This window comes from Serratia sp. C2(1) (assembly GCF_036352655.1).
Lineage (GTDB): Bacteria > Pseudomonadota > Gammaproteobacteria > Enterobacterales > Enterobacteriaceae > Serratia > Serratia inhibens.
Window position 1 is genome coordinate 2,065,539 of sequence record NZ_JAZFBA010000001.1, and the last position, 230,686, is coordinate 2,296,224.

General features: G+C 54.3%; 222 protein-coding genes, 9 tRNA genes, 1 other RNA gene and 4 pseudogenes (1 of these 236 running past the window's edge). 86 read left to right on the forward strand and 150 right to left on the reverse strand.

Features of this window, described 5'->3' with window-relative positions:
- Positions 1-215: 215 nt before the first annotated feature.
- The 3 genes from phoP (at position 216) to V2S86_RS09645 (ending at position 3,556) form a co-directional block, all read left to right on the forward strand.
- Positions 216-887, forward strand: coding sequence for a two-component system response regulator PhoP (gene phoP, locus V2S86_RS09635; protein ID WP_004943295.1), 672 nt, complete (start codon positions 216-218; stop codon positions 885-887).
- A gap of 5 nt (positions 888-892) precedes the next feature.
- The gene (gene phoQ, locus V2S86_RS09640) at positions 893-2,350 is read left to right on the forward strand and encodes a two-component system sensor histidine kinase PhoQ (protein WP_330762228.1); all 1,458 of its coding nucleotides are present in this window, start codon (positions 893-895) and stop codon (positions 2,348-2,350) included.
- Between the two features lie 84 nt (positions 2,351-2,434).
- A complete protein-coding gene (locus V2S86_RS09645) occupies positions 2,435-3,556 on the forward strand; it encodes a ribosomal protein uL16 3-hydroxylase (protein WP_330762229.1) in 1,122 nt (373 codons plus the stop codon).
- A gap of 47 nt (positions 3,557-3,603) precedes the next feature.
- Here the strand turns inward: V2S86_RS09645 and V2S86_RS09650 are convergent, their stop codons facing one another.
- The gene (locus V2S86_RS09650) at positions 3,604-4,692 is read right to left on the reverse strand and encodes a malate/lactate/ureidoglycolate dehydrogenase (protein WP_330762230.1); all 1,089 of its coding nucleotides are present in this window, start codon (positions 4,690-4,692) and stop codon (positions 3,604-3,606) included.
- Between the two features lie 82 nt (positions 4,693-4,774).
- The gene (gene pepT, locus V2S86_RS09655) at positions 4,775-6,010 is read right to left on the reverse strand and encodes a peptidase T (RefSeq protein ID WP_330762231.1); all 1,236 of its coding nucleotides are present in this window, start codon (positions 6,008-6,010) and stop codon (positions 4,775-4,777) included.
- 360 nt (positions 6,011-6,370) lie between these two features.
- Here pepT and V2S86_RS09660 point away from each other — a divergent pair, with 360 nt between their 5' ends.
- Together V2S86_RS09660 and V2S86_RS09665 are read left to right on the forward strand one after the other, a co-directional pair.
- The gene (locus V2S86_RS09660; protein WP_330762232.1) at positions 6,371-7,930 is read left to right on the forward strand and encodes a PTS transporter subunit EIIC; all 1,560 of its coding nucleotides are present in this window, start codon (positions 6,371-6,373) and stop codon (positions 7,928-7,930) included.
- A gap of 24 nt (positions 7,931-7,954) precedes the next feature.
- Positions 7,955-9,340, forward strand: a complete 1,386-nt coding sequence (locus V2S86_RS09665) for a family 4 glycosyl hydrolase (protein ID WP_330762233.1) — start codon at positions 7,955-7,957, stop codon at positions 9,338-9,340.
- Positions 9,341-9,358: 18 nt separating this feature from the next.
- Here the strand turns inward: V2S86_RS09665 and V2S86_RS09670 are convergent, their stop codons facing one another.
- The 7 genes from V2S86_RS09670 to V2S86_RS09700 form a co-directional block, all read right to left on the reverse strand.
- The gene (locus V2S86_RS09670; protein WP_330762234.1) at positions 9,359-10,072 is read right to left on the reverse strand and encodes a MurR/RpiR family transcriptional regulator; all 714 of its coding nucleotides are present in this window, start codon (positions 10,070-10,072) and stop codon (positions 9,359-9,361) included.
- An 84-nt stretch (positions 10,073-10,156) separates the two neighbouring features.
- Positions 10,157-10,993: a Sir2 family NAD+-dependent deacetylase gene (gene cobB / locus V2S86_RS09675; protein ID WP_119803248.1), complete on the reverse strand. Its 837-nt coding sequence runs from the start codon at positions 10,991-10,993 to the stop codon at positions 10,157-10,159.
- 34 nt (positions 10,994-11,027) lie between these two features.
- Positions 11,028-11,942 (reverse strand): N-acetylglucosamine kinase, encoded by a 915-nt coding sequence (nagK, locus tag V2S86_RS09680; RefSeq protein WP_330762235.1) that lies wholly within the window; start codon positions 11,940-11,942, stop codon positions 11,028-11,030.
- Positions 11,943-11,997: 55 nt separating this feature from the next.
- Positions 11,998-13,245, reverse strand: a complete 1,248-nt coding sequence (lolE, locus tag V2S86_RS09685; protein WP_330762236.1) for a lipoprotein-releasing ABC transporter permease subunit LolE — start codon at positions 13,243-13,245, stop codon at positions 11,998-12,000.
- On the reverse strand, positions 13,245-13,949 hold the full coding sequence (gene lolD, locus V2S86_RS09690) for a lipoprotein-releasing ABC transporter ATP-binding protein LolD (protein WP_330762237.1): 705 nt from the start codon (positions 13,947-13,949) through the stop codon (positions 13,245-13,247). Before lolD ends, lolE begins: the two co-directional genes overlap by 1 nt.
- Positions 13,942-15,144: a lipoprotein-releasing ABC transporter permease subunit LolC gene (gene lolC, locus V2S86_RS09695; protein WP_330762238.1), complete on the reverse strand. Its 1,203-nt coding sequence runs from the start codon at positions 15,142-15,144 to the stop codon at positions 13,942-13,944. Before lolC ends, lolD begins: the two co-directional genes overlap by 8 nt.
- A gap of 238 nt (positions 15,145-15,382) precedes the next feature.
- Positions 15,383-16,024, reverse strand: coding sequence for a helix-turn-helix transcriptional regulator (locus V2S86_RS09700; RefSeq protein ID WP_330762239.1), 642 nt, complete (start codon positions 16,022-16,024; stop codon positions 15,383-15,385).
- Between the two features lie 86 nt (positions 16,025-16,110).
- Here V2S86_RS09700 and V2S86_RS09705 point away from each other — a divergent pair, with 86 nt between their 5' ends.
- The 4 genes from V2S86_RS09705 to dauA all read left to right on the forward strand — a co-directional run bounded on the left by V2S86_RS09705 (position 16,111) and on the right by dauA (position 23,326).
- Positions 16,111-17,094 carry a threo-3-hydroxy-L-aspartate ammonia-lyase gene (locus V2S86_RS09705; RefSeq protein ID WP_330762240.1) on the forward strand — a complete coding sequence of 328 codons (984 nt, stop codon included), beginning with the start codon at positions 16,111-16,113 and terminating at the stop codon, positions 17,092-17,094.
- 227 nt (positions 17,095-17,321) lie between these two features.
- Complete coding sequence (mfd, locus tag V2S86_RS09710) at positions 17,322-20,801, forward strand: transcription-repair coupling factor (RefSeq protein ID WP_330762241.1); 3,480 nt, start codon at positions 17,322-17,324, stop codon at positions 20,799-20,801.
- Between the two features lie 119 nt (positions 20,802-20,920).
- Positions 20,921-21,406, forward strand: a complete 486-nt coding sequence (locus tag V2S86_RS09715; protein ID WP_330762242.1) for a heme-degrading domain-containing protein — start codon at positions 20,921-20,923, stop codon at positions 21,404-21,406.
- Between the two features lie 231 nt (positions 21,407-21,637).
- Entirely contained in the window at positions 21,638-23,326 is a 1,689-nt protein-coding gene (dauA, locus tag V2S86_RS09720) for a C4-dicarboxylic acid transporter DauA (RefSeq protein ID WP_330762243.1), read from the forward strand.
- Between the two features lie 48 nt (positions 23,327-23,374).
- Here the strand turns inward: dauA and kdsA are convergent, their stop codons facing one another.
- From kdsA to V2S86_RS09755, 7 genes are all read right to left on the reverse strand, one after another.
- The gene (gene kdsA / locus V2S86_RS09725; RefSeq protein ID WP_004943235.1) at positions 23,375-24,229 is read right to left on the reverse strand and encodes a 3-deoxy-8-phosphooctulonate synthase; all 855 of its coding nucleotides are present in this window, start codon (positions 24,227-24,229) and stop codon (positions 23,375-23,377) included.
- Between the two features lie 75 nt (positions 24,230-24,304).
- Positions 24,305-25,114: an invasion regulator SirB1 gene (sirB1, locus tag V2S86_RS09730; RefSeq protein ID WP_006316754.1), complete on the reverse strand. Its 810-nt coding sequence runs from the start codon at positions 25,112-25,114 to the stop codon at positions 24,305-24,307.
- Positions 25,111-25,509, reverse strand: a complete 399-nt coding sequence (locus V2S86_RS09735) for a SirB2 family protein (protein ID WP_330762244.1) — start codon at positions 25,507-25,509, stop codon at positions 25,111-25,113. Before V2S86_RS09735 ends, sirB1 begins: the two co-directional genes overlap by 4 nt.
- A 48-nt stretch (positions 25,510-25,557) precedes the next feature.
- Entirely contained in the window at positions 25,558-26,391 is an 834-nt protein-coding gene (prmC, locus tag V2S86_RS09740) for a peptide chain release factor N(5)-glutamine methyltransferase (protein WP_330762245.1), read from the reverse strand.
- Complete coding sequence (gene prfA, locus V2S86_RS09745; RefSeq protein WP_330762246.1) at positions 26,391-27,476, reverse strand: peptide chain release factor 1; 1,086 nt, start codon at positions 27,474-27,476, stop codon at positions 26,391-26,393. Before prfA ends, prmC begins: the two co-directional genes overlap by 1 nt.
- 31 nt (positions 27,477-27,507) lie before the next feature.
- Positions 27,508-28,770: a glutamyl-tRNA reductase gene (hemA, locus tag V2S86_RS09750; protein WP_330762248.1), complete on the reverse strand. Its 1,263-nt coding sequence runs from the start codon at positions 28,768-28,770 to the stop codon at positions 27,508-27,510.
- 329 nt (positions 28,771-29,099) lie between these two features.
- Positions 29,100-29,852 carry a lytic polysaccharide monooxygenase gene (locus tag V2S86_RS09755; RefSeq protein ID WP_330762249.1) on the reverse strand — a complete coding sequence of 251 codons (753 nt, stop codon included), beginning with the start codon at positions 29,850-29,852 and terminating at the stop codon, positions 29,100-29,102.
- A gap of 487 nt (positions 29,853-30,339) precedes the next feature.
- Here V2S86_RS09755 and lolB point away from each other — a divergent pair, with 487 nt between their 5' ends.
- From lolB to prs, 3 genes are all read left to right on the forward strand, one after another.
- Positions 30,340-30,963 (forward strand): lipoprotein insertase outer membrane protein LolB, encoded by a 624-nt coding sequence (gene lolB / locus V2S86_RS09760; RefSeq protein WP_330762250.1) that lies wholly within the window; start codon positions 30,340-30,342, stop codon positions 30,961-30,963.
- Positions 30,960-31,826, forward strand: a complete 867-nt coding sequence (gene ispE, locus V2S86_RS09765) for a 4-(cytidine 5'-diphospho)-2-C-methyl-D-erythritol kinase (RefSeq protein ID WP_330762251.1) — start codon at positions 30,960-30,962, stop codon at positions 31,824-31,826. Before lolB ends, ispE begins: the two co-directional genes overlap by 4 nt.
- A gap of 296 nt (positions 31,827-32,122) precedes the next feature.
- Positions 32,123-33,070 (forward strand): ribose-phosphate diphosphokinase, encoded by a 948-nt coding sequence (gene prs / locus V2S86_RS09770; RefSeq protein ID WP_004943207.1) that lies wholly within the window; start codon positions 32,123-32,125, stop codon positions 33,068-33,070.
- 182 nt (positions 33,071-33,252) lie between these two features.
- On the opposite strand, the gene ychH is transcribed toward prs, so the two are convergent.
- The gene (gene ychH, locus V2S86_RS09775; RefSeq protein WP_330762252.1) at positions 33,253-33,531 is read right to left on the reverse strand and encodes a stress-induced protein YchH; all 279 of its coding nucleotides are present in this window, start codon (positions 33,529-33,531) and stop codon (positions 33,253-33,255) included.
- A 313-nt stretch (positions 33,532-33,844) separates the two neighbouring features.
- Here ychH and pth point away from each other — a divergent pair, with 313 nt between their 5' ends.
- Positions 33,845-34,435: an aminoacyl-tRNA hydrolase gene (gene pth / locus V2S86_RS09780; RefSeq protein ID WP_330762253.1), complete on the forward strand. Its 591-nt coding sequence runs from the start codon at positions 33,845-33,847 to the stop codon at positions 34,433-34,435.
- Between the two features lie 43 nt (positions 34,436-34,478).
- Here pth and V2S86_RS09785 read toward each other — a convergent pair whose 3' ends face one another.
- The gene (locus tag V2S86_RS09785; RefSeq protein WP_330762254.1) at positions 34,479-36,008 is read right to left on the reverse strand and encodes a SulP family inorganic anion transporter; all 1,530 of its coding nucleotides are present in this window, start codon (positions 36,006-36,008) and stop codon (positions 34,479-34,481) included.
- A 333-nt stretch (positions 36,009-36,341) separates the two neighbouring features.
- Here V2S86_RS09785 and ychF point away from each other — a divergent pair, with 333 nt between their 5' ends.
- Complete coding sequence (gene ychF / locus V2S86_RS09790; protein ID WP_122289854.1) at positions 36,342-37,433, forward strand: redox-regulated ATPase YchF; 1,092 nt, start codon at positions 36,342-36,344, stop codon at positions 37,431-37,433.
- An 87-nt stretch (positions 37,434-37,520) separates the two neighbouring features.
- Here ychF and V2S86_RS09795 read toward each other — a convergent pair whose 3' ends face one another.
- The 5 genes from V2S86_RS09795 to V2S86_RS09815 form a co-directional block, all read right to left on the reverse strand.
- On the reverse strand, positions 37,521-38,114 hold the full coding sequence (locus V2S86_RS09795; protein WP_330762255.1) for an ATP-dependent Clp protease proteolytic subunit: 594 nt from the start codon (positions 38,112-38,114) through the stop codon (positions 37,521-37,523).
- Positions 38,115-38,158: 44 nt separating this feature from the next.
- On the reverse strand, positions 38,159-38,503 hold the full coding sequence (locus V2S86_RS09800; protein ID WP_330762256.1) for an SRPBCC family protein: 345 nt from the start codon (positions 38,501-38,503) through the stop codon (positions 38,159-38,161).
- On the reverse strand, positions 38,500-38,814 hold the full coding sequence (locus V2S86_RS09805; protein ID WP_330762257.1) for an ArsR/SmtB family transcription factor: 315 nt from the start codon (positions 38,812-38,814) through the stop codon (positions 38,500-38,502). The genes V2S86_RS09800 and V2S86_RS09805 overlap by 4 nt, the downstream gene beginning before the upstream one ends.
- 134 nt (positions 38,815-38,948) lie before the next feature.
- A complete protein-coding gene (locus tag V2S86_RS09810; RefSeq protein WP_006316732.1) occupies positions 38,949-39,374 on the reverse strand; it encodes a universal stress protein in 426 nt (141 codons plus the stop codon).
- Between the two features lie 147 nt (positions 39,375-39,521).
- Positions 39,522-40,052, reverse strand: a complete 531-nt coding sequence (locus V2S86_RS09815; RefSeq protein WP_330762258.1) for a hypothetical protein — start codon at positions 40,050-40,052, stop codon at positions 39,522-39,524.
- Between the two features lie 275 nt (positions 40,053-40,327).
- Here V2S86_RS09815 and V2S86_RS09820 point away from each other — a divergent pair, with 275 nt between their 5' ends.
- Positions 40,328-41,143, forward strand: coding sequence for a MetQ/NlpA family lipoprotein (locus V2S86_RS09820; protein ID WP_330762259.1), 816 nt, complete (start codon positions 40,328-40,330; stop codon positions 41,141-41,143).
- Between the two features lie 55 nt (positions 41,144-41,198).
- Here V2S86_RS09820 and V2S86_RS09825 read toward each other — a convergent pair whose 3' ends face one another.
- The 5 genes from V2S86_RS09825 to V2S86_RS09845 all read right to left on the reverse strand — a co-directional run bounded on the left by V2S86_RS09825 (position 41,199) and on the right by V2S86_RS09845 (position 48,037).
- On the reverse strand, positions 41,199-43,301 hold the full coding sequence (locus V2S86_RS09825) for a right-handed parallel beta-helix repeat-containing protein (protein ID WP_330762260.1): 2,103 nt from the start codon (positions 43,299-43,301) through the stop codon (positions 41,199-41,201).
- Between the two features lie 194 nt (positions 43,302-43,495).
- A complete protein-coding gene (locus tag V2S86_RS09830; RefSeq protein ID WP_330762261.1) occupies positions 43,496-44,416 on the reverse strand; it encodes a sugar ABC transporter substrate-binding protein in 921 nt (306 codons plus the stop codon).
- A gap of 63 nt (positions 44,417-44,479) precedes the next feature.
- Positions 44,480-45,508: an ABC transporter permease gene (locus tag V2S86_RS09835; protein ID WP_330762262.1), complete on the reverse strand. Its 1,029-nt coding sequence runs from the start codon at positions 45,506-45,508 to the stop codon at positions 44,480-44,482.
- A gap of 17 nt (positions 45,509-45,525) precedes the next feature.
- Positions 45,526-47,010: a sugar ABC transporter ATP-binding protein gene (locus V2S86_RS09840; RefSeq protein WP_006316728.1), complete on the reverse strand. Its 1,485-nt coding sequence runs from the start codon at positions 47,008-47,010 to the stop codon at positions 45,526-45,528.
- A 97-nt stretch (positions 47,011-47,107) separates the two neighbouring features.
- Positions 47,108-48,037 (reverse strand): sugar ABC transporter substrate-binding protein, encoded by a 930-nt coding sequence (locus V2S86_RS09845; RefSeq protein ID WP_004943157.1) that lies wholly within the window; start codon positions 48,035-48,037, stop codon positions 47,108-47,110.
- Positions 48,038-48,571: 534 nt separating this feature from the next.
- On the opposite strand from V2S86_RS09845, the gene V2S86_RS09850 reads away from it, so the two are divergent.
- The 3 genes from V2S86_RS09850 (at position 48,572) to dcuR (ending at position 51,863) form a co-directional block, all read left to right on the forward strand.
- Positions 48,572-49,414 (forward strand): class I fructose-bisphosphate aldolase, encoded by an 843-nt coding sequence (locus V2S86_RS09850; protein ID WP_330762263.1) that lies wholly within the window; start codon positions 48,572-48,574, stop codon positions 49,412-49,414.
- A 123-nt stretch (positions 49,415-49,537) separates the two neighbouring features.
- Positions 49,538-51,139 (forward strand): sensor histidine kinase, encoded by a 1,602-nt coding sequence (locus V2S86_RS09855; protein WP_330762264.1) that lies wholly within the window; start codon positions 49,538-49,540, stop codon positions 51,137-51,139.
- A gap of 4 nt (positions 51,140-51,143) precedes the next feature.
- The gene (gene dcuR, locus V2S86_RS09860; protein WP_006316724.1) at positions 51,144-51,863 is read left to right on the forward strand and encodes a two-component system response regulator DcuR; all 720 of its coding nucleotides are present in this window, start codon (positions 51,144-51,146) and stop codon (positions 51,861-51,863) included.
- Here the strand turns inward: dcuR and pcaD are convergent.
- The gene (pcaD, locus tag V2S86_RS09865; protein ID WP_330762265.1) at positions 51,860-52,651 is read right to left on the reverse strand and encodes a 3-oxoadipate enol-lactonase; all 792 of its coding nucleotides are present in this window, start codon (positions 52,649-52,651) and stop codon (positions 51,860-51,862) included. The genes dcuR and pcaD overlap by 4 nt on opposite strands.
- Positions 52,652-52,779: 128 nt before the next feature.
- Here pcaD and V2S86_RS09870 point away from each other — a divergent pair, with 128 nt between their 5' ends.
- Positions 52,780-53,700, forward strand: a complete 921-nt coding sequence (locus V2S86_RS09870) for a LysR family transcriptional regulator (protein WP_330762266.1) — start codon at positions 52,780-52,782, stop codon at positions 53,698-53,700.
- Here the strand turns inward: V2S86_RS09870 and V2S86_RS09875 are convergent.
- The 9 genes from V2S86_RS09875 to V2S86_RS09915 form a co-directional block, all read right to left on the reverse strand.
- Positions 53,684-54,034, reverse strand: coding sequence for a hypothetical protein (locus V2S86_RS09875; protein ID WP_330762267.1), 351 nt, complete (start codon positions 54,032-54,034; stop codon positions 53,684-53,686). The two genes, V2S86_RS09870 and V2S86_RS09875, sit on opposite strands and share 17 nt — an antisense overlap.
- Positions 54,035-54,077: 43 nt before the next feature.
- Positions 54,078-54,521, reverse strand: a complete 444-nt coding sequence (locus V2S86_RS09880) for a hypothetical protein (protein WP_330762268.1) — start codon at positions 54,519-54,521, stop codon at positions 54,078-54,080.
- A 24-nt stretch (positions 54,522-54,545) separates the two neighbouring features.
- A complete protein-coding gene (locus V2S86_RS09885) occupies positions 54,546-54,866 on the reverse strand; it encodes a hypothetical protein (RefSeq protein ID WP_330762269.1) in 321 nt (106 codons plus the stop codon).
- Positions 54,867-55,485: 619 nt separating this feature from the next.
- Complete coding sequence (locus tag V2S86_RS09890) at positions 55,486-55,701, reverse strand: helix-turn-helix domain-containing protein (RefSeq protein WP_006316720.1); 216 nt, start codon at positions 55,699-55,701, stop codon at positions 55,486-55,488.
- 7 nt (positions 55,702-55,708) lie between these two features.
- Complete coding sequence (locus tag V2S86_RS09895; protein WP_330762270.1) at positions 55,709-56,272, reverse strand: DUF2975 domain-containing protein; 564 nt, start codon at positions 56,270-56,272, stop codon at positions 55,709-55,711.
- A gap of 155 nt (positions 56,273-56,427) precedes the next feature.
- Positions 56,428-57,627, reverse strand: coding sequence for an enoyl-ACP reductase FabV (gene fabV, locus V2S86_RS09900; protein WP_330762271.1), 1,200 nt, complete (start codon positions 57,625-57,627; stop codon positions 56,428-56,430).
- A gap of 272 nt (positions 57,628-57,899) precedes the next feature.
- On the reverse strand, positions 57,900-58,250 hold the full coding sequence (locus V2S86_RS09905) for a DUF4377 domain-containing protein (RefSeq protein ID WP_330762272.1): 351 nt from the start codon (positions 58,248-58,250) through the stop codon (positions 57,900-57,902).
- Positions 58,251-58,365: 115 nt separating this feature from the next.
- Complete coding sequence (locus tag V2S86_RS09910; RefSeq protein WP_330762273.1) at positions 58,366-58,902, reverse strand: cysteine hydrolase family protein; 537 nt, start codon at positions 58,900-58,902, stop codon at positions 58,366-58,368.
- 273 nt (positions 58,903-59,175) lie between these two features.
- Positions 59,176-59,529, reverse strand: coding sequence for a hypothetical protein (locus V2S86_RS09915; RefSeq protein WP_330762274.1), 354 nt, complete (start codon positions 59,527-59,529; stop codon positions 59,176-59,178).
- A 1,368-nt stretch (positions 59,530-60,897) separates the two neighbouring features.
- Between V2S86_RS09915 and V2S86_RS09920 the strand changes: the two genes are divergently transcribed.
- A complete protein-coding gene (locus tag V2S86_RS09920) occupies positions 60,898-61,959 on the forward strand; it encodes an acyltransferase family protein (RefSeq protein ID WP_330762275.1) in 1,062 nt (353 codons plus the stop codon).
- Between the two features lie 665 nt (positions 61,960-62,624).
- Here the strand turns inward: V2S86_RS09920 and V2S86_RS09925 are convergent.
- A complete protein-coding gene (locus V2S86_RS09925; RefSeq protein ID WP_330762276.1) occupies positions 62,625-63,329 on the reverse strand; it encodes a hypothetical protein in 705 nt (234 codons plus the stop codon).
- Positions 63,330-64,445: 1,116 nt separating this feature from the next.
- On the opposite strand from V2S86_RS09925, the gene V2S86_RS09930 reads away from it, so the two are divergent.
- Entirely contained in the window at positions 64,446-64,904 is a 459-nt protein-coding gene (locus V2S86_RS09930; RefSeq protein WP_330762277.1) for an STM2901 family protein, read from the forward strand.
- Entirely contained in the window at positions 64,898-65,188 is a 291-nt protein-coding gene (locus V2S86_RS09935; RefSeq protein WP_330762278.1) for a DUF1493 family protein, read from the forward strand. The genes V2S86_RS09930 and V2S86_RS09935 overlap by 7 nt, the downstream gene beginning before the upstream one ends.
- Positions 65,189-65,212: 24 nt before the next feature.
- On the opposite strand, the gene V2S86_RS09940 is transcribed toward V2S86_RS09935, so the two are convergent.
- From V2S86_RS09940 to V2S86_RS09965, 6 genes are all read right to left on the reverse strand, one after another.
- Positions 65,213-65,440 carry a pyocin knob domain-containing protein gene (locus tag V2S86_RS09940; RefSeq protein WP_330762279.1) on the reverse strand — a complete coding sequence of 76 codons (228 nt, stop codon included), beginning with the start codon at positions 65,438-65,440 and terminating at the stop codon, positions 65,213-65,215.
- A complete protein-coding gene (locus V2S86_RS09945) occupies positions 65,430-65,564 on the reverse strand; it encodes a hypothetical protein (RefSeq protein ID WP_330762280.1) in 135 nt (44 codons plus the stop codon). The genes V2S86_RS09940 and V2S86_RS09945 overlap by 11 nt, the downstream gene beginning before the upstream one ends.
- Before the next feature lie 1,015 nt (positions 65,565-66,579).
- Positions 66,580-66,654: transfer RNA gene (locus V2S86_RS09950), tRNA-Gly, on the reverse strand.
- Between the two features lie 2 nt (positions 66,655-66,656).
- Positions 66,657-66,731 (reverse strand) — tRNA-OTHER (locus tag V2S86_RS09955).
- A gap of 2 nt (positions 66,732-66,733) precedes the next feature.
- Positions 66,734-66,810 (reverse strand) — tRNA-Ile (locus V2S86_RS09960).
- 62 nt (positions 66,811-66,872) lie between these two features.
- The gene (locus V2S86_RS09965; RefSeq protein ID WP_330762281.1) at positions 66,873-67,148 is read right to left on the reverse strand and encodes a hypothetical protein; all 276 of its coding nucleotides are present in this window, start codon (positions 67,146-67,148) and stop codon (positions 66,873-66,875) included.
- Positions 67,149-67,196: 48 nt separating this feature from the next.
- Here V2S86_RS09965 and V2S86_RS09970 point away from each other — a divergent pair.
- Positions 67,197-67,487 (forward strand): annotated as a pseudogene (locus tag V2S86_RS09970) (tyrosine-type recombinase/integrase); the annotation flags it as partial.
- A gap of 305 nt (positions 67,488-67,792) precedes the next feature.
- Here the strand turns inward: V2S86_RS09970 and V2S86_RS09975 are convergent.
- The 4 genes from V2S86_RS09975 to ftnA form a co-directional block, all read right to left on the reverse strand.
- A complete protein-coding gene (locus tag V2S86_RS09975) occupies positions 67,793-68,134 on the reverse strand; it encodes a YebY family protein (protein ID WP_330762282.1) in 342 nt (113 codons plus the stop codon).
- Between the two features lie 69 nt (positions 68,135-68,203).
- Positions 68,204-69,085, reverse strand: a complete 882-nt coding sequence (gene copD, locus V2S86_RS09980; RefSeq protein ID WP_330762283.1) for a copper homeostasis membrane protein CopD — start codon at positions 69,083-69,085, stop codon at positions 68,204-68,206.
- 2 nt (positions 69,086-69,087) lie between these two features.
- Complete coding sequence (gene yobA / locus V2S86_RS09985; protein WP_330762284.1) at positions 69,088-69,471, reverse strand: CopC domain-containing protein YobA; 384 nt, start codon at positions 69,469-69,471, stop codon at positions 69,088-69,090.
- Between the two features lie 324 nt (positions 69,472-69,795).
- Positions 69,796-70,314 carry a non-heme ferritin gene (gene ftnA / locus V2S86_RS09990; protein WP_013815088.1) on the reverse strand — a complete coding sequence of 173 codons (519 nt, stop codon included), beginning with the start codon at positions 70,312-70,314 and terminating at the stop codon, positions 69,796-69,798.
- 374 nt (positions 70,315-70,688) lie between these two features.
- Between ftnA and V2S86_RS09995 the strand changes: the two genes are divergently transcribed.
- Complete coding sequence (locus V2S86_RS09995) at positions 70,689-70,919, forward strand: DNA polymerase III subunit theta (protein WP_004943118.1); 231 nt, start codon at positions 70,689-70,691, stop codon at positions 70,917-70,919.
- Positions 70,920-70,948: 29 nt separating this feature from the next.
- Here the strand turns inward: V2S86_RS09995 and pip are convergent, their stop codons facing one another.
- Together pip and dksA are read right to left on the reverse strand one after the other, a co-directional pair.
- On the reverse strand, positions 70,949-71,902 hold the full coding sequence (gene pip, locus V2S86_RS10000; protein ID WP_330762285.1) for a prolyl aminopeptidase: 954 nt from the start codon (positions 71,900-71,902) through the stop codon (positions 70,949-70,951).
- Positions 71,903-72,061: 159 nt separating this feature from the next.
- Complete coding sequence (gene dksA / locus V2S86_RS10005) at positions 72,062-72,487, reverse strand: RNA polymerase-binding protein DksA (protein WP_330762286.1); 426 nt, start codon at positions 72,485-72,487, stop codon at positions 72,062-72,064.
- A gap of 374 nt (positions 72,488-72,861) precedes the next feature.
- Between dksA and V2S86_RS10010 the strand changes: the two genes are divergently transcribed.
- Together V2S86_RS10010 and exoX are read left to right on the forward strand one after the other, a co-directional pair.
- Positions 72,862-73,608 (forward strand): carbon-nitrogen hydrolase family protein, encoded by a 747-nt coding sequence (locus tag V2S86_RS10010; protein WP_330762287.1) that lies wholly within the window; start codon positions 72,862-72,864, stop codon positions 73,606-73,608.
- A gap of 27 nt (positions 73,609-73,635) precedes the next feature.
- A complete protein-coding gene (gene exoX, locus V2S86_RS10015; protein WP_330762288.1) occupies positions 73,636-74,304 on the forward strand; it encodes an exodeoxyribonuclease X in 669 nt (222 codons plus the stop codon).
- A gap of 33 nt (positions 74,305-74,337) precedes the next feature.
- Here the strand turns inward: exoX and V2S86_RS10020 are convergent, their stop codons facing one another.
- The 6 genes from V2S86_RS10020 to V2S86_RS10045 form a co-directional block, all read right to left on the reverse strand.
- The gene (locus V2S86_RS10020; RefSeq protein WP_330762289.1) at positions 74,338-76,371 is read right to left on the reverse strand and encodes a S9 family peptidase; all 2,034 of its coding nucleotides are present in this window, start codon (positions 76,369-76,371) and stop codon (positions 74,338-74,340) included.
- A 68-nt stretch (positions 76,372-76,439) separates the two neighbouring features.
- On the reverse strand, positions 76,440-77,093 hold the full coding sequence (locus tag V2S86_RS10025) for a tellurite resistance TerB family protein (protein ID WP_330762290.1): 654 nt from the start codon (positions 77,091-77,093) through the stop codon (positions 76,440-76,442).
- A gap of 168 nt (positions 77,094-77,261) precedes the next feature.
- Positions 77,262-77,840, reverse strand: coding sequence for a TorD/DmsD family molecular chaperone (locus tag V2S86_RS10030; protein WP_330762291.1), 579 nt, complete (start codon positions 77,838-77,840; stop codon positions 77,262-77,264).
- A gap of 41 nt (positions 77,841-77,881) precedes the next feature.
- Complete coding sequence (locus tag V2S86_RS10035) at positions 77,882-78,619, reverse strand: phosphatase (RefSeq protein WP_004943097.1); 738 nt, start codon at positions 78,617-78,619, stop codon at positions 77,882-77,884.
- Positions 78,620-78,700: 81 nt separating this feature from the next.
- Positions 78,701-79,642, reverse strand: a complete 942-nt coding sequence (ghrA, locus tag V2S86_RS10040; protein ID WP_330762292.1) for a glyoxylate/hydroxypyruvate reductase GhrA — start codon at positions 79,640-79,642, stop codon at positions 78,701-78,703.
- A 128-nt stretch (positions 79,643-79,770) separates the two neighbouring features.
- A complete protein-coding gene (locus V2S86_RS10045; protein ID WP_330763184.1) occupies positions 79,771-81,237 on the reverse strand; it encodes a peptide MFS transporter in 1,467 nt (488 codons plus the stop codon).
- A 509-nt stretch (positions 81,238-81,746) separates the two neighbouring features.
- Here V2S86_RS10045 and V2S86_RS10050 point away from each other — a divergent pair.
- The 3 genes from V2S86_RS10050 (at position 81,747) to V2S86_RS10060 (ending at position 82,317) form a co-directional block, all read left to right on the forward strand.
- Positions 81,747-81,836, forward strand: a tRNA-Ser gene (locus V2S86_RS10050).
- Between the two features lie 46 nt (positions 81,837-81,882).
- Positions 81,883-82,003, forward strand: a non-coding RNA gene (locus tag V2S86_RS10055) — RtT sRNA.
- Between the two features lie 224 nt (positions 82,004-82,227).
- Positions 82,228-82,317 (forward strand) — tRNA-Ser (locus V2S86_RS10060).
- Positions 82,318-82,543: 226 nt separating this feature from the next.
- Here the strand turns inward: V2S86_RS10060 and V2S86_RS10065 are convergent.
- The gene (locus V2S86_RS10065; RefSeq protein ID WP_330762293.1) at positions 82,544-82,900 is read right to left on the reverse strand and encodes a helix-turn-helix domain-containing protein; all 357 of its coding nucleotides are present in this window, start codon (positions 82,898-82,900) and stop codon (positions 82,544-82,546) included.
- A gap of 294 nt (positions 82,901-83,194) precedes the next feature.
- Here V2S86_RS10065 and V2S86_RS10070 point away from each other — a divergent pair, with 294 nt between their 5' ends.
- Both V2S86_RS10070 and sdeB read left to right on the forward strand, forming a co-directional pair.
- Complete coding sequence (locus V2S86_RS10070) at positions 83,195-84,397, forward strand: efflux RND transporter periplasmic adaptor subunit (protein ID WP_330762294.1); 1,203 nt, start codon at positions 83,195-83,197, stop codon at positions 84,395-84,397.
- 24 nt (positions 84,398-84,421) lie between these two features.
- Positions 84,422-87,565 carry a multidrug efflux RND transporter permease subunit SdeB gene (gene sdeB, locus V2S86_RS10075; RefSeq protein ID WP_330762295.1) on the forward strand — a complete coding sequence of 1,048 codons (3,144 nt, stop codon included), beginning with the start codon at positions 84,422-84,424 and terminating at the stop codon, positions 87,563-87,565.
- An 82-nt stretch (positions 87,566-87,647) separates the two neighbouring features.
- Here the strand turns inward: sdeB and V2S86_RS10080 are convergent, their stop codons facing one another.
- From V2S86_RS10080 to hinT, 9 genes are all read right to left on the reverse strand, one after another.
- On the reverse strand, positions 87,648-88,133 hold the full coding sequence (locus V2S86_RS10080; RefSeq protein ID WP_330762296.1) for an RrF2 family transcriptional regulator: 486 nt from the start codon (positions 88,131-88,133) through the stop codon (positions 87,648-87,650).
- Positions 88,134-88,422: 289 nt separating this feature from the next.
- Positions 88,423-88,959 carry a glycine zipper 2TM domain-containing protein gene (locus tag V2S86_RS10085; RefSeq protein ID WP_330762297.1) on the reverse strand — a complete coding sequence of 179 codons (537 nt, stop codon included), beginning with the start codon at positions 88,957-88,959 and terminating at the stop codon, positions 88,423-88,425.
- A 360-nt stretch (positions 88,960-89,319) separates the two neighbouring features.
- Positions 89,320-90,624, reverse strand: coding sequence for an NAD(P)/FAD-dependent oxidoreductase (locus tag V2S86_RS10090; RefSeq protein ID WP_330762298.1), 1,305 nt, complete (start codon positions 90,622-90,624; stop codon positions 89,320-89,322).
- Positions 90,625-90,956: 332 nt separating this feature from the next.
- On the reverse strand, positions 90,957-91,499 hold the full coding sequence (ycfP, locus tag V2S86_RS10095) for an alpha/beta hydrolase YcfP (RefSeq protein WP_330762299.1): 543 nt from the start codon (positions 91,497-91,499) through the stop codon (positions 90,957-90,959).
- An 81-nt stretch (positions 91,500-91,580) separates the two neighbouring features.
- The gene (nagZ, locus tag V2S86_RS10100; RefSeq protein ID WP_119803330.1) at positions 91,581-92,600 is read right to left on the reverse strand and encodes a beta-N-acetylhexosaminidase; all 1,020 of its coding nucleotides are present in this window, start codon (positions 92,598-92,600) and stop codon (positions 91,581-91,583) included.
- 31 nt (positions 92,601-92,631) lie between these two features.
- Positions 92,632-93,504 (reverse strand): thiamine kinase, encoded by an 873-nt coding sequence (gene thiK, locus V2S86_RS10105; RefSeq protein WP_330763185.1) that lies wholly within the window; start codon positions 93,502-93,504, stop codon positions 92,632-92,634.
- The gene (gene lpoB, locus V2S86_RS10110; RefSeq protein ID WP_330762300.1) at positions 93,485-94,078 is read right to left on the reverse strand and encodes a penicillin-binding protein activator LpoB; all 594 of its coding nucleotides are present in this window, start codon (positions 94,076-94,078) and stop codon (positions 93,485-93,487) included. The genes thiK and lpoB overlap by 20 nt, the downstream gene beginning before the upstream one ends.
- 26 nt (positions 94,079-94,104) lie before the next feature.
- Complete coding sequence (locus tag V2S86_RS10115; protein WP_330762301.1) at positions 94,105-94,494, reverse strand: YcfL family protein; 390 nt, start codon at positions 94,492-94,494, stop codon at positions 94,105-94,107.
- 12 nt (positions 94,495-94,506) lie between these two features.
- Positions 94,507-94,857 carry a purine nucleoside phosphoramidase gene (hinT, locus tag V2S86_RS10120; protein WP_330762302.1) on the reverse strand — a complete coding sequence of 117 codons (351 nt, stop codon included), beginning with the start codon at positions 94,855-94,857 and terminating at the stop codon, positions 94,507-94,509.
- 243 nt (positions 94,858-95,100) lie between these two features.
- On the opposite strand from hinT, the gene V2S86_RS10125 reads away from it, so the two are divergent.
- The gene (locus V2S86_RS10125; protein WP_330762303.1) at positions 95,101-96,006 is read left to right on the forward strand and encodes a transporter substrate-binding domain-containing protein; all 906 of its coding nucleotides are present in this window, start codon (positions 95,101-95,103) and stop codon (positions 96,004-96,006) included.
- Here V2S86_RS10125 and V2S86_RS10130 read toward each other — a convergent pair.
- A complete protein-coding gene (locus tag V2S86_RS10130; protein ID WP_330762304.1) occupies positions 96,003-96,380 on the reverse strand; it encodes a winged helix-turn-helix transcriptional regulator in 378 nt (125 codons plus the stop codon). The two genes, V2S86_RS10125 and V2S86_RS10130, sit on opposite strands and share 4 nt — an antisense overlap.
- Positions 96,381-96,480: 100 nt before the next feature.
- Between V2S86_RS10130 and V2S86_RS10135 the strand changes: the two genes are divergently transcribed.
- Complete coding sequence (locus V2S86_RS10135) at positions 96,481-97,227, forward strand: SDR family oxidoreductase (RefSeq protein ID WP_330762305.1); 747 nt, start codon at positions 96,481-96,483, stop codon at positions 97,225-97,227.
- Between the two features lie 38 nt (positions 97,228-97,265).
- On the opposite strand, the gene V2S86_RS10140 is transcribed toward V2S86_RS10135, so the two are convergent.
- Entirely contained in the window at positions 97,266-98,570 is a 1,305-nt protein-coding gene (locus V2S86_RS10140) for an Nramp family divalent metal transporter (protein WP_330762306.1), read from the reverse strand.
- Positions 98,571-98,799: 229 nt separating this feature from the next.
- On the opposite strand from V2S86_RS10140, the gene mntR reads away from it, so the two are divergent.
- The gene (gene mntR, locus V2S86_RS10145) at positions 98,800-99,270 is read left to right on the forward strand and encodes a manganese-binding transcriptional regulator MntR (RefSeq protein ID WP_330762307.1); all 471 of its coding nucleotides are present in this window, start codon (positions 98,800-98,802) and stop codon (positions 99,268-99,270) included.
- Between the two features lie 56 nt (positions 99,271-99,326).
- Here the strand turns inward: mntR and ptsG are convergent, their stop codons facing one another.
- From ptsG to yceD, 15 genes are all read right to left on the reverse strand, one after another.
- Entirely contained in the window at positions 99,327-100,760 is a 1,434-nt protein-coding gene (gene ptsG, locus V2S86_RS10150; RefSeq protein ID WP_330762308.1) for a PTS glucose transporter subunit IIBC, read from the reverse strand.
- Between the two features lie 336 nt (positions 100,761-101,096).
- Positions 101,097-101,873, reverse strand: a complete 777-nt coding sequence (locus V2S86_RS10155) for a metal-dependent hydrolase (protein ID WP_013812441.1) — start codon at positions 101,871-101,873, stop codon at positions 101,097-101,099.
- 14 nt (positions 101,874-101,887) lie between these two features.
- Positions 101,888-102,895 carry a DNA polymerase III subunit delta' gene (gene holB / locus V2S86_RS10160; RefSeq protein WP_330762309.1) on the reverse strand — a complete coding sequence of 336 codons (1,008 nt, stop codon included), beginning with the start codon at positions 102,893-102,895 and terminating at the stop codon, positions 101,888-101,890.
- Positions 102,895-103,530, reverse strand: coding sequence for a dTMP kinase (gene tmk / locus V2S86_RS10165; protein ID WP_330762310.1), 636 nt, complete (start codon positions 103,528-103,530; stop codon positions 102,895-102,897). Before tmk ends, holB begins: the two co-directional genes overlap by 1 nt.
- Positions 103,520-104,545 carry an endolytic transglycosylase MltG gene (mltG, locus tag V2S86_RS10170; protein WP_330762311.1) on the reverse strand — a complete coding sequence of 342 codons (1,026 nt, stop codon included), beginning with the start codon at positions 104,543-104,545 and terminating at the stop codon, positions 103,520-103,522. The genes tmk and mltG overlap by 11 nt, the downstream gene beginning before the upstream one ends.
- Before the next feature lie 13 nt (positions 104,546-104,558).
- Positions 104,559-105,356 (reverse strand): aminodeoxychorismate lyase, encoded by a 798-nt coding sequence (pabC, locus tag V2S86_RS10175; protein ID WP_330762312.1) that lies wholly within the window; start codon positions 105,354-105,356, stop codon positions 104,559-104,561.
- Positions 105,357-105,388: 32 nt separating this feature from the next.
- Complete coding sequence (locus tag V2S86_RS10180) at positions 105,389-106,105, reverse strand: SDR family oxidoreductase (RefSeq protein ID WP_330762313.1); 717 nt, start codon at positions 106,103-106,105, stop codon at positions 105,389-105,391.
- A gap of 181 nt (positions 106,106-106,286) precedes the next feature.
- A complete protein-coding gene (gene fabF / locus V2S86_RS10185) occupies positions 106,287-107,528 on the reverse strand; it encodes a beta-ketoacyl-ACP synthase II (protein WP_330762314.1) in 1,242 nt (413 codons plus the stop codon).
- An 82-nt stretch (positions 107,529-107,610) separates the two neighbouring features.
- Positions 107,611-107,847, reverse strand: a complete 237-nt coding sequence (gene acpP, locus V2S86_RS10190; protein ID WP_004719003.1) for an acyl carrier protein — start codon at positions 107,845-107,847, stop codon at positions 107,611-107,613.
- 154 nt (positions 107,848-108,001) lie between these two features.
- On the reverse strand, positions 108,002-108,736 hold the full coding sequence (gene fabG, locus V2S86_RS10195; RefSeq protein WP_006322510.1) for a 3-oxoacyl-ACP reductase FabG: 735 nt from the start codon (positions 108,734-108,736) through the stop codon (positions 108,002-108,004).
- Between the two features lie 11 nt (positions 108,737-108,747).
- Positions 108,748-109,677 (reverse strand): ACP S-malonyltransferase, encoded by a 930-nt coding sequence (gene fabD, locus V2S86_RS10200; protein ID WP_330762315.1) that lies wholly within the window; start codon positions 109,675-109,677, stop codon positions 108,748-108,750.
- 16 nt (positions 109,678-109,693) lie between these two features.
- A complete protein-coding gene (locus V2S86_RS10205) occupies positions 109,694-110,647 on the reverse strand; it encodes a beta-ketoacyl-ACP synthase III (protein WP_330762316.1) in 954 nt (317 codons plus the stop codon).
- 6 nt (positions 110,648-110,653) lie between these two features.
- Positions 110,654-111,688 carry a phosphate acyltransferase PlsX gene (gene plsX, locus V2S86_RS10210; protein ID WP_330762317.1) on the reverse strand — a complete coding sequence of 345 codons (1,035 nt, stop codon included), beginning with the start codon at positions 111,686-111,688 and terminating at the stop codon, positions 110,654-110,656.
- An 11-nt stretch (positions 111,689-111,699) separates the two neighbouring features.
- The gene (gene rpmF / locus V2S86_RS10215; protein WP_004943042.1) at positions 111,700-111,867 is read right to left on the reverse strand and encodes a 50S ribosomal protein L32; all 168 of its coding nucleotides are present in this window, start codon (positions 111,865-111,867) and stop codon (positions 111,700-111,702) included.
- A 16-nt stretch (positions 111,868-111,883) separates the two neighbouring features.
- The gene (gene yceD / locus V2S86_RS10220) at positions 111,884-112,405 is read right to left on the reverse strand and encodes a 23S rRNA accumulation protein YceD (RefSeq protein WP_006322514.1); all 522 of its coding nucleotides are present in this window, start codon (positions 112,403-112,405) and stop codon (positions 111,884-111,886) included.
- 142 nt (positions 112,406-112,547) lie between these two features.
- Here yceD and V2S86_RS10225 point away from each other — a divergent pair, with 142 nt between their 5' ends.
- Positions 112,548-113,129 carry a Maf family protein gene (locus V2S86_RS10225; protein WP_330762318.1) on the forward strand — a complete coding sequence of 194 codons (582 nt, stop codon included), beginning with the start codon at positions 112,548-112,550 and terminating at the stop codon, positions 113,127-113,129.
- 15 nt (positions 113,130-113,144) lie between these two features.
- Here the strand turns inward: V2S86_RS10225 and rluC are convergent, their stop codons facing one another.
- Entirely contained in the window at positions 113,145-114,107 is a 963-nt protein-coding gene (gene rluC / locus V2S86_RS10230) for a 23S rRNA pseudouridine(955/2504/2580) synthase RluC (RefSeq protein WP_330762319.1), read from the reverse strand.
- A gap of 552 nt (positions 114,108-114,659) precedes the next feature.
- Here rluC and rne point away from each other — a divergent pair.
- Complete coding sequence (rne, locus tag V2S86_RS10235; protein ID WP_330762320.1) at positions 114,660-118,070, forward strand: ribonuclease E; 3,411 nt, start codon at positions 114,660-114,662, stop codon at positions 118,068-118,070.
- A gap of 61 nt (positions 118,071-118,131) precedes the next feature.
- Here the strand turns inward: rne and V2S86_RS10240 are convergent, their stop codons facing one another.
- The gene (locus V2S86_RS10240; protein WP_330762321.1) at positions 118,132-118,419 is read right to left on the reverse strand and encodes a putative quinol monooxygenase; all 288 of its coding nucleotides are present in this window, start codon (positions 118,417-118,419) and stop codon (positions 118,132-118,134) included.
- Positions 118,420-118,643: 224 nt separating this feature from the next.
- On the opposite strand from V2S86_RS10240, the gene pyrC reads away from it, so the two are divergent.
- From pyrC to V2S86_RS10285, 9 genes are all read left to right on the forward strand, one after another.
- On the forward strand, positions 118,644-119,690 hold the full coding sequence (gene pyrC / locus V2S86_RS10245) for a dihydroorotase (protein ID WP_330762322.1): 1,047 nt from the start codon (positions 118,644-118,646) through the stop codon (positions 119,688-119,690).
- A gap of 79 nt (positions 119,691-119,769) precedes the next feature.
- Positions 119,770-120,009, forward strand: a complete 240-nt coding sequence (dinI, locus tag V2S86_RS10250) for a DNA damage-inducible protein I (protein ID WP_006322525.1) — start codon at positions 119,770-119,772, stop codon at positions 120,007-120,009.
- A gap of 137 nt (positions 120,010-120,146) precedes the next feature.
- Positions 120,147-120,425 (forward strand): hypothetical protein, encoded by a 279-nt coding sequence (locus V2S86_RS10255; RefSeq protein ID WP_330762323.1) that lies wholly within the window; start codon positions 120,147-120,149, stop codon positions 120,423-120,425.
- A gap of 199 nt (positions 120,426-120,624) precedes the next feature.
- On the forward strand, positions 120,625-120,879 hold the full coding sequence (bssS, locus tag V2S86_RS10260) for a biofilm formation regulator BssS (RefSeq protein WP_006322532.1): 255 nt from the start codon (positions 120,625-120,627) through the stop codon (positions 120,877-120,879).
- A 143-nt stretch (positions 120,880-121,022) separates the two neighbouring features.
- A complete protein-coding gene (solA, locus tag V2S86_RS10265) occupies positions 121,023-122,138 on the forward strand; it encodes an N-methyl-L-tryptophan oxidase (protein WP_330762324.1) in 1,116 nt (371 codons plus the stop codon).
- A gap of 223 nt (positions 122,139-122,361) precedes the next feature.
- On the forward strand, positions 122,362-122,991 hold the full coding sequence (locus V2S86_RS10270) for a LuxR C-terminal-related transcriptional regulator (RefSeq protein WP_330762325.1): 630 nt from the start codon (positions 122,362-122,364) through the stop codon (positions 122,989-122,991).
- 111 nt (positions 122,992-123,102) lie between these two features.
- The gene (locus tag V2S86_RS10275) at positions 123,103-123,219 is read left to right on the forward strand and encodes a DUF2770 family protein (protein ID WP_330762326.1); all 117 of its coding nucleotides are present in this window, start codon (positions 123,103-123,105) and stop codon (positions 123,217-123,219) included.
- Positions 123,220-123,721: 502 nt separating this feature from the next.
- A complete protein-coding gene (locus V2S86_RS10280; RefSeq protein ID WP_330762327.1) occupies positions 123,722-124,276 on the forward strand; it encodes a cytochrome b in 555 nt (184 codons plus the stop codon).
- A 23-nt stretch (positions 124,277-124,299) separates the two neighbouring features.
- Positions 124,300-124,878 carry a YceI family protein gene (locus V2S86_RS10285; protein WP_043913327.1) on the forward strand — a complete coding sequence of 193 codons (579 nt, stop codon included), beginning with the start codon at positions 124,300-124,302 and terminating at the stop codon, positions 124,876-124,878.
- A 38-nt stretch (positions 124,879-124,916) separates the two neighbouring features.
- Here the strand turns inward: V2S86_RS10285 and trhO are convergent, their stop codons facing one another.
- Positions 124,917-125,984, reverse strand: coding sequence for an oxygen-dependent tRNA uridine(34) hydroxylase TrhO (gene trhO, locus V2S86_RS10290; RefSeq protein ID WP_330762328.1), 1,068 nt, complete (start codon positions 125,982-125,984; stop codon positions 124,917-124,919).
- A 207-nt stretch (positions 125,985-126,191) separates the two neighbouring features.
- Here trhO and V2S86_RS10295 point away from each other — a divergent pair, with 207 nt between their 5' ends.
- Positions 126,192-127,289 carry an NADH:flavin oxidoreductase/NADH oxidase gene (locus V2S86_RS10295; protein WP_330762329.1) on the forward strand — a complete coding sequence of 366 codons (1,098 nt, stop codon included), beginning with the start codon at positions 126,192-126,194 and terminating at the stop codon, positions 127,287-127,289.
- 18 nt (positions 127,290-127,307) lie between these two features.
- On the opposite strand, the gene V2S86_RS10300 is transcribed toward V2S86_RS10295, so the two are convergent.
- Positions 127,308-127,469, reverse strand: coding sequence for a histidine kinase (locus V2S86_RS10300; RefSeq protein WP_330762330.1), 162 nt, complete (start codon positions 127,467-127,469; stop codon positions 127,308-127,310).
- Between the two features lie 278 nt (positions 127,470-127,747).
- Between V2S86_RS10300 and V2S86_RS10305 the strand changes: the two genes are divergently transcribed.
- The 4 genes from V2S86_RS10305 to V2S86_RS10320 all read left to right on the forward strand — a co-directional run bounded on the left by V2S86_RS10305 (position 127,748) and on the right by V2S86_RS10320 (position 132,576).
- Complete coding sequence (locus V2S86_RS10305) at positions 127,748-128,668, forward strand: Kdo(2)-lipid IV(A) acyltransferase (protein WP_330762331.1); 921 nt, start codon at positions 127,748-127,750, stop codon at positions 128,666-128,668.
- 112 nt (positions 128,669-128,780) lie between these two features.
- Positions 128,781-129,065, forward strand: a complete 285-nt coding sequence (locus tag V2S86_RS10310) for a YciI family protein (RefSeq protein ID WP_330762332.1) — start codon at positions 128,781-128,783, stop codon at positions 129,063-129,065.
- Between the two features lie 245 nt (positions 129,066-129,310).
- Positions 129,311-130,549 carry a multidrug efflux MFS transporter MdtG gene (gene mdtG / locus V2S86_RS10315; RefSeq protein ID WP_330762333.1) on the forward strand — a complete coding sequence of 413 codons (1,239 nt, stop codon included), beginning with the start codon at positions 129,311-129,313 and terminating at the stop codon, positions 130,547-130,549.
- 473 nt (positions 130,550-131,022) lie between these two features.
- Complete coding sequence (locus V2S86_RS10320; RefSeq protein ID WP_330762334.1) at positions 131,023-132,576, forward strand: peptide MFS transporter; 1,554 nt, start codon at positions 131,023-131,025, stop codon at positions 132,574-132,576.
- A 49-nt stretch (positions 132,577-132,625) separates the two neighbouring features.
- On the opposite strand, the gene V2S86_RS10325 is transcribed toward V2S86_RS10320, so the two are convergent.
- Genes V2S86_RS10325 through V2S86_RS10340 form a run of 4 tightly spaced genes read right to left on the reverse strand, consistent with a single transcriptional unit; the run spans position 132,626 to position 134,190 of the window.
- Entirely contained in the window at positions 132,626-133,024 is a 399-nt protein-coding gene (locus V2S86_RS10325; RefSeq protein WP_330762335.1) for a VOC family protein, read from the reverse strand.
- Positions 133,024-133,443 carry a YeeE/YedE family protein gene (locus V2S86_RS10330; protein ID WP_330762336.1) on the reverse strand — a complete coding sequence of 140 codons (420 nt, stop codon included), beginning with the start codon at positions 133,441-133,443 and terminating at the stop codon, positions 133,024-133,026. The genes V2S86_RS10325 and V2S86_RS10330 overlap by 1 nt, the downstream gene beginning before the upstream one ends.
- Before the next feature lie 4 nt (positions 133,444-133,447).
- Positions 133,448-133,882 (reverse strand): YeeE/YedE family protein, encoded by a 435-nt coding sequence (locus V2S86_RS10335; RefSeq protein WP_330762337.1) that lies wholly within the window; start codon positions 133,880-133,882, stop codon positions 133,448-133,450.
- On the reverse strand, positions 133,879-134,190 hold the full coding sequence (locus tag V2S86_RS10340) for an ArsR/SmtB family transcription factor (protein WP_330762338.1): 312 nt from the start codon (positions 134,188-134,190) through the stop codon (positions 133,879-133,881). The genes V2S86_RS10335 and V2S86_RS10340 overlap by 4 nt, the downstream gene beginning before the upstream one ends.
- A 141-nt stretch (positions 134,191-134,331) precedes the next feature.
- Between V2S86_RS10340 and V2S86_RS10345 the strand changes: the two genes are divergently transcribed.
- Entirely contained in the window at positions 134,332-135,093 is a 762-nt protein-coding gene (locus V2S86_RS10345) for an AraC family transcriptional regulator (protein WP_330763186.1), read from the forward strand.
- On the opposite strand, the gene leuA is transcribed toward V2S86_RS10345, so the two are convergent.
- Positions 135,078-136,748 (reverse strand): 2-isopropylmalate synthase, encoded by a 1,671-nt coding sequence (gene leuA, locus V2S86_RS10350; protein ID WP_330762339.1) that lies wholly within the window; start codon positions 136,746-136,748, stop codon positions 135,078-135,080. The two genes, V2S86_RS10345 and leuA, sit on opposite strands and share 16 nt — an antisense overlap.
- Positions 136,749-136,959: 211 nt before the next feature.
- Here leuA and V2S86_RS10355 point away from each other — a divergent pair, with 211 nt between their 5' ends.
- Positions 136,960-137,337 (forward strand): MysB family protein, encoded by a 378-nt coding sequence (locus V2S86_RS10355; RefSeq protein ID WP_330762340.1) that lies wholly within the window; start codon positions 136,960-136,962, stop codon positions 137,335-137,337.
- 69 nt (positions 137,338-137,406) lie between these two features.
- Positions 137,407-137,961 (forward strand): GNAT family N-acetyltransferase, encoded by a 555-nt coding sequence (locus V2S86_RS10360; protein ID WP_330762341.1) that lies wholly within the window; start codon positions 137,407-137,409, stop codon positions 137,959-137,961.
- Here the strand turns inward: V2S86_RS10360 and V2S86_RS10365 are convergent.
- The 3 genes from V2S86_RS10365 to mdoG form a co-directional block, all read right to left on the reverse strand.
- Positions 137,958-138,203, reverse strand: a complete 246-nt coding sequence (locus V2S86_RS10365) for a YceK/YidQ family lipoprotein (RefSeq protein ID WP_330762342.1) — start codon at positions 138,201-138,203, stop codon at positions 137,958-137,960. The two genes, V2S86_RS10360 and V2S86_RS10365, sit on opposite strands and share 4 nt — an antisense overlap.
- A gap of 162 nt (positions 138,204-138,365) precedes the next feature.
- The gene (gene mdoH / locus V2S86_RS10370; protein WP_330762343.1) at positions 138,366-140,927 is read right to left on the reverse strand and encodes a glucans biosynthesis glucosyltransferase MdoH; all 2,562 of its coding nucleotides are present in this window, start codon (positions 140,925-140,927) and stop codon (positions 138,366-138,368) included.
- On the reverse strand, positions 140,920-142,488 hold the full coding sequence (mdoG, locus tag V2S86_RS10375) for a glucans biosynthesis protein MdoG (RefSeq protein WP_193378402.1): 1,569 nt from the start codon (positions 142,486-142,488) through the stop codon (positions 140,920-140,922). The genes mdoH and mdoG overlap by 8 nt, the downstream gene beginning before the upstream one ends.
- 259 nt (positions 142,489-142,747) lie before the next feature.
- On the opposite strand from mdoG, the gene mdoC reads away from it, so the two are divergent.
- The 5 genes from mdoC to V2S86_RS10400 all read left to right on the forward strand — a co-directional run bounded on the left by mdoC (position 142,748) and on the right by V2S86_RS10400 (position 147,952).
- Complete coding sequence (mdoC, locus tag V2S86_RS10380; RefSeq protein ID WP_330762344.1) at positions 142,748-143,878, forward strand: glucans biosynthesis protein MdoC; 1,131 nt, start codon at positions 142,748-142,750, stop codon at positions 143,876-143,878.
- A gap of 218 nt (positions 143,879-144,096) precedes the next feature.
- Positions 144,097-145,113 (forward strand): acyltransferase, encoded by a 1,017-nt coding sequence (locus V2S86_RS10385; protein ID WP_330762345.1) that lies wholly within the window; start codon positions 144,097-144,099, stop codon positions 145,111-145,113.
- Between the two features lie 314 nt (positions 145,114-145,427).
- Positions 145,428-145,652, forward strand: coding sequence for a hypothetical protein (locus tag V2S86_RS10390; RefSeq protein WP_006322571.1), 225 nt, complete (start codon positions 145,428-145,430; stop codon positions 145,650-145,652).
- A 293-nt stretch (positions 145,653-145,945) separates the two neighbouring features.
- Entirely contained in the window at positions 145,946-147,667 is a 1,722-nt protein-coding gene (locus V2S86_RS10395) for a potassium/proton antiporter (RefSeq protein ID WP_330762346.1), read from the forward strand.
- Between the two features lie 162 nt (positions 147,668-147,829).
- Positions 147,830-147,952: a hypothetical protein gene (locus V2S86_RS10400; protein ID WP_330763213.1), complete on the forward strand. Its 123-nt coding sequence runs from the start codon at positions 147,830-147,832 to the stop codon at positions 147,950-147,952.
- 350 nt (positions 147,953-148,302) lie between these two features.
- Here the strand turns inward: V2S86_RS10400 and V2S86_RS10405 are convergent, their stop codons facing one another.
- The 5 genes from V2S86_RS10405 to cho all read right to left on the reverse strand — a co-directional run bounded on the left by V2S86_RS10405 (position 148,303) and on the right by cho (position 150,640).
- On the reverse strand, positions 148,303-148,434 hold the full coding sequence (locus V2S86_RS10405) for a hypothetical protein (protein WP_004942970.1): 132 nt from the start codon (positions 148,432-148,434) through the stop codon (positions 148,303-148,305).
- Positions 148,435-148,503: 69 nt separating this feature from the next.
- Positions 148,504-149,007 (reverse strand): YlaC family protein, encoded by a 504-nt coding sequence (locus V2S86_RS10410; protein ID WP_330762347.1) that lies wholly within the window; start codon positions 149,005-149,007, stop codon positions 148,504-148,506.
- 125 nt (positions 149,008-149,132) lie between these two features.
- On the reverse strand, positions 149,133-149,432 hold the full coding sequence (locus V2S86_RS10415) for a hypothetical protein (RefSeq protein ID WP_212559335.1): 300 nt from the start codon (positions 149,430-149,432) through the stop codon (positions 149,133-149,135).
- A gap of 175 nt (positions 149,433-149,607) precedes the next feature.
- Positions 149,608-149,704, reverse strand: a tRNA-OTHER gene (locus V2S86_RS10420).
- A gap of 84 nt (positions 149,705-149,788) precedes the next feature.
- Positions 149,789-150,640, reverse strand: coding sequence for an excinuclease Cho (gene cho / locus V2S86_RS10425; protein WP_330762348.1), 852 nt, complete (start codon positions 150,638-150,640; stop codon positions 149,789-149,791).
- A 242-nt stretch (positions 150,641-150,882) separates the two neighbouring features.
- Between cho and V2S86_RS10430 the strand changes: the two genes are divergently transcribed.
- The 4 genes from V2S86_RS10430 (at position 150,883) to proP (ending at position 157,291) form a co-directional block, all read left to right on the forward strand.
- The gene (locus V2S86_RS10430) at positions 150,883-152,061 is read left to right on the forward strand and encodes an efflux RND transporter periplasmic adaptor subunit (protein WP_330762349.1); all 1,179 of its coding nucleotides are present in this window, start codon (positions 150,883-150,885) and stop codon (positions 152,059-152,061) included.
- Positions 152,062-152,063: 2 nt separating this feature from the next.
- Complete coding sequence (locus tag V2S86_RS10435; protein ID WP_330762350.1) at positions 152,064-154,004, forward strand: MacB family efflux pump subunit; 1,941 nt, start codon at positions 152,064-152,066, stop codon at positions 154,002-154,004.
- 3 nt (positions 154,005-154,007) lie between these two features.
- Entirely contained in the window at positions 154,008-155,372 is a 1,365-nt protein-coding gene (locus tag V2S86_RS10440) for an efflux transporter outer membrane subunit (protein WP_330762351.1), read from the forward strand.
- 416 nt (positions 155,373-155,788) lie between these two features.
- Positions 155,789-157,291 carry a glycine betaine/L-proline transporter ProP gene (gene proP, locus V2S86_RS10445; protein WP_006322580.1) on the forward strand — a complete coding sequence of 501 codons (1,503 nt, stop codon included), beginning with the start codon at positions 155,789-155,791 and terminating at the stop codon, positions 157,289-157,291.
- 304 nt (positions 157,292-157,595) lie between these two features.
- Here the strand turns inward: proP and eptB are convergent, their stop codons facing one another.
- Complete coding sequence (gene eptB, locus V2S86_RS10450; RefSeq protein WP_330762352.1) at positions 157,596-159,248, reverse strand: kdo(2)-lipid A phosphoethanolamine 7''-transferase; 1,653 nt, start codon at positions 159,246-159,248, stop codon at positions 157,596-157,598.
- A 449-nt stretch (positions 159,249-159,697) separates the two neighbouring features.
- Between eptB and V2S86_RS10455 the strand changes: the two genes are divergently transcribed.
- Entirely contained in the window at positions 159,698-160,012 is a 315-nt protein-coding gene (locus V2S86_RS10455; RefSeq protein WP_330762353.1) for a hypothetical protein, read from the forward strand.
- 1,226 nt (positions 160,013-161,238) lie between these two features.
- Here the strand turns inward: V2S86_RS10455 and V2S86_RS10460 are convergent.
- The 3 genes and pseudogenes from V2S86_RS10460 to V2S86_RS10470 form a co-directional block, all read right to left on the reverse strand.
- On the reverse strand, positions 161,239-161,865 hold the full coding sequence (locus tag V2S86_RS10460) for a hypothetical protein (RefSeq protein ID WP_442996143.1): 627 nt from the start codon (positions 161,863-161,865) through the stop codon (positions 161,239-161,241).
- 580 nt (positions 161,866-162,445) lie between these two features.
- Positions 162,446-163,540, reverse strand: a complete 1,095-nt coding sequence (locus V2S86_RS10465; RefSeq protein ID WP_330762354.1) for an acyltransferase family protein — start codon at positions 163,538-163,540, stop codon at positions 162,446-162,448.
- Between the two features lie 79 nt (positions 163,541-163,619).
- Positions 163,620-164,520, reverse strand: a pseudogene (locus V2S86_RS10470) (hypothetical protein); the annotation flags it as partial.
- Between the two features lie 7 nt (positions 164,521-164,527).
- On the opposite strand from V2S86_RS10470, the pseudogene V2S86_RS10475 reads away from it, so the two are divergent.
- Positions 164,528-164,608 (forward strand): annotated as a pseudogene (locus V2S86_RS10475) (integrase); the annotation flags it as partial.
- Positions 164,609-164,738: 130 nt separating this feature from the next.
- Here the strand turns inward: V2S86_RS10475 and V2S86_RS10480 are convergent.
- The 6 genes from V2S86_RS10480 to uvrY form a co-directional block, all read right to left on the reverse strand.
- A tRNA-Leu gene (locus V2S86_RS10480) sits at positions 164,739-164,824 on the reverse strand.
- A 10-nt stretch (positions 164,825-164,834) separates the two neighbouring features.
- Positions 164,835-164,908 (reverse strand) — tRNA-Cys (locus tag V2S86_RS10485).
- 56 nt (positions 164,909-164,964) lie between these two features.
- Positions 164,965-165,040 (reverse strand) — tRNA-Gly (locus tag V2S86_RS10490).
- A 145-nt stretch (positions 165,041-165,185) separates the two neighbouring features.
- Entirely contained in the window at positions 165,186-165,734 is a 549-nt protein-coding gene (pgsA, locus tag V2S86_RS10495) for a CDP-diacylglycerol--glycerol-3-phosphate 3-phosphatidyltransferase (RefSeq protein WP_330762355.1), read from the reverse strand.
- Between the two features lie 57 nt (positions 165,735-165,791).
- A complete protein-coding gene (uvrC, locus tag V2S86_RS10500) occupies positions 165,792-167,624 on the reverse strand; it encodes an excinuclease ABC subunit UvrC (RefSeq protein WP_330762356.1) in 1,833 nt (610 codons plus the stop codon).
- A complete protein-coding gene (gene uvrY, locus V2S86_RS10505; RefSeq protein ID WP_004942941.1) occupies positions 167,617-168,273 on the reverse strand; it encodes a UvrY/SirA/GacA family response regulator transcription factor in 657 nt (218 codons plus the stop codon). Before uvrY ends, uvrC begins: the two co-directional genes overlap by 8 nt.
- A 781-nt stretch (positions 168,274-169,054) precedes the next feature.
- Here uvrY and V2S86_RS10510 point away from each other — a divergent pair.
- A complete protein-coding gene (locus V2S86_RS10510) occupies positions 169,055-169,279 on the forward strand; it encodes a DUF2594 family protein (RefSeq protein WP_006321715.1) in 225 nt (74 codons plus the stop codon).
- 106 nt (positions 169,280-169,385) lie between these two features.
- Positions 169,386-169,727, forward strand: a complete 342-nt coding sequence (locus V2S86_RS10515; RefSeq protein ID WP_330762357.1) for a GlpM family protein — start codon at positions 169,386-169,388, stop codon at positions 169,725-169,727.
- A gap of 15 nt (positions 169,728-169,742) precedes the next feature.
- On the opposite strand, the gene V2S86_RS10520 is transcribed toward V2S86_RS10515, so the two are convergent.
- The 3 genes from V2S86_RS10520 to V2S86_RS10530 form a co-directional block, all read right to left on the reverse strand.
- Entirely contained in the window at positions 169,743-170,174 is a 432-nt protein-coding gene (locus V2S86_RS10520) for a hypothetical protein (protein WP_330762358.1), read from the reverse strand.
- Between the two features lie 229 nt (positions 170,175-170,403).
- Positions 170,404-170,715, reverse strand: coding sequence for a hypothetical protein (locus V2S86_RS10525; protein ID WP_330762359.1), 312 nt, complete (start codon positions 170,713-170,715; stop codon positions 170,404-170,406).
- A gap of 296 nt (positions 170,716-171,011) precedes the next feature.
- Positions 171,012-171,710, reverse strand: coding sequence for an extensin-like domain-containing protein (locus tag V2S86_RS10530; RefSeq protein WP_330762360.1), 699 nt, complete (start codon positions 171,708-171,710; stop codon positions 171,012-171,014).
- Between the two features lie 239 nt (positions 171,711-171,949).
- Here V2S86_RS10530 and V2S86_RS10535 point away from each other — a divergent pair, with 239 nt between their 5' ends.
- Complete coding sequence (locus V2S86_RS10535; RefSeq protein ID WP_330762361.1) at positions 171,950-172,309, forward strand: hypothetical protein; 360 nt, start codon at positions 171,950-171,952, stop codon at positions 172,307-172,309.
- Between the two features lie 55 nt (positions 172,310-172,364).
- Here the strand turns inward: V2S86_RS10535 and V2S86_RS10540 are convergent, their stop codons facing one another.
- Positions 172,365-172,520, reverse strand: coding sequence for a hypothetical protein (locus tag V2S86_RS10540; protein ID WP_167669654.1), 156 nt, complete (start codon positions 172,518-172,520; stop codon positions 172,365-172,367).
- A 128-nt stretch (positions 172,521-172,648) separates the two neighbouring features.
- Here V2S86_RS10540 and V2S86_RS10545 point away from each other — a divergent pair.
- Positions 172,649-173,331: pseudogene (locus tag V2S86_RS10545) on the forward strand (Ldh family oxidoreductase); the annotation flags it as partial.
- Here the strand turns inward: V2S86_RS10545 and V2S86_RS10550 are convergent.
- Positions 173,262-173,690: a universal stress protein gene (locus V2S86_RS10550; RefSeq protein WP_004942906.1), complete on the reverse strand. Its 429-nt coding sequence runs from the start codon at positions 173,688-173,690 to the stop codon at positions 173,262-173,264. The pseudogene V2S86_RS10545 and the gene V2S86_RS10550 sit on opposite strands and share 70 nt — an antisense overlap.
- A gap of 178 nt (positions 173,691-173,868) precedes the next feature.
- The gene (locus V2S86_RS10555; protein ID WP_330762362.1) at positions 173,869-174,585 is read right to left on the reverse strand and encodes an autoinducer binding domain-containing protein; all 717 of its coding nucleotides are present in this window, start codon (positions 174,583-174,585) and stop codon (positions 173,869-173,871) included.
- 347 nt (positions 174,586-174,932) lie between these two features.
- Here V2S86_RS10555 and V2S86_RS10560 point away from each other — a divergent pair, with 347 nt between their 5' ends.
- From V2S86_RS10560 to V2S86_RS10580, 5 genes are read left to right on the forward strand one after another with little or no spacing between them, the layout of a single operon-like run.
- On the forward strand, positions 174,933-176,462 hold the full coding sequence (locus V2S86_RS10560; protein ID WP_330762363.1) for a 3-hydroxyacyl-CoA dehydrogenase NAD-binding domain-containing protein: 1,530 nt from the start codon (positions 174,933-174,935) through the stop codon (positions 176,460-176,462).
- 9 nt (positions 176,463-176,471) lie between these two features.
- Positions 176,472-177,683: an acetyl-CoA C-acyltransferase gene (locus V2S86_RS10565; protein WP_330763187.1), complete on the forward strand. Its 1,212-nt coding sequence runs from the start codon at positions 176,472-176,474 to the stop codon at positions 177,681-177,683.
- A 15-nt stretch (positions 177,684-177,698) separates the two neighbouring features.
- A complete protein-coding gene (gene hemA / locus V2S86_RS10570; RefSeq protein WP_330762364.1) occupies positions 177,699-178,910 on the forward strand; it encodes a 5-aminolevulinate synthase in 1,212 nt (403 codons plus the stop codon).
- On the forward strand, positions 178,907-180,079 hold the full coding sequence (locus V2S86_RS10575; protein WP_330762365.1) for an MFS transporter: 1,173 nt from the start codon (positions 178,907-178,909) through the stop codon (positions 180,077-180,079). The genes hemA (V2S86_RS10570) and V2S86_RS10575 overlap by 4 nt, the downstream gene beginning before the upstream one ends.
- A complete protein-coding gene (locus V2S86_RS10580; protein ID WP_330762366.1) occupies positions 180,072-180,797 on the forward strand; it encodes an enoyl-CoA hydratase-related protein in 726 nt (241 codons plus the stop codon). The genes V2S86_RS10575 and V2S86_RS10580 overlap by 8 nt, the downstream gene beginning before the upstream one ends.
- A gap of 104 nt (positions 180,798-180,901) precedes the next feature.
- Here V2S86_RS10580 and V2S86_RS10585 read toward each other — a convergent pair whose 3' ends face one another.
- A complete protein-coding gene (locus V2S86_RS10585; RefSeq protein WP_330762367.1) occupies positions 180,902-181,201 on the reverse strand; it encodes a putative quinol monooxygenase in 300 nt (99 codons plus the stop codon).
- Positions 181,202-181,410: 209 nt separating this feature from the next.
- On the opposite strand from V2S86_RS10585, the gene V2S86_RS10590 reads away from it, so the two are divergent.
- Together V2S86_RS10590 and cycA are read left to right on the forward strand one after the other, a co-directional pair.
- Positions 181,411-181,914, forward strand: a complete 504-nt coding sequence (locus tag V2S86_RS10590) for a DedA family protein (protein ID WP_330762368.1) — start codon at positions 181,411-181,413, stop codon at positions 181,912-181,914.
- A 650-nt stretch (positions 181,915-182,564) separates the two neighbouring features.
- Entirely contained in the window at positions 182,565-183,965 is a 1,401-nt protein-coding gene (gene cycA, locus V2S86_RS10595) for a D-serine/D-alanine/glycine transporter (RefSeq protein ID WP_330762369.1), read from the forward strand.
- Between the two features lie 52 nt (positions 183,966-184,017).
- On the opposite strand, the gene rutR is transcribed toward cycA, so the two are convergent.
- Positions 184,018-184,656: an HTH-type transcriptional regulator RutR gene (gene rutR, locus V2S86_RS10600; protein WP_013812371.1), complete on the reverse strand. Its 639-nt coding sequence runs from the start codon at positions 184,654-184,656 to the stop codon at positions 184,018-184,020.
- Positions 184,657-184,990: 334 nt separating this feature from the next.
- On the opposite strand from rutR, the gene rutA reads away from it, so the two are divergent.
- The 6 genes from rutA to rutG all read left to right on the forward strand — a co-directional run bounded on the left by rutA (position 184,991) and on the right by rutG (position 190,089).
- Positions 184,991-186,091 carry a pyrimidine utilization protein A gene (gene rutA / locus V2S86_RS10605; protein WP_330762370.1) on the forward strand — a complete coding sequence of 367 codons (1,101 nt, stop codon included), beginning with the start codon at positions 184,991-184,993 and terminating at the stop codon, positions 186,089-186,091.
- On the forward strand, positions 186,091-186,837 hold the full coding sequence (gene rutB, locus V2S86_RS10610) for a pyrimidine utilization protein B (RefSeq protein WP_004942869.1): 747 nt from the start codon (positions 186,091-186,093) through the stop codon (positions 186,835-186,837). Before rutA ends, rutB begins: the two co-directional genes overlap by 1 nt.
- Positions 186,838-186,881: 44 nt before the next feature.
- Positions 186,882-187,268: a pyrimidine utilization protein C gene (gene rutC, locus V2S86_RS10615; RefSeq protein ID WP_330762371.1), complete on the forward strand. Its 387-nt coding sequence runs from the start codon at positions 186,882-186,884 to the stop codon at positions 187,266-187,268.
- Positions 187,269-187,292: 24 nt separating this feature from the next.
- Positions 187,293-188,132: a pyrimidine utilization protein D gene (rutD, locus tag V2S86_RS10620; protein WP_330762372.1), complete on the forward strand. Its 840-nt coding sequence runs from the start codon at positions 187,293-187,295 to the stop codon at positions 188,130-188,132.
- 48 nt (positions 188,133-188,180) lie between these two features.
- The gene (rutF, locus tag V2S86_RS10625; RefSeq protein WP_330762373.1) at positions 188,181-188,702 is read left to right on the forward strand and encodes an NADH-dependent FMN reductase RutF; all 522 of its coding nucleotides are present in this window, start codon (positions 188,181-188,183) and stop codon (positions 188,700-188,702) included.
- Between the two features lie 67 nt (positions 188,703-188,769).
- Complete coding sequence (gene rutG, locus V2S86_RS10630; protein ID WP_330762374.1) at positions 188,770-190,089, forward strand: pyrimidine utilization transport protein G; 1,320 nt, start codon at positions 188,770-188,772, stop codon at positions 190,087-190,089.
- Positions 190,090-190,114: 25 nt separating this feature from the next.
- On the opposite strand, the gene V2S86_RS10635 is transcribed toward rutG, so the two are convergent.
- The gene (locus tag V2S86_RS10635; RefSeq protein WP_330762375.1) at positions 190,115-191,032 is read right to left on the reverse strand and encodes a DMT family transporter; all 918 of its coding nucleotides are present in this window, start codon (positions 191,030-191,032) and stop codon (positions 190,115-190,117) included.
- Positions 191,033-191,099: 67 nt separating this feature from the next.
- Here V2S86_RS10635 and V2S86_RS10640 point away from each other — a divergent pair, with 67 nt between their 5' ends.
- Entirely contained in the window at positions 191,100-191,675 is a 576-nt protein-coding gene (locus V2S86_RS10640) for a helix-turn-helix domain-containing protein (protein WP_330762376.1), read from the forward strand.
- Here V2S86_RS10640 and V2S86_RS10645 read toward each other — a convergent pair.
- On the reverse strand, positions 191,672-191,845 hold the full coding sequence (locus V2S86_RS10645) for a hypothetical protein (RefSeq protein ID WP_006321685.1): 174 nt from the start codon (positions 191,843-191,845) through the stop codon (positions 191,672-191,674). The genes V2S86_RS10640 and V2S86_RS10645 overlap by 4 nt on opposite strands.
- 139 nt (positions 191,846-191,984) lie before the next feature.
- Complete coding sequence (locus V2S86_RS10650; protein WP_330762377.1) at positions 191,985-192,908, reverse strand: LysR family transcriptional regulator; 924 nt, start codon at positions 192,906-192,908, stop codon at positions 191,985-191,987.
- Positions 192,909-192,976: 68 nt separating this feature from the next.
- Between V2S86_RS10650 and V2S86_RS10655 the strand changes: the two genes are divergently transcribed.
- From V2S86_RS10655 to V2S86_RS10670, 4 genes are all read left to right on the forward strand, one after another.
- Positions 192,977-193,594, forward strand: coding sequence for a LysE family transporter (locus tag V2S86_RS10655; protein WP_330762378.1), 618 nt, complete (start codon positions 192,977-192,979; stop codon positions 193,592-193,594).
- 76 nt (positions 193,595-193,670) lie between these two features.
- Positions 193,671-194,270: an NAD(P)H:quinone oxidoreductase gene (gene wrbA / locus V2S86_RS10660; protein WP_330762379.1), complete on the forward strand. Its 600-nt coding sequence runs from the start codon at positions 193,671-193,673 to the stop codon at positions 194,268-194,270.
- 238 nt (positions 194,271-194,508) lie between these two features.
- A complete protein-coding gene (locus tag V2S86_RS10665; protein WP_212559292.1) occupies positions 194,509-194,820 on the forward strand; it encodes a hypothetical protein in 312 nt (103 codons plus the stop codon).
- A 211-nt stretch (positions 194,821-195,031) separates the two neighbouring features.
- Positions 195,032-195,829, forward strand: a complete 798-nt coding sequence (locus tag V2S86_RS10670; RefSeq protein ID WP_330762380.1) for a DNA/RNA non-specific endonuclease — start codon at positions 195,032-195,034, stop codon at positions 195,827-195,829.
- 76 nt (positions 195,830-195,905) lie between these two features.
- On the opposite strand, the gene V2S86_RS10675 is transcribed toward V2S86_RS10670, so the two are convergent.
- The 28 genes from V2S86_RS10675 to V2S86_RS10810 all read right to left on the reverse strand — a co-directional run.
- The gene (locus V2S86_RS10675; protein WP_004942827.1) at positions 195,906-196,121 is read right to left on the reverse strand and encodes a hypothetical protein; all 216 of its coding nucleotides are present in this window, start codon (positions 196,119-196,121) and stop codon (positions 195,906-195,908) included.
- Between the two features lie 321 nt (positions 196,122-196,442).
- Positions 196,443-196,661: a hypothetical protein gene (locus V2S86_RS10680; protein ID WP_330762381.1), complete on the reverse strand. Its 219-nt coding sequence runs from the start codon at positions 196,659-196,661 to the stop codon at positions 196,443-196,445.
- 228 nt (positions 196,662-196,889) lie between these two features.
- Positions 196,890-198,281 carry a VasL domain-containing protein gene (locus V2S86_RS10685; protein ID WP_330762382.1) on the reverse strand — a complete coding sequence of 464 codons (1,392 nt, stop codon included), beginning with the start codon at positions 198,279-198,281 and terminating at the stop codon, positions 196,890-196,892.
- A 46-nt stretch (positions 198,282-198,327) separates the two neighbouring features.
- Complete coding sequence (locus V2S86_RS10690; RefSeq protein WP_330762383.1) at positions 198,328-199,572, reverse strand: GIY-YIG nuclease family protein; 1,245 nt, start codon at positions 199,570-199,572, stop codon at positions 198,328-198,330.
- A gap of 105 nt (positions 199,573-199,677) precedes the next feature.
- Positions 199,678-200,115 (reverse strand): DUF1283 domain-containing protein, encoded by a 438-nt coding sequence (locus V2S86_RS10695; protein WP_330762384.1) that lies wholly within the window; start codon positions 200,113-200,115, stop codon positions 199,678-199,680.
- A gap of 52 nt (positions 200,116-200,167) precedes the next feature.
- A complete protein-coding gene (tssE, locus tag V2S86_RS10700; RefSeq protein ID WP_330762385.1) occupies positions 200,168-200,617 on the reverse strand; it encodes a type VI secretion system baseplate subunit TssE in 450 nt (149 codons plus the stop codon).
- On the reverse strand, positions 200,617-201,162 hold the full coding sequence (gene tssJ, locus V2S86_RS10705; RefSeq protein ID WP_330762386.1) for a type VI secretion system lipoprotein TssJ: 546 nt from the start codon (positions 201,160-201,162) through the stop codon (positions 200,617-200,619). Before tssJ ends, tssE begins: the two co-directional genes overlap by 1 nt.
- Positions 201,140-202,225 carry a type VI secretion system baseplate subunit TssG gene (gene tssG / locus V2S86_RS10710; protein WP_330762387.1) on the reverse strand — a complete coding sequence of 362 codons (1,086 nt, stop codon included), beginning with the start codon at positions 202,223-202,225 and terminating at the stop codon, positions 201,140-201,142. The genes tssJ and tssG overlap by 23 nt, the downstream gene beginning before the upstream one ends.
- A complete protein-coding gene (gene tssF / locus V2S86_RS10715; RefSeq protein WP_330762388.1) occupies positions 202,189-203,943 on the reverse strand; it encodes a type VI secretion system baseplate subunit TssF in 1,755 nt (584 codons plus the stop codon). Before tssF ends, tssG begins: the two co-directional genes overlap by 37 nt.
- A gap of 89 nt (positions 203,944-204,032) precedes the next feature.
- Entirely contained in the window at positions 204,033-204,461 is a 429-nt protein-coding gene (locus V2S86_RS10720; RefSeq protein ID WP_330762389.1) for a hypothetical protein, read from the reverse strand.
- 2 nt (positions 204,462-204,463) lie between these two features.
- The gene (locus tag V2S86_RS10725) at positions 204,464-205,732 is read right to left on the reverse strand and encodes a PAAR domain-containing protein (protein WP_330762390.1); all 1,269 of its coding nucleotides are present in this window, start codon (positions 205,730-205,732) and stop codon (positions 204,464-204,466) included.
- Positions 205,733-205,762: 30 nt separating this feature from the next.
- Positions 205,763-207,364, reverse strand: a complete 1,602-nt coding sequence (gene tssA, locus V2S86_RS10730; RefSeq protein ID WP_330762391.1) for a type VI secretion system protein TssA — start codon at positions 207,362-207,364, stop codon at positions 205,763-205,765.
- Positions 207,361-210,846, reverse strand: a complete 3,486-nt coding sequence (locus V2S86_RS10735; protein WP_330762392.1) for an ImcF-related family protein — start codon at positions 210,844-210,846, stop codon at positions 207,361-207,363. Before V2S86_RS10735 ends, tssA begins: the two co-directional genes overlap by 4 nt.
- Complete coding sequence (locus V2S86_RS10740; RefSeq protein WP_330762393.1) at positions 210,843-212,051, reverse strand: hypothetical protein; 1,209 nt, start codon at positions 212,049-212,051, stop codon at positions 210,843-210,845. The genes V2S86_RS10735 and V2S86_RS10740 overlap by 4 nt, the downstream gene beginning before the upstream one ends.
- 31 nt (positions 212,052-212,082) lie before the next feature.
- Entirely contained in the window at positions 212,083-212,829 is a 747-nt protein-coding gene (locus tag V2S86_RS10745) for a hypothetical protein (RefSeq protein WP_330762394.1), read from the reverse strand.
- A gap of 141 nt (positions 212,830-212,970) precedes the next feature.
- Complete coding sequence (locus tag V2S86_RS10750; protein WP_330763188.1) at positions 212,971-213,738, reverse strand: hypothetical protein; 768 nt, start codon at positions 213,736-213,738, stop codon at positions 212,971-212,973.
- Positions 213,728-215,917 (reverse strand): M23 family metallopeptidase, encoded by a 2,190-nt coding sequence (locus V2S86_RS10755; RefSeq protein WP_330762395.1) that lies wholly within the window; start codon positions 215,915-215,917, stop codon positions 213,728-213,730. The genes V2S86_RS10750 and V2S86_RS10755 overlap by 11 nt, the downstream gene beginning before the upstream one ends.
- 14 nt (positions 215,918-215,931) lie before the next feature.
- Complete coding sequence (locus V2S86_RS10760) at positions 215,932-218,283, reverse strand: type VI secretion system Vgr family protein (RefSeq protein ID WP_330762396.1); 2,352 nt, start codon at positions 218,281-218,283, stop codon at positions 215,932-215,934.
- A 64-nt stretch (positions 218,284-218,347) separates the two neighbouring features.
- Positions 218,348-218,737, reverse strand: a complete 390-nt coding sequence (locus V2S86_RS10765) for a hypothetical protein (RefSeq protein WP_330762397.1) — start codon at positions 218,735-218,737, stop codon at positions 218,348-218,350.
- Between the two features lie 776 nt (positions 218,738-219,513).
- On the reverse strand, positions 219,514-219,918 hold the full coding sequence (locus tag V2S86_RS10770) for a hypothetical protein (protein ID WP_330762398.1): 405 nt from the start codon (positions 219,916-219,918) through the stop codon (positions 219,514-219,516).
- Positions 219,919-219,922: 4 nt separating this feature from the next.
- The gene (locus V2S86_RS10775; protein ID WP_330762399.1) at positions 219,923-221,134 is read right to left on the reverse strand and encodes a hypothetical protein; all 1,212 of its coding nucleotides are present in this window, start codon (positions 221,132-221,134) and stop codon (positions 219,923-219,925) included.
- Positions 221,127-223,646: a type VI secretion system Vgr family protein gene (locus V2S86_RS10780; protein WP_330762400.1), complete on the reverse strand. Its 2,520-nt coding sequence runs from the start codon at positions 223,644-223,646 to the stop codon at positions 221,127-221,129. The genes V2S86_RS10775 and V2S86_RS10780 overlap by 8 nt, the downstream gene beginning before the upstream one ends.
- Positions 223,647-224,297: 651 nt before the next feature.
- Entirely contained in the window at positions 224,298-224,693 is a 396-nt protein-coding gene (locus tag V2S86_RS10785; protein ID WP_330762401.1) for a hypothetical protein, read from the reverse strand.
- Between the two features lie 3 nt (positions 224,694-224,696).
- Positions 224,697-225,911 carry a hypothetical protein gene (locus V2S86_RS10790; RefSeq protein ID WP_330762402.1) on the reverse strand — a complete coding sequence of 405 codons (1,215 nt, stop codon included), beginning with the start codon at positions 225,909-225,911 and terminating at the stop codon, positions 224,697-224,699.
- Positions 225,904-226,461 carry a DUF2345 domain-containing protein gene (locus V2S86_RS10795; protein ID WP_330762403.1) on the reverse strand — a complete coding sequence of 186 codons (558 nt, stop codon included), beginning with the start codon at positions 226,459-226,461 and terminating at the stop codon, positions 225,904-225,906. The genes V2S86_RS10790 and V2S86_RS10795 overlap by 8 nt, the downstream gene beginning before the upstream one ends.
- Positions 226,458-229,127, reverse strand: a complete 2,670-nt coding sequence (tssH, locus tag V2S86_RS10800) for a type VI secretion system ATPase TssH (protein ID WP_330762404.1) — start codon at positions 229,125-229,127, stop codon at positions 226,458-226,460. Before tssH ends, V2S86_RS10795 begins: the two co-directional genes overlap by 4 nt.
- A 298-nt stretch (positions 229,128-229,425) precedes the next feature.
- Positions 229,426-229,917 (reverse strand): type VI secretion system effector Hcp, encoded by a 492-nt coding sequence (gene hcp, locus V2S86_RS10805; RefSeq protein ID WP_012006213.1) that lies wholly within the window; start codon positions 229,915-229,917, stop codon positions 229,426-229,428.
- 3 nt (positions 229,918-229,920) lie between these two features.
- A protein-coding gene (locus tag V2S86_RS10810) for an OmpA family protein (protein ID WP_330762405.1) crosses the window boundary here: on the reverse strand, positions 229,921-230,686 show its end. Its footprint extends 950 nt past the window's final position; 766 of the gene's 1,716 nt are visible here — the last part of the coding sequence; its start codon lies beyond the right edge, outside the window — the gene reads right to left on this strand; its stop codon occupies positions 229,921-229,923.

A 230,686-nucleotide genomic window follows, 5' to 3' on the forward strand; every position in this document is an offset into this window, starting at 1 on the left:
TTGCCGATAATGACGGCGTACATAAAATCGATAGCGCTTATTTCCCGCCAACGCTCTGCGTCTCTTGCGGTAACAGCGGGTTCTACCTACCATAACGTCAACATTCACGATCAATGGGTAAGGTAGCCGCACGCTATCCCTCACACGCTGAAGAGCGTGTTACCTTTTATAGCGGGGTGACAGGATGTTCACCCGCATAGCCACAGGAGTCCGCCATGCGAGTATTGGTTGTTGAAGATAACGGTTTGCTGCGCCACCACCTTTCCGTACAGATGCGCGAGATGGGCCATCAAGTCGATGCTGCGGAAGATGCCAAGGAAGCCGACTATTTCCTGCAGGAACATGCGCCAGACATCGCGATTGTCGATCTCGGCCTGCCGGGCGAAGATGGCCTGAGCCTGATCCGCCGCTGGCGCGCTCACCAGATGAAGCTGCCCATTTTGGTGCTGACCGCACGCGAAAGCTGGCAGGACAAAGTGGCGGTGCTGGAAGCCGGCGCCGACGACTACGTCACCAAACCCTTCCACCTGGAAGAAGTGATCGCCCGCATGCAGGCGTTGATGCGCCGCAACAGCGGCCTGGCTTCCCAGGTGATCGTCTTGCCGCCGTTCCAGATCGATCTGTCGCGCCGCGAGCTGAGCGTCGGGGAACAGCAAATCAAATTGACGGCGTTCGAATACACCATTATCGAAACCTTGATCCGTAATGCCGGCAAAGTCGTCAGCAAAGACTCGCTGATGCTGCAGCTGTATCCGGATGCGGAACTGCGCGAGAGCCACACCATCGACGTGCTGATGGGCCGCCTGCGCAAAAAGTTGCAGGCTGAATATCCGCAGGAAGTGATCACCACGGTTCGTGGCCAGGGCTATCGTTTTGATGCGAAGTGAACATCATGTTCAACAAGGATAAAAAACCTTTTTCGCTGCGCGCGCGCTTTTTGATGGCGACCGCCGGGGTGATCCTGGCGCTGTCGCTCTCTTACGGCCTGGTGGCGGTGGTCGGCTATATCGTCAGCTTCGACAAGACCGCCTTCCGCTTGCTGCGCGGTGAAAGCAACCTGTTCTTCAGCCTGGCGCAATGGAAAGACAACAAGCTCACTATCGCCATTCCGCCCGACCTCGATCTCAACTTCCCTACCCTGGTGTTTATTTACGACGACAAGGGCAATCTGTTGTGGAGCCAGCGCCAGTTGCCGGAGCTGGAAAAGCGCATCAACAAAGAGTGGCTGGAGAAATCCGACTTCTACGAAATCGATACCGATACCCGCATCAGTAGCGAAGTGCTGGGCAACAACCCCAAAGCGCAGGATCAGCTGAAAAACTATGACGACAACGACCAAAATGCGCTGACGCACTCCGTGGCGGTCAACACCTACGCGGCAACCTCGCGGCTGCCTGCGCTGACCATTGTGGTGGTCGATACCATTCCGCAGGAGCTGCAACGTTCGGACGTGGTCTGGGAATGGTTCAGTTATGTGCTGCTGGCCAACCTGCTGTTGGTAGTGCCGTTGTTGTGGCTGGCGGCTTACTGGAGCCTGCGCCCGATCAAGGCGCTGGTGAATCAGGTCGGCGAGCTGGAGAACGGTGAACGCGAGCAGCTCGACGAAAATCCCCCCAGCGAGCTACGCGGGTTGGTGCGCAATCTGAACATTTTGCTGCGCAATGAGCGCCAGCGTTACACCAAATACCGCACTACGCTGTCCGATCTGACCCACAGCCTGAAAACGCCGCTGGCGGTGCTGCAAACCACGTTGCGCTCGCTACGCACCGGCAAACAGACCACCATCGAAGAGGTCGAACCGATCATGCTGGACCAAATCAGCCGCATCTCGCAGCAGATTGGCTATTACCTGCATCGCGCCAGCATCAGTTCGGGGCAAACGGTACTGACCCGTGAGATCCACTCCGTACCCGCGCTGCTGGACAGCCTGACCGTGGCGCTCAACAAGGTGTATCAGCGTAAAGGCGTGGTGATCACGCTGGATATTTCGCCGGAAGTGACCTTTATGGGGGAAAAGAACGACTTTATGGAGGTGATGGGCAACATATTGGAAAACGCCTGCAAATACTGCCTGGAGTTCGTTGAGATCACCTCACTTCACTCCGATAAAAACCTCACCATCGTGATCGACGACGACGGACCGGGCATTCCGGAAAGCAAACGCGAATTGATCTTCCAGCGTGGTCAGCGCGTAGACACCCTGCGCCCCGGCCAGGGGTTGGGATTGTCCGTTGCGGCAGAGATCATCGAGCAGTATGACGGCACCATCAGCATCAGCGACAGCCCGCTTGGCGGTGCGCGCATGCAGGTCACCTTCGCCCGCCAGCACGATTCCCATCATCACGAATAAATTCTGTCGTTCCGGCCCCGATCCACGGGGCCAAACTTCCGTTATAATCGCACTCAGGCTCACTTCTTTCTGCTGGAATAGAACATGGATTATCAATTAGATCTGGACTGGAACGACTTTTTGCAACGTTACTGGCAAAAGCGCCCGGTGATTCTGAAGCGCGGCTTCAAAAACTTTATCGATCCAATCTCCCCGGATGAGCTGGCCGGGCTGGCGATGGAAAACGAAGTGGACAGCCGCCTGGTCAGCCACCAGGACGGCCGCTGGCAGGTTGCGCACGGTCCCTTCGAGAGCTTTGACCACCTGAGCGAGAATAATTGGTCGCTGTTGGTACAGGCGGTGGACCATTGGCATGAGCCTTCCAGCGCGCTGATGCGCCCGTTCCGCCAACTGCCGGACTGGCGGATGGACGACCTGATGATTTCATTCTCGGTCCCTGGCGGCGGCGTTGGCCCGCACCTCGATCAGTACGACGTCTTTATCATTCAGGGCACCGGCCGTCGCCGCTGGCGCGTAGGCGAGAAGGTGCCGATGAAGCAACACTGCCCGCACCCTGATCTGCTGCAGGTTGAACCTTTCGACGCCATTATCGACGAAGAAATGGAGCCGGGCGACATTCTGTATATCCCGCCGGGCTTCCCGCATGAAGGTTACGCGCTGGAAAATGCGCTGAATTACTCGGTGGGCTTCCGCGCACCGAGCGGCCGCGAGTTGATCAGCGGCTTTGCCGATTACGTACTGGCACGCGAACTGGGCAGCCAGCGTTACAGCGATCCGGACATTCAGTTGCGCGACCAACCGGCGCAGATCTTGCCGCAGGAAGTCGACGCCCTGCGCCAGATGATGTTGGATCTGGTTCAGCAACCGGAACATTTCCAGCACTGGTTCGGTGAGTTTATTTCTCAGACTCGCCACGAGTTGGACGCAGCGCCGCCGGAACCGCCGTATCAGGCCGGAGAAATCTACGAGCTGCTGCAACAGGGGGAGCCTTTGCAACGTCTGGGCGGCCTGCGCGTACTGCGCGTTGGCGACCGCTGCTTTGTGAATGGCGAGCTGATTGATACCGAACATCTGCAAGCCGCCGACGCGCTGTGCCAGCATTTCAGCGTTAACGCCGCCATGCTGGGCGACGCCATCGACGATCCGTCGTTCCTGGCCACACTCACCGCGCTGATCAACAGCGGTTACTGGTACTTCAACGACTAAACCCGATAACTATCGGATAGAGCCACCCGCTTCGGCAGGTGGCTTTTTTATACCTGCAACGCCCGCGCCCGGTAGCCGTCCAGCTCGTTTTCCGGCATGCCGACCTGTCTCGCCGCCGCGCAAATCTGCCGCCAGGTATTGGCGTCTATCGGGATCCCCCGCTGCAACCGCGCTTCACGGTTCGCTTCTTCCCATTCGCCCGGTACCTCAATCGGTTTGCCGTCGTTGGGCGGCGAAGCCTTGACCCAGTCGATAAAGGCCTCGGCCTCGGTCTGCATCTCGGGCGCGTCAAAGGCTTCCGGGTTGAGGATGATGGTGGTCATGCAGTTGAAAATGGCGCTGCTGTCGGTCTTCAGCGTGGCGTTATGGGTAGTGCGACCGCCGGAGAGCGCGCCACCGAGAATCTCGCACAGGGTAGCCAACGCATAGCCCTTGTGGGCGCCGAAGGGCAACAACGAACCAAACGGCTGTTCGTGCATCACACTGGGTTCGGTGGTCGGTTGGCCTTGTTGATCAATCAGGTAGCCCGGCGCCACGCTCAGGCCTTTGTTGTAGGCCACCCGCGTTTTGCCGTAGGCAATGCCACTGGTGGCGAAGTCCAGCAACAGCGGCTTTTTACCCTCACGCGGGAAAATCACGCAAAACGGGTTGGTGCCAAAGCGGCGATCGCTGCCGCCGAACGGCGCCACCATAGGGTCACCCACCACGTTGACGAAATGAATGGAGATAAAACCGGCGCTCGCGCACTGCTCGGCCCAGTGGCCGATGCGGCCGATATGGTGGGCGTTATGCAAAGCCACCGCCGCCAGCCCCAACTGCCGGGCACGTTCGATCCCCAGGTCCATCGCTTCACTGGCCACCACCTGGCCAAACCCCTGGCCGCCGTCAATCGTCAGCACCGCGCCCGCGTCACGCACCACCCGGGCATGAACGTTAAGCTGCAACTGCCCTTCCGCCAGCGACGCCATATAGCTTGGGATCATGCCGACGCCATGCGAATCATGCCCGGCCAGATTGGCCTGCACCAGATGTTCGGCCACCAGCGCGGCCTCCCGATCCGTGCTGCCTGCGCGGCGCCAAATGGCCTGTACGAATTGCTCAAGGCTTTGGCTGTCGATACGGTGTTCGGTGCTCATAAGGCGGGTCCTTGCGCTGAAAAGAGGTTCACAAACACTAGGAGCAAAGCGTGATTGCGGCAAGCGATTATGACAACGGCAATCAACGCTCTCTGGCGCGCTCGGCCGTCAATGCCGCGATACGCATGATGACGGCCACCGCCTGCTCCATGCCCTCGAGCGAGACGAACTCGTGCTTGCCGTGAAAATTGTAGCCGCCGGTAAACAGGTTCGGGCACGGCAGGCCGCGAAACGACAGCTGCGCCCCGTCGGTGCCGCCGCGAATCGGCTTCATTACCGGTTCGATATCGCAATCACGCATCGCCTGCTGTGCCAACGCGATCACATGCGGGTGCTCGGCCACATGCTCGCGCATGTTGTAATAACTGTCTTCGATCGCCACTTCGATATAGCAATCGCGCGGCAGGCCTTTGCCCACCTGGCGCGCCACTTCAATCATCCGGCGTTTGCGCGCTTCAAAGCCTTCATGCTCGAAATCACGCAGGATGTAGTGCATTTCGGCACGTTCAACGCTCCCCTTGAGGCTGCTGAGGTGATAGAACCCCTGGTAGCCTGCGGTGGTTTCCGGGGTTTCATCCGCCGGTAACGCCTGCTGGATACGGGTCGCCAGCGACAACGCGTTAACCATCACCCCTTTGGCGCTGCCGGGATGAACGTTGTTGCCGACAATTTTGATCGTCACCGACGCCGCATTGAAGTTTTCGCACTCCAGCTCGCCGACACCGCCACCGTCCACGGTATAGGCCCACTCGGCGTTGAATTCTTCTACGTCAAACAGCTGCGCGCCTTTGCCCACTTCTTCGTCCGGGGTAAAGGCCACGCGAATATCGCCGTGCGGGACGTTGCGCTGATGCAAGCGCACCATGGCGGTGAGGATTTCGGCAATGCCCGCTTTGTCATCGGCGCCGAGCAGCGTTTTGCCATCCGCGGTGATCAGCGTCTGCCCCAGCATTTGGTGCAGGATCGGGAACATCACCGGCGACAGCACTTCATCGCCAATGCCCAATGCAATATCGCCGCCGCGGTAATTTTCGACAATCTGCGGGTTAACGTGCTTACTGGTAAATTCCGGTGAAGTATCCAGATGGGAAATAAAACCAATGGCCGGCACCGGCCAGGCAACGTTGCCCGGCAACGTCCCCATCACACAGCCATGCTCGCTGAGCGACACCCGTTCAAACCCCAGTTCAATCATTTCCTGTTGCAACGCACGCGCCAGCTTCAGTTGCCCGTCGGTACTCGGCACATGTTTGACGTTCGCTTTAGATTGCGTGTCGAAAGAGACGTAGTTAAAAAAGCGATCAAGTAGTTTATTCATGGTATCCGCCCTCAGAATATCGCGTTTCATTATGCGGAACCGATCCGGATCAAATATTGAGACAGGTCATTTTTAACCAGAATTAACGGAAATCATTAATTCCCTCGATGTTTGCAATCTCGTCTGCCGAATCCAGCCTGACAACCTTTCACTCCCTGATGTGATCCACTTCACGCCTGGTATCTGTTGTCAGCCGCTGACCACAGGTGCCTTTTTCTGGCAACCGATTGCAACGCCTAATCATTCCACCTATAACTAATTCAAGGCAGAGGTTGCCGCATTCTTATCCTTTTATTTTCGCCACACCAGGGAATTTTATCAGCAACGTCGTTATCCACTAAAATATAAAAAGGAACTGCCATGAAAGGTATTATTGATAATATCTTAAGCAAGCTGCAGACTTTCTCGAAAGCCATGATGGGGCCGATATTTTTTCTGCCGGTGATTGGCTTGATTCTGGCATTAAGTTCTATTCTTACCAACGCCACGCTGGTGAATGAAAACTCCGGCGTATTTCATATTGGCAAAATGATCGGGGATACCTTTTGGCCGTTGTTCGGCAACCTCGGGCTTATTTTTTGTATTGGCATCACCTACGGCCTGGCAAAGGATAAAAAAAGCGAAGCGGCGCTGGTCGCCGTGATGTGCTTTATTATGTTCCTCGGTGCCAATTCCTCTTATTTGCAGTTGAGCGGCCACGTCGCGCAGAAAATTAACGGGCAATATTACGGTACCGGGCAAACCGAGCTGCTGGGCTTTACCGTGGTGGATATGGGCATTTTCCTCGGCCTGATCCTCGGCATCACCATCGCCTGGGTGCACAACAAACTCTGCAACCTGGAGCTGAACGGCGTGTTCTCGGTCTACGGCGGTTCCAAACTGGTGCTGATCGCCATGACGCCGGTGATTATGCTCTACGCCGTCGGCTTCAGCTACCTGTGGCCGGCCATTTCTCACGGCCTGATCGCCCTGACCGGCTTTATGAAAAGCTCCGGTTCGCTCGGCGTCTTTGTCTACGGTTTCTTCGAAAAATTCCTGATCCCCACCGGGCTGCATCACTTTATCTGGTCGCCGTTTCAGCTCACCAGCATCGGCGGTTCGATAGTTCAGGACGGCCATACGGTGTCCGGCTCACAGGCGATTTTCCTCGCCTATATGCGCGACCCCGGCATCTCTCCGCTGATGAACGAAGCGTTGCGCTTTTCGCAACAAGGCATGGTGACCATCTTCGGCCTGTCCGGCGCAGCGCTGGCTTTCTACCGCACCGCTCGGCCCGAGAAGAAAATGCTGGCCAAGGCCATCCTGATCCCGGCCATCACCACCTCTATTCTGGTGGGCATTACCGAACCGATAGAGTTCACCTTCCTGTTTATTTCACCGCTGCTGTGGGTGATCCACGCGGTGCTGACCGCGCTGTCGCAGGTGGCGTGCAATCTGTTCGAGGTTCGCCCCTGGGGCGCCAGCGGCCTGATCGAGTTCCTGGTGTATAACCTGCCGCTGCCGGTCGCCCTCACGCGTTGGCCACTGTATGTGGTGATTGGTCTGGTGCAGTTCGCCGTGTATTACCTGGTGTTCAAAACCCTGGTGCTGAAACTCAACTTAAAAACCCCGGGGCGTGAGGATGACGATGAGGTCAAGCTTTATTCCAAACAGGACTACCAAAATAGCAAAAACCTGCCGAACGAATTAAGCGGCATTATTATTCGCGCCCTCGGCGGCAAGAGCAATATTGTTTCCGTGGATAACTGCTTCACCCGGTTGCGGGTGGAATTAAAAGATATGCAGCTTATTGACGAGCCCGCATTAAAAAGCACCGGTGCCAAAGGCGTGGTGAAAAACCGAAATGAGGTCCAGGTGATCTATGGCGTCACCGTCGGCAAGGTAAAGAATCAGGTCGAAAAATATTTAGCGGCATTATAACGTTTATTCCTAGGGAGACTTGTCATGAAATTAACCGTTCTGGGCGGCGGCGGCGTACGTTCGCCGTTCCTGGCCAAATCCATTGCCTATAACGCACACCGCATCGGCGTGACCGAAGTGGTGTTTATGGATACCGACCGGCAAAAACTCGCCGTCTACGGCGCTATCGCACAGGGGGTGTTCGAACGCATCCGCAGCGACATCGCCTTCAGCCTGAGCAGCGATGCCCACCAGGCGCTGAGCGGCGCCGATTACATCATCACCACCCTGCGCATCGGCGGCGAGGAAGGCCGTATTCATGACGAACGCATCGCGCTCAACCATCAGGTGTTGGGGCAGGAAACCACCGGCGCCGGCGGTTTCGCCATGGCAATGCGTTCCATTCCGGCCATCATCGATTACTGCCGCCTGATCGAACAGGTGGCATCGCCGGACGCGGTGCTGTTCAACTTCACCAACCCGTCCGGCATGGTGACCGAGGCAATCATCAAATCCGGCTTCAAACGCAAGGTGTACGGCATTTGCGACGCACCCAGCGAGTTTATCCGTGAACTGGCGGAGCTGTTGGGTTGCCGCGAGGCCGAGTTGAGCGTCGACTGTTTCGGGCTGAACCACCTGTCGTGGTTTCGCAACGTGCGGGTCAACGGCCAGGAGGTGACGGAGCAGTTGCTGGCCGACCCGCGCCTGTACCGCGATACCTGCATGAAATACTTCTCGCCGGAGCTGGTGGCGCTGTCCGACAACCTGATGCTCAACGAGTATCTGTATTATTACTACTACCGCGAACAGGCGATCGCCGCCATCGTCGGTGCCGGGGAAACCCGGGGCGAACAGATTGCGCAGATTAACCGGCAAATGCTGGCGGACCTTGCCGAACTGGACATCCCCCACCAATTGGAGCTGGCCTTCAGCCTGTATTTCAGCCACTATCTGACGCGTGAAAACTCTTATATGCAGCGCGAATCGAACCAGGGCAAGGTGAAGGAACGTGAGATGCTGACACTGCAGCAATTTATCGAACAGCCAGACAGCGGCGGTTACGCCGGGGTGGCGATAGACATTCTGGAAGCGGTGAATAATGGCCAGCAAAAACGCGTGGTGGTGTCGATGCAAAACAATGACACGCTCGATTTCCTGCACCCGGAGGACGTGATCGAAATCAGCTGCGAGTTGAGCAACGCGGGCATTCATCCGGTGAAAATGCGCGATATCCCCGATACCCAGAAGAACCTGATCGCGCAGGTCAAAGAGTACGAGCGCCTGGCGGTCGCGGCCATCCTGGAGGGCAACCGCCAGAAGGCCATCAAGGCGCTGATGGTGCACCCGCTGGTGAACTCCTATTCGCTGGCGAAAACCCTGGTCGAGGAATATCTGCAGGCCCATCACCACTATGCCGAGCACTGGCGTTAAGCGACGCGGCGCATGCCCTCAGGGGATGCGCCGTTCAAACCAGGCCTTGACCAGATTCTCAAACCCCAACAGGCAATGGCCGAAAAACGGATTGGGGTAGTAAATATCGTGGTCGTACTTCTGCCGATCCTCATAAAGAAAGGTCATGTCCGCCTGCCGCGCCAGCGGGCTGTCGCCGTCGCCGCAAAACGCCGCCAGCCGGATATTGTTGCGCTTCACCGCCTCACTCCAGCTCAGCGCCGAATTGCTGTTGCCCGACTTTGAAATCACAATCACCATGTCAAAACGGAAACGCATCTTCTGATCGAGGATCTCGAAATCCGGCCACAGCGACAGATAACTGTCGATCCCCAGCGTCATGAATTTGTTGTACATATACTGGGCCACCAGCTGCGAAAAACCGCTGCCGTGGATCAGGATCTTGCCGCTGTCGAGCATATCGAGAAACTGCGCCTGCTGCTTTTCATCGGACGGGGCGGCCTGTTGCGGTTCCCCCTGCAACGCCGGCGCCATCACCAGGTTGAACTTGATGAAATACACCAGTTCCAGATAACCGCGAAAGCCCAGCTTCTTTGCCAGCCGCACCAGCGTCGAGGGCGAGCTGTGGCAGCGAACGGAAACCGCCCGGATGCCGTCGTCGATGCAAGCGTCCGGGTTGTCGAAAATAGCGTTGAGGATGGTGAGATCCGTTTTGCTCAGATCCGCCTGGCTGAAAACCTGTTTGAAATTCACCGCGCCCCCCTGCCCATTGAGTAAAAATAACGACCGGTCGGCAGGCTCGACCAGAGCGCAGCCTGCTGCGCCCTGAACCGCAGGTTAAGGCCGATCGGCCCGTTCGACTTTCCCGACCAGGAATTTGTGCACAAAGCGCGGCACCACTTCACTGGCCTGGCCATAGTGTTTCTCGTCGAACTGACTTTCCACCTGGCTGGGTTCCAGATTCAGTTCCATGGTATGCGCCCCGCCCAACCGGGCCTCGTGCACAAAACCGGCCGCCGGGTAAACATGGCCCGAGGTGCCGATGGCGACAAAGAAGTCCGCCTTGGCCAGCGCCTGATAGATTTCGTCCATGCCCAGCGGCATTTCGCCGAACCACACCACATGCGGGCGCAGCGGTGCCGGGAACTGGCAGCAATGGCAGCGATCGTCCACGCTGAGATCTCCCGGCCAGTCAAACACCTGCCCGGAGCTGGTGCAGCGCGCTTTCAGCAATTCGCCGTGCATATGCAGCACCCGCTTGCTGCCGGCGCGCTCATGCAGGTTGTCGATATTTTGCGTCACCAGCAGGAAGTTATCCCCCAGCCAGGCTTCCAAATCCGCCAGCGCGCGGTGCGCGGCATTAGGCGCGATTTCCGGCGTTTGCAGTTGTTGGCGGCGCGCATTGTAGAACGCCTGCACCAGTTGCGGATCGCGCTGGTAGCCTTCCGGCGTAGCGACATCCTCCACCTGGTGTTCTTCCCACAGCCCGTCCGCAGCGCGGAAGGTGCGGATGCCCGATTCCGCTGAAATCCCGGCCCCGGTCAACACCACCACAAACGGCTTTTTCAGCTCGGCCGCCGCCATGGTGTCGCGATGGAAAATACGTGAACGAAAGCGCTGATGCAGCACATGCTTGCTCTTACGAAACTGACACAACCGATGGCGAGTGTGCATTAACTCTCTCCTTACCTTTCCCTGTTTGCCCTTCTTACTTTGGGCGTACCAAATTGAGGAACGCCGCCCCGCGCACGCCGCCGGCATCGCCATAGCGCGCTTTCTCGATCCGCGGCAGCTTGGCCACGCGCAACAAGTGCGCCGGCAATCGCTGTGGCAACGCCTGGTAGATCGCGTCAAAATTCGACAACCCGCCCCCGATCACCACCAGGTGCGGATCGATGATGGTCAGCAGATTCCCCAGACATATTGCCAGGACGTCCATAAAACGCTCAACGTGAGCCACCGCCTGCGGCTCGCCTGCCTGATAATGCGCAATGATCTGCTGCGCAGGCAAGCGCTGCTGATAAAAGTGAGCGTACATCCACTCAAAACCGCGGCCCGATATGTAATTTTCGATGCAACCCTGATGACCACAACCGCAGGCAACGCGAGGTATATCACGCCCCAGCACCTCGAGCGCATCCACCGGCAGCCGGAAGTGGCCAAATTCGCCGGCGATGTAATTGCGACCGGACACCACTTTGCCTTCCACGATCAGCCCGCCGCCCACGCCGGTGCCCAGAATAATGCCCAGCACGGTCGGATAACGGCGGAACTCTTCGTCCCAGGCTTCCGACAGCGCAAAACAGTTGGCGTCATTGTCGACGCGCACGTCGCGGCCAATCAGTTCCGCCAAATCGCGCGGCAACGGCTGCCCCATCGCCGCCGGGACGTTGGAGGTGAACAATGTACCGTCATCATTGGGCAACCCCGGAATGCCGATACCTACGTTGCCCCGCCGGCCACAGAACTCATCCGCCTCAAGGGTCAGGTCACGCAGCGTGGTCAGCAATTGCCGGTAGTCGTCGCGCGGCGTCGGCACCCGTTTCTGCCAAATGCGATTCAGATCCTCATCAAATACGCCCAGCTCAATCTTGGTGCCGCCCATATCGAAACCGTAGTACATAACCCACCCTCAGGCTAAAAAAAGGGGGCGGCGTTTCCGCCACCCCTGATTTTCATTATTGTCCGCTCAACACGCGCGCCGGATCGATACGGCTGGCACGCCTGGCCGGATACCAGCTGGCCACCAGGCTGAGCACCAATGCGGTCGCCAATACAATCACCACGTCCAGCCAGTGCAGCTCGGAAGGCAGGAAGTCGATGAAGTAGATATCTCCCGACAGGAACGAGTGCCCCATCAGTTTTTCCAATCCTTTGATGATGTTGGTCAGTTGCAGCGAGGCGATCACCCCGACCACCACGCCGCTGAGGCTGCCCACCAGCCCGGCCAGCAGGCCGTACCAGATGAATATGGCGCGGATAAAACCGTCTTTGGCGCCCAGAGTACGCAGCACGGCGATATCGCCGCTCTTGTCCTTCACCGCCATCACCAGCGTGGAGACAATGTTGAAACAGGCAACGCCAATCACCAGCACCATCGCCAGATACATGATGGCGCGGATCATCTGGATATCGCGGTACATGTAGCCGTAGGTGCCGATCCAGCTCTTGATGTAGACGTAGGAATTAGTGACTTCGCCCGCGTCGCGCACCAGTTTGTTGGCGGCAAACACGTCATTGACCTTAATCGCGATACCGGTCACGCTGTCGCCCATATCCAGATACTGCTGGGCATCGGCCAGCGGCACCATCGCCAGGCTGTGGTCCAACTGGCCGCTCAGTTGCAGAATGCCGGTCACATGCAGACGGATGCGTTTCGGTTGCAACAGCTTCATTTGCGGATCGCTGTTGGGGATCATTACCGTGACGTAAGCGCCCTGCTTCACGCCCAGCGCATCGGCTACGCCCTTGCCGAGGATCACCTGCTGTTCACCGCTTTTGAAATTGGCCCAGGCATCGCCCTGCACGTATTTCGGCAGCGCGCTGAGCTGGCTTTCCTGCTGTGGGTTGACCCCTTTGACGCCAACCGCCCGCAGCTGCGCGCCGTTTTCCATCAGGCCGGTAAAATTGATATAGGGAGCGGCGGCCAGAATGCCCGGCACCTTTTCCACCCGCTGCAAGATTGACGACCAGTCTTTGAACGGCTGTTTCACCGGCTCAATCTCACCGTGCGGCACCACCGCCAAAATACGGTTTTTCAGCTCGCGCTCAAAGCCGTTCATCGCGCTCAGCCCGACGATCAGCACCGCCACGCCCAGCGCAATGCCAATGGTGGAGATCACCGAAATCAGCGACACCATGCCGCCGCGCTTGCGGCCCCGGCTAAAGCGCAGCGCCGTCAAAAAGGAAAGTGACGCACCCGCCATTACTCGGCTCCCATCAGGGTCAGTTGCGCCTGCAGGTGACCGTCGGCCATCTCCAGCTGGCGGCTGAGACGCTTGGCCAGTTGCAGATCATGGGTCACCACCAGGAAGGCGGTGCCCTGACGCACGTTCAGTTCACCGAGCAGATCGAAGATGCTGTCGGCCGTGCGCTTGTCGAGGTTACCGGTCGGTTCGTCCGCCAGCACCAGCGAGGGATTGTTCACCAACGCACGCGCGATCGCCACGCGTTGACGCTCGCCGCCGGACAGCTCCGAAGGCCGGTGTTTGCTGCGTTTTTCCAGCCCGACCGCCGTCAGCATTTCCAGCGCCTTTTCCTGCGCCTGGGCCGGTTTCATGCCACCGATCAACAGCGGCATGGCGGCGTTTTCCAACGCGGTGAAGTCCGGTAACAGGTGGTGGAACTGATAAATAAAGCCCAACTGGCGGTTGCGCAGTTCAGCCTTGGCCGCCGACGACAGGCTATTCAGCGACTGGCCTTTGTAGATCACTTCGCCGGAGGTCGGCGAATCCAACCCGCCCAGCAGATGCAACAGGGTGCTTTTACCGGAACCCGAGCTGCCGACAATCGCCATCATCTCGCCCGGCTGCATGGCAAAGCTGACATTACGCAGTACGTCGGTATGCAGGTTGCCTTCCTGATAGGTCTTGCACAGGTTTTCGCACTGCAGCAAAAGATGGTTACTCATAACGTAAAGCCTCAGCGGGTTGTACGGCGGCAGCGCGCCATGAAGGGTAAAGCGTGGACAACAGGGACACCGCCATCGCCGCCACGGCGATAATCGTCACCTGCAGCGGATCGACTGCCACCGGCAGCGATGCGCCGTCAATCAATGCACCGAGGATCGGCATCAGGTTATTCAGGTTGGTGGCCAGCAGCACGCCCAGCAGCGTGCCGAGCAGCGAACCGATAATACCGGCGCTGGCGCCCTGCACCATAAACACCGACATGATCTGCCGGCGTGTCAGGCCCTGGGTTTGCAGAATGGCGACTTCGCCCTGCTTCTCCATCACCAGCAGGCCGAGCGAAGTAATGATGTTAAACGCCGCCACCGCCACGATCAGGCTGAGCAACAGCCCCATCATGTTTTTCTCCATGCGTACCGCCTGGAACAGCTCGCCCTTGCGTTCACGCCAGTCTTTCCATTGCGCCCCTTGCGGCAGTTTCTGCTGGCTGAGGGTATCGACCGTCAGCGGTTGTTGCAGGAACAGACGCCAGCCGGTGATATTGCCGGCCGGGTAGCGCATCAGGCGCGACGCGTCTTGCTGATTGACCAGCATCTGGGTGCCGTCCACCTCACTGTTAGCGTGGAAGGTGCCGATAATCGTAAACAGGCGCTGGCTGGGAATGCGGCCCATCGGCGTGAACTGGCTGGCGCTTGGCACCATCACCCGCAACGAGTCGCCGCGTTTGACGCCCAGTTGCCCGGCAAGCTGCTCGCCGATGATGATATTGTACTGGCCCGGCTGCAGCTGTTGCTGTTTGACGTTCACCAGATACTGCGTCAGCGGATCGGCTTCGTCCGGGTTCACCCCGAGCATCACGCCGACCGCCACGCTGCGGGCGCTTTGCAGCACCACGTCGCCGGTGGTCAGCGGCGCAACGCGGCTGACGCCCTGCAACCTCTGCGCCATCGAAGCCGGGATCTGCTGGGGATTGATCGACCCCTGCGGGCTGGTGATCAACGCCTGCGGCATCAGGCCGAGGATGTTGTTTTCCAGATCTTTTTCAAAACCGTTCATCACCGACAAAACGGTGACCAACGCCATGACCCCCAGCGTAATGCCGATGGTGGACAGCCAGGAGACAAACCGCCCAAAGCGGTCTGAGGCTCGCCCGCGCATGTAGCGCAGGCCGATGAATAACGCGACAGGTTGATACATGAAATCCGTTTTGTTGCCGTAGCTTAAGCAAAGTGATCAAGGATAATAAAGGCTATACCTCGTTTAGGGAACCACCCAGACGCCTTTTATTCCGCCTATTGCGCATTGCGCCGCAGCATCTGCCCCAGAGCTTTGCGTAAGTGTTGTACCCGTTTCAATCGGGGCGCGTGTATTCGCTCCTCCCACGGGTTCTGTCAGGAACAGAGTCGAACGCTGCGGCGTGAAAGACGGCAGCTAGTTAACCGGCATCCCGCTTTAACAGGTTATAAACCGACACCCGTGAAATGCCCAACGCCTCCGCCGCCATGGTGGCGGCCCCGCGCAGTTGCAGATAGCCCTGCTGCTTCAATAACTGGATCACTTGAAAACGCTGCTCGGAAGAGAGCGCACGCGGCTGAGTCGCGTGCGACGCCGCAAAGTTGTTGATCACGGCGGCGATATCCGACAGCGAACGGGCCCCCTCCGCCGCCGGCTGCGGCGCACTCTGCACTACCGCGGTCAGTTGTTGCAGGATGGCGTTGACACTGTTGAAAATCGAGACGTCCAGATTGAGGCAGATGGCCGCCACATAGACGCCTTCGCTGTTGCGCAGACCGATCGAGGTGCTCTTGGCCGGGCGCCCGTCCGGGAAGGCATTGGCGTAATTTTGTACCACGTCCGGAAAGTCCGGCGAGGCAATGCGCTCCAGCCCCATTTCACTGGCGGCGTCGCCAATGCTGCGGTTCGACAGATTATTGGCGATGGCGACGATAGCATGGTCCGGCTGTGTCAGATCGTGCAATACCACTTCGCAACTGGGGGCAAACATCATGCCCAGCGCCTGGACAATTTTTTCCGCTTCGCGCAGCAATAGCGCATTTTCCTGCCTGAGATCGCTCATTGACTTAACCATTTGACAAAAACTTTACAGATAGTAAATTAAAAATTCCGAACAATCAATCTCCCCTTCATCCACGCGAGGTCGCCATGAGTTCAACGCCCCACTGTATCACCGCCGCCGATATCTCTGCCGCCGCAGAAATTCTGGCCGGACATGCCCTCCACACGCCGGTCATGACTTCGCATCAGGCCGACAACCTCACCGGCGCAAAACTGTTCTTCAAATGCGAGAACTTCCAGCGCGTCGGGGCCTTTAAGTTCCGCGGGGCGTACAACGCGATCGCGCAACTGAGCGAGGCGCAGCGCAAGGCCGGAGTGATTGCCTTTTCCTCCGGTAACCACGCGCAGGCAATGGCGCTGGCGGCGCGGGAACTGGGCGTCAACGTCACCATAGTCATGCCGAACGACGCGCCGGAAACCAAGTTGGCGGCGACACGCGGCTACGGTGCCAACGTGGTGATTTACCAACGCCACAGCGAGAACCGCGAAGAGATAACCCAGCGGTTGGCCGCAGAGCATGGTCTGTCGATAGTCCCCCCCTATGATTACCCGCAGGTGATTGCCGGCCAGGGCACCGCCACCAAAGAGCTGATAGAAGAAGTCGGCCCGCTGGACGTGTTATTGGTGTCCACCGGCGGCGGCGGCCTGCTTTCCGGCAGCGCGATAGCGGCCCACCACTGGTCGCCGGGCTGCCGGGTGTTCGGCGTGGAGCCGCAGGCGGGCAACGACGTGCAGCAAGCTTTTCGCAGCGGGCAGCCGGTGCGCATCCCGGTGCCGAAAACCATCGCCGATGGCGCACAAACCCAACAGGTGGGCACACTCACCTTCCCGATCATTCAGCAGTACGTAGAGGATATTTTGACGGTCACAGACGCGCAGCTGTGCCGGCAAATGCGCTTCTTTATGGAGCGGATGAAAATGGTGGTCGAACCCACCGGGTGCCTGGCCGCCGCCGCGGCGATGAATTCGCAGCTGGATTTGCGCGGTAAAAAAGTCGGGGTGATTGTCAGCGGTGGCAACGTCGATATGGATAACATCGCGCAATACCTCGCTATGGGCGCGCAAGAATAATCCCTTCAGTGGGTTAACTGTCCGCGAGGCGAGCAGTTAACCCAAGCCTGGCAGGGCGCTGCCTGCTGCGCACGCATGAGTCATAAACGGCGCAGCAGCTTGAAAGACGACGGATATGGCGCTTTTACCTATGTCAGTTTGCTGGCCAGTGGGCTAGTATTACCGGGTAAAGGCGCTTTGTTATTTGTGCCAGGGCGAAATTTAACACATTGATTAAAGATACCTTAATGAGCACCTCCGATAACCGTAACCGTTCTGCATCGTCATCCTCCCGTTATTCTCTGCCCGAACGCGCGGGCGACTTGCGCCAGTTGGGGCAGCTAACCGGCGCGGCCTGCGCCGTGGAGTGCGCCGAGATTGTCGAGCGTCATAACGGGCCGGTGATGCTGATCGCCCCGGACATGCAGAACGCCCTGCGGCTGCGCGACGAAATCCAGCAGTTTACCGATCAAATGGTAACCACGCTGTCCGACTGGGAAACCCTGCCCTACGACAGCTTCTCGCCGCACCAGGAGATTATCTCCGCCCGCCTGTCGAGCCTGTACCATCTGCCGACCATGGTGCGCGGCGTCATCATTCTGCCGGTCAATACCCTGATGCAGCGCGTCTGCCCGCACGAGTTCCTGCACGGCCACGCGCTGGTGATGAAAAAAGGCCAGCGTCTGTCGCGCGAAAAACTGCGCGCCCAATTGGAACAAGCCGGCTACCGCAGCGTCGATCAGGTGATGGAGCACGGCGAGTTCGCCACCCGCGGTGCGCTGCTCGATTTATACCCGATGGGCAGCGAGGAACCTTACCGCATCGATTTCTTCGACGACGAAATCGACAGCCTGCGCATTTTCGACGTCGACACCCAGCGCACGCTGAGCGAAGTCGAGGCCATCAACCTGCTGCCGGCCCATGAATTCCCGACCGACAAAACCGCCATTGAGCTGTTCCGCAGCCAGTGGCGCGAGCAGTTTGAAGTGCGCCGCGACGCCGAACATATCTACCAGCAGGTGAGCAAAGGCACCTGGCCGGCCGGTATCGAATACTGGCAACCTCTATTCTTCAGCCAGCCGCTGCCGTCGCTGTTCAGCTACCTGCCGGCCAACACGCTGATCGTCAACACCGGCAACCTTGAGAGCGCCGCCGAGCGCTTCTGGCTGGACGTCAACCAGCGCTACGAAAGCCGCCGCGTCGATCCGATGCGCCCGCTGCTGGCGCCGGACAGCCTGTGGTTGCGGGTTGACGCGCTGTTTGGCGAATTGAAAGCCTGGCCGCGCATGGCACTCAAATCCGAAGCGCTGCCAGCCAAAGCCGGCAACACCAATCTGGACTATCGCGCGCTGCCGGATCTGGCGGTGCAAGCCCAAAATAAAGCGCCGCTGGACCCGCTGCGCCGCTTTACAGAAAGCTTTGACGGCAGCGTGATTTTCTCGGTCGAGAGCGAGGGCCGCCGCGAAACGCTGCAAGACCTGCTCGGCCGCATCAAACTCGGCACGTCATTGATTCAACATCTCGATCAGGCGGAACCGGCCGGCCGCTACATGATGGTCGGCGCCTCCGAGCGCGGTTTCCTCGACGGCATGCGCAACCGGGCGCTGATCTGCGAAAGCGATCTGCTCGGCGAACGCGTCAGCCGCCGCCGACAGGACAATCGCCGCACCATCAATACCGATACGCTGATCCGCAACCTGGCGGAGCTGCATCCCGGCCAGCCGGTGGTGCATCTTGAGCACGGCGTCGGGCGTTACGTTGGCCTGACGACGCTGGAAGCCGGTGGCATCAAGGCCGAATACCTGATCCTGTCCTACTCCGGTGAAGACAAACTCTATGTGCCGGTCTCTTCGCTGCACCTGATCAGCCGCTATGCCGGCGGCGCAGATGAAAACGCGCCGCTGCACAAGCTGGGCGGTGACGCCTGGACACGCGCACGGCAGAAAGCCGCGGAACGGGTGCGGGACGTGGCGGCCGAGCTGTTGGATATTTACGCCCAGCGCGCCGCCAAATCCGGTTTCGCCTTCAAACACAACCGCGAACAGTATCAGCTGTTCTGCCAAAGCTTCCCGTTCGAAACCACCCCGGACCAGGAACAGGCAATCAACGCCGTGCTGAGCGACATGTGCCAGCCACTGGCGATGGACAGGCTGGTGTGCGGCGACGTCGGCTTCGGCAAAACCGAAGTGGCGATGCGTGCGGCCTTCCTGGCGGTGGAAAACGGCAAGCAGGTGGCGGTGCTGGTGCCCACTACGTTGCTGGCGCAACAGCACTTCGACAACTTCCGCGATCGCTTCGCTACCTGGCCGATTCGCATCGAGATGATGTCGCGTTTCCGCAGCGCCAAAGAGCAGCAACAGATCATGGACGACGCCGTCGACGGCAAAGTGGACATTATTATCGGCACCCACAAACTGTTGCAGAGCGATCTGCGCTGGAAAGATCTGGGGCTACTGATCGTCGACGAAGAACACCGCTTTGGCGTGCGCCACAAAGAACGCATCAAGGCGATGCGCGCCGACGTGGATATCCTGACGCTAACCGCCACGCCGATCCCGCGTACGCTGAATATGGCGATGAGCGGCATGCGCGACCTGTCGATTATCGCGACCCCGCCGGCCCGTCGTCTGGCGGTGAAAACTTTCGTACGCGAGTACGACAGCCTGGTCGTTCGCGAGGCGATCCTGCGTGAAGTGCTGCGCGGCGGCCAGGTTTACTATCTGTACAACGACGTGGAAAACATCGAGAAGGCCGCGGAGAAACTGGCTGAGCTGGTGCCGGAAGCGCGTATCGCCATCGGCCATGGCCAGATGCGCGAGCGCGATCTGGAGCGGGTGATGAACGATTTCCACCACCAGCGTTTTAACGTGCTGGTCTGTACCACCATTATCGAAACCGGTATTGATATTCCCAGCGCCAATACCATTATCATCGAACGCGCCGATCGCTTCGGGCTGGCGCAGCTGCATCAGTTGCGCGGCCGCGTAGGCCGGTCGCACCATCAGGCCTACGCCTATCTGCTGACGCCGAATCCGAAGGCCATGAGCACCGACGCGCACAAACGGCTGGAAGCCATCGCTTCGCTTGAAGATCTCGGCGCAGGCTTTGCGCTGGCCACCCATGATCTGGAAATCCGCGGTGCGGGCGAGCTGCTGGGTGAAGATCAAAGCGGCCAGATGACCACCGTCGGCTTTTCGCTGTACATGGAACTGCTGGAGAGCGCGGTCGACGCGCTGAAAAACGGGCGCGAGCCGTCGCTGGAAGATCTCACCAGCAACCAAACCGAAGTGGAGCTGCGCATGCCGGCCCTGCTGCCGGACGATTTTATCCCGGACGTGAACACCCGCCTGTCATTCTATAAACGCATCGCCAGCGCGAAAAACGACGGTGAACTGGAAGAGCTGAAGGTGGAACTGATTGACCGCTTCGGTCTGTTGCCGGATCCGGCGCGCAACCTGTTGCAAAGCGCGGCGTTGCGCCAACATGCGCAGAAGCTGGGGATTAAGCGCATTGAGGGGAACGAGCGCGGTGGGTTTATCGAGTTTGGCGAGAAAAATCGGGTCGATCCGGGTTACCTGATCGGTTTGCTGCAAAGCAATCCGCAAATTTATCGCCTGGATGGGCCGACCAAGCTGAAGTTCATGCTGGACCTGACCGATCGCCAGAAGCGCCTGAAGTTCACCGAGGAGCTATTGACCGCATTCCGCGAGCATACCTTGGCGGCCTGACTTGCGGCCCCGGCGGTCACTATATTACCCGGCTGCGGTTCTAAGTTATCGCCAAGCCGTCTATCCCGTTTTTTCGGTTCGGGATACTCTGTCCTCAGCCAAGCTTAATGGGGGTAGCCATGAATATCGATGATGAGTTGCGTGCGCTCAGCGAACAGGAAGCCACGCTGACCTTTAGCCATTTTGACCCGACAACCGCCTGGGAGTTGGGTACGGCGCTGAAGACCGCCGCAGAGCAACGGCGTCTGAGTATCGCCATCGAAATCCAACTGGCCGGGCAAACGCTGTTCTATTACGCCATGCCCGGCACCACGCCGGACATCGCCGACTGGGTGCGGCGCAAACGCAACGTGGTGAATCACTTTCACAAAAGCTCTTACGCTATCGGCCTGCGCTTGCAACAGCGGCAGGCGACGCTGGAGGAGCGCTATGGCCTGAGCGTGCGCGATTATTCGGTGCACGGCGGCGCTTTTCCCATCAATCTGGTGGGCATAGGCTGCATCGGCACCCTGAGCATCTCCGGTTCGCCGCAGTTGGAGGACCATAATCTGCTGGTCGGCACGCTGGCGCATTTTCTCGGTTTATCCCTGCCTTCGGTGCATTAAGCGCTAAAAGTCTCTTTATATTTTCCCTGCCGGTCGCCTTATCCGCGGCCGGCACGCCTTTCCCGCGTCTCCCTTCCAATCAAAATAGCGCAACTCCGATTTTCTGCGTCCGTTTGATGTACATCTAGGAATCGCCGCCGCAACTGGCGTAGTCTGTCTATCAGCTATTCGAGACGGACCTTATCTGGCCCGCCATTCCGTTCTCTTTTATAGACTTGGTCCGCACCTTAGATGAAAACGCATGAAATCACCGGCATCCGGCCGTTCAGCGCGCTGATTGACGCCTGCTGGCGAGAACCCTATTCCCTGCAACGCCTGCTTAAAGACGCCGTCGCCGGCATCACCGTCGGCATTATCGCCATCCCGCTGGCGATGGCGCTGGCGATCGCCAGCGGCGTCCCCCCTCAGTACGGGCTCTACACCTCGGCGGTCGCCGGGATCGTCATCGCCATCGCCGGCGGTTCGCGCTACAGCGTCTCCGGCCCCACCGCCGCCTTTGTGGTGATCCTCTACCCGGTATCGCAGCAGTTCGGCCTCTCCGGCCTGCTGATCGCTACCCTGCTTTCCGGCGTATTTCTGGTGATGATGGGGCTGGCCCGTTTCGGCCGGCTGATTGAATACATTCCTCTGTCGGTCACGCTGGGCTTTACCTCCGGGATCGCCATCACCATCGCCACCCTGCAAGTGAAGGATTTCTTCGGTCTGCAACTGGCGGCGATGCCGGAAAATTATGTCGGCAAGGTTTACGCCCTGTTGCAGGCCCTGCCGACGCTGGATATCGGCGATACGCTGATCGGCGCGGTCACGCTGCTGATACTGGTGTTCTGGCCGAAGCTCGGCCTGCGGGTGCCCGGCCATCTGCCTGCGCTGCTGGCGGGGATGGCGGTCATGGGCATTCTGGCGCTGTTTGATCATCAGGTGGCGACTATCGGCTCCCGCTTCACTTACTTGCTGGCCGATGGCAGCCGTGGACACGGCATCCCGCCAATCTTGCCGCAGCTGATGCTGCCGTGGGATTTGCCGGCCGCCGGCGGCACACCGATGCCGTTGAGCTGGCAGACCCTCTCCGCCCTGCTGCCTGCGGCGTTTTCCATGGCGATGCTGGGCGCTATTGAATCGCTGCTGTGCGCGGTGGTGCTGGACGGCATGACCGGTAAAAAACACAACTCCAACACCGAACTTATCGGCCAGGGTGCGGGTAACCTCATTGCGCCGTTTTTTGGCGGTATTACCGCCACCGCCGCCATCGCGCGTTCGGCGGCCAACGTGCGCGCCGGTGCTACCTCGCCGGTGGCGGCGATTATCCATGCGTTGCTGGTGCTGCTGGCGTTGCTGGTACTGGCACCCTGGCTGTCCTGGCTACCGCTGTCGGCGATGGCGGCGCTGTTGCTGATGGTCGCCTGGAACATGAGCGAAGCGCACAAGGTCATTTATCTGCTGCGCAGGGCACCAAAGGACGACATCCTGGTGATGCTGCTGTGCCTGTCGTTGACGGTGCTGTTCGATATGGTGATCGCCATTACCGTGGGCATAGTGCTGGCCTCGCTGCTGTTTATGCGGCGCATTGCGCACATGACCCGGCTGAGCGAACTGAGCGCCGGAAACGGCCGCCTGGTGCTGAGAGTGAATGGCCCGCTGTTCTTCGCCGCCGCCGAACGTATCTTTAATGAACTGCTGGCACGCAGCGAAAGTTATGACGTGATTGTGCTGCAATGGGACGCGGTACCGGTGCTGGACGCAGGGGGTTTAACCGCCCTGCAGCGTTTTATTGAGGCCCTGCCCGCAGGCAAGCAGTTGGCGATCACCGATATTCCGTTCCAGCCGTTGAAAACGCTGGCGCGGGCGCGGGTACAACCGATCGAGGGAAAACTGCATTTCTACTCGACGTTGCCGGAAGCGCTGGCGGCACTGGGCGATTAAAAAAGCAAAAGCCCGACGAATCGGGCTTTTCTGGACGCGGAAACCGGCTTAGTTGCTGGTGTCCAGCTCTGGGAAGCTCTTCACCAGATCGTCGATGGCTTTCATCTGCACCAGGAACGGTTCCAGTTTGTCCAGCGGCAGCGCGGATGGGCCATCGCACTTGGCACTGTTCGGCTCCGGGTGCGCTTCGATGAACAGACCGGCCAGACCCACCGCCATACCTGCGCGCGCCAGCTCGGCAACCTGCGCGCGACGACCGCCGGAAGCGGCGCCGAACGGGTCACGGGTCTGCAGGGCGTGAGTGACGTCGAAGATCACCGGGTGGCCGCCGGTCACGTTCTTCATCACGTTGATGCCGAGCATGTCGACCACCAGGTTATCGTAGCCAAAGTTGCTGCCGCGATCGCACAGGATAACCTGATCGTTGCCGCCTTCCTTGAACTTGTCGACGATGTTGCCCATTTGGCCCGGGCTGACGAACTGGGGCTTCTTGACGTTGATTACCGCGCCGGTTTTCGCCATCGCTTCAACCAGATCGGTCTGGCGCGCCAGGAAGGCCGGCAGTTGGATCACATCAACCACTTCGGACACCGGCTGCGCCTGCGACGCTTCATGCACGTCGGTGATGATTTTCACGCCGAAGGTTTTTTTGATTTCTTCGAAGATTCTCATCCCCTCTTCCAGACCCGGACCACGGTACGAGTGAATGGAAGAACGGTTGGCTTTATCAAAAGAGGCTTTGAAAACGTAAGGAATGCCCAGTTTTTGCGTCACGGTGACGTAGTGCTCGCAGATGCTCATCGCCAGATCGCGCGATTCCAGTACGTTCATACCGCCAAACAGCACAAACGGCAGATCGTTCGCTACGTTGATGTCGCCAATGCTAACTACTTTCTGTTTCATGCTTTCGCCTTTGTTGATGTTATCCCCGTCGCTTTCCAGGCCGCAGCTTGAAATGCACCGGGTATTTTAAATGAATTAATGCAGCGTAACCTGTTTAGGTTCAATCGAGTGGATCTGTACTTTGATCACTTCGCTGATGGGATCTTCAGGACACTGCTCGACAAAATAGTTGAGATCGGAAATAGCGATATGGTTGCATTCCAGTTGGGCGTAAATCAGCCCGCGGTCGCGGATCTCGTAAGGATCTTCCGGATCGAAGCACAGCACCGTTTCACTGGCACGCAGGGCCATCTCCATCTGTTTTTCTTCCATCAGGGCGGCTTTCAGCGTATCCAGCATTTTTCGCACCACCATGATGTTTTCCGATTCATCGAGATCGTCGTCTTCCAGCTCGGCGCCCAAGCCCAGGTTACCCTTGATCCACACTTCCAACTGATGTTCGTTCAGCGTTTCGCCGTTCAGCGGGTTGATCAGCCACAATTCTTCATCCAGCCAATCTGCGCGCAGGATCAGTTGAGTGGGGAAAATCACCGGCAACAGCGGTAAATCAAGATGATGGGCGATATGCAGGAAAATGGTGCCGAGTGAGACTGGCGTACCCTGGCGCCCTTCCAGCACCTTGTCGAGCCAGATAGCGTCGGACAGCCGATACACGCCACCGGCGCCGCCAAAACCCCAGGTTTTGAAGAACAGTTCAATGAGTGCGTCCAGTTGCTGTTCCTGGTTGAGATCCTGCGGCATGGCCGCACGCGCATCGTCGACCAGCTGTTGCAGCTTGCGTTCGACTTCGGCGACGGGGAAATCACGCCGTACCGACTGCGATACCAGGATTACGCCCTCGCTCAGCAGCGAGGTGTTAAATTCAAAATCAGCAATGCTACTCATAAGTATCCCATCAGAAAGGGTAATTTCGTCGTGGCAAGTTTAATTATCAGGTACAGACAGCCCAGCGCCAGCACAAACGCCAAGGTGCGCAGGTTCTGGCTTTTGGTCTTCTTGCCCAATGCGACGTAACCAAGCAGGATATAGATAATAACGCCAAACAGCTTCTCGGTCAGCCACGAGTCCATGCCCAGCAGCGGATAAAGCTTGAACATCACCACCAGTGCAATGCCGCTGGCGAACAACACCGTATCATTAACGTGCGGCGTTATCTTCACCCAGCGCTTGTTCAACATGGCCGAATTGCGCCACTTCCAGAAGAAACGCAATACAAACAAGGCAATACTGATGGCGACCGTCAACAAATGCAGATTTTTTAACGCCGTGTAGACTGCCATATCGCTTCCTTTTTATTCGCCGTGTGCTTAGTTATTGTTGGGTTTCAGTTACTGCGGCCATTGGCCAAACGTCACGCGATCGTTATCGCCGTAATCACGGCGGGTAGCGACCGAAATAAAACCGGCGGCCTGCAGCAGCGCGCGTACGTTTTCTCCCTGCAGCCAGCCATGTTCAAGCAACAGCCAACCCTGAGGCTGCAGATAATGCGGTGCCTGCTGCACGATGGCGGCCAAATCCGCCAGCCCGTGCCCTTGCGCCACCAGCGCGCTGCTCGGCTCGAAACGCACGTCACCCTGCGCCAGATGCGGATCAGCGGCGTCGATATAGGGTGGGTTACTGGCGATCAGGGCGAAAGTTTGGCCGACCAGCGGTTCGAACCAACTGCCCTGCAAGAACTGTGCATTACCGATCGCCAGCTTTTGCGCGTTATGCTGGGCCAGCGCCACCGCCTCCGGCTGCAAATCGACGCCGGTCACGGCGCAATCCGGGCGTTCGCTGGCCAGCGCCAACGCAATGGCACCGGTGCCGGTGCCCAGATCGAGGATGGTGCAGGGGGAAGGCGGCAAGCGTTCCAGCGCCAGTTCCACCAGGCATTCGGTGTCCGGGCGCGGGATCAGGGTGGCGGGGGATACCGACAACGGCAGCGACCAAAACTCGCGCTCGCCGATCAAATAAGCCACAGGTTCGCCACGTTCGCGACGCGCCAGCAGCCTTTCCAACTGTTCTTGTTCCTGCGGCGTCAACAGGGTTTCGCCAAACGCCATCAGGAAGGTCCTGGCCCTGCCGGTCACGAAGCCCAGCAGGATCTCGGCATCACGTCGGGCGCTTTCGCTCTGCGTCAGCCGCGCACTTGCCGCCTTCAGCCAGGATTGATAATCCATTATTCAAGCTCTGCGGACAGCGCGGCGAGCTGATCGGCCTGGTATTCCTGCACTATCGGCTGAATCAGCATATCCAGCTTGCCTTCCATCACCTCGTCCAGACGGTAAATCGTCAGGTTGATGCGGTGATCGGTCACCCTTCCCTGCGGGAAGTTGTAGGTGCGGTTGCGATCGGAACGATCGCCGCTGCCCAACAGGTTGCGGCGGGTTGACGCTTCTTCCAGCTGGCGTTTGGCCATTTCGGCGGCGCGGATGCGCGCCCCCAGCACCGACATCGCCTTGGCTTTGTTCTTGTGCTGCGAACGCTCGTCCTGGCACTCCACCACGATGCCGGTCGGCAAGTGGGTGATACGGATCGCCGAATCGGTGGTGTTGACGTGCTGACCGCCGGCACCGGAGGAGCGGAAGGTGTCGATTTTCAAATCGCCGGCATTGATCTCCGGCAATTCGGCTTCCGGCACTTCCGGCATCACCGCCACGGTGCAAGCAGAGGTATGAATGCGCCCCTGCGACTCGGTTTCGGGTACGCGCTGCACGCGGTGGCCGCCGGATTCAAATTTCAGTTGGCCGTAGACGCCGTCGCCGGAGACTTTGGCAATCACTTCTTTATAACCGCCGTGTTCGCCTTCGTTGGCACTCATGATCTCGACGCGCCAGCGGCGCGTTTCGGCATAGCGGCTGTACATGCGGAACAGATCGCCGGCGAAGATCGCCGCTTCGTCACCGCCGGTACCGGCGCGCACTTCCAGGAAGATACCGCGTTCGTCATCCGGATCTTTCGGCAGCAGCAACAATTGCAACTGCTGTTCAAGTTCTTCCGTCGCCGCCTTGGCCTGCTTCATCTCTTCCTGCGCCATCTCGCGCATTTCCGGATCGTCCAGCATCATTTCTGCAGTGGCCAGATCGTCCTGCACTTGGCGCCATTCCAGGAAACAACGGCTGACATCGGTCAGTTGCGCATATTCGCGCGACAGGGCGCGGAACCGATCCTGCTCGGCAATAACGCCGGCATCGCCGAGCAGCGCCTGCACTTCTTCATGGCGCTCTTGTAACGCTTCCAGTTTGGCAACAATAGAAGGCTTCATGCGTGGTATTAAACCCTGTTAAAAGAGAAAACTAATGCTGATCCAGCCCGAGGCTGTCGCGTAATAACTGCAACCGCTCCACGTCGCCGTCGCCGGCGGCCTGCTGGAGGGATTTGGTAGGGGCATGAATAAGGCGGTTGGTCAGCCGGTGGGCCAGGTCGTGAATAACCTGCTCCACGTCAGCGCCTTGCGCGATGGCGGCCAGCGCTTTGGCTTCCATTTCGGCACGGATCTGGTCGGCCTGCGAACGGTAGTCGCGGATGGTTTCCACTGCGCCCTGCGAGCGCAGCCAGGCCATAAAGTTGGTGCTTTCCTGCTGAACGATCGATTCCGCCTGCACCGCCGCGGCTTTACGCTGCGCCAGATTGTTTTGAATGATGGCGTGCAGATCGTCCACGCTGTACAAATAGGCATTCGCCAGCTTGCCCACTTCCGGCTCGATATCGCGCGGTACGGCGATATCCACCAGCAGCATCGGCTGGTTGCGACGCGCTTTCAGCGCACGCTCCACCATCCCTTTACCGATGATCGGCAGCGGGCTGGCGGTAGAACTGATAATGATGTCGGCATCTGCCAGACGTTCGTCGATTTCCGGCAACGTGATCACTTCCGCGCCGACTTCGTCTGCCAGCAACTGGGCGCGTTCGCGGGTTCGGTTGGCGATAATCATATGCCGCACTTTGTGCTCGCGCAGGTGACGCGCCACCAGTTCAATGGTTTCACCGGCGCCGACCAGCAGCACGTTCAGATCGGCCAGCGACTCGAAGATTTGGCGCGCCAGCGTACAGGCGGCAAAGGCCACGGAGACTGCGCTGGCGCCGATTTCCGTTTCGGTGCGCACGCGTTTGGCGACGGAGAAGGATTTTTGAAACAGGCGTTCAAGTTCACCGGAGAGCGACTGGCCGCGTTGCGACTCGGCGAAGGCTTTTTTCACCTGCCCGAGGATTTGCGGTTCGCCCAGCACCAAGGAGTCCAACCCGCTGGCCACGCGCATCAGGTGGCTGACGGCGTCGTTGCCGTGGTGCCAGTACAGGCTTTTGCTCACTTCTTCCGGGCGCAGGTGATGGTATTCACACAGCCAGGCGACCAGCTGTTCGTGAAGATGTTCCTGTTGCTCCACGCTGAGATAAAGCTCGGTGCGGTTACAAGTAGACAACACCACACCGCCCTGCACCAACGGTTGTTGGAGCAAGCTGGTCAGCGCCTGATCGATAGACTCTGGGGAGAAGGTCACCCTTTCACGCAGAGAAACCGGAGCGGTTTTGTGATTTATACCTAACGCCAGCAGGGTCATTGCTTCGAGTAATACTTCTGTTGGTACGGGTTCTCGTTGAACGGCATTCTACTTGATGCGCGAGATCAATAAAAGTAACAACCGCATCTTCCGTTCAATCACTGATATAGCCGAAACCAATCAATGAATGATAATAAATTCAAAAAGTTAAATTATATCCAGATCAATAAGCACACTAAATTTTAGTTTGAAACGCGACGATCCGCACAGTATTCATCAATAAGTTATCCTGATTGAACGCTTATGGTCGTCCAAATAGTAACCAGAGCGCTCTTCATCGCCGGTTGCGGTGCCGGCATGCTACGCCGGCACCTTTAGGCTGCCGCAGTTTAGTTAGCTGCGGATACCCCGTCGAATCTTACATCGCTACAGCTGAAAAAGGTTTCTCTCGCTGGGTCCTGCCGTTCCCACTGCACATACAACAGCGTTTGCTTCCCGTCGGCGCGATCGGCCGGGATCTTGACGTCAATCTGGTAGACGCCGGCATATTTGACATGGTTGCCTTTGGCCGGCGGCGGAACTATCACTTTAGTCACCTCAAGCTGCGTCAGATCGCTCCATTTCAACTTATCCGTGGCGGCATTGAAGCTCGGCTTGGCAAGCGACACCGTCCACTTGCTCGGCTCATGCACCTGGGTGGCGTCGAAGTAAAGCGTAGCCTGGCCGTCTTTTACCGAGACGCTGCTCACCTGCCAGTCGGCATGCGGCTGGTCGATGCCTTCAAACTTGGCGATGCCCGCCGAGCAGAGCTGGCCGTCAGGGACCTTGTCTGACGGATGCTGAGTGCCTTCCAGGTTTTGCGAGTAAGCGGGCCATTCGGTAAACATCTGGCGGCGTTCCCAAATAGGGATGGTTTCCGCTTTGTACAAAAAGGCATTTCTGCAGGCCGCATTAGGCATGTTCGAGCCATCATCCGGGTAGTTGTACCCGCCGTCCTGTTCACAAATCACCTGGCGCGCCTTGGGGATCAAGGTAGCGCCGTGCTTTGGCCCGATCGCTTTCGGTTCGGTATTCTCGGCGGCATGCGCCGGCATCGTTAATGCAAACAGCATTCCTGCCAACAGAGAAAAACGCTTTTTCATACGAAATACCTTATTTTCATTATGTGTAGGGGGTGAAATGCCCGCATCGCCTGCGTGACACGCAGATGATGCGCAGCAGGCCAGCCTGCTATCTATCTGGCTTTACCAGCATAGACATCTTTTTCGTAATTCACATAAATAAAATTAATCAATTATTGCTAAAAACGAATGAAAAACGCATAAAAAGGCGTAGATAATTCAATAAACATTAATTTATTTGCTAATATATGCGATTTTGGCGCAACGCTGGCGTGGGCTAAAACCGAAGATATTCTCGCGACCGACGCGGCACCCCCGGGCGATTGTGTTAATCTTATGGCAACCCAAAGCTCAGCCGCCGAGTCGCCAAAGCGCCTGTTATCACCGCAAAAAGACGGGGATATTCAGAACGGGGCGTGTTGACGCTATCGCGTTCCCCCGCTAGCGTGAACGCTGAAAAAAGATTTCGCTGTGCATGCCCGCAAGGACAAAAGGACAAGAGAAAGTTATGCCAATCCGCAAAGTTAGTTTGCTACGTCTGATCCCGCTGGCCAGCCTGGTGCTGGCCGCCTGTACCACCACCAAGCCAAGCGGCCCGGCGACCAGCCCAACCTCACCGCAGTGGCGCGCTCACGAGCAAGCGGTGCAACAGCTCGGGCAATATCAAACCCGTGGCTCTTTCGCCTATCTGTCGGATCAGAAAAAAGTTTACGCGCGCTTCTTCTGGCAGCAATTTTCGCCGGAACGCTACCGCCTGCTGCTGACCAACCCGCTTGGCAGCACCGAACTTGACCTGAACGTGCAACAGAACGTGGTGCAATTGACGGACAACCAGGGCAAACGCTATGTCAGCGACAACGCCGAAGAAATGATCCGCAAACTGACCGGCATGGCAATCCCGCTGGATAACCTGCGCCAGTGGATGCTGGGCCTGCCGGGCGAGGCCAATGATTTCACGCTGGATGACCAGTACCGCCTGAACAAGCTGACTTATCGGCAAGGCGGCCAGACCTGGACCGTGGATTACCAGGACTACAACAGCGATCTCAAGCCGCAGCTGCCAAGCCGCCTGGAACTGAAACAGGGCGATCAACGCATCAAACTGAAAATGGATAACTGGACCCTCAAATGATCCGCCAGTGGCCATCTCCCGCTAAACTAAATTTGTTTTTGTACATTACCGGCCGCCGCGAGGACGGTTACCACCAGCTGCAGACGCTGTTCCAGTTTCTGGATTACGGCGATACGCTGACCATCGACGCGCGGCAGGATGACGCCATCCGCCTGCTGACGCCGGTCGATGGCGTGCCGGACGAGCAAAACCTGATCGTCCGCGCCGCACGCCTGCTGCAACAGCATTGCGACAACCACGGGGTGAACACGGTTCCGCGTGGCGCCGACATCAGTATCGACAAGCGTCTGCCGATGGGCGGCGGGCTGGGCGGAGGCTCTTCCAACGCCGCCACGGTGCTGGTGGCGCTGAATGAACTGTGGCGCTGCGGGCTGAGCGACGACCAGTTGGCGGAGTTGGGGTTGACCCTGGGTGCCGACGTGCCGGTTTTTGTGCGCGGTCATGCGGCGTTTGCCGAAGGCATCGGCGAACGGTTGCAGCCGGCCAATCCGGCGGAAAAGTGGTATCTGGTGGCGCATCCGGGCGTCAGCATCCCTACCCCGGTTATTTTTGGCGACGCGGAATTAAAAAGAGACACCCCGGTTCGCCCGTTAAATGTGCTGTTGCAGGCAACTTACGCAAATGATTGCGAACCAATCGCAAGAAAACGTTTTCGCGAGGTTGAACAGCTTCTTTCTTGGCTGTTAGAATACGCGCCGTCACGCCTGACTGGCACAGGTGCATGTGTGTTTGCTGAATTCGACACAGAAATCGCCGCCCGTCAGGTGTTAAATCAAGCTCCGGAGTGGTTGTGTGGTTTTGTAGCGCGTGGCGTTAACGTCTCTCCACTACATCGCATCCGTTCCGGGCAGATTGAACCGTAGTTCTCGTTTCGCTGCGCAGAGCCATGCACACCTGGCCCTGTAATCCCTGCGCCGCTGCGGTTTCAAGTTAGTTTTTATACCCTAAATAATTGAAGTTGCATCAAGGCGGCAAACGAGTGACTCCCGCTGAGCTTACTCCGGTAAGTGATGCGGGTGAGTGAGTCTAGCCAACACAGAGGCAACTTCAAGTATGACGGGTAACACACCCGTATGATATTGCGCCGGCATCGTTAACTGCCCCTTAGCGAAGGCCGTACGACAATATCTTCTCTGGACGCATGCCTGAGGTTCTTCTCGTGCCTGATATGAAGCTTTTTGCTGGTAACGCCACCCCGGAACTAGCACAACGTATTGCCAACCGTTTGTACACCAGCCTTGGTGACGCCGCTGTAGGTCGTTTTAGCGACGGCGAAGTGAGCGTGCAAATCAACGAAAATGTACGCGGCGGTGATATTTTCATCATCCAGTCCACCTGTGCCCCTACCAACGACAACCTGATGGAACTGGTTGTAATGGTAGATGCCCTGCGTCGCGCCTCCGCAGGCCGTATTACTGCTGTTATCCCTTACTTCGGTTATGCCCGCCAGGATCGCCGCGTGCGTTCTGCCCGTGTGCCCATCACGGCCAAGGTTGTCGCCGATTTCCTCTCCAGCGTAGGGGTTGACCGCGTATTGACGGTGGATCTGCATGCTGAACAGATTCAAGGCTTCTTCGATGTTCCGGTAGATAACGTGTTCGGTAGCCCGATCCTGCTGGAAGACATGCTGCAACAGAATCTGGTGAACCCAATCGTGGTTTCCCCGGATATCGGTGGCGTAGTGCGCGCCCGCGCTATTGCCAAACTGCTGAACGATACCGATATGGCTATCATCGACAAACGCCGCCCGCGCGCGAACGTTTCTCAGGTGATGCACATCATTGGTGACGTGGCAGGCCGTGACTGCGTGCTGGTTGACGACATGATCGACACCGGCGGTACCTTATGTAAAGCGGCTGAAGCGTTGAAAGAACGCGGTGCCAAGCGCGTATTTGCCTACGCGACGCACCCGATCTTCTCCGGCAATGCCGTGGAAAACATCAGGAACTCGGTGATTGATGAAGTGATCGTTTGCGACACCATTCCGTTGTCTGCTGAAATCAAAGCACTGAAAAACGTACGTACTCTGACGCTGTCCGGCATGCTGGCTGAAGCCATCCGCCGTATCAGCAATGAAGAGTCAATCTCTGCGATGTTCGAGCATTAATTCATTTTCTTCTGGTGCGGCGCCCTGCCGTACCGGAAGAACTATTGCCCGGCAGCAGAAAAGAAAAACCCGTTGGTGCGCAAGCAGCAACGGGTTTTCTACTCGTAGTCAAACATGACCTTAGACCTGAGTGCGCGGCAGTTCTCCTTTGCCGTAATGCCGCTTCCCTTCCGTTTTTTTAATCAATGCGACGAACGATGCTGATCGTTGCGGCAGCGTTTATCGAAGTGTTTTACCCACCAGTAACGATCCGCAACCTGCTCGCGGCCGCCGATACGTGCACCGACCAGCCACAGCAACGCACCGACGAAAATACTCATGACGGCGCCATGGGCGAAAAGTTGCGGTAAATCGAGCTGTGTTACTTCAGCGAGAATGTTGTATCCGACGCCGCCGATCATCACGACCAGCCCCAGCCCCATAAAAAAGTTGCCCATTCTGCACGCGTTTCTACGTTTCATATGTCACCTCCATAGCGTTATATGCCAACCGGGATAACTCAGCAAAGGGTTAACCCACTTTGATAAATTAAGTATAGTCCCTGGTCCGACAAGGGGTTTGCGGAGACGATCACAAATGGTAAAGAAAACGTGACAAATCTTTACCTTATCCGGTTTATTAGCCAACAAATTGAATTGTTCTTCTAATGAATTATTCAACTTTCGGCCTATGGCAGAATCAATACGCGGGAGTGGGCATCAGGATTTTGTCATTCGCGGCGGCGGCAGGTAGACTAATGCCCTTTCCATTATCTCGATCATAGCGAATTTCCCAGTGAGCAGTATTAAATTGATAGTCGGCCTGGCGAATCCGGGCGCTGAATATGCCCAGACGCGGCACAACGCCGGCGCCTGGTACGTAGATTTGCTGGCTCAACGCCATAACCAGCAGTTGAAGGAAGAGAGCAAATTCTTCGGTTACACCGCGCGGCTCAGTCTGGCGGGCAACGACGTGCGGCTGCTGGTGCCGACCACCTTTATGAACCTGAGCGGCAAAGCGGTGCTGGCGATGGCCAATTTCTACCGCATTGAGCCGGACGAAATCCTGGTGGCGCATGACGAGCTGGATATCCCGCCGGGCGTCGCCAAAATCAAACTTGGCGGCGGTAACGGCGGCCACAACGGGCTGAAAGATATTCAGAACAAGTTCGGCAATAACCCGAACTTCTACCGTTTGCGCATCGGCATTGGCCATCCGGGCGATAAAAACAAGGTCGTAGGATTTGTGCTCGGCAAGCCACCGGCCAGCGAGCAAAAAATGATTGATGAAGCGATAGATGAAGCCGCCCGCTGTACCGAAGTGCTGCTGACCGACGGGCTGGAAAAAACCGTTCGCCGCCTGCACAGCTTCAAGGCGCAGGCCTGAGGGTTACCGCAGCGGGCATGCCGCCCGCTGCTGCGTGTTGCTATTACGTCCGCACCTTAAAGGTTTCCTCGCCGACGTGGCTGTCATCGGTCTGATACCCTTCTTCAGCCACATAATACTGCGGGTCGTCCAGCTCATGGCTGCAAAACGGACCGGCCCGCTTCAGCAAACGCACGCAATCACCGCTCAGGTGGCGCAGGCGGATGGTTTTACCCGCCGCCAGATAGCGCGCCGTCAGCTTATCGATCGCCTCTACCCCGCTGGAATCCATCACCCGGGTGCCGGCAAAATCCAGCACCACGTTCTGCGGATCGTTTTTCGGTTCAAACAGATCGGCAAATGCCGCCGTGGAGCCAAAGAACAGCGGGCCGTCGAGTTGATACACCGCCACATCGCCCTCAACCTGGCGCTGACGAACGCGGATGCGTGCTTGCTGCCAGGCAAACACCAGCGCCGAGATAATCACCCCGCTGATTACCGCCACCGCCAGATCGGTAAAGATGGTAATCAGCGTCACCAACAGCATCACCAACGCATCCATCTTCGGCATGCGGCGCAGCCGACGCAGCGAACTCCATTCAAAGGTGTTGTAACACACCACCAGCATGACCCCGGCCAGTGCCGCCACCGGCAACAGACCGATATAACCCGACAGGCTGACCACAAACAAAATCAATAACAACGCCCCCACCACGCCGGAGATACGCCCGCGGCCGCCTGAGGTGAAGTTGATGATCGATTGCCCAATCATCGCGCAGCCGGCAAAGCAGCCAAACAGGCCGCAAATCGTGTTGCCTGCGCCCTGAGCGATGCTCTCGCGGTTGCCGTTGCCCTTCTTGCCGCCCATTTCGTCGAGCACCGTCATGGTCAACAGCGATTCAATCAGGCCGACCAGGGCGATCACCAACGCGTACGGCAGCACCACTTTCAGCATTTCCAGGTTGAACGGCGCTATCGGCAGGCTGAAATGCGGCAAGGTGCCAGAGATATCCGCCAGGTCGCCGACCCGCAGCGTATGCAGATTGAACCCGATCGCCAATGCGGAAACCAGGATCAGGGCCGCCAGCGAAGCGGGGATCACGCGCGTCAGCCGGGGGAAGAACACCACCACCAGGATTGCCAGCGCCACCAACCCGTACATCAGCGGCCCCTGCCCGGCAATCATATGCAGTTGCGCCAGCATGATGACAATCGCCAGGCCGTTAACAAAGCCGTGAATGGCGGGCAGCGGCACCAGCCGAATAAATTTGCCCAGCCGGAACACGCCGATCAGGATTTGGATAGCGCCGGCGAAAATCGTCGCCCACAGTACGTATCCCATGCCGTGCTGTGCAGCGAGGCTCATCAGCACCACCACAATAGAACCGGCAGCGCCCGACACCATGCCCGGCTTGCCGCCGAACAGCGCCGTCACCAGGCCGATAATAAAGGCGGTGTGCAGCCCGACGATCGGGGAAAGCCCGGCGACCAGCGAAAAGCCGACCGCTTCCGGGATCATCGATACCGCCACCACAAAGCCCGCCAGGACCTCGTTCTTGACGTCCGACAGCCTGATATTGCTCAGGTTAAACATGAGTTTTTCACTTCTGACAAATAAAAAATACATCCCCGCAGAACGGGAACCAAGGCCGCATGGCGCGGCAAACCGCAGCAGAGAGAGGCAACTCAGGGTGGACTGGGCAAGAAGGACATCCGGCGCGTTTCCTGTAGGTTAATCAGAAGCGCAGTATGTGTAAATGTGATCAAAATCTCAATGCAAAGCGGCCCCGCCGTCGCATTTTCCCGCCGTATACAGCCAGATCGAGAAAAACGCCCATTACGTGTATAATGGCGGCATTATTTTGCCATTTATGCAGCGGGTTAACCCTAACTCGCTGATAGTTAAGATATTTAAGGTGATAACAACATGGGATTCAAATGCGGTATCGTCGGCCTGCCTAACGTAGGCAAATCCACCCTGTTCAACGCGTTGACCAAAGCGGGTATCGAAGCAGCCAACTTCCCGTTCTGCACCATTGAACCTAATACCGGTGTGGTGCCGATGCCCGATCCGCGTCTGGACAAGCTGGCCGAGATCGTCAAACCTCAGCGCATCCTGCCAACCACCATGGAATTCGTCGACATCGCCGGCCTGGTGAAGGGCGCATCCAAAGGCGAAGGCCTGGGCAACCAGTTCCTGACCAACATCCGTGAAACCGAAGCTATCGGCCACGTAGTGCGCTGCTTCGAAAACGACAACATCATCCATGTGAACAACAAGGTTGATCCGGCTGACGATATCGAAGTCATCAACACCGAGCTGGCGCTGTCGGATCTCGACACCTGCGAACGCGCCATCCACCGCGTGCAGAAGAAAGCCAAAGGCGGCGACAAAGACGCGAAAGCCGAACTGGCGGCGCTGGAAAAATGCCTGCCGCAGCTGGAAAACGCCGGTATGCTGCGCGCGTTGGACCTGACCGAAGAAGACAAAGCGGCCATCCGCTACCTGAGCTTCCTGACGCTGAAACCGACCATGTACATCGCCAATGTCAACGAAGACGGTTACGAGAACAACCCATACCTGGACAAAGTGCGTGAAATCGCCGCCGCCGAAGGCTCCGTAGTGGTTGCCGTGTGTGCCGCCGTGGAATCCGACATCGCCGAGCTGGAAGACGAAGACCGCGCCGAGTTCATGGCCGAGCTGGGCCTGGAAGAGCCGGGCCTGAACCGCGTGATCCGCGCCGGTTACGAGTTGCTGAACCTGCAAACCTACTTCACCGCCGGCGTAAAAGAAGTGCGCGCCTGGACCATCCCGGTGGGCGCTACCGCCCCGCAAGCGGCCGGCAAGATCCACACCGACTTCGAGAAAGGCTTTATCCGCGCGCAAACCATCGCGTACGAAGACTTCATCACCTACAAGGGTGAGCAAGGTGCCAAAGAAGCCGGCAAGATGCGTTCGGAAGGCAAAGACTACATCGTTAAAGATGGCGACGTGATGAACTTCTTGTTTAACGTCTAAGCTTCAGCTTCGCTTCTAACTCAAAAATCCACGCAATTGCGTGGATTTTTGTTGTTGGCACAGGTGAAGTCTTTTCCCTTTCCCCGGCTACCGCCGCACCAGCACCCGATCCACCAGCCCCCACTCCACCGCCTCGTCGGCCGTCATAAAGCGGTCGCGATCCAGCACCTGTTCAACCTCTTCTTCGCTGTGGCCGCAATGTTCGGCATACAGCCGGATCACCCGCTTTTTGGTGCGTCGCATTTCTTCGGCATGAATAAAAATATCCGATGCCTGGCCCTGAAAGCCGCCCAACGGCTGATGAACATGCAGGCTGGCATTGGGTAATGCCGCACGGTGGCCCGGCTCCCCCGCCATCAGCAGAAACGACCCCATAGAGCGGGCGGTTCCCATGCACAGCGTATGCACCTGCGCGTTGATGAATAGCATGGTGTCATAAATGGCGAAGCCGCTGGTAATGGCACCGCCGGGTGAGTTGATGTAGAGGTGAATGGGTTTTTCCGGGTTCTCCGCCTCAAGAAACAGCAACTGAGCACAGACCAGTTCGGCGATGGCGTCGTTGACTTCGCCATTCAGAAAGATGATACGATCACGCAACAACCGCGAGTAAATATCAAAGGATCTTTCCCCCTGGCTGGATTGTTCTACCACCATAGGGACGAGCAGCATCGCTTCGCGCATAGGTGAACTCCGTTTTGCAGATACAAGCTGATGAATGAAAGGTGTCAGGCGGCGCGCATAAGGGGTTGCCCGCTGTCGTTGGCCGCCGTCAGGCGTGCGTCGTCCAGTACATGGATAATGCGCAACAGGCTGCCGCCATCGGCGTCAGGCCGGATTTGCAGCGTTACCGTGCTTTCGAGGAATGGCGGTTCGTCATCGCGCATCCGGTAGCGGATTTCCTCACCCGCCATCGAAACCACCGGCTCGGCATCGGCCAATATGTGTTGTGGCAACCATTGCTCGCGCAACTCAGGGATGCCAATCGCCCGCCAGACTTTCTCCGGCGGCGCGTCGAGCCGGTATTCGAGGAGCAAAGGCTCGCCCCGTTTTTCGCAGCCGGTGTCGTTCATTGGTCCATGTCCTTGAGCAAAATGTTCAATTTGTCGATCTGGGCCGGCCAGAAGGCACGGTACTTATCCAGCCAGCGGGCGAGCAGCGCCAGGCCCTGGGGATCGACTTCGTAATTGACGAAGCGGCCCTGCCGCTCCTCGCACACCAGCCCGGCGTGGCGCAACACCGCCAGATGCTGGGACATGGCCGATTGGCTGATTTGCATGCCTTCGCGCAGCGCACTGGCATTCATGCTGCCAATCGCCAGCTTTTCGAAGATGGCGCGACGGGTGGGATCCGCCAGCGCTTTGAAGATGTCATTTTCATTCATAACTACACATTAGTATCCACTTATCTGATACGCAAGTTTTCAGCATGAGATATTCATTTGGCTATCAAGGAACGAGGCAAAGGGTAGGCAATCGGGAGGCGACAAACCGCGCAGCCGCGCGGTTTGTTCATGCATCAAGATTTAATCGGGATCACCAGCACGTCGACGTTCAGCTGATTGATGGCATGGCGGGTCGATGAAAACAGGTTGTTCCACAGGTCGTGATGATGGCCGAAGATCGCCAGATCTATCCCTTTATCCACCACCGCGTTCTTCAATTGTTCAATAAAATCACCGCGCCCAATAATCACCTCGTTGATCGGGTAATTCACATTTTGGGTCATCGGTTCCATCTCTTTTTTGATCTTGTCGTCGAAGGATACGCCGTCGTAGCTTCTCTCCGAAAAGCCAATCGCCGCGTGATAGGTATCGTAATGAACGTCCACGTAGATCAGGGAGAGTTTGGCCTTCAAGGCGGCAGCCAGCAACGCGCCTTTTTCAACCAGCCGTTTGCCGTCATCGCTCAGATCTGTGGTAATTAAAATATGTTGATAACACATAGCGCCTCCTGTCATTGACTCGGTAGAGAGCCGAGGCTCCGATAGCCCATCGGGCCATATCGTTATGGTTAATTTTAGTTCAGAAACGCGGCAATCGGACGGGGATATTACGCAGAGAATGGCCCCGCTGCCGGGGCCAGAGAGGGATTAACGCACGCGCTGCACTTCAAACCAGACATTGCAAACCGACAGAATCAGCGTGTTGGCGTCTTTCACCAGCACGTTGTCGCCGGGCACGCCTTCGGTGCCTTGATCGGTGATGCCTTTAATCTCGGTGTCGGCATGCTGGATCGCCACCCGCTCAACCGATGGCGTACTGATGCCCAGCATCGGGAAGTCAATGTAGGAGCTGCTGCCGGAGTTGTCCTCGACAAACTCCTGCGCCTCGACCGTGCTGAGGGTAGCGCCTTCATTCTTCAGCGCGGTGCCGTTCCAACTGAAGCCGTCGGCCTTATAGCTGATTTTGCCGCCGACCAGGCTTTTTGCCTGCTGTTCGTCCCAGCAACCCACGGTTTGCGTCGGCAAAATCTTGCTGACATGCCAGTTGCCCAACAGCGTTTTGGGGATGGGTTCAACCGTCGCCTGCTGGCCCTGCTCCGCCGCCTGTACCTGCGTCGCCGATACGCAAGCCAACACCACCAGCGGCAGCAGCGCCTTGCTCCAGATGTTAAATCGCATTGTATTTTCCTTTCGTGAATTCTGCCCCTGCCGGGCCTGCGAACATCATAATAACCCGGTAGATCCGCAGTCAAAACAAACCGGAGAGCAAGGGCACAAACAGAGCAATCCTATAACCGTTATTTCACCCCCGGCAACGCCTGACGTTGCTCATAGCAAATCGCTATTAATCATAGTGAATCAGTCTTTTGTTTTATCCAGACGTTTACTTAGAGTCATAGCCACTGTTAAGCCTGCAATAACCAGCAGGCTATTTTGAAAAGGACTCTGGGAAAATGACATTTAGGCTAAAAAAGCTCGCCGCAACCTTGGCGGTAGCCGGTACCCTGCTGCTCACCGCCTGCGGGCCGGCGGATCAAGACAGCCACCATATTAAGGTTGGCATCAGCTCCGGTATCGATCAATCGATGTGGGCAGTGGTGCAGAAGGTCGCCAAACAGAAGTACAACCTGGATGTGGAAGTGGTGACGTTCAATGATTACGTACTGCCCAACGAGGCATTGAACAACGGCGATCTGGATATTAATGCCTTCCAGCACCGGCCATACCTGGAAAAACAAATTCAGGAACGCGGCTACAAGCTGGTCGCGGTGGGCAACACCTTCGTTTACCCGATAGCCGGTTATTCGAAAAAAATCACCTCTCTCAGCCAACTGCCGGACGGTGCACAGATCGCCGTGCCGAACGATCCCACCAATCTCGGCCGCTCACTGCTGCTGTTGCAAAAACAGGGGCTGATCGTTCTGAAAGACGGCGTCGGCTTGCTGCCTACCGCGCTGGATATCGTCGGCAATCCGAAGAAACTGAAAATCGTCGAGATCGAAGCGCCGCAGTTGCCGCGCGCACTGGACGATAAACAGGTAGCGCTGGCGATTATCAATACCAACTACGCCAGCCAGATCGGCCTGTCACCGGCCAGGAACGGTTTGTTTGTCGAAGACAAAAACTCGCCTTACGTCAATATCTTCGCTACCCGTATCGATAACAAAGACAGCGAAAACGTGAAGGATTTGGTCAAGGCCTACCAGACCGATGAAGTGGCCGCCAGCGCAGCCGACATCTACAAGGGTGACGCGGTGAAGGGCTGGTAACGCCCTTTATAACGCCAGCTCCAACCAGGGCGCTGCATCAGCAGCGCCCTTAATGTCAGTTACCGTTATTACACCGCGTAGTTAGCTTCAGCTCCGGCAGCGTTACCGCACTGGACGTCGGGTTGGTCAACGTGAAGGTCACCGTGCCCGCCTCACTGACGCACACCGTACTTTTCACTTTTTTCGGGCTCTGGTTAAACTTCACTCCGTTAGCGACAAAAGTGGGCTGAACCGCCGCCAGCTGCGCATCGATATCCAGGCTTGCTCCCGGTGCCAGCGTCACATCCTGAGGCAAGGACGAGACGAGCAGATCGACAAAATCGCCGCCGACCCACACCGGATCTTCCCCCACAGAGACACAACTGAACTTGCGCGGCTGCCCTGGCACCGCATTGAAGTTATAAACCTCATCGCCCACCCGCACATCAATACCCGTTGGCGGTTGGCTGTCGTAACGAAACGCCCTGCGGCCGTAAGCGGACGCGTCCATCTGTATCCGGCGGATACTGGTGATGCCAATCTGGAACCGGGTTACTGCCGTAAAAGCGGTATCAAATACGTTTTTGCCAATGACGGTGTTAGGGCCGTAGTCACTGCCGATCAGATACAACCCGGCAAAGGAAGAACTGAGCTGCACAATATTATCGGCGAACACAAAGCTGCCGGGATCGGACAGGCGGATGTGCCCCTGATTGCTGTCCGTTACCCGATTGCCGACAAAGCTGCCACCCGCGGCCAGCTTGATATAATTGCTGCCGGAACCGGCGCTGGTGAAGGTAGAGCCTTCAAAGAAATTGCCGCTGGTGACGCAGCCGCTGGTGGAAAGGCCAATCTTGCAGTTCAGTACACGGTTGCCGGTAATGGTGGCACCCGTGGCGGAGATGCCGGGGTATTCCGCCGTCGGGCTGGTACCGCAGGTATCCACCTGATTATCGGCGATCAGCGCGTATTGCACGAGAATCTCATTCAGCGTGGTGAAGCTGATACCGTTCTGTACCGTATTGCGCACGGTATTACCCACGCACTTGCTGCGTTTAATCGGGTTTTTCTGTGGGTTATTGCTCAATTCGCTGTCCACAATGATACCGAAGCGATCGATGTTATCGACAAAGTTATCCGCCACCTCCCAGTCTTCAATATTGGTGAAGGCGATACCGTAGGAAAGGTTGGTCAACGAGTTTCCCTGCACCAGCAAATTGCGGAAGAAAGTGGTAGAACCGCCATTTTCGTCATTGAGAGTAATGCCGCCACCGCGATGCCCCTGCGCAGTATCGGGTGCGCCAATCGCATCGTACAGACGGTTATTGAGGATCTTGCCGTCAAAACTGCTGGTCGAAGAGGTCTTCAGCAAAATACCGTCACCGTTATGGTGGTAGATTTCATTGTCGCGCAGCACCCACCGGCGGCTACCGCGCACCGCAATGCCCTCTTCACCCAACTCATGGCATTTATTGCTGACCACCTCGAAACTTTCCGACTGTCTGATGCTGATCGCATCGGTATGCATAAACAGATCAAGGTCGTGCAAACGGAAGCGTTGGCCACCGTCAACAAACAACGCGGTGGCCTGTTTCGACCACAAACGAGTCGGATCGCTGCCATTGCGGGTCAGCGTCAGATCGCCAAACGTAAAGTCGGTTTTATTGACAAACTGCACCATGGTCAACGTAGTTTTATTGTTGTCCAGATAGAGTTTTCCGCCGCCGCCAATCGTGGTGAAACCCGGCGCGTCCAAGGGTTCAAACGGCGTTGTCTGATTCGATTCAACCACATCCGCCAGACGGTAATGTCCTCCCAGCACCATCTTCTGCGGCGATTGTGCAGAAGCGACGCTGTTGGCATAACTGAACAGTTGCTTCAATGCGGGATAATCATTGTTGAGGCCATCACCCACAGCACCGAACATTTCCGGATTCAACACCGAGTCGGCGTCCAGCACCCGCATCCAGCAGTAGGGTGAGCTGGCCGGTTGCGCCACATAAATGCAACCGTCAGGCGTAATGCCGGCGGCAGGAACAGCGACAAAGGTACCGCCACCCAAAGTGCCACGGATTTGTTTGCCTAGCAGGCCCGCTTTGAAAGCAGCAACTTTCATCAGCGATCCGGTGGGGGCCGTTTGTTGGCCCAACGCAATAATATCGATACAAGTGTCGGTCATGATGTGTCTCCTCGCGGTGGCACTATTGCCACCCAATGACTGTATATAAATACAGTTATCAGCGAAATCTACCCGCCGATGACACAACAAAAAAGAGCTGCAAGCAGCTCCCGAGGTTGAGGATAAAATCACGACAGGCACAATATGCAGCGCCCCGCCAAGGAAACAGAAACAGGCTTTGAATGGCTACGCCGTCACTGCTTCGCCACGAATTTTTGCATAGTGGCCGGCGTTACCAGCTCAAACGGGATCCAGTAATACGGCTCCAGTTTTTCGCCTTTGATCATCCGCTGCGCTACGTCGACCGAAGCTTTGCCCTGGCCAACGGCGTCCTGGAATACCGTCACCTGCATCTTGCCGGAAGACAGCGCCTTCAGGCCGTCCGGCGTGGCGTCGATGCCGCCGATCAGCACCTTGCTGTCACGCTTGCCGGCCTGCTGCAATGCCATGATCGCGCCAATCGCCATCTCGTCGTTGTTGGCGGCGACAATATCGATAGGTTCGCCGTTAGTGACCCAGTTCATCATCAAATCCATGCCTTCGCTGCGCGAGTAGTTGGCGCTTTGCTTTTGCACGACCTTCATGTTCGGGTACTTCGCTACCACCTGCTCCACGTCTTTGGTGCGTTGCAGCGCACCGGCATCTGTCAGGTTACCGATCATGATCGCGACATTGCCCTTGTAGTTCGCCAGACGCGCCAACTCTTCCATTTGCAGGGTGCCGGACTCTTTCTCGTCGGAACCGACAAACACCACGCCGGCAGGCAACTTGCTGTCGCCCGGCGTGCGGTTCACGTACACCAACGGAATGCCCGCCTTCGTCACCAGTTTGGTGATGGCCGGCGTACCCGCCGAATTGACCGGATCGACAATAATCGCGTCCACGCCGGCGCTGATAAAGCTCTGCACCTGATCGGTCTGGCGGCCAACGTCGCCGCGTGCGTCTTCGAACTGCACGGTGATGCCGCGCGCCTTGGCCTCTTTGTCTATCGAGTGGCGGATAATGGTCAGGAAGTTCTGGTCAAAATAGGCCATCGATACGCCGATGGTTTCCGCCAGCGCCGAGGTGGAACAGCTGAGCGCCGCCACCAGCACGATTTTTTTTAAGTATTTCATGGTGATTCCCCAGAGGTAAAAAAATACCGCCGGCCAGGCTGCTCCGGCGGAAATTCACGGCAATCAGTGTTTTTTGCGGTTACGGTGCATGTCGATCGACACGGCGGCGACGATAATCACGCCTTTGATAATGTCCTGAATGTAGGAGTCCACGCCGATAAAGGTGAAGCCGCTTTTAATCAGCCCGAGGATCACCGCGCCGATCAGCGTGCCGGTAATGCGCCCGACGCCGCCCATCAGGCTGCTGCCGCCGATCACCGCCGCGGCGATGGCATCCAGTTCGTAAGACATCCCCATGCTCGACTGCCCGCTGCTGACGCGCGCCGCCAGCACCACACCCGCCAACCCCGCCAGACCGCCGGCGATGGTATACACCGTCACCAGGTATTTATTGACGTTGATGCCGGATACCCGGGCCGAGGTCATGTTGCCGCCGATAGCGTAGATATATTTGCCGTAGCGGGTATGTTTCAGCGCGATATGGAAAATCACCGCAATCACCAGGAAGATGATCACCGGCATCGCGCCCTGGCCGATCGAGGTAAAGCCGTCGGACAGGAAGCTGACCGGGTTACCCTGGGTGTAATACTGCGCCAGGCCGCGCGCCGACACCATCATGCCCAGAGTGGCGATAAAAGGCGGAATACCGGTGCGGGTAATCAGGAAACCGTTGATGAAGCCGCAAACGATGCCCACCCCTATCCCCGCGCCGATCGGGATCGCCGCAGGCAAATCGAGCAGTGCCGGGTACATCGGTGAAATGCTGTCGGAGGTTTGCGCCAAACTGGCCGCCACCACCGCCGTCAGCGCAATCAGCGAGCCGGATGAAAGATCGATGCCGGTGGTGATAATGACCTGGGTAACGCCGACGGCGATGATGCCGATAATCGCCACCTGCAGTACGATCAGCAACAGCCGGTTGGGGTTCATCAGGAATGACCGATCGCGGATATACCAGCCGAGAATTTCGAATATCAGCGCGATGCCGATCATTACGATGAAGATGCCGGTGTCTTTCGGCATTTTACCGCTCAGGCCAGAGAACAGTGGCGCTTTACCCGCAAGCGGCTTCTCGATTTTTACATTACTCATGGTGGTTCACCTTTGCGTTATTCAGAGGCCAGCGCCAGGATTTTTTCCTGATCCGCTTCTTCTTTATCCAAAATGCCGGTAATACGGCCGCCGTGCATGACCATCACCCGGTCGCTCATGCCAAGGATCTCCGGCAATTCCGAGGACACCAAAATAATGGCGACGCCACGGTTGGCCAGCTCGCTGATCAGGCGATAAATTTCCGCTTTCGCCCCTACGTCGATACCGCGCGTGGGCTCGTCGAGAATCAATATTTTCGGCTGTGCCAGCAGCCAGCGAGCGATAAGCACCTTCTGCTGATTGCCGCCGCTCAGGTTATTGATGATTTGATCCATGGTCGGGGTTTTGATGTTGAGCTTTTTAATCTGCTCCATGCAGTCTTTGGCCATTTGCACATGGCTGACAAACCCGTTCTTGCCGATGTACTCCGACAGGTTGACGATACTCATGTTCTCGACCACCGACAGCACCAGAAACAACCCGGACTTTTTGCGATCTTCGGTAAGAAAAGCCAGCCCGAGTTCGATGGCCTTCGATGGGGAATCGACCTTCGCCGCCTTACCCTCGATAAAGATGCTGCCACCGTCCGCCGGGTGCATGCCGAACAAACTTTCCATCACCTCGCTGCGGCCTGCGCCCACCAGCCCGGCGACGCCGAGGATTTCGCCGCGTTTAACGCTGAACGAAACATCGTGGAACCAGTCCGAACGCCGCAGCCCTTCGACCCGCAGCACTTCCTCGCCGATATTGTTGTTGAACTTGGGGAACATTTGGGTCAGTTCGCGCCCCACCATCATGGTGATCAGCGATTGCTTGGTCAGGTTTTCGGTTTTATCGCAGGCGATAAAGGTGCCGTCGCGGAAAATACTCACCTCATCGGTGATGGCAAAAATCTCGTCCATCTTGTGGCTGATGTAGATAATGCCTTTGCCCTGTTCACGCAGCTCGCGAATGATGGCGAACAGGTGCCCGACCTCGCTTTCGGTCAGCGCCGAGGTCGGTTCGTCCATAATCAGGACGTCTGCGTTATAGGAAACCGCCTTGGCGATCTCCACCATTTGCTGGCTGGCGATGCTAAGTTCGCCGACCAGAGTCTCCGGTTTTAACTTGATGTTCAGCCGCGCCAGCAGATCGCGGGTTTTTCTGTTCAGCTCGTCATGATTGACGAAGCCGAGCCGCACCGGTTCGCGCCCCAGCCAGATGTTTTCCGCCACCGTCATGTAAGGCACCAGGTTAAGCTCCTGGTGAATCATGGAAATGCCCGAATGCAGCGCCTGCAGCGTGTCGCTGAAGATCACCGGTTCGCCTTTTATTTTAATGGTGCCTTCGTCGGGGTGATAAATGCCGATTAAACATTTCATCAGCGTGGATTTTCCCGCGCCGTTCTCCCCCATTAACGCGTGTACGCTGCCTGGTTTGATTTTAATTGAGACCTTGTCCAGCGCCTTCACGCCGGGAAACTGCTTACTGATGCCTTCAGCCTCAAGAACATAAGGATACATGCTGATAACCTCCGCCGTTCGTCAATGCATCCCTGCCGTATTTACCCCCGTGAACCGGGTAAATACGGCCAAGGATATAACCGCGCTGCTTTAACGCTTATTTTCTGTTCTTGTCGGCAAATTCCTGATAATTGGCCTTGGTGATCAACTGATACGGGATCAGGACATTGCTCTCCACCTTCTCGCCCTTAACCAGTTGAATGGCGGTTTGCACTGCGCCCTCACCCTGCCCTTTGGCGTCCTGGAATACGCTCAGCGCCAGATCGCCCTTCTTGATGAACTCCAACGCGTCCGGAGTACCGTCGACGCCGGCCACCAGCACGCCACTTTTCTTCGCCTGCTTCAGCGCCAGGATCGCGCCGATGGCCATTTCGTCGTTGTTGGAGGCGATAGCATCAATCTGCTGACCGGTCAGCACCCAGTCGGTGGTAATGTCGACGGCTTCTTTACGGCCCCACTTGGCGGTTTGTTTGTCGAGGATTTTGATACCGGGGTACTTGGCCGCCACCTCTTCCACGCCGCGGGTACGGTCGCGGGTCGCTTCATTGGACAGCTCGCCCATCAGGATCATCACGTTGCCCTTGCCGTTCATCTGCTTGGCCAGCTCTTCCATTTGCAGCTTACCGGCCAGTTTGGAGTCTGAGCCCACGTAAGCCATGCCCGCCGGCAGCGTGACTTCCGGACGACGGTTAACGAACACCAGCGGGATCTTGGCGTTTTCCGCCAGTTTGATCATCGGCTTCACGCCCTGAGTATCGACCGGGTTGAGGATGATGGCGTCGACGCCCTGACTGACAAAGTTTTCGACCTGTTGAATTTGCTGGGCAATATCCCCTTTGGCATCTTCAAACTGACCGCTGACGTTGCCGTCCGCCTTCATTTTGTTCTGCATTGACTGGCGCAGGATGGTGAGGAAGTTGTCATCGAAATAAGCCATTGAAACGCCGATCTTGATGTCTTTTGCCAACACGCTGGCCGGCAACATGCACATCAGTACCGAGGTGACGATCAGTTTCTTCAGCTTCATGTTCTGTACCCTTTAATCGTTAGAATGAAGAGGCCTGTTGATTTGACAGCTAATGAAAAATATTTTTTACATTCAAACAACAATCCGGTCGGTGTTATCCCCTTGATACGGCAGATTTACCGCTTTTCCTGCGTATTCGGGTGGTGTGTAAAATTTTGATCGATATCTCAAAATAGAATAAAAACAACATATTGAAATAAACCCTTTGGCGATGAAGTCATGTCACCACGTCATTATTAAATGTTTATTTCATAATTGAGATTATTGAAACTTTTTAACTCAAACAAGCGAAACATGCGTTTTGGAATGACCAAGTAACAAAAACATGACACGGATCTAACAAATGACGCAAAAGCCATCAGCCGGCCGCATCCTTTACTGCGCTCAGCCGCAGTTAATGCCCGCAGCAATGAAAAATGGCGCGACGGTTTCTCAGTAAATGTGCGAGCGGGCACGCAGTTTGCGGTTTCCCCATTTCATGCTCATGCTTACTCAGCGATACTGGGTATATCCCTATTTTCAGGAGGATCTGACATGCAGCTCAGCAGTAAGGTACGGATGAACCGGCTGTTTAATAACGGCAAATGCCTCGATGTGGCGATCGACCACGGCATCGCCAATGAACCGGATTTTTTGATCGGCCTGGAGGATATCGAACGGGTCATGGGCAACCTGATCGCCGCCCGGCCGGATGCCATTCAGGTTAACTACGGCCAGGCGGATTTGCTGCAACGCTCGCCGCTGCGCGACAAACCGGCGCTGGTGATGCGTACCGACGTCGGCAATGCCTATAACGCCGCCCGCCACCGCGAAATGTGGGCGGTGCTGCATAACCCGGACGCCCCGATCCTCGCTGCGCTGCAAATGGATGCCGCTGCGGTGGTGGTTAACCTGTATCTGATCCCCGATGAACCGGGTATTTTCCGCCAGTGTGTGGAAAACATCGGCCGGCTGCGCCATGCCTGCGATCGCTACGCCATGCCGCTGATGATCGAACCGCTGGTGATGGCCCCGCCCGGCCAGGGTGCCGCTTACGGCTCGCTGGGCGATGTGGAAAAAATGGTGCCGCTGGTGCGGCTGGCGCGTGAACTGGGCGCCGACATCATCAAGGCCGATCCGACCGATCGGGTGGAGGATTTTCACCGCATCGTGGAAGCGGCACGCTGCCCAACGCTGGTGCGCGGCGGCGGCAAAGGCGAGCTGGGCGCGGTGCTGGAGAAGTCCGCCGCACTGATGGCGCAGGGCGCATCCGGCATGGTATATGGCCGCAACGTTTATCAGCACAGCAACCCGTCAAAAGTGGTCAATGCGCTAATGGCGATCATCCATCAGGGTGCCAGCGGCCAACAGGCGCTGGAAATCTACCATCAGCCCTGAATACGGCTTTTGTAACTAAAATAATCCCTCGCCCGGCGGCAGCATGTTATAACCTGCTGCCGGTCACTACCCTGCAACCTATTCCCCGCAAGAATCGTTGATATCGCCATTCGGAGAACCGCCATGCCAAAACAACGGATCCCGCTGAAGCTCAGCACCACACTCACGCTGATGGTGTCCGCCATTATTGCTTCGGTGCTGCTGGTGGTGTTCGCGCTGTTTTTTGTGCAGATGAACCAGGAGGGACAGGCTCAGTTGCAGCAAAAAGCGATGGCGATTGCCAATACGCTGGCGCTCTCTTCCACGGTGATCGGCGGCCTTGAACGTCAGGATCGCAGCGGCGAAATCCAGCGCTTTGCCGAGCAGGTCCGTAAACAGAACGAGCTGCTGTTCGTGGTGGTGGTCGATATGAAAGGCATTCGCTACTCGCACCCCAAACCCTGGCGCATCGGCCAGCATTTTATCGGCGAGGATCTGGAACCTGCGCTGCACGGTAAAACCAACAGCGCCATCACTCGCGGCTCGCTGGGGCCGTCACTGCGGGTTTTTGTCCCGGTTTATGACGCGCAACGCCAGCAGATCGGCGTGGTGTCGCTCGGCATCGCATTGGATACCGTCCGCCGGGTGCTGGGCGAAAGCCGCTGGATTATTTACTGGACCATAGCTTTCGCCGCGCTGGTCGGCACGCTGGGGACTTTCTTCCTGGTGAAGGCGTTGAAGCGCATCATGCTCGGCTTTGAACCCTACGAAATTTCCAACCTGTTTGAACAACGCAACGCCATGCTGCAGTCAATTAAAGAAGGCGTGATCGCGGTCGATAACCAGTCGCGCATTACCATTGTCAACGACGAAGCCAAACGGCTGTTGCGTCAATGCGGGCCGCTTGAGAATTTGCTGCTGGAATCCGCCAGCAAGCATTGGCCGGCCCAACTGCATCTGGCGGAGGTGTTGGCCAGCGGTAAACCGCTGCGCGACCGGCAGATCAGTTTTAACGGCAGCGAGCTGCTAACCAATACCGTGCCGGTGATCGTCAAAGGCCAGGTTATCGGCGCCATCGCCACCTTCCGCGATAAAACCGAGGTCAGCCAACTGGTACAGCGCCTGAGCGGCATGGCGCACTACGCCGATGCGCTGCGCGTGCAGTCGCATGAGTTTATGAACAAGCTGCACGTGATCCTCGGCATGTTGCATATGAAGGCTTATCAGCAGTTGGAAAACTACATCATCAATACTGCCAGCAACTACCAGGAAGAAATCGGCGCGCTGCTGCGCAAGATCCAGTCGCCGGAAGTCGCGGGTTTCTTTATCGGCAAGATCAGCCGCGCGCATGAGGCCGGCATTGAGTTGACCATCGATGAGGCCAGCTTGTTGCCGGAAAGCGACGATGCGGAGACTACCCATGTGCTGATCAGCGTGCTGGGCAATCTGATTGAAAATGCCATCGACGCCATCGACGGCGTTGAAGGGCATGAGATCAACCTGAGCTTCCATCACAATGACAATCATTTACACTGTATTGTCAGCGATGATGGCCCCGGTATAGATCCGGCTATCGGCGCACGCATTTTTGAACAAGGTTTTTCCACCAAAGGACCGGGGCGCGGTATCGGGCTGGCGCTGATCCGCAGCAGCCTGGAGAAGCTGGGCGGCAGCATTGATTTCGACTCTGAACCGGGTGAGCTCACCCAATTTTTTGTGCATATTCCCTATCGGGCCAAGGGCTGAACCCATGATTAACGTATTGATTATCGACGACGACCCTATGGTTGCGGAACTCAATAAATACTATCTGAGCCAGGTCAGCGGTTTTCACTGCCAGGCGACGGTCGCCACGCTGGCGCAGGCACGCGCGGTGCTGGCCGACGCCAACGTCACTGTCGACCTGGTGCTGCTGGACATCTATATGCAGCAGGAAAACGGGCTGGATCTGCTGCCCGGCCTGCGCGAGCTGGGCGAAAAAACCGACGTCATCATTATTTCTTCCGCCAGCGACGTGGACACGGTGCAGCGCGCACTGCACTACGGCGTGGTGGATTATCTGATCAAGCCTTTCCAGTTCACCCGATTCAAAGAGGCGTTGAACAACTACCAACAGCAGTCGCAGATCCTGGCGCAACGCGAGTTCTCGCAGAGCGACGTCGACAGCCTGCTGCGCCGCCAGCCCAGCAGCAGCGAAGGCAAGAAACTGCCGAAGGGGCTGACCGCTATTACGCTGAGCACGGTGTGCGAATGGATTGAACAGCAACATGACGGCGAGTTCTCCACCGACAATCTGGCCAACGCCATCGGCATCTCGCGCGTTTCTTGCCGCAAATATCTGATCTACCTTGCAGAAAGCGGCATCCTTGGCACCCGTATTCTGTACGGTACTACCGGCAGGCCGGTCTATCTTTACCAACTTAAGCCGGACGCCATCGCCATGCTGAAAGAGTATTGCCGACCGGCCTAGCCGCTCAGAAAATCCAACAGCGCCGCCAAAAAATCATCAGGCCGCTCAACGTTGGACAGATGTACCACCGGCAATATCAGCAACTCTGCGCCCGGCACCGTACGGGCCAGCAATTCCCCCTGCGATAACGAGGTGACGGTGTCGTCCCTGCCGGCGATCACCAGCGTCGGTGCCAGGATCAATGCCGCCGTACGGCGCATATCCAGCTCGCGAACGGCGGCAAAACACCCGGCCAATCCCTGCGCGGAGGTGGCCAACAGCATGGCGCGAAATCGGGCTACCGTCGCCGCATGTCGCTGCCGGTATGCTGTCGAAAACCAGTTGGCCAGAAACCCTTCCGCAACGTCGTGCATGTCAGCCTGCCCCAATTCGGCAATCCGTGCGTCCCATTGCCCTGCCGGCCCCAAATAAGACGAGGTGTTGGCCAGAACCAGCTTTTCGATCCTCTCCGGCGCATGTACGCCGAGCCACTGCCCCACCATGCCCCCCAGCGACAGGCCGCAGAAGTACACCCTGTCGAGCCGCAATGCATCCAGCAGTTCAATCACGTCGCACCCCAGCCTGGCGACCGAATAGGCTCCCGCCGGGGCGTCTGATGCGCCATGCCCTCTGCCGTCGTAACGCAGCAGGTTAAAATGCGCGGATAATGCCGTGATTTGATCGTCCCACATCGCCATTGTGGTGCCAATCGAGTTGGATAACACCAGAACCGGTTTATCGGCCACGCCGTCGAACCTGTAGGCAATCTTGCAACCGTCACCGGCAGTAATAAAAGACAAGCTGTTCATGATCGCTCCTATAGCCCTGAGCGCGGAAGGATCCCGGCGCCCGATATCCACTATGCTATAGAATTAAATAAGGCTGACGAGCGCCTTAAATGACCGGCTGTGTAGCCTGACAGGAACCCATTTTGACCATGAACGATCGCCTCACCGGCATTACGACCTTCGTGCGGGTGGTCGAGGCCGGCAATTTTGCCCTGGCCGCCGAACGCCTGCACCTGACCCGCTCTGCGGTGGGTAAAACCATCGCCCGGCTTGAGCGGCGCCTGGGGGTTTTGCTGTTCCATCGCAACGCCCGCGGCCTGAGCCTGACCCAAGAGGGCCAGGCCTATTACGACCGCTGCCTGCGCGCGTTAAGCGAACTGGATGCCGCCGACGCCGAACTGGACAACGGGCGACGAGAGCCGCAAGGCACTTTGCGGGTCAGCGCGCCAAAACTGCTGGGCCGCCACTGCATCACCCCGGTGCTGATGGCGTTGGTCGGCCGCTACCCTAATCTGCAGATCGATATCGCCTTCAATGATCGGGTGGCGGATTTGGCTGAGGAAGGTTTTGATCTGGCAATACGCATCGGCCCGCTGGATGACAGCGCAAACATCATCGCCCGTCGGTTGGGCAGCCAACATCTTGCACTGTGTGCGGCACCGATTTATCTGGCCGCGCGCGGCACCCCGCAAACCCTTGCCGCGCTGGATGGCCACAGCGGCATCGCCTACCATCGCTTTGGCGAGGACGTCGGGTGGCGCCAACTGCAGGCCGATACCGCTACCTGTAAGCTGAACATCGATATCCGCCTGCGGCTCGACGATCTGCACTCGCTGGCCGATGCCGCCGTGGCCGGCGCCGGGCTGGTATGGTTGCCCAACTGGCTGCTGGCACGCTACCTGCGCAGCGGTGAGTTGGTCGCGGTGCTTGACGACATTCGGCTGTTACCCAGCGATATCCATGCCGTGTGGCCACAGACCCGCTATCTGCCGGCCAAAACCAGGGCCGCGATCGACGCGCTGTTGGAACAGATGCCGACGAGACTGCAGGGGATCAGCGACGGCGCTTGAGATTTGGGAGAGCCATATCGCGGCCGGGTAACCGGCACGTTTCGCCCTGCTGAGGTTTATTGCCGCAACGACGCTCGCCGAACATCGCGCTGTTGCGCCGCCGGTTCGCCTGCTCGCTAACCCCCTGTTGCCGTTCCCGCTCAAGCGCCTTTTCATTGGCCAGCGCCACGCCTTCGGCGCTCCATATTTTATGCTGTAGCCCGCTGCGTTTTTGCTGGTAATCCTCAGGGACTTTGTTATCCAGCGGCAGCGGAGCGTGGTATTGCAAATCAACCAACGCTTGCGAAGAGAAAGAACAACACTGCGCCACACAGGCCAGAAAAATCCGTTTCATTGATACACTCCCAACATGACATTTACCTTACTCCACCCAAGACTCAGCACCCCACCTGCCGCCAGTTGATCCACACGCGACAAAAAGTACCGACATACAGCCGATGCGCGCCCATCACCGGGATCGGCAGCCGCCTCACGACCAGGCAGCGGTTAACCGCCGATGCCAAGCCGCACTGTAATTCTTTGTGCCGATGGGAATACGCAACGGGCGATACTGGGGATAACTCTGATTCCCGTTGAAGAATAGCGGCCTCCAGCGCTTTTCGCTGTGCGCGCAAATCGGCAAGCCGCGCCTGTTCCGAGCGGATTTGCTCTGCGTACCAGAGATGTTGCAACAGGCCATTAAACCGCTGCCGATAGTCAACGAAACCGTCATTCGCGCCGGAGGTTGCAGGCTGAGCATGTCGGTCGACGAATGAATGGCAAACGCCAGATGCCAGTAAGGCGAACGCCGCCGCAACCACAGAGGTCAATTTCAAAAGCATAAACTCCATTAATGCCGTAAGGGGCTAACAATCGTCGATAAGCAAGGGGTGTTCTTCACGCGGCAAGGCCGACGGATGGGGTTCCCCCGTGGCAGAGGCAGCTTTTCCCTGGGTCTGGCAACCCTTACGCAGGGCCAGCGTAGTGTTTTCGCTTTGCGTCGATACCGGAGGCCGCGGTTTTTCATGGTCCATTTCGTCCCACAGGCCGTGGGCCATTTCTTTCAGCTTCTTGCTAAACAGCACGGGCGAGACCTCTTCCTGCTCCCGATCATAACGGGCGGCAACGGCCGGATGGCTCCAGGGCAATAATAAGAATAGGAAAATAACAAGGATGCCTTTTTCCACAATAAACTCCTGTAATAAGGCCCATGCAGGCGCTCATTCCATTAAATCAAGAGCGGCAGTATTTGCCGTTAAAATAAACGTCATCGGAGAAAAAACACATTAACCGAAAAACAATAAACCTTAATTAAATAGGTGACATTGAGGCTTATCATTCGCAGGCATAATATTTTCTTGCGAGTTAACGATCCCATAACCGGGACCAGTCCAGGGTTCCGCCGATACTGGGCGAGCCTTCGTGCAATACGGAATAGGCTGACTCTCCACTACTGATGCGCTGCTTCTGCTCCCGCGTTGCCCGCGCCGGCGGATCCCAGGATGAATGAGATAAATCTGCCTGAATAGTACTGCAGCCACTCAGAAATATTATCAGCGCGGGGATACCATGACGCAATGTCATATATTCTCCTTAAAATAGACTTAACCGTCGGTCGCGGTAAATAAAAAAGACACTTTTTTTAGTTTATTAATCAGAATGCCCCTTAGGCAACGCCGAAGCAAAACGCATCACCGTTAAATGATGTGCCGAATGATTTAACTTAAAATAAACACACAACCTGTTTCACCGCGGCGGCAATCGAATGGTTCAAATAGCGTGCGGCGCGCAAAATGCGCTGCCGCGTCAGCCTTCGCTATCAGGTTCCCAGGCCAGCAGATCGCCCGGTTGGCAATCGAGAATGCGGCAGATTTTGTCCAACGTTTCCAACCTGACGCCTTTGACCTTACCGTTCTTCAGCAACGATAAATTTTGCTCAGTGATCCCCACCTGTTCCGCAAGCTCCTTCGATCGCATCTTCCTTTTGGCTAACATGACATCAAGACTTACTATTATCGCCACTCTATTCTCACACGAAAGAAAGCTGTTCTTCATTCAGCCGCAGCGCTTCCAGGAATACCCGACTAAACACCAGAATTGCGCAGCCTACGATCAACGAACGTACCGACTCGCTGTTGACGCCATAATAAATTATTAACAGCATTTTTTCACTGGCGGTCAGTATCATCACCTGCAACATACCGGCCAATGAAGGGAACAGTACATCGACAATCAATAAAATGCCGATGATCTGCAGCAACAGCATATTGTTGCGATGCCAGACATTGCCGCGATAAAACTGATAAAACAGCCCGGCACCGCACAACAGCGCGCTGTAATAAGGCACGTAGGCGAACATATCCAGCAACAGGGTGGCAAAAATCGCCCAGCGCTGTTGCGGGATGGCGTAGGCATTCAGCTCCGGGTAGTAGTCGCGATAGGCGGCCACGATGCTGTTGAACGCCTCGCCCTGCACCCAGCCCTGAACAATCATGAACATCTCCACGCCGGTGCTGATAATCAGCATCGCCATGATCAACAAACACAAGCAACGTACGTAAAGCGGAAGGTGGATCCGTGGCGCAGAAACCATAGCGAGTCATCCTTGAAAAACAGCAATAAGTTATCGTAAAACGATAATTTATTGCTGTCAATGATCAGGTGGACTGATGAGTAACTACTGGAACAGGCAGATATGGGCGTAAAAAAACCGGGATAACCCGGCTTTTTTACGAATGCTCGATGGGTTTAGACCAGTTCGACCACGTCGAACTTAACTTCACCGCTGAGATCCGCTTCGTAATCAACACCCTGCAGACCAAAGCCGAACAGACGCAGGAACTCGGCCTTATAGCCCTGATAATCGGTCAGCTCATTGATATTGCTGTCGTTGAGTTGAGCCCAAATTTCACGACAGGTGTTCTGCACGTCATCACGCAGTTCCCAGTCGTCCAGGCGCAGACGATGCTTCTCGTCGGTGTCCGGTGCCGTGCCGCTGTACAGCTTGGTGGCGAACAGGCGCTGGATTTGCTCGATGCAACCTTCGTGGATCCCTTGAGCCTTCATGATTTTGAAGACGATGGAGATATACAACGGCATCACTGGAATGGCAGAAGAAGCCTGAGTCACTACCGACTTCAGCACCGCAACGTAAGCTGCGCCGCCTTTGGCCTTCAGCTTCTGATCGATAGCCTGAGCCGCGCGATCCAGATCTTCTTTTGCTTTGCCCAGCGTACCGTGCCAGTAGATTGGCCAGGTCAGATCGGTACCGATGTAGGAGTAAGCGACAGCCTGCACGTTATCCGCCAGCACGCCGGCTTCTTCCAGTGCGTCCATCCACAGTTGCCAGTCCTGACCGCCCATCACTTTGACGGTATCGGCAATTTCTTGCTCGTTGGCAGGTTCAACCACGGCTTCTACCAGCACGTCTTTGTTGGTGTCGAGCGCCACGGATTTGTACGGTTCGCCGATAGGTTTCAGCGCCGAGCGCACCACTTCACCGGTTTCCGGCATTTTACGCACCGGGGAAGCCAGCGAGTAAACCACCATGTCGATCTGACCCAGGTCCTGTTTGATCAGGTCGATAACGGTTTGACGGCATTCGTTGGAGAATGCGTCGCCGTTAATGCTTTTCGCGTACAGGCCTTCTTCTTTAGCTGCCTTATCAAAACCGGCAGAGTTGTACCAGCCGGCAGAACCGGTTTTGCCTTCGCTGCCAGGCTTTTCAAAAAATACGCCGATGGTGGCCGCACCGCTGCCGAACGCAGCATTGATACGTGACGCCAGACCGTAGCCGGTAGAGGCACCAATCACCAGCACCTTTTTAGGCCCGTTTTTCAGTTCGCCACGGGATTTAACGTAAGCAATTTGCTCGCGGACGTTGGCTTCACAGCCTGCCGGGTGAGCGGTGGTACAGATAAAACCACGAATTTTAGGTTTGATAATCATAGTAATTTTGTCTTGGTAGCTAAAAACCGAAGGACAATATACCTGATTTTCACAATATACTTAAGACAGGCGCATTGCAGATTCGCAACAAGCCCAGTGAGCAGACCAGTCTCGCCCGGTCAACTCAGGCCGCAGAGAGTGCGCATAAAGCGTGGTTGTCTGGGGGTTTACGTCAAAAAAACTTGCCGGCAGGCTGGGCCAGCCACGGTGGACACCGGTTGGCTACGCGGCCATCAGGTCAGGATTTTCGGCCCTGACCTGCCGGGGTGTTATCAGACCTTTTTCTTTTCCAGCTGTTCAACCAGCGTATACCGCAATGAGGACGCATCGGCCGGCACGTTTTCCGCCTGGGTCACCTTAACCTTCAGACGATAGCGGTAGCCCGGTTCAAAGTTGAAGCCGTCAATCCGGCTATAAAACATTTCCCACTGGCCTTGCACCGAATGACGCACCTGCATGCATTTCATTGGGGAGACGCCCATGCAATCCACCAGCGCACTGTTAACCAGCAACACTTCCGTATGGTCACCCTGGTTTTTCTTGGATTGGTTCACTGAGGTTCCCTCTTGGCTGCAGCCAGCCAGACCGGCCAATGCAACAAATAATAACGCTTGGATTTTCAATGTAATGCACCATTGACTGTTTGGGTGGGAGGGATAGTAACAAAGCCTTTGGCGCTGAGGCCAGCAGCATGCTCCGAATTTATCGGCGAGGCGGGATAAGCGGGCCGCCGTTTTTTCAGAACTGCACGTCCGCAGTTTGTATCAACTGGGCAAAAGGACCTGACAAAGTCAGATTATGATGCCTGATTATCGCCTCGGCGTTCAGCGCCGGCGTATCGCTGCAGGTGTGCGCATCGGCAACCAGTAGCACCTGAAACCCTTGCTCGCCCGCCTGCCGACAGGCGGTATCCACGCAATATTGCGTCTTCATGCCTGTTACCGCCAACCGGGTGATGCCATCTTCTTGTAGTTGCCCGGTCAGCCCCGTTTGATAGAAACAGCTGGGCCGGTTTTTATCTATAACCCTGTCCACTGCCGTATCTATTGCCAGGCGCGGATGCAATTGCCAAAAATGGCTGCCTGCTGCGATCGGTGATCCTTCTGGCCCGGCATGGCGCACAAAGAATATGGGGCTGCCCGCATCGCGCGCCCTTCCAATCAGCGCGTTGATATTGGCCAGAACGCGTTCACCTTCATAAGGCGGTTCCGGGCCATCGTACATGCCTAACTGCATATCAATAATCAAAAGTGCGGTACGGTAATGTTGTTGCATGTGGATCTCCATCTTTACCAGCCAGGACGGAGCATAAAGACACCCCGGCCATGGCTGGCGGGGCTTTGGGGAACTGCGTTTTTAACTCACGCACACCCTTACAGCCCGCCAGAAAAAGGCGGTTGTCGTGGTTGTGGTGGAAGTGAACAGGGTAAATTTCATCACTCGATAATGCTTAAGGTCGGCAGATGAGTCAATGAAGTTTATAGAGAAAAGATATTGCCTATTGCAACGAGAAAGCCCTGGCAAATTTGCCAGAGCTTTTTTGAGAACTTAGCTTGGAGAGGCTACCGTAATGTTTTGGGTCGTTATTTGTTCACAATAACTTTCCTGCATATCAAACGAGTATTTGAATGCCCAACTGACGCCATCTTCAGCGACAACCGGCACACCCACGCCAGAGAAGCAACGCCCTTCCAACGAGATCGCCAGGTAGTAGGCTGCAGCTGAATGCAGCACTTCGTCGTATGCAATTACCGGCTTAATTGGCAGCGGCAAACGGCCGAGATACTTGTTTAAAAGGACGGCACCCTGGAACTCCCCTCCTACCACTACCTGGGTTAAGGCTTTTGCCTGCTCCGGAGTTAGCGTCACACAGTTATTATTATCAATAATCAGCTTTGTCATTTTAGTCTCTTTGTCCATAGTTACTGTATCCATATACAGAAAATGAACTCTATCAACTTATTGACGGGATATCGCATGACTGGCGGCGTGCTATTAATGGCAGGGCTTAATCCAAAAGATCATAAATATTGATAACTTCACAAGACCTCAATAATAAACACACCAGGCTATTAATTACAAGCAGAAAAAATCCGCATAAAATATTAAATGAAAATATAGTTATCACTTTAATCATATACATGGTGCGGTAATTAATAGCAATGTGTCATCAAAACAGATCAATGAATGACAGAGCAAATCAAGATCAACATAATTATTACCTTTATTAAACGGTGATTGGCATTTTCACGGCCGGGAAAAAACCTTAAAATATAGCGAAAATGAAATAATTATCATGTTATACACCAAGACTGGCGCTGGTCATCCAAAAGGCGAAAGAGTCTCTGGTTCAGGTGATAATTTTCTGTAATGTGACACCTTATGTAGCTGGGTGCGTTAATTGCTTTACACTTTGCCTTCCTGATGCCCTCACCGGACAAAAGCCTTTTTATGAACGCAGCGCCAGGTCAGTTTGAAGCGGATGCCGGCGTATCATTAAGTGAGTTGGGTACGGGAGATACCCAATACGCTCGTTCTTTGATGAGGTAATGTTTATTTTGATAAAAGCAAAGGACACCTCCTCAAACTCGCACGACCCGCCCACATATTCTAAAACACGGTACGGATATCGCCGAATCCGACGCAAACATGCTCGCCGGAAACATCCGCAATGATAATATTTCCATTCACTGGCGTTACAGATGCGTCGATAACGAGCAAAGTCTTACCGTGGATCCCCACGGCCAGTGCCTGACCCGCTGCGCACATGAAACAAGCCGCTTGTGCCCGTATTATGCAGATCTCGCCAAGGCTAAGGCGCTTCTCGACCTAGTCTACGGTCGGGCTGGCAAATTTTGATACTCTAGTGCCTGACCTCACAACAAAAATTGTACACATATACAGCGTTAGCGTAAGAAACAACCGACGTGAAAACCGCTTTATCTCGAAAAAGATAGGGCGCGGATCGATAACGAAAGCTGGTTTTGGAGAATAGCCGGGATCCCTCCCGGCATTATCTTGCACCACATTCCTGGTCGTGATGCCAAAATCGCATCTTATTTATCAGTAGCATGCAGATAAGCTGCTTGTTGCGTGCTACGGTTGTTCAGCACAATGTCTGTGCCGACGACGTTATCAACTGATAGCCCTTCAGAGGAGATAGGTGATTCTTTGGGGGGGGGTTAATAGAATTCATTATTTCTTATTGTGTTATGTTAGAATCTTGAGCGTTGATGCGAATGTATAGAATGAGTATGAGATTACGAAATTATGGAAAAGAAGTTAAACCCATGGCTTGATTTATGCAGGTCTCTCGCAATTATCATGGTGTTATTATCTCATGGCAGAGTATTTTTGCTGCCGGCATTCCCTTCAGCTCAGCACTTGAAATTTGGTGGATTCCTGGGCGTGGAGTTATTTTTCGTTTTATCTGGGTTTCTCATCGGAAGAATAATATTCGATAAGATTGAAAAATCTGACACTGCGTTTGGCTGGATTCCTTCGTTTTGGTTCCGCCGTTGGATGAGAACGTACCCAAGTTACCTCCTATTTCTAATAGTGAATATACTTCTCATTGACAATATCAGACCAGAGACACAACCGAGTTTGCTTGCTTTCTCAACATTCACCCAGAGTTTAACGACGCCTCACCCCGCATTTTTTGGCGAAGCATGGAGCCTCGCAGTAGAAGAGGTATTTTATTTTTTATTCCCTATTGTGATATCTGTTTTTTTATTCGCAAAAATAAACAAAGGAAACAGTCTAATATTAGCGATTGCCGCCATGATCGCGATGTCGTTTGCATTTAGAATCAACGCGGTGATTAACACATCAATGACATTTAACGAAATACGCTCAACGTCTTTATACAGACTAGACTCTTTAATGATTGGTGTTATTTTTTCATGGTTATTTTTATCAAAAAAAATAAACATAATTTCTAAGCTGGGTGTTTTACTGGTTCCAGTAGCAATATACATAGCCGCAAAACCCGATGCATTCATGGATGACAGCACATTCCTAAAGATATTTTTATTTGATATCGCAAACCTTGGATTTGCTTGCTTAATAACCGTCTTCTATCACGTTGATGTCACGTCCATTGTAAGGGGTGTTACATCAAGAATAGCCAGGTGGTCTTATGCTGCATACCTTATAAACCTCCCTGTTCTTTACTGTATCAATTATTACATACCTAAGCCAACATCCTTAATCGGATGCATATCCGTTTGGGTATTGTTCTTGGTCATGACAATTCTCAGTTCTAAACTTGTTTATGACCTATTTGAAGTTAAAGTTCTTCAATTAAGGGACCGGATGAAAAGCGCATGATCTTCATGCGCCCACCAGGTTAAACGCCGACAGAAAGCCACATGATTAGCAATATCAAGCAGATTGTTCAGTACTGACCTGATGTCCCCATTGTGGAATCAAAGCGTTCACCGATATCAACAATCGAATTTATGCCTGCATATCTCACGCTCGCCGCGCACTCACCACGATCGGGATTCGGATGAGTCCCGAAAGAAATGAACTCCACATGAGTCATGATTGGATAACGGACACTGTGAGCCATACCACACGAGCCGACCATGAGAAAAAAGGCAACTATACGCTGCATCATCAGAACCCTATAGTTAATGCGGCAACTCTTCTCTTTGTGGCGCAGTAACTCAACCGCCTTCAAATAATGGTTTGCCCTGTTTATTCATCAGGCCTCATAGGCTCGCACCCTGCGTTCGACCTCCGTCTTCGACAGTTTCCGACTTAGGGCTTGCTCATAAAGCCGCACGCAATATTCCCGGTGGTGCTTTGGCAGTCACGCGACCGTGAATCCATACTCAACCCTCTCCCATATTTAAACCAGCCAACATCGGCATCGCTGAGGGTTATCGTGCATGACGCAACAGCCTCAGAAAGCTGCTCTGTCGTGCATAAAAAAAGGTCGCGGTGGCGACCTGAAACGAAAACTATTTCTAGTATTAATAAAAATATAATTATTGAGCGTTAAGAATATTTTTTTGAGCAACCATCATCAATCTATTTGCCATGTCGTTTAAAACATATAAATCTCTACGGCGAGTCCAGGCTTGTGCAGATTGGTTATCATACCATACCGGCAGAGTCACCTCCCTCAGTGCATATCCTTTAACATTACGCATTTGACATGTCATCACGCAACGCTTCACATGATCGCCATGCCCGATAACAGCTGCAGTCCCGACAGAAGCGGAATCACCCTCGAAATATTTATTGATGATAGCTTGCAGCACACCATCAGTACTAAGGTAAGTGAGATTTCCTTGGTCATCCCATTCTGGCTCAATCGAAACGATATCTTCGGCTGGGATGTCAGGATACATTTCCTTCGAAGCCAAATACCGTGCAATTTCCCACTGAACATACATTCGCATTGGCTTGATACGGTATGCCTTGGTACAGCAATCAGCAAGATCCTTGTTCATTGGCCCTGGTTGTGCCAGCTCATTTTTTGATCCGGAAACATTTGCACGGTTCCCAAATGCAAAAGCGATGAGGAGACCCGTATCGCCTATAGAGATATAGGGCGGATGATTATCAAAAACGGTAGTATCTAAATCCTCCGCCAATACAGCGGAAACACACTTATCACCTAACTCCATCGTTAATTTATTGCGCAAAGTACTATAAAAAATCTCATCTTTGTTTTTTTCAGACAACATATAGACTCCTTGGTAATGTTATTATTTTCTCACTCGAGTATTTAATAGCGATAAATTCTCTAGCAGACCTCGTAAATTCGAGAGTTAAACATTACCGGTTATCAATACTGACTTTCACCCTTTCATAGTTGTGCCAGCGCTAACAAAAAAATCGCTTTGGACTCACTGTCACAGACCGCATTGAAAGTAATTATAAAGCCATCAATCCAATTGCAGTACACAGTGATCTTCCGATTCGGAGTAAGCACTCAGGCCATTGTACTCTTGCACCTGCGTACCATCGTCCACTTCGAACTCCGGGATACTTACAGTCGCCCTCGCCTCACAGCCATGCCGCGTAAATCGGTGCGTCGGTCAGTCGGAAAAAGGGGACAAGTTGTGGGGGTTAGATGAAAGCAAGGCACTGTCGGTGTTTGAATGGTGCGATTCGAAATGGAATTCAATACGCCTTCCACGCAGAGAACACCAGTGGATCACCGAATGCATAGCGCCGGTGTTCTGCCGTCGAGTTGTAAGCCATATACACCTGACGACAGACCCCCTCATCTACCCCGATGCGGTATACCTTCTGCGCCGGCGTCGCATTGCTGGTCACGTTCTGGAAATAGGAAATATGGAGGTGACTGAAAAGTACTTGGATGCGCGTGAAAAAGTATTTTACCTTGCTGTAATAACGGAAAAGACCGGATATGGAAATCCGGAGAGTTTCGGAAGAGACGAGATAACCAACTGAATTCTATAACATAAAAAAGACCGAATACGATTCCTGTTCTCGCATCATACTAATTAATTTATTAAATATCATACATTTAAAACAAAAAACGATTAAAGCACACCCAAGAAAGCATGTGAAAACACGTCAAAATAATCAAACACATATCATTTTTTTCGGGGATGCTCGGAAAAAACTCGAAAGGATTTTCGATCAAAATCCCCTCTGAAGCCAACCTTACACCCCGTCTGGCATAACTATTTTTTCTCTCGAACCAAAGCAGCAGCATCCCGCAACGCACCCCAGAACAAAAACCGGGCAATTTTCCCAAATCAGCATCCAGCATAGAAATGTTTCGCTTCAGTTGGTATGTTAGGCAACAACTAAAATGACAAGGAAAAGTTATGGATACGGTTGAGGAATTAGGCGGGACGTATTTCTATGCTGGAAGGTATAACCTGAGTGCCAGTGAGCTATTTTTCATGATCTTCTGCGAAGAAACGGCCACTCAGTTAGGTATTGAGGATATAGCCGCCGTAGCGTTTATCCATGCGGGAAGAAATATTTCACCAACACGAGGGAAATTTAGAACGGCGATACCTGATACCTCCTTGGCTTCCCGACAAGCTAGAAAGGTGTTTGGAAATAGAATGTTTCCACTCGGGTTGAAAATGCCGTCGGTAATCGGAGGCTATCCTCCCTCAACCCTAAGACTGCGCATGGTAAGGAAGATGGGTACATTTGTAGGCCGTGCGGTCCCTGTTCTTGGGTGGGTCATCCTTGCAAAAGACATAACAGAGATTTCATTCAGATCTACGGTTAAGTACAACAGAATAGCGCGAGGTGCCGACAAGTTATGGTAGATAAAATTGAAGCGCGCATTTTTGAACTGGTGGAACCTTATAACGGACGCTCCTGGCTAACGTTTAAGAAGCAGATTCTTACTGGTGATAGTTCGTTGAATCACACCATGGGAATGGATGAGCAGGAAGCCATGGATCTTTTGGATGAAATTTTCACAGAATTTCACCTTGAGCATGATGCCTTGGACTTCACTACCTACTTTCCCGGCAGTAAGACACAATCAAAACCTCTCACTATCAATATGCTGATTGCATCCGCCAAGGCTGGCTGCTGGCTGTATTAGGCCGGCACTCGCCGGCCATCTTCATCAATATGCCTTCCACGCAGAGAACACCAGTGGATCACCGAAAGCATAACGCCGGTGTTCTGCCGTCGAGTTGTAAGGCATATACACCTGATGACAGGCACCCTCATCTACCCCGGTGCGGTATACCTTCAACGAGCCAGCCACGGCCTCAGGATAATTCAGCGCCAACGTGGCATTGCTGGTCACGTTCTGGAAGTACTCTCCCGACTCAGTGACATTATTTGCCATCACGTAAGGTCAGTAAAGTAGCCATACCGAACGCAGCAAATGAGCCGTACAGAACTGGCGCATTGGTTTTCACCCACAGCAAAGTTGCCTCCAGGAATCCCGGTGGCAGATGTTGATTATTCATTTGCCCGACTCCGGGTGTCAGAAAAGAAAAAAGGCCGTACCAAATGCAGCCCAATAAAAATAGAAACAAACATAATGATAGACAGCGGAAATTTAACTATTAATTATTTCACACTTAAAATTTTGAAATTTTCAAACCACCTATAAAAAGCAAGGATACAATTAGCAAGTTAATATTTCGCATGTAGGGGTACTAAACACTCCAACTTCAATTAATAAATAATTAAATATTTTTGTATAAAAATGAAAACATATCAATAGATATTAAAATAACCTAATAATAACTCACCCTACAACAAAAATTCACCTACAATATAAAAACACAAGTACAAAACCAAAGGAGGCCAATCGAAAGTTATAGAGATTAATATATTTATCATTCATGAGGCAGTATGCCAATCTAATCTAGTGCATTTCAATAAATATGGAGATTTCAATATGAAAAGCACAGCTATTTTATTTGCGTCTTGTATTGCTTTACTCATCCCTTTATCATCTTTTGCCGCCGAAACATCCCCTCAAGGCAATCTCATTGGGAAAAGTGCAGTATCAACCAATAAGCCCTGCACTTCCAACATTTCTCTCGTAAAAGACGGGAATGAATCACGAAAACCCGGAAAATGCTATTCAGCACGAAATTGCACCGGCAGAGTAATCGGGAATCATCAGCATGCTCATAATTGTAAAAATGTAGGAGGAAAATCATGGAGAAGTGGTGTTACGGGTAAATGTTCTAACCTGTAACTAGAGTTACAAGGCATACTCGATTTTACCTTTAGGGTATGCCTTACTACCAAAACCACGATAAGCAAACCAATTCTCTTTCAGTTATGCGCAACAATCAAATACCGTGACAGTGAAAATATAATCTTTCCACTGTTGCTTCATATCAGAGGGGCGTACTCAGAAAACCCAGGGTAGTGATCGATAGTGCGTATCAAAACTAAGTGCGCCTTTCTGATGCGCTTTCCAGCCACTCCGGGCAATCCCATCTTCGCAGGCTGAAAAGCTTTTTCTGGAGCGGGCAGTGGGAATCGAACCCACATCATCAGCTTGGAAGGCTGAGGTAATAGCCATTATACGATGCCCGCATTGGTCCGCCATCGAGGCCTCGCCCCCCGTACCTACAACTTAATGGTCGTTGCTCTTCCTGCTGAGCTAATGGCGGTTTGGTGGCCCTTGCTGGACTTGAACCAGCGACCGAGCGATTATGAGTCGCGCGCTCTAACCAACTGAGCTAAAGGGCCGAGGCGCGAATACTAATGCAGCCAGCATAACCACACAATACCCATTGATATTTCTTTACATATCAACGGGGCTTTTCTGACTCGAACTTCTCGTTCAACGCAATGCTGTCCGGCAGCAGCGCCCATGCGACGTAGAAATCGTGAGGTGTCATTTCATCCATCGACCAGGTGTGAATACCAATGTGGTAAACCTCGCCCTCCTCTTCGAATGCCCGGATGTGTCCTTTGTGCCATCCATCGCAGGGATTGAGCACCAGCACACTCTTACCGTCGAGATCGGCGGTCGGTAATTCACTCGCGGGTCGGAAAACGAGACTTTCAATAATGTGTATAGACATCTCTGGGCTCCAAATACGCAGAAACCCGCACATAGACGGGTTAATATAAGGCTGGTCAGCACGACAGATTTTCTGCTCAGCGCCAGCGTCAGGAAAAATAGCCCGGACGGATCCCTGCACCCAGATGGATTAACGAAAAAATTTGTAGCAGCGCGAAAAGCTTCAGGGTTGGATTTCGAGGAAAGCCCCCCGACATTTCACGAGATCCGTAGTCTGTCTGGACGATTATATGAGAAGGAAAGAGGAAGGGATTTTGCGCAGAAATTACTGGGGCATACTTCAGAGATGATGACACTGAAATATCTCAATACGAGGGGAAAAGAATACGTGATGCTATAAAAGACCGAGTATAGAAATTCGGACATTTTCGGACGAGAAAAAACAAACCCTTTAAAATCAACAACATAAAAAAAGACCGAATACGATTCCTATATTCGGTCTAGGGAAATGGCTCTTGGGAGAGAGCCGTGCGCTAAAAGTTGGCATTTTGTGCAGGACTTGTTCAGCCATGCACTTTAAGAGTAGCTTACCGCGCTAGTTTTGCCAGCCTCGCACACGGGCGGTGACAGTTGCGTTGTGGAATTAACCCCGCGCAATTTTTCAGCACCGGTTAACCTCTGGCTAAGCCTTTGTGGAGCAAGCCATTAGTTCGCGCACAGCTTCTCGGCACGTTTCAGGTATGGCTCAGTACTCATTTTTTTGCCGGGATTGGCAGCGTCATCCAACAGGATCACATCCAGCGGCTGGGCGCGCTGCTGCCCCGCTTTCACCTGCGCTTCTGCGGCGGCGTTGAGCGGGTATTGCATCAGCGTGCTGTTGTTAAGCACAAACAGCGCACCGCCACTGCGGCATTGCAGCGTCACTTCTTCTTTGGTGAACGCCCATTGCTTACCGTATTCCAACTTGGTGATGTTAACCAGTTGGTCTGCCGCCAGCGCGCCGGTCGTGGTCGCCAGCAGCGTAATGCCAAGTAATACCGATTTCATGTTATGGCCTTAAGGTTGCTATTTGAGTCAATTTTCCCGCAGTTTAGGGGCATCCGGCAAGCCGCAATGTTACACCGGCGCATAGGTTGCAAATAAACTGACCAGCAGCAGTACGCATGCGCCCAGTACAACCTCAATCCAGCAGGCCAGCACCAGCCCGCGCTGTGCCAGCCTGGGTACGCTGCTCATCGCCGGCACGATGGCATAACGGTTGGCCAGCGCTACCATGACCATCAGCGCCACCAGCGCGGTTTTGAACAACAACAGGCGCTGGTATGGCGAAGCCACGTCCAGCGGCCAGTTGCCGAGAATAATCAAACTGTTAATTACGCCGGTCAATATCACCAACGCCACCGCCAGGTGCCCCCAGCGCGAGAAACGAATCAAAGTGCTCACCGCGTCGCTGCGCCACTGCGGTTGAGCGAGGTAGCGCAGGCAAATCAACAGCGGTAACAGGCTGCCAAACCAATAACCGGCGGCCAACAGGTGCAGCGCATGGTTAAAACGGTGCAGCGCGCCGAGTGTTCCCTCATGCATCGCCGCATGGCCGATAAACGCCATACTGACCAGCAGCAACGTGGAAAGCAGCGCCAAAAGCTGCACGCGGCGTTGATCCGGCAACCACAGGCTCAATACTGCCAGCAGCGACATCCCCAAATGCCAGCGCCAGACCTCGCCGAAGGTGGTACCCAGCACCGCCCACCAAATCTCGGGTTGCCAGGTGTCGGCCCAGCCATCCCCCATCTGCCCGGCCTGAATAGCCAGCAGCGCCACGGCAGAAAACCCGGCAAGCCAGGTACTGGAGATCAACAAAGGACGCACGTCACGAGAGAGATACGGGGAAAGGCGCTGCGGCGACAATAAGGCGGTGAACAGGCTGGTGCCAAACATCAGCATCACCGCCGCAAAGTGCACAAAGCGACACAGAACAAACAGGGTCGCCAGACTCATGCTTAGTTAACGGTGAAGCTGTACTGGCCTTTGGTTTTATGACCGTCGACCGAAACCACGTGCCAACTGACGTTATATTTGCCGGCAGCCAGATCATCTTCGATAGGCAAAATGATCTGGGTGTTGTTGCCCGCCTCAATCTGCAATTTACCGGTTTTCACTTTGGCATCGTTCGGGCCGGTAATTTTCACGCCGCTGAAGTTAGGCTCAATGCCTTCGGAAAAATTGAGCGTCAGCACCTTCGGTGCCGGGCTGACGATGGCATCTTCCGCCGGCGTCTGCACTTTCAAATGGGCATGCGCCAGTGCCTGCTGCGAGGACAACCCGACAAACAGCACGAAAATGGTAGAAAACAGGCGATACGAAGAACGAATTTTACCGATCACAGTGATATCCCTTAAAGCAATAATCGAGGGTGATAAGGGTTAAGGCCGGCAGCCGGAACCCACCGCAGATGATTGCGCCACGGGTAAACAGAAGAACAGGAATAACGGCTAACTCGCTGTTTTTAACTCTCTACCTTCCTTTTAACTCTCTACCTTCCCTGTAGCGTATCGAATTAAATGATAACGAGACTCGATCCGTAAGTCGAGCAGAACGCTGGCATTCTGCGATCTGGCAGCACGTATCGCTGCTAAACCATGCTAAAAGCAGGGCATAAAAAAACCGCGCACCAGGCAAAGCCCGACGCGCGGTTCTTCAGCGCAGATTTAACCCTGGCCGTTGCCGTTTTCACCGGCTGCACCCATTTTCTTCAGATCTTTATCGATGAAGAACAGCGCCTTGCCGCTATTGCCCACCAGCGCCAGTTTATCCAGCACGGATTTGAACAGTTTCTCTTCTTCATGCTGCTCAGCAACATACCACTGCAGGAAGTTGAAGGTAGAGTAGTCATGAGCGATCATTGCCGCGTGCGCCAGTTCGTTGATCTGGCGAGTAATCAGTTGCTCATGTTCGTAAGTCTGTTGGAACACGTCCGCCAGGGATTCGAACTCAACCGGCGGCGCGGCGATGGTGCCCAGCAGCGGCAGGGAGCCGGTATCGCTCAGATAATCGAACAGACGTTGCATGTGCTGCATCTCTTCCTGAGAATGCTCTTTAAGAAATGCGGCCGCGCCTTCAAAGCCTTTATCGCTGCACCATGCGCTCATTTGCAGGTACATGTTGGCGGAATAAAATTCCAGATTCAGTTGCTCATTCAGCTTTTTGGTCATTTCTTGCGTCAGCATAATTATCCCTTTTATTTTGCAGGTATCGATTTAATTTTCCCGCATTATGCCTTGGCAAGAACAAAATAAAAACACCTGATTTACATTAGACTTCATTTTATTTTTAAATGATTAAAAATCAATGATATATATTAAAACCAAATTACTCACCTAAATTATTATGATAATTATTTTCATCCGTATATTTAACCAGAAAGCGAATCATTCTTATTTGATAAAATAAATGGATTGCATTGCCTTCGCCATAATAAATAATCGCTGATGACCAACGTTATTCCCACCGCCCTGCTCTCCTTGCGCTTCAGGCTTGCCAAGCGCCGCCGGGTGCATTACCTTCTGCGCTGATCCAATGCGGCGACAGTAAGGAGAATACGGTGGGTTACAATCTGGCAGAGCTTTCCAAAGAAGAGATGGACAAGGTGAACGTTGATCTCGCGGCTTCCGGCGTGGCGTTTAAAGAACGCTATAACATGCCGGTGATCCCGGAAATGGTTGAGCGCGAACAGCCGGCGCACCTGCGCGACTATTTCCGCGAACGCGTGGCGTTCTATCGCGTCGAATCACACAAGTATTCGCGCCTGCCGTACGAGCCGAAATCCAGATAAAAAAACCCGCCGTTATGGCGGGTTTTGCGTCATTTTGTCGCAAACCTGTCGGTGGCCAGCATCAACTGATGCAGGATACCCGGTTCATCGAAGGAGTGCCCGGCCCCCTCGACGATATGCAGCTCCGCCTCCGGCCAAACCTTCGCCAAATCCCAGGCATTTTGCACCTGGCAAGCCATGTCGTAACGGCCATGAATAATCACCGCCGGGATATGGCGAATCAACGGAACGTTGCGCAGCAACTGGTCGTCGCTGTCCAGGAAGCCCAGATGGGTAAAGTAGTGGTTTTCGATGCGGGCGAACGCCAGCGCAAAGTCATCCTCACCAAAGGAGGCGGACTCGGTGCTTGGCAACAGGGTTACCGTCTCCCCTTCCCACACGCTCCACAGCTTCGCCGCTTCAAGCTGCACTTGCAGATCCTTTGAGGTCAAACGCCGGCGGTAGGCCGCGATCACGTCCTTGCGCTCTTCTTCGGAAAGAATCGACAGCACGCGCTCCCATTTTTCAGGGAAGAACCGCGAAGCGCCGTCCTGGTAATACCAGCTCAGTTCCTGCTTACGCAGCGTGAAAATGCCGCGCAACACCATTTCGCTAACGCGCTGCGGATGGGTTTGCGCATAGGCCAGCGCCAGCGTCGAGCCCCATGAGCCGCCGAACACCAGCCATTGATCCACGCCGGCCATTTCGCGCAGGCGTTCAATGTCCTGCACCAGATGCCAGGTGGTGTTGTTGTCCAGGCTGGCGTGCGGTTTGGAGCGGCCGCAGCCGCGCTGATCGAACAGCAGCACCTTATAGCGCTGCGGATCGAACAGTTGGCGGTGATAGGAGGAAATGCCGCCGCCCGGTCCGCCATGAATAAAGACTGCCGGCTTCCCCTTCGGGTTGCCGCTCAGTTCCCAGTAGATCCGGTGGCCATCCCCTGTGTCCAGCCAACCGCTGTCATACGCTGCTAACGGCGGGTACAAACCTCGTAATTGTTCCATGGCGCTTCCGTCTCTCTGTGGTCGTACCCTCATAAAAGCCGAAGCGGCCCATCAGGTCAACGGTAAAACCCGAAAACTCGTACACTCTCCAACAAGTTAACGTGCGTTTGCTTAAAATGGCTGCAAAAGACCCGTTGCCCCATGCAGCCAATCCGCGGATCAGCCTCTTTTGCGCAAGTGCGGCTCGCGCATTTCCTGAGCGGTTTTCGCTTCAATACTCAGTTCCGCCGTTGGCCGCAATAGCAGACGAGCCAGGCCAATAGGCTCTCCGGTTTCCAGGCAGTAGCCATATTCGCCGTTGTAAAGCCGGGCCAGCGCCGCGGCGATCTTCGGCAGCAAGCGGCTTTCACGGTCCAACTGGCGGAACAATAATCGCAGGTCTTCTTCACGCGCGGCTTTATCCGCTTCGTCACCGGTCACCTCACCGCCGTCGATGTCACGTTTCAACGCATCGATGTGCTGCAGCAATTTTTGCTGCTCCTCCAGCAGACGTTGGCGAAAAAACGCCTGCTGTGCCGGGTTCATATAATCAGACTCCGGCATGGCCAGGAGCTGCTGTGGGTTTAACAAGGAAATAACGGTCATTGCGCTCTCCGGTGATGATTAATTTGTTATATTATAACATATCAATCCAATTAAGCAGCCGTTCATAAAAAACAAAATACTCACGTTTAACAAACGATTGACTAAAACATACGTTTTCATGCTTGCAACCAAGCGGTGTAAGGTGGTTAATGGCTTAGCAAACCACCCACCCATAGGTAACTGAGAGGCCATCATGAGTAAGGGAATGGATAGCAAGAAAAATGCGAAGAAGAAGCCGTTGAAAACCCCTGCAGAGAAACGTGCAGGCAAACGCGCCAAAAAAGGGCAAACGTCCGGCGAGTAAGCGAACTTCTAACCGTAATTAAACCCGCCGAGGCGGGTTTTTTGTTGCCTAAAACCGGAGTGAATAACCGATGCCCCGCTTGACTATCGCCGCCGCTCAGTACAGCGCCGTGGCGGCTGATATTGACCGCAATTTGGACCACCATTTGACATTTATCCGCCAGGCCGCTGCACAACATGTGCAGTTGCTGATTTTTCCTGAACTTTCGCTGACCGGTTACGAGCTCAATGCTGCCCGTCGTTTAGCCCTTACGCTTGACGATCCGCGTTTGCAGCCGCTAGCCGATGCGGCTAAACAACAACAGATGACGCTTGTTGTCGGCGCTCCGCTCAATGATGGCACTGAGTTGTTTATAGGCGCACTCACGTTCAGCCCCGACGGCAACAGAAATGCCTACACCAAACAACATCTGCACGGTGCGGAAAAAGAGATATTTTATCCCGGCAATGGCGGCCCACTGTTGACGGTAAGCCAACGGCGGATCGCCCTGGCGATTTGCGCTGACACCGCACACCCAGAGCATGCCGCCGATGCCGCAATAGCCGGTGCTGAGATCTACGCCGCCGGCGTGTTGGTTTCTCAAGCCGGTTACCCCATCGACAGCTCTAACTTGGCGAGTTATGCGCAACAACATGGCATTGTCACCTTGATGGCTAACCATGCCGGCCCTACCGGTGGCTGGATCCCTGCCGGGAGAAGCGCAATATGGGATGAAACGGGTCAACAGGTGGCCAGCGTACCAGATAGCACCCAGGGGTTGCTGATTGCAGAAAACCGCCCCAACGGTTGGCACGGGCGTTACTGCCGGTTAAGCTAACGCTGAGCTGTTGCCCCAGAGGAAACCATGATTTTACGCGTAATCGACACTGAAACCTGCGGGCTGGACGGCGGCGTGGTGGAAGTCGCCTCCGTCGACCTGATCGACGGTCAAATCGCCAACCCGATGAGCGATTTAGTCAGCCCCGATCGGCCCATTGGCATTGAAGCGATGGCTATCCACCATATCACCGAGCAGATGGTCGAGGGTAAGCCACGCATCGCGGTGGCGATCGGCCGCTATCTTGGCAGCCCCTACTATGTGGCGCACAATGCGGCTTTCGATCGCGGCGTGCTGCCGGAAATGCGCGGAGCCTGGATATGCACCATGAAGCTGGCGCGCACCCTGTACCCGGACATCAAATACGGTAACCAGTATCTGCGCTATGCGCTGAATCTTGAGGTGCAATTGCCGCAAGACACCACGCTGTACCCGCACCGGGCGCTGTACGATTGCTATGTCACCGCCGCACTGCTGCAACGCATCATCCAGGATTCAGGGTGGACGCCGGAACAAATGGCGCAAATCACCGAACAGCCGGTGCTGCTGAAGAAGTTCAAATTCGGCAAGTATCGCGGGCAGGAAATTGATCGCATTGCGCAGGAAGATCCCGGCTATCTGCGCTGGATGTTGAAATCCATTGAAGATCTCAGCCCTGACATGAAGCATACGCTGAAATACTATCTGATTGGATGAAAAAGCGGGCAGCAACCGCCGCCCGCCTGCAGGTTACTTCGCCAGCGCCAAAATAAAGGCGTATTCCAGCGCAATGTCCTCATAGGCTTTGAAACGCCCGGACTTGCCGCCGTGGCCGGAATCCATATCGGTATACAACAGCAGCTGACGATCGTCGGTTTTCAGCTCGCGCAGCTTCGCTACCCACTTGGCCGGTTCCCAGTACTGTACCTGCGAATCGTGCAAGCCGGTTGTCACCAGCATGTGCGGGTAATCTTGCGCTTTCACCTGATCGTACGGGCTGTATTGTTTGATGTAATCGTAATACGCCGGCTCGTTCGGGTTGCCCCATTCGTCGTATTCGCCGGTGGTCAGCGGGATAGACTCATCCAGCATGGTGGTCACCACATCGACAAAAGGCACCTGCGCCACGATGCCGTTAAACAGCTGCGGCGCCTGGTTGATCACCGCCCCCATCAGCAGGCCACCGGCGCTGCCGCCCATGGCGAAGACCCGTTTGGCGTCGCCATAACCCTGCGCGATCAGCGTTTCGGTCACGTCGATAAAATCGTTGAAGGTATTTTGCTTCTTGAACAGCTTGCCGTCCTCATACCACAGCTGCCCCAGCTCGCCGCCACCGCGAATATGCGCCAGGACGAAGACAAAACCGCGATCCAGCAGGCTCAAGCGGCTGGCGCTGAAGGCCGGATCCATGCTGCTGCCGTAAGAGCCGTACCCGTAAACCATCAGCGGGTTGCTGCCCCGAATAAAACGATCCTGGCGATAAACCAGCGAGACCGGCACCTCGACGCCATCACGCGCCTTCACCCACACCCGCTCGCTGCGGTAATTTTCCGGTGTGAAGTTTTTCACTTCCTGCTGCTTGAGCATCACGCGCTCGCCGCTGTCGAGATTAAGCTCATACAGCGTGGTCGGCGTGGTCATCGAAGAGTAACCGTAGCGCAGCAGTTCGGTTTCCGGCTCCGGATTGTAGGCCAGCCAGGTGGTATAGGTCGGATCGTCGAAAGCGATGCGTTTCACTTCACCGCTCTGCCAGTGGATCTGGCGCAACTGGGTCAGGCCTTCACTGCGCTCTTCCACCACCAGCCAATCACGGAACAGGCTGAAGCCCTCCAGCATCACCTCGACACGCGGGGCGATAAGCTCCTGCCACTGCGCCTCATCCGCCTGCTCGCTCTGATACAGGCCAAAGTTCTTGCCGTCCTTGTTGGAGCGGATATAGAAATGCTGATGGTAGTGATCGATACCGTATTCATGATCCTTGCGGCGCGGCACAAACATCTGCGGCGTGCTGTCGGCGCGGTCGGCATCCAGCAGCAAAATCTCCGAGGTGGTGGTACTGCTCAGGTGGATCAGAATAAAACGTTCGGAGGTGGTTTTTTCCAGCCCTACGTAGAAGGTGTCGTCCAGCTCTTCGTAGATCAGTTGGTCGTGCTGCGGATCTGTGCCCACCACGTGGCGATACACCTGATAGGGCAGCAGCGTCTTGGCATGTTTGCGCACGTAATAAACGGTGGCAGAGTCGTTAGCCCATTCGAAGCTGCCGGAGGTGTTTTCCAGCACTTCGTCGGCCCAACTGTCGTCGCTCAGATTTTTAAAGCGAATGTCATACTGGCGGCGTGACAGAAAATCCTCCGCTACCGCCAGTTTCTGGTTGTCCGGGCTGACTTCCAGCCCGCCGAGGGTGTAAAACTCGCGTTTTTCAGCGCGCTGATTGCCGTCGATCAGCGTATCCCAGCGTTCACTTTCCGCCTGCGGCTGACGAACATAAATCGCGTATTCGTTGCCCGGCTCAAAACGGGTCTGATAACGGTAACCCTGCCTGACATAAGGCACCGAGTGCTCCTGCTGGGGAATACGCGCCACCATCTCTTCATACAGCGTTTCACGCAGCGCCTGCTGCGGTTTCAGCATCGCGTCGGTAAAGGCGTTTTCCGCTTGCAGATAGTCCAGCACCTGGGGATCTGCGCGCTCGTCGTCGCGCAGCCAATAGTAGTCATCTACGCGCGTGTCGCCGTGGGTAGTGATAGGATAAGGCCGTTTTTCTGCCTTAGGGGGTGTCATCATTGCTAAATCATCCGCTTACCTTGATTAAGGCAAGAGTGACACGATTCCCCCTGGCTTGCCAAGCGGCGCTACGCCAGCTCGCCTTTTTTCTCGTTGACGTCGTTCTCAATGCCCTGCTTGACGTCCGCAGGGATCTTCAATGACTGCGCCAACGCATCGAGATAGCCGCGCTCCATAAAGTGATCGACGTCGATCACCATGCAACTGAGGTAGTACACCTCAAGCGCTTCATCTTCGTTTTTCACGCTCTGGGCGATCAGATCCGGGTTTAACGGTTGGTCGATCGCCTCCTGCACCCATTTTTGCGCTTCCTCGCCCACCTGCAGTTGTTCCAGGCTGTGGTCAATGGCGCGTTTTTCTTCCGCATCGATATGGCCGTCGCTCTTGGCGGCAAACACCAGCGCCTGCACCAACCGTTTGGCGCGCAGATCCACCGGCGTGACCTGCAGACCGTACTGCGGTTCGTCCTGATGAGTTTCCTTCACCCGCTGCTTGTATTTATTCCACAACACCGCGCCAACGGCCGCGCTGCCGCCGATAATCAAGGCGTTTTTGCCGAACTTGCCCACCAGCTTGCGCGAAGACTTGTTTGCCAGCAAAACGCCCACCAGCCCCCCCAACGCGGTCGGGGCCAGCAGTTTGCCTATGCCTTCCGCCCCACCGATGGAACCGGCCTTTTGCCCAATCATCGATTGAATCTGCTGCATCCAGTTATTTTTCATGCTCTACCCTTTGCGTGAGAAAACGAGGCGCGCAGGCACGGAAAAGCCAACCGCCGATGAACTGTCAGAGTAGGGGATTTTTTGTCAACTTACGTATGGGGGATGAAAACCTGTGTTTAACGCGGAGAAAACGATGACGGGCCACGCAGGCCCGCCATTTTCAGTGCTTCAGCCCTCTTCGCCCGGCTGTTCTTCGTCCTGCTCATACTCTGCCAGTTCGTCACGCATCGCCTGAATCGACTCACGGGCCAGCAGCGCCAACGTACGGTAAAAACCGGTGGTGGCGTGCGCTTCCACTTTACCGAGGAAACGGCCGCACCAAGGCAGCAGGTATTCGTCAAACAGGGTGATTTGCGCCTGCACTTCGTCTTCCTGCGATTGATCTTCCAGCCAGGAGGCAGCCAGCAACAGAGAGCCGAAGTGATCGGCCGGCGCTTCGCCAAGCGGCATGCCGCGTTGCTGCAGGAAAGTGCGGACGTCCGCCTCCGTTGCCCCTTCCACATAAGCGGAACGGAACGGCGACACGCTGCATTCGCTGCCGACAAACATCGCGTTGAAATCGGCGGAAAGCAGGTTCACATCGCACCCCTGCTGCAAGCGCGCCAGCAGTTCGTCCTGCTCCAGCGGCCAGTGTTGCTGCAGCTTACCCTCTTTAATCAGCGTAAACAGCGGCACCAACAGCGGATCTTGCGGCTGACGGTAAAACAGCGTACCCAGCACGCGGCAAACAACGGAAAACTCATTCATGATAATGCCTTATACAATACGGAAAATTTGCCGGGACGATGTCACAAATCGGCCAATTCCGCAATCGCCGGCTTGCCGCGCCGCTCGAGAAAGTCCAGCAAGCGCCGTGGGCTGACGTTGAGGATCCGTTCCTGCGGGAATTCCACTTCAGCGATAATGCGCTCACAATGCTCGAAGCCGCCGAGTGAGAAAGCGATATGCGAATCCGAACCCAGCGCCAACCAACCGCCTGCATCACGTACCGCGGCGGCAATCGCCCGGCAATTGTCCTCGCTGCCCTTGCGCGAATGGGTGAATGACGAGTTATTCAGCTCCAGTGCCACTTCATACTTCGCAGCCGCTGCAGCGACCGCCGCGATGTCGATCGGGTACCTCGGGTTGCCGGGGTGGCTGATAATGTGCACATCCCCTTGCGCCATCGCGGCAATCATCGCTTCGGTATTGGCCGCCTTGTCCTGCGGCGCAAACACCGGCTCGTGGAAACCGGCGATAATCACGTCGACTTCGTTCAGCATCGGTCCGGTGCAGTCGATATCGCCCTGCAGGTTTTTGATGTTGGCCTCGATACCGCGCAGGATCCCTACGCCATCCACCAGGCGCGGCCAGACGCGCATATTCATAAAATGCCAGTAATGCGGCGCATCGGCCATATCCGGGCCGTGATCGGTGATGGCGAACAGTTTGATGCCCTTTTGGTGGGCTTCGACGATGTAATCATGCAGCGTGCTGTAGGCGTGGGTGCTGGCAACGGTGTGCATATGCAAATCGACAGGGTACATTATTTCTCCTTCTGGCGGCCTGCCAAAGGGACGGCGGCAGGCCGGGTTACTTGTTAGCTTAGCAGGTGAGTCACCGAAAGGTCAGTAGCCAAGTTGCACATCCACCACCCCTGCCGGCGTTTGCCCGGCCTCTAGAGTGCGGATGTTGGCCGCTATCTGGTCCATCGCCTGTTCCGGCAAGGTGATGGCAGCAATATGCGGGGTAATGGTGACACGCGGATGACGCCAGAACGGATGCGCCTGCGGCAACGGCTCATTGACGAACACATCCAGGGTGGCGGCGGCAATCTGCCCCTGATCCAGCGCCTGCAAGAGATCGTCCTCAACCAGATGCGCACCGCGGGCGATGTTGATCAGATAGGCTCCCGGCACCAGGTGCACGAACAGGTGGCGATTGAGGATACCGGCGGTTTCCGGCGTGTTGGGCAGCAAGTTGATCAGCAACCGGGTTCCCTCGAGAAACGCAGTGCGCTGCTCCGCGCCGGCAAAACTCTCGACGCCATCGATCTGCTTGGGGCTGCGGCTCCAGCAGCGTACGTTAAAACCGAACTCCACCAGCTTTTGCGCCACGCTTTTCCCCAGCACGCCTGCACCGAGGATACCAATGGTGAAATTATCCTGCTGATGGGGATCGAGCGGCTGCCATTTTTGCTGCTGTTGCAGCAATTGGTACTCGTCGAAACGACGGAAATAACGCAACACGTAGCTCAACGCATATTCCTGCATCTGCTGCGCCATGCCGGTATCTTCCAGCCGCAGCAGCGGGACGCCAGCCGGTAACGTGCCGGGATGCAGGCGCTCTTGCTCGAGAATGGCATCTACGCCGGCCCCCAGGGCAAACACCCCTTTCAGTTGCCGGCGGTTAGCCAGCATCTCCTGCGGCGGACGCCACGCCAGCGCATAATCCGCCGGGCGATCGTCACCGGGTTGCCATTCGCGAACCTTGGCCTGCGGCAGACGCTGTTTGATGCCTGTCAGCCAATCCTGGGCGTTAAATAAGGGGTGGTAATAAATGATGTTCATCGGTCAGGCTCCGTCTGTTTTTTATGCATTTCCATCCAGACTTCCGCGATTCGCCGACAGATGCAAGCGCTAAAGCCAAAAACGCAAACAGCCCCGACCAGTGGGGCTGTTTTTTGTCCTGCGGGATCTCAGGCAACGACGGGGGCGTCGTGCCTTATCAACCGACGCAGCAGCGGGATCAGGATCAACATCACCACGCCAACGCCCGCCGCACCCCAGCCCAGCGCACTGAATATTTCGCTGTAGCCGGGGTTGGTCAGCGCCGGAGTGCTGCCGCTGTTTTCCGGCATCAGGCCGGAGACATAGCCCGCCAACACCGAAGCGACGCCGGTGACCATCATCCAGCAGCCCATCATGACGCCCTGATAACGCGGGGGCGCCAACTTGCCGATCATCGCGTAGCCGATCGGGGAAATCATCAGTTCGCCAATGCTCTGCAGTATGTAGCTGATGGCGATCCATTTAAACGCCACCAGCCCGTCGCCGCCGGCCAGGCTGATGCCCAACGGCAATACCAGCATGCCCAATCCGATGCAAAACAGCGAGCCGGAGAATTGCAACGGGATATCGATATTGCAGCCGCGAGCTCGCAAGCGATTAAACCACCAGGCCATCAGCGGCCCGCCCACCACAATCACCAGCGTATTGATATTCTGGATCCACTGCGGAGCGACCTGAATACCGTAGACGTTCAGGTTGATATTATGCTCGGAGAATAGCATCAGCCCCATAGGCGCCAACTGGTACAGCGCCCAGAATACCAATGAGCCCAGCGCCAGAATCAGATAGGCCACCATGCGACGGCGCTCTGTGCGCGGCTGGTGGCGCAGTGTGACTACGCACAGCATCAGGAAAATCAGTACGCCGAGACCAATCACGAAGTGGCCGCTGAATTCCGCATGGGTCAGCATCACCCGGATAACGGGCACCAGCGCCACCAATACCCCCAACCCGACCAGCATACGCCAGCGGTATTGCGCGCGGCTGGCGTCATGCAGCGGTGTGTTGAGATCGGCCAGAATGCGCCAGCGGCTGACGGCGACGATAATCGCCGCTGCATTGCCTAACGTGGCAAACAGGAACAGCGCGCGGTAGTTTTCGCTCAACTGGAAATAGCCGGCCACGGTAAAACCGACGAAGAAGCCAAGGTTCATCCCGGCGTAGTTCCACAAAAACGCCGATTCGCGCCGATCGTCATCCGGTTTGAAGCGCTGGGTGAGCATCATATTGATGCAGGTGACGTTCAGCCCGCTACCGGTCAGGAACATCGCCAACCCCCAGTACAGACCCCAAACGCCCGCCACGGCAATCAGCGCGCAGCCGATCACCTGCAACACCATACCCAGTACGAACAGGTTCCGGTTACTCAGAAAACGCCCGCCCAGGTAACCGCCGAACATATGCAGCCCATAGTTGAAGGCGCCGAACACGCCCATCATGGCGTTGGCGCTGCCCTCGCTGAAGCCCAGGCGTTTGGTGGCGTAGAGCACCAGCGTGGAGTACAGCACGGCAAAACCCAGCGTGGCGAAGATTTGGATAAAAAACAGTGCCCCGGCGCCCGGGGGAATGGCGTGGCGCTGATGCGCCGCCGGCATGGAGTCCGATGGAGTCAAAGTGAACCTCTGCTGCATGATGCACGTCGTATTTCAAGCCACAGCACCGCCGGCTGGCCGTTGAAATTCGTCGAGTCTGTTATTTTAAGTGATCAGTCCCTGTCTGCGTTATCGCCTGCGTACGGCCCGGCAACCTGCGCGGCGGTGTGATATTCCTTGCCAAATCCTCCGCGTCAGCAGCGATCTATTTAGCGATACATATGACTAATAATCCAGTATTAATGCATATAACAGCACAGTATAAGACTTGGCTGCTGGTATATTGAGCTAATGTATACCAAGGCGTTCAAACATTATCCTGCAAGATAATTTAGTACCGTTATTATCCCTCCGGTACGCGTTGACCAGCGGTTTATCGCTCGGGAAATCAGCAAATTGCTGCAACTTTGGCTAAACAGTCATTGTTATGTCACAAGAGGGTTGACGCTGAGATCAGATTCTCCTACATTAGCGCCCGTCGACAGCGCAATGCGTTAGCGATGCTACAAAACGGTGAGGTGTCTGAGTGGCTGAAGGAGCACGCCTGGAAAGTGTGTATACGCGTAAGTGTATCGAGGGTTCGAACCCCTCTCTCACCGCCAAATTCTGAAGAGAAAGCCTGGATTCGCGTCCAGGCTTTTTTGCTTTTATAAATCCCCGCAGAGAGGGGTGAGAAGCCTCGACAGGGTTTGACAAAACGCATGCGTTTTGGACCGCCAAAGGCGGCCCGTAGGGTGAGCGCAGCGAATCAACCCCTCTCTCACCGCCATATTCTGAAGAGAAAGCCTGGATTCGCGTCCAGGCTTTTTTGTTGCCCGCAATACAGGGAAAATGCCCGCAGACCTAACCGTCCACAGAGTTTGCCGCCATTTTCAACAAACTGAGCAGCGCGTGAGCGGACGCGCCGAAACGCAGAAATTCTGCTTGACCGGTTCGCCCCCACTCCCTATAGTAGCGCCCCGTTGCACCAGAGAGTACGCAACGAAAAAATACGGTGAGGTGTCTGAGTGGCTGAAGGAGCACGCCTGGAAAGTGTGTATACGCGTAAGTGTATCGAGGGTTCGAACCCCTCCCTCACCGCCATATTCTGAAGAGAAAGCCTGGATTCGCGTCCAGGCTTTTTTGCTATATAAATTCCTCCATCAGGAGGGGTGAGAAGCCTCGACAGGGTTTGACAAAACGCATCGCGTTTTGGACCGCCGAAGGCGGCCCGTAGGGTGAGCGCAGCGAATCAAGCCCTCCCTCACCGCCATATTTTATGAAAAAGCCTGAACGCAAGTTCAGGCTTTTTTGTTGTCTGCAATCCGCCTCAGTGTGCGCGGCTAGCGGCGATCTGCGGCTGCATCACGGCGCGGCGCCAGTCGCCCGGGGTCTGGCCGAATTGGCGTTTAAAACTGCGATTGAAGGATTGCTGCGAGTCAAAGCCGAGGGATATCGCCACGCTGACAATAGGCTCGCCGCTGTTGGCCAGGCGCTCTGCGGAAACCTTCAGCTTCTGCATGCGGATATACTCCCCCAACGCATAGCCGGTCTGGCGCTTGAACATGCGCTGCAGGTGCCATTTGGAATATCCCGCGCGGTCCGCCACGGTATTGATATCCAGCCTCTCTTCCAGATTGTTGTCAATCCATTCAATCAAATCAGTAATAAAACCCGTGCTGTTCATGCTGACGCTCCCATGACATTGGCAGGTAAGTCCGCTGCCCGATATCACTACGTTGCAGCAGTTTCGCATTAAATGCAATTTTTATTATTGCATTTATCGGATGGGCGCTTCTATAATCCACTCAGTTAATGTAACCGATATTAATACATTAATGTGACAACAATGTGTTTCAAAACCTAACGTTGTGCCGATGAACGACACAACCGCTCTGCCGCCGGTCACAGGCCAGGGACGTTACCCGGATAACAGGGCCGGGTGTATGGCCTGACCGCGCTCACCCATGGAATAAAAATAATGCCAAGCCAGCCAAACTCATTGTTTAACGCTCACAGCATCGGTTTCAGCACGCGCCTTTCAGCGGTAGCGCTGCTGGTCGCCCTGCTGGCAGGGTGCGACAACAGCGTCGCTCAAAATGCGGCTCCCCCGCCACCGGCCGTCAGCGCCGCTAACGTGGTGATAAAACCGATCAGCCAATGGGATGCCTTTAACGGCCGGATCGAAGCGGTGCAAAGCGTTCAACTGCGCCCGCGGGTTTCCGGCTATATCGATAAGGTGAATTACACCGAAGGCGATGAGGTTAAAAAAGGCCAGGTACTGTTCACCATCGACGATCGCACCTACCGCGCCGCCCGTGAGCAGGCTCAGGCCGAACTGGTACGAGCGCGTAATCAGGCGGCGTTGGCCCGCAGTGAATCCAGCCGTACCGAGAAACTGATCGGCACCCAGGCGATCTCGACCGAGGTATGGGAACAGCGCCGGTCCTCCGCCGCACAGGCGCAAAGCAACGTGCTGGCGGCCCAGGCTCAGCTCGATATCGCGCAGCTTAACCTCGATTTTACCCGGGTGACCGCCCCGATCGACGGGCGCGCCAGCCGAGCCATGATCACCGCCGGTAACCTGGTCACCACCGGTGATGGCGCCAGCGTGCTCACTACGCTGGTGTCGCTCGATAAGGTCTATGTCTATTTCGACGTTGATGAAGCCACCTTCCTGCGTTACCAGAATATGGCGCGCGACGGCCAACGTAGCCAGGATCCGCAGGCGAAATTGCCGGTCAAGGTCGGCCTGGTGGGTGAAGACGGCTACCCGCATCAGGGCGTTGTCGATTTTACCGATAACCAGCTGAATGCCGGCACCGGCACCATTCGCATGCGCGCGCAGCTCGAAAACCACGAGCGCCGCTTCACCCCAGGGCTGTTTGCACGGGTGCAGATGCCCGGCAGCGCCGAGTTCAACGCCATGCTGATCGACGATAAATCGGTGATGACCGATCAGGACCGCAAATTCGTTTATGTCGTCGATAAGGACGGCAAGGCGCAGCGGCGCGATATCGAAGTGGGCCGGGTGGCGGATGGATTGCGCATCGTGCAAAAAGGCCTGGCGGCGGGCGATCGAGTGATCGTCGACGGCATGCAGAAAGTGTTTATGTCAGGGATGCCGGTCAATGCGAAAACCGTCGTGATGGCAGCCAACACGCCCGCTTCCGCAGTCAACTAAGCCACCAGCAGAGAACCCTGACCCATGGACTTTTCCCGTTTTTTCATCGACCGGCCGATCTTTGCCGCGGTGCTGTCGATCCTGATTTTCGTCGGTGGCGTTATTGCGATCCCGCTGTTGCCGATCAGCGAATACCCGGACGTAGTGCCTCCGAGCGTGCAAGTGCGCGCCCAATACCCGGGCGCCAACCCGAAAGAGATTGCCGAAACGGTGGCTACGCCGCTGGAAGAGGCCATCAACGGCGTCGAACACATGATGTATATGAAATCGGTGGCCGGTTCTGACGGCGTGCTGGTGACCACCGTCACCTTCCGCCCGGGAACCGATCCCGATCAGGCGCAGGTACAGGTGCAAAACCGCGTGGCGCAGGCCGAGGCGCGCCTGCCCGAAGACGTGCGTCGCCAAGGGGTCACCACCCAGAAGCAATCCCCGGCCCTGACGCTGGTGGTGCATCTGGTTTCCCCTTCCGGTAAATACGATTCACTGTATCTGCGTAACTACGCCACCCTGAAGGTCAAAGATGAGTTGGCCCGCCTGCCGGGCGTCGGCCAGGTGCAGATTTTCGGCGCCGGTGAATACGCCATGCGCGTCTGGCTGGATCCCAATAAGGTCGCCTCTCGCGGGCTGACCGCCTCTGACGTGGTCACCGCCATGCAGGAGCAGAACGTGCAGGTTTCCGCCGGCCAACTGGGCGCGGAGCCGATGCCAACGCGCAGCGATTATCTGCTCTCCATTAATGCCCAGGGCCGCCTGCAAAACGAGGAAGAGTTCGGCAATATTATCCTCAAGAGCGGCGACAACGGCGAGATAGTGCGTCTGCGCGACGTGGCGCGCATTGAAATGGGGTCCGGCAGTTATGCGCTGCGCGCCCAACTCAATAATAAGGACGCCGTCGGGATCGGTATCTTCCAGGCACCGGGCGCTAATGCCATCGAGCTGTCCGACGCGGTGCGGGCCAAAATGGCCGAGCTGTCGACCCGCTTCCCGGATGGCATGAGCTGGAAATCGCCGTACGACCCGACGGTGTTCGTCCGCGATTCGATCCGCGCGGTGGTAGATACCCTGCTCGAAGCGGTGCTGCTGGTGGTGCTGGTGGTGATCCTGTTCCTGCAAACCTGGCGCGCCTCGATCATTCCGCTGCTGGCGGTGCCTATTTCCATCGTCGGTACCTTCGCCGCGCTGTACCTGCTGGGCTTCTCGCTCAATACGCTTAGCCTGTTCGGGCTGGTGCTGGCGATCGGTATCGTGGTCGATGACGCCATCGTGGTGGTGGAAAACGTCGAACGTAATATCGAGGAAGGTTTATCGCCGCTGGCGGCGGCGCACCAGGCGATGCGCGAAGTGTCCGGGCCGATCATCGCCATCGCGGTGGTGCTGTGCGCGGTATTCGTGCCGATGGCATTTTTGTCCGGCGTCACCGGCCAGTTTTACAAGCAGTTCGCCGTCACCATCGCCATTTCGACCGTAATTTCGGCCATCAACTCGCTGACCCTGTCGCCGGCGCTGGCGGCATTGCTGCTGAAACCGCACGGCGCGCCGAAGGACATGCCATCGCGCCTGATTGACCGGCTGTTCGGTTGGCTGTTCCGCCCGTTCAACCGCTTCTTTGCCAGCAGCTCGCAGCGCTATCAGCGCGGGGTTTCCCGTGCGCTCGGTAAGCGCGGCGCGGTGTTCGTGGTGTACGTGCTGTTGCTGTGCGCCGCGGGCGTGATGTTTAAAACCGTGCCCGGCGGATTTATCCCGACGCAGGATAAACTTTACCTGATTGGCGGGGTGAAAATGCCGGAGGGCGCGTCGCTGGAGCGTACCGATGCGGTGATCCGCAAAATGAGCGCCATCGGCCTGAGCGTCGACGGGGTGACGGACGCGGTAGCCTTCCCCGGGCTGAATGCATTGCAGTTTACCAATACGCCCAATACCGGCACCGTGTTCTTCGCGCTTGAATCTTTAAGCACCCGCACCCGCAGCGCGGCGCAGATCAACGCCGAGATCAATGCGCGCATCTCGCAGATTCAGGAAGGGTTCGCCTTCTCGATCATGCCGCCGCCTATTCTCGGTATCGGGCAGGGTTCGGGTTATTCGCTGTATGTTCAGGATCGCGCCGGTCTCGGATATGGCGCGCTGCAGACCGCGATCAACACCCTGTCGGGCAGCATCATGCAAACGCCGGGCATGAGTTTCCCGATCTCGTCTTATCAGGCCAACGTGCCGCAGCTGGAGGCGAAAATCGATCGTGACAAAGCCAAGGCGCAGGGTGTGCCGCTCAACGCGCTGTTCAGCACGCTACAGACTTATCTGGGGTCGTCTTACATCAATGACTTCAACCGTTATGGCCGCACCTGGCAAGTCATCGCACAGGCCGACGGCCAATTCCGCGATAGCGTGGAGGACATCGCCAACCTGCGCACCCGTAACGACAAGGGCGAAATGGTGCCGATTGGCAGTATGGTCAACATCAGCACCACCTACGGGCCGGACCCGGTGATCCGTTATAACGGTTTCCCGGCGGCGGACCTGATTGGCGATGCCGATCCGCGCATCCTGTCGTCTACGCAGGCAATGAGCGAGCTGACGACGATGGCCGCCAAACTGTTGCCGAACGGCATGAACATCCAGTGGACCGATCTGAGCTACCAGCAATCGACCCAGGGCAATGCGGCGATTATCGTGTTCCCGGTGGCGGTGCTGCTGGCGTTCCTGGCGTTGGCCGCGCTGTACGAAAGCTGGACGCTGCCGCTGGCGGTGATCCTTATTGTGCCGATGACCATGCTATCGGCGCTGTTCGGCGTCTGGTTGACCGGCGGCGACAACAATGTGTTCGTGCAGGTGGGGCTGGTGGTGTTGATGGGGCTGGCCTGCAAGAACGCCATTTTGATCGTCGAGTTCGCCCGCGAGCTTGAGTTGCAGGGCAAAGGCATTATGGAAGCGGCGCTGGAAGCCTGTCGCCTGCGGTTACGGCCGATCGTAATGACCTCCATCGCCTTTATTGCCGGTACCATCCCGTTGATTCTGGGCCACGGCGCCGGTGCCGAAGTGCGCGGAGTGACTGGTATCACGGTGTTTGCCGGCATGCTGGGCGTGACGCTGTTCGGGCTATTCCTGACGCCGGTGTTCTACGTGACCCTGCGCCGCATGGTGACGCGTAAAACACAGCAACAAACGGCATAAAAGTTCGCCTGCCTGCCGGCCGTGGCAGGCATAAAAAAGGTCGGGCTAAGCCCGACCTTTTTCTTTGCATCAACACCGCAGATTATTTATCCGCAGCCTCCGCAAGTTTTGCCGTTTCCGCCACATATTCCGCGCAGCTACGCTTATCGCCACGCGCCAACTCGGCCAACGCATCCGCAACCGTATGGCGCTCCAGCACCGCCAGCGATGCCTCTTCAGCCTCATTGACCACCGACTTGAAATACCAGCAGGCATTGGCGCTGACCAGGCAGCGGGCAGGCCCTTCCGGCCGAGCAGCCCAAATGCGTTTATCGTCAATGACGGACAAATAGATATCCCGCAGGGTGATCTCTTCCACAGGGCGGCCAAGGTGAATCGACCCGTTGCGGCCCAGCGTGGAAACGATGATGCCGTTTTTGGTCAAGGGCACCATCAACTTGCGGATGAAACTGGGGTTGGCTTCCAGACCGGCGGCAAGGATCGCGCTGGTCGAACGCAGGCCCTGCTTTTCAGCCAAGGCTACGCTAAGTACCATTTGCAATGCTGTCGGAAAGCGGAAATCTAGCATGTCTTTATCTCTGTCTCCGGGAGACCAAAATCTCAGGCTTGGCCGGTGCGGCATACCGCCATAACACCCGCTCAATTGCACAATAATATAACAAATATTGCCGCATTATTGAAGTTATGCCCTGGGAAATCGCACGGATACATTAGCGTAAAAGATGCCGTTGGTACCGGTTCGAGGCAAAGCGGTGGCGTAATAAAGCAGAAACCCGCGTCAATATTAATGCCGCTCGCTTAACTGCGTTAAACGATCAGAACTAACACTGTCCGCGGGTTTAATTCTTAAACTGTGATCAGGCTTTGTTCAGCACCAGTTGGCCGCTTTTATCCAGCGGGATCTGGGTGCCGGGATCGTGATCCATACGGATCTTGCCCTGCTGATTGCCAATCTTGTAGGTCACATCGTAACCCAGCATTTTCTGTGATTTGTCGTAGACCGTTTTGCAACGCTGTTGCGTGCTGGTGGTTGTGTCGTTATTTTGCATCGCCCCCTGCACCTGATTACCGGCATAACCGCCACCCAGCGCACCAACGACTGTCGCAACGTCACGACCACGACCGCCGCCAAACTGATGACCAATCACGCCACCGGCTACCGCACCCAACACGGAACCGGCAATGCGGTTTTCATCCTGCACGGGCGCACGGTGTGTGACGGTCACATTGCGACATTCCTGACGCGGGGTTTTGATGGTTTCTTTAATCGGCGTTGCGGCGAGCACCTGCGCAAATTGCGGACCGGAAGAAAACACGTCCATGCTTGCCACCGCGGCAATACCCAGAGCGGCTGCAATACCAATCCCAACACCGGCTAACATTGACTTGTTCACAGGAAATCCTCCTGAAAGTGTTACCACGCATTTGTACCGGGAACGCTACCTACATTGCGCCGCGCTTATTATTTTGCGCATGGGCGGCACGTGGTATCCCGGTTTACGGCGTGCGCGACGCGCCGTCTGTAAACGAGATAAAGTCTGCACAATGTTCCAAATCCCCGCAATAAGACAATGTGACCAAAGATGCTGGAAATCACGGTTCTCCCCGCTGTTTAGGAGGAATCTTAAGAATTTTACCCATGCCGACGAAATTTTGTGCTGGCCACGGATCCCGTAACGGCCGATACCGCCTGGCGCTGGCATAAAAAAACCCACGCGGGCGAACCGGCGTGGGTGAGTCGTTGACTGCGGCTTTTAGTGCATTTTCAGACGCGGGCGGATTACCCGGTTGATACCGCCAACCAGCATCATCAGACCGGTTTTGATGTAGCCATGCAGGGCGACCTGATGCATGCGGTACAGCGAGATATAGACGAAGCGCGCGATGCGCCCTTCTACCATCATCGAACCGCGCATCAGGTTGCCCATCAGGCTGCCGACGGTGCTGAAGCGGGACAGCGAGACCAGAGAACCGTGGTCTTTATACACGTAGGGTTTCAGCGTCTGGCCATTCATCAGCGCCAGAATATTGGTGAAACAGCGTGACGCCATCTGGTGCGCCGATTGGGCGCGAGGCGGCACAAAACCGCCGCCTTCTTTCGGGCAGGAAGCGCAGTCACCGATAGCGAAAATGTTCGGATCGCGCGTGGTCTGCAGCGTCGGCTCCACCACCAGCTGGTTAATCCGGTTGGTTTCCAGCCCGGCGATGTCCTTCATAAAGTCCGGCGCCTTGATGCCGGCCGCCCATACCATCAGATCGGCATCGATAAATTCGCCGCCCTTGGTATTCAGGCCGTTGGCGTCCGCGCTGGTGACCATGGTGTTGGTCAGTACGCGCACGCCCAGTTTGTTCAGTTCCTGGTGCGCAGCGGCGGAAATGCGCGGCGGCAACGCCGGCAGAATGCGCTCGCCCGCCTCAACCAAAGTCACGTTCAACGCGCTGTTGTCCAGGCCTTCGAAACCATAGCTGTGCAGCTGTTTCACCGCATTGTGCAGCTCGGCGGAGAGTTCCACGCCGGTGGCGCCGCCGCCGACGATGGCAATGTTCACCCGCCCTTTCTGCCCCGGCTGCGCCGAGAATTTCAGGAACAGGTTCAACATTTCATTGTGGAAACGGCGTGCCTGATGCGGGTTATCCAGGAAGATACAGTGATCTTTTACGCCTGGGGTGCCGAAATCGTTCGAGGTGCTGCCCAGCGCCATAACCAGAATGTCGTAAGGCAACTCGCGCTCAGGCACCAGTTCTTCACCCTGCTCGTCGCAGATTTGCGCCAACTGCAGCGTTTGGGTTTCACGGTTAATGTTGGTCAGCGATCCCAGCTGGAAGCTGAAATTGTGGTTACGCGCGTGCGCCAGGTAGCTCAGCGCGTCCACGCCGTCATCGAGGGAACCGGTTGCTACTTCATGCAGCAAAGGTTTCCACAAATGGCTGTGGTTACGGTCCACCAGCGTGATCTCGGCTTTGTGCTTGCGGCCGAGCTTATGGCCCAGGCTGGTCGCCAGTTCCAGACCACCGGCGCCACCGCCGACAATAACGATTTTTTTCTTTGGCGTTGTCAAAATAACCCCCTAAATGTGAACCAATTGTTATCCAAGGGTAAATAAATAATATCCTTAGAATACATATGGTTCGCTTAAAATAAACCTGCTATCTAAAGCCAGAATAGCATGTGAGGTTATTTGGTCATACCAAAATTGACGTACATCAAACTTTTTTGGTTAAAGGCTGGACGAGGGGGATTTTTGAGGATTGCGATTCAAATAGTTAGCGCTGCGTCACAGTTTTAAATTTTGCCGCCGGCCAGGAAAAACAGGGCATTTTTGATAAAAAATGCCGCAATTCTTGCCGGTAAAAAGCAATCGCTGCGGCGGCGCCAGGCGTTATGAAACTGTTAAAGCAGGCTCTTGAATGCCTTGATGCGTTGTAGATGCGGGGAGATATTTTTGAATTTGTGGGTCTGTTGTTCATCCCAGACGATTTCGTAGTAGTTGTGCAGCAGTTCCGCACTGCGCTGGCTGTCCAACACCTCATCCTGCCGGGAAAGCACCACCAGGCAGCGATCGCGGTTTTTTTCGCGGAAATCCTCGACACACTTGGTGGCGATATCGCGGTACTCTTCCGGCCGGTCGATTTTGCCCTGCATATGTTCTTCAGGATACAGATTAGGGTTGAAGATCGCCTGCCGGATACCGCACAGGAAACCGATGCGTTCGGCCCAGAAACCGCCCAGCCCCACCCCGCAGATCAGCGGATGCTTATCCCCCTCCTGCTGAACCGCCTTGTCCACCTCTTTCAACAGATGTTGCATATCATGGCGTGGGTGCAAGGTGCTGTAGCTGATAAAACGCACGTCCGGGTCAATGAACTGCAGTTGTAAAACCTTTTCATGATTGCCGGGACTGGTGGAATCGAAGCCATGCAAATAGATAATCATATGGATCCTCGCAACAAGCTGAGGGCCGCGCCGCAGCCCTCATCATTTACTACTACTACGCCGCATTACGACGCCCTGGGTTCACCCGGCGCTACGCTGTTTATGCTCTTCCCAGCGTTCGCTGAGCGCGCTCAGCTCTTTATGCGCCTGCTGCCAGCGCGCGGAATCACGCAATTCCTGACGGGTGAACTGACCGCGATGATATAACTGCTTCACCCGCTCTGCTTTGACCGGGGACAGGTTATCCAGCACGCTGACCGCACCCTGGCGGTTATTGCACACCAGGATCATGTCACAGCCGGCATCCAGCGACGCCTGGCCGCGCTCAGCGTAACTGCCCATGATGGCGGCCCCTTCCATCGACAGATCGTCGGAGAAGATAACGCCGTCAAAACCCAGCTCCTGGCGCAGGATTTGTTGCAGCCAGTATGGCGAACCGCTGGCCGGGCGCGGGTCTGCTTCAGTATAGATGACGTGCGCCGGCATCACGGCGTCCAGCAACTGGCGGTTAATCAATTCGCGGAATATCGCCATGTCATGCTCGCGGATCTGCGCCAGCGGACGTGGATCGCGCGGGGTTTCTTTATGTGAATCCGCACTGACGGCACCATGGCCGGGGAAATGCTTGCCGGTGGTTTTCATCCCGGCGCTGTGCATGCCCAGGATAAAACGCTCGGCCATCGCCAGCGCCTGTTGCGGGTCGCTGTGGAATGAACGTTCGCCAATCGCCGCGCTGACGTGGCCGATATCCAGCACCGGCGCGAAGCTGATATCGATATCCTGTGCGATCATTTCCGCCGCCATCAGCCAGCCGGCCTCCTGCGCCAGACGCCCGGCCTCATGCGCTTCGTTCAATGCGGCGAACGACTGCGCCGCCGGCAGGCGAGTGAACCCTTCGCGGAAACGCTGAACCCGCCCGCCTTCCTGATCCACCGCCACCACCAGCCGATCGTGGGAAGCCTCGCGGATTTGGCGCACCAATTCACGCAACTGCTGCGCATCGTGGAAGTTGCGGGTGAACAGGATAAGTCCGCCGACCAGCGGGTGTTTTAAAATCTCGCGTTCTTCGGCATCCAGCTCATAGCTGGCGACATCTAACATTACTGGGCCCACGGCCACCTCACTTCATTATTCATTCAGAACATGGGGATGATGATAAACAAAAACGCCGGCGCTGCACTGCGCCCCAGCGTAAAAATTCGCTATCGCCGGTCTGTTGCCAGCGCACTTCAAACCATAACAACATCAGGTAATCCACCCACGGCAACCAGCATCGCACCTGCGCGCTCAACCGCGGCAAATCGTGGTAGCCCTCGTGGACATAATGCTGCAAAAAACGCTGCTGATTGGCAGTGGACCACGCGTTACCGCGAAACAGCGCGGCAATTTCCAGCGCGATGTCACCGTCGGCGGCGTACTCCCAGTCAATCAGCCGCACTCCTTCGCCCTGTACAATCACATTGCCCGGATGAATATCCATATGCAGCGGGGCTATTTTCAGCGGAGAGGGCTGGCTGGCATGCAAGAAACGCTGATGCAACCGCAACCAGGCAGGCGTCAGACGCCGGCGATCCAACTGCTGCCAGTAGCGGGCAAACTGCCGATGCAGGTTCAACGGGTAACCGCTGAGCGGCCGCTGGTGCAAACGGGCAACCAGTCGCGCCAGATCGCCATGCTGATTCAGGCGTATAAAATGCGTCTCGGTGACAACGTCACCAGACAACCATTCCAGGATAATCCACTGATTATTCTGCATTAAAACCTGCGGACCCAAGCCCTCGCCGGCGCTGCGCAGCACGCGAGCCTCTCGCCGCCGGCTAACGCCAAGCGCGGTTTTCTCTGCGCTTTGTTGGCGCGCCAACAGTTGCACGCCCTCGCCTTCGATACGCCAACTTTCGCCGGTCAGCCCCTGCACCGGGCTTAAACGACAACCGGCGGTTTTCACCGCCGGCAGCTCGTTTTCAATCAGTCTTCGCAGCGTGGCCTCAGCGGGTAACGGCGCCATTACCTGACCAGACGATTTCACCGGTTTGCACCAGCATCAACTGCATATCCAACGTCGGAGACTTCACGTCGCCGCTAACATCGCTGTACAACACGTACTGTGCGCTGACGATCCGCGCCAGGCCAATGGCCTTGCTGCGTGAGCCCAGACTGTCATCCGCCGACAGGCCCAAGGTTTGTTTGGCGGTCGCCAATTGCGCTTCCGGCACGATGGAGAAGGTGTGGTTCGACGCCAGCGCCTTGTGCAGCGCGGAGGTGGCTTTAGCGGTTTGCAATGCACCGTTGGTGTTGTTCTTCACGCTGTCCAGCAGCAGCACGCTGCCCGGGTTGACACCGTCGGCCTTCAACATCTGGTTCACCAGCGGCTGTACGCTGCTCAGCCAATCAAGTTGCTGAATTTTTGGCGGTTGAGGTACCTGCTCGCCAATGGGCGGCTGGGGTTGTGGCACCGGCTCTACCACCACCGGTGGCTTGACCGGCTCAACGGTGGCCGGCGGCTGTTCCGACTCGGGGGGACGTGACAGACAGCCGCTTAACATCAAGGCGGCCAGTGCGACAAATAGATACTTTTTCATTATCCCTCTCCAACTAAAGCAAGAGCTTACAAGAATAGATGCAGACGCACGCGTTTGGCATCGAGGTTGCCGTTAATCGAGTAAATTTCGGCGTCGGAATTCGGCGCAACGGTAATGGTACGCGGCGGCTCAAAGGGCCGGATATCCAGCCCCTGATTGTCATACCAGTAAAAACGGTAATGCACCGTTACCGGCGTTGTTTGGCTGTTGCTGAGCACCGAAGTGGCCATCACGCGCCCGGAGGCATCCGCAATCGATGGATTGTCAGCCACTATACCTGCGGTAAGCACCGGCGAATCCATCACCACCGTCTGCCGTTCGTTAACCGCAATGCCGGGCCGATTGCTGCAGCCCATCAGAATTGCGGCGGGCAACGCCAGCGCCATCAGGCAACGCAGGGTTTTGCTATAGCGCATGATTGACCTCGGTTAGCGGGACAGCAGTGGCCCCAACGAGCGGCCACCGACCAGATGCATATGAATATGATAGACCTCCTGCCCGGCATGGCGATTGCAATTAATAATCAGGCGGTAGCCATCTTCGGCAATGCCTTCCTGTTCGGCAATTTTCGCCGCGGCGGTGATCATGCGGCCCAACGCCGCTTCATGCTCGACGGTGACGTCGTTCACCGTTGGGATCAAGATATTGGGTACGATCAGAATATGGGTCGGAGCCTGAGGTGAAATATCACGGAACGCGGTGACCAGTTCGTCCTGGTAGACCACATCAGCAGGGATTTCGCGGCGGATAATTTTACTGAAAATCGTTTCTTCGGCCATCTGGCATTCCTTGTTGAGGAAAATAATCTGTACGCAGTATGAGTGACAAATTCTACTGCTTTCAACCTGATTGCGCACTTTCCGCGTCGAGTGGTGCAGAATCAGGCAATCGACGCCTTTGTCATGGGATTACCGCGGCAATCATCTGATTTTTTTTCACTTTGGTTATTCACTATTGTTGCTTTACTTGCCTGTTGCCACCGCCAATAGTAACTCCATGATTAACAACGGATAGAGAACATCATGCCACTCAAAACCCTGGCGCTGGGCGCGCTGCTGCTGTGCGGTGCCGCCCAGGCGGAAAGCAAAAGCATTATCGATCTGCAGGCCAATCAGCAACATTTGCGTGCGCTCAAAAACCCGGCCGCCGTAGCCTTGATTCCGGCGAATTACCATTTTGCCGTACCGGGCAAGTTAACCGTAGCGGTGGCGTCTGAAAATTCCCCGCCGCTGGCGCTGTTTGCCGAAGACAATAAAACCTTGATCGGCAGCGACCCGGATATTGCACAACTGGTGGCGGACAGTCTGGGGCTGGAACTGAATCTGGTGCCGACCTCTTGGGAGGACTGGCCGCTTGGCATTACTTCCGGCAAGTACGATGCCGCCATTTTTAATATTGCCGTCACCAAGCTGCGGAAAACCAAATTTGATTTCGCCACTTACCGCGTAGATACGCTGGGTTTTTATGTGAAATCCACCAGCAAGATCGCCTCAATCAACCAGCCGGCGGACGTTGCCGGGTTGCGGATTATTGTCGGCTCAGGCACGAATCAGGAAAATATCTTGCTCGGCTGGGATAAACAGAACCGCGCCAACGGCCTGGCGCCGGCGCAACCGATTTACGTCACCGATGATGCCGCCGCCAACCTGAGCATTCAGTCCGGGCGTGCCGACGCTTTCTTTGGGCCCCATTCCACCGGTGCCTACAAAGCGGCGCTAACCGGCAGAACCAAAATGGTCGGCATCGGCCCTAACGTCGCCTACGTAGCGGTGACCACCAAAAAAGATAACGGCCTGGTTGCCGCCATTAACGCCGCCATCAATGGCGTGATCGTCAGCGGCGAATATGCCCAGGTGTTGGACCGCTGGGGCGAGCACGATGAAAAGGTAGAGCGTTCCACCATTAACCCGCCGGGGATCGGCGATTAGCCACCGCTCAGTTGCGGGGCGTGTGCACGCATCCACTCGGCCAGTGAATCCAGCGTCGGGCGCAGAGATGTGCCCAGCGCCGTGATCCGGTATTCAACGCGCGGCGGGACTTCCGGGAATACCTGCCGCGTAACCAGACCGCGCTGCTCGAACTGCCGCAGTTGACGCGTCAACTCTTTCTGGGCGATTGGCGCCACCGCGCGCTGCAACTCACTGAAGCGCACCGGGCCGTCTATCATGATCAACCTGTAAAGGATCGGGATCGCCCATTTACCCGCTACCAGATTCACAAACCCCACCATAGGGCAAGGCTCGTCTGTTGCCGGCATCGCCGTTAAATTTTTTTCCGCTGCCGAAAGCGCTGCCGTCGTCATTTCATCCCACTCCGTACCTTAGTATCCAAAAGGTGCCTACTATGCAAAAGATACTATAGCGCAAATAATGGCCCTACCAACGGAAAACAGGAGGCAAGCTATGTCGCGACTTAAAGGTAAATACGCATTGATCACCGGCGGCACCAGCGGGATTGGTCTGGAAACCGCGCGCCAGTTTATTGCCGAAGGCGCCACCGTGGCGATCACCGGCCGCAGCCAAAGCGGCCTCGACGCAGCGGGAAAAGCGCTGGACGACCTGCTGTTGTTGCGCAGTGACGCCGGGGATATCGGCCAACAGCAAGCTTTAGCCCAGCAGTTGGCCAGCCACTGGCCGCGCCTTGACGTGTTGTATATCAACGCCGGTGACGTCACCCACCTTCCGCTGCAGGAATGGGATGAGGAGAGCTATCAGCGGCTGATGGACATCAACCTCAAAGGGCCCTTTTTTTTAATTCAGGCGCTGCTGCCGCTATTAGCGAATCCAGCCTCGATTATTTTGTGCGGCTCGGTCAGCGCGCATATCGGCCTGCCGCTAAGCAGCGTTTACGCTGCCAGCAAGGCCGGCCTGCTGTCGCTGGCCAGAACGCTTTCCGGTGAATTGCATCCGCGCGGTATCCGGGTCAACGGCCTGAGCCCAGGCCCGACCGAAACACCGGCATTGGGCAAGCTGGGTTTGAAAGAAGAGGATGAGCAGGCGCTGCGCAATGACATCCGCGCCTTGGTGCCGATCGGCCGCATGGGCACGCCGCTGGAACTGGCAAAGGCGGCGGTGTTCCTCGCGTCTGACGAATCCGCGTTTATGGTCGGGGCCGAACTGCAGATTGATGGCGGAGTGGGCAACCTTTAACGAAAATGAGAGAGGCCGTGTGCGCGGCCTCAGAAAGTCTAGCCCAGACCGGGAATGGTGACGCCGAACGTCTGCAGCAGCAGCACCATGTTGAGCAGGATGATAATCACCGTACCGATGATCGATACCAGGCTGGTGAGGCGGCTGTTCACAAACTCGCCCATGATGTCGCGGCGGCGGGTAAACATCACCAGAGCGATCATCGGCGCCGGCAGCGCCAGGCTAAGCACCACCTGGCTGTAGACCAACGCATCCGTCGCATTAACCCCTAACGCCACCACGATAAACGCCGGGATCATGGTCACCAGGCGACGCACCCACACCGGGATGCGGAAGCCGACAAACCCCTGCATAATCATCTGGCCCGCCATGGTGCCCACCACCGAACTGGAAATACCGGAGGCAATCAACGACATCAGGAAGATCCCGGCAGCGGCGGCGCCAAACAGCGGGGTCAGCGTATGGTACGCCGTACCAATCTCCGCCACGTCGCTGTTGCCTGCATGGAAGGCGCTGGAAGCCATGATCACCATGGCAATATTCACCAGCCCGGCAATCGCCAGTGCGATCACCACTTCGATATTGGAAAAACGCAGCAGTTTGCGCCGTTCGCCGTTATCGCTGGCCGGCGTTCGGTGCTGGGTCAGGCCCGAGTGCAGGAAAATGGCATGCGGCATTACGGTGGCACCGATAATCCCGACGGCAATGGTCAGCGCCTGCGCATCCGGCAACTGCGGCGTTACCATGCCGGTGCCCGCCGCCAGCCAGTCGACCGGCACGATAAACATCTCGGCGAGATAACACAGGGCAATGATCGCCACCAGCCCGCCAATCATCAGCTCGACCGGGCGGAAACCTTTCTTTTCTACCATCAATAATGCATAGGTGATCACCGCCGTCACGCCCATCCCCGCCAGCAACGGCATGTGGAACAGTAAGGCGAGCGCGATAGCCCCACCCAGGAACTCCGCCAGATCCGTGGCCATTGCCGCCACCTCGCTAAGCAGCCACATGCCGATCACCACCGGGCGCGAGAATTGATCGCGGCACATTTCCGCCAGGTTACGGTTGGTGACGATACCCAGCTTGGCCGACAGCGCCTGAAACAGCATGGCAATAAGGTTGGCCATCACCACTACCCACAACAGGCTGTAACCGTATTTTGAACCAGCCTGAATATTGGTGGCGAAATTGCCGGGGTCCATGTAAGCAATGGAGGCAATCACCGCCGGCCCGGCGAACAATAGCGGCGTGAACGCGCCGCGCTTACGCCCGGCCAGTGCGTTACCAATCGCGGTATTGGTCCGTTCGGTTAACGATGTGGTGGTTGCCGCCTCACGCATGTTTTACCCTTAATATTGTTCTGGTTATTTTTTACCCAACACTCAGAACAATGTAGCATCGGCTACACTTTATGCAAAATGGAAGATACTTTGCCTTTGTGTACAAATATTTCTTATTGTCATTGAGTACGGCGGCTGAATTGATAATGCGTCGCTATTAGACTAACGTAAGGCAGGATTCCATTAGTCTGGAACTCACTGGTTTAACCTATAAAGGACGTCCCAGAATATGGTAACAAGCGCGCCAGATAACGCCGAACGCCCTACCTTGGCTGAAATGCCGGATGAGGCTGAGCACGCCCTGCGTTTTACCCGCGCCCGTGAAGCGCAGTCGAATGCGTTGATCGAAGATTACGTCGAACTGATTGCCGATCTGCTGCTGACCACTCGCGAAGCCAGAACCACCGACATCGCCCGTCGCTTTGGCGTTTCCCACCCCACGGCGATCAAGAACATTGCGCGGCTGAAGAGCGCCGGATTGGTAGAGTCACGCCCCTATCGCGGGGTCTTTCTGACTGAAGAAGGTGAACAACTGGCACAGCAAGTGCGCCGCCGGCACCGTATTGTGGTCGACCTGCTGGTGTGCCTCGGGGTGCCGACCGAGACGGCGGAGCTGGACAGCGAAGGGATTGAACACCATATCTCTACGGTCACGCTCGAGGTATTTGAGCGTTTTCTGCAAAACCACGCCGGGAAATAAATCCTCGCCAATAAAAAAGGGAGGCTTTCGCCTCCCTCAAAGCTCCCCAGCCTGAATTAGTGATTACGGATGTATTCGTCCATATCGGTTTTCAGGTTGTCAGATTTGGTACCAAAGATAGCCTGCACGCCAGAGCCTGCGACAACAACGCCGGCAGCACCCAGTTTTTTCAGACCAGGCTGGTCAACCTTGCTCACGTCCGCCACGCTAACGCGCAGACGGGTGATGCAGGCATCCAGATTGGTGATGTTATCTTTACCGCCAAAGGCCTGAACCAAAGCCGCAGACATCTCAGAACCGCCCTGAGCGACCTGCTCGGAAACGGTGTCTTCACGGCCAGGAGTCTTCAGATCCAACTTGGCAATCAGCACGCGGAAGATGGTGTAGTACACCAGACCGTAGATGATACCCACGATTGGGAACAACCAGATCTTGCTGCTGTTGCCGCTCAGCACGATAAAGTCGATCAGACCGTGCGAGAAGCTGGTGCCATCGCGCATCCCCAACAGGATACAGATCGGGAACGCCAGACCAGCCAGAATGGCGTGGATTGCGTACAGGATCGGCGCAACGAACATGAAGGAGAACTCGATCGGCTCGGTGATACCGGTCAGGAACGAGGTCAACGCAGCGGAGATCATGATACCGCCGACTTTAGCGCGGTTTTCCGGCTTGGCTGAATGCCAGATGGCAATAGCGGCAGCAGGCAGACCGTACATTTTGAACAGGAAGCCACCGGACAGTTTACCCGCAGTCGGGTCACCCGCCATGTAACGCGGGATATCGCCGTGGAATACCTGGCCGGCCGCGTTGGTGAACTCACCGATCTGCATTTGGAAAGGTACATTCCAGATATGGTGCAGACCAAACGGCACCAGCGCACGTTCAACCACGCCGTAGATACCAAACGCCACTACCGGGTTCTGATAAGCAGCCCACTGGGAGAAGGTCTGGATAGCCGAACCGATTGGCGGCCAGATGAAGGACAGGACTACGCCCAGAACGATCGCCGCCAGGCCGGAGATAATCGGCACAAACCGCTTACCGGCAAAGAAGCCCAGGTATTCAGGCAACTGAATACGGAAGAAGCGGTTAAACATATAGGCCGCGATGGAGCCGGAGATAATCCCCCCGAGCACACCGGTATCCGCCAGGTGTTTAGCCGCAATTTCTTCAGCCGGCAGGTGCAGAACCAAAGGTGCAACCACCGCCATGGTTTTCACCATGATGCCGTAAGCCACTACCGCAGCCAACGCAGAGACACCATCGTTATTGGTGAAGCCCAGGGCAACACCGATAGCGAAAATCAGCGGCATGTTGGCGAAAACTGAACCGCCGGCTTCCGCCATCACGTGAGAGACTACCGCAGGTAGCCAGCTAAAGTTGGCGGAACCGACGCCCAGCAGAATACCTGCGATAGGCAATACGGAAACCGGCAGCATTAGCGACTTACCTACTTTTTGCAGGTTTGCAAATGCGTTCTTGAACATAGTTGAGTGTGCTCCTGAGTAATAGTGCTTTGCTACTTCTCGCGATTCTTCGCGTTGCAAGGGGGGGAGAAAAACCCCTGCAATTCAGGGTGTCTGAGCACCCCTTGAATTTTTACGCAGAGTAAAATAAATACTCTGCGCAATGTTTGATGGCAGTCACGTTTCGATGAACAAAGCCGGGTATTTTTCTTGAATCGACCATTTTTTATCAAAAAAGACGAAAAAAAGCCCAGCCATCGCCATAAAACGGGTGGGAACATTACCCGTTTCAGCGATTAATTACGAGCTTAAAAAAAAATCCAACATCAATGACTACAGCTAAGCCTAGGCCAAGGATTATAGTTCGATGTGAAATAAGCGTGAAAAGTTGGCGGTGGTGGTTTCGGCCAGCGTTTCCAGGCTCACGCCCTTCAATACCGCCATATATTCAGCCACATCACGCACGTAGGCAGGTTGGTTTTCTTTGCCGCGATGCGGCACCGGAGCAAGATACGGCGAGTCGGTTTCCACCAGAATGCGATCGAGCGGCACGTAGCGCGCCACCTCACGGAGTTGCTCTGCATTGCGGAAGGTCAGGATGCCGGAAAAGGAAATATAGAAACCCAAATCGAGCAGCGCTTCTGCGGTAGCGATGTCTTCGGTAAAACAGTGCAGCACGCCGCCGCAGTCCTGCGAGTTCTCTTCACGCAGGATCGCCAGCGTATCTTCACGCGCGTCGCGGGTATGCACGATCACCGGTTTGTTCAGCGCACGACCAATGCGGATATGCTCACGGAATGACGCTTGCTGCAGCTCGAGATTGTCTTTCTGATAGAAATAATCCAGCCCGGTTTCTCCCAGCGCCACCACCTGCTCGGCCGCCGCCAAACGGCGCAGCTCGGCGTAATCGTAACCGCCCTCGAGATTGAGCGGATGGACACCGCAGGAGAACGCCACGTCATCGCGTGGGCCGATCAACTGCGTCATGGCCTGATAACCCGGCAACGTGGTCGCTACCGCCAGAACGTAGCCGACATCGCGCGCCTTGGCTTTCGCCAGAGCGTCATCCACGTTTTGATGCAGCGTTTGGTAATCCAGGCCATCAAGATGACAATGCGAATCTACTAACAACATAATAGTTAACTCTTTTACAACGGATGAGGATGAGAATAGCCGGTAGCGCCAAGCATCTGCTCCCAACTGAGCAAGCGCTCGGTCAGCAACAGTTCGCGATTGACGCCGGTTACGTTAAGCAACTGCTGGCGGCAATTGAGCCATTGCTGCACCACTTGCTGCAGCGAGCTACCGCTCAGGCGGCCGGCCAATTGGTGCACCAACGGTTGCTGATCCTGATTAAGCATAAAGCTCGCCGCGCCCTGCTGCCACTTCATGGCATCCACCAGCAATGCGCATAACCAGTGCAGCCGCTCCGCCACGTCTTCGTGATTCAGCGCCGGCAACAGCGACAGCATGTCATGCTGCGGCAGGGCGGCATTCAGTGCAGCACACAAAGCGCTGCGCTGCTGCCAACGTTCGGGTTGCAACAGTTGCTCGGCGGCCAACGGCGCCCCGTCGTGCAGCCGCAGTGCGGTGAGGAGATCCACCGAATTGCCTGGCGTTTGCCGGTTCAACCACTGCAAACTGAGCTGTTCATCCGGGCTGGCGAGATGCCAATAGAAACAGCGGCTACGCAATGTCGCCAGCAGCCGTGAAGGCTCGCGGCAGCTCAACAGGAAATAGGTTTTTTCCGGCGGTTCTTCCAGCGTTTTCAACAGGGCATTGGCGGCCGCTTCAGTCAGCAGTTCCGCCTGCGGCAACCAGATAACCTTGGCGCCCCCCTGCTGGGCGTGGGAATAAAGGGTTTCGATCACCTGGCGGATAGGTTCAATCCCCAGGCTGCTTTTGCCCTTCTCCGGCGTCAATACGTGATAGTCCGGATGGTTGCCCGCCAGCATAAGCCGGCAGCTATGACACTCACCGCAGCTTTTCTCGCCGTTGCGCCGCTGACAAATCAACCAGCGGCTCAGACCATAAGCCAGCGCTTCATCGCCATTGCCGGCAGCAGCATGCAGCAACAGCGCATGGTGACCACGGCCTGCGGCATATTGCCCGACCAACTGACGGTAAGGCGTGTTCAGCCACGGGTACCAGTTCATTACGCGCCTTCCTGCTGTAGCCATTGGCTGAGGCAACTGCGGATAGCCGCCGTCACCTGTTCCAGCGATTGAGAGGCGTCAACGGTGACGATAGAGTCGTCCTGCGCCGCCAACTCCAGATAGCGCGAGCGGGTGCGTTCAAAGAACGGCAGCGCTTCCTGCTCAATACGATCCAGCTCGCCGCGCGCACGGGCGCGTTGCAGGCCAACCAGCGGCGGCAGATCCAGATAAACCGTCAGGTCCGGGCGGAAATCCCCCAAGACGGTATCACGCAGCGAGGCCATCAGTTGTTGATCTACACCACGACCGCCGCCCTGGTAGGCCTGCGATGACAAATCGTGACGATCGCCGACCACCCAGGCACCGCGTGCCAGCGCCGGTTTGATGACGGTTTCTACCAGTTGCACGCGGGCGGCATACAGCATCAGCACTTCGGCTTTGATAGTCGGCAATTCGCCGTCTACGCCACGTTTGAACAGATCGCGCAGCTTTTCCGCCAGCGGGGTACCGCCCGGCTCGCGAGTAAAGACAATGTCGTTAATGCCGTGCTCGCGCAGTACGTTGACCAGGGTATCGCGCGCGGTGGTTTTCCCCGCGCCCTCAAGCCCTTCGATAACCACGAATTTACTTTTCATTCTTTTCCTTAAGCACCTGGCGATAGGCGCGCACCGCCTGATTATGGCTTGCCAGGTTAGTGGTAAACTGGTGGCCACCCTTGCCGTCGGCGACAAAGTACAAATAAGGCGTCTTCGCCGGATTGGCGGCGGCTTCCAAAGAAGCCTGGCCCGGCATGGCGATCGGTGTCGGCGGCAGGCCGCTGATCACATAAGTGTTGTATGGCGTCGGCGTTTCCAGATCTTTACGGGTAATATTGCCATTATAGGCGTCGCCCATGCCGTAGATCACCGTTGGGTCAGTTTGCAGGCGCATGCCAATACGCAGGCGGTTAATGAATACCGAAGCCACCTTGGTGCGTTCTTCCGGCACGGCGGTTTCCTTCTCGACTATTGAAGCCATAGTCAGCAAATCTTCCGGCGTCTTGTAGGGCAAACTGGTATCGCGGCTTTGCCAGGCGGCTTCCAGCGTCTTGATCATGCGCAGATGAGCACGCTTAAGCAGCGCGATATCGCTCATGCCGGCAGTATACAGATAGGTATCCGGGTACAGGCGCCCTTCCGGATGAGTGTCCTCCGGCAGGCCCAGCGCCACGGCGATTTCCGCTTCGCTTTTGCCCGCCAGCGTATGTTTGAGGTATTTCGACTGCTGCAGCACCAACAGCCAGTCGCGCAGGCGCGAACCTTCGATAAAACGCGCGCTGAACTGGGCTTCTTTACCGCTGGCCAACAGTTTAAGCATCTGGCGCACCGTCATTCCCGGCGTAAAGCGGTAAGTGCCGGCCTTGAACTCTGCCAGTTGCGGCTCCAGGCGCAGCAACCACGGGAACCAGGCACCGTTGCGGATCAGCTTGTCGCGTACCAGCAAGCCTTCCAGCGCTACCCGCCCGGTACCCGCAGGCAGTTTAAAAATGGCTTCCTGCTGGATCGCCAATGGCGTATCGGCAAAGCGTTCAATCTTCTGGTAACCCCAGAACAGCAGAGCCAATACCAGAACAACAATAATAGAAACGATCTTCAGCTTTCTTTTCTTCATCAATCAGCCATCGTTAACAGTGTGGGCGCAAAAAATCATACAGTTGACGTGAGTGATAACGCCATGATTGCGCTGTATTTACCGGCAGCAATGGCATCAGCGCGTTGCTCACCAGCACTTCTTCGGCGTCGGCCAGAGTGACCAGCGGCTCGCTGACGCAGTGCAATGAATATTCACTGCCCGCCAGCAACTCAATTACCCTGCGGCGCATCAAACCAGCCACGCCGGCCTGGCTCAGATCGGGCGTAAATACCGCTTTCCCTTTACGCCAGAATAAATTAGCCGCACAGCATTCCACCAGCATACCGGCAGTGTCAAGCACCAGCGCCTCGTCGGCCGTCGTCTGGTCAAGATGCGCGCGGATCAACACCTGCTCCAGGCGGTTCAAGTGTTTCAGCCCCGCAAGCAACGGGTTACGCGCCAGAGCCACCGGGCTGAGCGCCAGGTTAATTCCCTGTTCACGCCACGACAGGTAATGGGTAGGATATGCGCTGCGAGAAACAATCCGCGTAGGATTTTCACACCCCTGCGGGCTGTAACCTCGTCCGCCGCTGCCGCGCGTCAGTATCGCTTTGACCACGCCGAGCGGGATAGATTCTGCCGCATGCACCATTTCACTTTCAAGAGCCCCCCAATCTGTAACCGGCATCATCAGCCGCTGCGCCGCCTGTTGCAGGCGCTCAATATGCCAGGGAAGCAGCTCTATTCTGCCATCGATAACCCTGGCAGTAGTAAAACAGCCATCACCGAACTGCAAACCGCGATCGCTTGGCGCTAACGCATCATGCTGTTGTCCGTTAATCCAGTACATAGTTCCCCACTCTCTCCTCGTTATGCCGGCGCTTAGCGGCAAGGCCCCTGGAAGTGGATGGCGTTGATGTGGCAGCTGCGCGGCTGCCGCAGCACAAAACGCATCGTTTCCCAGATCGAACGTGCGTTCAGCACAGGTTGCTCCGCTGGTTGTGGAGGCTCGTCATCCAGGCCGCTCATTTCAAAATCCGGCGGATAGAAACCCGTCACCCGAATGTTTTCCGCCGCCAGGTGGTGCGCAATGTTGTGGCAAAAGCCCCCAATCCCTTGCTTGGCGGCAAAAAATGCCGGATGGGCACTCGACCCGGTGAATTGAGGTATGCCGCACGCCGACACCATTACCATAATATCAGCCCCGGCCGAAAGCCGCAGGCTGGGCAACAGTGCGCGAGTCAGCAAAATATTCCCCGTCAGCCCAGAGTTGATGGTGCCGATGACATCGACATCATCTTTACTCTCCAGCGCCCCCTCAAGCCATTGGGCTGCGCTCAATACCAGGATGTCGATCGGCCTGTCGTCCTGCAACAGTTGATCGACAAACGCCGTAAGCGAAGCTGGATCGGCTATATCGCACTGGTAGGCCTGTGCCCGCCCGCCTTCGGCTCGTATGATTTTTTGAGTTTCCCTTGCGCTGTCGAGTTGTCGGGCGCAAATATCCACGTCAACGCCCTCACGCGCCAGCCAGACCGACACGGCTTGCCCAAAATCGCGCCCGCCCCCCGTTACCAACGCACGTTTTCCGCTCAACATACACTTTCTCCTGCTGACCTAACCATGGAATTACTCCGACTTTTGCCGGCAACCTGCCACCAGTAAAGCCTATTCCATTAATCTTTCAGCCAAAAAAGTGCGGAACTCATTTTTTTATTTATAAACAACCCATAAAAAAACCCGCTCGAAAGCGGGTTTTTACCGTCTGCCAGCAGACGCATCACACCTTGCGGAAGATCAGCGAGCCGTTAGTACCGCCGAAACCGAAGGAGTTACACAACGTGTACTGCATATCGCTTACCTGGCGCGCTTCGTGCGGAACGAAGTCCAGATCGCAACCTTCATCCGGGTTATCCAGATTGATGGTTGGCGGAACCGCTTGATCACGCAATGCCAGCACGGTGAAGATCGATTCAATCGCACCTGCCGCACCCAACAGGTGGCCGGTCATCGATTTGGTCGAACTGACCATCACACGCTTTGCATCGCTGCCAAATACCGACTTCACTGCCTGAGTTTCAGCGGTATCGCCGGCTGGCGTAGAGGTGCCGTGCGCGTTGATATACCCGATTTGTGACGTGGTCACACCGGCGTCAAGCAAAGCGTTTTCCATTGCCAGCGCGGCGCCCGCACCGTTTTCCGGCGGAGACGTCATGTGATAGGCATCGCTGCTCATCCCAAAACCGACAACTTCAGCGTAAATCTTGGCACCACGTTTCTTGGCGTGTTCGTACTCTTCCAGCACCATCATGCCGGCACCGTCACCCAGGACGAAACCGTCACGGTCTTTATCCCATGGTCGGCTGGCGGCCTGAGGGTTTTCGTTGCGGGTCGAGAGCGCACGCGCTGCACCGAAACCGCCAACCCCCAGCGGAGTACTGGCTTTCTCTGCCCCACCGGCCAGCATAACGTCGGCATCATTGTAAGCAATGATACGCGCGGCATGGCCAATGTTATGTACACCTGACGTACAGGCGGTGGCGATCGAAATGCTCGGGCCACGCATACCAAACATAATTGTCAGGTGACCTGCAATCATATTCACGATGGTTGACGGCACAAAGAACGGACTGATTTTCCGTGGGCCACCGTTAACCAGTGAACTGTGGTTTTCTTCAATCAAACCCAGGCCGCCGATACCGGAGCCGATAGCGGCACCAATGCGGCTGGCGTTAGCCTCGGTGATATCCAGCCCCGCATCCTGCATGGCTTGCATGCCGGCAGCGATCCCGTACTGGATGAAGGCGTCCATCTTGCGCGCATCTTTGCGAGAGATGAAATCCTCTGAATTAAAGTTCTTTACCAGGCCAGCAAATTTAGTCGCATAGGCAGTGGTATCGAAATGGTCGATCAGGCTGATGCCACTCTGACCGGCAAGAAGAGCGTTCCATGTGGACTCTACAGTATTGCCGACAGGAGACAACATGCCCAGTCCGGTCACAACTACTCGACGCTTAGACACGTTTGTCCTCCAAGGAGGGAAAAATATGACACTAGGGATCAAAAAAACTTAGGCGGTCGAATGACCGCCTAGATATGTTCTCTTACTGCTGGCTAGCGTTGATGAAATCAATAGCTGCCTGAACAGTAGTGATTTTCTCAGCTTCTTCGTCTGGAATCTCAGTATCGAATTCTTCTTCCAGTGCCATTACCAGTTCAACGGTGTCGAGAGAATCAGCGCCCAGATCTTCAACGAAAGAAGCGTTATTTAAAACTTCTTCCTGTTTAACACCCAGTTGCTCAACAATGATTTTCTTAACACGTTCTTCGATAGTGCTCATACTCTTAAATTTCCTATCAAAACTCGCTTTCGCGATGGTTTTCGTAGTGTATAAAATGTTGAAAAAGATGCAACTAAATCCCGGCTGGTCAAACCACGATTTTACGCTATTTTGCGGTTTTTACCCCAAATAACGCAAATAGTTTTCGCATTTTTTAAATCATGTACATGCCGCCATTGACATGTAACGTTTCACCGGTGATGTAGCCAGCCTCATCAGAGGCTAAGAATGCAACAGCGCTGGCGATTTCTTTAGCATCTCCCAGCCGATTGGCTGGAACTGATGACAAAATGCCTGCACGTTGATCATCTGTCAACGCCCGTGTCATGTCCGTCTCAATAAAACCAGGTGCCACGACGTTGACCGTAATGCCACGCGAAGCAACTTCACGTGCCAAAGACTTACTAAAGCCAATCAGACCGGCTTTAGCCGCCGCGTAATTAGCCTGCCCTGCGTTCCCCATGGTGCCAACGACGGAACCGATGGTGATGATCCGGCCAAACCGCTTTTTCATCATAGCTCGCATTACCGCTTTTGACAGACGGAATACGGAAGTCAAATTAGTGTCCAGGATATCCTGCCACTCATCATCCTTCATGCGCATCAGCAGGTTATCACGCGTAATGCCGGCATTATTCACTAAAATGTCGATTTCGCCAAATTCAGCACGAATAGATGCCAGAACGCTGTCGATAGATTGAGCATCAACCACGTTCAGCGCAAACCCTTTGCCGTTTGCTCCCAGATAGCTGCTGATAGCCTCAGCACCGCTTTCACTGGTGGCGGTGCCGATCACTTTGGCGCCACGTGCTGCAAACGACTCTGCAATAGCCCGGCCAATACCCCGACTAGCGCCGGTGACCAGAACAACTTTACCTTCGAAGCTCATTATTTTCCTCTTTATTGTTCAAGCGCCGCTGACAGGCTGGCTGCGTCATTAACCGCCGCCGCCGTCAGGGTGTCAACAATACGTTTAGTCAGACCGGTCAGAACCTTACCCGGGCCAACCTCTAGCAGCGACGTAACGCCCTGTGCTGCCATAAATTCTACGCTCTCGGTCCAACGCACCGGGCTGTACAGCTGGCGTACCAGCGCACTGCGGATGGCTTCTGGATCGGTTTCAGTGCGCACGTCGACGTTATTCACCACCGCTACCTGCGGCGCGCTGAAGCTAATGTCCTGCAACGCGACGGCCAATTTATCTGCCGCCGGCTTCATCAGTGCGCAATGCGAAGGTACGCTCACCGGTAACGGCAACGCACGCTTGGCGCCGGCAGCTTTACAGGCAGCACCTGCGCGCTCAACCGCTTCTTTGTTGCCTGCGATGACAACCTGCCCCGGCGAGTTGAAGTTCACCGGAGACACGATCTGCCCCTGAGCGGACTCTTCACAGGCTTTAGCGATAGCCTCGTTGTCCAGGCCGATAATGGCGAACATCGCGCCAGTGCCTTCCGGCACAGCTTCCTGCATCAGTTTGCCGCGCAGCTCAACCAAGCGAATCGCCGCCTGGAAATCCAGCACACCCGCACACACCAGTGCCGAGTACTCACCCAGGCTGTGGCCCGCCATCATTGCAGGCGCTTTACCGCCCTGTTGTTGCCAAACGCGAAAAATCGCCACGGAAGCGGCCAACAATGCCGGCTGCGTCTGCCAGGTTTTGTTCAGTTCTTCCGCCGGGCCTTGCTGCACCAACTGCCACAGGTCATAACCCAGAACGGACGAAGCCTCGCTGAAAGTTGCTTCAACGATCGGAAATTGCGCCGCCAAATCGGCCAGCATGCCAAGGGACTGAGACCCCTGACCAGGGAAAACAAAAGCAAATTGCGTCATTTTTTCTTCCTGTTAATCAGAAACGGACCAGCGCCGAGCCCCAGGTAAAGCCGCCGCCAAAGGCTTCCAGCAGCACCAGTTGACCACGCTGGATCCGCCCATCACGCACGGCTTCGTCGAACGCCGCCGGGACCGAAGCGGCAGAAGTGTTGCCGTGACGATCGAGCGTCACTACCACTTTCTCCATTCCCATACCCAGTTTTTTCGCCGTCGCACTGATAATGCGCAGGTTGGCCTGATGTGGCACCAGCCAATCCAACTGTTCGCGGTCCAGATTATTGGCTTGCAGCGTTTCTTCCACAATGTGAGCCAGTTCGGTAACCGCAACTTTGAATACTTCATTGCCGGCCATAGTGACGTAGGCCGGCTTGCCTTGATCCTGACGATCCTTGAACGGCAGCGTCAACAGGCCGCCGTAAGTCCCATCGGCATGCAAATGGGTAGACAGAATGCCCGGCTCTTCAGACGCACTCAACAGCACCGCCCCCGCGCCATCACCGAACAGAATGATGGTACCGCGATCTTCTGGATCCAGCGTACGCGACAGCACGTCCGCACCGATCACCAGCGCATGTTTCACCGAGCCATTCTTGACGTACTGATCGGCCACGCTCAGCGCATAGGTAAAACCGGCGCAGGCCGCGGCCAGATCGAAGGCCGCACAGTCTTTAATGCCCAGCATCTGCTGCACCTGGCAAGCAGAGCTGGGGAATGCGTGGCTCGAGGTGGTAGTCGCAACGACGATCAACCCGATGTCTTCTTTAGCCACACCTGCCATTTCCAGCGCTTTTTCAGCTGCATGGAAGCCCATCGTCGCCACGGTTTCGTCGGCGGCAGCGATACGGCGTTCACGGATACCGGTACGCGTGACGATCCACTCGTCAGAGGTATCCACCATTTTTTCAAGGTCAGCATTGGTGCGCACTTGTACGGGTAAATAACTCCCCGTACCGAGAATCTTTGTATACATGTACGATCAGTCACTCTTAGGTAATACAGCTTCAAGGCGCGCAGCAATCCTTTCAGGGACTTGCCGCTGCACCGCCTGCACAGCCTGTTCGATTGCTACTGCAAACGCGTGTGGGTTCGCAGCGCCGTGGCTCTTGATTACGGTGCTGCGCAATCCTAACAGACATGCGCCATTATACTGGTCGGGGTTCAGGTGGCCGAACCGCTTCACCACCCGTTTTTGCAACCAACGGCCTAACAACTTTAACCACCACGCCTGCTTGCCACCGTCTCCGGATGATTTCAGCAGCGATAAAAATACTCTTACCACCCCTTCCATGGTCTTCAGGGTGACGTTACCCACAAAGCCGTCGCAGACCATGACATCGGTTTTACCGGTGAGCAGGTCATTACCTTCCAGGTAACCAATATAGTTGATTGCCGGAGTATTTTTCAGCACGGCGGCCGCTTCGCGAATATTATCCAGGCCTTTGGTCTCTTCTTCACCAATATTCAGCAGCGCCACACGGGGCTGCGCAATACCAACCACCTCTTCGGCCATCACCGCACCCATTACCGCAAACTGCACCAGCATGGTGCTGTCGCATTCAACGTTAGCGCCCAGATCCAGCACGACGGTTTTGCCGCGCTGCTGGTTCGGGATCAGGGTCATCAGCGCCGGACGTTCAATACCGTCCAATGGTTTAATCAGCATTTTCGCCAGGCCCATCAACGCGCCGGTATTACCTGCGCTGACGCAGCCCTGCGCATCGCCGTTTTTAGTCAGCTCCAGCGCAATGCGCATGGACGTACCGCGGCTGGCGCGTATCGCTTGTGAGGGCTTGGCGTCGCCGGCAATCACTGATTCAGCAGGCACGACTTGCAAACGCTCCAGAAGAACCGGATCGGCTTTGGCAAGTAAAGGAGAGAGGGCGTCGGGATCGCCGACCAGCAGGAGATGAAGCTGTAAATTAGAGGCCAGTGCCTGCAATGAAGCAGGCACTGTGACGCAGGGACCGAAGTCCCCGCCCATTGCATCTAACGCCAGGGTTAGACGAGTCAAGGTACCGCTACTTAGCCGATAACCTTGCGACCGCGGTAGAAACCGTCGGCAGTGATGTGGTGACGACGATGAGTTTCACCAGAAGTCGCATCAACAGACAATGTGGTGGTGGTCAGAGCATCGTGTGAACGACGCATGCCACGCTTGGAACGGGTTGGTTTATTTTGTTGTACGGCCATGGACCTTACTCCTTAATTACTTACGCTTTAAACTGGCTAATACGGCAAATGGATTCGGTTTCTCCGCCTCTGCAGGCAGTTTGCCAAATACCATGTCCGCTTCGGACACTTCACAGTGTTCAGATTCATGTAACGGGACGACAGGCAGAGAAAGAATAATTTCATCTTCAATCATTGCCAACAAATCGACTTCGCCAAACTCATCGACTTCGATCGGTTCGTACGCTCCCGGTAATGCCTCAGCCTGCTCATCATTGACGACCGGGCTAAAACAATATGTTGTGTGGATATGACGTTCAAACGGGACGCCACAGCGTTGGCACATCAGGGTTACCTGAACGTCCGAATGCCCTGTTATCACCGCGAGGCGTTGGTTATCTATATCGAAGGATAACGAAACCTCAACATCACTGTCCACACTGACCACGGAGTCGGCAACACGTGTAACCTGCTCAGGCGCATAAGAACCAACGTAGTCCAGGCGTTTCTGAGCGGTACGTACCGCATCAATGGTCAAGGGTAATTTTACCTTTTGCATAGGGCGCGCATATTAACTTTGTAACGACGTAGAGTCAAAGAAAAAGGCCGTAAAACGGCACCTTTCACCAATATTCGCTTCCTCAGCGGCGGACAGTTTAAAATGCTCACTCTGTTTACGCTACGGTTTGCGAAAAAATATTATGCAAAGACTTCTCCTTGCCTCCACCTCGACCTACCGCAAGATGCTGCTGGAAAAGCTGCACCTGCCCTTCGCTTGCGCCGCGCCGCAGGTGGATGAAACCCCGCTGGCCGGGGAAAGCGCCGAGGCGCTGGTGCTACGATTGGCCACAGCGAAAGCCCAAGTACTGGCTGCCGCCTACCCCGAACATCTGATTATCGGCTCCGATCAGGTCTGCGTGATCGAGGGAAAAATCACCGGAAAACCGCACTCGGAAGAGAACGCTTGCGCTCAATTGCGCCAGGCCAGTGGCCAAAGGGTCACCTTTTATACCGGATTGGCGTTGTATAACAGCCGCAGCCGGCATTTGCAGGTGTTGTGCGAGCCCTTTCACGTACATTTTCGCACGCTGAGCGAGGCTGAAATTAGCGCTTACGTTCACCTTGAGCAGCCACTCAACTGCGCAGGCAGCTTTAAAAGTGAGGGATTGGGGATTGCGTTGTTCGAGAAACTTGAGGGGCGGGATCCCAATGCGCTGATCGGTCTGCCGTTGATCGCACTGCTGGACATGCTGCGGGCTGAGGGCATCAACCCGCTGGCATAGGGTAAAAAGGCTGCGTTATTTGCCCTGCGACTGTTTGCGCAACACCTGCAGGCAGTGACGCAGCTCTTCATCCATCGGCGCTTCGATACGCATCGTTTCGCCTGTACCCGGATGTTCGAAACGCAAAGCAGCCGCGTGCAGGAACAAGCGCTTGAGCCCGGTGCCAGCCAGTTGGCGATCGAACTCGCGATCGCCATAGCGATCGTCAAAGGCTATCGGATGCCCGGCATGCAAAGTGTGCACACGGATCTGATGGGTGCGCCCGGTGATCGGGCTGGCTTTGACCAGCGTTGCATGCTCAAAGCGCTCTTCCACCTTGAAACGGGTTTCCGACGGTTTACCTTCGCTGTTGACACGAACGATGCGTTCACCGCTCTGCAGAATGTTTTTCAGCAATGGCGCCTGCACCGCTTTGCAATGTGATTGCCACTGGCCACGAACCAGCGCCAGGTAATCCTTTTGCATCCCTTTCAGGCGCAGTTGCTCATGCAGCGAACGCAGTGCCGAGCGTTTTTTCGCCACCAGCAGCACGCCTGAAGTGTCGCGATCCAAGCGGTGAACCAATTCCAGGAAGCGGGCTTCGGGACGAAGCGCGCGCAGGCCTTCGATCACGCCAAAGCTCAGGCCGCTGCCGCCATGAACGGCAGTACCTGATGGCTTGTTCAGCAGCAGCAGGTGATCGTCTTCATACAATATACAATCTGCCAGCGCAGCCACTTTATCCAGTTTGGCGGAAACCGGTGCCTCTTCACGCTCGGCAACGCGCACCGGCGGTACACGCACCACGTCGCCGGCTGCCAGTTTATATTCTGCCTTGATGCGTCCTTTATTAACCCGCACCTCGCCTTTACGCACGATGCGGTAAATCATGCTCTTCGGCACGCCTTTCAGGCGGGCAAGCAAAAAGTTGTCGATTCTCTGACCGGCTTCGTCGTCAGAAATTGTGATTAATTGTACTGCGGGAATGTTCGTTTTCATGGAGCGGGATTCTAAATAGAGCGAGTAAATAGCGCCACTTCTTTTTCTGTGCTTAACTGTCTCTCTGACTGCAGATGAATCCCCTGCGCACAATAAGGCAGCAAGCCGATTTGAACGTTTGCGATTTCTTCCGCAGTTAAGGAAAAGTCACCTTGCTATAACGGTATCAGCAGTGGAATAATGCATTTACTTTCCACGTTGATTCTCGTTAAACAGGGAAAACGGTGGAATTATAAAATTTGTCTGATGGCGCAAAAACGCAGCAATGGCGTAAGACGTAATGCGAAATCAAACAATTAGCGGGCTGCGGGTTGCAGCTTGGCCGGCAAACGGAATCAGATCTGTCGACGTAAATCAGAGGCTATTCCCCTAGTAAAAGTGCTGTTTTTCACAAAGAAATACAGGCTTACCGAGATAATGCGCCCCTATGCAAGCGACAACCGTGAGGTTGACGACTTTGCGAGAAGACACGGGGTTTTCGGTTTTAACCCGGCCATGAGGTTATTTTGCCCGCAGCTTTGTCGATAATGTAAAAATAACGAGTAAGTTAAGATGAAAAGAATGTTGATTAACGCAACTCAGCAGGAAGAGTTGCGTGTTGCCCTTGTAGATGGACAGCGGCTGTATGATTTGGACATTGAAAGCCCAGGTCATGAACAGAAAAAAGCGAATATTTACAAAGGCAAAATCACTCGTATTGAACCAAGTCTTGAAGCAGCGTTCGTTGATTACGGCGCAGAACGACATGGTTTCCTCCCTCTTAAAGAAATTGCCCGCGAATACTTCCCAAGTAACTACTCTTCCCATGGCCGCCCGAACATCAAAGATGTGCTGCGCGAAGGCCAGGAAGTTATCGTTCAGATTGATAAAGAAGAACGTGGTAACAAAGGCGCAGCCCTGACCACCTTCATCAGTCTGGCCGGCAGTTATCTGGTGTTGATGCCGAACAACCCGCGTGCCGGTGGTATTTCCCGCCGCATCGAGGGTGACGACCGCACCGAATTGAAAGAAGCGCTTTCCTCCCTGCAATTGCCGGACGGTATGGGGCTGATCGTTCGCACCGCGGGCGTTGGCAAATCTGCCGATGCGCTGCAGTGGGATCTGTCTTTCCGCCTGAAGCATTGGGAAGCCATCAAGAAAGCCGCCGAAGGCCGCGCTGCCCCGTTCCTGATCCATCAGGAAAGCAACGTTATCGTACGCGCATTCCGTGATTACCTGCGCCCGGACATCGGTGAAATCCTGATCGACAACCCTAAAGTTCTCGATTTGGCCAAAGAGCACATCGCAGCGCTGGGCCGCCCGGATTTCAGCAGCAAAATCAAACTGTACAGCGGTGAAATCCCTCTGTTCAGCCATTACCAAATCGAATCTCAGATCGAATCCGCTTTCCAGCGTGAAGTGCGCCTGCCTTCCGGTGGCTCGATCGTTATCGACACGACCGAAGCCTTGACCGCCATCGACATCAACTCCGCGCGAGCAACCCGCGGCGGCGATATCGAAGAAACTGCGTTCAACACCAACCTGGAAGCGGCGGACGAAATCGCTCGTCAGTTGCGTTTGCGTGACCTTGGCGGCCTGATTGTTATCGACTTCATCGATATGACCCCAGTGCGCCACCAACGCGAAGTAGAAAACCGCCTGCGTGACGCAGTGCGCCAGGACCGTGCGCGTATTCAGATCGGCCGCATTTCCCGCTTTGGCCTGCTTGAGATGTCGCGCCAGCGCCTCAGCCCATCACTGGGTGAATCCAGTCATCACGTCTGCCCTCGCTGTAATGGTACCGGCACCATCCGTGATAACGAATCGCTGGCACTTTCCATTCTGCGCCTGATCGAAGAAGAAGCGCTGAAGGAAAATACCAAAGAAGTTCACGCTATCGTGCCAGTTCACGTGGCCTCTTACCTACTGAACGAAAAACGTGAGTCGGTGAGCGCGATCGAAAAACGCCAGGGTGGCGTGAAAGCGATCATCGTGCCGAACGATCAGATGCAAACCCCGCACTATTCTGTGCTGCGTGTGCGCAAAGGCGAAGAAACACCAACCCTGAGCTACCTGCTGCCGAAGCTGCACGAAGAAGAGATGGCCCAGCCACTGGAAGATGCGCCGATGGAGCGCAAACGTCCGGAACAACCGGCTCTGGCCTCGTTCTCTCTGGCTGCTGACGCACCGCCGCCTGCTGAAGAACCTATGGCAACACAAGCTGCAACAGCCGCTGTAGCGACCAAACAAAGCAAACCAACCGCTGCCAAACCAGGCCTGTTGGGCCGCCTGTTCGGTGGATTGAAAGCGCTGTTCGCCAGTGAGGGGCAACCGGTTGTTGAAGCCAAACCTGTCGTTGAAGCACCTAAGGCCGAAGGCAACGGTGAAAACCGCCGCCAGGATCGCCGTGGTCAACGCCGTCAGGGTACAGGCCGTAAAGAACGCGGGGAACGTGGGGAACGTGGGGAACGCGGTGAGCGTAGCGATCGTCCTGAACGCGGCGAACGTAAAGAGCGCGGCGAAGGACGTGATAATCGCGAGCGCGATAACCGTGAACCACGTGAAAATCGTGAGCCGCGTGACAACCGTGGTGAAGGCCGTGAAGCGCGCGATGAACAACGCCGTAACAACCGCCGCAATGCGCCGCAGGTTGCACCGGTTGCCGAGGAGCCGCAATCTGAAGAGGCCGCCAAGGCACAGCGTGAAGAGCAGCAACAGCGCCGTGACCAGCGTGCAGAACGCCAACGCCGTCGTCAGGAAGAGAAGCGTCAAGCTCAGCAGGAAGTGGCTGCACTGGAAAGTGTAAACACCAGCAGCACCAACGTTATCAGCGATGAAGATCTGGAAGAACGCCAGCAGCAGAACATGCAGCGTCGCCAACGTCGTCCTCTGTCGCAGAAAGTTCGCGTACTGTCCGCTGAAGAAGAGCTGCATCGCGCAGCGGAAGAACTGCTGGCACCTAAAGCGCCGGTTGCGAAAAACCAAGACGTGAAACCGGCTCAGGAAGAAGACAGCGTTAAACTGCTGCCGGAAACCCTTGATGCACCAGTTGAAGATGATGTTCAGGGCGACAACCGTAACGGCGAAAATGGCATGCCACGCCGTTCACGCCGCTCACCACGTCATCTGCGCGTGAGCGGTCAGCGCCGTCGCCGTTACCGTGATGAGCGCTACCCTGCTCAGTCACCAATGCCGCTGGCCGGGGCTTTCGCCTCGCCGGAAATGGCTTCTGGCAAGGTATGGGTAAGTTACCCTGTAACACAAGCTGCGCAAGTGGTTGAAGAAGTTGAAGTTCAAACTGAAGCTACCGAAATCGCTGCCGATAACGTGATGGCGCAAGAAACCGTCAGCGTAGCCGCTCCGATGATCGCTGAGACTGCCGTACAAACCATCGCGCCGGTAGAAACCGCTGAAGTTGTCATTGCAGAAGAAGTCCAGCCGGAAGTGAAAACTGTTGAGCCGGCCATTGCAGCTCAATCTGAAGAAACGGCTGTACTACCGCAGACCGAAACCCCAGTCGTTGAAGAAGCGACCTTGGTTGAAGAGACTGCTGCAGCTGAAGCAACTACGGACGTCGAAGCAGCCCCGGCAGTTGAAACAACGCCGGTGGTTGAAGCAACGCCGGTGGTTGAAGCAACACCGGCTGTTGCGGAAGAGACTGCCGCTGTTGTTGAGCCTGTCGCAGAACCAGCGCCAATCAACGTTGAGGCCGCACCTGTTCAGGAAACTGCCGCTCCGGTGGTTATTGCAGAAAAGCCGCCAGTTGTTCAGCAGCCAGCGCCGGTTCAGGATGCGCGCTATAAGCATATCGCCACGGCACCCATGACCAAGGCTCCTGCGCCGGCTTATGAGCCGGAAGAGCAAAAACGCAGTGATTGGCAACGCTCTTCCTTCAGTTTCGAAGGTAAAGGCTCAGCGGGTGGACATGCTGCGGTAAATCAAGCCACAGCGCCGGCAACCAAACCGCAGCCGGTTAACGAATAATTAATCTGCTCCGATAAAAAAACCCGCCAAATGGCGGGTTTTTTCTTGCCGAAAAATCGGTTCAGGCAATTTTTTTCAATTGCTTGATATCCAACAAATCCAGCTTGCCGTCGAGTTGACTGACAAACCGCTTAAAATGCTCGGTAGCGTTGTGTTTCTCCAGCGCTTCCGCACTTGCCCAACGTTCGAAAAACACGAAGGTGCCGGGCTGTTCCAAATCGCGGTGCAGATCATACTGCAGGTTGCCCAGTTCCTGGCGGCTTGGCTCTAAAATCTCATGCAGCGCATCGCTTACGGCTGACACAAATTCAGGTTTCGCCTGCAGGGTTGCAATAACACGTACTTCCATTTCGTTCTCCCATTCCACTTGATAAACCTTGATTACCCGACAGTTAGGAAGCGGGAATCGTTAAAATCCCTGTCACTATGCGCCCGATAGCCAATTGATTTCAACTTGCAGTGAACAAACAGATGCATCGGCGACGCTTTCCGCTTATCCTTACACCCCGGCGTGAATAACCCCCATTATTCGCTTTTATATAGACGTGTTTCTGACCGCCGGAGCCTTGCAACATGACCGCACAACCTCAAGCCCTGAAAATCCGCCGCCCTGACGACTGGCACATCCATCTGCGTGATGACGACATGCTGAAAACGGTTCTGCCTTATACCAGTCAGGTATTTGGCCGGGCGATTGTGATGCCTAATCTGGCTCCGCCAATCACTACCGTAGACGCTGCCCGGGCTTATCGTGACCGCATTCTGGCCGCTGTTCCTCAGGATCATGACTTCACCCCGCTGATGACCTGCTACTTGACCAACTCATTGGCCGCCGCTGAACTGGTCAACGGCTTCGAGCAAGGCGTGTTCACCGCAGCCAAGCTGTACCCTGCCAACGCGACCACCAACTCCAGCCACGGCGTCAGCGACGTGAAAGGCATTTACCCGTTGTTCGAACAAATGCAGAAAATTGGCATGCCGCTGCTGATCCACGGTGAAGTGACTGACGCCGCCGTCGATATTTTCGATCGCGAGGCACGCTTTATTGAGCAGGTCATGGAGCCCATCCGCCAGCAGTTCCCGGAGCTGAAAATCGTCTTCGAGCACATCACGACCAAAGAAGCGGCTCAATATGTGCAGGAAGGCAATCGTTTTCTTGGTGCCACTGTCACGCCACAGCACCTGATGTTTAACCGCAACCATATGCTGGTTGGCGGTATCCGCCCGCACCTGTTCTGTCTGCCGATCCTGAAACGCAATGTTCACCAGGATGCGCTGCGTAAAGCGGTCGCCAGCGGTTCGGATCGCTTCTTCCTCGGTACCGACTCAGCGCCACATGCCAAGCATCGTAAAGAATCAAGTTGCGGGTGCGCCGGCGTATTTAACGCTCCCAATGCAATTCCGGCCTACGCCAGCGTATTCGAACAATTGGGCGCGCTGGAGCATCTGGAAGCCTTCTGTTCACTGAACGGCCCGCGTTTTTATGGCCTGCCGGTCAATGCCGATTTTATCGAACTGCAGCGTGTCCCGACGACGCAACCGGAAGAGATCGCCATAGGCCAGGAAACGGTTGTGCCATTCCTGGCCGGAGAGAGCCTGAGCTGGTCAGTGAAAGCGTAAAATCTTTTTTTAACGCAGCCTCTTGCCCCTACGCAAAGTTAACTGTATAAATAACCAGTAAATCGCTTCGGGGGCAATAATGCGTGTTGAAGTCACTATAGATAAAACCAGACCGCTACCGTCAGGGGCCATCGAAGCCCTGACCGGCGAGCTGGGCAAACGGGTCAAGCGTCAATTTCCAGACGCCGTGGTTCAGGTCCGTTATGCCGGTTCCAATGGGCTTTCTGTGCTTGGCGGCCTAAAAACGGATAAAGATCTCATCGCTGAAATCCTCCAGGAAACCTGGGAAAGCGCAGACGAGTGGTTCAGCGCAGAATAACACTGCAATGCTGTTTTTGCCGGGGGTCGCTCCCCGGCTTTTTTGTCTTTGAAACCCCGCTCTCCTCCTCACAATTTTATTCTGGAAGAAAAGCCTTATCTGGTCTGTACTGAATGTTTTAACAGGAGGTGTTTAAAATGGCCCCGGACAAAATAAAGTCTGAAGAAACGATGACCTTTGGCGAGTTGCTGGCGTTGATTGGCGATCAAAAAAGGCGCTTGAGCGTATTGGAAGTCGCCTTCTCCTATCTGGCTTTTGGTCTGGATGACAAAGCCAATCAGTTGCTGATCCACAGCCTGAAACTGGAAGCGCAAAATCAGAATCGCGATGCTGAAACGCAGCAGCATTTCGCACACCTGGCCACCGAGCTGGAGAAACGGTTACACGGCACCCCGCCGCCGCTTGATGCTGAATGATTGCCACATGCCTGCCGCGCTGGTTTCCTCCAGCCGGCCAGTAGAAATAATGACTCAAATAAATATTTATTTTGCAAAAAAGGATGGAAAATCCCCACCATAGAAAGCATATGCGTATACTGTAATTGCTCACATGATGATGAGCCGCATTGATCCTCGTTAGTCACTCACGTTAGTTACTACTCAATAAGGGGTCTTTATGGACAGAAATGATGAAGTAATTCAGACACACCCGCTTGTTGGTTGGGATATCAGTACTGTCGACGTTTATGACGCCATGATGATACGCCTTCATTACCTGTCTTCACTAGACCAGACACCAGAAGAAGCCCAAGTAGACAGAACGCTTTGGCTAACTACAGATGTGGCACGCCAATTAATCAATATCTTAGAAGCTGGCATTGCCAAGATTGAAGCAACGGATTACCTGGACCTTGATCGTAAAAAACACTAATTTACTGCCCCAAAAAGCTAAGGCGCCAGCGATTATCTCTGGCGCCTTTTTCTTTGCCGGTACAACAGCGCAACGGGTGCATTGCTGCGCCCAACCTTTTATCATAGCCCGATAAGAAACGTATATCAGAGAGGTTACGGCACGTGGAATATGACTTAATTGTTGTGGGCAGCGGTTCGGTAGGCGCAGCGGCGGGTTACTATGCTACGCGATCCGGCTTGAAAGTATTAATGATCGACAGCGCGATGCCCCCACACCGTAACGGCAGCCACCACGGCGATACACGAATCATCCGCCATGCCTATGGCGAAGGTGAAAAGTATGTGCCACTGATTCTGCGCGCCCAAGCGCTGTGGAGCGCGCTGATTCAACAAACCGGTGAAGAGCTGTTTCAGGCCTGCGGAGTACTGAACCTGGGGCCACGGCATTCTGAATTTATCAACAATGCCCAACGCAGTGCACAAAAATTTCGCCTTAACACGCAAAACCTCAGTGCAGAACAGATTAACCAGCGTTGGCCCGAATTCAACGCACCCGAGGGTTACATTGGCGTGTTTGAACCCGATGCCGGGTTCCTTCGCTCAGAACAGGCCGTCACCAGTTTTATCAAACTGGCTAAAGAGGCCTGGTGCAGCCAGCTGTTCAATTGCCCGGTCAGCGCAGTGGAGCCTGTCGATGGCGGTGTGGAAGTCGTTACCTCTGAAGGCCGTTTCCAGGGCCGAAAAGCGGTAGTCACCGCTGGCACCTGGGTAAAGGCCCTGCTGCCGCAGTTACCGATCGCACCGCTGCGGAAGGTGTTTTCCTGGCATCAGGCGGATGGCCGATACAGCGTCAACAATCGCTTCCCGGCGTTTACCGTTGAGGCTCAAGACGGCAGCCATTATTACGGTTTTCCTGCCGATAACGACGGACTGAAAGTGGGTAAGCATGACGGTGGCCAAGAGATGGATGCGCCAGAGCAACGCAAACCTTTCGGCAGTTTCGCCAGTGACGGCACTGAGGTCTTCCAATTCCTACGCCAATTCTTACCCGGTGTAGGGGTATGTTTACACGGGGAAGCCTGTAGTTACGATATGAGTCCGGATGAAGATTTTATTATCGATACCGTCCCTGGATGCGATCGACTGATGGTCATCAGTGGTTTGAGCGGCCATGGCTTCAAGTTTGCCAGCGTGTTAGGTGAGATCGCCGCCCTGTTTGCCGAAGATAAAACCCCGCCGGTGGATGTCTCCCCCTTTACGCTAAAGCGTTTTAACTAACCTTTTCCCATTCAGTAACCGCACCCGTTAACCTGCGCGGGCTGCGGTTTACCCCCCAGTTACAATTACACATCCGCATAACTCTTTAAAATTTAATATAAAAAATCTGGCAACGGAAATTTCTGACGCAAGTATCCGGATTTCCGAATTGATCCCCTATGGTGTAAGTTCTATTTTACAGCTGATATGCCCAAGTAATTTTTCGATCAACAAGGACGTGACCATGAAACTGCTTGTCGTGGACGAATGCTGCTTTACCCGGGTCGGAATCGACAATTATTTTACTGACTATGTTTTTGCTCAAATCACGTGTTGTCACAGCATTGAACAGGCTATGCCACTGCTGAGCAGTTACCAGCCGAGCCACATTTTGATCAATCTGACCAAACAGTGCCGCTATAACGAAGATGATGCGCAACTGCAGGCTTTTATTGAAGCCAACCCCACAGCGCTACTGTTTATTTATCTGGACACCCCCTATCCCTACAGCGAAACGCCGATGCGCATCGCTGATAACGCCTTCCTGTTCAACAAAAGCATTTTGCCCGTCACCTTGCGCATGCTGAGGGAAAAGCCGGTCACACTGATGGATAGCGGCGCCGAACACTCTCTGTTCAGCCCGCAAGAGCTGACGGTGATGAAACACTGGATGGCAGAAATGCCGAATTACCGCATCGCCAAAAAGCTGCAAATCAGCTCACATACGGTTTATGTTCACAAACGCCACATCACGGAAAAAATCAACGCCCGCAACCGACTGGAGTTTTATTCTCTCTATAACGTACTGCGTTATTTCTATCCGCCGAGCACGCCGCCGGTTACCCCGATGCCGCTGCCTCTACTGGCCGTATAATTTATTTAAGAGGTGAAATTCACCTCTATCTCCACGCTTTGCCCTTTCACAGTATTAACGCCAGCTACAAAAATACTATAATCAGCGCTCCTTACCTTTTGGCTGCTCAGAATGCTAAACAAAATACTGTCGGCGATCGTCAACAATGTACGCGAACATCTGGTGCTGTATCTCTGTCTGTGGCTGCTGGTACTGGTGCTGGATGTCTATTTCTTCTTTATGGCCTGACACATGCCGCTCAGCTTCCCCTGTTTGTGTTTCCGCCGTTTCGGCTACCCGGCACAGGTGATCAGCCTTGAACAATCCACCATATTCCCCCCAACCGGCTGTTGCTGCAAATGCGCTATGCGCCGATCACCCCATAGACCCATGGGCAGGCACGCGCTGGTGATGATGCATCAGAAATGCAAACCATCAACCTGGTTAGAATCTAACTGGAAATAATCGACATTCTTTGCTACCGGTATATTTGTTAAAAAAAGACCACATTTACGCAAAATGACAAAAGCTGACGAAAATAAATAAAAAACGTTAACATTCAAAAAGTAATGTGGGATCGCGTTCAAATGGCGATATTCACTACGACGATTTCATTGATTAACTTTCGCTATCTTCCGCAAATTCACTGATTAATATTCTAAAGAAGTAACATAGTTGAATTTATTATTGATTTTATGTTTCTTAAAGTTTAATTATTGCATCCAGAAAATGAAGAACGTAAGGAAACAAGATGCTTTGGAAAAATACCGCCAGCCGTTTTGGTCATATTTCAGTGCTAATCCATTGGCTGGTTGCGCTGACGGTTTACGGCATGTTTGCCCTGGGCCTATGGATGGTCACGCTAGGCTATTACGATGTCTGGTACCATCAGGCACCGGAAATTCATAAAAGCATCGGTACACTGTTGTTCATCGTCATGGTGGTACGGGTGATCTGGCGTTTCGTTTCACCTCCGCCAAAACCGCTGGCCAGCTACAGCCGCTTTACTCGCGTCAGTGCGACACTGGCTCATATCGCGCTGTATGTCGTGTTGTTCAGTATCCTGATCAGCGGCTATCTGATTTCCACCGCCGACGGCCAGGCAATCAGCGTTTTCGGCTGGTTCGAGATCCCCGCCACCGTCACCGGCATGGCTGAACAGGCCGATACCGCCGGCACTATCCACCTTTATCTGGCCTGGACCGTCGTCGTGCTCTCACTACTGCACGGCCTGGCTGCGCTTAAGCATCACTTTGTTGATCGTGATGTGACTTTGAAACGGATGCTGGGTAGCAGCGCCGATTAACCTTTGGATTTATGGAGATTGCTATGTTGAAGAAAACCGTACTGGGCCTGACCGCAGGCGCACTGCTGCTGAGCGCCGGTTCCGCGCTGGCTGCCGACTACAAAATTGACAAACAGGGGCAACACGCCTTTATCGAATTCCGCATCCAGCACCTGGGTTACAGCTGGTTGTACGGCACCTTCAAAGACTTTGACGGCGGCTTCACCTTCGACGAAAAAGATCCGTCCAAGGATAAGGTTAACGTCACTATCAATACCGCCAGCGTCGATACCAATCACGCCGAGCGCGATAAACATCTGCGCAGTGCAGAGTTTTTGAACGTGGAAAAGAACAAACAGGCCAAGTTTGAATCCACCGAAGTGAAAAAGAGCGGTGACGGCTATGCAGTGGTCGGTAATCTGACGCTGAACGGCGTTACCAAACCGGTCACGCTGGACGCCAAACTGATCGGCCAGGGTAATGATCCATGGGGTGGCTACCGCGCAGGCTTTGAAGCCAACGGTAAAATCAAGCTGAAAGACTTCGGCATCACTACCGATCTCGGCCCGGCATCGCAAGATGTTGAGCTGATTATTTCTGTCGAAGGCGTACGGGCGAAGTAATACTAAAGCGCGGCAAATCTGCCGCGCTTATCATGGGCTCAGCTTGCTGGGCCTTCATCTTCCGGTGCAGGAATATGCATCGTGGTCTGCAACAATCCTTTCGACTTATTGAAAATCTTGATGCCATTTTCACGGCCGGCTCGGCGGGCGCGCTGTTCTTCACGCGGCAACTTCAGCTCTTCACGGCAGATCTCGCTACAGCAACCTTCAAATTTGGCGGCGCAGGTCGGGCACTGAATAAACAATAAATGGCAGCCGTCATTCTTACAGTTGGTGTGAGTATCACAGGCGGTGCCGCACTGGTGGCAATTGGCGATCACATCGTCAGAAATCCGCTCGCCCATGCGCTCGTCGAACACAAAGTTCTTGCCGACAAACTTCAGCGGTAGCCCCTGCTCTTTCGCCTTGCGCGCGTACTCGATAATCCCGCCTTCCACGTGGTACACGTTTTTGAAGCCGTTATGCAGCATGTAGGCGCTGGCTTTTTCACAGCGAATACCGCCGGTACAGTACATAACAATATTTTTGTCTTTATTGTCCTGCAGCATCTCGACCGCCATCGGCAGTTGGTCGCGGAAAGTGTCTGAAGGCACCTCGATGGCGTTTTCAAAGTGGCCGACTTCATATTCGTAATGGTTACGCATATCCACAAACAGCGTATCTGGATCGTCAATCATCTGGTTGACGCGATCGGCCTGCAAATACTCACCCACATTCGCCGGGTTGAAGCTCTCATCGTCAATCCCATCGGCGACGATGCGATCGCGCACCTTAAGGCGCAGCACCCAGAAGGATTTACCGTCATCTTCCAAGGCGATATTCAGGCGCACCTGATCCAGCGCCGGATGCGAGGCAAACAGCGCGGTTTTAAACGCCTCGAACTTGTTCTGCGGCACGCTGATTTGCGCATTGATGCCCTCTTTGGCCACATAAATGCGGCCAAACACCTTCAGCTTGTCAAACTGAACGTACAGGCTGTCGCGAAATGCTTTGGGATCGTCGATGGTGAAGTATTTATAAAAAGAAACTGTGGTGCGTGGCTCTGTTTCTGCCAGCATGCGCGCCTTCAGTTCCTCATTAGAAATTCGGTTATGTAACACTGGCATGGTGTACTTTCCTGTCTTTCGGGAGGTGGCTTATTTTGAACGCGCAGGCCGCTGGCCCACGCGCGGCCGACATGATACCCGAAAATGTCGCTCAAAACAGCATTAGCCCGGCGGCAAAGTTTAACGCTGGAAACTTGACGCCGGTCACAAACCCCGATAAGCCTAATGGTAGTTTGCTTTCTCTTTACCACGGATCCGGAGGACGTCATGAGTCAGTTATTTACCCCGATTTCACTGGGGGAACTGGATTTACCCAACCGTATTATTATCGCCCCTATGTGCCAATACTCTGCCGACGAGGGCAAAGCCACCGAATGGCATACCATGCATCTCGGTCAGCTGTCATTGTCCGGCGCAGGGTTACTGATCGTCGAAGCCACCTCAGTGGCGCCGGAAGGGCGCATCACACCCCGCGATCTCGGCCTCTGGGACGATGCTACCGAACAGGCGTTAGCGCAGATAGTGCAGGCAGTGAGAAAACACGCCTCCATGCCATTAGGCATTCAGCTCTCCCATGCCGGCCGCAAGGCCTCCTGCGCCATTCCCTGGGAGGGCGGCGGACAACTCAGCGCCGCACAGGGTGGCTGGCAAACCTGGTCCGCCTCCGCCGTGCCCTTCGCATCGCATGATGCCCTCCCCGCGGCCATGAGCTTGGCCGATATCGAGCGGTTGAAAGCGCAGTTTGTTGCGGCAGCAAAACGCGCCGACCGCCTGGGCTTTGAGCTGATCGAACTGCATGGCGCACACGGGTATTTACTGCACCAGTTTCTCTCCCCCCTGGCCAACCAGCGCAACGATCAATACGGCGGTTCCTTGCAAAATCGCATGCGCCTGCTGCTGGAGATTTTCAGTGAAGTACGCGCGGTGTTCCCGGCGAACAAAGCGCTCGGCGTGCGGATTTCAGCAAGTGATTGGGTGGAAGGCGGTTGGGATGAACGGCAATCGGTGGCGCTGACGAAAGCGCTGAAAGAATTGGGTTGCGATTATATCCACGTTTCCAGCGGCGGCCTTTCACCTCAGCAGAAGATCCCTGTCGGCCCGAATTATCAGGTGCCATTCGCCGAAGTCATCAAGCGAGAAAGCGGCCTGCCGACCATCGCCGTGGGGCTAATCACTGAGCCGGAACAGGCTGAAGCGATTGTCGCCACCGGCCAGGCGGACATGGTGGCACTGGCACGCGGTATTTTGTACAACCCGCGCTGGCCATGGCACGCGGCCGCCAGGTTGGGTGAGAAGGTCAGTGCACCGCCACAATACTGGCGTTGCGAACCTCACGTATTGAAAGGACTGTTTAAAAACGACTGACGGACTTGGCTTGGGCGCTCAGCGCCCAAGCCGACATTCGGTCAAACCGGAAACCACCATCCCCGCCAACAACGCGATACCCGCAACCGCCAGCAAAGGGTTAAACTGCAAGTGTGCGCCCAAGCTACCCAATAATGCCCCAAGGATCAGCAACCCGGAACTTAACCATGATGCCCACATAACTTCCCCTCTGAATAATTGCGCGGTCATAATACGCATCTCTTGTGCGCAAGCCTTATCCTTTAGAGCGATTCAGCTGAATTAATAATCATATTATGCCCAATAATCACTTAAAATTATGTATTAATGCGGTGCCTTTTCACGTTGCGCGAGAAAAATGTCACAATAGTGGTTATAAACGGCAGAAAAACCAGGGTGAATAAAATGTCCGTCTGAAGGATAAACCCTGCTATTACTCTGTTATTATTGTTAAATGACTGCTTCTAAGCTGAGAACACATGACTCAAGTTCCTTCTTTTAATCGCACTTTATTGCACCCGCGTTACTGGCTTACCTGGTTCGGTATTGGCCTGCTTTATTTGCTGGTATTACTGCCTTACCCGATTCTCTATCGCCTCGGGACCTCGCTGGGCCGTTTTTCCATGCGTTTTCTCAAGCATCGCGTGGCGATTGCCCGGCGTAACCTGACGCTGTGTTTCCCGGACATGCCGCAGGCCGAACGCGAAGCGCTGCTGGTGCAAAATTTTGAGTCCGTCGGCATGGGGCTGTTTGAAACCGGTATGGCCTGGTTTTGGCCAAACTGGCGCATCGAGCGCTGGTTCCACGTCAGCGGGTTAGAACACATTCAAAAGGCACGCGACAACCATCAGGGCGTTTTGCTGATCGGTTTGCATTTCCTTACGCTGGAACTGGGCGCACGTATCTTTGGCATTCATAACCCGGGTATCGGCGTTTACCGCCCGCACGACAACAAGCTGATGGACTGGCTGCAAACCTGGGGCCGCATGCGTTCCAACAAATCCATGCTGGATCGTAAAGACGTGAAGGGCATGATCCGCGCGCTGAAACAGGGTGACATTATTTGGTATGCGCCGGATCACGACTACGGCCCGCGCAGCAGCGTGTTCGCCCCGCTGTTTGCCGTCGAGAAGGCCGCTACCACCACCGGCAGCTATATACTGGTGCGGATGGGCAAACCGGCGATCATTCCCTTTACCCCGCGTCGTCTGCCAGATGGCAAAGGTTATGAGTTGATTATGCAGCCGGCGGTGGAAAACTTCCCGCTGGACAATGAATTCGTGGCCGCCGCGTTTATGAATAAAGTGGTGGAAAAAGAGATCCTGATGGCCCCGGATCAGTACATGTGGCTACACCGCCGCTTCAAGACCCGGCCCGAAGGCGAGCCGTCGTTATATTGACCACACCCCGTCTTATGGCGGGTCATTTTGTGCTCTGGGTATTGAGAACCAAGGATAATGGTGAGAGGGTAATCATCCTGATCGTCCTCACTATTTTCACCCTGGAGCCAGAATGTATATCGTTAGCCTGACTTACCATCGCCCGATAGAAGAAGTTGACAGCCATCTCGAGGGGCATGTTGCCTGGTTGAAAAAATACTTCCAGGACGGTACCTTCATCGCCTCCGGACGTAAAAACCCGCGTACCGGCGGTGTGATCCTGGTGAAAGGTATTGATCGTGCGCAGTTGGATACCATAGTGGCGCAGGATCCGTTCAACGCCGTAGCCAGCTACGACATTACCGAATTCACCCCCTCCACCACCGGCAAGGGTTTTGACGTGCTCGCCGGGCTGTAAATCCCGCTAAACTTCAAGTTGCCGCAAACAACGCCGCAGCAAGAAACGATGGGCATATTCCGCGCAGCCCGCGCGGAATACCGACAACGCATTCTTGTTAAAACTTTATTTCATTCTTCAGGCAGTCCTCCCACATCAATTGCTGCCGTCTATAATTAGGCGCATACTTACCAAGCTAACTTTCTTGCTTTGCCCCTTTGTTTTCGCCTGCCAGCAAAGCGCGTCACCTTGTGCAATGGTAATTTATGGCTTCGGCATCAGAACCAGTAAACTGGAAACGCAATCTTTTCGTCGTCTGGCTGGGGTGCTTCCTCACCGGGGCCGCCTTCAGCCTGATCATGCCCTTCCTGCCGTTATACGTGGAAACGCTCGGCGTGACCGGCCACGAAGCGCTGAATATGTGGTCGGGCCTAGTGTTCAGCATCACCTTCCTGTTCTCCGCCATCGCCTCCCCCTTCTGGGGTGGGCTGGCCGATCGCCGTGGGCGCAAACTGATGTTGCTGCGCTCGGCGTTGGGTATGTCGATTGTGATGCTTCTGATGGGGATGGCACAGAATATCTGGCAGTTTTTAGCTCTGCGCGCGGTACTTGGCCTGCTCGGCGGCTTTATTCCCAATGCCAATGCGTTGATTGCCACCCAGGTACCGCGCAACCGCAGCGGCTGGGCACTGGGCACCCTGTCCACCGGCGGCGTTAGCGGCGCATTGATTGGGCCGCTGATAGGGGGGCTGTTGGCCGACCAATATGGCCTGAGGCCGGTATTCTACATCACCGCCGCCGTGCTGTTACTCTGCTTTGCGCTGACGCTGTTATGCGTTAAAGAACAGTTCACCTCGGTGCAGAAAAAAGACATGCTGCATGCACGCCAGGTCTTCGCTTCACTGAAAAACCCCAAACTGATACTCAGCCTGTTTGTCACCACCATGATTATCCAGATTGCCACCGGGTCAATCGCACCGATTTTAACGCTGTATGTGCGTGATTTGGCCGGTAGCATCCATAATCTGGCTTTTATCAGCGGCCTGATCGCCTCGGTGCCCGGCGTTGCCGCCCTGATGAGTGCGCCACGGCTGGGCAAACTGGGGGACAGGATTGGCCCTGAGCGCATTCTGGTATTTATGCTGGTTGTCTCGGTGCTGTTGCTGATCCCCATGGCTTTTGTACAAACGCCGTGGCAGCTCGGCGTATTGCGCTTCCTGCTGGGTGCTGCCGACGGAGCGCTATTGCCGGCCGTACAAACTCTGTTGATCTACAACTGCACCAATCAGGTCGCCGGGCGGATTTTCAGTTATAACCAGTCGTTCCGCGACGTGGGTAACGTCAGCGGTCCGCTGTTGGGCGCTGCGGTCTCCGCCGGCTACGGCTTCCGGGCGGTCTTCTGCGTCACCGCCCTGGTAGTGCTGTTTAACGCCGCCTATTCCTGGTGGTGTTTGCAACGCCGGCCGGCACGCATGAAAGAAGACACCTTGCAGGAAGAGCAATAAACCCATTTATCACCCACTGCTTCGCTTAAATGGGTCTACGGTCCATTTACCTTACTTTTAGTATTGATACCCTTCGTGGCTTCTTTTTCTGCACCGACCAGAAAATTCTCAACTTAATACTCTGTTTTAAAAACAGTAATTGATTTTTTGCGCAATAAAACCGCTGTCAATAACATTCCTGCGCAAACCAACATAAAAACCAAGAAAGTAGATGTTTGTCGACTTTTCATCTAAAAAATGGGATACAGGGACTAGACAAAACCACCATCCAGTTATCAAATGGTTAAATAATATCACGCCCAATGTAAATCATTGGCCAAGTGAAAAAAGGCCGACGCGCTTTCCACGGTTAACGGGCGCTGCGGCTGCGGTTTTGTCGGGTAATCCGCATTGGGTGGATCACCTTCCTTAAATACACATACATACCACAGTATAAGCCGCATCAATGCGGCGCATTTTATTGGGAAGACGTTATGCAATCCTCTGTTAATAACCAAGAAAGCCGGACCTTCTTCGGCCACCCTTATCCGCTGGGATCCCTGTTCTTTACCGAAATGTGGGAGCGGTTTTCGTTTTACGGCATTCGCCCATTACTGATTCTGTTCATGGCTGCCACGGTCTACGACGGCGGCATGGGCCTGGCCCGTGAAAATGCCTCGGCGATCGTCGGTATTTTCGCCGGCAGCATGTATCTGGCGGCTTTGCCGGGCGGCTGGCTGGCGGATAACTGGCTCGGTCAACAAAAAGCGGTGTGGTACGGCTCCATTTTGATCGCGCTCGGCCACCTGTCGATCGCGTTGTCTGCCGTCATGGGCAACAACCTGTTCTTCATCGGCCTGATGTTTATCGTACTGGGTTCCGGCCTGTTCAAAACCTGTATCTCGGTAATGGTCGGCACCCTGTACAAGAAGGGCGACAACCGTCGCGACGGTGGTTTCTCGCTGTTCTATATGGGCATCAACATGGGCTCATTCATCGCCCCGCTGATCTCTGGCTGGCTGATCCGCTCTCACGGCTGGCACTGGGGCTTCGGCATCGGCGGTATCGGGATGTTGGTGGCGCTGGTGATCTTCCGGGTATTTGCCGTTCCGGCAATGAAACGCTATGACAGCGAAGTCGGCCTCGATTCCACCTGGAACAGCCCGGTCGCCAAGAAAAACGGCGTCGGTGCCTGGTTAATCGCATTGGCCATCGGCGTGGCGGTGCTCGTCACCCTGATAGCACAAGGCGTGATCGTGATTAATCCGGTGGCAGTGGCCAGCATGCTGGTTTACGTGATTGCCGCCTCGGTGACCCTGTACTTTATTTACCTGTTCGCCTTTGCCGGTCTGAGCCGCAAAGAACGCGCTCGCCTGCTGGTGTGCTTTATCCTGCTGGTATCCGCCGCTTTCTTCTGGTCTGCGTTCGAACAAAAACCTACCTCGTTCAACCTGTTTGCCAACGATTACACCAACCGTATGATTGGCGGCTTCGAGATCCCGGCGGTCTGGTTCCAGTCAATCAATGCCCTGTTCATTATCCTGCTGGCGCCGGTATTCAGCTGGGCCTGGCCGGCGCTGGCGCGTAACAAAGTGCGCCTGAGCAGCATCACCAAGTTTGTTATCGGCATTCTGTTTGCCGCAGCGGGCTTTGGCTTGATGATGCTGGCAGCGCAGAACGTACTGGGCAACGGCGGTGCGGGCGTGTCCCCGCTGTGGCTTGTGGGCAGCATTCTGATGTTGACGCTGGGTGAGCTGTGCCTGAGCCCAATCGGCCTGGCGACCATGACTCTGCTGGCGCCTGAAAGAATGCGCGGTCAGATGATGGGCCTGTGGTTCTGCGCCAGCGCGCTGGGTAACCTGGCGGCCGGTTTGATTGGCGGCCATGTGAAGGCCGATCAGTTAGAAATGCTGCCGAACCTATTCGCCCGTTGCTCGATTGCGTTGCTGATCTGCGCCGTAGTACTGACGCTGCTGATCGTACCTATCCGTCGCATGATGGAAAACACCCAGGGTAAAAGCGAACAGAAACCGGCCACCAACGCCTGATAACGCCTTCTCTTTCTCCTTCAAGCCAGCGCCCGGTGCGCTGGCTTTTTTATTTTCCCCACGCCTGCCATTGCAGCACCACGCGGTAACCGTCCAGATCTTCGAAGGTCTGCCCGCCGTTATCCCAATAAGGGTTGTAAGACGCCACGTGCCGAAAGCCGGCGGCCAGCATGCGTCGGCACCCTGCGCGCCATTCCCCTTCTTGCGGCAGATAAAACACCAGCAGATGATCCTGCGTCGGCGCCAGCCCCACCTTTACGCCGCGATGGTGGGTAAACTCGAGGTGATAGCCGTGCTGCGGATGCCCGACCATTACGCCGTCAAACCCCTGGTGATCGGCAAATTCGCCCAACCGTTCGAACCCTAATCCCTGACAGTACATCGCAGCGATTTCCTGCAGACGATCGGTCGGGCGGGCAATACGCAGCACCGCGTTGGTTATCGGCATTATTTTCTCCGTATCATAATGAACTCATACAGTGCCATGCCCGCCAGCACCGCCGCCACGAACAGCCAGCCAGGTAACGAGCCCGCCCCCGCGAGCACCCATGCCGGCCCGGGGCAGATACCCGCCATGCCCCAGCCAATGCCGAACAGCGCGCTGCCTGCCAGTAAACGGCGATCCAGGCGGCGATTCGTGGGAATGAGCAACGTCTCACCCAACAGCGTTCTCTGCCGACGCCGGGCCCAAAAAAAAGCCGGCGCCGCTACCGCAATCGCCCCCACCATAACCAGAGCCAGCGACGGATCCCAATGGCCGGTAATATCGAGAAAGGCCAGCACTTTGGCCGGGTTGGCCATGCCGGCGATAATCAAACCCAACCCGAAAATGATCCCGCTCAGCAGCGCAAATAAAATCCTGAACATGGTTTTAGCCCCCCGCCAGATGACGAACAACCCAGACGGTGATAAACCCCAGCAGCATAAATACCGCAGTGGCAACCAGCGAACGCGGCGCCAGCCTCGCCATGCCGCATACGCCGTGGCCACTGGTGCATCCGCCCCCCAGTCGGGTTCCCAGGCCGACCAACAACCCGGCCGCCATCAACCACAGGCTGCCGCCGCTGACCGGCATTTCCGGCAAAGGGCCGGCAATACGATACAACCAGGGGGATATCAGCAACCCGACAAGAAATGCGCCGCGCCATATTTTTTCTTTGCCGCCTGGCGTCAACAAACCGCCGGTGATGCCGCTGATCCCGGCGATGCGCCCGTTAAACACCAGCAACAGCGCCACCGCAATGCCGATAATACCCCCGCCGGCCAGTGCGGAAAGCGGCGTGAAATGCAGCCAGTCAATGGTCATGGTGTCGCTCCCGGTGCCGGACAATAAAGTTGATACAAGGTGCTGAGGATCGTCAGCGCTTTTTCATCGCTGACGGCATAGTAAATCTGCTTGCCCTCACGCCGCGTTGACACCAGCCCTTCCTGCCGCAATACGCTCAATTGCTGGGAAAGCGTCGGCTGACGGATCCCCAGCGTCTGCGCCAGTTCACCGACCGACATCTCACGCTGGCTAAGTTGGCATAGCAACAGCAAGCGATCCTCATTGCCCAGCGCGCGCAACAGCGCCCCGGCTTGCGTCGCCGCCTGCCGCATATTGTCGATATTCATGGGATCCTTAAAACAATTCATAAAATTATATATTGTATTCTTATAGACTATAATTCAGCGCCGCACCAGAGACTGGTGTGAAATGTGCCGGCGTGGCATGCTGCCATTACGCCTTACCACCACGCGGGGATACCGCTACAGATGCTGCTTTGCCACGACTTAATGCCAACCAACCGGTCGATTGTGCCGATTGCCAAAGATTACCAACACGGCGATTTCGAGCCCCTTCACCACCATAACTGTGCGCAACTGATCCACAGCCTTAGCGGCGTAGTACAGGTCAACACCCGTCTGGGCAGTTGGGTGGTGCCGCCGGGCCGCGGCGTCTGGTTGCCGGCACGGATGGAGCATAGCCTGCGCATCACCGGCAAGGTGGCGGCCAGAGCGCTGTTTGTCGATCCGTTGGCACGTGCCGATCTGCCCGCACAGTGCGAGGTGGTGCAAATCTCACCGCTGCTGCGCGAGCTGATTATCTGCGCGATGGACATTCCGCTGGATTACCCGCCAGGCGGGCGTGAAGATCGGATAATGGAACTGATCCTGGACGAGTTGCGCGTCTTGCCTATTCTGCCGTTGCATTTGCCGGAGCCACGCGACGAAGCCCTGCTGGCGCTATGCCGGCATATTCAGCAATCGCTGGCGCAGCCCTGGGAGTTAGCGCAGGCAGCCGGTTATATCAGCGTCAGCGGCCGCACATTGTCGCGCCGCTTTCAACGTGAAACCGGGCTGCGCTTTGGCGATTGGGTCCGCCGCGCCCGGCTACTGGCGGCGCTGAACGCTCTGGCGGCCGGCCACTCGGTGCTGGAAGTGGCGCTGGACCTGGGCTATGACAGCCCCAGCGCCTTCAGCGCCATGTTCCGCCGCCTGCTGGGCGTCGCCCCGAGCGCTTATTTCGCCAGATAGCGCCCGGCGACGTTAAACAGCGCCTGCAGCGAGGCGCTGGCGGAATCGACATCGATCCCAACGCCATAAGCCGCCTCCCCATGTGCCAAAGTGCAACGTATATAAGCCACGGCGCGACTGTGGCTCTGATGGCCCAGGGTATGTTCGTGATAATCCTCAATCGCCAACGCCAGGCCAAAGCGCTGGCGCAACGCATCTACCGCGCTGGACAGCAACCCGTTCCCTACCCCCATCAGCCTCTGTTGCTGCTCCTCGAACAGTACCCGGGCGCTGAAACTGTAAGCCTCAACGCCATGGCTCTCGGTCTGATAACTCAACAATTGCAGCCTCGGTTGTTCAACCAGTCCGTAAGTCGAGCGGAACAGTCGCCACAACTCGGCGGTGGTCATCTCTTTACCGCTGCCGTCCGTCGCCTGTTGCACCACCTTGCTGAAATCAATCTGCAGCCCGCGCGGCAACGACAGGCCGTGATTCTGTTCCAGCAGCCAGGCGGCGCCACTTTTGCCTGACTGGCTGTTAACCCGGATCACCGCCTCATAGCTGCAGCCGACATCACCCGGATCGAGCGGTAAGTAAGGCACCTGCCACAAACCGTCCTGTCGCTGCTGTTGGGCGGCGAAGCCTTTCTTGATGGCATCCTGATGCGAGCCGGAAAAGGCGGTGAAAACCAGTTCGCCGGCGTAAGGATGGCGCGGATGTACCGGCAGTTGGTTGCACTGTTCAACCACCTCAACCACCTGTTTCAGTTGGCTGAAATCCAGCCCCGGCGCAACGCCCTGGGTGTACAGATTGAGCGCCAGCGTCACCAGATCGACGTTACCGGTACGCTCGCCGTTGCCGAACAGGCACCCTTCCACCCGATCGGCGCCGGCCAGCATCGCCAGTTCGGCGCAGGCTACCCCGGTACCGCGATCGTTATGCGGATGTACGCTGATCGTCACCTGTTTGCGCTGGCTGAAGCGGCGGCAAAACCATTCGATCTGATCGGCATACACGTTCGGCGTACTGACTTCCACTGTCGCCGGCAGATTGATGATCATCGGCCGCCCAGGACCTGGCTGCCAGACATCGGCCACCGCCTCGCAAATCTCCAGCGCGAATTCCAGCTCGGTAAAGCAGAAGGTTTCCGGTGAGTACTCGAAGGTCCAGGCTGTTTCCGGCTGCAATTCGCACTGCTGGCGGATGCGCAATGCGCCATTCACCGCCAGGGCTACCGTCGCCGCTTTGTCCTGCCGGAAAACAATCTCGCGGAACATGGGGGCGGTGGCGTTATACAAATGCACGATAGCGCGAGGGGCACCGCGCAGCGATTCAAAGGTGCGATCTATCAGATCGTCACGCGACTGGGTCAACACCTGAATGCTGACATCGTCCGGGATCAGTTGCTCATCAATCAGCGAGCGCACAAAATCAAAATCCGTTTGCGACGCCGAGGGGAACGCCACCTCAATCTCTTTAAACCCGCATTGCAGCAGCAACTGGTAGAACTGGCGTTTACGAGCGTTATCCATCGGCTCCGCCAGTGCCTGGTTGCCGTCACGCAGATCGCTGGAGCACCAACGCGGTGCCTGCTCAAGGGTGCGGCCGGGCCATTGGCGATCCGCTAACGCCACCGGTGGGAACGGGCGATATTTGCTTGAAGGGTTGGTTAACATGGCGATCTCCTGGGGTGGTCGTAGGCAATGCCTTATTATTTCCCGCCACGTTATTCGCTGCTCCCGCTTAGCGGACAATCGTCGTCGCAAAACGGACAACAAAAAAATTTGCATCCTGCGCCAACGAGACAACAATTACTTCTGACGTATGTCATGACACTTTGGCGCTGCCAAAGCCCTTTCATTAACCTCACTGTGACTGGAGACGGACATGAGCCTGTATGCAACCCTGGAAGAAGCTATCGAAGCCGCGCGCGAGGAGTTTATCGAATCCGCCGAAGGCGGCAATGACGATGAAACGCCGGTACCGCAACAGTTCAATCTGCAAAAATACGTGATGTTGGACGGTGATATCATGTGGCAGGCCGAGTTCTTTGAGGAAGAAGGGGAATCGGTCGAGTGTTTCACCCTACGCAGCGGCGCTGCCGCCCAGGCTATTTTTGACGGTGACTACGACGAAGTGGAAATCGGTGCGGAATGGATAGAGGAAAATACGCTGCACGAGTGGGAGGAAGGTGATTTCCAGCTCGATCCACCGTTGGATACCGAAGAGGGCCAGGCTGCCGCCGACGAATGGGACGAACGCTGAATAACGTCGGGCAGGTGCCGGCCGATACTCGCTCCTGCCCGCCCCCTATAATGTTCTCCCGGAGGCCTAATGATCGTCCGCCAGGCATGTCGCGCCGATTACCCCGCTATCTTGCAACTGCAGTCGCAAAATACCCCGGCAAACCTTAGCGAGAGCCAAAAACGGCAAGGGTTTATCGTCTCACGTATGAATGAGGCTCAGTTAGAAAGCATTAACCGGCGTCTGGGTATTCTGGTGGCGGTTGAAGAGCGTGCATTGGTGGGCTTTGTCTGCCTGATGCCCACCGATATGCAACCGCGCCCGCCGGTGGTGGATGCGATGCTGGATACGCTCGGCAATCAGTCATTCAACGGCCGGGCGCTCCGTGAGCAGAAAGTGTTCTTGTATGGCCCGGTGTGCCTTGATACCGCCTGGCGCGGCAAAGGGGTGCTGAAACAGTTGTTCGCTGCCGTCAAGGCATGCACCCGCGATGAATTCGATGTCGGCGCGCTGTTTGTTGACGACGACAACCCGCATTCACTGATCGCCCACGAGCGAGGGTTGAAGATGACGGTGCTGGCGCCCTTCCGCTGCGGCCGGCACGGATATCAGTTGCTGGTGTTCGCCACACGGGATCCGATTTAATCGTAAGGCCCGTGCTGCGCATCGAACGGCAACATAAAGGTATCCACCACCATTGATAGCGGCACGTCAATCACCGTGATGTAGCGCCAGGGCGTATCACGCAGATCCCATTGCACACCCGGGTAATATTGATGGCCATGCCCGGCACCGGGCACCGTGCGGCTGATGATGCTGCCGCAACCGGTCAACGCCATTACGCCTGCCGCCAGCAGCGCCAAGCGGATTGAAGAAGAAAAGTTCACCAAATTGACTCTTGAACCTGGTTGTTTTGAAAATAAACAACGCCCCGTGCGGATGTTAGCACAGTTTCCTACCGCCGGTTTGTCAGCATTGCGTAAGCGAAAGGCCAAAAAAAACGGGGAACACGCAACGCGCATTCCCCGCTTGGGCTACCCGATCAGCGCCTAGCGCCGTCCAACCGGATGAGCCAGTTCGTTATGCGGCAGTCGCTGATAGTGTTCACGCCAGGCATTGCCTTCCGGCAGCTGCCAGACGCGCTGATGCAGACGTGACAGCGCTACCGGATCGCTCAGCAGCTCCAGTCGTTTGCCCTTCGCCAGTTTTTCCGGCCCCAGTTGCAACGCTTCAGTCACCCGTTCTTCACGGTTACGCTCAATCGCCCCGCGTAGATGGTGACGTGCCGTCGCCAGCGCCGTTGCCAATGCGTTGAATGACGGGTTAACCACGGCGTGCATAAAGCCATTGGCCAGCGCGCGCTCACGGTTAAGCTGCAGATACTCTTCCGTAGCCAGCAGTTCGCGCGGCGGTGAGTATTCTTCCGGGATCAAGAACAGTTTGGCGCGCTTGCTTTTTATACCCAAGGTCGCGCGGCTCGACAGCGCAGACACGATCGGTGACAGGATCAACGAGAAAACGATTGGCGACAACCACCACAGGAAACGCAGATCCAGCCAGGCCATACCGCCGGCCCAGACCAGGCCCAACAGCATCTGTGAACCGTGACGTTTAAAGGCTTCGCTCCATGGCGTGTCATCATCGTCACGCTGCGGAGAGTTCCATACCACTTCCCAACCCAGGAAAGCGCTGACCACGAACACGGTGTGGAACAGCATGCGCACCGGCGCCAGCAGCACCGAGAACAGCATTTCCAACAGCATCGACAGCAGCAGGCGCAAAGCACCGCCGTATTCTTTGGCGCCTTTGGCCCAGATCAGCACTATGCTGAGCAGTTTAGGCAAGAACAGCAGTATCAGCGTGGTGGAGAACAGCGCTATCGCCAGCTCCGGACGCCACTGCGGCCATACCGGGAACAGCTGCCGCGGCTGCAGGAAGTACTGCGGCTCCATCAGGGTATGCACCACCTGCAACGCCGTCGACAGTGCCAGGAACATAAACCACAAGGGTGCCGACAGATAAGACATCACGCCGGTCAGGAACACCGCACGGTGCACCGGGTGCATGCCTTTGACCAGGAACAAGCGGAAGTTCATCAGGTTACCGTGACACCAGCGACGGTCGCGCTTCAGCTCATCCAGCAGGTTCGGCGGCAACTCTTCATAGCTGCCCGGCAAATCGTAGGCAATCCACACACCCCAACCGGCACGGCGCATCAGCGCAGCTTCCACGAAGTCATGCGACATGATGGAACCGGCGAAAGAGCCTTCGCCCGGCAGCGGCGCCAGCGCACAGTGTTCGATAAACGGCTTCACGCGGATAATCGCGTTATGGCCCCAGTAGTGCGACTCACCCAATTGCCAGAAATGCAGGCCGGCGGTGAACAGCGGCCCGTAGACCCGAGTGGCAAATTGCTGCACGCGAGCATACAACGTATCCATGCCCGAAGCCTTTGGCGCGGACTGGATGATACCGGCGTTCGGATTGGCTTCCATCAGACGCACCAACCCAGTGAGACACTCACCGCTCATCACGCTGTCGGCGTCCAGAATCACCATGTAGCTGTACTCGCCACCCCAACGACGGCAGAAGTCGTCGATGTTGCCGCTTTTGCGTTTCACGCGGCGACGGCGGCGGCGGTAGAAGATACGACCATGGCCGTCTACATCGCGGCACAGTTCCATCCAGGCCTTCTGTTCCGCCATGCAGATATCCGGATCGTAGCTGTCGCTCAGCACGTAGATATCGAAATGCTCCAGTTGACCAGTAGCGGCGACGGACTCATAGGTCGCACGCAGGCCGGCGAACACACGCTCGACGTCTTCGTTACAGATCGGCATGATCAAGGCGGTGCGATGTGCCGGGTTAATCGGTTCATCGCCTTTGATGGTGGAAGAGATGCTGTATTTATCTTTGCCAATCAGCAACTGCAGGAACCCCATCAACGCAGTCCAGAAACCGGCCGATACCCAGCAGAAAAGGATGGCGAACAGGATCAGAATGCCGGTTTGCAAGACATAAGGCAGCAGTTGCAACACGGATTGCATCAGATCCTGATCCAGCATGGCCAGCGGATCGATCAGCGCCCAGCCCTGATAGGGCAAAATGGTTTTCATGTACCAGGTGGCGATGCCGGTTTGCACCAGCATCAACACCAACAGCACATAGCGACGCATCGACCCCACCACCCGCCAGCGATTTTCCGCCTCGGCTTCCTCTTTGGAAGCGTGGCGATTGTGCGGCGAGCGCCCCAGCAGAGAATCCCAAAAGCGCGCTACCGGGTTGGTGCGCCAGGCTTCCGGGAACATGCTGGTACGTTTGATTGGCGGCATTGCCTTCAGCACGGTGCGGCCTTCGGCATCGGTGTCGAAATCGTCGTCGCTGACCGCATCCGGCCAAGCGCTTTCGATACGCGTTTTGACCGAGGCCAGCGCCACGTCATCCGTCGACAGCGTATTAACGTTGGCATCGGCGGCACCCATCTTGCGATGCAACGCCTCCAGTGCCTGGCCGTCATCTGCCGCCGTCTGTGGTTTAAGCGCCTCTGACCGCTCAGCGGTCAGAGGCATTGCCGCAAGATAATCCTGGGCAGATTGAGTAAGCTTATTCATTGGCAGGTAGCTGATAGCTCCAGGTTTCCGACAGGGTCTTATCACCATTGACCAGCGCAGCGCGCATTTCTACCGGCTTCTTGTCGTCTTTCACTTTAAGACGCAGCGTCAGGCGCCAGCCTTTGGTCACTGGATTATAGCGGACATTGTTTTCGACCACTTCACCGTTATCGCCGATGCTCACCTGAGAGGCGACCGGCGTAGCGCCGTCCAGGCCTTTCAGGACCGGGCCAACGAAATCAACCAGGAACGCCACGCTGCCGTCAGGCTCGCGGATCAGGTTGGACTGCTTCACATCACCGGTAGAACGCATCGTCTGGCTTACATAGGCGATATCCTGTGAATGCAGCTTGTCTTCATCGCGGGTGAAGTGCAGTCGGTAGTTCAGCGCCAGCGGGGTTTTGGCATCCGGCAAGACGTCCGGGGTCCAAAAGGCAACGATATTGTCGTTGGTTTCATCCGCAGTAGGGATTTCCACCAGCTCAACTTTACCCTTGCCCCAGTCGCCACGCGGCTCGATCCAGGCGCTTGGGCGCAGATCGTAACGATCGTCCAGATCTTCGTAATCTTTGAAGTTACGCCCGCGCTGCAGCAGACCGAAACCTTTCGGGTTCTCGATCTGGTAGGTGCTGACGGACAAGTGCTTCGGATTATTCAGCGGACGCCAGATCCACTCGCCGTTACCGGCATGGATCGACAAGCCATTGGAATCATGCAGCGCCGGACGGTAGTTCAGCGTAGGCGATGGCTGGCTTGGCCCGAACAGGTACATGCTGGTCAGCGGTGCCATACCCAGTTTGCCGACCTTGTCGCGCAGGAACACTTTGGACTCGACATCCACCGTGGTATCGCGGCCCGGATAGACCACAAAACGATAAGCCCCGGTGGCACGCGGTGAATCCAACAGCGCGTAAATGACCAGATGCTTGTCGCCCTGCTTCGGACGTTCAACCCAGAATTCGCGGAAACGCGGGAACTCTTCACCGGACGGCAAGGCAGTATCAATCGCCAGACCACGGGCGGAAAGCCCGTAAACCTGCCCTTTACCCACCACGCGGAAGTAGCTCGCGCCCAGCAGGCTCATAATTTCGTCGTTCTTATCCGCACTGTTGATCGGATAAATCACCTTGAAACCGGCAAAGCCGAGGTTTTTTACCGAATCCGGATCGTGCTTCACCGAACCAAAGTTGAAGTACTCCGGGCTGTACTTGATCTGTTTTACGCTGGTTGCAGTGACTTCATTGATTTTCACCGGCGTGTCGAAGTACATCCCCTGATGATAAAATTCAAGTTTGAATGGGGTTTTCAGCTTGTTCCAATAGGCTTTATCGTGATTGAACTGAATCTGCTGATAGTCCGCGAATTTCATTTCACGGAATTGAGAAGGAAGGTTGCTCTTCGGGGCCTCAAAGCCTTTTCCTGCCAGATCCTGAGCCTGTTTGGCCACATCGTCGATAGAAAAAGCCCATGCCTGTGAAGTAAACAGCGTGAACAATACGGTAGCACCTAACCAACGAACGCTCGCGGCGCGTGGTTTACTGGATAATATATTAACTAGCACATCCCCCCCTATTCGTGTGCTCAAATCATTTAAATCCATATTAATGGATTATTCAGCTTTCCGACAACATGATAAATGGATGGTTCATGTTTATGGCTCATTGTTTAAGCAGCTGATGAAACACCAGCGTAGCAAGCCGCGCAGCAAGACGCTATGGAAAAATGTGAATCGGTATAGTAGGGTTTGGGATTGCGATTTAACCATTGCCGACTTATTAAGCGTGTTAATGACCACTCGACAAAATGACTAGCGGTAACCTATGACTAAAGGCAACAATCAACGAGAGTTTTTCCTCGATTCGATCCGAGCTTATTTGATGTTGCTCGGCGTTCCTTTCCACCTCTCCCTTATCTATTCCAGCCACGCCTGGGCGGTGAACAGCGCTACGCCCTCGTTTTCGTTGACGGTGCTGAACGACTTCATCCATGCCTTTCGCATGCAGGTGTTCTTCGTGATCTCCGGCTACTTCTCCTACATGCTTTACGAGCGCTACGAGCGCCACAAGTGGTTGAAGGTCAGACTGGAGCGAGTGGCGATCCCCCTGCTGAGCTCGATACCCTTAATAACCGTACCGCAGTTTTTCATGCTGAAATACTTCACGGATAAATTAAACGGCTGGGACGATTTTTCTCTCTATCAGAAAATAAATGTAACAATTTGGGAACTGGTTTCTCACCTGTGGTTTTTATTAACCCTGTCATTGCTGACCACAGCCTGTTTTTATCTGTTCAAAAAAATTAAGGCGTTAAAAAGTAACGTTGCCCCTAACCCGATAAATAGAATGACAGGATTAGGAAACATCTCACTGTTCTTTCTTTTATATGCTTTATGCTATTCGGTCGCGCACCGTATTATTTTAATTTTTGCGCCGCAATTACTTTCCAATGGCCTGTTCAATTTTGTGGTGATGGAGACGATGTTCTACCTGCCGTTCTTCATCCTCGGCGCTTACGCGTTTAAGTACGTGTGGCTGAAAGAGATTTTTCTCAAACCCTCGCCATTGGCAGTGCTCGGCTCGCTGCTGTTGTTGATTGCCTACATGCTGAATCAGACGTTACTGGCCCACAGCAGCTATATGTTTGAACTGGAAGTGGTGATCAAAACCCTGCTTGGCATCCTGATGACAAACGTCGTGTTTTCATTCGGGCACCGGGTGTTGAATTCTCATTCGCCACAAATCACTTATCTGGTCAATGCGTCGCTGTTTATATATCTGGTGCATCATCCGCTGACCTTGATATATGGCGCTTTTGTGACGCCCTATATCAACAATAACCTGCTGGGTTTCCTGATTGGTCTGGTGTTCGTCTTCTCCTGCGCCTTTGCCTTATATGAGTTGCACAAGCGCGTCCCTCTGTTGCGTTTCCTGTTCTCAGGCAAACCACAGTAATACCCAGTCTCCATGGCCTCAGGGTGAGATTTCCTCCCCCTGAGGCCATGGAAGGAGGCTTCACTAACCTTTTGAATGCGTTGCTCATCTTTTCATCATGAGCATTTTCCTAATCTTTGTCTTACCTCCCCCCTCACATTGCAAACTGACGATCACCTGTTACGCTCACTAGACATACTTATAAGTTATTTTTGTTCCTTTCTGGGCAGGGTAATCACATGAGAGAAGCATGGGTCGACTATGCAAAAGGCATCGGTATTATTTTGGTGGTCTTTGGCCATGTAAATCGCGGTTTGTACAGTGCAAACATTCATCTTTCCGAATCGTTTTACCAACTTACAGACAGCGTTATCTACAGTTTTCATATGCCGCTGTTCTTTTTCCTTTCCGGTTTATTTTTCGTTCAGTCATTAGATAGAAAGGGTAAAACCAGCTTTATCATCAGTAAAGTTGATACTATCGTGTACCCCTATATCATCTGGTCGTTGCTACAGGGAGCTATCGAGATCGCCTTGTCACGCTATACCAACAACCCCGCCAGACTGGCGGACATGCTGACACTGTTTACGCATCCTCGGGCACAATTCTGGTTCCTGTACGCCTTGTTTATGGTGTTTGTCCTCGCCGCCCTGTTATATAGCAAGAATACATTCAACTACATCCTGCCTGTCTTGATCGTTATCAGCGCCGGTTTGTATGTTTATCAGGACAGCCTTGGACAAGCTTTCCATTTCGATTATGTCACCAAGTTTATGATCTTCTTCTTGCTCGGGGCGGTAGCAATACGCTATTCAACCGTCATTGGCGGAATCGGCATGGGTACCAGCCTGATCGCTTTACTGGCTTTTACTCTATTGGAGTGGGGATTCCATGGTTACCTTGGCCTGACCTACACAAATGCCGGAGCGTTCTCCCTGATCCTTGCCGTCGTCGCCATCGCCTTTATCATTTGCCTGTCAGTGCTGCTTGCAAAGGTAAACATCCCTTGGTTACAACGTTTGGGTGAGTTGAGTATGGTGATCTACCTGATGCACATCCTTGCCGCCAGTGGATTACGCATCGTGCTGGCCAAATTTCTGCACGTCAACAACTGGTCGGTACATGTTGTTGCCGGTACGCTGGTTGGCCTGATCGCCCCAATTATTGCCTATTACGTTATTCAACGTCTGCACCTCAATTTCCTGTTGGAGCGTCCGCGTTACAACCGAGTGCAACGCAAAGAAAAAACCCTCTGAACGCTTGGGGCGGCTCTTGCCGCCCCTTTTCTCAACACCTTCTTCCCAAGCCTATTTACGATGCGACAATAGCGTCCGGGTTGCTGCCGGACCTGTAGCATAGAGCACACATTGCTCAGCTCAATGGTTAAAGTTAGTGCAAAGTTATGCTGGAGCATATTGCCGCTAGTTGTTATAACTGCAATGCATAAGTGGAAATCCACATCCCTGCCTTACGGTAGCGATTGGGCTCAATGAACCCTGAGGGACGACGTTATCGTTGGTACGATAATGTTGGCATCATCTCCCTTCCGTCACGACAGAGAGGATTTTTAATGACTGATAAAGACACTTCGGCTCAGGAAGCCGTACCAGAAAACGCCACCCTACTGAAAATCCTTGGCCGCTTGCTGTCCGCACTGGATTCGTCGATCAGCGGCAAGGATCGCAGCATTCTGGTGACCGAACTTTCCAGCCTCAATCTTGACGGCATTTCAGAGTCGGAGCGAAAATTGGCCGCTGAACTGATCAAGCGAGCCTTGCAATCGCTCGATCATTAACGACACTGCGCCTACAAACCATTAAGCCTCCCGACGGGGGTTTAATGGTTTCCCCCTCAGTCGACCTCCGATGATTATTGCCAAAGTAAATATTCAGTATTCTGATAACTATAGATAAAAGTAAAGACTTATCTTCTTCCCCTCGTTTTCGCTATCCATCCCCGCCAAACGGCAATAAATGCCAAAAATGTTTTCTCAATCAGCTTTAGCGTTTTACCCACTAAACACGTTATCATCACAGGGTATCTGCGCCCCTGCGCAACGCCTTCCCCCAGCCTCAGGAGAACGTCATTTTGGATGCCAGCACGATCAACAGTTTGTTCATCATCGGTGCCGTGTTGGTGGGGGCAAGCATTCTACTCAGTTCATTCTCTTCGCGGCTGGGCATTCCCATTTTGGTGATTTTCCTGGCAATTGGCATGCTGGCAGGGGTCGATGGCCCGGGCGGCATCGTTTTCAGCAATTATCCTGTGGCCTACCTGGTCAGTAACCTGGCGCTGGCTGTAATCCTGCTGGATGGCGGTATGCGCACCCGAGTCAGTTCCTTCCGCGTTGCGTTGTGGCCTGCTCTCTCACTTGCCACCATCGGCGTGGTGATCACTGCGGGGCTTACCGGTCTGGCGGCCGCCTGGTTGTTTGATCTTGATCTGCTTCAGGGCATGCTGATTGGCGCCATTATCGGTTCTACCGATGCCGCAGCGGTGTTTTCATTGCTGGGCGGTAAAGGGCTGAACGAGCGGGTTAGCGCTACACTGGAAATTGAATCCGGCAGCAACGATCCGATGGCGGTATTCCTCACCATCACTCTGATTGCGATGATCGCCGCCGGCGAAACAACGCTGAGCTGGATGTTCCCCCTTCATTTGTTGCAGCAGTTTGGCATGGGGATCGTTTTTGGCCTTGGCGGCGGCTTGCTACTGTTGTGGTTGATCAACCACATTAAATTGGCCGAAGGCCTGTACCCGTTGCTGGCCGTGAGCGGCGGCATTTTGATTTTTGCCCTGACCACCGCACTGGACGGCAGCGGTATTCTGGCGGTATACCTGTGCGGCCTGATGCTGGGCAATCGGCCAATCCGCAACCGCCACGGCATAGTTCAGACCTTTGATGGTCTGGCCTGGCTGAGCCAGATCGGCATGTTCCTGGTACTGGGGCTGTTGCTCAACCCACACGAGTTGCTGCCTATTGCCATCCCTGCCCTGCTGCTGTCACTGTGGATGATCTTGTTCGCCCGACCGCTTTCGGTATTTATCGGGCTGTTGCCGTTTCGCAGTTTTACCCTGCGCGAACGCAGTTTTATCTCGTGGGTCGGCCTGCGCGGCGCGGTACCGGTCATTCTGGCCGTCTTCCCGATGATGGCAGGATTGCCGAACGCGCAGCTGTTCTTCAATGTGGCTTTCTTTGTGGTATTGGTCTCGCTGCTGCTGCAAGGCACCACGCTGTCTTTCGCCGCCAGAAAGGCCAAAGTCATAGTGCCGCCGGCACTGGCCCCCGTCTCGCGGGTCGGGCTGGACGTACACCCGGAAAACCAATGGGAGCAGTTTGTTTACCAGCTCTCGTCGGAAAACTGGTGCGTGGGTGCCGCGCTGCGCGAGCTAAAAATGCCACCCGGTACGCGTATTGCCGCGCTGTTCCGCGGCAAGGAACTGCTGCATCCAAGCGGCAGTACGAAGCTGCGTGAAGATGACATCCTGTGCGTAATCGGCCATGAACACGATCTGCCGGTACTAGGCAAACTGTTCAGCCAAGCGCCGGTGGTCACACTGGACGAACGCTTCTTCGGTGATTTTATCCTGCAATCAAACGCACGCCTGAGCGATATATCTCAGGTATACGGGCTTAATCTGCAGGAAGGCGTGGACGAGCAGCAAACGCTCGGCCAGTTCGTCCTTCAATTGATCGGCGGTGCCCCCGTGGTGGGCGATCAGGTGGAATGGGATGGTTTGACATGGACTATTGCCGAAATGGACGGTAATTCGATTAGCAAGATTGGCGTAAAAATCGTTACTGACTGATCCTCCCGCAGCACCCGCCCGCTGCACTGTAACGCGCGCAGCGGGCCCTCAGAATAATGACGGAACTTATAGGCCCGGGAAGGTTCTTAAACTCTGAAATTATCAAAATCGGGGCTTTCGGCCTCGTCGTTTTAACCTTTACTCTGGGAACACCGCACAGCGGTGATGGGTATTGATTTGAACAGCAAAACTCGATTTTTATCTGTCATGGTGCTGCTGGCGCTGGTGGTCATCGCGCTGGATCTGGGCATCGCCGATTTGGTCCATAGCTTCTTAATTGGATAACGTTAACGTGACACAGCAGCATCAAGAAAAAGATATTCTGGGAAAAATACTGGTTACCGTATCTGCGCTTTGCCTGGTTGTCGTGGCGGGTTTGTTGGTTTGGTGGTTTGTGCTGGATTAGTCGTTTGGCTGACGCAGGTAACGCGGAAACACAACAACAACTATTTTGTTACAATGCTTCGACATCTCTTTCTTGTCACAAGGCGTATGCTGAACGGACATGGAAATAAAAATTATACCCTCATACTACTTAAGTGTTGGCCCGCCTGAAACGGGCTTTTTTTTGCCTGCCATCCCCATTCCAGGCACAAAAAAACCGCCGCAGCGGTTTTTTTCGTTAGCAATGGCGATCAGATTTTGCACCCTTCGCAGTCCGCTTCATCCTCAAGGATCTCAGGCACTTCTTTCGCTTTCTGCGCCGCTTTTTCTTCCGCTTTCGCTAATTCGGCATCGATATCAAAATCGAAAATATCATCACTCATTGCAAACTCCTCACGCTTAACTGGCTTCGAAGAGTGAGTATAATCGACAACCGCACAAGCGGAAACCCTTCAGTTAAGCACCGCCACCTGCGGCTGTTCGCCCTGCGGCTTCTTTGAATACGCCAGATCGTAAACATCATAGAAATCGATCTCGCCTTTATTGGCGATGATTTCCTGCATGCGCGTTTTCAGCGTCGCGCCTATCGACGGCTCATCCAGCAGCGCCTTCACCGATTGCGGCGACAGGGCTCGGGTGAAATACCATTCGCCGTTATAACATACGCGCAGATCCAACACGCCGATATCCTCAAAACGATACACCGGTTTGATTTCAATCAGCAACATTGCAAACATGAACAAAACGAAGACCGTGAAAGCCACAAATGAGAAAAAACCCATATAAGAGACTTGGTACATCACGGCGACCACGGCGAAATAGCCGGCGAACATGGCAAGGCACAGATAAAGGTGATCGCGGGCAAATTCGCTGTTAAAACGCAGTTTGCCGTCGCGCCCTTCCTGCCGGTTGATCCGCTCGATTTCTTTTACCAAGATGCTTTTAATCGCGTCCATACTTACAACCTTATGCTTGGGAGCATTGCGCTATCAATATTCTTTCCTCAAACTATCACAAGTACAGTTTTCCCAGATAGATCAGTTCTACAATTTAAAATCGTCAACTGTTATACCTGCGACGGCTAACGCTGCAGGGAGTTTTTACCTTGTGCGAACATGAACATGCGCTGAGCAATATCGTCAGCCTGTTTGATTTTTTGCTTCTGAGGTTCATTACAACGCTGAATAGCGCGAGCGTAGGCGATCTCATGCGCCTGGTCGATCATCGCAATAATCTTGTCGCGTTCCTGTTTATCCAGGTTGCCAAGCAAGGTGGTGATTATCGCCTGATAGGCGTTGGAGGCAGCTGTCAGCGACGTCTCTCTGGCTTCGAGTGCTGCTACACGCTGCAATAATTCCTGCAGTTGATCGGACTCGGACATATCGACCTCCTGTTGCCGGGCAGCGAACCTGCCTGATTACAGTCTAGCAAAGATCGATAACAATACAGACGGGAGAACCGGTTACGGTAAAGCACACCCGAAAAACCCAACGAGGAGCCGATAGTGCAAATCAACCCGGGTGCGCTTTACGATAACCGAACTTAAAGGAGGAAGCTGGCGCGCTATGCAGGACTCGAACCCGCGTCTATCAATTTTGTAGCCAATACAAGCCATTAAAAAACCAATCACTCTGCCAACTGAGTTAATAGCGCATTCCTTCGCTTCGGGGCGTCATTATCCATATCAATGCTATGGGATCAAGCGATCGCTTGATTTTGCAGATAAATCTGACCCGCTCAGCGACCCAGTTCAATGATCGGATAATGCCCGCTCATCAATGGCTTGCACAGGATCTTGTAGCCATCGCTGTCAAAATGGCTCGCGGTTCGCTGTAGCGAATCGGCCTGTTGCAACGCGCCGACGCTCCCCAAATAGAACCAGTTATGAATCACATGATACTGGCGCAAAGACGCCCCCTGCTCCTCCAGAGCCACTCGCCCGGCATAAGGCCATGTGGTGATCCGCATCTGTTGCAGCGCCGCCGCCAACCGTTGCGCATGTTGCAGATCCGATTCGACACCGCAGCAGGCACCCGCGCATTTTCGCAGGCTATACCGGAAACAGGCCCGCCCGGCGGACAGTTTATCGATACCCAACTTGCCGTAGCACAGGCGCTGCTCATCAGCGATGGCCCGTAACTTTTCCAGCGCGGCAGTCCGGTTGGCAAAAAGCCCATGCAGATTAGGTGTGGCGGCAAAATCAATGTCTTTGGCATGTACAATGCCCACTCGGCCGCGATCCAGATGCAATGAACAGAGCTGCTTCGAACGGCGCAGGCGTTTGTTGAACAGCGGCTGTTGCTGTTTGATCAACTGCGCTTCCAGCAGTAAAGCCCCCACTTCACCGGCCGTTTCATGAAAACTGATGCGCTGGGTTTGCCGCAACAGCCGAGCCTCATCCTGCGTGCGAAAATGCGCCATCACCCTGCTGCGGATATTAACGCTTTTGCCGATGTACAGCGGCATGCTGTCGCTCAGGCCATGAAACAGGTACACGCCCGGTGACCTGGGCAACAACTCAAGGCTGGTGCGCAGATGCTCCGGGTACTGATAAATGTCGAGCTCCGGCTCGAGTCGGTTTGGCATCATAGTGGCGAATCGCGATCTTTGTTAATCAACACAACTGGTTTTTTATACAGCAAAACGCTTGCATGCTCAAATTGCATCCATGATAAATTTTCTTTGATGATGTTTATGAGAATAATATTTATTATCGACACTGCGGCGAAAACACGTCACGCGTTTATCGCAAGTTAAAGCTGAGGATGCCATCATGGCACCTCTTGGGATCACGGCTTTACCGCTGTTAGGGAAAACAAAGGCAAACCATCATGAAACTCACTTCACGCCGCTTGGCGTTTGTCGCGGCCGGCGCTTTGCTTGCCGTGTTGCTCATCGCTTTGGCGAGTTATCTGCAACGTCCCCCGCAGACACATTATATCACCGCGCCGGTTCGTCTGGGCGACATAGAAAACGTCGTACTGGCAACCGGTAAAATGGACGCGGTTGAACGAGTCGACGTCGGCGCGCAGGTTTCGGGCCAGGTCAAATCCCTGAAGGTCAAACTGGGCGACCGCGTCACCCAAGGCCAGCTGATTGCCGACATCGATGATCTGCCACGGCGCAACGATCTGCGCAACGCCGAAGCGGCGCTGAACGTCGCCAAGGCAGATTTGCAAGCCAAACAAGCGCTGATTAAGAAGGCAGAATCCCACTTTAAACGCCAAAAGCGCATGCTGAATGATGAAGCCAGTTCACTCGAAGAGTTTGAGACCGCGGAAACGACGCTTACCACCACCCGTGCCGAACTGATTGCCCTGAATGCGCGTATCGAGCAGGCACAGATTGAAGTGGATAAGAAAAAGGTCGATCTGAGTTATACCCGTATTCTGGCACCGATGGATGGCATCGTGATTGCGGTAATTACCCAGCAAGGCCAGACGGTCAACGCCAACCAGAGCACGCCCACCATAGTCAAACTGGCTCGGCTGGAGCTGATGACCATCAAAGCGCAGATCTCCGAGGCAGACATTACCCGCGTTTCCGAGGGGCAAAAAGCCTATTTCACTATTTTCTCCGAGCCGGAAAAGCGTTACGAAGCCACTCTGCGCACCGTAGAACTGGCGCCGGAATCGGTGATGAAAAACGACTCGCTCTCCGGCGGCAGTTCTGCCTCCGGCTCCGGCACCTCCAATGCTTCGGTGTATTACAACGCGCTGCTGGACGTGCCCAACCCGGATAACCGGCTGCGCATCGCCATGACCGCGCAGGTTTCACTGCTGTTGGACGAAGCGAAAAACACGCTGCTGGTACCCATTCAGGCCGTGCGTAAAACCGAAGATAAAAAACAGCAAGTGCAAGTGCTGACCAGTAATGGACGGTTGGAAATGCGCGAGGTAAAGACCGGTATTACCAACAACGTCGATATACAGATCCTTTCGGGTCTGAAAGCCGGTGAAACCGTCGTGCTGATGCAAGAAATCGCCAATCCTGGCGAGGATGGCATCTAACTATGAAAAATATCATTGAACTGAAAGGCATAAGCCGTACCTATACCAACAGTACCCAACCGCTGACGGTGCTCAAGGACATCGACCTGACGATCGCCGCCGGGGAACTGGTCGCCATTATAGGTGCCTCCGGCTCCGGCAAATCAACGCTGATGAATATCATGGGCTGCCTGGACGTGCCGGATCGGGGCGATTACTACATCGGCGGTCAGAACGCCGCACATCTTTCGCCGGACGAACTGGCCAGGCTGCGCCGCGAACACATCGGTTTTATTTTCCAACGCTATCATCTGATGCCGGATATCAGCGCGCTGGGCAATGTCGAGATCCCGGCGATTTACGCCAACAGCAGGCGCGATCAACGCCGCCTGCGAGCGGCACAATTGCTGGCGCGACTTGGCCTGGAAGGCCGTGAGAACCATAAGCCCGGCCAGCTCTCCGGCGGCCAGCAACAGCGCGTCAGCATCGCCCGTTCCTTGATCAACGGCGGCGAAATTATTCTGGCGGATGAACCGACCGGCGCACTGGACTCCAAATCCGGCCAAGAAGTGTTGGGGATCCTGAGCGAATTGAACCAACGCGGTCATACCGTGGTGATCGTCACCCACGATATGAAGGTGGCCCAACATGCACAGCGCATTATTGAACTGCAGGACGGTGAGGTTATCGCAGACAGCGGCTGCAAATCCCCCGCCCCGCCGCAGGCCCCCTCAAAAACCATCCGCGCAAGACAAGGCTACTGGCAAAGTTTGCTCGATCGCACCCGCGAATCGCTGCAAATGGCGTTGAAATCGATGAATGCCCACCGTTTGCGCACCGCATTGACCATGACCGGCATCATTTTCGGCATCGCAGCGGTGGTGACGGTGGTCGCCCTGGGCCAGGGAGCCAAACAGCGCACGCTGGCCAGCATCAGAGATCTTGGCACCAATGTCGTCAGCATTTATCCCGGCCGCGATTTCTTCGATGACGCCATCGACAGCATACGCACGCTGGTACCGGCAGACGCTGATGCGCTGGCCAGCCAGAGCTTTGTTGACAGTGTCAGCCCTGAAGTCGGCACCTCGGATTCCATTCGTTTTCGCAGCAAATCGGCGACAGCCTCAATCACCGGCGTCGGGCGCGACTATTTCCGGGTTAACGGCCTCACTTTATTGCAGGGCACCACCTTCCGTAACGATCGTAATGCGCTGCTGGAAGTGATTATTGACGAAAATGCTCGCAACTCGCTGTTCGGTGATTTCGGTATAGAACCGCTGGGCCAAATCGTGTTTCTCGGCGCGGTACCGGCCCGGGTAGTCGGCGTAGTCAAAAGCAACCAGGATTCCGCACCGAACCGCATCAGCGTGTGGATGCCCTATACCACGGTGATGTACCGCATGGTGGGCAAGACGACGCTAAGCAGCATCGGCGTGCGATTGAAAGACAACGTCGATAACGAAGCCGCCGTCGGCGCCATCAGCCAATTGCTGATCCAACGCCATGGCGTTAAAGACTTTATGCTGTTCAACCGCGACAAGTTTCGCAAATCGATCGAGCACGCGTCGATGACCCTGAGTCTGTTGATCCTGATGGTGGCTTCGATCTCCCTGATCATCGGCAGCCTCGGCGTGATGAACATCATGCTGGTTTCGGTCACCGAGCGAACGCATGAGATTGGCGTACGCATGGCGGTAGGCGCCAGGCGCAGCGACATCATGCAACAATTTATGATCGAAGCCGTTCTGGTCTGCCTGATTGGCGGCGCATTGGGCATTGCGTTGTCGTTCGCCGCCGGCTCACTGTTTACCGCGCTGGCGGGCGGCATGCTCACCGCCATCTATTCCTGGCAGGCCGCCTTTGTGGCCTTTTGCTGCTCCACCCTGATCGGCATGATCTTCGGTTATCTCCCAGCCCGCAAAGCGGCGCGGATGGATCCGGTCAATTCACTGGCCAGCGAGTAACTCATGAAAATTTTGACACCAATAGCCTTATGCCTCGCAGCCCTGCTCAGCACAGGCTGCGGCAACGCATTGAAAAGCGATTATCAAACGCCACAGGTGAACTACCCGGAGCACTGGCAGGAAAGCGCCGATGCCGCAGGCCCGGTTCCCTTTGACTGGCGAGACTTCCAGGATCCTCAGCTTGACAGCTGGTTACAGCGGGTCATGGCCGGCAATAATGATTTGGCCGCCGCCGCGCTACGCGTTTACCAGGCCCAGTTAGAGGCTCAGCGGGCCGATATCGCCACCGCTCCGGGCGTGTCGGCAACGCTTAATGGCGCCGCCGGCACCTCACTTTCTCACTCCTCCCCCTGGAACAAAAGCAGTGGCGCCAGTTTAGGCACCCACTATGAAGTCGACCTGTGGGGTAAACTGGCGCGTCAGCGTGACGCTGCCGAATGGAGCCGACAAGCCACGCAGCAAGATCTGCAAAGCGTACGCTTGGTGTTGCTCGCCAGTGCCAGCAAGAATTATTGGCGGTTGGGCTTTATCAATCAGCGAATCGGCATCAGCCAGCAGAGCATCGCCTACGCCCAAGAGACTCTGCGGTTGAGTAAAGCCCGATACCACGCAGGCAGCGTCTCATCGCTGGATGTGGTGGATGCCGAACAGAATCTGGTTAGTCAGGAGAGCAGCCATTTGGCGCTGCTGCGCGAACGTCAGCGGGCGTTGAACGAACAGACGCTGCTGCTGGGCGCACCACCAGGTAATGCCGCGGTTGCCCCCGCAAGCTTGCCGATGGGCCGGCTGCCGCAGATCAATGCCGGTATTCCGGTCAATGTGCTGCGACATCGCCCGGATATCAACGCCAAAGAGCTGAGGCTGCGCGAGGCGTTAGCCAACGTTGACGTGAAGCGCGCCCAGTATTATCCAGCCTTCAGCCTGACCGGTTCATTGGGCACCAGCAGCAGCGCACTGCTGGAGTTTCTGCGTAATCCGATGGCATCGGTGAGCGCGGGTTTGTCGCTGCCTTTCCTCGAGTGGCGGCAGATGAACGTTGACATCAAAATCGCCCGTAACGATTACGAGTTGCGGGTGTTGGAATTCAAACAGGCGCTGTATAAAGCCATGGCCGACGTAGACAATGCTTTATCGTTACGTGCCCAGTTGATGGCACAGGAACAACGTTTGCAGACGGCGTTGGCGCTGGCACGCAAATCTGAACGGTTAAACGAAATCCGCTATCGCCAGGGCGCCGTATCTATCACCTTCTGGCTGGATGCGCAGAATCGCCGCCGGCTGGCGGAGCTGGCGCTGGATGAAAACCGCTTTGAACAGTACCAGAATCTGGCGCAAATCTACCTGGAATTTGGCGGTTCATCCCAATAACTCAATGGCCTGGCACCTATGCCAGGCCTTGATCCACAGCAACAAAACGCATTAATTTTACCCGTATCCTTTCCGGTTCCTCCTATACTTTAGCCATCCTGCCCACTGACAAAAAAACATCAATATGCGCAAATATCAACCTGTTTTGGCGCTATTTTGGCGAAAATGCATAAGATAAACTGCTAAATTTGATCGTCAGTAGATATAACGTTAAGCTATAGATGCAAAATAATTAGTCACCTAAATGACATATTCTCGCTAAAAGCGGGCACATTACGTGATTCGCATCACACAAAAATGGCAGCATGGGATCTCTTTAAATGGAGATCAGATTAGCCACACTGATAACTGGGCAGAAGAAAGTGAACAAGGATTGCGAATTCACGTACGACTAAAATTGATTAAGGGATGATTATATGAAGTTAAGAAAAAAACGACATAAGCCGATGCATATTAATGACATCACCATCATCGACGACAGCAAGCTGAAGAAAGCGATCACCGCGGCGGCATTAGGCAACGCGATGGAATGGTTCGACTTCGGTGTCTACGGCTTCGTAGCCTACGCCCTTGGGCAAGTGTTTTTCCCTGGCGCCACTCCCGGCGTGCAGATGATTGCCGCATTGGCAACGTTCTCCGTTCCCTTCCTGGTACGTCCGTTAGGCGGTCTGTTCTTTGGCGCGATGGGTGATAAATTCGGCCGCCAGAAAGTCCTTTCCATCACCATTATCATCATGGCGGTGAGTACCTTCTGTATCGGCCTGATCCCTTCATATGCCTCGATCGGCATCTGGGCACCGGTGCTGTTGCTGCTGGCCAAACTGGCGCAGGGCTTCTCGGTGGGTGGCGAATACTCGGGCGCGGCGATCTTCGTCGCTGAATACTCGCCTGACAGAAAACGCGGCTTTATGGGCAGTTGGCTTGATTTCGGCTCCATTGCCGGATTCGTGCTCGGCGCAGGCGTAGTGGTGCTGATTTCCAGCATCGTCGGGGAAAGCAACTTCCTCGACTGGGGTTGGCGTATTCCGTTCTTTATCGCTGCACCACTGGGCCTGATCGGCCTGTATCTGCGTCATGCGCTGGAAGAAACCCCGGCGTTCCAGCAGCACGTAGAGAAAATGGAGAAAGAAGACCGCGATGCCATCGGAAACCCGCCGAGGACCTCGTTTAAAGAGATTGCGGCCAAACATTGGCGAAGCCTGCTGGTATGCGTCGGTATCGTGATTTCCACCAACGTAACCTACTACATGCTGCTGACCTACATGCCGAGCTACCTGTCGCATAACCTGCACTACTCGGAGGATCACGGCGTACTGATCATCATCGCCATCATGATCGGCATGCTGTTTGTACAGCCGGTGATCGGCCTGGCCAGCGACCGCATTGGCCGCAAGCCGTTTATCATTGGCGGCAGCATCGGGCTGCTGTTGCTGTCGATACCCTGCTTTATCCTGATCAACAGCAACGTGATTGGCCTGATCTTTGTCGGCCTGCTGGTGTTGGCCGTGTTGCTGAACTCCTTCACCGGCGTGATGGCCTCTACGCTGCCGGCGATGTTCCCGACGCATATTCGTTACAGTGCGCTGGCGATTTCGTTCAACATCTCGGTTCTGGTCGCCGGCGCTACGCCGACGGTGGCCGCCTGGTTGGTCGAATCGACGGGTAACCTGTATATGCCGGCGTACTATCTGATGGTGGTCGCGGTGATTGGCCTGATCACCGGCCTGTATATGAAGGAAACCGCCAACAAACCGTTGCGAGGTGCTACCCCGGCCGCCTCGGATCGTACGGAAGCCAGAGAGCTGCTGCAGGAAACCTACGACAACATCGAACAGAAGGTTGAGGATATCAACGAGCAGATTGCCGAGCTGGAGAAGAAAAAGCAGACGCTGATCGACCAGCATCCAAAACTGGACTAAAACTCCATCGTCCTCGGGGTTGATGCCGCTCGGTTAAGCACTACATGATCGGTGAGCACTCCCATAGACCAGTAAAAATCCGTAATCTCAGTGAAGGTTACGGATTTTTTTATGCCACTTACTCCGGCAATCGAAAGCTGGAAAAGAGACCTGAATACCCTTCTGGCTACGGGATAAAAAGCGGCTGGGGGATAAGCCGCCATCATGCGGTGCATGATCGAGCCAAACCCGCGTTAACAGACATCGCCACGCGATTTTTTTAGATAAAAAAACCGCCTTGCGGCGGTTATTGTGACTTCCGGGATCAGTTCACCTGACACCAGTTGTGCGGCTTCACGATACCGCCGTCCGGCGAGGTATAGCCGATGCAACCCAATACGCTGTCGAACAGCTTCTCATGGAATACCGGCGTTTTGGCCTGCTGCAGCACCTTCAACTGATTAAACGCCGCTCGGTGATCGGGCTGGCTGAGAAATTTGTCGGATGCCCAGACCATGATGGGAACGGTACGCTGTTCCTTCGGCGCATGATCGCGCGGGGTGCCGTGGAAATGCATATTTTCCGAGATCGACTCCCCATGATCCGAGGCGTAAAACACAATGGCATTGCGGTTACGCAGTTGATTGAACACCTGCTCGAGGAAATAATCGGTGTACAGCAGGCTGTTGTCGTACGAGTTGATCATCTCTTCCGTGGAGCAAGCATCATCAATGCCCTGGCACTCTGGTTTGTAGCGGGCGAAAGCGCGAGGATATCGTTCGGTGTACATATAGTGCGAGCCCTTGGTATGCAGGATGACCAAATGCTTACCCTGCGGATGACGGCCCAACGAATCCTGCAGCTCGTCAATCAGCGCCATATCATCTACCGGCTTACCGACATTACGTTTTTCCGCCTGAATGCTTTCTCTCAGCGCATAATCATCCGCCTGAGTTTTGTTATAGAACCAGGCTTCGCTTTGCATCGAAAACAGCTCCGAAGAAAAGCCCTGTTTTTTCAGCACCGAAAACACGTTCATTTCTTTCAGCGTCCGCTGCGGCTCTTCAGCAGCACCGCCTTCGCGCACGAACATGCAACGCAGAGATAGCTTGGTCGAGGTGTCGCAGGAATAGCCTTGCAGCACCGCTAGGTTGGTTTCTTTATCAAGATAGGGCGTGTTGTCGCGTTGGTAGCCGTAAACCCCCATGTGATCACGTCTGGCGCTTTCACCAATCACAAACACCACATAGAGATCGTTCACGTCTTTCGGCGGCTGATAGGTAAAATGCGCGGCCGGATCGAACAGATTACGGCTATCTTCCGCCTGACTGTAAGAGCTGTAGGTCAGCAGCCCCAACGCAGAAAGCCAGTTGGACGGCGAATAGCTGCCGGCGACCACACCGCCGTAGCTGGCCATCAGTTGGTTATTTTCCCGATCGTGGCGATCCTGCACCTGCCCCATCAGTTGAAGTGGCAACCAGCAGCACAGCCCGGCGGCCAGCATGATGCCGCCTTTTTTAAATAGTACCGGCCAGTTGCTGCGTTTCAGTGTGGCCTCGTGCATCGGCGCCAGCCAGATGAACAGCAACGGCAGCAGGCTCACCACCACCATCCACACGCCAAAATGCCAGCCGACCGATTCTTTGGACAAATCAACATCGGTAGTCATCACCGCCGCCAGGATGCCGTAGCCGATATCGACGTGGAACAACACCATATAATAGCTGGCGGCAACCGAACTCAACACCAGCAATGATGCCAGAACGCGGAACAGCCGACGCCCCAAAAACGAGATCAGCAGAGTGATAAAGCACACCAGACTAAAGGCCGCGACGACCTCAATGCCGATCGACAGTACATTGTCGTAATTGAGTTGCTGATAACGGCGATAAAATATGGGGATATTGAGCAATACACCGAGATAAAACGCGATAAAGAAAGAGACCTGCAACTGGGTCCAACGTCGGAACTTCTGCATTATTAATACCATTCTCGCCAAAGTGAGTTCATAACTGCTTACTGACACAGGTTGTGGTTGAGGGCTACGCGCTCATCCTGCTATTGAATGGTAATCTGACAGATAATTCGAGCCGATGTTGCCATCGCGAGGAGTTTTAACGCTGTTATACTGTAACAAACCGTGTGCAAAGGGGGGGTATTCATCAAACCAGTTTGCAGTTCGGGGGGCGGGTAAGTGATTCGCACTCATCGTGTTTGCCGCCTCTGAAACCGCCACTCAAGAGTTTTGGCGCACAGCCTGATGTGAATCAGCCCCCAATGCCTGCCCATTGATTCATTTAAGCCAGTTCAGATTTCCGAAGCCGTTACATGAGGTTATTCCTAATTAGCCATCTGGATTGCCGCTGCCTATTGATAGGAATATTCTTATTACGCTATCGTTAATCTACCGCGAAGGCATGCACCTAAGTGGAATTGGCAGTATTTTATTTTTTAATGGCTTCTCAGCCCGTTTCGGGCAGCGCTTTAAATTTCACCAGCGGTAAAAATACTATGATTGACTACTCTCTTTACGGTCTCGACGATAAAGACGTCGAGTTGTACCGTGAACAAATATACAACCTTGTCGGCAAGAGCGTTGTCCAGGTGCTCTTATCCAACAAAACCATCACCAAACAAAGCATTCTCGCCCATCTGATCAAAGAGATCGAAAGACAGCCCGAGGACTATTGCCAAAAGCTGCACAGAGCCGCTATCGAAGTCATTGGGGTTAACGGTCGTTAGCAAGAATGTGTGCGGAAATAAGACCTGTGCGCCGTCACCGTTCGGGCAGTTTTAGCCCCGGTGCTGCACCACGAATAAGGTACCTATGCCTGAAACTCGGTGAGGGGTGCGAAGAGCGAGTGATGAGGGGAAACGATATCCGACTATCGGAACAACGTTAAATAGTCGGATATCGTCTCAATTGCGTTACTTGGTGGATGCCCACATATTGACGGTGTTGTTAGTCAGACCGATATTCGACCTGACTAAAACACTCTGGGCCGCTGACGGAGAAAGATGTTGAACCAGGGCAACACTCATTCTTTCGAAGAATTATCGCTAGCGGCACTCACCCGTTATCGCATCTTTTCCTTGAGGGCAAATATCGGAGCTTTGCGGAATCACACCCAATAGGGATCCCAAAGACCCTGAGCACCCAGACAGCATTACAATCACCAATAAAAATAATCCCCCTCTCATCCAACGCCCCTTCTCTTTTTTTACTCTCTGGTTATATATCACTTATCGTTAACCGTCTTAAAAAACTGCCAGATTTTATGAGAAAATGAGGCCTTCCCCGACATTTCTAGCCGAAGATTAATCCTACGGCCGTCCGGAATGTCCATAAAATTAGACAATTGGGAGCGACTATCAGTGATAGCTAAAGCGCTGCCTTTGAAAATAAGGGAGAAACAGTGTCTATGCCGTAAGACGTTTCGAATCTTGACAGCGATCTATACGGCAAGTAGGCGAGTTCTGGCCACAAAAACCTTGAGTCAACAGCGAGGAACATGATGAAGAGGAATTTCAGGCACAGAAAAACCGCCTTCCGGCGGTCACGACATTACCGCTTATTGCTTTGATTATTCTGGAATTATTTTTCCTGGTACCCGGAGCGGGACTTGAATCCGTAAAGCCAGAAATTGGGGGGTTAAATTCATTTCTTTCATATTTAAAACAAGGGTTTACGTGAAAAACAAGAGCATGGGTCATTAATCGTACATTTAAAATTCATGTAGTTATATTAAGCTTCCGTCACCATGTGACGAATCACTATTTACATAATTCTATTATTTACACGCCTCAGTAGTCGCCAATAATTCACGTTCGTATCCAATCAACTGATGCCTTTCTGCCCGTAATGCACGTATCTGCGTGTCGATATCCCATTCGTTGATCGTGCGTGTTTCCTGCCGGCGCTTCTCCATTTCTGCTGGCGTGAATCGTTCAGCCCAGGCGCATTCTGCCTAACAGTCAACCATCGTTCCCGGCGGCTCAGCAAAAGCAATCCCGTAGGCCGTCAGCTGATAATCGATGCGCTCAACGAGCAGACGCGCCCCGATGTGGATGCCAACAAAAACGTATTCTGGCTGAAACGGCAGCGAGTAGCTGCTCACTGTGGCCTTCTTCTCCTCAATGCGGAATTCTTTCTCAAATGGCTTGATGGTGAGACTGTCGGCGCCCATAGCTTCAACCTCGTCGTAAAGGCTGTCGTGGATATGCGGGGTACCGATGAAAAGTTTCCGGCCGACCGGCACAAGGATGTGGCTTTGTTCGCCGAGACGGTAACGCAGCTTTTCACGTGCCTCCGGCGTTTGGATATTTCGCGGGGCTTCGACGTCATCGCTTTGGCACTCGTCGGCGCGGGCCGATGTGACATTAGAGAGGATATCTTTCGCGTATATGCTGCCGTTTCGCATATCCAGAGAGCCGTTAACCCACCACTGCTCTACGGTACCCTGGCCATCAGGCAGCATGTCTTTTGTCAGCGGGTGATCCCGGAGTACGTTCTGCGTGTCGCGACTGGTCTTGCATGCGGTGCCTTCGGCCTCGGATGGGGAAAAATTCGATACTGGCGATTCTGGTAATATCACCAGGCGTTATACACCGCCAGAAGGGTGGATTGCCCGAAACCACGGAAACAGCGGAGCACCACAAGCTCCCCACGGAGCTCCAGCCAGTGGCAAGCGCGATAATGGCAGTCCGGAACATCCCGCCCCACCTGCTCCACCCACATGATGAAAAAGCGACGAACGAAATCATTTTTTCCGCTGCTGCAGGCGTTCGATAACCTCTTGTGCCGCGCGGTCAGCGGCGGATACCTGTTGCCCAAGGCGAAACGCCTAGTCGTCTGGCTCGTCACCCTCTTTTGGCGTACCGCCGCGCGTGTGCATGCCAATCAGCGAATGCACCTTCACCAGCAGCGTAAGCGATGCCGCTGCGTTCTTCTTGCACCAGTAGCGACGCCGCGCTCCTGCTTGGTGTGTTTGTCGAGTGGCTTGTCTGAGCCCGGCCAAGTATCCGGATCAACTTCCTCGAGCACGCCGTCGGCTAACTTATCACTCAGTGCGGTTAAGTGGGTTCTGTAATCGCTGTGCATAAAAAAGCCCTATGGTTGACATAGGGCCATGATGTAGTAGGTGGCTAGTCAGTTTCCTGACTATTTATTGTCGCCTATACCGCCGCTTGTGTAATTTTCTTCCCCAAATTCATCATTGGCAATTCAATAAATTTAAATGTGAATATAGAAATCAATAAAGAAACAAGAATTGACAGAGGGACAAGCATTAAATAATTAATGCCTACTGTCACTTCCATTTCGACAAAAGCGTAAAGGGCGAAGTAAATAACAAGCATATGAACCATATAAACAGAGTAAGAAACCTTTCCAACTATTTTCATAATTCCATTGTCGAGGGTTCGTGTAATCAAATTCTTTCTTTCACTTTTCATGCTTATCAATACTGCGAAGAAAGTTGAAAACCAAATAAGGAATCCAATTGACTCCTTTTTCATCAAAAGTAAAGTGGTAACAACAACCAAGAATGCCGTCACTTTCAATTTAGCAATGGTAATGCTTGGGAAAATATCACGATAAAAGAAGAATGAAATAAACCCGATCAAGAACGCAGCCATGCTACCACCAGCAAATGCCTTGTTATGCAGCACTTTACTTAGAAGTATCATCGCCAAGACAAAAGAACCAGCCAACAAAAACGATCTGGTTGTTGGGGATGTGAAAAGCTTACCAAAAAAAACAAATAGCACAGGAGCAATCAAATAGAATTGCCACTCCACCGACGCACTCCAAGCCTGACCAACTATTGTTGTACCAGCGAGTGGAAGTATTCTCTCTGGAATAATCCCCTGAAGCAAGAATAGGTGAGGGAGGACATGAGCAATCTGGTTGCTAAGATAAGTATCAACTTGATAAATTCGATGCTCTGTTGAAGGGGAGAAAGGTGCTATTGTTAATATCTCCCTGTAGAAATAAATGCTTGATATAGACATAGCAAGCACAACAAGATAAATAGGAAATAATCTCATCGCCCTTTGGGTAAGATACGTTTTATACGAACTGCCATTCTTGTTCAAATAGTTAAAAATAACAAAGCCGCTGAGAACTATAAAAACATCAACTGCAAAATCATTCATTAAAGTGATTGGTACTAATTTTGTCATTGAAGGTATGGCCTCATAAGCATGCCCGGCCACCACCCATAACGCCATCATACCCCTGAGGCCGTCTAGTTCTTTGATGTGTTTCATTTTTATAAATATCAACCACAACAATCCTAAAGATAGTTAAAACATTACAGCTTTATTGTAAAAAATTCCATAAAAATTATTAGCGCATCCTTGGATCAACCTGATTAATCAACGGTGCTATCCAGAACAGGCTATTGCCGGGCAATAACGTACGAGCATTATGCAATACTAAATCACCCGCGTCGCCATTCAGCACCCTGGAAGTGACGTCAGTCAGCGTATCAAGCAGGCCAAACATTGGCCCCAGTGCCGAACCTATAAACCCCCGACTGGCGTATCGTGATTGCTTTCTGGTACCACACAAAGCGCCCAGCCCCCCCACCGGAGGCTTTCTCTGCTATGTTGTTGCCCAAGAATACCTGATCTGTCCAATCCCTCCAGCACCATTTTTTGAGGGGACATATCGACTTCTTTTCCATTCGCCGCTTGCTTTAATGCGTATGTGACTGCCCCAAGCCCAATCTGGAAAGCTGTACAGTAATAAAACTGTGCGGTGCCTTTCTGAAGCCAGCCCAATATCCCACGATTGTAGGATGCCGTTGCAAGGGACTTAACTGGAATACGGTTTTGCCCTGCGGGGTGCTGGCCCATAACGGCTTATCACCAATGCCAGACGTAATAACGGTGTTATTGACGTCTTTCAAAACCACCGATTGGAACGCACCGGCGACGTGTTGGTCATCCCATTTTTCAAAGTTGCCAACATGCCAACCGTCAATAACTTCACCGTATTTCTGAAACTCGCTGCGGATACGCCCCGCTATATTGGGGTTGATACCAAGCTTCGTCAGTTTTTTCGCAGTTACCGATCCAGACATGATGCTGTCTGACGTGATCACGCCATTCACCGATTTGTTCATGTCGTCAAAATGCTCCATCAGCGTTAGCTTGCCAAACGCATCCGGGACGCGCTCCAGGCGTGTTTCCACTGCTGCCATACTTGACGAACCATCCACCAAGTCAGCCATAGTGCGTGCGCGGGCACTCGGCCATAAAAATGCCAGTCAGACAGCGATTTATGACCGCAAAGTGAAAATAGTACCGGTAGTGGGTAATCAGAAAGGATGAATATTTATGCTGCTTTCAGTTTTTATCTTCTGAAGATGTTCTGAAAAGTGATTTTGGGCACAAAAAAACCGCCTTCCGGCGGTCACGACATTACTGCATATTGCTTTGATTATTCTGGAATTATTTTCCCTGGTACCCGGGGCGGGACTTGAACCCGCACAGCCATAAGCCGAGGGATTTTAAATCCCTTGTGTCTACCGATTTCACCACCCGGGCTCGGGAAAATTGGAGGCGCGTTCCGGAGTCGAACCGGACTAGACGGATTTGCAATCCGCTACATAACCGCTTTGTTAACGCGCCTTAATTCTGCTGCCTTCTTCAGGCCAAAGCTCGTGAAACACCAGCTTTGTTTAATTTGGAGCGGGAAACGAGACTCGAACTCGCGACCCCGACCTTGGCAAGGTCGTGCTCTACCAACTGAGCTATTCCCGCATCAATCAGAACTTACTGATTTTTTTGCTATCTTTCGGCGATTCACCGCTGCCGTCTGATGCGATGCATTCTACTTACCTGACGTAATGAGTCAATAAAATTGTTGTCTCATCGCGTTTGTTTGACGATTTTTGCAGCGCTTTGATCAGGGTTCAAGCAAATCTTTCCGGGCAGCGTTCAAATATTGGAACATTGACCAGAAAGTCAGCACGGCCGCGATGTACAGCAGGCCGAAGGACACATATTCAACCGTACGTTCCGGGCGCCACAGCAGCCCCACCAGCGACATCATCTGCGCCATGGTTTTGACTTTGCCAATCCACGACACCGCCACGCTGCTGCGTTTACCTATCTCCGCCATCCACTCACGCAGCGACGAGATGATGATTTCGCGCGCAATCATGGTCGCCGCAGGCAGCGTAATCCACCAGGTGTGGTAGTGCTCCGCGACCAACACCAGCGCCACCGCTACCATCACTTTGTCCGCTACCGGGTCGAGGAAAGCCCCGAAACGGGTGGTTTGCTTCCAGCGACGGGCCAAGAACCCATCAAACCAGTCGGTTATGGCAGCAAATACAAAGATGATGGCGCAAACCATCGGAGCCCAGGCGAACGGCAGGTAAAATGCCAGAACAAAGAATGGGATCAGAACTACGCGAAACAGAGTAAGCCAAGTCGGTATATTCAATTGCATATGCTACGGTAACTATCTGGCTGGAGTGGGAATTAAGAGTATGTTGCTACATTGCCCTCAGTGTTTCAATGCATTGTAGATCTTTTCTGCCAATGCTTGTGAAATACCCGGCACTTTTGCAATTTCCTCAACGCTGGCGTTCAATAATGGTTGAAGTCCGCCCATATACTTCAACAATACCTGTCGTCGTTTTGGCCCAACGCCGTCGATGAGCTCCAACGCGCTGGTATTTCTGACTTTTGCCCTTCTCTGCCGGTGCCCGGTGATCGCATGGTTATGCGAATCATCACGGATATGCTGGATCACATGCAGTGCCGGCGAATCCGAAGGCAGGGAAATCCCCTCCCCCTCAGGAACAAAGAACAGCGTTTCCAGGCCGGCTTTGCGATCGGCACCTTTGGCAATACCAATCAGCAAAGGTTTGTTTTTATCCCAGGGAACGTTCAGTGAGTTGAACACCTCTATCGCCATGCCAAGCTGCCCCTTGCCACCGTCGATAAAGATAACATCCGGGATTTTTTTCTCTTCCAGAGCTTTACCATAGCGTCGTTTCAGCACTTGCGCCATGGCGGCATAGTCATCTCCTGGCGTAATGCCGGCGATATTATAACGCCGATATTCCGAACGCAGCGGCCCGTTGCCATCGAACACCACGCAGGAAGCGACGGTCTGTTCCCCCATGGTGTGACTGATGTCAAAACACTCCATGCGATTAATCTCGGAGAGATTCAGGGTCTTCGCCAATTCCGCCAACCGCTGATGAATCGTCGACTGTTGCGAGAGCTTGGTTGTCAGAGCGGTCGCAGCGTTGGTGCGCGCCAATTTTAGGTAGCGCGCACGATCGCCACGCGGTTTGCTTTGGATCTGGATCTTGCGGCCAGCCAACTCGGAGAGCGATTCCGCCAACAGGTCTTTTTCCGGCAGATTGAAGTCCAGCAGAATTTCCGCCGGCAGGGTGCGTGACTGGCTTCCCTGTAAATAAAACTGTCCGACAAACGTCTGTACCACTTCGCTCATCTCGGTACCGCCCGGTACCTTCGGGAAATAGCTGCGGCTGCCCAACACTTTACCCTGACGGATAAACAACACGTGCAAGCAGGCCATGCCGGCTTCAAACGCCACGCCTATCACATCCAGATCGTCGCTATTGCCCGAAACGAACTGGCGCTCCGTCACGCGCCGCACCGCCTGGATTTGATCGCGGATACGCGCCGCATCTTCGAAGTTCAATGCCTTACTGGCGTTTTCCATCCGCTCGATCAACTGATGCAGCACTTGCTGATCTTTGCCGGACAGGAACAGGCGCACATAGTCCACCTGCTGTTGATATTCTTCCTCACTCACCAACCCGGCGACGCAAGGCCCCAGACACCGGCCGATCTGATACTGCAAACAAGGGCGCGAGCGGTTGCGATACACACTGTTCTCGCACTGACGTATCGGGAATAGCTTCTGCAGCAACGCCAGTGTCTCACGCACGGCGTAAGAGTTGGGAAACGGGCCGAAGTATTCACCCTTGGCATGTTTGGCGCCACGATGAACGGCCAGCCGCGGATGACTGTCCGCACTAAGAAAGATCAGTGGATAGGATTTATCGTCACGCAAAAGAACATTATATCGCGGCTGGTATAACTTTATGTAGTTATGCTCCAGTAATAGCGCTTCTGTCTCGGTATGCGTAACAGTAACATCTATTTGTGCGATATTTTTAACCAACGTCTCGGTTTTTCGGCTTCCTACCTGCAGACGGAAGTAACTGGCGAGGCGTTTTTTCAGGTCTTTGGCTTTACCGACGTAGATAACCGTACCAGTAGCGTCATACATGCGATAGACGCCGGGCTGGCTGGTAACGGTGCTTAAAAATGCTTTGGCATCAAAACGGTCACTCACTGCTTAACAACGTCTCCGCATTGAACAATCCGTGTCGGATAGCCAGGTGTGTCAGTTCGACATCACCACTGATATTCAGTTTGCTGAACATACGATAACGGTAACTGTTCACCGTTTTAGGGCTGAGATTCAGTTGCTCCGAGATCTCATTAACCTTTTTGCCTTTGGTGATCATCAGCATTATCTGCAGTTCACGTTCAGACAGACAGCTGAACGGGGTTTCCGTCTGTGGCTCCAGTTGGCTCAAAGCCATCTGCTGGGCAATATCCGACGCGATGTAACGCTGGCCTGCCTGCACCGACCGTATGGCGTTAACCACATCCTGCGGCGCGGCCCCCTTGCTCAGATAGCCTGCAGCACCTGCCTGCATCACCTTGGCAGGCAACGGATTTTCAGTATGAATAGTCAACATGATGACTTTAACGTCGGGCGCGTAACGTACAATTTTGCGCGTAGCTTCCAGCCCGCCAATGCCCGGCATATTCATATCCATAAGAACGATATCTACAGCATTGCCACGGCACCATTTCACGGCATCTTCACCGCACTGGGCCTCCCCGACAACTTTTATACCTTTGATATCTTCAAGAATGCGTCGTATCCCTGCGCGCACCAGTTCGTGGTCATCAACAAGAAGAACGCTAATCAAGGAAAAATCTCCAAAAAAAGGGAGTAACGCAGTCAGCCTCTGTTATAGCCTGAGATATTACTTGTTTTTCGGCCAAGAATGAACAGAGATTAATACTAACTCCCGATTAACTTTGCGAAACGGCGCTGATTTTTGAATTTTAGTCATCTACACCACCCGATAAAGCGGTTCTCTGCGGGTCAAAACCCCACAGTGTAAATATTACTGAGTGCGATTCCACCTTAGGATACCGCACTCATCATAAAGTGTGGGTAAAATCAGTGTAAGCAATAGCGACATAGATAATATTAACACGAGCACAGTTATGTTGTAATTTATTGAAATAAAACAAAACGATGATTCCCTTCCGCCACCTCTGGAAAAATCGTCGCAAAAGAAAATTATTCAGTATTGACTTATGTGTCCAAGAGCATGACAGCCCCGCTGATAATTAAAACAGCCCGTAAAAGTCGATAATAACATGCCGGGAAAATGCTTATTAACCTCACCGAAATAACGGCTCTCTTATTCTGCCCCATCCGGTTGCCATACGGATACCCCATATTCATTAGTCCATTGCGCGTCGACGCTATACCCCACAACCGATAGTGGCCTCATTATCTATCGATAACCGCAGAATGGCACGGTTCCAGCTCTATCTGTGCAGATGGATAACGGATGCTATGCTATACTCCGCGCCCAGATAAATACGCATCTGCATGCCAGAGTGAATGAAATCGGTGCTGATGCGCATCAAAATGCATATTGTTTCAGGCTATGGCCCAAAAAATCAGGAGAGAAAATGAGCAACGTTGATTTCACTACGTCTGCAAACCCGGAAACGCTGGCGACAGAAGTCGCCTGTCTTAAAGCAACGCTGACGCTGATCCTGAAATCGATCGGGCAGGCTGATGCCGGGAAAGTCATTATCAACATGGAACGCTTTATCGCACAGATTGAAGACCCGGCTCAGGCCGAAATCTTTAAAAACAGCATCCAACAGATTAAACACGCTTACCGTCAATAAACTGTCGTCCATCCGGCCTGCTCTTCCTGCAGGCCCGTTTCTTCGCGAGTGATTGATCTCCCAAATTTTTTCGGGCAGTGTATTTTTATTTGCGCCAGAGAAACCTATGGGCATCCTCGTTAAAGCGCTGATCGGCGCTTTGGTAGTCATCTTAATCGGTCTGCTGGCTAAAAGTCGCAGTTACTACATCGCTGGTCTGGTGCCACTGTTTCCCACCTTTGCACTGATTGCCCATTACATTGTCGCCAGCGAACGATCGATCGAGGCGCTAAGAACCACGCTGATTTTTGGCATGTGGGCGGTTCTGCCCTATCTGGTGTATCTGATCTCGCTGTATTTGTTTATCAACAGCATGAGATTGTCTTGGGCGCTGGGTGCGGCGGTGTTGTGCTGGATTGCTGCGGCGTGGCTATTAATTACGCTGTGGGGATGGTGGCAGGGGCGCTGACTGCGCCCCGCCTGATTACGGCCTGCCGGCCTGCAGCACAAAGCCGCGTTGCATATCGCCCGCAATGCGGAAGTAACGGCTTTCACCGGCACGCAGCGTCATCGGTAACCGGCCGCTGGTGTCGCGCCAGATACACAGGCTATTTTCGATCATATCCTGCCCGATGCTGACTTCGTTATTCCCCACTGGAACCCGGAACTCGGCCTTTTCTTTTGCCGCCAGCGATGCCGCAAATTCCCCATTGATATAAACCCCGGTGCGGCAACTCCCTGCCAACATCCCGCTGTCACGCACCACCACCACCGTAGCATAAGGCGTTTGCGGCACGTTCTGATAAAGCATCAATCGACTGGGCGGCGGCAACTCGGCCTGTTGCGGCGGAACCGCCTGCGTGGCGCAGCCAGACAGCAGTAGGCTGGTAATAAGTAACACGGCGTAATGCTTCATCCTGAGCTCCTGGAAAAAACCAATCTTTATAGTAGCAAGAGAATGGGCTGCAACAGTAGCAGCAGCGCGTGATCAATAGAAAAATAGGATAACTTCCAATAGGCTGGGGAGAAACACGGCGCAGAACGTATTTTCACTGCCCATCGCGGCAATGACAGAAAGACCACATACGCACTAAGAAAAATCTTGGTTATTATCTTGAAATAGATAAGATTTTTCCTCAATACATTTAAAATTTAATCATACGTTTCTTGATGTCATCTTGAAAAATCCCCCTCATATAGTTAAATCCGTCCTCAGTGACATACACCCGCGGGTAGCCGGTTTCCGACAGCCCAATCACCATGTATCCTCGACTGATCATCTCTGGGGAAGGTGCATTCATCAACGTAAGAAAACCGCGCCCCCGACACCATTGATAAAAACGGGTACGGCCATAACCTAACCCATCACCAACGTCGGAAAGATTTTTCAACCGGGCATAATCACCTGATAATGAAGATAATTTAGCATTATTTTTAGGCATTTCATTTTTATTCAAGAAATAAAACTCCCTTTTCACGCCTTAATTATTATGAAAATCATGAATCGCCCCTGAATCTAAAAAATTTACAGGTGAATTGCAATCACATTACGAATCATTTGAATCAATTTTTTAATTATTACAGGTTGAAGAATTGGATCGGTTTTCACATACCAACTCAGCACTTAAAAAAGCTTATGCCGCCAATAATAAAACAACCCTCTTAGGTAAAAATCTTAAAATCATCCCAATGAAATCATAAAAAATCATAATCAAGGTATTAGTTCTTTATTGCTCGTTTCCGTCATTAATATTCATCTGCACAGTCCGTACCCCCGCATGCCAAAGTGAAAATGATTTGCGTGAGCGGCATTATATTCCGGGCCTAAGGCGCTGCCAAAAAATCCGCATCCCTCTTTGAACAAAGTTCTCAGATAACCTCCTGCAGTGTTTTGCTCTGGCCAGTTTCGCAATATTGTCAGCCGTTTGCCATTCGCCAGCCGAAAACCGGCAATATCCCAAGCCTCCGCAGTGGCGTGCTCACTGAGCCTTCCCACCGGTCGATGGTAAATATTTCGACAGGCGTAGCTGCCAAGATGATCAATACGCGCCAGCCTCACGCCAAACTGTCGTTGCGCCTGCGGTTCGGCTATTTGCCCAACGAACATTGCGCTGCTTAGCGCCAGCGGGCAACTGGCAAGAAAGCTGGAGCTGAGACGCACCTCACCAAAATTTTGCACCCGCACCGGTGCAACCAGCGGGCATTCGCCCTGACTGTCGCCAGGCAGGCTAAAGCCTATACGCCCCGCGTCTCTGGCCTGAGTCAAAATAGCCATGCAGGCCTCGGGATCATTGGCCAACAACCGCAGTTTAAGGCGTGTGACCAGGGTTGGAGGATCGTCCAGCGTCAAAGGAGCGAAAGGATGATAACCGGGTGGCAAATAACGGCTTGCCCAAGGGATCAGCAAAGCCAGCGCCAGTAATACCGAAAGTAAAACGAGCGTACGTCGCATGCCATTTTCCCCTTAGCCAAAAACATCAGTATATACCCGCCGCCTTACAGGCAGCAGCGTTGTTGGCTATACCCCGGAAGACAGAATGTATGGACCTCTCCCGAGTAACCTCAATCTTACCTAAACAATAACTATTATCATTTCCAATTTTAACATCAGTTTATTACACTCCTGTCTTGCGTTGCCTAGGATGATTCTTAGCACGCGTATTGAGGACGACAGAAAGAGTTAGGGAAACCATGAAGACGTATAATTTTTTGATTATTTTGCCATTCTTGACATTGACCGCCTGCACCCAATGGGAAAAACCCGGCGCTGGCCCAACCACCCGCGATGCGGAATATGCTGAATGCAAAAGCAAGGGGTATGACCGTTTTCCACCAGATATGGTGCGTGACTTTGAGTTCGCCTACGAAAACCAATACAAGAGTTGTAAAAAAGACAAGAAGGATTGCCCAGAAGGTTACCGTTACGAAAAACAGCCCTCATTCAAAACGGTGCAGAATGATCGCAATGAGGCCGCCCGCTCGGCGACCATCGAGGCCTGCATGTATGGCAAAGGCTGGCACGAGAAAACCTATTACTGGCCACAGTACTGACAGCGCAGTCAACGGGTTCGGCATGCCGAACCCGGACACCCACCTGAACCGGAAATTATTGATCGTCACCATGCGGCATACCGGTCTTCGGTTTAGGTTTATCTCCCTCTGGTTTTTTATCCTTTGCCGCCGATAGAGCACGGCCAATCAGCCATAGCAACAGCGGCATCAGCAACAGACACAGCGCCAGCGTTATCAGTGCATTTGTCATCCTTTGCCCACCCGATCTCTCTGGTTATTATGCCTGAGTGTAGCATGCTTATCCGTCGCTCTCGGTGCGGCCAAGCCGCACCAGCATTTCTGTTCTGGCCGGCGTCAATGGGATCCGCGGAGCCTCCAACGGCCAGCCATACCTGGGTCCCCCGCCGGAGGAACCCGTCCGTTGTTCGGCACTAACCCTCTCGCCTTTGGCTGGCAACGCCCACCCTTTATCTTTGATATGACCACCAGCGCCGCGACACGCGGTGAAATCGAGCTGCGCCGTCGCGCCTGCAGGCCGCTGCAGTAAAAAGGGGGAATTGATGATTAAGGGCAACCTTCAACCGATCCGGGCAGCGTGTTGCAGGGCGCGATGCTGACCTTTGGCGGCCATATGGGATCGGCATTGGCGACAATGATCAAGCTGCTCGCCGGGCCGTTGATTGGTGATATGACCAGTAAGGAATCGCTGGCCTACGATCGGCAGACCGGTTGCTCGCCCTACCGGCAGCGAATTGATTATCGCTATGGATCCCGATCGTTTTATGGGAGCCGATAAAGCGCTTCACTTTGCCAGAGCGGAAGCCTTGTTCGCCGATATGTCCGGGCAAGGGGCGCGCATTCCAGGGGAACGGCGTTTTCAGATGCGGCAATACAGCGAGCAGCACGGCGTTGCCTTGCCGCTCGCGTTGCCTGAAGAAATCGTGGCAATGATACAGGCCCGCCAGCTGAACTGCGGGCCTGAGTTAACGAATTATCTGACCACCATGACCGAGATATTGGCGTGGCGCACAATCGCCGCTGCATTGGATCCCAGCAGGTAAGTTTTCACGCTCGGACGGCGCGAACCTATGATGATCAAATCCGCTTTGATTTCCTCAGCCAATTCCAGCACCTGATCGCGCGGGGAGCCAAAGCTGATGGTGTAATCCAGACGTTCCAGCGGAATATCAATTTCCGACATGATCTTCTTGAGCTTATCTACCGCTTTGACTTCCGCTTGATTCTCAAACTCCTTGATGCCAAACGAATAGGCGGTAACGAACGCTGAAGCGTCCGGCAGCGCGTGGAAGAAATGTACTTTGGCACCGGAAATTTTCGCCAGGTACTCGACATTCTTCAAGGCATGCTCTGTCAGCAAATCTTCTTCGATATCTATCGGCACTAGTATGGTCTTGTACATATTACATCCCTTCTATGTAAACCTTGGTGCCTATAGGGTACTGCCGGGAGAATGGTGCGTGAACCGCTTTCTCGCGCTTTTGTGATCGCCGGTAACTCCTGGCCGGGATAATCGGTTATTTAACAAAATATAAACATAGCGAGGTTAACGGCTAGTCGATTAATTATTGCAATATCAGTTAAATGAGTTGCAAATACACCGCTTTCGCCGTGGCGGCAGTTTTATTGGCAACTGACAATTTTTTAATGGAATTACCGATGTGAAAATTCACCGTTCTTTCACTCAACCCCATAAGCATGGCAATTTCCTCTGAGGTTTTGCCTTCGCTGCACCAGCGTAAAATATCCTTTTCACGCAACGTCAACACGTCTTTGATCGCCTCGTCGTTCACCGATATTAATGCTTCGCGCAACGTTTTATGAGTAATCTGCGCCAACCACAGGAAAAAGGTTTCGTTACGCGCACCGGCCTCCAGCGACTGCTCAGGGATTTTTTTGCCGGCAAAGGTGAGAATGCCCAACCGACCGTAGCAGTCCTTGATTGACTGTGACCAACCTTCACGGATACCGAACTGTGCCATACGCCACCACAGCTCCGGTTTATCTTGATAGAACTCTTCGTCCCAATGAAACTGCAGCGTGGAATGATGGGCCTGGTCGATAACCGGGTCCTGCAAATACACCCTCAGCTTGCGGTAGTCCTCCAGGTATTCTGCAGGGTAATTCCCCTCTATCAGCATTTTGGGCCGGCTGGCCGGGTAGCAGGAAAACACAATATAGGAATAGTACTCAAAGCCCAGTGCCTGGGCGCAGGGTTCCAGACGACGTAAAAAAAGCTCGCGGTCGTGCACACTGTCGAGTAAAGCGTCCATCGAAGGCTGAATACGGGTGTCCATAAAACACGTTCTCCAGAAAGACCGGGTAATCGATAAGTGACATTAACTATAGTGGGGGCATCAGGGCTACAACAGCCGTTTCATAGTATAAAAAATACAATGGCTATAACAAAAAAAGCTATCATTACCTCTATCGCTAATAAATAACGCGTTAAAACCGCCCCCTGACTGATAAATTACGCGAATACCATAAGCACCTATTATTGTAAACCTGTCACTTTTACCGTTAGACAGCCATCTCACCACCCATTACTTTCGCTTTAGACACCCAGTGTCGTTCCAAATCCAAATAAATTATAAGCATTTGCGAATTTGGCAATGCAGAAAAATACTCACGGGGATTTTCTATGGCAGAGAATAATTCGGCAATCCGTTCAGCCGCCGTTATTGGTGCGGGGACCATGGGCAGAGGCATCGCCTACCTCCTGGCGCTGAACGGCATACGAACCGTACTTTATAATCGCAATGGTAATAATCTCAATCAGGCCCGTGACTATATTGTCAGCGACCTGGACAGAAAGAGAAATAACGGAAAAATAACCCTGCAGAAAAAAGGCCAGGTATTAGCCAATATTATTTTCTCGGCCGTCTTTGACGCCATAACCGACAGCGATCTGGTGATTGAAACCATTGCGGAAGATGAGCAAACCAAGCATGAAATCCTGGCAGCCATTGCGGCTACGGTAAAACCGGAGGCGATCATTGCGACCAATACCTCCTCGTTGTCGCTGAACAAACTGGCGGCAGGGGTGGAAAACAACCCGCGCTTTATCGGCCTGCATTTTTTCAATCCGGCGCCGCTGATGAAGTTGATCGAAATCATTCCCTCTTATTTTACCTCCCACGCCACCAGCCTACGCTGCCAGCAGTTGGTAATAGCATTGGGTAAACAGTTTGTGGTCTGCAAAGCCACGCCGGGCTTTATTGTCAATCGCATGGCGCGGCCTTTTTATCTGGAAGGGTTCCGGCTGCTGGAGGAAAACGTGGCGCTGGCGCCACAGATCGACCGCGCCCTCAAGGCCGGCGGGCTTTTTCGCATGGGGCCTTTAGAACTGACGGATTTTATCGGCCAGGATATCAACTACCAGGTCAGTAAGCAGATTTGGCAGGATATGCAGTTCGACCCCCGCTATACCCCCGGCCACTTGCAACGCTCGCTGGTGGATGCCGGGCTGCTGGGAAGGAAAAACGGGCGCTCTTTTTTTGCTTCCCAACCGGCAATGCCGCCCACCCCAACCACAGAGAGCGGCACGCCGACTTCACTGCATTTTTATGGTGAGCACGCTTTATTCGATCACCTGCAACAGCGCGCTCTGGCCATCTGGCCTGCGCTGCGCATTCAGCGGTTGCCGGAACGGCCTGAACTGGGGCGATTTATCCTGGTGAATAACGCGTTGGCGATCAAAATCACCGATGGCAGAACGGCGAACCTGCTCGCCGGCTTAACCGCTCTCGACACCTTCGTGATTGACGCTGCGCTGAATTACGCCGACACCGCCTATCTGGTGGCCGCCCACAATCAACATGCCACAGAGACGAATAAAGCGCTGTTTCTGACGCTGCTGCAAACCGTCATCGCTCAGGTGGAGTTTATTAAAGATTCCCCTGCCCTGATCGTTGCCCGCGTATTGAGCAGCCTGATCAATGAATCGGTGATCATGGTGGAGAGCGGCGTTTGCAGCCGGGCAGATATCGATATCGCCGCCGTGGCCGGCGTGAACTATGCCGACGGCATTTTTGCCTGGTTGGCGCAGCTCGGGCAGAAAAATGTGAAATCGACGCTGGATAACATGGCGCAACTGCTGCATTCCGCGCGCTATTACCCGCATTACTCATTGCTGAACGCGGCCCGGCCTGAGCTGGCGGTAGCGCCCTAAGGAAAAATGATGACGATTAAAGACGACGGGGTCTATCTGATCGACGGTACGCGCACGGCGATCGGCGCTTACGGCGGCAGTCTGGCGCTGACGCGTCCGGATGATATGGCGGCGGCCATTATTCGGGCACTGCTGCAACGGCACCCTGATGCGGAGCCGGATATCGATGAAGTGATCCTGGGTTGCGCCAATCAGGCCGGTGAGGACAACCGCAACGTCGCCCGCATGGCGGCACTGTTGTCTGGCCTGGATCAGAGCGTACCGGCCATAACCTTGAACCGGCTGTGCGCATCCGGGCTGGATGCCGTGATCTACGCCAGCGCAAAAATAAAAAGCGGCCTCAGCGAACTGGCACTGGCCGGTGGCGTAGAAAGCATGAGCCGGGCGCCCTATGTGATGGGCAAAAGCGAAACGCCTTTCGACAAGAGCGTCAAGCTGTACGACACCACCTTGGGCTGGCGTTTTGTCAATCCACAGTTGGCGGAGCGCTATGGTTGCGATCCGCTGGGCATTACGGCGGAGAACGTGGCTCAGCAACACCAAATATCCCGTGAAGATCAGGATATTTTTGCCCTGAACTCACAGCAAAAAGCCTGGCGTGCCATTGAAAATGGCCGACTGGCCAGGGAAATCACGCCACTCGAGGTGCCGGTGGATCGTAAAACCCGCAAGATTTTCGAACAGGATGAATTTCCACGCCAGACCACGCTGCAAAAGCTCCATGCTCTGAAACCGGCCTTTAGCGTCGAGGGATCGGTCACCGCCGGCAACGCGTCCGGCATCAACGACGGAGCGGCCGTGCTGCTGTTGGCTTCCGGCCGTTATGTGAAACGCAAATCACTGCAACCGCTGGCGGAGATTGGCGACAGCGCCAGTGCGGGCGTTGCCCCGTCGGTGATGGGTATCGGGCCGATCGCCGCCACCGACCGGTTGCTGGCGCGGACCGGCTTTACCCTGAACGATTTTGACGTGATTGAAATTAATGAGGCGTTTGCCGCACAGGTGTTGGCCGCGCTGAAAAACTGGCGTATCGATTTCAACGATACGCGGGTCAACCCAAACGGCGGCGCCATCGCCCTCGGTCATCCGCTCGGGATGTCAGGCGCGCGACTGGTGCTTTCCGCCGCGCTGGAACTCAACGCCCGGCAGGTAAACAACGCGCTGGTGACGATGTGTGTCGGTGTCGGCCAAGGCGTTTCATTGGTTATTAAAACCCTCTAATGCAAGGAATTCCGTATGAGCGTATTAAACATTCTTGAAGAAAAACTGGCCGAAACCAAAAAACAGGGACGGTTCCGTGAGTTCCTCAACCTAGAACGCAGCGTGGTGGATAAACCCTGGGCCACCAGCCACGGGCTGAATGGGGAGCGCCGCCTGAACGTCTGGTGCTCGAACGATTACCTGGCGATGAGCCATCATCCCAAAGTCATCCTGGCTACCACCGAGGCGGTGAACCGCGTCGGCCTCGGCACCTGCGGCGCCCGCAGCATTTCCGGCACCTCGGTCTACCACAGCGAACTGGAAACGCTGCTGGCCAGCGCCTACGGCAAAGAGTCCGCGTTGCTGTTCACCACCGGTTTCGGGGCCAATGACGCTACGTTGTCCACCCTTTGCGACGCCATTCCCAATCTGATCGTATTTTCCGATGAGCTTAACCACGCCTCGATGATTTACGGCATCCGCTACAGTAAGGCGGAGAAAAAAATCTTCCGCCACAATGATGTAGCGCACCTTGAAGAGCTCCTGCAGGCGGCCGATCCTGATCGCCCCAAGTTGATCGCCTTCGAGTCGCTCTATTCGATGGACGGCGATTTCGCACCGCTGGCGCAAATTGTGGAGCTGGCGGAGAAATATCAAGCGTTGACCTATCTGGACGAGATCCACTCCGCCGGCGTTTACGGCCATCGCGGCCTGGGTTATGCCGAGCAACTGGGCCTGTTGGATAAGATCACTATTATCCAGGGCGGCTTCGGCAAATCTTACGGTGCCGCCGGGGGCTATATCGCCGCACCACGCGTGGTGGTTGAGGCGGTGCGCAGTTGGTCGCCGGCCTTTGTCTTCAGTACGTCGTCCCCTGCGCCGGTGGTGGCTGCCGCGTTGGCCAGCTTTAAATACAATCTTGAGCATGACCATCAACGCAAACACCTGCTGGCGATTATCGATCATCTTAAGTCCGGCCTGCGCGCCGCCGGTATCCCGCTGGTTTCGGAAGACAGCCACATTCTGCCGGTGCTGGTCGGCGATCCGCACCGGAACAAACACATCAGCAAAGTGCTGCTCGATGAGTACGATATTTATGTGCAGCCGGTAAATGCCCCGACGGTACCGGCAGGCAGCGAGCGTTTGCGCGTCACGCCGACCTCTGCCCATACTCATGAGGATGTGGACTATTTCCTGGCGGCATTGAGCAAAGTCTGGGCCGCCAATGAATTACGGAGAGCAGGATGAAGTTGACGGATTATAACGGCCATTTTCTCACGCTTTGTCTGATGGCGACCGGCACCTTTGCCATTGGCACCGATGCGTTTATCGTCGCCGGCGTGCTTACCGAGATTTCCGACACCTTTACTGTCAGCCCCGCTCAGGCGGGGCAGTTAATCTCGGTGTTTGCCCTCGCCTATATGCTGTTTGCCCCGCTGACCGCCTGGCTGTTTGGTAACCTCAACCGCAAGCATATTTTACAGATCGCCCTGGTATTATTTATCGCCGGTAATCTGGCTTGCGCATTTGCCGACAGTTTTTTGCAAATCTCTGCCGGTCGCGTGCTGGCGGCACTGGGGGCCGCAGCCTACACGCCACAAGCCGCCGCAGCCGCGGTCGGGCTGGTGTCGGAAAAGCGCCGCGGGCTAGCCATCTCGATAGTTTACGGCGGCATGACACTGGCAATCGCCCTCGGCATTCCTTTTGGCACCTTCCTGGCCAAGTTGATCGGTTGGCGGGAGATTTTTCTGCTGATTGCCTTGCTGGGCGCCGTTTCGCTGCTGGGGCTTTCACTGGCGCTGCGCGCCATTGCCGCACCGGGTAAACACACGCTGAAGGAGCGGCTTGCCCCGCTGCGACAAAAAGCGGTGTTGACCACGCTACTGATCACCTTCTTTGCCGTCTGTTCCGAGCATATTGTTTATAGCTATGTCAGCGTACTGCTGAAACATACCCAGTTGGGCGCGGAGGCTATTTTACCGATCGCGCTGCTGGTATTCGGCGTAGGGGCCGTTATCGGCAATTTCGTTTCCGGCGTGTTGACCGATGCCCTCGGCAGCAAGTTTGTGCTGCTGTTTTCGGTGGCCATTCAAACGGTCTCGCTGTTTCTGCTCACCTTTTACGTCACCTCCCCCTGGTGGGTGCTGGCGATCTTTCTGGTCTGGGGCATTACCGGCTGGATGTATCTGGTGCCGATCCAACACCACTTGCTGTCGCTATCGAAACGCTTTGGCGCACTGACCGTTTCACTGAACAGCTCCGTACTCTATGCCGGCATCGCCGCCGGCGGCATGCTCGGCGGCCTGACGCTGTATACGCTACCGGCCTATTATCTGCCGCTGTTTTCGCTGCCGCTGGGGGCCATCGCCCTGCTGCTGACGCTGTTCTTCTTCCAGGGAGAGAAAGCCCATGAATGATCTGCTGCCTAGGGTGCTTTATGAACGCCATGATGACGGCGTTGCCGTTATTACCCTGAATAGACCGGAGAAAAAGAACGCCATCAATCTGGAAATGGCGCGTCTGGTTCAAACTTATCTGCAACGGGCTGAACAGGATGACGGGGTGCGGGCGATTGTGCTGACCGGCCATCCTGAGGCGTTTTCCGCCGGGATGGACGTGAAGGCATTCCGCCTGGGGGAGTTGCCGCTGGTCGAACCTGAGGGATTTGGCGGCATCGTGCATGCCCGCCTTGCCAAGATCCTCATTGCCGCCGTCGATGGCATTGCCTACGGCGGGGGTTTCGAGATTGCGTTGGCCTGCGACCTGATCGTCGCCAATCGCAACGCACGATTCAGTTTCCCGGAAACCGGGCTGGGGTTGATTGCGGCGCAAGGAGGGTGTTCACGGCTACCGGCGCGGATCTCTCCTTATATCGCCCTCGACTGGTTGTTGACCGGCCGAACAATAAGCGCGGAGGAGGCCTGGCGGCACGGCGCTCTCTCTCGAATCAGCGAAGGATCGGCCCGAGAAGAAGCGCTGAGCATCGCCCGGCAAATCGCGCGCACAAGCCCGCTGGCCAGCCAGGCGGTGAAGGCTATCGTCCGTCATGGATTAACTCAACATGAGGCGCCGACATTTGACTACCAGCAGAGCTGGGTTGAACAGGTGCGGCAAGCGGCAGCCCTCTCCTTTTGAGAATATCATTAGAGAATGGTAATCATTCGCAGTCTAACGTTTAAGCACGACAAGACCTTGTTTGAGAAGCCATTGACCCCGCTCTGCGGGGATTTTTTTCCCTTTTAATCCTTCATGGAAGAAAAAGGTTTCATAAACAGAAAGGTACAGGGCTTGCTTTGGTGTTGATTAATCAAGGGTACCAGCCGCGTGAAATGTTCGGTTTGGCAATGTACGTCCAATGCAGCCCGATCGGGCCACTGCTCGACAAAAATAAAATGCCCGGGATCCTGGTGATCGATGAACAGGTCGTAAGAGAGGCAAAGCGGCTCCTGCCGGGTTTTCTCCACCAGTTCCCGATACAGCGGCATCACCGTTTCAACACAATCGATCTTGATAAAATCCTCGGCAATCACCTTCAGCATGGCGCATTTTTCCTTTCAGCGTATCTATCATGTGGGCCCACTCTACCGCGAATTCTTATCCTTTTCCCGATGCTCCCGCTCGGCACCTCATCAGAACCCTGTGATAGCGCAAGTTATCGGGTAAAACGTCGTTCTTTTCCCACTATTTAACCTTTATTGAAGCGTGAAAGGGGACACTGGTGCACAGACACATTTTTTGAGGATTTTTTATGGCGGAATTGCCCCATATTATCGCCAAATACAGCCCGGAACCCGGTTTTCTGCTGTTGCTCATCTTTCTGTTTTCGTTCGGCAAGTCGGTTATTTTCATTTCGTCGCTACTGCCGCCCGCATCGCTTACGCTGATGCTGGGCATTGTCGTCGGCAAACCGATACTGGCCGACACTCATGTCTGGGCGGCGATTACTCTGGGTGCGATGCTCGGTTCCGTTTTATCTTTCCATTGCGGCGCGTTGCTCCAGGGGCGCGCCCCTGGGAAGTGGTTGCCGGCCAGATATCACAGCGCGTTGCACAAGGCTACGTCAGCCTTGCAGCAAAAAGGCCTGGCACTGTTGTTCGTCTCACGTTTTTTGGCCGTGATGCGCTACACCGTGCCTTTGGTCGCCGGCATGATTTCGCTGCCGCGTAAACAGGTCTACTGCGCCAGCGCGCTTTCCGCCGGGATTTGGGCGGTGGCGTTGATGTCCGTAGGAGGTATGATACCTGCAACCTGAACATCGTCTTTTCAAGCGATCTTGCGCAGCCTTCTTTCATTTTTGTCATGCAGAAAATTGGTGCTGGATGTCGATTAAAAAGATTATCAACATGCCTTGGTTGCGCCAGATCACCTTTTTTGTTCATAGGCAGCAAATCGACGCAATTTTTCGTACGAAGCCCCCAAATACGACGCAACAGGGGATAGGAAAGCGACAAGAAATCGATATAACCGCATGATTTATTGATGGGTCGTACAGGGTACGAACCTGTGCCCCATTGATGAAGAGTCAACCGCGCTACCCACCGAACTAACGCGCCAACGGGTTAAAACAATTCGTCTCTTCGCCATCCATGTCAAACGCTTACACTCATTACTTTTTCTCATGCGATATTTTCAACCCTCTGTTTTATCAACAAGATAAGGCTGATTAGGGCTATTAATCTGCTACCACGAGGAGTAATCTTCCGCCCCCAAGACGTCCGATTTGCCTCCTCGTGTAAAGAATAATCGACTTTTATCCCTCGCATAAATGTTGTAAACATGTTGCACAAAGGTGGCGTTATTGCACTACCTTACTAAAGCCGGACCAACCGGATAATCGTATAAAAAAGAGCCACTTCAGAGCTCACTATTTCACCCATGACAGGTAAAACAGGACATCATCAGATGGTAGATCACTCTAAAATAGCCACAGACGCGACGCCCGCGTCAGAAGATCATCTACGGCGAAACCTTACTAACCGACATATTCAACTGATCGCCATCGGCGGCGCTATCGGTACAGGTCTGTTTATGGGGTCCGGCAAAACCATCAGTCTGGCCGGGCCTTCCATCATCTTCGTGTACATGATCATCGGCTTTATGCTGTTTTTCGTGATGCGCGCCATGGGCGAGCTGCTGCTCTCCAACCTGGAATATAAATCCTTCAGCGATTTCGCCGCCGATCTGCTCGGCCCCTGGGCCGGTTTCTTTACCGGCTGGACCTACTGGTTCTGCTGGGTCGTCACCGGCATCGCCGACGTGGTGGCGATCACCGCCTACGCCCAGTTCTGGTTCCCCGGGCTGTCGCAGTGGATTGCCTCTTTGCTGTGCGTGTTGCTGCTGCTGGGCCTGAACCTGGCGACGGTGAAGATGTTTGGCGAGATGGAGTTCTGGTTTGCGATGATAAAAATCGTCGCCATTGTCGGGTTGATCGTCGCCGGGCTGGTGATGATCGCCATGCAGTTCCAGTCCCCTACCGGCACCGTCGCGTCGTTCTCACACCTGTGGAATGACGGCGGCATGTTCCCGAAAGGCATCAGCGGCTTCTTCGCCGGCTTCCAGATCGCGGTGTTCGCCTTTGTCGGCATCGAACTGGTGGGCACCACCGCGGCTGAAACCAAAGATCCGGAGAAAGTACTGCCGCGCGCCATCAACTCCATTCCGATCCGCATCATCATGTTCTACGTGTTTGCGCTGATCGTGATTATGTCGGTCACGCCGTGGAGTTCTGTGGTTGCCGATAAAAGCCCGTTCGTCGAGCTGTTCGTGCTGATCGGCCTGCCGGCTGCGGCCAGCGTGATCAACTTTGTGGTGCTGACCTCCGCCGCCTCTTCCGCCAACAGCGGGGTGTTTTCCACCAGCCGCATGCTGTTCGGCCTGGCGCAGGAAGGCGATGCGCCGAAGTCGTTCGCCAATCTGTCCAAGCGGGCGGTGCCGGCTAACGGCCTGACCTTCTCCTGCATCTGTCTGCTGGGCGGTGTGGTGCTGATTTACCTGATCCCGAACGTAATGACGGTGTTTACGCTGGTGACCACCGTCTCTGCCATTCTGTTTATGTTTGTCTGGACCATTATCCTGTGTTCTTACCTGGTTTACCGTAAACAGCGCCCGGCGCTGCACCAGAAATCGATCTACAAGATGCCGGCCGGCAAGCTGATGTGCTGGGTGTGCATGGCGTTCTTCGTGTTTGTGCTGGTGCTGCTGTCGCTGCGCGATGACACCCGCCAGGCGCTGATCGTCACGCCGCTGTGGTTTGTGGTGCTCGGTTTGTCTTACGTGTTCCTGCGCAAGAAAAAAACCGCCTAAAAACAACAGGGGGATAATCGCTTATCCCCCTGCATTCCCCCTCTTTAGACGATTAACGCGGGCGTATCCCGTCGATAATTACCCGCTGTACGTTCTCCACCGTCTGCTGAAAGAACGCCTCATCGTCCAGCGTTTTGCCGGTCACCGCCTCTACCTGCACCCAAAAATCGGCATAGTGCTGGGTGGTGGCCCACAGCATAAAAATCAGGTGATGTGGCTCTACCGCCGCGATATGGCCTTCGGCGATCCAGCGCTCAATCATCGCGGATTTCTCGTCCACCAGCGCCTTCAGCCCGCCCTGCAACTCCAGCTTCAGCAACGGCGCGCCCTGGATCATCTCCAGACAAAACAGCCGCGAGGCCTGCGGGTGATGGCGGGACACATCCAATTTAAGGCGGATATATTCGCGAATGGCCTGTAAGGGTTCCTGATCGGCGCGCAGCGCTTTCAGCGGCGCCAGCCACACGTCGAGGATGCCTTTCAGCACCGCAACGTACAGCTCTTCTTTCGAAGGGAAGTAATAAAGCAGATTGGTTTTGGACACGTCGGCGCGTTCCGCCACCTGATCCAGACTGGTGCCGTGAATACCGTACAGCGAGAAAAACTCCAGTGCCGCATCCATGATGGTGCTGCGTTTTGCGGCCACCGCACGCGAACGGCGCGTAGGCGGTTTAACGGGTTGTTGCTTCACTGCAGCTCCTTGGCGCCACCTGATTCGGTCATCAGCATAACAAAGCCACTGCGTGAAACCCACGCATTTACCTACTCCTTTCGGGGGATTTTTTGCACCTTTTACGGGCAACTGCGCCTGATTTTTGTGCACATATTTTTTACCAAACGGTCCATTTTGGACCATTCGCTCAACAACCCAGTCACACATAAAACTCAATTAATTGATAAATAGGCCATTTTAAAAACTGGCACTGCGTTTGCTATATCCATGACAAGCGCCGCGCAATTTGGAACCCGCAGGAAGCATTCAAGCAGCGCGTGAACCGTCCCATTCGCAGACCCGAGGTGTTCAAATGAAAATTGGCGTATTTATCCCGATCGGCAACAACGGCTGGCTCATTTCCAGCAATGCTCCGCAATACAAACCGACGTTTGAACTCAACAAAACCATCGTGCAGAAGGCCGAGCATTACAATTTCGATTTCGCCCTGTCGATGATCAAACTGCGCGGCTTCGGCGGCAAAACCGAATTTTGGGATCACAACCTGGAGTCCTTCACCCTGATGGCCGGGTTGGCCGCAGTCACCTCGCGCATCAAGATCTACGCCACCGCCGCCACCCTGACCATGCCGCCGGCGATCGTCGCGCGGATGGCTTCCACCATCGACTCTATTTCCCATGGGCGTTTTGGCCTGAACGTGGTGACCGGCTGGCAAAAACCGGAATACGAACAGATGGGCATGTGGCCAGGCGACGATTACTTTGGCCGCCGTTACGACTATCTGGCGGAATACGTGAAGGTGCTGCGCGATCTGTGGGGGACAGGCAAATCCGATTTCAAAGGCGAATTCTTCCAGATGGACGACTGCCGTGTCAGCCCGCAGCCGCAGGCGGACATCAAGGTCATCTGCGCCGGGCAGAGTGATGCCGGCATGGCCTTCTCGGCCAAATATGCCGATTACAACTTCTGCTTCGGCAAGGGCGTCAACACCCCGACCGCCTTCGCGCCGACCGCCGCACGGCTGAAAACCGCCGCCGACGCCGAAGGCCGCAGCGTCGCCTGTTATGTGCTGTTCATGATCATTGCCGATGAAACCGACGAGGCCGCACGCGCCAAATGGGAAAGCTATAAAGCCGGTGCCGACACCGAAGCGCTGGCCTGGCTGACCGAGCAAAGCGGCAAAGACACCAAATCCGGCGCCGACACCAACGTGCGCCAGATGGCGGACCCGACCTCGGCGGTCAACATCAATATGGGCACGCTGGTCGGTTCCTACGCCAACGTGGCGCGCATGATGGATGAGATCGCTACCGTGCCCGGCACCGAAGGCGTGCTGCTGACCTTCGATGACTTCGTGAAAGGGGTGGAAGACTTCGGCGAGCGCATCCAGCCGCTGATGAAAAGCCGCGCCGACGTTTGCCCGACAACCGCTGAAAGCCGTGAGGTGGCCTGATGAAAATTGTTGAAAACCAGCCAGTGGTACGCCGCCAGTCGCCGGAAACCGGCGCCACCGTCACCTTACCCGCTCGCCCGGAAGCCATCGCCTTTGCGCCGCAGGAAACCGCGCTGATCGTGGTCGATATGCAAAATGCCTACGCCTCGCAGGGCGGTTATCTCGATCTCGCCGGTTTTGACGTCTCGGCCACCGCGCCGGTGATCGCCAATATCAAACGCGCCATCAGCGCCGCACGCGCAGCCGGTATCCGGGTGATCTTTTTCCAGAACGGCTGGGACAATCAGTATGTCGAAGCCGGCGGCCAGGGTTCGCCCAACTGGCATAAATCCAACGCGCTGAAAACCATGCGCAAGCGCCCGGAGTTGATGGGCAAGCTGCTGGCCAAAGGCGACTGGGACTACGATCTGGTGGATGAACTGCAGCCGCAGCCGGGCGATATCGTGATCCCGAAACCGCGCTACAGCGGCTTCTTCAATACCCAACTCGACAGCCTGTTGCGCTCTTACGGCATTCACCATTTGGTGTTTACCGGCATCGCCACCAACGTCTGCGTGGAATCCACGCTGCGCGACGGCTTCTTCCTCGAATATTTCGGCGTGGTGCTCGCGGATGCCACTCACCAGGCCGGGCCGCAGTTTGCCCAGCAGGCGGCGCTGTACAACATCGAAACCTTCTTTGGTTGGGTGTCGGACGTCGACAGTTTCTGCGACGCGCTCATTGCCCCGCTCAGCCAAACGGCATGAGTTTTGCCTGCTTTACCCGTTAATCATTCATCAGGAGCAAGACAATGCCAAAAAGCATCATTACGCCGCCGGGCACCGGCAAACCGCTCGCGCCCTTCGTCCCCGGCACGCTGGCCGATGGCGTGGTTTACGTCTCGGGCACGCTGGCGTTCGATAAAGACAATAACGTGGTGCACGTCGGCGATGCGGCGGCACAAACCCGCCACGTACTGGAAACCATTAAAAGCGTGATCGAAACCGCCGGCGGCAGCATGGATGACGTGACCTTTAACTCGATCTTCCTCACCGACTGGCAAAACTATGCCGCCATCAATCAGGTCTATGCGGAGTATTTTCCTGGCGACAAACCGGCGCGCTACTGCATTCAGTGCGGGCTGGTGAAACCGGACGCACTGATTGAGATCGCCACCGTGGCCCATATCGGCCGCTGAATCCTTATCCGCAGAGGATCGAGAATGTACTTTGAGATTTTGGGAAAAGACACCCCGCTCGCCCCCACCGTAGTGCTCTCTGCCGGTCTGGGCGGCGCAGGCAGTTTCTGGCAACCGCAGATTGACGCGCTGAGCGAACATTTCAGGGTGGTGGTTTACGATCATCAGGGCACCGCCCGCAGCAAGGGCGAGGTACCGGCCGGCTACAGCATGGCCGATATGGCGGATGAAGTGGCGCAGCTACTGCGCTCGATTGGCGTTGAACGTTGTTATTTCGTCGGCCACGCGCTTGGCGGCATGATTGGCTTGCAACTGGCGCTCAACCACCCGCAACTGGTCGAAAAGCTGGTGGTGGTCAACGGTTGGCCGACGCTGGACAGCCAGACCCGGCGCTGCTTCAAAGTGCGCCAGGACCTGCTGCTCAACAGCGGTGTGGAAGCCTACGTGCGTGCCCAGCCGCTGTTCCTGTTCCCCGCCGACTGGCTGTCGCGGCACGAAGCGCTGCTGGACGAGGAGCTGGCGCATCAGGTGGCGCATTTCCAGGGGACAGAAAATCTGTTGCGCCGCCTGAATGCGCTGATGAATACCGATTTCCGTCCGCACCTGGCGGACATCGCCACGCCGACGCTGGCGCTGTGCTCCCGCGACGATTTGCTGGTGCCTTACCACTGTTCGCATCAGCTGGCTGAGAGCCTGCCTTTCGGCGAGCTGGCGCAGATGGCGTACGGCGGCCATGCCATGAGCGTGACGGATACTGAAAACTTTAACCGCATTCTGCTCGGTTGGTTGCTGAAAACTCACGGCCAGTCGTCTGTTTGCAGCCCTGCGGATACCCAGCTTGCGCCCACAGGACTGAAACACTGAGTTCAATCGCCAGGCCCTTCGCTATGGGCTAGCCACAGGAGAAAAAGTATGCAAACCCTTCTTGCCAGTGCGACGCTTGTACCGCCGAGCGTAGAAAAACAGGACTTTCGCGATGCCATGGCGCGCCTGGGCGCGGCGGTGAATATCATCACCACCGACGGCCCGGCAGGCCGCGCCGGGTTTACCGCGTCTGCGGTATGCAGCGTTACCGATACGCCTCCGACGCTGCTGGTGTGCCTGAACCGCTCCGCATCGGTGCATGCGGTGTTCAAGCAAAACCAGACGTTGTGCGTCAATACGCTGGCGGCGGAACACGAGTCGCTGTCGAATCTGTTTGGCGGTAAAACGCCGATGGACATGCGATTTTCCGCCGCACGTTGGTCCACGCTGGCAACCGGCTCCCCCATTCTGCACGGCGCAGTGGTCTCCTTCGATTGCCGGATCAGCCAAATTCTCAGCGTCGGTACCCATGACATTCTGTTCTGTCAGGCGGTGGCGCTGGCGCGTAATGACGAAAGCCACGGGCTGGCTTATTTCGATCGCCGCTATCACCCGCTATTGAAACAATGATTTGCCGATAATGCCGTAACGCGCACTCACCTGCGCCCTAACCTGTACCCCTGTTTTGGAGATGACGATGGCGAATACCTGGTTTCCCCAATGGCGCATGAAGCAAGGCAGTCTGGACGGTACTGTGGTCGCACCCGATGAAAGGTTGCCGCTGGTACCAACGCTGGTTATGGGCCTGCAACATGCGGTGGCGATGTTTGGCGCCACGGTACTGATGCCGCTGCTGATGGGCTTTGACGCCAATCTGGCCATATTGATGTCCGGCATCGGCACGCTGCTGTTCTTCCTGGTGGTCGGCGGCCGGGTGCCGAGTTACCTCGGTTCCAGCGCGGCGTTTGTCGGGCTGGTGATCACCCTCACCGGTTACAGCGGCCAGGGCGCGAACCCGAACATTGCGCTGGCGCTGGGGGGCATCATCGCCTGCGGGCTGGTGTATCTGCTGATCGGGTTTGTGGTGATGAGCGTCGGCACCCGCTGGATCGAACGCCTGATGCCGCCGGTGGTGACCGGTGCGGTGGTGATGGCGATCGGCCTGAACCTGGCACCTATCGCCGTACGCAGCGTCTCGGCTTCCAATTTTGACAGCTGGATGGCGGTGGTCACCATTTTGTGTATCGGTTCGGTGGCGGTATTCACCCGCGGGTTGATGCAACGGCTGCTGATCCTGATTGGGCTGATCGCCGCCTATCTGATTTATGTGGTCGTGACCAACGGTTTTGGGCTCGGCAAGCCGGTAGATTACAGCGCGCTGAGCCAGGCCGCCTGGTTTGGCCTGCCGCAGTTCACCGCACCGACGTTTAACCTGCACGCCATGCTGCTGATTGCCCCGGTGGCGATCATTCTGGTTGCAGAAAATCTCGGGCATGTGAAGGCGGTGGCAGGGATGACCGGCCAGAACCTCGATCCCTATATCGGCCGCGCCTTTGTCGGCGACGGGCTGGCGACCCTGCTGTCTGGCTCGGTTGGCGGCACCGGGGTCACGACCTATGCCGAAAATATCGGCGTGATGGCGGTAACCAAAATTTACTCCACCCTGGTGTTTGTCGCCGCAGCGGCGGTGGCGATTGTTCTGGGCTTTTCACCGAAGTTCGGTGCGCTGATCCACACCATTCCAGGCCCGGTGCTGGGCGGTGCCTCGGTGGTGGTGTTCGGTTTGATTGCCGTCGCCGGCGCGCGTATCTGGGTGCAAAACAAGGTCGATTTGGGCGATAACGGCAACCTGATTATGGTGGCCGTCACACTGGTGTTGGGTGCCGGCGATTTTGCGCTGACCATCGGCAACTTCACCATGGGGGGTATAGGCACCGCCACCTTCGGCGCCATTATTCTGAATGCGCTGCTGCGCAACCGTAAAATCCTGCCGCTGGCGGACAATGCCGCACGCTGACACCGAGGGCCCGGCCTGCCGGGCCTTATTCGACCAGCGCCGCTGCCTTGCCTTTGCGGCGAATGCGCAGTTCGCTGACCAGCACGCCCAGTACAATCAGCCCGCAGCCCAACAGGGCGACACCCGGCAAACGTTCCCCGGCGATACGCCCGACGATCCCCGCCCAAACCGGTTCACCGGCATAAATGACCGTAGCGCGGGTCGGTGACATGCTGCGCTGCGCCCAGTTCATCGTCAATTGAATCATGGCGCTGGCAATGCCCAACCCTATCGCGCTGTACAACAGATAACTGGTGTACGGCGGCACCGCCTCGCCGGTCGGGACCATCATCAGGAACGAGGCAAGCGATGCCGTGGCCAGTTGCACCACCGTCACCCGTTTGATATTCACCTTACCGGCATAGGCGCCAATCAAAATGATCTCGGCCGCCATGCCCAACGTGCCGATCAATGTCAGTATCTCGCCAATGCTGAGCGTCATATCCGCACTGCTCGGCGCGGCCAACAACATCAGACCGGTAAACGCCAGCAAAACGCCTACCCATGACATCAGGCTGGGAAAACGCCCCAGCACCAGCCACTGTAATAGCGGCACCATCGGCACATACATGGCGGTGATAAATGCCGACTGGCTGCTGCTGATCGTTTGCAATCCAACAGTTTGCAGGCCGTAGCCAAACATGATGGCAATGCCGATAAACACGCCCGCTTTCAGTTCATACCAGGTTAACCCGCACAGGGTGCGCAGGGAGAACAGCGTCAGCACCAACGTAGCGGCGGCAAAACGCAGCCCGACGAAAAAGAACGGCCCGCTGACCTGCATGGCGTGATGCACCGCCAGAAAGGTGCCGCCCCAGATCATGGTGATGAAAATCAGCACCGCTTCCTGAGGTTTAATTTTGGAAAAAAGTGCGGAAACAAAAGATTTTTTTACTGCAGACACTGACTTGCCCTTCATGCCGGGTGCAATATAATGCACAGATCGCACCAGTATGAGGGAATGCCTGCAGATGAGCAATATAGTGCACAATGAAAAACATGACGCACTCAAAGTGCTGCAATATCTGAGCAGCAACCTGCGTGGATACCGCCAGCAAGCCGGGCTAAGCCAGATGGCGCTGGCGGAAAAATCCGGCGTCAGCCGCCGCATGCTGGCCGGGATTGAAGCCGGGGACCGCAACGTCAGCCTGGCGGTGTTGGACAAACTTGCCGAGGCGCTGGATATCGCCTTCACCGATCTGATCCAGGCACCGGAAGCGCGCGGCAATCATCTGGTGGGTGAACTGGCTTGGCAGGGGCGCGAGCCGGCAAGCCAGGCGGTGTTCGTCGCCAGCGTGCCCGCTCGTCGGCGGGTGGAGCTGTGGGAATGGGCGCTGATGCCGGGCGAACGCTACGACTCGCTGCCGGATGCCGCAGGATGGAATGAGATTATCTATGTGATCACCGGCAGCCTGACGCTGGTGCTGGAGCAACAGACCCTGACGCTGGATGCCGGTGAAACCCAGGTGTTCAACAGCGATCAGCACTATGCCTACGTCAACCGTACCGATCGGCCGCTGCGTTTTATCCGCAACGTCACCTTTTAATCATCCAGCGCCGCCACTTCCGGCAGCTCTTCCAACGGCGGCTGGATCCCCTCGGAAATGTAGTCTCTGGCGGCGAAAGTGCGTTCATCGCCCACGTCGTCCTCCACGACCACATGCTTGATGGCGCCGTCGCTCAGTAATACCCGTTTGATGCCACGATATGATGTCATTGTTTCCTCCGTTAATGGGCCGGACACACTGCAAGTGTAGTTTAGCCCTCGTCGACCGCGGGTGTCATCCACCTGTCGTGCGACCCTGCTCTGCCTGACGTTTTCAGCCATCGGCAACGGCAGCGTCTGGTGCAAAAGCTCAGGCATCTGCACTGAATTTCAGCCAGTCCGCCAGCCGGGCGAGCGCGCTGCCCGGCCTGATTTCCTGTGGCGACAACAAGCAGTAACCGCTGCCATCCGGCGTAAAACCAAAGGGCGCACTCAGCAGACCGGCTGCCACATCATCGCGTACCTGCTGCCACGGGCCGATGGCAATCCCCATTCCTGCCACCGCCGCCTGCAGGCTGAAGTAGAAATGATCAAAACGCTGCTCCGGCCGGCCAGTCAGCGCCACGCCTTGCCTCTGTGCCCATTGCCGCCAGGCGTCGGGACGGGTGGCGGAATGCAGCAACACCGCATCGTGACTCAACTGCGGCGGGCCGTCGCCAGGGGTTACCCAGCGCTGCAGCGTTTCAGGTTTGCACACCGGACCGACCCGCTCGCTGAACAACGCCAGGCTGTGCAGCTTATCCCCCCAGTCAAAATCGTTGCGCCGGATAGCGGCGGTGATACCGTCATGAAACGAAAATGGCCCGCCACCGGCCACCAGTTGCAGGTTGATTTCCGGGTGCGCCTGCTGAAACGCCGGCAGGCGTGGTATCAACCAGCGCATCAATAGCGTTGGCTCGCACGACAACACCAGCGGCGCGTCCTGCGCCTGCTGCCGCAAACTTTGCGCAGTATGATCCAGAATGCCGAATGCCTGCTGAGACGCCTGAAACAGCGTGCGACCGGCCGCCGTTAAATACACCCGTCGGTGGCGGCGCTCGAACAACGCAACACCCAACTCATCTTCCAGCGCTCTGACCGCACGGCTGACGGCCCCATGCGTCAGGCTCAGGCTATTCGCCGCCTGCGTAAAGCTTTCCAGCCGCGCTGCGGCCTCGAAGCAGCGCAGCCCGCCCAGTGACAGCGGCCGATGCATTTTATGTGAATTTTTCTCACTGATATTGTCAGTTTTCATCGTTTGTCACCGTCGGCTATTCCTCTTATAAATCAGCCACTCTCTTCTGATTTTTTTACAGGATAACTATGACTGAACTCCTCGCCGTCGTCACCATCACTTTACTCGCGGTTATCAGCCCAGGGCCGGATTTTGCCATGGTGTCGCGCAACAGCCTGCTGCTTTCCCGTCGCGCCGGGGTACTGACTGCCTGCGGTATCGGCGCTGGTGTAGTGATCCACGTGAGTTATACCCTGGTCGGTGTCGGCGTATTGATCCAGCAGTCGCTGTGGCTGTTTACTCTGCTGAAGGCGATTGGTGCCGCCTATTTGATTTATCTGGGTGTCAGCCTGCTGCGCCACGCCGGCACGGCTGCAGCCTCTTCCCGCACAAACCCAACCGCCACCAGTGACTTCGCCGCGCTGAAGATCGGTTTTTTGACCAATATCCTGAACCCCAAAACCACTATTTTTATCGTCAGCCTGTTCATGCAGGTGGTCAATCCGCAGACGCCGCTCAGCGTGCAGATCGGCTATGGGCTGTTCATTGCGGTTGCCCATATTCTCTGGTTTGCCGCTGTAGCGCTGCTGTTTTCCGCGCCGGGCGTCAATGCGCGCCTGCTGCGCCTGCGCAAAGGCATCGACAGAGCCTTTGGCGGCCTGCTGATCGCCTTCGGTACGCTGCTGGCGGTCGCCGGCATTAAGTAAGGTCCAAGGATAAGTTCAGTATTCACTTCTATGCTTATGGGGGCATCTCTTTCAATCACCGAGCGGGGAACGCAACATGGCAAAAATTTTGGTCCTTTATTACTCAATGTACGGGCATATCGAAACGCTGGCAGAAGCGGTAGCAGAAGGCGCGCGCAGGGTCAGCGGCGTTGAAGTCACCGTGAAGCGGGTGCCGGAAACCATGCCGCCGGACGCCTTCGCCAAAGCCGGCGGCAAGAGCCATCAACCAGCGCCGGTCGCCAGCCCGCAGGAGCTGGCCGATTACGATGGCATTATCTTCGGTACCCCTACCCGCTTTGGCAACATGGCCGGGCAGATGCGCACCTTCCTCGATCAAACCGGGGGGCTGTGGGCTTCCGGCGCGCTGTATGGCAAGGTGGGCAGCGTATTTTCGTCCACCGGTACCGGCGGCGGCCAGGAGCATACCATCACCTCCACCTGGACCACGTTGGCGCACCACGGTTTTATTATCGTGCCGATCGGTTATGCCACCCCTGAACTGTTTGACGTCTCCCACACCCGCGGCGGTACGCCCTATGGCGCGACCACTATCGCCGGTGCCGACGGCTCGCGTCAGCCCAGCCAGGAAGAGCTGACCATTGCCCGTTATCAGGGAGAACACGTGGCGAAAATTACCGCCAAGCTGAAAAGTTAAGCAATAACCTTCAGTTACTCCCCTACGGGGCCGCGGATTCGTTCGGCCCCATCTTGTTGCCAACCCGCGGCAAGGTTAAAATGCCGCTCAGCCTGCCATTCACTACCTGAACGTCACGGTCGAAATTCGTTCTGCCCGTCAATCACCGGCATTGGCCCTGATGGCGGGCGTTCTGTTTTTGCGCATAGCGAAGGGAAATAAGTCAGTGTCTAAAGATTTTGATGAACTAATAAGAGACATGGATCTTATTATTGAAAATGTAGACAGTTTCAAGGCTATGGCCCCGCGTGCACCCGAGCCCCCCGCTGCGCCGCCGGCAGTCCATCACTACGACTCGTTCTGCGAGAACGTAGCGCTGAAAGTGGTGTTGAAAGTCCTGCTCTCGTCAGTGGATAAAATCGTCAAGGTGCAAATTGCCAATAAGGTCGAGCAAGAGATCGCCCAGATAGAACAGCAGGCAGTGCGTGCCGGCGGAGGGCCGGTGTCGCCTGAAGACCTGGCTCAGATGACGCAATACGTGCGCCGTACCGTAAATAACCTGTTGGAATAAAAGCAATTCTTCATTTACCGGCGGTATCAAAGGGTTACCGCCTGTGGCGATCGCCGCTCTCGATTTTCTCCTCCAATTCGACACAACGTTGTGTATCACCTGTAGCACATTCATAACCTGAATGTGTTGCATTGTTGTATTCATTTCACTGATATAAGTTAAAAGCACTGTAAATAAATACAGTATAATTTAACTTATTGAGGACATGAATATGCGCTATAACAAGATGTTGGCCCTGGCCGCCCTGCTGTTTGCCGCTCAGGTTTCGGCCGAAACGCTCGAATCCATCGACAACTGCGCGGTGGGTTGCCCGACTGGCGGCAGCAGCAACGTATCTATCGTTCGCCACGCTTATACGCTGAACAATAACAGCAGCACCAAGTTCGCCAACTGGGTGGCTTACCACATCACCAAAGACACGCCGGCCAGCGGCAAAGATCGCAACTGGAAAACCGACCCGGCACTGAACCCGGCGGATACGTTGGTACCGGCGGATTACACCGGCGCCAATGCGGCGCTGCAAGTTGACCGTGGGCATCAGGCACCCTTGGCCTCGCTGGCGGGGGTGTCTGACTGGGAGTCACTGAACTACCTTTCCAACATCACGCCGCAGAAAGCCGATCTGAACCAGGGATCCTGGGCGCGGCTGGAAGATCAGGAACGCAAGCTGATTGACCGCGCGGATATCAGCTCGGTATATACCGTCACCGGCCCACTGTATGAACGTGATATGGGCAAACTGCCGGGCACCCAAAAAGCGCACACTATCCCCAGCGCCTATTGGAAGGTAATTTTTATCAACAACAGCCCGGAAGTGAACCACTATGCCGCGTTTCTGTTTGATCAAAACACCCCGAAAAGTGCCGATTTTTGCCAGTATCGCGTAACGGTCAGCGAGATCGAGAAGCGTACAGGGCTGATTATCTGGGCAGGTCTGCCGGAGGATGTGCAGGCTTCGCTGAAGAGTAAGCCGGGGGTGCTGCCGGAGCTGATGGGTTGCAAGAGCTAAAACCAAAAACCCCGTGCTCGAAAGAGCGCGGGGTCATCACAAGCAGCGAGCCGGCGCTATCGACACCGAGATAAAGTTATTGAGTTTGGTTTTCCACGCGCGTAATCCCGTGTTTCTTCATGACGTCTTCCATGGTCAGATTTTCATCTTCTGGCGTTTCGTCAATAACGACATTTTCCGGACGGACATAAGGCTTGGTTGCACGCTTGAACATCCACCACCAAACGAACACCAGGAACGCCCCGGACTTCAGAAAAATCATGGTCCATAACGCCACTTGATACCAGTTCATCTCTATCTCCATGAAAGAGCTAAGCGTAATCGCATCGCTCTATTTTAACCTTTGCACTACCCTGATCAAGCGTTGGCGGCGCATCTGCCGGAGACGGCATCGAACAGATTGGGGAAAAAACGATATAACAGTTTACAAAGGGGGTCAGTAGCGGGAGAAGAAAAGGAAAGAAATAAAATAGAAGCTATGAGCATTTCAGTATGCCGGATACAAAAAACCCCGCGATCGGAGAGCACGGGGTCAGAATGTATGGCGGAGGAGCAGATCTCTTATCTCATACCTAATTCAATCCAAAAAAATTAACCCTTTAATATCATTAATTTACTTTAAACGCTCATTTAAAGCTGTTCCATCAAATCCACTGATAGCCAAAACAAATGGCATACTGGATTGCGAGGAAAACCCATGGCTGTAATCACCGACACCAAAGCAAAAAATATCAAACCGGACGATAAACCTATCCCTCACGGCAGCGTAAGACAGGTATGCGTAGAACAAGCCCCAGATACGACCACTTTGCCCCCAGGGAATAGTGGTCATGAATACTATCCATTTCAACATCCCCCCAGGGTGCACTTTTCTTTTTGCGACCCCCGAGCTTGTCAGCCATCACTCCCGCCGAACCTAGCGTTTGACTCAACCGAACAGAAATCTCAGCGATAGGCATGGCAGAGTAGTTATGTTCCAGAAAGATGACATCCCCGACAGTCCATCCGACACGGCAATAACTGCAACCAACTGAATCAATTACAACTTTTAGCACCTTTTTTATTTTGATGCTTTCAGTTTTATTTCAGCATAACGGGCAGTCAGTTGTTTCAGATGCATTTCCAGTTGAGCCCTGCCAGCAACAGGTAAAGGTTCTCCGGCAGGGTTTTCCGACAATGCTCGCAGTTGCTCTTCAGCCGGTATGGATTGATTAAATGACTGCATGGTTGAAAATACCACTGATTTCAGCTCACTGACCGTCATGTATTTACCCTTCTGCTCATCCAGCCCGCTCAGCCGGTCACTCAGTTGCTGTAGCTTCGTCATCCCCTGATGCCAGCCATTCAGGTTTTCTGTCGGTATGCTGGCAGCGTTCAACTGCCGTTGCCACTGTTGTACCAGAGGCTTAGTCTGTTCCGGCCACAGCGACTGAGCCTGTTCCAGAAGCTGCCGACTGTAGGCAATATTCCAGCCAGGAGGGAGCTTATCCAGTCGGGCAAGCTGCTGCTGTGTTTGTGCGATGACAGTTTGCGGTAACGGAGATTGCTGACGCAACATATCCAACTGCGCAGGCGTGAGTATTGCGGGCAACGGTGCCAGGGATGCAGCGAACTGAGTCTGTAACGGGTCAGGTCGATGCAAAACATGCCAGCCCCACACCGTTGCCAAGCTTATCACCAGCATGGAACACATCCCGGCGGCGAAGAAATGCCACTTTTTTGCCGGAGCTGGCGCCGCTGCCGGTACTGCCACATTCGCCTGGTGTTCTGGTTGCGTTACATACACCCACTTCACTGGACTGGCCGGTGCGTCTTTCTCTGCAACCGGAATACCAGAGCGGGCTTCAGATGATAGTCCCGAATCATTCATTGTCGCAGCGGGCAGCACGATACCGGGCTGAATAACAACGCCGGAACCGGATGCGCCGTCACTGTTTTCCAGCCGAACAGCACTGTTATGCAGCAGAGTACGCAAGGTATCGAACTGGCTCAGATGTTTGAGCTCCAGCCGCTGTAATACCGCCCCCAGGCTGGCAAGCTGCTGTTCCGCACGATAAAGCTGGCTGAGGTCACTGTAATTCAGGGGGAGCGTGCGCATCAGCTGTTGTATACGCTGGCTCAGACCGCTGAGGATTTCCATGCGGGCGTGTACCGGCTGCGGCCAGAGTACGCCCCACTGATGGCTGATCAGGGCTTCCAGTATCGCCAGCCCTTCATTCAGACCGAACAACCCGGCCAGTTGCGTACGAGCCAGCGTATACCAGGCTGCCGTCTGCAATTCCACGCCGTTTTGTTCAAACAGCGAAAGACAGAGTTTTTCGGCATAACGCCAGTTCACATCCGGACGCGCCGGATGTGACAGCTTGCTCAGCTCATCGCGCAGGGCGGCATAATCCGGCAGCATGCGCGGGTCGCTGCCGGTTTTAATTTTACGGGGGGGAATGTCATTCATGACCAGATATCCATTTGACTTGCGTGCAGAGCCTGAAGGTTATTATTTATGCCGCTTCGCTTTCCGCATATTCCTGGCTTTGCAGGTACTGTAATGCAGCCGGATCGGCAATATAGTCAACCTGGCCATGGTGACGTTCAACCTCGTTAATTATTTTACTGAGATCTACCCGGAAAAATTCTTTGCGTAAATTAATCCTGTTAATGCGGTAACTTTCCAGATGGTCGTGCAGCGTTTTCTCCAGTGCGGGGGCATCGTCGCAGGAAATCATGGCATGGACATCAAAATCGAAGGGCACGGACGCACCACTGAGTTCTTTAACCCGCTCCATTGGTTCCAGCCGTCGGGTCATACCGATTTTGTAGACATCCTCACCGAAAGAGCCAATGTTCGAAATAATATAGACATGCCCCTGCTTTGTGAGCTGAGCCATGGATTTTGCACGCTCATATTGCTGATGCACCGCCTGGATTTTCTGCTCCAGCTCCTGCCTCTGCTTCTCAAGCTCTTCCTTATAGGCACCTTCGGCTGCCAACAGCGCTTCTTCAAGCACTCTCTGTTGTTCAGCCAGGCGATTTTCTTCCTCTTCGGCCTGCAGCTGCTGCCTGTCCAGTTCATCCTGGCGCTGCTTTTCTTCACGCATCTGGCGTTTGATTTCAGCCTGATATTCCTTCTCTTCCTGCGCTTTTTCCAGCAATGCGACCTTATCCAGGAACTGTTGTTTTACCCCGTCCCAGTCGGCATTATCGTCAAGTTCAAGAAAGGCTATCTTCTCGCTGATGGCAGTATAGGCATCCCTTTCCTTCCTAAGCTGGTCGTATTTGCTTTGCCAGTTATTCACCGTGGTGCCGGCGAGCAGGGTCTTCACCTTAAACTTATAGCCTGAGTCCACAATACGTTGCAGTGCACGTGTCGCTTTATCTTTGGCTGCATGATTGTCCTCCCAACGGGAGGCCAGCCGTTTCTTTTCCTGGTCGATACCACGCAATACGGCAACACTCACCCTGTCGTCAAAGGCCTTTTCCTTCTGCTCAAGGTCAGATTTTTCCTGTTCCAACGCCGCATTTTTTTGCTTGAAACCACGGTAGATATAAAGTCTGATTAGCAAGGCAACCATAACCAGCAAACCAAAAAATACGCCGATAATACCAACCGGGTCTGAGACGAAATCAATAAAGCGCTCATTAACATTAATCAACGCCCTCACTGCAACGTAAATTCCCCAACCAATTACACCGAGAATGACAAATATGACTCCCGCCGCATTATCGCCTTTATTCTTCCTCGCCACGCTTTACTCCTTTATTATCGCTGTATAAATTTCAGTCAATATTGTGCCGCTCATTCAAAATGAGAAAGGCAAGATAATTGCCTTCCACTATCGTGTTGCCCTCTCTCAGGGGGTAATCAGTTCCCTTCCCGTACTTCTGTCCAGGCAGCGCCTGGTAACAGCTTCCCAATAGGCATTGAAATTTTTGCTGTTGATACATTGCGCATGAACATCGGGTGGTGGCGCGACGGGATCTGGCCTGGAGTCGCCAATGCCTTTATCTCTCTTGGTCGATCCCGTTTTAGTTTTATTTACCCCACTCTGTTTTTTCGTCGAATGCGGCTTTGTTTTTTTGGCCGGGGCTGCCGTCGTTTTATTATCCGATTGCGTATCCTGACCATAATAATCAACGCGCCGGCTTTTGCTGCCGTGGCAATGATACTCACCGGTTTTACGGTTGGTATGGCAGCCATCTGCGTTGGTTCGTCCGGGGTGTGCCATGACAGGCATGGTGATCATGATGCAGAGCAGTAGCGGCAGCTTAATGCCGATTTGCAGTTTCATTTGGAATATCCCTATAAGTTAAAAGGCGCTGACCTCTCCTGTTTTCTTAAGTTTACGGTGAATTATCAAGATAGTGCTGTTGTTTCAAGTGGCGTAACAACACCCGCCCCTCAGGCATAAACTCGGTCCCGTAGCGCACCAGACCGACACCTTTCAGCTCTGCATCGATGGCGTAACGCAGCTCACCGGGCTGAGCCTGCTCCAGTATCACCACGTCAACGTTGTTCAGGCGTGGCTCGTATTTCAGCAAAACGGATGACAGCGTGCCCATCAGCTGATGGGCAGTCCCCGGCATCCCCTGCAGGATTTTCGCCATATCAGGCAAGCCGTAATCGGGTAAATGGGCCAGCGTCCCGGCGCGACAGTTGAGGATCCGCTGCATATTGTCCAGCACCGACAGAATGACCTGGTTTTCTTCGCTAACCTGATGCAGGTCGAGGCCGCCGGTGAAATTGCCGACCAGCATTTCATACAACGACGGGGGATGATGTCCCTGAGGCATTAATCGTCCTTAGCGGGCAGCAATGTCAGATGGTTGTTCCCGGCTTCCAGGATGCGCGGCTTATCCGGGTCCAGCTCTTCACGCTCAATTACCCGCCGCCAGGTGTTACTGACCAGATCCGGATGTCGGAATAGCCCCGCGACCGCAACAAACTGCGCATCGGCTTCCATGGGCATATTGAGGCTGGCATCGCCACCCGGTTTAACCACCACATCGCGGGTGGCCAGCAAATCGGCTTTCAGGAGGGTGTCGCCGTCTTTCAGCAGTTGCTGATACACCGTCTTGTCGAAGGTTTTGCGGTCTTTCAACTGGTAAACGCGCACCACAACCGGCTCAGACAGCGAATTGCTCTCTCGGGCATCGGTATTCAGCGCCTCGCGCGCGGTAAAATCCAGATGCAGGACTTTAATCTTCTTGTAAAAAACGGCGGTGAAGGCCGATTTTGTGCCGTCCGTGACGCTCTGCGTCACCCCGCAGCCGGTCAGACTGAACGCCAGCAGCGCGAGCTGCCAGCGTGCGGTTTTAGTCAAACTTGTACGTAACACGTCGGTTTCCTTGTTGTGGTATGGCGGGCTTCATGCCGCGGTAATAGCCCAGTTCCGTCGTAAAGGTCTGCGGGATATCGTCCGGGAGCACGTCCCCTTCCGCGCCCAGTACACCATTCATCCCCAGCCAGAAAGGACCATCGCCCAGCGGTGGGACGGTCAGCAAGCGGGTACTGACCCTGAGCTGGATTTTTGCCTTAAACCGCCAGCCCAGATAGACCCGCAGCATCACCAGAAAATCCTGATACAGCAGACCATCCGGCTTCCAGCCCTGCGCTTCCTGCTCGTTATCCGTTGACAGCGCAATCAGCAACTGGCTGTTGGCATCCATCGCCTCGTCACCAAGCGGCGTGTTGCCATCCAGCAGAAAATCCTCATCACCGTAAAATCCCAGCGGCTGACTGACGGCTACCGGCCGCAAACAGTACGGACTGACCTGCACCACCGTGTCCGGTGCCAGCAGGCTCACCAGCGCCTGCATCCCTTCCTGGGTTTTGCCAGGCTGACGCAGCACGCCCAGCAGCGCCAGAAATCGTGATACAGGGGTGGCGATATGCTCTGCGGTACCCGGTATACCCAGCCCCACCAGACCCAACAGCGATTGCGAAATGCTGTCGGTCCCGCCGGCCTCGAACGTGGCCGGGTAAGAATACTTTCGCCAGATGCGATAAAACTGCGTCAGGATGCGATGGCTGAAAATGTCCAGAAAGCCCTGCAGCGCTTCGTGCCCTTCCCGGCGCTGGGTGATGTCATCGAGATAGGCCGTCGGCAACGGTGAGTCGACACCGTACATCCCCATAAAGGTGGTGCGGATAACCGGCGGTGTACTGTCATCCTCTTCATCGTATTCGACGGCTTTCAGTTCACTGACCGGAAATCCCATCCCCGGATGCGGCGCAAACCGCACCGGGTCATCAGCGGGGTGGCTGGTCGAGCCCATCAGCGGCCTGCCCGGATTACGCTTCTCCAGCAGTTGGCATAAACGGTAAAAGTTAATGCTGTGAAGGTCGGCTTCCAGCCGTGGGGTCAGCCGGGAATGCGGCGGTTGTGCTTCTCTTCCCATACCAGGCGCTCTCCGGTCGGTTGCAGAATGATAATCAGGCGGTTAAACAGGTAAATATCGGTATAGAGGGCGAAGAAGCGGCTCAGCATCTCGCCGAACAGGCAGATATCCCCGCGACCGGCAAAGCCATGACTGTCCAGCGTCACTTCAATCTGCACGCCGCGCACCGGATAGCCCTGCTCAAAGCGCTCGGTTTCGCTGTGTTTCACGTCGATGATGGCTTCCAGGCGACGGCGGTTCATCTCGCTGTCGGTCCACTCATACAGCGCCAGCGTGCCACGCAGCACGTCGGCATTATCCATCATCGAGAGGAACCCGCTGCCGAGATGGCTCAGCACGCGCCAGTGAAACCGGTCCTGCGCCGGCGGGTAACAGGGCAGCGTCGGGGCGCACAGGTTGCGCACGGCGATGCTGGTCGAGGTGGTTTTCATCACCGTATCAAGCACGGTACTTTGCAGCGCACGTCGTGGCAGTTGGCCATTGGTGCCGGTGAGCGTCAGCGACAGGCTTTCATCTTCCGGCACCGTGTGATTGTCAAAGGCTTCGCCACCGAGGATCAGCCAGGTGTTATGCAGCCCCGACGGGCCCCGGCGCACGCGGGTATGGTAGTAATATTCCGGCGCTTGGTGGCGCATCATTCCGCCTTTGTGGCGAAAGCTGGAGAACGGCACATAGGTATGCTGACTGGATGACGTCACCGAATCCACGGCGTAAATCTCGGTGTGGCCGTCCTGCACGCGCATCGGGCGCAGCATGTATTCTGTTTGCAGGGAGTTCAGCGCCAGCGGATCAGACTCTAGCGGGAACAGGTTGATCACCGGCACGCAGTTAAGGCGCAGATGCTTTTCCGTAAAGCTGAAGTCATGTTCCCAACGTTCAGCCAGCACCATATCGATTTCAAACCAGGGGAGCGCAGCCGGAAAGGCGACGGTCTCCAGCCCACGCAGGCCGGTGAACATGAATTTCTCGCGGAAGGTGAAGTATTCCAGCAGCAGTTGGTAGCCGCTGAAACTGCTGCTGCCTTTTGGCCACAAGGTATCGTCATCGCCAAAGCCCTGCGCGGTGAAATGCCCGTCAAACGGTCTTCTGTCTATATCGCCCGGCATCCGCAGCCACATCCGGGCCACATTCAGGGTAAAGGCAGCGTGCATGGCGCAGGCCAGCGGCGCATCGGCGTTGAAGTAAAATGAAATACTGCTGAGATCGATACGGCTCCAGTCTGCCAGATTACTGCAATTGAAACGCAGCGTGACAACCGAGCGACCATCCGCATCGGTGGTCTGCCTGGCCTGCTCCAGCGACAGTGGCTGAAGGTTGATCTCTTGGGTGGTGGTGTAACGGCAGCGCGTCCCTTTTTCGCCGATCGGCCGCGACAACACCTCGAAACCTTTGGCGATCCGCATCTGCTCTTTCATTTCACGCCAGTCCGGCGTGAATTCGACCACGGACATGGAAGGAATGGTGCGCAGATAATGCGGCCACAGCAGGCTGACCAGCCCTTCGGTCAGCTCCGGCAAATCGTCGTCAAGCTTTTCGCGAAGCCTCCCCATCAGAAAGGCAAAGCCTTCGAACAGGCGTTCCACGTACGGGTCGCGCGCGCCCGCTTTATCGAGATTGAGCATTGCCGCCTGCTCCGGGTGAGCACGGGCAAACTCTTCGCCGGCTTCAAGCAGGTAGCGCATTTCAGCGTCGTAATAACGCAGGGTTAAGTCGTCCATATTAGTTCTGCTTAGTAAATTGCTGCGTGTTAAACACAGAAGCAGACTCCGGGAGTCTGGCACGGGTAATCATATAGAAAAGAGAACCTTCAATGCTGAGTACAAAGGGACGGTTCTATGGCATATTTTTTTGCCATACCAGGTATCCAACCCGAAGGGATCCCCTGGCATTCTGTGTAACCTTTATGCATTAAAGATGTTGTGTATCTTTCTGAAAAGATAAACATTCCCAGGATAGTTAACCCTAAGATGATAAACGTGGTTTTCAGTAATTTTTTACCTGATGTAACGGTTATCTGCTTCCCGGTAAAAATAACAGGAAAAATCATCGTCAATAACGGTAAGAAAAAAAAGAAAAACGCGGCAGAAAAAGTCACCCAAAAAGAGAAGTTAACGACATCGGGGTAAGAAAGGTATTCACGCAACTTAAAAATACCGAGATATGAAATCCCGACGGAAATCGCCAGGAAGAATACAACTCCGAAAAATGCAATTACACGTTGTTTAAGAGGATACATTATCAATAATCCATTGGAATAATTTCTTGTAGCGTTTCACGCAGGTATTTCCTGGTTTCTGCAATCACGAACTCTCTCCCGGTCCGTAGCATCCCATCCAGATACATAGCTCCAAGATCCCAGAATCCGTCCTCGATCTCGCGAGCTTTATCAACAAACTCCTGCTGTGCATTCTCAATCAATTCAACGAGCTTATTAGTGACTTTAAAGTGATCGTCAAGTACGTTCAATGCGATGCTCGCCCCGAGACCAACAAGTACGACAGCCACGATCGGGCCAATAACAAATGGAGTCATTGTCAATAAGGCACCGGCCCCCCAACTGACAGCGGACGCTATACCGATTTTTACGACATCTGTTGCCAGCGAGCCTATAAATTCAGCCAGACTGGTATCATCATTCATTATGAAATCAATAGTACGATACGCGAGAGCGAAATAAAACGTTATAACAGTACCTTCAACAATGGCACTCTTAACACCAAACTTCCCAATTCCCAGGCTGACGACCTTGGGATTTTTAAGAGCATATACAGGCGCGTTTAATATTTTTCGTATCCCTGAATATCCAGTAAGTTTTATGAGCTCAGTTCCATTTTTATTTACGTACACCGTAGATTTAATATCATACAGTTTTAAATCGGCAATAAGCATGGTTGTTGTAATGGCATCTTTAATACCCAGGCCATAATTTACTGCAATCTGTCCCGGCTGAGTTTGTGTCAGGTCCACCCAACCATTTTTGTAAAACCCCCATGACGACAGTATTTCATATACTTCGCCGAGGGTAAGTAGCATAACTTCCTGGCTATTGGCCTGCAGCATGGCCCTTAACTTACTATCCGGGAAGTTACGTGTGTTACGTAATGCCGGGTAATCTGGCACAAAACCCGTTGGCTTTCGCTCACCTGTCAGATAACTCGGCAATTCTGGCGAAATTTGCACAGGTGCTGCAAAGCCTGCTGCCGATTCTCCAGCAGAAGCACCGCTGCTCTTCTCGTACGTATCATCCATCATCGATGGAATAAACTTCGCCTTACAGGGGCAGGTGCTGTAACTGTCAAGGGTTCCAGCCATTCGCCTGTCGTGAATGGTATCGTTATCGATACCACCGGCTATCTTGAAAAGCCCGGCATGTTTACCGCAGGTCACACTGTCCTGTTCCCGGGCAACCGGTTTATCAAACAGAGTGTGATCCTCTGCACCCGTGGTAATTTTTCCGCCGCAGGTCGTCTTGTCGCCCTGCACCAGATAAAAGCCTTCCGCTGCCATATTTTTCCCTTTAGCTGAATTCTGTCCGGGTTATCCGCAAAGCACTGCACTGCTTGCCGGATCGAGCGCAATCAGACCGGACAGAAGCAAATCCATCTCAGGCTGAAACCGTGATTTATCGGTTTCACTGCGTGTGGCTTTCATGCGCAGTAACCTGAGGCGGCGCGATTTCACTTCAAACAGCAGTGCCGGTGTCCACTGCGTGAGGGTGATTGACTGCGCGGCACTGTCGAGCTCTCCCAGCAGATGCAGGGCCAGTTCATTCTTGCCCTTCTGCTCAGCCACGCGGGCCATCAGCAGGCGCAGCAACCATTTGTCTTTTATGGAGTCGGTGCCCGGACGTGTCTGAAGCCAGTGGAGTGTGGCATCCAGGCCGTCACTGTCCGCTTTCTCCAGCGCTTCCGGTTCGAGTGCCAGAATATCGTTGTCAGCCGTGCTGGCGGCATTGACCGGCTCATCCCGCCAGCCGGATATGTCGTCCAGCACGCTCTGGTTTATCCAGTTAAGCGTGACCTCATCGGCAAACGGCGTACCGTCATTAAAGGCCAGGTTTTCAAGGCCGGTAAGGCGACACAGCAGCCCTTTCAGATCGGTGGTGATGATGTCGGCCAGCACATCCTGCCCCGATTTAATCAGGGCCTGATGGACATACCACTGCAAATCCAGCCAGAGGTGATTGGCGCCACGCGAGAAGGTACTGTCCGCCTGCTCCAGTATTTCCAGCCAGCTCTGCTGCAGGTACAGCCGTTTGAGCATGGCCCGCTGGTCAGCCCTCGGCGGTTCGATGCGCGTTTTCCCTTCGGCATCCGGTGCCGGAATAGCATTCAGCGTGTCATGACGCAGGCTTTTCATCAGCCGGTGCGCAGCAAGCCAGCCATTGGGCTGCTCACGCAGATATTCCGTCAGTGTACGGGCCTGGGCCAGCAAATCCTGACCGGAGGTAATGCGACTCAGCACTGGCGCATCCTGTTCTGTCGTGTGAGATGACTGCTGCGTACGTGTCTGATTGCTGGCGTTCTGCGGTACCACTGCATCCACGCCCCCGCCTTTCATCAGGCGGGACTCCAGAGCACTGTATAGTGCATTGAGCTCCGGCCGTGACGCTTCCAGCTCTGTCTCCAGACTGTCAGTGATGAGCAGCAGCGCCCCGGCGGTACGCTGTGCATCCTCGCGTACGACCTCCGGGTAAAGTGACAGACTGTTCAGAACACGGGTACCGGCGAGCCATTCCAGCGCGGCCTTGCGGCTGCGGTCCCGCTGCGGATGAAGCTGCATGCCATAGCACTGCAGTAATCCCGCCAGCAGTTCAAGCCCTTCGGCAAAACCGGTCTCGCCGTCCTGGAACAGACGCGCCCAGCAGTAATAGGTGGCAATCCGGATATCTTTGGCGGTGGTGGTCAGCAGTTTTTCGGCAAGAGTGCAAATCAGCCCGGTATCGATGCCGGAAAGTTTATTTACCTCCTCCCGGATGCGCTGAAAATCATCGTCATAGCCGGGGTCTTCTCCGGTCGGACTGGTGTCACTTACCGGAGCAAGCCAGGGCTGCCAGTTTTTCGTGCGTGCCTGCGCCTGTTGCCGTTGCTGAGTGTCATCAGCCTGACAGGCGGCGACCAGATTTTGCAGAGTGCTCATTCTTCGACTCCATCCATGTCACTATTTCCGGTGTTGGCCATCAGCGCCTGGGCGGTGGCCGCGCTGTCGACACTGAATATCTGCTCAGGAAGCGTGAAACCGCGCAAATCCAGCAACGCCAGCGGCCCTTTGCCCAGTTGGGAACGTAACACCCACTGCAACGTGCGGCCATCCGGAGCAGTAAAACTCATCATCCACTGGCTGCGGTCAAGCTGTTTCCGCTTGCCCTGATCCAGCCAGCGAATGAAGCCCCAGGTGCCGCTGTAATCCCCGAACAGGCGCGTGCCGGCGTTGGTCGACGTCCAGGTCAGCATGGCACCGGGCTTGAAGGTATCCCCCGGCCAGCGGAAAGACTGCCAGTCGGCCATCTGGTTGAAGTAATGCAACCGCTGCCCGTCAATCGTTAGCTGGGTTTCCACCACCTGCGGTACCGGGCGGGCCTGTAGTTCGAAGCTGATGCCCTGGCTGCCGTCGGTAAACAGAATGTCGGATAGCTGGCTCAACTGATTTAACGCTTTCAGAAACGCCGGGTTAAACGTCAGCCCCTGGCTGTTAGTACGGTTTGGCACCCACCGGCTGCCTTCTTTATGCAACACGCCGCTGAGTTCAGCGGTCAGGAAACGGTCGATACGCCCGGTGTCCTTGCGGATAAACTCCGCCAGCATCGGCAAAGATGCATCGCTTTTGCTCGCGGCAAACGGGAAGCGCCCCTCAAAGGCGGTGTGCCAGTTTGCGACCACCGAACGGCTCCAGCGGTCGTTGAGGCTGGCTGCAGACGGTTGCAGTACGGTTTCCCAGGCCTGCGTCAGCGGCTGCACAAACAGGGTGTTGCCAAAGCCGCTCCATTCCTCACCCAGACTGGCCGCCACCAGGCTGCCGTACTGCTGGGTATCGGTCAGATCCACGCTTTTGCCCTGGAATACGGTCTGTGCCAGGGTCTGCATCATCTCCTGCGGATCGTTAGCACTCGCCACCTGTTGCAGACGCAGACGCACGCGGGTGATACGGGTGAGGTAGGTTTGCAGACTCAGCGTGCTGTCGGCCGACATCAGGTTGCTGGCCGGGTTTTTCCCCATCAGGGTCAGCAGCGGCCCGAAGGTGTCATCCAGCGGCCCCTGCGGCCCGGCTGCTCGCTGATCGATAACGGGCTTATCCTCACTGCCGAGCAGATCTTTTGCCGACTTGATAATGGAATCCGACAGCCCTTCGCGCCGCTCGCCGGCTTGTCCCTGCCAGGCCAACGTATTCATCAGCGCAATCATCGGCGACTGACGCACATCGCTCATCAGTGTCAGTTGGTCAATCACATCCGCAATGTTGTGCGCCGGATTCAGCCGCAGGCTGTTGAGGAAGTTCAACCAACTGCCGGCAAAATCAGTGAAGTAACGCTGCGTCAGGCGCGCTTTCAGCGCTTCCGGAGAAAGGTCGGCAGAAACGGCCTTGCGACTGTCGCTCAGAACCCAGTCAATCTCATCCCGGCGCGAGTTCGCCGCTTTCTCGATGGCCTGCTGAATCCCCCCTTCCCACGCCTGACGGGTGAACATCCCCGGCACCACGTCATCGGTGGTGAACAGACGGCGGGCATCGGTACCACCGGTCATGTCTTCCAGTGACACATCGGCAAAGTTACGCCGCACCGATTTGAGCATGTTTTCGTAGAGGGTTCCCTCCGCATTACGGCGACCAATCTGCTGCAACAGCACCTGACGGCTTTGGCTGACCAGCGCCTCATCCGGGGTGATTTTCCACTGCGGCTGTTCCAGCAATCCAGATATGGAGAACGCCCACAAGTCTGGCGAAAGACTCTGCCACAATCCGGTAGAAATCCCCTGCCGGGTCGGTTGCACCCTTTGCATGGTTTGGGCGTAAAACGCATCATCCACTTTGTCCGGGCGGGACATCATCAACCAGGCTTTCAGTTGGTCATAACCGGGTTTCGCCAGCTGTGCGCGCTGGTCACTGTTAGGTGCCGAGTTTGTCAGCGCAGTCAGTTTCTGCATCAGGGCAGCATTGGCCGGGTCGCGGATCAGGCGGTTGTTCGCCACGCCATACCACGGGAGCATCGCGCTCAACAGTTGCGGGTTATGGTCAAGCCCAAAGCGCTGGTACCACGGAGTCCCATTCTGAACATGATGTTGCAGACGACCAGCATCGTTACGCAGGTCATGCAGGGCCGTTAGTTGAGAGTCAGAAACAGAAGGATGCTCCACCAGAGAACGGGCTTTGTTCGCCACAGAGGAAATCTGACTGTAGTTCAGGGCAAAAGAGAGCAGCAGCCCCGCCCCCCAGATACCGAGCACCGCCATAATGCCCCATGCCAGCGTCTGCTCCCAGGCCATACCGACACGGCGGCCACGTACGCGGGTGCAGTCGTCAACAATACCCTGCCAGGTCACCGGCAAGGTCAGCGCATGACGTTGTGATTCAGGAACATATTTCTCAGCGTCGGCAAATGCAGCGCCGGCTGTTCCCTCTGACGTATCAGCGGGTTTATTCTCCGGCAGGCTGAACATCAGGCCACGCAGCGGAACACGCTGCTGTGAGGCAGACAGCCATGGCGCCAGTTGCTGAGTCCAGCGGGCGATACCGCCGTCTTTGAGGTGCTGGCCCAGGCGCAACAGGAAGTCGTGACCGTTGTTCTCAGCGACCTGGCTCACGCCCTGGGCCCGTAACGCCGGCAGCATTAGCTCAAGCTGGCGGGTAACATCGTCTGCATTAGCGTGTTGCGGAAAGCTTGCCCCTACCGCCTGTTCAGAGCGCGTCGCCTGCGACCAGTTGCTGTCACACAGTTGCCACAGCCAGACCGGGGCGGAATAGCGCAGCAGTTCGCTGATTTTTTCCAGCCCGCGTAAATCGTTATCGCTGATTAGTGGCGTCAGATTAAGCGAGTCCGGCATGACCCGGACAATACCGTCGAGTGGACGCCCGCGACGCAGTTTGCGTAGCGCGGTGTATTTTTCGCGGTCAGGCTCCGATGTCAGGCTACCACCGTAAATCAGAACGGTACGGTTGCCTTCAAGCCACTGCTGCTGTTGCAGGCCGGGAACCAGTTGCTCAATCGCGGATTCGTCGCCTGTAATCAACAACAGGCGGACTTTGCCACGCCAGTAAAGACCAATACGTGAACGCAGATGAGCACATATCTTGCCAGACATCACCACAGCCGGAGAAACAGGGGCTTTTTCACTTTCCCTTTTCTTCTTCTCGTCATCGCCATTGGTATCGTCGACGAGAGCATCAAACTCCTTTTTACCGGCACTGAGAGCAGCCCACAGGAGCACAACCAACATGATAAATGTGCATCCGGTAATGCAGCCCCCGCCAATAAGCCAGTAAATTTGCTGCTGACTATCGTCCTCCAGTCCGGCCATGTCCGGATACTTCCAGACCATAAACGTCATTGCGGCAAAGAGTAAAAAAAGAATGAATGCGACAGAAAGATAGCGGCCTTCCGTAGTCTTCGGTACTAAAGGTAGCTTCACGGATCCATCTCCTGTCGGGAAGCAATCGGGGTAATGAGCGTGCTCCACAGCACATTCTGCGTGGTATCGCCGCAGATAATCATCTGCGGTGACTGTGTTTGTCGGGCGATTTCAGTGGCGGCAGCGATGGCCAGCCAAGGGGCTGCGGCTCCGGCATGTCCCATGGACATATCGAGTGAAATGACGGCTTCGTCCTCTACAGGCTGAGCAGGATGTGCATTCTGGCACGCGATCACTTCTGCGCGCTGCTCACCAGTCAGCCCGGCAAGCCATAAATTTTTCACGATATTTTTTTTGAGCGGGACGTTATAGGCGGCCATGTTCATCCCCTCGTTCAGTTCACCCGTCGGGGCAGCATCTGGCCGGTGCAGCAACGCGACAGGTTCGAGTGCCTCCTGTGTCAGGCGGTTGCCAAAAAGCAGTGCAACGGCTGCTTCTGCAGTATTATTTGATACAACCGGATCAAGCTGGAGGCCAACAATCAATAACATCGCCTCATCTTTAATGCGGTGATCCAGCCAGTCGTTGACTACCCCCGGCCCATTGCTGTCTACATACTCAACAGCGCAGGTTAAGCCACTCTCCCGCCAGACTTCCTGCCAAATATCTCGAACTGCAGGGAATGACAGAGATGTCGAGATATCGAGGATGACAACAAGCGAGGTATTTTCTGGGAACTGGCCAACGGGCAGATCAGCAATGAGTTCTGAGAACAGACGTGAGGTGACCAATTCAGGAGTATCTTCTGGTTCTGCCGTAATACGGCTCAGTCGCTTGCTTTTTTCGCCTTTCCAGTCCGACTGCGAAATAATAATGCTGTGGTTATTGAGCATTTCAACTGCAACACAAGATTGTTCATCTTCCTGATGGGCCGTAATAAATGTCGTATTCAACACCTGAAGCGCACGACGTGCCCTACGGGTCTCACTCAAGATCCATTGCTCCCGATGCCGGTCGAAACCATTCGCTTTACTGTCCTGTAATGACCAGATCCACATGCGAAAACCGAAAGTTACAATCCAAACAACAACAGGCGTACCAATAGCGACCAACCAGAAGTCGTTATTATCGATGTATCGCCCGAATATACGCATGAAGATCACGCTGACGACCAACATAGCCACCAATACGGCAAGCCAACGGGATATTTTAGGTGATGCTTGCCGTGGATAACATTTCGGAATATCTTTCAGGGAATACGTCATTCACACTCTCACACTTCGAAATTTCTAAGAATTAACTAAAATAGAAAGATCGTTTGGTTCTCTCGGGATATCTATCAAAGAGCACCTTATCTTTTTTATAATCTCTATTTTTAATCTCAATAAATGCAACATCACCATTTTGATCATAAATCACATGAACGCCTTCCTCGACATAATTCCCTTTTACATAAACATAATTAATCTCTTCACTAAGACGGCCTTTCTCAATACCCGACTCATAATACCTTCGACATTTCATAGAGTTGCCATCAAGAGAGCACACTCCAAATTTCGCAAATGTAAATCCATATTTTTCAAAAGTATAAATAGTAGTTACATCTCCTTTGTAGAAGAAGAATTTATTTTCTAAACGTGGTGCGTAATCATAACCCAAATATAATTTATTACTTTTATCACTATCTATACTTGCTGGAGGCATACCTTGCCCAGTTCTATCAACTTCTGAAACATAAACTTTACCTATTTCTTTCTGTCTTGAGCAAGTTTTTTCATTTACAAATTCAATTTTTGTTATCCCACGAATATATTCTTCATTCTCAGATTTATAAGACACACATGCGCATGAGTATTTTTTCGACATTAACCGCTTATCTTTCTTTTTCGTTTCAAATTCTTTAACACCATTCTTATCATAAAATAAAAATGTATCACCTCCTGAATTGATCAGCACCCCACATGAACTTTTCAGATTGCTTGCTGCATAAGTTGGCAAAGAAATAATTAAGAATAAAAATAAACCTAACGTTTTAAAATTCATACCCCCCCAAAAAAACCATTAAACAACATTCTCCAATTCCGACATCTATGGATTGTTAACGATAATTAATCGGTCAGTGAATTGACCAAATGTTCATGGTGGAGATTAGCCGTTTCTTGCTGAAAATATAAAACAGTAAATTTACTGAGTATTGATAAGCTTCCCACCCAACTCATCAAATGTTTTATCTCCCGAAAAAAGCTGTCGGCATTTAATGTCAATCACTGCATCATCTTTATCATCAGGGAATGTCACCTTCATTTTTTTGATTATATCCCACACACCAGGAAAAGAATCTACAGAACAATCAAGATCGTTAGGAGCAACGTACATTCCATTAGTTGATATTTTCCCGATGTAAAAGTCATCAGTTACAGGAAATGTATCATCCGAAATATTCACATCCTTAACGCGTGGATTCCAAAAACCTTTCCCAGAGATAACATTCTTTTTCCCATCAAAACTTGATATTATCGCTTGATACGCCCCTGATTGGGCATCAATGGGAACTAAAGCGAGAATCAGTTTTTTATCGAAGTTAACATCGACAAGAGTAGATAATTTTTGATCTAGATAATCTACGCTATATAAATTTACGAATTTGTTATTACAAGCCTCCAACTCCTTTGTTTTTAAAAACATATTGCTTCCAGCAACAATCACACCAACCTTATCACTTGTCAAAGAGATTATTCCAGCCCCTAAATAGTACTTGCTATTCCAATTTTTAATTTTACATGAAGCGGAAACTTTCGAGGTGTCACTATGTACATCAACCACCCCTTGATTATTTTTATTGAGACCAATCATATAACCATCAACTTTAATAGTATTGTAATATGCCCCCCAAGAGCTAAACGTAGCCATAAAGTACATCATTGAAGTTAAAAATGCTTTATTAAACGTCATCACCAATCACCTCCTTAGCTCTTTTCGTAAAGATTTTTCTCTCTGCAAGACCTTTGTCAGCACCATTTATTGCAGAGGTAACATTTTCAATAACCTGATCATCATCTGCTTTGCCATTTTTATCCCCATCCATTATTTTCACAGTTTTACCTTTAAACCCAACGATGAAGAAACCGCCAGTATCAATGCAATTATAAGTACTTTCTGTTAATTTTTGTGGCGAGTCTATCTGAGGACTACGTTTTTTCATTTTTGCTGCGTTTTTCTTTTTGTATTCAGGATCATCCCACCAATATCGATCAAAGTCACTTACTGAGAGCCACCCTCGATATACCCAATAGCTAGAATAAGTATCGAGCCCAGTGAGCATTTTAAAACCACGCCCTCTGTATTTCTGGGCATCAACATCACCACAATTCCCATTGATCCAGCTGTAGGACCCTGTGATAACATTCCCTTTTGAATTGTATTTTTTACCAGAAAAATAATCGTCTTTTTCTTCTGTCAACTCTCCATACCAATGCCCGAGCTCCGCTTCATTTTTGGTTGATAGGTCAACAATTCCACCACCTTTGTGGACACCATTCTCTATCCGTTGTTGCTGACTAACCTCCTGCATTAACAGCAAACTTCCGGATTCAACAGCCCCCTGCCCAAGAAAATGGCATTTTCTATTGGCACTATAAAGGTTGTATTTATTAAGTATGGCATTTATATCACAGTAATATTCAGTTACCTTCTTACTTATCTTACTGATTTGCAACTTTGCCGTTGACTTAGTATTTGCTACCATTATTTTTTCAATTACATCACAGTCGAGCCAACTACATGTTCTGAAATGTCGAATAAATGATTTTGGTTCGAAATACCACAGTCTCCCGTTACCAAGCACTCCAGAATCAAAGCACAGCGCCTCTGCATGAGCTTTAAATTTTGCATAATCAGCTTCCGTCATCGGATCATGCTCTTCACTTCCCGTTTTCAGCCATGAAAAACGGGTGTCGATCGTACTTTTTTCCCATTCAAACGGGAAATGGCAGATTAGCTTCCCACACTGGTTATCGAACTCACCATCTTCCTGAAGTTTCTTGATAACGGCTGAATTACACTGGCTATCGCTGTCACTATCGTCATCGACAAACTGCCAGCCCGTCCAGTGAGGGAAATCAGCGTCACTAAACTTTTTAATGCTGGAATCAGCAAGATTGACCCCCCCTTTTCCTCCCGGGTAATTGACCGTCATCCATAATGGCGCGTCTGCCGGTACCAGTGTTTCATGGTCTGTATTAATCACCCGCCCAAAGCGAAGTAATTCAAACCCGGCACTTGGGCTCTCCTTATAATTCCGCATCGCGGTTTTATAGAGATTGTATTCGTAGTCTTTGCCATCAGCATTCACCAGTGACTCACCCAGCAGATCATATTTCCCATCAACCTGCGTATTTTTCTGCCGCGTTACCATCGTGCAGCTGCCTTGGGCCAGAGTCATGCTGGCATACAGAGGCGCATTGCTCGTATAGAGTTCGGAAAGTCCGCTGATAGAAGTGCTGTTATCTGCAGGGGCCTTGTCATAAAACTTTGTCTGCGGTGGCAGATAAAAGTGAATATCACCGTAAACCGCATCGGTGCGGCCATTCTTCGAAATATCCAGCTCTCCTGTTTTCCTGCCTGTGAGCTTGCTGATGTTGTCGTCATCGCAGAAAACCTGGAAGTGGAACGCATTCACTCCATCCACCACCCCGGGAGTACCCAACGGATCTTTACGATAAACTTTCTCACCTTCCTTAACAGTTTCAGCCAGCGACTTCAGGTGCATGTAGAGGGAGTAGAAAACTACTTTTGCTTCATCACCGCTGCCGATCTCGGTTTCATGCTTTAACAGCACATAACCATCATTGCTGCCTTTGGACTTGGGTTTATCGGCATTGATGTTCAATGGGGCCAGGTCGCGTTTGTCGGAGTCTTTGCGCAGCGAAACAATTGTACCGTCCGCGATCGCCCTTACATTCTCTACCGGCCGGCCTGCGTCAGTATGACTGATGTGGATCCCGCCATGCCACGAACCATAACCGTTAACCGGATACCCGCGACGGTCAACTACGGCCATGACTCTTTCAATCCAGGCCGCATCAGTTTCATGGGCATCTTTCGCTTTCAGAAGCGGTGGGCTGATAATCATAAACTGACTCCTTGTCAGGAAAAGCTGAATTTACTGGAAGGTTCTGTGGTTTCAGGAGCCACATTCGGGAAGTCTTCTGGCTTATTAGCCTTTTCTTTTCGCCCGTAATGCCCGGCTTTAGTCCGGTACTCCCCCTGTGTGGCAGATTCAATGCCATTGGCATCGAGGGTGATATAGCTTCCCCCCCCGTTGATCGTGACCTGCTTCTTGGCAATAATCTCGATACGATCTTCGGTACTGACGACGCTGATTTCTCCACGAGCGATGAGCTCCATCAGGTCATTCTGTGCCTGGATCCTCACCGGCCCCTGGTTAGCAATAAGCTTGATCCCCAGCTTACGAACAAACACGCTCAGGGCATTGCCCACCCCGATAAACAGATTTTTCACCACGCTGACGTCGGCATTCTTGCCCGCCGTGGCAATCAGGTTCTGGCCGGCCGATACCTGCAGATGTTGTCCGCTGGTCAGCGCCATACCCTCCGGCGCACTGAGCAGCAGCACCGATTTTTGGAGGTCCGTCAGTTGCTGTTCCAGCAGCTTGATCTGCGCCTGGAGATCGGCCGGGTTCGCGGTGGCGGTCTGCGCATCATTCGACATGGCCGTCATCTGCTCCCGGGCGTCCCCCAGATTGCTGACCGCCGGTTGCATTTCCAGCACCTGGCCCTGCGCCTTTGCCTGGCCATCAGCACTGATGAAAATGCCCTTCTGCGCCCGGATGGCACCCCAGCTGTCGGTTCTGAGCTCAAACCCCTCGCCGCGCTTCTGCTTTTCGCTGTCGACAAGATGTCCGAGATTCAGCTGACTCTTGCCGCCGTACTCCGTGCTGACCTTGATATGCTCCTGGTCACGGCTGTCATCGAGGCGGATTTTGTTGTTCGCAGGCGTCCGCAGAACGTTACGTTTGTAGTTTCGGATAGTGACATGGTCGCCGTGCGCGGAGTCGTGCAACACGCCGGAGATATACGGCCGGTCCGGGTTGCCGTCTTCAAAACCAATCGCCACCTCGGTTCCCGCCAGCAGCGGCAGATGCAGACCATAAGTGTCGCCTGCATAGGGGCGGGACTGACGGACCCACAGGCTCTCGAATCCGGCCTCCCAGTTATCACGGTCAAACAGCATGTTGACGCGATAGCGGCCGTCTTTATCGATATGCCCGTAGGTGTCGTTTTCGGTGGTGCTGGTCACGCGGGCGGGCAATGTGCCCGCCATCACCGGACGCGCACCGGGTTCAGGGCGGAAGCCAAAATCGGTGCTGTCCGGGATACCGCTGCAATGCACCTCAAAATCTTTATCACGGCGGGCCGTGCTTTTCATCCCGGTGATGAGCACGCCCTGGCTGAACGCCTCCGCCACTTCATAGCCGCCGGTGACTTTCAGTACCTGCCCGGGCGCCAGTGTCGGGCAACTGGTGATGGCGCTCAGTTGGGTCTGGCCGTTCAGGTAGCGTTCGTGACGCACACGGGCATAAAACGCGCCGGACTCCGGAGCCGGGTTGCGGTCATAAGTGCTGCCCGGCGTCAGGTAGTTATCGGCATAGTGATAAGCCTCGCCATAGGTGGTGCTGTCGCCGCGGGTCGCATCCACCAGCATGTTCATGTCGTTGTTGGCCTGACGGTAGTTGTAATCGCAGGTGCTGACCTGCTTTTGCACCACATTGTGGTGGCTCTTCATCCCCCATACGGAATCCATGCCTTGCGAGTGCTGGCCCGATGGCGGTACCGACGGCAGAATCAGGCCGTTCTCGTAGCCCTGGCGGCTGTCGTAAAACTCCACCACATCGATGTTCAGGCGTGTGTCGGTGGTGAAACGGAACCAGATCCCCACCTCACCCAGCAGGCGGGTGATAAAGTGCAGGTCATCCTCGCCGTACTGCATTACCTGCTCACGGCGCGGGTACTCTTTTGAAAGCGAGAACAGAAAATCCTGGCCGCGCAGGTTGTGACGCTCGCGCAGGATTTTTTCCACAATTTGCGGAACGGACATGTCCTGATAAATAACGTTCTGGTGCGAGCGGTCGAGCAGCACCAGACGCGGCTGTAGCGTCAGGGCGTAATGGGTTTCATCTTTTGAGGTGCCGAGGCGTTCAAAACCGCTCACCACCCCCTGGAGAACCCGTACCGATTGCTGGATTTTAATGCCGTAACCCTGGTCTGCCGGGGCCTGTAGCGTCAAAGAGCCCGCTTTCATCAGCATCATTTCCTTGCTGATGGCGTGGTCGTTACTGGTGAACTCAATGCGGTAGCTGAACGGCTTGCTCAGGGCCTCGTTGCCTTCAAACGCCAGCACATCAAGTTCTGACTCACATCCTTTTATCACCAGCAAGTGGTGGTTATGGCTGAATCTTATCGGGGGATTACTGCTCATTGTATTCCTTCACATCGGCAGGAAGTTATGTCCTGAAAAACCAGACATGCATTAAGTGAGTTAATTACTGCTTGACCTTTATCGCATATTTCTTATAAAAGTCTTTACCGGAATGCATTGTGCCAAGAGTAAACCCAGAAACAGTTACGCTATAATTACCTGATTTTTTCGGGATACCAGATATGATGATGCGATGGTAATCTTTGCTTATCCCATCCTCCCCACCAAAACTGTACTTTACTTCTTCCGGATTCCATACCAACCCTGAATCGTTCGGGGTTATACTTACCAATACGCTGGATTCGTTAACATCCCTGCCTTTTATTTCAATGATATTCCGGTACTTGTGGTTAACTGTTGCAACTGTAAGTTCACTTTTTTCAGGTAAGACTGTTGGGCTAGAACTGGCGCAGCCTGAAACAACGAAAATTAAAACAAAAATTAAATATTTCATTTAGCTCAGTGGTTTGAAAACCACGCCTCCAAAAACGTGCTTACGGACATATTCCAAATCTTTATTTAGCTTAGCTTAGATTTATTTTTGACACCCCCCATGAAAACAGATAAGTTTCATTATTTATTTTAAAACATTAATTTCATATATTTTTTCAAAATCCCTCCCTGCACTAGCAACCACCCCTCCCCTAATGCTGATTGTTACAATCCCTTGTAACTTAGGTTTTCCTTGTATGGTAAAGTTATTATATATATATTTTTATAATATTTCTTTTCAGGAAACACTAACTTCAACCCCGAATTTGATGGGTGCATTTCATAATTTAAATCAACAATCGGCCCTGTACCTCCTGAAATAGTGATTGGAACATAATACTCCTGTCCAATATACCCATCAGACAACTCATTGGGCTCGAATATAATATGATTGCCACACCCAGCCAAAAACAAATAAAAAATAAAATATGCGCAAAGTTTATTCATTCCAATCATGGTATTTTTGTAAATACCATCCCCCCAAAAGTATAGCTCAGAAATTCACCTAACGTTAATGATGTTCTGAGTGAATTATCTTTAACTTCACCCCATGAAAAAAGTCTCAACGAAACAAATTCTTCTAAATTCGTTTCGTTAGTAATTCGTTGTCCGTTAGCTAACTTTAACTTTCCATCCCAAACTATCCAGTGATCTTTGAATGGAACATCTGCGATTGCTGAAACATCTGCACAGAGATCAAACTTGAAATATGAAAGTCATTACTTATTGGTGATGAAGTTAATCAACAGAAATTTGATATTTCTTCACAAACACCTGTGATTTGGAGTACATCGACGCATATGTTTTTGCCACGATCTCAACAGTTATCATACCTTTTGTTTTAGGTATCCCTTTTATTACAGCTTTGTTAGAGTCGTTACACCTCTCTGCAGAAATAATTCCACATCCACTAAAGTTTGGTTCTAATTCCAGCCCGGAATTATCAGGCGATACTTTTGCTCTAAAGTTATTTGAGCTCAACGCAATAACCTCTCCACTTTTCTGGAATGTCAGAACAATATCTTGCTGATAAAATGTACCCGCACGCGCATTTTTTAAATTACCACTTTCGGGAGAAAATTTTATTTCACTTGAAGAGCACGATGTTAAAAACATCAAAAAAACAACCAGATATTTCTTCATATACCTATTTTAGTGGTTTAAATACCACCCCTCCAAAAACACTTCTCATTACATCTGATAATGCTAAATTTGACTTAACCTGATTTTTTACCTTGCCCCAAGAAAACAATTGTAATTGGACTAATTCATTTTCATTAGTCGCTAATGAAATGATCTCACTATGTTGTGTTTTTATAGGACCATCCCAAACAATCCAATGATTCTTAGCAGTGATAGCGGAGTCAAATCCATCTAGCATACCTGCTGATATCAAAGTAACAACTCGACAACCATTTTTAATATATTCATTAAGTATACTTAGATCTTTAAGATTCACGTGGGATAGCCCAACATTGCTAAACTCTTTTTCATAACCTGCACTTACAAACCATTCAGTAAGCCCTCCCCATAATGTGATCCCTGAAGCTTGATCATCAATTTCATCATAACTCAAAATGGAGTTATCAGAATCTCTCAAAGAAGCGAGCGTTATCCAATCGATCCCTTTTATTCGCTCTCCATAAGCATCATAAAAAGTTCCCGTAGGGTGCCGACAGCCACTACCTGGCACTATATTTAACGCACCTATTTTAGTTTTACCGTACAACCAAAGCTCATTAACTGCTTGTTTATAAACATCAGGCCTGTCCATCAGTAGGCAATAAAAGAATGATGCTGGTCCACACAGACTCGTATCCCCTTGGTTAGGATAACTACTGTGATTTATTCTTGATGCAAGTTGGCTTTCTATCTTTCTCTTATCGAAAGGATCATCAGCACTGCCGATAGGATATTTTTTTGCTATAAATGCTCTTTCGAGGCAGGTTATCTGTACACTATGAATGTTGTCATTCCCGTTATCACTCACGGGTTTTGTCTGTGCTTTAGTTTCAAAATAACAAACATTTTCTCGTTTATTTTTTGAGTATGCTTTCCCGGAGGCTATTTCACCCAGTGTATACATTTTTTTAGCCGGGGATGAAAGCACCGAAACCAGCTTACCGCCGTGTTTGCGGTATAAGTTAATTTCTACAATGTAGATCACTGACAAATCATCATCGGTCTCATTCGTATCATGAGGCTGAGTATAATAACTCGGATCTATTGGTTGTTGGGTCACTGACAGCAGAACATGCTTTTTATTATTGGCATCCGTTTTATATACATTAAGATCGTAAAACAGATTGGATACCGGAACATTCGATTCAACTTTTGTATAGATCTTATACTTAGGCATTAATAACTCCCGGCATCATATGCAAAAAAACATCCTGAGTCTGTGCAGAAGTAAACAGCGTCGTATACCCCTCACCATCACTAACGCCTTCCAGCACTGAGCCATCAGCCAAAAATGCCCTGTAAGGAGTATTCAGCATTGGTATTCCATTATCATCAGCACACAAATAACGAATATTGTGGCTGCCGTCGTCAATAGCATTGGCTAAAGGTGAAATATCAGGCTTATGCTGCGCTCTCGTCTGTCTGGCGTAGTGCCCTGCCCTTGTCCTGAAATCACCCATTGTCGCTGATTCAATGGCATTAACATCCAGAGTGATATAACTCCCTCCGCCATTTACCGTCAGCTTCTTCTTCGCGATGATTTTGATTTCATCTTCCGTGCTGACAATGCTGATCCCCTTTCGTGCCAGTAGATCCATCGTGTCGTTCTGAGCCTGCACTATTACTGGCCCCTGGTTTGCAATAAGCTTGATCCCCAGCTTACGAACAAACACGCTCAGGGCATTGCCGACCCCGATAAACAGATTTTTCACCACGCTGACGTCGGCATTCTTGCCCGCCGTGGCAATCAGGTTCTGGCCCGCCGATACCTGCAGGTGCTGTCCGCTGGTCATCGCCATACCCTCCGGCGCACTGAGCAACAGCACCGATTTTTTGAGGTCCATCAGCTGCTGTTCCAACAGTTTGATCTGCGCCTGGAGATCCGCCGGGTTCGCGGTGGCGGTCTGCGCATCATTCGACATGGCCGTCATCTGCTCCCGGGCGTCCCCCAGATTGCTGACCGCCGGTTGCATTTCCAGCACCTGGCCCTGCGCCTTTGCCTGACCGTCAGCGCTGATAAATATCCCTTTCTGTGCCCGTATCGCGCCCCAACTGTCGGTTCTGAGTTCAAAACCCTCGCCCCGTTTTTGCTTCTCGCTGTCGACGAGATGGCCGAGATTCAGCTGGCTCTTGCCGCCGTACTCCGTGCTGACCTTGATATGCTCCTGGCCCCGGCTGTCGTCGAGACGGATTTTGTTATTCGCCGGGGTGCGCAGCACGTTACGTTTATAGTTGCGAATGGTGACGTGGTCGCCGTGCGCGGAGTCGTGCAGCACGCCGGATATGTACGGCCTGTCCGGGTTGCCGTCTTCAAAACCAATCGCCACCTCGGTTCCCGCCAGCAGCGGCAGATGCAGACCATAAGTGTCGCCTGCATAGGGGCGGGACTGACGGACCCACAGGCTCTCGAATCCGGCCTCCCAGTTATCACGGTCAAACAGCATGTTGACGCGATAGCGGCCGTCTTTATCGATATGCCCGTAGGTGTCGTTTTCGGTGGTGCTGGTCACGCGGGCGGGCAATGTGCCCGCCATCACCGGACGCGCACCGGGTTCAGGGCGGAAGCCAAAATCGGTGCTGTCCGGGATACCGCTGCAATGCACCTCAAAATCTTTATCACGGCGGGCCGTGCTTTTCATCCCGGTGATGAGCACGCCCTGGCTGAACGCCTCCGCCACTTCATAGCCGCCGGTGACTTTCAGTACCTGCCCGGGCGCCAGTGTCGGGCAACTGGTGATGGCGCTCAGTTGGGTCTGGCCGTTCAGGTAGCGTTCGTGACGCACACGGGCATAAAACGCGCCGGACTCCGGAGCCGGGTTGCGGTCATAAGTGCTGCCCGGCGTCAGGTAGTTATCGGCATAGTGATAAGCCTCGCCATAGGTGGTGCTGTCGCCGCGGGTCGCATCCACCAGCATGTTCATGTCGTTGTTGGCCTGACGGTAGTTGTAATCGCAGGTGCTGACCTGCTTTTGCACCACATTGTGGTGGCTCTTCATCCCCCATACGGAATCCATGCCTTGCGAGTGCTGGCCCGATGGCGGTACCGACGGCAGAATCAGGCCGTTCTCGTAGCCCTGGCGGCTGTCGTAAAACTCCACCACATCGATGTTCAGGCGTGTGTCGGTGGTGAAACGGAACCAGATCCCCACCTCACCCAGCAGGCGGGTGATAAAGTGCAGGTCATCCTCGCCGTACTGCATTACCTGCTCACGGCGCGGGTACTCTTTTGAAAGCGAGAACAGAAAATCCTGGCCGCGCAGGTTGTGACGCTCGCGCAGGATTTTTTCCACAATTTGCGGAACGGACATGTCCTGATAAATAACGTTCTGGTGCGAGCGGTCGAGCAGCACCAGACGCGGCTGTAGCGTCAGGGCGTAATGGGTTTCATCTTTTGAGGTGCCGAGGCGTTCAAAACCGCTCACCACCCCCTGGAGAACCCGTACCGATTGCTGGATTTTAATGCCGTAACCCTGGTCTGCCGGGGCCTGTAGCGTCAAAGAGCCCGCTTTCATCAGCATCATTTCCTTGCTGATGGCGTGGTCGTTACTGGTGAACTCAATGCGGTAGCTGAACGGCTTGCTCAGGGCCTCGTTGCCTTCAAACGCCAGCACATCAAGTTCTGACTCACATCCTTTTATCACCAGCAAGTGGTGGTTATGGCTGAATCTTATCGGGGGATTACTGCTCATTGTATTCCTTCACATCGGCAGGAAGTTATGTCCTGAAAAACCAGACATGCATTAAGTGAGTTAATTACTGCTTGACCTTTATCGCATATTTCTTATAAAAGTCTTTACCGGAATGCATTGTGCCAAGAGTAAACCCAGAAACAGTGAGCGCTCCCCACATGGTAATACCGGAGACCTGATCATTCACTTCATCGTAACTCATAATGGAGTTTTCTGAATCTCTCAGCCCCGCTAACGTCATCCAATCCAGACCTGATATTGATTCTCTACCTCTATCATCATAAAAAGCCCCCCTAGGATGCCTACACCCATCCCCAGGTGATATCTCCAGATTGCCTATTTTTTTCCATGTAACCAGAGCTCAATCGTGGCTTGTTTATAAACATCCAGCCTGTCCATTTGTAAACAGTAAAAAAAGATACCGGACCGCACAAACTAGTCCCCCCTTGGTTAGGGTAACTGGCTTGATTTATTCTTGGCACAATCTGACTTTCGATCTTTATCCTATCGAATGGGTCATCTGGACTACCTGCAGGGTACTCTTTTGCAATAAAAGCTCTTTCCCGGCAGGTGATCTGCACATTATGTATATTGTCGTCACCATTGCTATCAACGGTTTTTTGGAACCATATTGTATATAATTATCCAAAGTTATTTAACCTCCAGTGAATAGGTTTTATTAAATCTACCGCTTTTGGTATACATAGAACCATATGTAACAAAAGAAATTGAAATCTTTACCAATCCTGATTTTGACGGCATACCTGAAATGGAAAGAAAATTGTATATAGGTAATCCATCCCTTCTTTTTTTATCAGAAATCACTTGCAACCCTATATCAGCAGGGTAAATATCTAGTTTAGTATTTTCTGCTGTTAGAAACTCTGGATTATCTTCCAAATTAGTTCCTATAATAATTTCTTGATTATAAGGCACCCCTACCTTTGCATCAGGTAACACTTCCCCTAATGGAGCAAAGTCAATTTTAGGTGAGGAGCATGAAACGATCAATAAAATAAATGAAAGAAGTATTAATCTACGGCACATAAATTACTTTATTGGTCTAAAAACCAACCCTCCAAATGTATGTTTCATAAAAACATCCAGATTAACATTATTCTTTAACTGGCTTTTAACCTTTCCCCACGAAAACAAGGTTAAATCCACCTTATCTAAAACGGATGTACTTGCAGATACTGACTTTCCATCATTACATCTAACTTGACTATCCCAGACTATCCAATGATTCTTCGATGAACTATCCCCAGGAAAATCTGATAACATGCCAGCAGAGATTAAACTTACTACTTTGAGCCCACTACTAATATAGTTGTTCAGACTTATAATATCGTTCACATTTGCATGCGAGAGGCTTATATTATCGAATATTTTCTCATAACCTGCCTTTTCGAACCATTCCGTCAACTTCCTCCACATTGTAATACCAGCCATCTGATCATCCACTTCATCGTAACTCATAATTGAATTTTCAGAATCCCTCAGGCTAGCCAATGTGATCCAATCCAGACCTGATACTGCTTCTCTACCGTAACCATAATAAAAACTACCTTTGGGATGCCTACACCCGTCTCCTGGTGAGATCTCCAAAGTGCCGATTTTTGTTTTCCCATGTAACCAGAGTTCAATCGCAGCTTGTTTATAAACATCCGGCCTGTCCATTTGCAAACAATAGAAAAATGATGCAGGCCCACACAAACTAGTCCCCCCTTGATTAGGATAACTGGTATAATTCATTCTTGATGCAATCTGGCTCTCGATCTTTTCTCTATCGAATGGATCATCTGGACTACCTACAGGATACTCTTTTGCAATAAAAACTCTTTCAAGGCAAGTGATCTGTATATTATGTATATTGTCGTCACCATTGCCATTAACGGGTTTTGTTTGCGCTTTAGTCTCAAAATAACAGACATTTTCTCGTTTATTTTTAGAGTATACTTTCCCGGAGGCTATTTCACCAAGTGTATACATTTTTTTAGCCGGGGATGAAAGCACCGAAATCAGCTTACCGCCGTGTTTGCGGTACAAGTTAATTTCTATAATGTAGATCACTGACAAATCATCACCAGTCTCATTCGTATCATGAGGCTGAGTATAATAACTAGGGTCTATTGGTTGTTGCGTTACTGACAGCAAAACATGCTTTTTATTATTGGCATCAGTTTTATATACATTGAGGTCGTAAAACAGGTCAGATGCTGGAACATTCGATTCAATTTTTGTGTAAACATTATACTTAGGCATTGATAACTCCCGGCATCATATGCAGCAACACATCCTGAGTCTGTGCGGAAGTAAACAGCTTCGTATACCCCTCACCATCACTAACACCTTCCAGTACTGAACCATCCGCCAAAGATGCCCTGTAAGGAGTATTCAACATCGGTGTCCCATTATCATCTGCGCACAAGTAGCGAATATTGTGGCCGCCATCGTCGATAGCATTCGCTAAAGGTGAAATATCAGGCTTATGCTGCGCTCGCGTCTGTCTGGCGTAATGTCCGGCTCTGGTCCTGAAATCGCCCAACGTCGCTGATTCAATGGCATGAACATCCAGAGTGATATAGCTCCCGCCACCGTTCAGGGTCAGCTTCTTCTTCGCGATAATTTTGATTTCATCTTCCGCGCTGACAATGCTGATACCCTTTCGTACCAGTAGCTCCATCGAATAGTTGAACGGCTTGCTCAGAGCCTCGTTGCCTTCAAATGCCAGCACGTCAAGTTCTGACTCACATCCTTTTATCGCCAGCAGGTGGTGGTTATGGCTGAATCTAATCGGGAGACTGGTGCTCATACGCGCTCTCCTTGTGTACGGTCAAACTCCAGCACTATCCCTTCCTCCTCACACCAGCCAAGACGTAACGACTGTGGTTTCTGTTTTGCAGCCATGCGAGTCAGCAACTGCTGGCTCAGCACCGGCAAAATTTGCTGGTTGAGCAGGCTGTCGACGTTACGCGCGCCGGTATCCGGCAGCAGGCAGGCGACGGTGAGGGCGTCGTACAGGTTCTCTTCGATATGCGTGGTCAGGCCGTAGTGACGGTGCAGGCGTTTGCTGACCTGTTTGAGTTTCATTTCAACAATGGTGCGCATCGCGGGCTCACTCAGCGGGCGGTAAATCACCGACTGGAAGCGCGCCAGCAGTGCAGGCTGGAAGTGGTCACGCAATATCGGGCGCAGCAGTTCGTGCAGGTCGCCTTCGGTGGCTTCCGGCTGTTGATCCAGCAATTGCATGATGGGGTCGCTGCCGAGGTTGGAGGTCATCAGGATCACGGTGTTACGGAAATCAATTTCGCGCCCTTCGCCGTCACGCATAAAACCCCGGTCAAACACCTGATAGAACAGATTCATGACGTCGCGGTGCGCTTTTTCCACCTCGTCGAGCAGCACTACGCTGTACGGGCGTTTACGCACCGCTTCGGTCAGAATGCCGCCCTGACCGTAACCGACGTAGCCCGGTGGGGAGCCCTTCAACTGGGAAACGGTATGAGGCTCCTGGTATTCGGACAGATTGATGGTGATAAGGGATTTCTCACCGCCGTATAGCACATCCGCCAGTGCCAGCGCGGTTTCGGTTTTACCTGTGCCGCTCGGGCCGACCAGCAGGAACACGCCCTGCGGACCATTCTCCGAGGTAAGGCCGGTTTTTGCGGCGCGCAGGCGCTGCGCAATGACGTTGAGCGCCACATCTTGCCCTACAACGCGTTTGCCGATTTCCGCTTCCAGACTCAACAGTTCAGTCTGCTCGTCCTTCATCAATGAAGAGAGCGGGACACCGGTCCAGTCGGCAATCACATTGGCCACGGTGCGAATGTCCACATCCACCTGAACCAACGCCTCATCCCGTTGCAGGTTTTTCAGCTGTTGCTGCAGGTCGTGGATGTCGGCCTGGCGGCTGCAACCCTCTGAGTGACAAGCCTGACGGCAAACCATCAGTTGCTCTGCCAGTGCTTTTTCTTCGCTAAAACGTTGATCTAGCGTGCAGATATCCGCATCCAGCACAAGGCACAATTTTTCAATCCCGGCCAATCGCTCACTATGGGAATGACCGCCGACAGCGATATCTTCCAGTAAGGCCTGCTCTTCCAGAACCAGTGCAATCCGCTGCGCTTTCAGACGGGTAATTTCTTCAGGTACGGTATCGAGGCTCATGCGCACGCGGGCGCTTGCGGTGTCGAGCAGGTCAACTGCCTTGTCCGGCAATTGACGGCCGGTCAGGTAGCGGCGAGAGAGCGTGACTGCGGCTTTAACTGCGTCATCGGTGATATGCACACCATGGTGTTCGGCATAGCGGGATTTCAGGCCACGCAGCATCAGGCAGGCGGTCTCGTCGTCCGGCTCGTCGACTTTCACCATCTGGAAGCGACGCTCAAGCGCAGCGTCGCGTTCAAAATACTGTTTGTACTCGCTCCAGGTGGTGGCAGCGATGGTTCGCAGTTCGCCGCGCGCCAGCGCCGGCTTCAGCAGATTAGCCGCATCCGCACCGCCCGCCTGGTTACCCGCCCCAATGATGGTATGGGCTTCGTCGATAAACAGCAGGACGGGCGTCGGCGACTGCTGTACCGCATCGATCACGTTTTTCAGGCGCTGCTCAAATTCACCTTTCACACCGGCACCCGCCTGCAACAGACCCAGGTCGAGGGTGCGCAGGCTGACGGTTTTCAGGCTGTCCGGAACATTGCCTTCAGCGATACGCAGCGCCAAACCTTCCACCAGCGCCGTTTTACCCACACCCGGTTCGCCGACCAGTATCGGGTTGTTCTTGCGACGACGTGAGAGAATATCCACCATCTGGCGGATTTCGGTATCGCGGCCAAATACCGGGTCGATTTTGCCCTCACGTGCTTTAGCGGTGACGTCGAGGGTGAATTTATCCAGTGCGTTCTGTAGCGCAGGTTTGAGTTCGCCTTCTTTTCCCTCAGTACCCACCGGGCGACCGACAAACTCCACCTCACTGCCGTGACGTTGCGCCAGGACCTCGTCCTGCTGGACTTCCGGGCGTTCGTCGGACTGCGCATCCAGCAACGGACGCAGGCGCTCCAGTTGGCTCTGGCCCAGCGTCAGCAACGGCCACAGACCATCACAACGTGCCAGTTTCGGTTTATCCAACAGCGCCATCAGCAGATGGGCACTGCGAATGTGTTCTTCACCTGCCAGTGACGCCCGCATCCAGGCGTCCTGCATCAGGGTCTGGATATTGTCAGATAACTGGGGCCGGTGGCATACAGAGCGCGGCAGGTTATCCAGCCAGCCGAGTAAATCCTGCCACAGAGCGTCCATATCCCACTCATAACGGCGCGCCAGCACCGTCAGGTCACCCTCGCCCTGCTCCAGCAATTTCAGCAGCCAGTGCTCCGGCAGAATTTCGGCGTGGGCACGGGTCTGGCACAGGCTGGCTGCACCTTCTAACGCACGGGCACAGTAAGGATTAAGGCGACGTAACAAGGCGGCTGAATTTTCCATAATTCTCTCTCTTTATCGGTTCCCAGGCACGCTACCGCCCATCGCTATTTCCTGTAAAAGGAACCTAAAGCGCATAAGGTCAGGTGGGCAGATTGTGTTTTTCTTTGCTGAATGCCCGCACGGCAGACACTCAGCAAAAAACTGCGGACAGGTCTCCCCGTCCGCACGGGCTGTTACCCTAAATAATTCGTGCTGCAGGAAGGCGGCAAGTTCGTGCATCCCCGGGAGCATAGATAACTATGTGACAGGGGTAAGCGAACGCAGCCAACGCACGTGCGGCGCGAAGTATGACGGGTAACTAGGCAGTGGCGCGTTCGTTCCACGAATCGGAATGAATGATGTTGCCGTCTTTGTAGGTCCAGGTGATTTTTTCGTAACGCAGCTCAAGCTGTTCGAGGTGATTGTGTTTCTCGTAAGCCGGGTCTTTCACGTCATGCATCACCGGATTCACCTTCACCACCTTCACGTTTTCCAGCTTGGTGTTGAAGTACTCCACTTCCTGACCGGCGTCGTTGATTTTGTACCACTTGAATTCAGCGGATTTCAGGGTCTGACCGGTGGTCACTGCCTTGTACAGATACGGGCTGGAAGAGTCGATTTCCTTGGTGAACAGGAACGGGGTGTGAATACGGGTGCCGGTCAGCTTGCCGGTGTTGTTATCGGTCGGGATATACAGGTTGTGTTGCTGCGCCACCACTTCGATGCTGCCCTCGCGGTCTTTAACATCTACAGACCCTTTAATGTCCGCGCCGCCGTCGTCTTTCAGCCAAAGATAAACAGGAATTGCCATGGTTTACTTCTCCATTTCGTTTTTTGATACGTCACCATCCAGTGATGACGTCGGGGTGTTGCCCGGTATCCGGCAGGCATCTGCCTGAGGTACCAGACTGATTTCGACACGCCGGTTAAGCGCACGGCCTTCCGGAGTGTCATTCGTTGCAACCGGCCGACTTTCGCCATAGCCCTGCACCGCAAAACAACTTTCCGGCACATCGCCGGTATCACGCATCCAGTCGCGTACTGCTGCGGCACGTTTCTGGGAAAGCGTCTGATTGAGTGCTGGATTGCCGGTGTTATCCGTGTGGCCTGCCACCACAATCAGCCAGCCCGGCTTGGCTTTGATGCCCAGCAGGGAGTTAATGAGCATTTTGGTAGAGCCCGCCTTCAGCACGTATTTGCCGGAATCGAACAGCGACATGCTGTCGAGACGCACAATTTTCGGGGCCGGTATGGGTTTTGGCTGTGGTTTAGGCGGCGGTGGTGGAGGTACATAGGAACGGATCGCATCCAGCACCGGCATACGCAGACGCTCGCCCTGATACAGGCCGAGGCTCATCCGGGCCGGTACGCCATTACGCGCCTGGTCATCCAGTTGCGCGGCATCCTCTCGCAGGACCGCGACGGCATCGGCTTTCGGGCCGTAATCATCCATCGGGATACGGTCATACCGGGCAATATCGAAGCTCACACGGTGCAGCAGTTGGCGATTGTTCCAGCCACTGCTGACCAGCGCCGCAATGGCCGCCAGAGTGAAGATCCCGAGTGCACAGCGCCAGGCA

Excerpts from the sequence above, each read along its gene's own strand:
- phoP (WP_004943295.1), top strand. The coding sequence starts at position 216 with ATGCGAGTATTGGTTGTTGAAGATAACGGTTTGCTGCGCCACCACCTT.
- phoQ (WP_330762228.1), top strand. The coding sequence starts at position 893 with ATGTTCAACAAGGATAAAAAACCTTTTTCGCTGCGCGCGCGCTTTTTG.
- V2S86_RS09645 (WP_330762229.1), top strand. The coding sequence starts at position 2,435 with ATGGATTATCAATTAGATCTGGACTGGAACGACTTTTTGCAACGTTAC.
- V2S86_RS09650 (WP_330762230.1), bottom strand. The coding sequence starts at position 4,692 with ATGAGCACCGAACACCGTATCGACAGCCAAAGCCTTGAGCAATTCGTA.
- pepT (WP_330762231.1), bottom strand. The coding sequence starts at position 6,010 with ATGAATAAACTACTTGATCGCTTTTTTAACTACGTCTCTTTCGACACG.
- V2S86_RS09660 (WP_330762232.1), top strand. The coding sequence starts at position 6,371 with ATGAAAGGTATTATTGATAATATCTTAAGCAAGCTGCAGACTTTCTCG.
- V2S86_RS09665 (WP_330762233.1), top strand. The coding sequence starts at position 7,955 with ATGAAATTAACCGTTCTGGGCGGCGGCGGCGTACGTTCGCCGTTCCTG.
- cobB (WP_119803248.1), bottom strand. The coding sequence starts at position 10,993 with ATGCACACTCGCCATCGGTTGTGTCAGTTTCGTAAGAGCAAGCATGTG.
- nagK (WP_330762235.1), bottom strand. The coding sequence starts at position 11,942 with ATGTACTACGGTTTCGATATGGGCGGCACCAAGATTGAGCTGGGCGTA.
- lolE (WP_330762236.1), bottom strand. The coding sequence starts at position 13,245 with ATGGCGGGTGCGTCACTTTCCTTTTTGACGGCGCTGCGCTTTAGCCGG.
- lolD (WP_330762237.1), bottom strand. The coding sequence starts at position 13,949 with ATGAGTAACCATCTTTTGCTGCAGTGCGAAAACCTGTGCAAGACCTAT.
- lolC (WP_330762238.1), bottom strand. The coding sequence starts at position 15,144 with ATGTATCAACCTGTCGCGTTATTCATCGGCCTGCGCTACATGCGCGGG.
- V2S86_RS09700 (WP_330762239.1), bottom strand. The coding sequence starts at position 16,024 with ATGAGCGATCTCAGGCAGGAAAATGCGCTATTGCTGCGCGAAGCGGAA.
- V2S86_RS09705 (WP_330762240.1), top strand. The coding sequence starts at position 16,111 with ATGAGTTCAACGCCCCACTGTATCACCGCCGCCGATATCTCTGCCGCC.
- mfd (WP_330762241.1), top strand. The coding sequence starts at position 17,322 with ATGAGCACCTCCGATAACCGTAACCGTTCTGCATCGTCATCCTCCCGT.
- V2S86_RS09715 (WP_330762242.1), top strand. The coding sequence starts at position 20,921 with ATGAATATCGATGATGAGTTGCGTGCGCTCAGCGAACAGGAAGCCACG.
- dauA (WP_330762243.1), top strand. The coding sequence starts at position 21,638 with ATGAAAACGCATGAAATCACCGGCATCCGGCCGTTCAGCGCGCTGATT.
- kdsA (WP_004943235.1), bottom strand. The coding sequence starts at position 24,229 with ATGAAACAGAAAGTAGTTAGCATTGGCGACATCAACGTAGCGAACGAT.
- sirB1 (WP_006316754.1), bottom strand. The coding sequence starts at position 25,114 with ATGAGTAGCATTGCTGATTTTGAATTTAACACCTCGCTGCTGAGCGAG.
- V2S86_RS09735 (WP_330762244.1), bottom strand. The coding sequence starts at position 25,509 with ATGGCAGTCTACACGGCGTTAAAAAATCTGCATTTGTTGACGGTCGCC.
- prmC (WP_330762245.1), bottom strand. The coding sequence starts at position 26,391 with ATGGATTATCAATCCTGGCTGAAGGCGGCAAGTGCGCGGCTGACGCAG.
- prfA (WP_330762246.1), bottom strand. The coding sequence starts at position 27,476 with ATGAAGCCTTCTATTGTTGCCAAACTGGAAGCGTTACAAGAGCGCCAT.
- hemA (WP_330762248.1), bottom strand. The coding sequence starts at position 28,770 with ATGACCCTGCTGGCGTTAGGTATAAATCACAAAACCGCTCCGGTTTCT.
- V2S86_RS09755 (WP_330762249.1), bottom strand. The coding sequence starts at position 29,852 with ATGAAAAAGCGTTTTTCTCTGTTGGCAGGAATGCTGTTTGCATTAACG.
- lolB (WP_330762250.1), top strand. The coding sequence starts at position 30,340 with ATGCCAATCCGCAAAGTTAGTTTGCTACGTCTGATCCCGCTGGCCAGC.
- ispE (WP_330762251.1), top strand. The coding sequence starts at position 30,960 with ATGATCCGCCAGTGGCCATCTCCCGCTAAACTAAATTTGTTTTTGTAC.
- ychH (WP_330762252.1), bottom strand. The coding sequence starts at position 33,531 with ATGAAACGTAGAAACGCGTGCAGAATGGGCAACTTTTTTATGGGGCTG.
- V2S86_RS09785 (WP_330762254.1), bottom strand. The coding sequence starts at position 36,008 with ATGTTTAACCTGAGCAATATCAGGCTGTCGGACGTCAAGAACGAGGTC.
- ychF (WP_122289854.1), top strand. The coding sequence starts at position 36,342 with ATGGGATTCAAATGCGGTATCGTCGGCCTGCCTAACGTAGGCAAATCC.
- V2S86_RS09795 (WP_330762255.1), bottom strand. The coding sequence starts at position 38,114 with ATGCGCGAAGCGATGCTGCTCGTCCCTATGGTGGTAGAACAATCCAGC.
- V2S86_RS09800 (WP_330762256.1), bottom strand. The coding sequence starts at position 38,503 with ATGAACGACACCGGCTGCGAAAAACGGGGCGAGCCTTTGCTCCTCGAA.
- V2S86_RS09805 (WP_330762257.1), bottom strand. The coding sequence starts at position 38,814 with ATGAATGAAAATGACATCTTCAAAGCGCTGGCGGATCCCACCCGTCGC.
- V2S86_RS09810 (WP_006316732.1), bottom strand. The coding sequence starts at position 39,374 with ATGTGTTATCAACATATTTTAATTACCACAGATCTGAGCGATGACGGC.
- V2S86_RS09815 (WP_330762258.1), bottom strand. The coding sequence starts at position 40,052 with ATGCGATTTAACATCTGGAGCAAGGCGCTGCTGCCGCTGGTGGTGTTG.
- V2S86_RS09820 (WP_330762259.1), top strand. The coding sequence starts at position 40,328 with ATGACATTTAGGCTAAAAAAGCTCGCCGCAACCTTGGCGGTAGCCGGT.
- V2S86_RS09825 (WP_330762260.1), bottom strand. The coding sequence starts at position 43,301 with ATGACCGACACTTGTATCGATATTATTGCGTTGGGCCAACAAACGGCC.
- V2S86_RS09830 (WP_330762261.1), bottom strand. The coding sequence starts at position 44,416 with ATGAAATACTTAAAAAAAATCGTGCTGGTGGCGGCGCTCAGCTGTTCC.
- V2S86_RS09835 (WP_330762262.1), bottom strand. The coding sequence starts at position 45,508 with ATGAGTAATGTAAAAATCGAGAAGCCGCTTGCGGGTAAAGCGCCACTG.
- V2S86_RS09840 (WP_006316728.1), bottom strand. The coding sequence starts at position 47,010 with ATGTATCCTTATGTTCTTGAGGCTGAAGGCATCAGTAAGCAGTTTCCC.
- V2S86_RS09845 (WP_004943157.1), bottom strand. The coding sequence starts at position 48,037 with ATGAAGCTGAAGAAACTGATCGTCACCTCGGTACTGATGTGCATGTTG.
- V2S86_RS09850 (WP_330762263.1), top strand. The coding sequence starts at position 48,572 with ATGCAGCTCAGCAGTAAGGTACGGATGAACCGGCTGTTTAATAACGGC.
- V2S86_RS09855 (WP_330762264.1), top strand. The coding sequence starts at position 49,538 with ATGCCAAAACAACGGATCCCGCTGAAGCTCAGCACCACACTCACGCTG.
- dcuR (WP_006316724.1), top strand. The coding sequence starts at position 51,144 with ATGATTAACGTATTGATTATCGACGACGACCCTATGGTTGCGGAACTC.
- pcaD (WP_330762265.1), bottom strand. The coding sequence starts at position 52,651 with ATGAACAGCTTGTCTTTTATTACTGCCGGTGACGGTTGCAAGATTGCC.
- V2S86_RS09870 (WP_330762266.1), top strand. The coding sequence starts at position 52,780 with ATGAACGATCGCCTCACCGGCATTACGACCTTCGTGCGGGTGGTCGAG.
- V2S86_RS09875 (WP_330762267.1), bottom strand. The coding sequence starts at position 54,034 with ATGAAACGGATTTTTCTGGCCTGTGTGGCGCAGTGTTGTTCTTTCTCT.
- V2S86_RS09880 (WP_330762268.1), bottom strand. The coding sequence starts at position 54,521 with ATGCTTTTGAAATTGACCTCTGTGGTTGCGGCGGCGTTCGCCTTACTG.
- V2S86_RS09895 (WP_330762270.1), bottom strand. The coding sequence starts at position 56,272 with ATGGTTTCTGCGCCACGGATCCACCTTCCGCTTTACGTACGTTGCTTG.
- fabV (WP_330762271.1), bottom strand. The coding sequence starts at position 57,627 with ATGATTATCAAACCTAAAATTCGTGGTTTTATCTGTACCACCGCTCAC.
- V2S86_RS09910 (WP_330762273.1), bottom strand. The coding sequence starts at position 58,902 with ATGCAACAACATTACCGTACCGCACTTTTGATTATTGATATGCAGTTA.
- V2S86_RS09915 (WP_330762274.1), bottom strand. The coding sequence starts at position 59,529 with ATGACAAAGCTGATTATTGATAATAATAACTGTGTGACGCTAACTCCG.
- V2S86_RS09920 (WP_330762275.1), top strand. The coding sequence starts at position 60,898 with ATGGAAAAGAAGTTAAACCCATGGCTTGATTTATGCAGGTCTCTCGCA.
- V2S86_RS09925 (WP_330762276.1), bottom strand. The coding sequence starts at position 63,329 with ATGTTGTCTGAAAAAAACAAAGATGAGATTTTTTATAGTACTTTGCGC.
- V2S86_RS09930 (WP_330762277.1), top strand. The coding sequence starts at position 64,446 with ATGGATACGGTTGAGGAATTAGGCGGGACGTATTTCTATGCTGGAAGG.
- V2S86_RS09935 (WP_330762278.1), top strand. The coding sequence starts at position 64,898 with ATGGTAGATAAAATTGAAGCGCGCATTTTTGAACTGGTGGAACCTTAT.
- V2S86_RS09940 (WP_330762279.1), bottom strand. The coding sequence starts at position 65,440 with ATGGCAAATAATGTCACTGAGTCGGGAGAGTACTTCCAGAACGTGACC.
- V2S86_RS09945 (WP_330762280.1), bottom strand. The coding sequence starts at position 65,564 with ATGAATAATCAACATCTGCCACCGGGATTCCTGGAGGCAACTTTGCTG.
- V2S86_RS09965 (WP_330762281.1), bottom strand. The coding sequence starts at position 67,148 with ATGTCTATACACATTATTGAAAGTCTCGTTTTCCGACCCGCGAGTGAA.
- V2S86_RS09975 (WP_330762282.1), bottom strand. The coding sequence starts at position 68,134 with ATGAAATCGGTATTACTTGGCATTACGCTGCTGGCGACCACGACCGGC.
- copD (WP_330762283.1), bottom strand. The coding sequence starts at position 69,085 with ATGAGTCTGGCGACCCTGTTTGTTCTGTGTCGCTTTGTGCACTTTGCG.
- ftnA (WP_013815088.1), bottom strand. The coding sequence starts at position 70,314 with ATGCTGACGCAAGAAATGACCAAAAAGCTGAATGAGCAACTGAATCTG.
- pip (WP_330762285.1), bottom strand. The coding sequence starts at position 71,902 with ATGGAACAATTACGAGGTTTGTACCCGCCGTTAGCAGCGTATGACAGC.
- dksA (WP_330762286.1), bottom strand. The coding sequence starts at position 72,487 with ATGACCGTTATTTCCTTGTTAAACCCACAGCAGCTCCTGGCCATGCCG.
- V2S86_RS10010 (WP_330762287.1), top strand. The coding sequence starts at position 72,862 with ATGCCCCGCTTGACTATCGCCGCCGCTCAGTACAGCGCCGTGGCGGCT.
- exoX (WP_330762288.1), top strand. The coding sequence starts at position 73,636 with ATGATTTTACGCGTAATCGACACTGAAACCTGCGGGCTGGACGGCGGC.
- V2S86_RS10020 (WP_330762289.1), bottom strand. The coding sequence starts at position 76,371 with ATGATGACACCCCCTAAGGCAGAAAAACGGCCTTATCCTATCACTACC.
- V2S86_RS10025 (WP_330762290.1), bottom strand. The coding sequence starts at position 77,093 with ATGAAAAATAACTGGATGCAGCAGATTCAATCGATGATTGGGCAAAAG.
- V2S86_RS10030 (WP_330762291.1), bottom strand. The coding sequence starts at position 77,840 with ATGAATGAGTTTTCCGTTGTTTGCCGCGTGCTGGGTACGCTGTTTTAC.
- V2S86_RS10035 (WP_004943097.1), bottom strand. The coding sequence starts at position 78,619 with ATGTACCCTGTCGATTTGCATATGCACACCGTTGCCAGCACCCACGCC.
- ghrA (WP_330762292.1), bottom strand. The coding sequence starts at position 79,642 with ATGAACATCATTTATTACCACCCCTTATTTAACGCCCAGGATTGGCTG.
- V2S86_RS10045 (WP_330763184.1), bottom strand. The coding sequence starts at position 81,237 with ATGCCGGCGGCGCATCAGCGCCACGCCATTCCCCCGGGCGCCGGGGCA.
- V2S86_RS10065 (WP_330762293.1), bottom strand. The coding sequence starts at position 82,900 with ATGAACAGCACGGGTTTTATTACTGATTTGATTGAATGGATTGACAAC.
- V2S86_RS10070 (WP_330762294.1), top strand. The coding sequence starts at position 83,195 with ATGCCAAGCCAGCCAAACTCATTGTTTAACGCTCACAGCATCGGTTTC.
- sdeB (WP_330762295.1), top strand. The coding sequence starts at position 84,422 with ATGGACTTTTCCCGTTTTTTCATCGACCGGCCGATCTTTGCCGCGGTG.
- V2S86_RS10080 (WP_330762296.1), bottom strand. The coding sequence starts at position 88,133 with ATGCTAGATTTCCGCTTTCCGACAGCATTGCAAATGGTACTTAGCGTA.
- ycfP (WP_330762299.1), bottom strand. The coding sequence starts at position 91,499 with ATGATTATCTATTTGCATGGCTTCGATTCCACCAGTCCCGGCAATCAT.
- nagZ (WP_119803330.1), bottom strand. The coding sequence starts at position 92,600 with ATGTTAGATGTCGCCAGCTATGAGCTGGATGCCGAAGAACGCGAGATT.
- thiK (WP_330763185.1), bottom strand. The coding sequence starts at position 93,504 with ATGGCGCCGTTACCCGCTGAGGCCACGCTGCGAAGACTGATTGAAAAC.
- lpoB (WP_330762300.1), bottom strand. The coding sequence starts at position 94,078 with ATGAAAAAGTATCTATTTGTCGCACTGGCCGCCTTGATGTTAAGCGGC.
- V2S86_RS10115 (WP_330762301.1), bottom strand. The coding sequence starts at position 94,494 with ATGCGCTATAGCAAAACCCTGCGTTGCCTGATGGCGCTGGCGTTGCCC.
- hinT (WP_330762302.1), bottom strand. The coding sequence starts at position 94,857 with ATGGCCGAAGAAACGATTTTCAGTAAAATTATCCGCCGCGAAATCCCT.
- V2S86_RS10125 (WP_330762303.1), top strand. The coding sequence starts at position 95,101 with ATGCCACTCAAAACCCTGGCGCTGGGCGCGCTGCTGCTGTGCGGTGCC.
- V2S86_RS10130 (WP_330762304.1), bottom strand. The coding sequence starts at position 96,380 with ATGACGACGGCAGCGCTTTCGGCAGCGGAAAAAAATTTAACGGCGATG.
- V2S86_RS10135 (WP_330762305.1), top strand. The coding sequence starts at position 96,481 with ATGTCGCGACTTAAAGGTAAATACGCATTGATCACCGGCGGCACCAGC.
- V2S86_RS10140 (WP_330762306.1), bottom strand. The coding sequence starts at position 98,570 with ATGCGTGAGGCGGCAACCACCACATCGTTAACCGAACGGACCAATACC.
- mntR (WP_330762307.1), top strand. The coding sequence starts at position 98,800 with ATGGTAACAAGCGCGCCAGATAACGCCGAACGCCCTACCTTGGCTGAA.
- ptsG (WP_330762308.1), bottom strand. The coding sequence starts at position 100,760 with ATGTTCAAGAACGCATTTGCAAACCTGCAAAAAGTAGGTAAGTCGCTA.
- V2S86_RS10155 (WP_013812441.1), bottom strand. The coding sequence starts at position 101,873 with ATGTTGTTAGTAGATTCGCATTGTCATCTTGATGGCCTGGATTACCAA.
- holB (WP_330762309.1), bottom strand. The coding sequence starts at position 102,895 with ATGAACTGGTACCCGTGGCTGAACACGCCTTACCGTCAGTTGGTCGGG.
- tmk (WP_330762310.1), bottom strand. The coding sequence starts at position 103,530 with ATGAAAAGTAAATTCGTGGTTATCGAAGGGCTTGAGGGCGCGGGGAAA.
- mltG (WP_330762311.1), bottom strand. The coding sequence starts at position 104,545 with ATGAAGAAAAGAAAGCTGAAGATCGTTTCTATTATTGTTGTTCTGGTA.
- pabC (WP_330762312.1), bottom strand. The coding sequence starts at position 105,356 with ATGTACTGGATTAACGGACAACAGCATGATGCGTTAGCGCCAAGCGAT.
- V2S86_RS10180 (WP_330762313.1), bottom strand. The coding sequence starts at position 106,105 with ATGTTGAGCGGAAAACGTGCGTTGGTAACGGGGGGCGGGCGCGATTTT.
- acpP (WP_004719003.1), bottom strand. The coding sequence starts at position 107,847 with ATGAGCACTATCGAAGAACGTGTTAAGAAAATCATTGTTGAGCAACTG.
- fabG (WP_006322510.1), bottom strand. The coding sequence starts at position 108,736 with ATGAGCTTCGAAGGTAAAGTTGTTCTGGTCACCGGCGCTAGTCGGGGT.
- fabD (WP_330762315.1), bottom strand. The coding sequence starts at position 109,677 with ATGACGCAATTTGCTTTTGTTTTCCCTGGTCAGGGGTCTCAGTCCCTT.
- V2S86_RS10205 (WP_330762316.1), bottom strand. The coding sequence starts at position 110,647 with ATGTATACAAAGATTCTCGGTACGGGGAGTTATTTACCCGTACAAGTG.
- rpmF (WP_004943042.1), bottom strand. The coding sequence starts at position 111,867 with ATGGCCGTACAACAAAATAAACCAACCCGTTCCAAGCGTGGCATGCGT.
- yceD (WP_006322514.1), bottom strand. The coding sequence starts at position 112,405 with ATGCAAAAGGTAAAATTACCCTTGACCATTGATGCGGTACGTACCGCT.
- V2S86_RS10225 (WP_330762318.1), top strand. The coding sequence starts at position 112,548 with ATGCAAAGACTTCTCCTTGCCTCCACCTCGACCTACCGCAAGATGCTG.
- rluC (WP_330762319.1), bottom strand. The coding sequence starts at position 114,107 with ATGAAAACGAACATTCCCGCAGTACAATTAATCACAATTTCTGACGAC.
- rne (WP_330762320.1), top strand. The coding sequence starts at position 114,660 with ATGAAAAGAATGTTGATTAACGCAACTCAGCAGGAAGAGTTGCGTGTT.
- V2S86_RS10240 (WP_330762321.1), bottom strand. The coding sequence starts at position 118,419 with ATGGAAGTACGTGTTATTGCAACCCTGCAGGCGAAACCTGAATTTGTG.
- pyrC (WP_330762322.1), top strand. The coding sequence starts at position 118,644 with ATGACCGCACAACCTCAAGCCCTGAAAATCCGCCGCCCTGACGACTGG.
- dinI (WP_006322525.1), top strand. The coding sequence starts at position 119,770 with ATGCGTGTTGAAGTCACTATAGATAAAACCAGACCGCTACCGTCAGGG.
- V2S86_RS10255 (WP_330762323.1), top strand. The coding sequence starts at position 120,147 with ATGGCCCCGGACAAAATAAAGTCTGAAGAAACGATGACCTTTGGCGAG.
- bssS (WP_006322532.1), top strand. The coding sequence starts at position 120,625 with ATGGACAGAAATGATGAAGTAATTCAGACACACCCGCTTGTTGGTTGG.
- V2S86_RS10270 (WP_330762325.1), top strand. The coding sequence starts at position 122,362 with ATGAAACTGCTTGTCGTGGACGAATGCTGCTTTACCCGGGTCGGAATC.
- V2S86_RS10275 (WP_330762326.1), top strand. The coding sequence starts at position 123,103 with ATGCTAAACAAAATACTGTCGGCGATCGTCAACAATGTACGCGAACAT.
- V2S86_RS10280 (WP_330762327.1), top strand. The coding sequence starts at position 123,722 with ATGCTTTGGAAAAATACCGCCAGCCGTTTTGGTCATATTTCAGTGCTA.
- V2S86_RS10285 (WP_043913327.1), top strand. The coding sequence starts at position 124,300 with ATGTTGAAGAAAACCGTACTGGGCCTGACCGCAGGCGCACTGCTGCTG.
- trhO (WP_330762328.1), bottom strand. The coding sequence starts at position 125,984 with ATGCCAGTGTTACATAACCGAATTTCTAATGAGGAACTGAAGGCGCGC.
- V2S86_RS10295 (WP_330762329.1), top strand. The coding sequence starts at position 126,192 with ATGAGTCAGTTATTTACCCCGATTTCACTGGGGGAACTGGATTTACCC.
- V2S86_RS10300 (WP_330762330.1), bottom strand. The coding sequence starts at position 127,469 with ATGTGGGCATCATGGTTAAGTTCCGGGTTGCTGATCCTTGGGGCATTA.
- V2S86_RS10305 (WP_330762331.1), top strand. The coding sequence starts at position 127,748 with ATGACTCAAGTTCCTTCTTTTAATCGCACTTTATTGCACCCGCGTTAC.
- V2S86_RS10310 (WP_330762332.1), top strand. The coding sequence starts at position 128,781 with ATGTATATCGTTAGCCTGACTTACCATCGCCCGATAGAAGAAGTTGAC.
- mdtG (WP_330762333.1), top strand. The coding sequence starts at position 129,311 with ATGGCTTCGGCATCAGAACCAGTAAACTGGAAACGCAATCTTTTCGTC.
- V2S86_RS10320 (WP_330762334.1), top strand. The coding sequence starts at position 131,023 with ATGCAATCCTCTGTTAATAACCAAGAAAGCCGGACCTTCTTCGGCCAC.
- V2S86_RS10325 (WP_330762335.1), bottom strand. The coding sequence starts at position 133,024 with ATGCCGATAACCAACGCGGTGCTGCGTATTGCCCGCCCGACCGATCGT.
- V2S86_RS10330 (WP_330762336.1), bottom strand. The coding sequence starts at position 133,443 with ATGTTCAGGATTTTATTTGCGCTGCTGAGCGGGATCATTTTCGGGTTG.
- V2S86_RS10335 (WP_330762337.1), bottom strand. The coding sequence starts at position 133,882 with ATGACCATTGACTGGCTGCATTTCACGCCGCTTTCCGCACTGGCCGGC.
- V2S86_RS10340 (WP_330762338.1), bottom strand. The coding sequence starts at position 134,190 with ATGAATATCGACAATATGCGGCAGGCGGCGACGCAAGCCGGGGCGCTG.
- V2S86_RS10345 (WP_330763186.1), top strand. The coding sequence starts at position 134,332 with ATGCTGCTTTGCCACGACTTAATGCCAACCAACCGGTCGATTGTGCCG.
- leuA (WP_330762339.1), bottom strand. The coding sequence starts at position 136,748 with ATGTTAACCAACCCTTCAAGCAAATATCGCCCGTTCCCACCGGTGGCG.
- V2S86_RS10355 (WP_330762340.1), top strand. The coding sequence starts at position 136,960 with ATGAGCCTGTATGCAACCCTGGAAGAAGCTATCGAAGCCGCGCGCGAG.
- V2S86_RS10360 (WP_330762341.1), top strand. The coding sequence starts at position 137,407 with ATGATCGTCCGCCAGGCATGTCGCGCCGATTACCCCGCTATCTTGCAA.
- mdoH (WP_330762343.1), bottom strand. The coding sequence starts at position 140,927 with ATGAATAAGCTTACTCAATCTGCCCAGGATTATCTTGCGGCAATGCCT.
- mdoC (WP_330762344.1), top strand. The coding sequence starts at position 142,748 with ATGACTAAAGGCAACAATCAACGAGAGTTTTTCCTCGATTCGATCCGA.
- V2S86_RS10385 (WP_330762345.1), top strand. The coding sequence starts at position 144,097 with ATGAGAGAAGCATGGGTCGACTATGCAAAAGGCATCGGTATTATTTTG.
- V2S86_RS10390 (WP_006322571.1), top strand. The coding sequence starts at position 145,428 with ATGACTGATAAAGACACTTCGGCTCAGGAAGCCGTACCAGAAAACGCC.
- V2S86_RS10405 (WP_004942970.1), bottom strand. The coding sequence starts at position 148,434 with ATGAGTGATGATATTTTCGATTTTGATATCGATGCCGAATTAGCGAAA.
- V2S86_RS10410 (WP_330762347.1), bottom strand. The coding sequence starts at position 149,007 with ATGGACGCGATTAAAAGCATCTTGGTAAAAGAAATCGAGCGGATCAAC.
- V2S86_RS10415 (WP_212559335.1), bottom strand. The coding sequence starts at position 149,432 with ATGTCCGAGTCCGATCAACTGCAGGAATTATTGCAGCGTGTAGCAGCA.
- cho (WP_330762348.1), bottom strand. The coding sequence starts at position 150,640 with ATGATGCCAAACCGACTCGAGCCGGAGCTCGACATTTATCAGTACCCG.
- V2S86_RS10430 (WP_330762349.1), top strand. The coding sequence starts at position 150,883 with ATGAAACTCACTTCACGCCGCTTGGCGTTTGTCGCGGCCGGCGCTTTG.
- V2S86_RS10435 (WP_330762350.1), top strand. The coding sequence starts at position 152,064 with ATGAAAAATATCATTGAACTGAAAGGCATAAGCCGTACCTATACCAAC.
- V2S86_RS10440 (WP_330762351.1), top strand. The coding sequence starts at position 154,008 with ATGAAAATTTTGACACCAATAGCCTTATGCCTCGCAGCCCTGCTCAGC.
- proP (WP_006322580.1), top strand. The coding sequence starts at position 155,789 with ATGAAGTTAAGAAAAAAACGACATAAGCCGATGCATATTAATGACATC.
- eptB (WP_330762352.1), bottom strand. The coding sequence starts at position 159,248 with ATGCAGAAGTTCCGACGTTGGACCCAGTTGCAGGTCTCTTTCTTTATC.
- V2S86_RS10465 (WP_330762354.1), bottom strand. The coding sequence starts at position 163,540 with ATGAAACACATCAAAGAACTAGACGGCCTCAGGGGTATGATGGCGTTA.
- pgsA (WP_330762355.1), bottom strand. The coding sequence starts at position 165,734 with ATGCAATTGAATATACCGACTTGGCTTACTCTGTTTCGCGTAGTTCTG.
- V2S86_RS10510 (WP_006321715.1), top strand. The coding sequence starts at position 169,055 with ATGAGCAACGTTGATTTCACTACGTCTGCAAACCCGGAAACGCTGGCG.
- V2S86_RS10515 (WP_330762357.1), top strand. The coding sequence starts at position 169,386 with ATGGGCATCCTCGTTAAAGCGCTGATCGGCGCTTTGGTAGTCATCTTA.
- V2S86_RS10520 (WP_330762358.1), bottom strand. The coding sequence starts at position 170,174 with ATGAAGCATTACGCCGTGTTACTTATTACCAGCCTACTGCTGTCTGGC.
- V2S86_RS10530 (WP_330762360.1), bottom strand. The coding sequence starts at position 171,710 with ATGCGACGTACGCTCGTTTTACTTTCGGTATTACTGGCGCTGGCTTTG.
- V2S86_RS10535 (WP_330762361.1), top strand. The coding sequence starts at position 171,950 with ATGAAGACGTATAATTTTTTGATTATTTTGCCATTCTTGACATTGACC.
- V2S86_RS10540 (WP_167669654.1), bottom strand. The coding sequence starts at position 172,520 with ATGACAAATGCACTGATAACGCTGGCGCTGTGTCTGTTGCTGATGCCG.
- V2S86_RS10550 (WP_004942906.1), bottom strand. The coding sequence starts at position 173,690 with ATGTACAAGACCATACTAGTGCCGATAGATATCGAAGAAGATTTGCTG.
- V2S86_RS10555 (WP_330762362.1), bottom strand. The coding sequence starts at position 174,585 with ATGGACACCCGTATTCAGCCTTCGATGGACGCTTTACTCGACAGTGTG.
- V2S86_RS10560 (WP_330762363.1), top strand. The coding sequence starts at position 174,933 with ATGGCAGAGAATAATTCGGCAATCCGTTCAGCCGCCGTTATTGGTGCG.
- V2S86_RS10565 (WP_330763187.1), top strand. The coding sequence starts at position 176,472 with ATGACGATTAAAGACGACGGGGTCTATCTGATCGACGGTACGCGCACG.
- hemA (WP_330762364.1), top strand. The coding sequence starts at position 177,699 with ATGAGCGTATTAAACATTCTTGAAGAAAAACTGGCCGAAACCAAAAAA.
- V2S86_RS10575 (WP_330762365.1), top strand. The coding sequence starts at position 178,907 with ATGAAGTTGACGGATTATAACGGCCATTTTCTCACGCTTTGTCTGATG.
- V2S86_RS10580 (WP_330762366.1), top strand. The coding sequence starts at position 180,072 with ATGAATGATCTGCTGCCTAGGGTGCTTTATGAACGCCATGATGACGGC.
- V2S86_RS10585 (WP_330762367.1), bottom strand. The coding sequence starts at position 181,201 with ATGCTGAAGGTGATTGCCGAGGATTTTATCAAGATCGATTGTGTTGAA.
- V2S86_RS10590 (WP_330762368.1), top strand. The coding sequence starts at position 181,411 with ATGGCGGAATTGCCCCATATTATCGCCAAATACAGCCCGGAACCCGGT.
- cycA (WP_330762369.1), top strand. The coding sequence starts at position 182,565 with ATGGTAGATCACTCTAAAATAGCCACAGACGCGACGCCCGCGTCAGAA.
- rutA (WP_330762370.1), top strand. The coding sequence starts at position 184,991 with ATGAAAATTGGCGTATTTATCCCGATCGGCAACAACGGCTGGCTCATT.
- rutB (WP_004942869.1), top strand. The coding sequence starts at position 186,091 with ATGAAAATTGTTGAAAACCAGCCAGTGGTACGCCGCCAGTCGCCGGAA.
- rutC (WP_330762371.1), top strand. The coding sequence starts at position 186,882 with ATGCCAAAAAGCATCATTACGCCGCCGGGCACCGGCAAACCGCTCGCG.
- rutD (WP_330762372.1), top strand. The coding sequence starts at position 187,293 with ATGTACTTTGAGATTTTGGGAAAAGACACCCCGCTCGCCCCCACCGTA.
- rutF (WP_330762373.1), top strand. The coding sequence starts at position 188,181 with ATGCAAACCCTTCTTGCCAGTGCGACGCTTGTACCGCCGAGCGTAGAA.
- rutG (WP_330762374.1), top strand. The coding sequence starts at position 188,770 with ATGGCGAATACCTGGTTTCCCCAATGGCGCATGAAGCAAGGCAGTCTG.
- V2S86_RS10640 (WP_330762376.1), top strand. The coding sequence starts at position 191,100 with ATGAGCAATATAGTGCACAATGAAAAACATGACGCACTCAAAGTGCTG.
- V2S86_RS10645 (WP_006321685.1), bottom strand. The coding sequence starts at position 191,845 with ATGACATCATATCGTGGCATCAAACGGGTATTACTGAGCGACGGCGCC.
- V2S86_RS10650 (WP_330762377.1), bottom strand. The coding sequence starts at position 192,908 with ATGAAAACTGACAATATCAGTGAGAAAAATTCACATAAAATGCATCGG.
- V2S86_RS10655 (WP_330762378.1), top strand. The coding sequence starts at position 192,977 with ATGACTGAACTCCTCGCCGTCGTCACCATCACTTTACTCGCGGTTATC.
- wrbA (WP_330762379.1), top strand. The coding sequence starts at position 193,671 with ATGGCAAAAATTTTGGTCCTTTATTACTCAATGTACGGGCATATCGAA.
- V2S86_RS10665 (WP_212559292.1), top strand. The coding sequence starts at position 194,509 with ATGGATCTTATTATTGAAAATGTAGACAGTTTCAAGGCTATGGCCCCG.
- V2S86_RS10670 (WP_330762380.1), top strand. The coding sequence starts at position 195,032 with ATGCGCTATAACAAGATGTTGGCCCTGGCCGCCCTGCTGTTTGCCGCT.
- V2S86_RS10675 (WP_004942827.1), bottom strand. The coding sequence starts at position 196,121 with ATGAACTGGTATCAAGTGGCGTTATGGACCATGATTTTTCTGAAGTCC.
- V2S86_RS10680 (WP_330762381.1), bottom strand. The coding sequence starts at position 196,661 with ATGACCACTATTCCCTGGGGGCAAAGTGGTCGTATCTGGGGCTTGTTC.
- V2S86_RS10685 (WP_330762382.1), bottom strand. The coding sequence starts at position 198,281 with ATGAATGACATTCCCCCCCGTAAAATTAAAACCGGCAGCGACCCGCGC.
- V2S86_RS10695 (WP_330762384.1), bottom strand. The coding sequence starts at position 200,115 with ATGAAACTGCAAATCGGCATTAAGCTGCCGCTACTGCTCTGCATCATG.
- tssE (WP_330762385.1), bottom strand. The coding sequence starts at position 200,617 with ATGCCTCAGGGACATCATCCCCCGTCGTTGTATGAAATGCTGGTCGGC.
- tssG (WP_330762387.1), bottom strand. The coding sequence starts at position 202,225 with ATGGGAAGAGAAGCACAACCGCCGCATTCCCGGCTGACCCCACGGCTG.
- tssF (WP_330762388.1), bottom strand. The coding sequence starts at position 203,943 with ATGGACGACTTAACCCTGCGTTATTACGACGCTGAAATGCGCTACCTG.
- V2S86_RS10720 (WP_330762389.1), bottom strand. The coding sequence starts at position 204,461 with ATGTATCCTCTTAAACAACGTGTAATTGCATTTTTCGGAGTTGTATTC.
- V2S86_RS10725 (WP_330762390.1), bottom strand. The coding sequence starts at position 205,732 with ATGGCAGCGGAAGGCTTTTATCTGGTGCAGGGCGACAAGACGACCTGC.
- tssA (WP_330762391.1), bottom strand. The coding sequence starts at position 207,364 with ATGAGCACTCTGCAAAATCTGGTCGCCGCCTGTCAGGCTGATGACACT.
- V2S86_RS10740 (WP_330762393.1), bottom strand. The coding sequence starts at position 212,051 with ATGACGTATTCCCTGAAAGATATTCCGAAATGTTATCCACGGCAAGCA.
- V2S86_RS10745 (WP_330762394.1), bottom strand. The coding sequence starts at position 212,829 with ATGAATTTTAAAACGTTAGGTTTATTTTTATTCTTAATTATTTCTTTG.
- V2S86_RS10750 (WP_330763188.1), bottom strand. The coding sequence starts at position 213,738 with ATGACGTTTAATAAAGCATTTTTAACTTCAATGATGTACTTTATGGCT.
- V2S86_RS10755 (WP_330762395.1), bottom strand. The coding sequence starts at position 215,917 with ATGATTATCAGCCCACCGCTTCTGAAAGCGAAAGATGCCCATGAAACT.
- V2S86_RS10760 (WP_330762396.1), bottom strand. The coding sequence starts at position 218,283 with ATGAGCAGTAATCCCCCGATAAGATTCAGCCATAACCACCACTTGCTG.
- V2S86_RS10765 (WP_330762397.1), bottom strand. The coding sequence starts at position 218,737 with ATGAAATATTTAATTTTTGTTTTAATTTTCGTTGTTTCAGGCTGCGCC.
- V2S86_RS10770 (WP_330762398.1), bottom strand. The coding sequence starts at position 219,918 with ATGAAGAAATATCTGGTTGTTTTTTTGATGTTTTTAACATCGTGCTCT.
- V2S86_RS10775 (WP_330762399.1), bottom strand. The coding sequence starts at position 221,134 with ATGCCTAAGTATAAGATCTATACAAAAGTTGAATCGAATGTTCCGGTA.
- V2S86_RS10780 (WP_330762400.1), bottom strand. The coding sequence starts at position 223,646 with ATGAGCAGTAATCCCCCGATAAGATTCAGCCATAACCACCACTTGCTG.
- V2S86_RS10785 (WP_330762401.1), bottom strand. The coding sequence starts at position 224,693 with ATGTGCCGTAGATTAATACTTCTTTCATTTATTTTATTGATCGTTTCA.
- V2S86_RS10790 (WP_330762402.1), bottom strand. The coding sequence starts at position 225,911 with ATGCCTAAGTATAATGTTTACACAAAAATTGAATCGAATGTTCCAGCA.
- V2S86_RS10795 (WP_330762403.1), bottom strand. The coding sequence starts at position 226,461 with ATGAGCACCAGTCTCCCGATTAGATTCAGCCATAACCACCACCTGCTG.
- tssH (WP_330762404.1), bottom strand. The coding sequence starts at position 229,127 with ATGGAAAATTCAGCCGCCTTGTTACGTCGCCTTAATCCTTACTGTGCC.
- hcp (WP_012006213.1), bottom strand. The coding sequence starts at position 229,917 with ATGGCAATTCCTGTTTATCTTTGGCTGAAAGACGACGGCGGCGCGGAC.